Here is a 226,481-nt window from a genome sequence, read left to right as displayed (position 1 = left end):
ACCGGTGGCCAGTTGGGCCACAAAGGACATACTCTTGGTTTGACAGCGACTCCAGACCATACAATTACATATTCTCCTACCTATTGTACTTGTTGCTATACTTCTTTAGACCATGAGCCTGTAAAAGGATACCGCATTCGCCAAGTGTATGATTTACCACCTATCCAGATAGAAGTAACAGAACATAAAGTGGAACAAAAAGAGTGCCCACATTGCCATTCTATTCAAGAATCCCAGTTTCCTTCTACTGTCTCTCGTCCTGTTCAATATGGTCCAAATATAAAAAGACTAATCCCCTATTTAACGCATTATCAGTGTCTTTCTTTAAAAAGAACAAAAGAATTCTTTCAAGATTGTTTTGGACATTCTATCAGTGAAGGAACGTTAGTCAATCATACAAACAGTTTTTCGGCTCAATTGCAGCCTTTTCTCCAAGAAGTAAAAGACCAGATCCTTCAGTCTTCTGTTGTCCATTTTGATGAAACCGGTATGCGTGTAGAAAATAAAACACAATGGTTACATACTGCCAGTACACCGGAGGTGACATTGCAACATATTCATCAAAAACGCGGAAAAGAAGCAATGGATGCTGGAGAAATCTTGCCGTCTTTTTCTGGAATCGCGATGCATGATGGTTGGAAATCATATGATGCGTATACAGATTGTCGTCACGTATTATGTAATGCCCACCTCTTACGAGATTTACAAGGAATTATAGATAGTACCGGAGAAAAATGGGCACAACAGATGCAGGAGTTTTTAACGCAAGCCTTAACGCTAAAAAAACAATACAAAGGACTCCTGCCAAAAGCAGAGCAAGAGAATCTGTCGACTGCCTATCAAGCTATATTAAAAGAAAAACAAGTATTTTCTTCAGAACCAAAAAAGAAAGGAAAACAGACGCCTGCTCAAAATTTATGGAATCGCTTCGTCAAATATGCTGACAGAATTCTAGCATTTTTAGAACATCCAGACATTCCATTTGATAACAATCAAGCAGAACGGGATATTCGAATGACGAAAGTCAAACAGAAAGTGTCTGGAACGTTTCGAAGTAAGAAAGGCGCAGAATCTTTTTGTCAGATACGAAGCTTTATAAGCACCATGAAAAAACAAAAACAATCTGTCTTACAAGCGATAGGTCAGGTTATAGAAACCGGAACGGTTCCTTGGAATTGCACGATTTCATAAGAGAAATTCTCGATTCGATCTAGATTCTTTCTCTTATGGGCATATTTTTTTTCATGTTTTCGAATTGGAAACATGTATTTAGCATGCTTTTTTGTCTGAGGAAGCTGAGTAGTTACAATTTAATTTTAACATTTTATTTGAAAAAATTCTCCTTTAATGGATGTATGCAGGGAATATTATCACCATATTATCTTTAAAATATTTTTGAAATAAGTATAAGAAATCCCATCCTTATGAAAGGATGGGAGAATGTTAAGAAACAATAAAACTAATTACTGTTAGGAATAAAGAGAATCCTAAAATAGCTCCGCAAACTTTCATATGACGTTTACGCCCCATCACAACAATTGCGACATACTCACGAATCATTGCATTAGGCCAGTAATAAAATGCAGTTTTTGATCCGATTCCTTGGCTATTAAGACCGGCTTGCCTTGCGTATATGCCAGCACGGAAAAGGTGGAAATTATTTGTTGTAAAAATACTTCTATACTTACCTTCAGGTTTTAAAGAATCCATAATTTCTTTAGAGAACAACATATTTTGATATGTGTTTACAGAGCGATTTTCTTGCACTGTATGTTCAAGCGGAATACCTTTTTCAACAGCATACTTTTGCATCGCTTCTGCTTCAGGAAGACCTTCATCTGGACCCTGTCCACCAGAGAATATAATTGTTGGTGGTGTATTCACAGCGGCCTGTTTCCAGTAAAAGTCGATTGCTTTATTAATACGACTTGCAAGTAAAGGTGGTACTTTATCATTAATTAAGCCACTACCAAGAACGATGATGAAATCTTGATTACGTCTTGGTCTGTTGAATTGGTATAGAAAATAAGCACTTAAAAAGTTAGATAAGTGTATAAAGAAATATACGGTTATAAGGGAAATACCTGCAAAAATAGGCTCTAAATGTGATGAGACCAAACTTGCTGGATTTATGATAGGAAGTAACATAAAGAATAATATCCCTAAAGCAGCAAGGAGTGTTAAACAGTTAGTGAAACGTCGTCCTTCTCGCTTCATTAAAATTCTAGCATTAAGAAATAACCCAAACATTAAGGCAATAATACCGAAAGGAAGCATAATGAGAAGTGCTAAAATAGGTAAAATTATAATATAGCGTAAGACATCACTACTTGAATTCACAGATATAATTACACAAAAAAGAAGGAAAAAACAGATAAAGGTATTAAATAAAAAGCCGTTTATTATTTTTCGTGGATCTTTTAAATAGGAGATAAGAAAAATAATAAACAATATAAGAGGAATAATTCCGAAATACAGCATAAATATAGTACACCTCGACTTGTATAAGAATTTGACATACCTTTTATATTACATGATTTTATAAGTGAAAATGAAAGAAAAAGGATTTTGAATTTTCTCAATAAAATATATGAATACATATGTTAAAATGTATGTAAGGCGATATATTAAAAGTAAAATGGTTGAAAAGGCACTCTATGGAGTGTCTTTTCTTTTTTTCATGTAATTATGCATATTATATTTATTTTCAAGTGAAGAGGATTAAAATATAAGTGGTAGGCAGACTATATAAAGCAGAATTTCTTACAAACATTTCCCTCTACTTTTTGTATCTAACAATCGTATAACAATAAATAATTCTGTTTTATAGCGTCTGTTTATGAAAGGTGCCCTCTTTGAAGGCACCTTTTTGTTGTTTCATGTAGATACTTTTCACTGTTAATATAGTGGAAAGTATCTATACTAAACATTAGCAATCTTCCGTATAAATATTATCAATTTACTATATATTCCAGTGGTGTTAACCTACATATGAAAGGCTTTCTTTTTCAAAATATTACCCCTAATAAATTTTTGAAGAAGTCAACTGTCTCCAAAATTGCCATTCATGCTTAGCAAAAAAGAATCCAGCAGGATTCTTTTTTGTGTTCGACATGATATGATAAATTGTATTCTGATAATTTATTATTATGTTAAATGGTTATTAAGAAAAGTAAAAGGGAATCTTAGAATGAATTTAAAGAAAATATTTTTAACAGGCGCGATTGTCGTAACAACTGCCTTTACATCTATTGGAACGGCACAAGCAAGTATTATTTTCAAAGATGTTCCAACAGGGCATTGGTCTTATAAAGCAATTTTAGATTTAACAAGTAAAAATATTGTTAGTGGGTACGGAAATGGAATTTTTGGGTTTGGTGATGATGTGACTCGTGAGCAATATGTACAGTTCTTATATAATGCGACATTACCATATGAGGAAAGACCAGGAGCAAATCAAGAGCCAAAGCGCTTTGCTAATTGTAAAGAAGCAAACGATGCTGGATTTTATGATATTACAAGAGATAGTCCGTACTATGGTAAGCATTTAGATCGTGATGGCGATGGAATTGCTTGTGAGAGAGAGAAGAGCGGTAAATAAAAAAGCACTCACCCTGAGTGCTTTTTCTTATGGAAACATGCTATTTTTTTAGGCGATTCTCATAAACTAAAAGTAAGGAAATGAAAGTAGGTGACAAAATGCCGTCAGTTGTGGAAGGTGTTATTATTGAAAACTGTAACGGAACGATTAATTTAGGAGATAAATATAACGTGCAGCCGATTGAAAAAACGAAAGCTTATAATGGATCAGGATCATCGAATACAGGAAAAAAAGTACAAACATTTAGTGGTATTAGTACAGCAGATGTAAGGGATAGCGATGTGAACGATCAAGGAATACAGTTTACTTTATAGATAAATATGTAAAATTGCATAAAATGATGAACTTTCCCTGTGCTACAATCTAGCTGTGAGCTGTTAATGATTCTTCTGTATTATAGTTGTTAGATTGGAAATATAACATCTTATCGAAAATCATACGTAAAAAAGACACTTCAACGAAGTGTCTTTTTTATTTTAGTGATACCCTTTAGCAGAGTCTTTATGAATTTTATTTTTAAAGATACTGTAGCTCCAAAGTTGATATCCAATAACAATTGGTACCATAACCATTGCAACGAAGAACATAATTTTTAAGTTTAATTGACTACCAGCTGCGTTATATAGCGTTGTACTATAAGCATCGTTAATACGAGATGGTAACATTCTTGGGAACATACCTGCAAATCCAGTTGTCATAAACATTGCGATTGTTAAGCAAACGAATGTGAATGCGAGACCTATTTTATGTTTGTACACCATAATAAGTGCGAGTACACTCATTAACATGGCAAGTACCGGAAGAATGAATAGTACCGGATATTCTGTGAAGTTTTGGAATAAATTTGTACGATTTGCAGTTGCTACATAGAAAATAGCTAAAATGATAGCAGCTGCCATTGAAAATGGTCTTGCGATTTTATAAGCGCGATCAGATACTTCACCAGTCGTTTTAATCATAACCCAAAGGGCGCCAGATACGACGAATATAGCAGTGAAGAACAGGCCACCTAAAATACCATAATGATTTAGTAAGCTGAGTAAATTTCCTTCATAGCCATTTTTTCCGATTTGTAGTCCGTAATAAAGGTTAGCGAATGTAACACCGAATAAGAAGGCGATTAGGAAACTACCAATTGTAAATGCCCATTTACAAGTTTTTTGCCAAATTGGTGAATCGTCTTTATGCATAAATTCAAGTCCAGCAGCACGAGCAAACAGTGCGAGTAATACTAAAAATAGTGGTGTATATAAATAACTAAACATATTTGCATATGTGACTGGGAAGGCAGCAAATGTTGCGCCACCAGCTGTAATTAACCATACTTCATTACCACCCCAGAATGGGCCGATTGCTTCTTGTAATTGATTTCGTTCTTGTCGGTCTTTCGCAACGAAAGGAAAAATCATTCCGTTACCAAGTGCATACCCATCAAGAATGAAGTAAACTGTCCAAATCACGCCCCATAAACCAAACCAGATGATTGCAAGCATATCATGAGACATGAGCTGCACCTCCCTCAGTAGCAGGTTCTTCTAATGCTGCTGGTCCTTTTTTCGCGAACTTTAGCATTAAGTATACATCTGCAATTAAAAGTAATGTGTAGAACAAGATTAAACTAATTAATGAAAACCAAATTTGTGGAACAGATATAGGTGATACAGATTCTGCTGTACGCATTAGTTTATAAACTGTCCATGGTTGACGACCTACTTCGGCAACAATCCAACCAGCGTTAATTGCGATATATGGTAGTAAGACAGACCATATTGTAATTTTTAAATAACGTTTTGAGTTTTCTAGTTTTCCTTTTCGATTTAAGTAGAAACCGTACCAAGTTAATGCCATAAAGAACATACCAAGTGCAACCATTAAGCGGAAGCTATAGTACACGAGGTTAACATTTGGACGTTCATCTTTCGGGATATCTTTTAAACCAACAATTTCGCCATCAAATGAGTTTGTATAGAAGAAACTTCCTAGTTTCGGAATAGTAAGGAATTCAAAGTTCTTTTCGTTTTTTACATCAGGAATTTGAACAATCGAGAAGCCTTGTCCTTTTCCAGTTTCCCAAACAGCTTCCATCGCAGCACCTTTAGCTGGTTGATACTTAGCTGCTGATACACCAGACTGATGCCCCATAAACGGTGTAACAGTTGCAGCGAATAAACCTAACATTAAGCCATACTTAAATGATTTTTTGAAGAACTCCACTTCATTTTTACGTAATAAATGATAAGCACTAATTGCCATAACGAAGAAAGCACCAACAATATAACAACCAATTACAGTATGGAAGAACATGTTCCAAGCATATGGATTTGTCACAAGTGCCCAGAAATCATTTAGTTCAGCGCGTCCGTTACGTACGACGTAGCCAACAGGGTTTTGCATAAAACCGTTTGCTGTAATAATCCAAAGGGCGGAAATATTTGTTCCAAGTGCAACCATCCACATACAGAAGGCACGGAACTTTGGTGAAATTTTGTCTTTACCGAATAACCATATCCCCATGAAAGTAGATTCTAAGAAGAAGGCAACAAGTGCTTCGATTGCGAGAGGTGATCCGAAAATATCTCCCATATATTTGGAGTACTCAGACCAGTTTGTTCCAAATTGGAACTCCATCGTAATCCCGGTTATAATCCCCATTACGAAGTTAATTGTAAATAATTTACCCCAGAAATTTGCCATTTTGCGGTATGTTGGATTCAATGTACGGGCGTATTGAGTTTCCATACATGCCACTAAAATAACAAGTCCGATTGTCAAAGGTACAAATAAAAAGTGATAAAAAATAGTAATTGCAAATTGAAAACGACTCAGTAACAGAACGTCGGACATAATGAATATTCACTCCTTTTTTACATTATCTACAATCAGTTTATAGTGAAAATACGTTTTAAATAGGGGGGACTTGTTACAAAGGTGTGTGTATATTTTGAAAGAATTATGTCGGTTATCTGAAAATATCTTATTTTTACTATAAAGCAATATCCTTTTTGAGTTTTTTAAATTTTGGTACACTATATAAGTAATGTAAATGAGAGAAAAGAGGGTTCTTTACTATGAAGTCATTAGAAGAGATTTTACAATACAATGAAAAATTCGTTGAAGAAAAAAAATATGAAGAGTACGAAACAGGGAAATTTCCAAACAAAAAGATGGTCATTATTTCTTGTATGGATACTCGTCTTGTTGAATTATTACCGAAAGCGATGAATATGCGTAACGGTGATGTGAAAATTATTAAAGTAGCAGGCGCTGTTATTTCACATCCGTTTGGAAGTATTATGCGTAGTATTTTAGTTGCTGTATATGAACTTGGTGCTGATGAAGTTTGTGTAGTTGGTCACCACGATTGTGGTATGGCAAAAATTCAAGCAAGCAGTACAATTGAGAAGATGAAAGAGCGCGGTATAACAGAAGAGAAATTAGATACACTTCGTTATTCTGGAATCGATTTAGAAAGATTCCTACAAGGATTCTCTAGTGTAGAAGAAAGTGTAGAACATAGCGTATCAATACTTCGCAACCATCCATTACTTCCTGAAGAAGTACCTGTTCACGGTCTTGTTATAGATCCTGACACAGGAAAATTAGATTTAGTTGTGAATGGTTACAACAATTAAGAATTTACTTTGTCATCCTTTTTATCAGGGACAGGATCAAATCCTCCCGGGTGGAAAGGGTGACATTTTAATATACGCTTACATGTAAGCCAAAATCCTTTCAGAGCACCATGTTTTTGAAATGCTTCTAATCCATAATGAGAGCAAGTTGGGTAAAAGCGGCAAGTTGGTGGTGTCATCGGAGAAATGAATTTTTGATAAAAGCGTATAATCCCAATAAAAATCTGTTTCATAATGGTCTCCTTTTCAGCATAGTCTTAAAGTATTATAGCACGACTGTACATAATACTTTACTAATGTTGATTTCCGTTATATCATATTGGATATAACGGAATTAAATTAAAAGCGGGAGAGATGTTGTATGCCATCAGTAGAAAGCTTTGAATTAGATCATACGATTGTAAAGGCACCTTATGTAAGACATTGCGGAGTTCACAACGTAGGTAGTGACGGTATTGTAAATAAATTTGATATTCGTTTTTGCCAACCGAATAAACAAGCAATGAAACCAGATGTTATTCATACGTTAGAACATTTATTAGCATTTAATTTACGTAAATATATTGATCGTTATCCGCACTTTGATATTATCGATATTTCACCAATGGGCTGCCAAACAGGATATTATCTTGTAGTAAGCGGAACACCGACAGTTCGAGAAATTATTGATTTATTAGAACTAACATTAAAAGATGCGGTTCAAATTACAGAAATTCCAGCTGCAAATGAAACACAATGTGGCCAAGCGAAGCTTCACGATTTAGAAGGAGCACAACGCTTAATGAACTTCTGGTTAAGCCAAGATAAAGATGAACTTGAGAAAGTATTTGGATAAAGTGAAACTTTAATCAATGGTTGATGGGGGAGTGGCCCTATCAACCATTGATTATTAGTTGAACCAATCGGGATAAAAAGAAAAAACTGCCTGTGAAAGGGCAGTTTTTTTGTAACACGATGATAAATGAAATTATATCGACGATTTTTCGAATATATCGAACACAACTTGAAATATATCAACGATTTTTTTAATATATCGATGTTTCGAAACTGGATATCGACTTACCGACAAAAACTGCCAATAGTATGAATCAAATATAAAGAAGAGGCCGTCTAACATATGTGTTGGGCGGCCTCTTTTTTATGAAAGTATACTAGATACCCCAACATATAAAATAAAGGCAGAACCGAGAAAATAAACAAATGCTTTTGCTTTTTGCCGCTCTTTTATTTCATCGATTCCAAAAAGGATAAACATAATACTCAAAAGGATAAAAATGTATGGTAAAAGCATAGAGAGGTTTGCGAAGAAGCTAAATAGGGCGAGAATAAGTGCGATAGTGGCGATTATAATTCGAATGTTTTTTAACATATAATCCTCCTTTAAAAGAACATTATAAATGGAATAACAAAAACAATCGTAAAAAGACTTAAGCCGATGCTAATAGTTCCAATTTGTTTTTGCTGTTTTTGAATCGTCTCAATTCCTACTAAAATGCCATATAAACTAAAGAGGAACAAAATGATAGGTGAAAAGATTTGAAAGTTCATTGTAAAGGTGCTGTATAAGCATAAGATTAAAGTAATAAAAACGATGATGAGTTGTATTTGTCTAATATGCATTTTAGCCCTCCTTAGTAGAAAGAGAAGTTACCGAGAGAAAATAATAACAATAGCAACGATTAAAGTGAATACGCCAGAAAAGAAGGAGAGTGTACTATGCACTTTCTGTTGTTTCTGTTTTTCTTCTGCGCTCATGATGAAGGTCATAACAGATAAGGCGATGAGCATATAAGGCATTGTAACAAGTGCGTTTGTAAATATTACGGATAGAGCGAGAACGATGACGATAAGAGCGGATAATATGCGAAAGGTTTTTAGCATATTATTTCCCCCTTTTTTAAATAAACGACTTACCGAAATATTTCTGAGAAGCCAAGTAATAAAGCACCAGCTCCGGCCATGAAAGCAAGTATGCTGCTAGATTGTTTCTGTTTTTTTATTTCCTCTAAACCTATAGTGAAAGCCATAGCCCCTAAGAAAATGAACATGTAAGGCATAATGTCTCTGTTACCGCTAATAAAACTATAGGTTGCTATAGATAAAGTGATAAGTGCAAAAGTAATTCGAACGCCTTTTAACATAAAAGCCCTCCTTCTAGTTTATGTAGGTAATGATGATAACAATCTAAATAAAAGCACTTGCAACAATACAAATAAATCTAGTTCCTGAATCCTTTTTCCTTATTTGCTCAATGGTAATAAGAAGCAGTAAAACTCCTAATAGAAATTGTGAAAGTAGTAGAAAGTTATGTTGACCTGCCAGTAAACGAATGCTGGATATGATGTGGGCTAAAATAAGTAGCATATGAAGCGTATTATGAATTCTTCTTGCTGTTTTTTGTATAAGGGTTATCTTCTGGCTTATCAACAGAATGTTTATAAGCGTAGCCTTTATTAATCGTCATGACGGAGAGTACTAGTATGACTAGGACGATTATAATACCGATAATTAATATTTTGAGCATAAAATCCCTCCTTTTCTTTATTTTACATAATTTTGTAATTGATGAAAACAATAGAAAATAAAAGGATGAAAGAAGGGTGTTACATGGAGAAGAAAAAAACATATTATATATCAATAGGAAACGGTCAAATTTCACAAGTGAAGACGGCGGATACGTATAATTTTGAAATTTCCGCAAGTGATGAGGAAATTACGGAGTTAAGAGAGTACTTCGATCAAGCATATGTAGAGGATTTAGGTTCATTTGTACGTTCTCACGTTCCATTTGTTGAGTATCATCACGATTCAAATAATGACCGATATGATGAACAACTACAAAAAGCATATAAAATGATTTACGATTTAGGAAATCATGAGACGAAAGAATTAGTCGCGCAAATGGGAATAATCAATGGATTGTAATTGGATAATATTATGCAGAAAAGCGAGAATATGCTACAATTTGTGGTAGGAAAAACTTGTAACCATCAATAGGGGAGTAATGGCATGTACAAATTTAAAGATTATTACCACAACACTGTACAATTATCGTTTGAACGTTATCCATTTTCTCCTGAGCCAAAGCATGTTTGGGTTGTATGCCGGTACAGGGATCAATGGTTATTAACGCATCATTTACGTCGCGGTCTTGAATTTCCAGGTGGTAAAGTAGAACTAGGGGAAACACCGGAAGAAGCGGCAGTTCGAGAGGTTCATGAAGAAACCGGCGGCATAGTTTCTGATTTAACTTACTTAGGACAATATAAAGTATCTGGAAAAGACAAAATAATCATTAAAAACATTTATTTTGCAACAATTAGTGCGGTAGAAGAACATACGCATTACGAAGAAACGAAAGGGTCTGTTTTATTAACAGACATTCCTGATAACATTAAAACGGATAGAAAATTTAGCTTTATAATGCGCGACGATGTATTGGCGCGTACGATGAAACATATAGAAGAAATCGGCTGTTTTACGAAGTAAAGTGGCCGATTTCTTTTTTTGTGTGTAAGAAAAATGTAAATATATCTTCACATCATTTTGGGTATATTATACAATTTTGTAAAGATATATTTACATTTTAGGAGGGTGAAGATGGATAACAGAAAAGAAACAACTGTTACTGTTTCGATGGTTAAATTAAATATCTATGCATTTCTTATAATATTCGCTTTGGCGTTTGGAATTGGTTATTTGCATATATTTCTTTCAGGCGGGGTTCAATTTGAATTTACATTGCCCGTTATGTTTCTTTTGATTATTGGAATGATTGTTCTCATTTGTATTCATGAAGCGATACATTTAATAGGGTTTCGTTATATCGGAGGTGTTCCGTGGAGCGAACTAAAATGGGGTGTCAATTCGAAATTAGGTGTTGCATATGCTCATTCTAAACAGGTGATTACAGTAAAGCAAATGAAGAAAGTATTAATGCTGCCGTTTTTACCGACTGGTATTTTGCCAATTGTAATTGGATTAGCTACGAATGTGCAATCAATCTCATTTTTAGGAATTTTACTAACAGCGAGTTGTATCGGTGACATTGCCTTATATCAAAAAGTTTCAAAGTTTCCAGATGATGCGCTAGTTAAGGATCATCCGAGTAAACCGCAGTTTACAGTATATGAATCATAAAGGAAGAGGAGGCGCTAGAGTAGCGACCTCCTCTTGTTATTGTCGGTAAGTCAATATATTGCAAAAATCGCTGATATAATTTATTAACTATTATTTTGGTTTCATCTCTACCTCTAAAAACGAAAGCACCTCCAACAAATCGTTCACCGTGCGTGAATGTTCAAAGTCACCCCAAAACGAATCTCTCTTCCAAACACCAAGAATTCCTATTCGTTCAGAACCAAGCACATCGTTTTGTGGATGATCTCCAACGTAAAGACACTCTGCGGCCTTAACGTCTAGCTTTTGCAAAGCTCGTTCGAAAATTTCAGGATGTGGTTTTTTTATTCCCTCCGCTTCGGAAACGAGAATTGTATTTGTATACGTATGTATGTTTAGTGCGCGGAGATTGCTCATTTGAAAGTCAGTAAAGCCATTTGTAATAATACCAATTTTAATATTTTGTTGTGTTAAACGTTGAAGTAATTCATGCATGTTTTGGAAAGGGATACAATGATGTTGAAAATTTGTAATGTAGTCGTGCAGCAGTTGCTCTGGTGTTAAAGTGATAATGTTGTATTCAGAAAGGAGAGTAGCATATACTTTATCTTTCCACGTATAGCCATTATTATCGAGTTCAAGAAACCGAGAACAATACTCTGTTTTTTCTATGCTCATTAAGTGAGAGGAAAAACGATTATATTGATCATGAATAAATTGTCCTAGAGATTGGCGCCGATCTAACAGTGTTCCATCTAAGTCGAATAAGACTGCTTGAATCATGGGAAACCTCCTTACAGTTTGTATAATTAATTATCGCATATTCGTTAAAAAATGATTATGATATTTTTGTAGAATGGAATAATGGAGGAGTGTATGAAGAGACTGTATGGCAAGTTAGTAGGGGTTATCATCGCAATGGGGTTAATGGCAGGGTGCGATAGTTCTATGAAGAGTGTGAAGGAAAAAGAAATTTGTAAAACAGAAGAAGAATGCGTGGAAATAGGAGATAAGAAACTTCAAAAAGTGTATGAAAAAATAGATGGATTATCTGAACTTGAAGCAGTAGAAGATTATGATATAGAAGAGCATGAAAGTGCGGATATGAAAGAGGCAGAGCAGAAAAAAGAGGATGACGAAAATTATTTCTTTTTAGCTTCTTATTATATTGATGGTGATGAAATTGTAGATCCTTATTTTGAAAAAATAGAACGGAAACGTTTAAATAAAGTATTCGCTGAAGATAAAGAAGCGAAAGAAGAGGTGCTACAACAACGTCAAGATAGAGGTTATCATGAAGATTTATGGGATATGTACCGTACTCTCATTCCAGCTAAATATCGCGGGAATATAACAGAATTTGATTTAATAACGGACGGTTATGACGGTGTTGTTGCTCACGTTATGCCTAGTATGGAGAATCCGAAAGATTGGATTCTTAGCTTAGATACGCTTGATTCGGCGGTAAATATCGATGAAGTGATGAAAACATTAATTCATGAGACGGCTCACGTGTTGACGCTCGGGCATAAGCAAATACCAGTAGATGAAAAGTATGTAAAGGATTTTGAAGAAGATAAAGATATTTCAACATACCGAAATAACTGTGAAACTCTTTTCTTACAAGAGGGATGTGCGAAGGAAAAATCTTATATTAATCAATTTTATAACTCTTTCTGGAAGGACATTGAGCAGGAGTGGATAGAAAAGAAAGTGGAAGAAAGTGAAGAAACTCAAATTGAATTTTTTAAAGAAAAGCATGAGGAGTTTGTATCACAGTATGGAACGACAAACGTAGCGGAAGATATTGCAGATACGTTTGCAGCATTTATTTTGCAAGATTCAAAAAAAGTGAAAGAAGGATCGGAGTTAAAGTATAAAAAAATTGCGTTCTTCTATCAGTTCCCTGAGCTTGTAAAAATGAGAGCGGAAGTGTTGTCGGGATTAGATGATGTTTCGAAAAAGATAGAACAACAAAGCGGACAATAATGAGAGGTATATATTTTGGCCAAGAAAACGTAAAGAATTTTAGTTCTTTGCGTTTTTTATGTTGATAAAATTGAAAATTCTGTATTTTTAACAAAAAGAAGAAGGAACTGAAGCTTTAAAAGAGAATTAGTATAAAAATGTCACAAATTAGACACAATTATAATGCGCATATTGTAGGGACTATAAGTTTACTCTCAAGGAGGTAATGAAACGTATGAAAACGATTCTTGCGGTTGCTGGTCTCATTTGGGTAATGTCTCACGGTTTTCCGATTTTTGAAGGAGAGCAAATTCGTAGTGCATTAAATAAAAAGTATGATGATTATCATGTAATAGATCGAAAAGAAAATGTCGTTACAGTACGTGTGAAAGATTGTTTCCATACAGTTACAGTTGCGGATGGAAACGTTACAAATGAAACAAAGATGTGTGATAAAAGGTAAAGAAAGAAGCTGACTATAGTCTATCGCTCTAAGTCAGCTTCTTTTTCGTTTTCCAATTAAGAGTTTTTCAAATGCCTCAACAAACACATACATAAGTGTTGCGAGGACGCAGGTGAGTAGTACGCTCAGTAAGACGAGCGTGAAATTAAATACTTGGAATCCGTAGCTAATTAAGTAGCCAAGACCTTGTTTAGAGACGAGAAGTTCGCCGAATATAACACCGACCCATGATAAACCAACGTTCACTTTTAACGTTGAAATAATTGCTGGGAAGGATGCAGGGAGAACGACTTGCTTATAACATTGCCATTTATTTGCGCCAAATGTGTCCATCACTTTTATATAGTTAGAATCGACTTCTTGAAATGCGCTGTAAATAACGAGAATGGTAATGATGATGGAAATGATTACCCCCATTGCAATCGACGAAGAAATATTTGGACCGAAGATTACAATGATAATAGGTCCAAGTGCCACTTTTGGCATGGCGTTTAGGACGACGAGATAGGGGTCGAGCACGCGAGCGAGAAGTGGCATCCACCAAAGGAAAGTAGCGATAATAGCGCCGAGCACTGTTCCAAGAATGAAGCCTACTCCTGTTTCAAGTAATGTCGTCCATATGTGAACCAAAAGCGAACCGTCAATCCATTTACTAAGGAAGAGATCCCAAATGCTTGAAGGAGAGCTAAAGAGTAAAGGATCAATCCACTCTTTTTTGCTAGCTATTTCCCATAGTGAAAAGAAAAGAATGAGCAGTAAAAGCTGCAGTGAGCATGCTAACCATGCGCGCTTGCGTTCTTTTTTCTGAAACTGTTCATGTAGTTGCTTTATATTATCCAAGTCGCTCCAGCTCCTTCCATATATCTTGGAAGAGGGATGGGAAGTCGTGGTGATGGCGTGATTCTAACGGTGATAAGGAACGGATGCTTTCAGGGACGATAAATGTTTTTGCAATTTTCCCGGGATTCGCTTGTAGTAAATAAATACGATCACTCATCGCAATGGCTTCTTCAATATCATGTGTTACGAGTAGTGACGTTTTCTTATATTTGCGTAGTAAGTTGAAAACGAGATCTTCTAGTTTCAATTTCGTTTGATAATCGAGCGCTGAGAATGGTTCATCTAGCAATAAAATTTTAGGATCGGTCGCTAACGTTCGAACGAGAGCGGCACGTTGACGCATACCGCCGGACAGTTCACGAGGGTATTGCTCTTCTACATCATGTAGACCGACTTGTTTTAAAAGCTGTAAAGTATGTTCTTTCGTCTGTTCATTGTAAATTTTTCGGGTGTGAAGTCCGAGCATAATATTTTCTTCAATTGTTTTCCAAGGAAACAAGTAATCTTGCTGCAACATGTACCCCATAGATGAAGTTTTCGTTGTAATAGGCTCACCATCTAAAAAGACGATGCCTTCAATTGGATCAAGCAGCCCAGCAATAATGGAGAGGAGTGTCGTTTTGCCGCAACCACTTGGACCGAGTATAGAAATAAATTCGCCTTCTTCCACTTGTAAACTCATGTCTTCGAGAATCAATTTAGCATTCTCTTTTTCGAAAAAGCAGTGAGAAACGTTACGTATTTGTAAAAAACTCATACACTTCGCCTCTATTTCTTAATAACGCTTTCGGCAATTTTTGTATTGACGAGCGCTTCATGTGGAACTTCTTTTTGTAATTCGCCAGCTTCTTTCATAATCGTTTGGAGCTGTTTCCATTCTTCAGCATCTAATAGCGGATTTGTCGCATAAGAATGTTGCTTTTTATAACGTTCAATTACTTTTACTGTAATGTCCTTTGAAGTGTCTTTAAATAACGGAGAAACGGTGTCAGCAATCTCTTCTGGACTATGTGTATCAACCCATTGTTGTGCTTTATAGAGCGCACGTGTGAATTTTTCAGCAGCATCTTTATCTTTCTTTAAGAAGCTTTCTTTTGCCATGAACGTTGTATACGGAACAGTTCCAGATTCATTTCCGAACGAAGCGACGATAAACCCTTTTCCTTCTTTTTCAAATATACTTGCAGTCGGTTCAAAGAGCTGTACAAATTCCCCAGTACCAGATGCAAAGGCACTTGCAATGTTAGCAAATTCGATGTTTTGAATTAAGTTTGTATCTTTGTGGGGATCAATGCCATTTTTCTTTAAAACGTATTCTCCAACCATTTGCGGCATGCCGCCTTTACGCTGTCCTAAAAACGTAACACCTTTTACGTCATTCCAATTAAAAGAGTCTAATTTTTTACGCGAAACTAAAAATGTTCCGTCTGTTTGTGTAAGTTGTGCGAAGTTAATGATAGGGTCTTTTGCACCTTGTTGATGAACATAAATAGACGTTTCAGAGCCGACGAGAGCAATATCAATTCCGCCAGATAATAGGGCGGTCATCGTTTTATCTCCGCCAGCTGTTGTTTGGAGGTCAATATTTAATCCTTCATCTTTAAAAAATCCTTTTTCAATCCCGACATATAAAGGGGCGTAGAAGAGAGAATGGGTAACTTCGCCGATGCGAATGTTTTGCGTTTGTTCTTTCGTACCTTCCTTTTTACTACTGCAAGCAGCAAATGTGAAAACAGCTAGTAACATGATGCAAAAAACAGCTATTAATTTTTTCACTATATGACACCTCCTAGAAGTCACTCTACAAGCATGATATGTAGGTAAGTGCCCATATGTGAGTGTGGATAGAAGGAATTTTTCGGGTGATAAAGAAGTACAAATATAAGGGGTGATAAAATGGATTACGAATATGATGATAGCGTACATTTACATCTTGATTATTTCGGAACAGAATGTGATATGGAATCGATTGCTTATAAGCGGAAGAATGAAGACGTGTGGGATGTGTATTTTAATTTTGGGGCATATGGTCTTCAGAAAGATGAGATCGAGACAGGTAGATTTATGGACGAATATGCTGGTTATTACGTTTTTTCTGTACATGCTCGTGATCTTAGCTGGGAATTTGGAAGTGCTCAATTTGAAGAGTGGGTTTTGAGAAATCAAATAGTAGAAAAATCGCTGCAAAAATAGGGAGGAATTTTGTGGTCGATTTTCTCATTTTCTTGTTCATTTTCGTAGTCGGATTTTTTATTATGCAAGTACTCGTTTATCGATTTGCAAAGAAAAACATTCAAAAATATACAAGAATAAAATGGATTCATATGTGGCTAGAGATAAATATGAAGAAGGGCCCAAGATTAGATCTTTTTGATTTTGTAGTTATCGTACTTGTATGTATTATATGGAAAGTATGGATGTATTCTCTTATATAATAAATATGTTAATGTCTGTTAGAATGAAGGAGAACCTGTCAGTGTTGGTAGGTTCTTTTTTTATGGTAATAATTTTATGAAGCATAGTTCATTTATGCTGTTGGAATATAGAGCGAAGAAGTTTTATCCCGTTCAATCCTGAGTGGTTCGGGCTTATTAAAGTTGCACTGTATTTTTAAGGGGAAATTAAGGATACACGTGTATAATACAAACACATAGGGAGACTAACTGTATACAAATATGTTATTTTGTATATGACAATATGTTTGTGGATGCGAGACGAAGGGGTAAAGGAAAGAGGGAATAAATTGCGTTTTAATGTTTTTACACAACGACGAAGAAGAGATGAATTTCATTTTAGTTTTTCTCCTCAGCAGCCGAGGAAGAACCTATTAATTTCTATCATTCTTAGTGGAATGTGGGCGATTTGTTTAGAGACACTGTTTTTTGTTATGTTAAGGTCGTTCGAATTCGAGAGAATTAAAGAATTTTTTAATGGGAAAATACAGCTGAGTATACTCATTATTGTTTTGTGGAGTGTACTATTATACATCATTCATTTAAATAAAGGCATTAGTCATAAGCTTAGGCCGGCTATTCAAGCTTACGTCTTATTATTTTTAATCGCTCATACGATGAATTGGATGTATATCATGATACAGGAGAATATGAGCCTTATATTAGTTAATAACTGGGTTTATGTCCGATACGGACAGTATATATTAAGCTTATTATTTATTTATATGATATATGTTTTTATGTATAGTTTGCTTGGACGAATCTTTTTGAGTATCACGATAACAAGTTTGGTGCTAATTGTTTTTGGGATTGTGAACCATTTTAAACTTATTTTTAGAGGAGATCCATTCTATCCGTCTGATTTCACACAGATTACTCAAATGCAGTCCGTGATACCAATGGTTATGGACTATTTTAGTTGGTGGACTATATTTTTGGGGATATTCGGGATTGCTCTGCTTGTATATTTAGTTATGTATATACGAAAGCACATTCCAGTTATAAAGCCTAATATAATTACGAGAATTATTTTAATATGTGCTTCTACGTTTATGGTGTATGCATATAATAATTATCCTAATACATTTATGAGTAATGTATTTCAAAAATATGGGGTAACCTTCGTGGCTTGGAATCAAAATGTAAACTATGCTGATAATGGTTTTATTTTGGGATTTGTCAGTAACTTAGACACAACTGTCATTGAGAAGCCAGAAGAATATTCAAAAGAAACTATGCTACAAATTTCAAATAATATAAAGAAACAATATGGAAGCAATGTAGGGAAAAAAGAAAAGACCGAGAAGCCAAATATTATATTTTTCATGAGTGAAGCTTTTTGGGATCCAACAAAGCTAACGAATCTTTCATTTAGCGAGGATCCGATGCCGAATTTACATCAATATATTGAGAATTTTCCGGGTGGACAAACAGTATCTCCTGTATTCGGGGGAAACACAGCGAATACAGAATTTGAAGCGTTAACGAGCTATTCAATGAGCTTTTTGAAGCAAGGTTCTATACCATATCAACAAGCGGTGACAGGGCAGAGAGAAATTCCGTCTATCGCAAGTGAATTGAAAAAACATGGATATTACACGAATGCAATTCATGCTTATGGAAGATCATTTTATAAGCGGGATGATGTATATAATGTTTTAGGAATTGATAATTTCAATGCAGAAGATACAATGAACAACATAGAGGTAGATGGGGATTATATTAGTGATGTATCTATTAGTAAAGAAATAATAGAGGAATTGAATAAGAGAAAGCAACCTACGTTTATTCATGCAGTTACGATGCAAAATCATTTTCCATTCAATCCAGGACGATTTGAAGAAAAGCAAATAGAAATTAGCGGATTAACAGATGAGGGATCGAAGGCAGAATTAGAAACATATACTGAGGGTATACGTCGTTCTGATGAGGCTCTAAAATATTTAGTAGAACAAATTCAAGAGCTAGAAAGGCCTACTATATTGGTTTTCTTTGGAGATCACTTACCAATATTAGGGGCAAATAAAGCTATCTATGAAGAAGCTGGATATATAGAGAATGAAGAAACTGTAAATGAAAGGTTAGCTATGTCAGAAACACCATTGTTAATGTATGCAAATTTTGATTTGCCAAATGACAATTTAGGTTTAGTAAGTCCGATTTATTTTTCTAGTCTCGTTTTTGATTATGCAGGACTAAATCAATCACCATTTTATCAATTTTTATCGGAAATGCATAAAGAAATACCGGTTCTGAGAGATGAGTTAAAGGTTAATAAAGATGGGGAAGAGATAACAAATTTAACAAAGAAACAAAAAGAAATGTTAGAGCAATATAAAATGATTCAATATGATTTACTTGCTGGAAAGCAGTATAGTAAAGATATACTTTTTAAATAGAACAAACAAAAAGAACTTGTATAACGATACAAGTTCTTTTTGTTATAGTATTTAACGGGGTAACCAGACAAGCTGGGTTTAGGGAGTATTACCTGTATATTTAGTATAAATGAAAATGTAATCGTTTTATTGATTGATTTGTGAGAAATATGTGAATTTTAATCTTTTCAAAAACTGCGTTCCTATAGAAACGATTTGGTATAGATTTTTATGAATGCAAAAACTTTATAAGTTCTTCATTTAATTCATTCGCTTGATCGATTGGCGAGCCGTGACCGCTATTTGTAAGAGGATGTAACTGGGAATTTTTAATCCGCTTTTGTGTGAGTTCAGCGCTTTTGTAAGGGATCAGTTGATCGTGAACACCGTGGAATATTTTTGTTGGGACGTTAATTTTACTTAAATCTTTCGTAACTACTCAGCTTAGTTAAACAAAAAAGCATGCCAAATACATGTTTCCTGTTCGAAAACATGAAAAAGAACACACTCCGATAAGAGAAAGAATCTATATGAAATAGAAACATTCTCTTACGAAAGAGTGGTATTCCAAGGAACCGTTCCGGTTTTTAACACCTGACTTATCGCTTGTAATACTGATTGATTTTGTTTTTTCATGGTGCTCATAAAACTGCGTATGTGGCAAAATGATTCTGCACCTTCCTTACTTCGAAACGTCCCAGACACTTTTTGTTTGACTTTCGTCATCCGAATATCTCGCTCCGCTTGATTGTTATCAAATGGAATATCTGGACTTTCTAAGAACGCTAGAATTCTGTCAGCATACTTGGCAAAGCGATTCCATAAATTTTGAGTAACTACTCAGCCACCTTTTGGTGTCTTTTTTTATTTTACTTGTTTCATATGCCTCCCATTTGTAAATACTGAGTATATCAAACAGGGAGGTGAATAGGATGATCCATCGAAAAATCATTTTAGATGCATATAAAAAAGGACCTGAAGCTGTTATTTCTTTATTTGAAGAAACATTTTCTAAGTTAGAAAAACGTATACAAGAACTAGAAAATGCTTCAAAAAAAAACTCCAAAAATAGTCATAATCCACCTTCTACAGATGGTTTGGGTAAGCCCGTTACAAAAAGTTTGCGCAAACCGTCTCATCGTCAAACCGGTGGCCAGTTGGGCCACAAAGGACATACGCTTTATTTGACAACGACTCCGGACCATACGATTACCTATTCTCCTACACATTGTACTTGTTGTAACACTTCCTTACACCAAGAACCTGTAAAAGGATACCGCATTCGCCAAGTGTATGATTTACCACCTATCCAGATAGAAGTGACAGAACATAAAGTGTCACAAAAAGAATGCCCACATTGCCATTCTATCCAAGAATCACAATTTCCTTCTACTGTCTCTCGTCCTGTTCAATATGGTCCAAATATAAAAAGACTGATTCCCTATTTAACGCATTATCAGTGTCTTTCTTTGAAACGAACGAAAGAATTCTTTCAAGATTATTTTGGGCATTCGATTAGTGAAGGAACGTTAGTCAATCATACAAACAGTTTTTCGGCTCAATTGCAGCCCTTTCTTCAAGAAGTAAAAGACAAGATCCTTCAGTCTTCTGTTGTCCATTTTGATGAAACCGGTATGCGAGTAAAAAATAAAACACAATGGTTACATACCGCTAGTACACCGGAGGTGACCTTGCAACATATTCATCAAAAACGCGGAAAAGAAGCAATGGATGCAGGCGGAATTTTACCGTCTTTTTCTGGAATTGCGATGCATGATGGTTGGAAATCGTATGATGCGTATACAGATTGTCGACATGTATTATGCAATGCCCATCTCTTACGAGATTTGCAAGGAATTATAGATAGTACGGGGCAAAAATGGGCTCAACAGATGCAGAAATTTCTCACGCAAGCTTTAACGCTGAAAAAACAATACAAAGGAAGTCTGCCAAAAGCAAAGCAACAGAATCTGTTTACTGTCTATCAAGCCATATTGAAAGAACAACCAGTCTTTTCTGCAAAATTAAAAAAGAAAGGAAAGCAGACGCCTGCTCAAAATTTATGGAATCGCTTCGTCAAATATGCTGATAGAATTCTAGCATTCTTGGAACATCCAGACATTCCATTTGACAATAATCAAGCGGAACGGGATATTCGAATGACGAAAGTCAAACAGAAAGTGTCTGGGACTTTTCGAAGTAAGAAAGGCGCAGAATCCTTTTGTCAGATACGAAGCTTTATAACTACCATGAAAAAACAAAAACAATCTGTCTTACGAGCAATAGGCCAGGTTATAGAAACCGGAACGGTTCCTTTGAATCGCACAACTTCATAAGAGAAATTCTCTATTTGATCTAGATTCTTTCTCTTATTGGAGTATTTTCTTTTCATGTTTTCGAATCGGAAACATGTATTTGGCCTGTTTTTTTATTTGAAGAAGCTGAGTAGTTACAATCTTTCGTTACGTCTTCATTTGCGGCTGCTTGCAATATTTTGATGAGAGCGTAAGAAGCAGACTGCATGCCGAGATAAGAAAACCATTCTAACGTAGCAGATCCTAAGTTTCTATTAAAAAATGATAAAGATACATCATTTAAAAATTTTGGCATATTGGCATACATTTGATTAATGAGGGTATCTGCTTGTTCTTTTGGGACACCATAGGGCGATTCTTGATTTTTAACGAAAGAGGGGGAAACAGCATCGACTAAGACAAGTTTAGAAATACGATGGCCATTGTAGCGAGACATGTACCGAATAGAAAGAGCGCCACCTACTGAGAAACCGATTAATGTAGCACTTTCTACTTGAAGTGCTTCTAGAACAATGGCGATATCGTCTGCTAAACGATCGTATGTGTAACCAGTCCACGGTTTATCAGATTGCCCGTTTCCGCGTATATCCATAGCGATGCAGCGGAAACCATGCTGTGGTAACACATTGAGTTGATATTGGTACATTTGATGATTTAAAGGCCAGCCATGAACGAAAAACACGGTTTTACTACCGGGTCCAGGATTAACGTCTTGCACAAAAATATGCACATCTTTCTCGACGGTAACAAACATAAATTATCCCCCTAACCTATTCATATGCTCTATCCCAAAAGCGTTGTTTCGTCATGGCTTTAATAAATTCATTCGCCAGGAGTGTAGGGTTATGTTCTATTAAGACACCAGGCTTTCCTTTAATATTTAAAGATTGAATAAAAGTAGATCCATTTTTGAATGCACCAATTGGCTTAAAATGATTATATGATTCTACGACAAATGAACTCGCTTTATTAAGAAACTGTTCATCAAGGTTTCCTCCAATAAGAAGTAGCCCGTCATAAAGAAGTGAGGAGCCTGTTAAAAAAGTGTCATTCACGTCCCAACGTACATTTTGCGTTCCTTGCACAATACCTAATCGCTCGGAAACAATTACTGGCTGCAACCCAACTTGTTTGAATTGATTTAGTATATATTGCGCGTTTTGTCCGTCATATCCATTTGCAACAATGACACCTACTCGTAATGTATTAGGACTAAATGTCGTATTTGCCATACTGAGTGCTGGCGATGATTTCGTAACGCCCGATTCTTGAATATTTGGGACTTTTGCTCCGATCGCTTCAGCGACTAACGTAGCTAATTCAGTACTAATATGCCCAATCATAGTTACGACTTGTTGGCGAACCGATTTACTTTTTACTTTTCCTAATTCAAAGGAGAAGGCTTGCATAATATAAACCTTTTCGACGTTACTCATACTATTCCAAAATAAACGAGCTTGAGAGAAATGATCTTTGAAACTAGCGGCTGTTTCTCTCGTTTTATGCCCTGATACAGTAGAAGGATATGTAACGAACCCATCCTTTGTACCGGGGACAGTGTAAGGAGTGTTATTTGCTAAGGAATTATTATGGTAAGCAATTTTTTCTTTGTCGATTATATATTTAGATGCACCATCTCTTTGATTGTTATGAAATGGGCATACCGGACGGTTAATCGGTAACTCTTGATAATTTGTACCGACGCGTGCCAATTGAGTGTCTGTATAAGAAAAGAGCCTACCTTGTAAGAGCGGATCATTTGTAAAATCAATACCACGGACGATACTTCCCGGATGAAGCGCGACTTGTTCCGTTTCAGCGAATACATTCTCGACGTTGCGATTTAATGTCATTTTCCCGATGATTTTAACGGGAAAATCTTCTTCAGGCCAAATTTTCGTCGCATCTAATATATCGAAATCGTATTTAAATTCATCCTCTTCTTCTAAAATTTGAATGCCAAGTTCGTACTCAGGATAGTTTCCAGCATTAATATTTTCCCATAAATCACGGCGATGGTAATCTGGATCAGCACCACCTAATTTTTGCGCTTCATCCCAAATTAATGAGTGAATGCCGAGCTTCGGCTTCCAGTGAAATTTTACGAATCGTGACTTTCCATTTTTATTCACTAAGCGAAATGTATGAACGCCAAACCCTTGCATCATTCTAAAACTTCTTGGAATGGCACGATCAGACATAATCCACATCATCATCGCAGCCGATTCTTGGTTATTGGCGATGAAGTCCCAAAATGTATCATGTGCTGTTTGTCCCTGTGGAATCTCATTATGCGGTTCAGGTTTAAGGGCGTGAATAAGATCAGGGAATTTAATGCCATCTTGAATGAAAAAAATAGGAATATTGTTTCCTACTAAATCAAAATTTCCTTCTTCTGTATAAAATTTAACGGCGAACCCTCGTACATCTCGATTTGTTTCATTCGCCCCTTTTGATCCAGCTACTTCAGAGAAGCGAACGAAAAGGGGTGTTTTTTTCATGTACCACTATTCGGGTTCACTTCATAATATACGTATTATTGTTTATAGCTTTTATGCTTATATAGCCTGAAGATACTTTGCTTTATTGGGATAATTTTCCTCGAATGTTCGATTTATCTTTGTTTGTCTATGAAAATCATTTATTATAATAAATGGTATTCTTCGAGATATTATTTTGAAGGGGTGTTGAAGTGAAAGGAAGTTTTCTATCATATAAAGAAGAAGAAAGGAATGCAAAAATTTTTTTATGGGTGCTATATGTCATTGTTGTTTCATACCAAATTTTCTATGCAATCGTATTAGAAAATAAATCATTAACGGATATGGGACATAGCATACTATGGCAAGTTATTTGCGGAACTGCAATACTCGGTGTGAATGTATATTTAATAAAAAAAGAGAAAGTGAACTTTGTTAAATATGCATGTGTATTTGCATACATAGGAATAGAAATTGCTAACGTACTTTCGTATATGCTTTATAATGAGGCGGCATTTGATGGGGGAAATATAATAGAAATTATTTTCATCTTCTTTGTACCTATATTTTTAAATAAAAAATATTTTGTGTTTGTACTTTCAACTATTGTAGCGAAATATGTGATTTATTTATTTGTATTAAAGGAAGTAAAAGGATTTATGTTCCTCATTATGTATACACTCGTATTAATAGCGGCATACATCATTTTAAATCGATTTATAGAATACCTTTCAGCGGTAAAGGAAAGTATTAAGATTGCTAGTGAATCACAAAAATTAGCAGTAATCGGAAAAATGGCAGCGACAGTGGGACATGAAATTAAAAATCCACTTGCTTCATTAAAAGGGTTTACGCAATTACAACGAGAGAAGCATGGGGAGGATCCTATTTACGAACAGATGATTTTTGAAATAGAAAATATGAATAATATGATAAGTGAATTGATGGAAGTTGCTACATGTAAACTCCCTATTTATAAGAAATATAATATAGGTGAAATTGCATTACAAGCAGTAAAAATTGTTCGCGAAAAAATGAATGAATCTAGCGTCCAGTTTATTTCTAATGTGGAAGAAAAGACGATAGAAGTTGAATGTGATGAGCGGAAAATAAGAGGAGTCTTTCTATATGTCATAAAAAATGCTCTGGAGGCAATGGAGCAAGGTGGCACATTAGAGTTACGGTTAGAAAACAAAGGACAAGATTATGTAATGCTAAGTGTAATTGATAATGGTTACGGTATTAAGAAAGAAAATTTAGCTCGTGTTACAGAAGCCTTTTATACAACGAAACAAGATAAAATTGGCCTGGGACTTACGGTAGCGAATCGGCTTGTTACCGAGCAGCATCTTGGTGAATTACATATTTCAAGTGAAAGAGATATTGGAACTAGAATAGATATCATTCTCCCAAAAAAGCGTGGAAATAGTGAAATCCAAGAGGGAGAAAAGCTAGGAGTTACGATATGAATAAAGACGATATATTTAAACATGAAGAAATGAAGGCATTGAAAATATTTTTAAGTTTATTTTTTATTATATTTTTTGTATACGATCTTGCCTACGAATTTATTGTACCTTTAATAGGAGGCGGGCAAGAAGGAGTAGGAAAATTTGAAGATGGTTTAGGTTTATGGCTTTATTTTTTAATGGTGATTTTGTTTTGTATTGGAGTATACTTCATGAAATGGAAGAATCTATTTGCAGTGAAATATATTATTCTAATTGGATATAACCTATTAGATTTTATCCATAATTTTATGATTTACTATGGTAGTGATGCTGAGTTTGATGGTGGGAATATAGTAGAAGGATTTTTTATTTTATTTGCCCCACTCTTTGTAAACAAAAGATATTTTTGGTTAGTTCCGAGCATACTTGTTGGAAAATATGCTCTTATAGGAATCTTTATTCACTCGTCACTCGTTTTAATCCCGATGGCATTATATAGCGTATTTACTATCATATGTTGGATTATGTTTTTAAGGTTTCAATCTTACGTTCGTACGCTTGAGATGATGGATAAAGAAATACAACAAACAGAAAAGCTAGCAACTGTTGGGAAAATGGCTACAGTTATTGGTTACAAAATTAGAAGACCTCTAGCTAATTTAGATAAATTTGTTAATAAACAAGCGGATAAATATCCTGAGGATAAAATATATAGTGATATTATGAAACAAGAAGTAGAACGAATTCATACAATCGCTACAGAACTTAGTGGATTTGAGAAATCTAAATCACTAGAATCAGAAGTTCATAATATAGAAGAAATTATCGCTTATGTTATTCGAGTTATGGGAAAGCCTGCTTTAAAGCAAGGAGTGCACATACAAGGTATTTATAGTAAAGACATACCATCGATTACATGCGATGAAAAACGATTAAAGCAAGTATTTTTTAATTTAATTAAAAATGCGATTGAAGCAATGTCAGTTGGCGGAACGATTACGATTAAAGTGACTGTAGAAGATGCAATCATTGTTCAAGTTAAGGATGAAGGTTGCGGTATTCCAAAAGACAAAATTCCGAAGCTAAATGAAGCTTTTTACACAACAAAAGAAACGGGAACAGGTTTAGGTTTAGTAGTTACAGAAAAAATTATTAAAGACCACAACGGTAAAATGAGTTTTGAAAGTGAAGTTGGGGTTGGAACGACTGTGAAGATTGTATTGCCAATGTAATGAAAAAATTTTTAAAAGGGAGATTACTTATTTGAGAGTGTTCTCCCTTTTTTATTGTGGATGAGAGTAAGACATGTTGATAAAGGTAGGCAAGTTAATTATATTAACATAGTGTATATAATTAAAAATCCAATATATGGATAAATTTACAATGATAGTATATACTAAACTTGTCTGTTATTTGTTTTAATTCATTTGTATTTCTATTTGTTGGCCCGAATCTTGGGTCTTTTTTTGTTAAATAAATTATTTTTTAGTAAGGGCTATATATCAGTGATTAAAAAAATAGAATATACAGCACTCGCAGTAATTCCAGGGGTAATATAAAGGGATATAGCATCTCCTCTCGAAACTGAGTTTCCAGTTGTAATGCTAGTCCAAGTGACAGTAGCGGGACCTACTGCTGGATTTGGATTAAACACTTGAATTTGTCCTGATCCAGTATCCGTTGGTTTAATTGAAAATACCATAGTTCCTGTAATTTTGTCAGTGGTAGTTAAAGTAAGAGTAGATAGGATGTAACTAGAGGTAGGGGCAGTGAGGTTTGTTGGGACATTCCTGCAAATATTAATCGTATAAACAGCAGCAGGTAAGTTATTTACATTTATAGACGCAGAAAATCCAACTATACTACCTGCCCCAGCAGTGACATATGGAATAACATTGGAGTCAATGCCAGGAGAACCTGCTATACGTTGAAAACCAGCATTTGTTCCTTGAAAAACAATACTTTTTGCTGAGGCACTACCTGCAGTTCCAGTGGGTCCAGTGCTGCCTGTAGATCCAGTGCTACCCGTAGGCCCAGTGCTGCCTGTAGATCCAGTAATACCCGTAGGCCCAGTGCCGCCAGAAGGCCCAGTGCTGCCAGAAGGTCCAGTGCTGCCAGAAGGTCCAGTGCTGCCGGTAGATCCAGTACTCCCGGAAGGTCCGGTGTTACCCGTAGGTCCAGTACTGCCGGTAGATCCAGTACTCCCGGAAGGTCCGGTGTTACCCATAGGTCCAGTACTCCCGGTAGATCCAGTACTCCCGGAAGGTCCGGTGTTACCCATAGGTCCAGTACTCCCGGAAGGTCCGGTAATACCCATAGGCCCAGTACTCCCAGTCGGTCCACTTTCTACTAATACGATATAATCTGGTGATACATTCGGAAATCCTTGAGGTGCATCTTTTTTTACAACATAGCCGCTGCTCGTATAAGTGACAACTTGTCCTTTTTTATAGGTGGGAGCGGCTGCTAGACTAAAGGCGGTAGTACTTTGGAAACCAGCTCCGGAAGGCCCGACAGAGCCAGTAGGTCCAGTACTACCAGTGGGTCCGGTGTTCCCGGAAGGTCCAGTGATGCCGGCAGAGCCAGTGTTTCCAGTAGGTCCGGTGCTACCAGTGGGCCCAGTGTTTCCGTTAGAGCCACTATTGCGTCTGCCGTCGCAACTAAAACAATTACGTGGGTACATGTATGTTCTCCTTTCTATATTTTGAAAAACTAGTTTTAAAAATAGAACCACTATATACATATTATGAATTCTATATTTTTGTGTGTTCAATCGTATTGTGTATAGATTTTAAAATAGAGAGGAGAGTTGAATCGTTATAGAGCCAACGTTTCTCTTGTGGGCCGAAAGTAACACCAAAGTCAAAATTAAGCTGCAAATAAATCTTAAAGTGATTCTTATTCTTTCATAGCAAGATAGGAAGCAGATAGGAAACAAATAAATCCTACAATCCAACCAATAGAAGGAGAATAAGGAAGTATATGTTGTAATACCATTCCGCTAGAAATAAAAAAGCTACCGAGTAGACCTAGGAAGATAGGATATCGCAATAATTTGAGCATGAATGATACAACCTCCTTTATTACATATAGTGTATATTAGTCTTAATTTTCTGTATATAAATTTAAGAGAAAAGGGTGGTACAATATATGAAGGATATGAGAAGAGAGGATGAATATTAACATATGTACGTTACTGTAACAGAATCAGCATATAAAAAGATTATGGATACGATTCCAAATGAAGCAAAATATATAAAGTTATTTTACGATAATGAAGGTTGCGGTTGTGTAATGAGCGGAATCATCGATTTAGTCGCTGTAGCAGAAAAAGATGAGCGCGATGTGGATATCGAATCTAGCGCAATGAATTTTATCGCAGATCGCACAAAGCTTGTATTTATGGATGATAAGTTAACAGTTGATTGGCATGAAGGTGGAGGAACTTTTCAGTTGAAGAGCCCGAGCCAATATTATAATCCAAATATGAAGTTACACGTTCGAGTGTAGTAAAGAAAAGGTGGTTCCAAAACGTATTTTGGAACCACCTTTTTTATTGTATAAGTCACTATTATTGTCGTTTTTTGTTGATAAGTCGATATATTTAAAAAATCGCTGATATATTTGGAAAATCGCCGATATAATCAGAGTTGCGCTGATATATTCAGAAAATCGCTGATATAATTTCATGTATCAAAACGTTCATACAATACAAAGATTTTTTCACATAATGAAATGTACATATGATTGAATTTTCTGTATAATCTTATTTGCGGAGGGGATACGCATGAGAAGATGGGGGATTGAGTTATTAATTTTAGCAGTCGTTATTATTTGGGGGATTAATTTTACGATTGCTAAATATGGACTTTTAGAATTTACAGCAATTGAGTTTACTGCACTTCGGATGATATCAGCGGCACCGCTTATGTTACTCCTTACATTTTTTATTGAAAAGTCGGTTTATATGGAACGAAAGGATATACCTAGATTAATCATCGTTAGCGTTGTAGGTATTGTACTGTATCAAACATTATTTATGGAAACTGTCAAATATACATCCGCTACAAATGCCTCTTTACTCATTTCTATTTCACCTATTTTTACAACTGTATTTGCTATTTTTTTGAAACAAGAAAAGTTTTCTTCTCGAAAGCTCATCGGTTCTATAATTGCCTTTGGTGGTGCTGCATTAGTTTTAGTAGTAGGGCATTCGCTTGCTAGTTCTTTTTATGGTAACGGAATTGGACTTATTACATCAATATGCTGGGGGCTTTATCCTGTTTTAGCAGGTCCATTAATTAAAAAATATTCAGCACTACGTGTTACCGCATGGTCAGCATTAGTTGGCGCGATTCCGCTTTTATTGTTAAGTGGACCACATGTATTTATAATGCCATTGCACATTACACATGGAATGACACTATTCGCTTTACTATATTCCATTTTCTTTGTAACAGTATTTGGTTTAGTGATGTGGTATGTTGGTATTCAAAAAATTGGCGCATCACATACGATGGTATATATGTATATAACACCACTTGTAGCTGTTTTATTTGCAGCTGTATGGGCAAATGAATATGTATCATTTCAACAAATAATCGGTGGAATTATTATTTTCTTCGGTCTATGGTTTGTGAAATCAGAGAAAGTAAAAATTCATTCTACTGCGAGGGAACCTATATCAAAATAGGAAAACAGATCATCTATGATCTGCTTTCCTATTTTTTTATTTTTGGTAAGAAGACGAGAAATAAGATAGCAGTAATAAGTGGAATTAAGTTTAAAAATGGAATACGGAAGAGTGTGATAAGAATAATACCTGGAAGAAGAACACCGAGGACAGCGTAGAAAATACTATGATTTTTCGTGTACCAATACAATGAAAGTCCAATAAGTGCAGGGATAATGAGGTGAATGAGAGCCATTAAAAAATAAATCATTAGACGCCCCCTTTATTTGTGTACTTATTACATCATATCCGTATGTTCAGAAATTGATATCACTTTTTTCATAAATGGACGAAAAATGTTTGGAAAAACGTCACAAATTATGAGAATATGATGTTTGAAATCTTGTATAATATTATTTCCTGAAAACATTCAAACAACATAAACATACTGTTTATGTTGTTTTTAATTTGAGTGAAATGGATGTCAGTAGTATAAATTTGAAAGAAATTTTTTGTTGAATAGATAAAAATTACTGAAGAGGAGAACAGCATGATTAGTATGTCATTAAGATCGTTTAAAATTCAATCGTATTATTTACTAGGTTTTCTTTTGCTAGGGTGGATGTTAACGCCGTTTTCAGCTCATTTTCTAGGTGCTGGAATTGGACTTATCGTAAGTATGTATTGTGTTTGGCTTTTAGGGAGACGAATTGAGAAGCTTGGAGATAGTATCGTAAAGAAAACGAAAGCACCGACGCTCGGTATGTTTAATCGTTTTGCAGCTGCCATTTTGGGCGCTGTTATTATGTACGAAATTGAGCACCACATGGTTATGTGGGCATTTGCAGTAGGGATTCTGGGTGGTTATTTCTTAATCGTTGTGAATTTAGGCTATTATAGTATGAAAGATGAGGAAGAATTAACAAAGAGCTAAAAAGATAAAAATCCTCTTTTTAGATGGAATAGAGGGTCCGGCGAGGGGTAGTTACAATAGGAAGCATAATTTTGCATGAAATACAGGTTTCTGCTTCCTATAAGCTAACATGAAATCACGTATTAGTATGACTCTTATGTTTTTTAAAAAAGGTGGATATAATACAACAAATTATTCCGGTAATTAGAATAATATATTTTATCGTTTCACTTGTATGCTCAAATAAATTAACATTAAGCATCACAAGTCCCCAAAACATTTGGATCGCTCCGTAACTGAATAAAATTTTTCCTGTACGAGAAAAATTTTTCATAGGCCTCATCCTTTCCTGCATATGTAAATTGTATCATAAAAAAATAATAATGAATGATTATAAAGTGAATTTTCTGTAATTTTACGAACTAAGTCACAGATGAAGAGAGAAGATATAGAAAGAAGCTTACGTTAAAAACGTAAGCTTCTTTTTTATGTAAGTGTGTATAACCGTTAAGCCGCATTGGGTTTTGTCGGTGAGTACGCGAAACTTTACGGTTACACGACACTTATTCATATGAGTAAAAGGGTTATTCCAACAGAAAGTTTGTACTTAAGCGATTGGACCGCCTAAGTTAATAATATCTTCAGAAACGCTGTCGAACTTTTTGAAGTTCTCTTTGAATTCGCTTGCAAGTTCGATTGCTTTCTCTTTATAAGCAGCTTTATCAGCCCAAGTTTGTTCAGGCATTAATACTTCATCAGGTACACCTGGTACGTGAAGTGGAACTTCAAGACCGAAGATGTCATGTTTAGCTGTTTCAGTTTTTGCAAGTTCGCCGCTTAATGCTGCTTGAATCATTGCACGAGTGTAACCTAAGTTCATACGTTTACCAACGCCGTATTCGCCACCAGTCCAGCCAGTGTTTACTAAGAATACTTTCGCATCGTGTTTCTCGATTTTTTCACCAAGCATTTCAGCATAGCGAGATGCATCAAGTGGTAAGAATGGTGAACCGAAGCAAGTTGAGAATGTTGCTTGCGGAGATGTAACACCGCGCTCTGTTCCTGCTAGTTTACTAGTGTAACCACTTAAGAAATGATACATAGCTTGTTCTTTTGATAACTTACTGATTGGAGGCAATACGCCAGATGCATCAGCAGTTAAGAAAATGATTGTATTTGGGTGTCCAGCAACACTTGGCAGTACGATATTGTCGATCGCATGCATAGGGTATGCAGCACGAGTATTTTCTGTTAAAGTAGTATCGTTATAGTCTGCGATACGCGTTTGGTTATTAATGATAACGTTTTCTAAAACAGATCCAAATTTGATTGCATCGAAAATTTGTGGTTCTTTCTCGTGAGAAAGGTTTACACATTTTGCGTAGCAACCGCCTTCAATATTGAATACACCGTTATCAGACCAACCATGCTCATCATCACCGATTAATTTACGGTGTGGATCAGCAGATAATGTTGTTTTACCTGTTCCAGATAAACCGAAGAATAGTGCTACGTCGCCTTCTTCACCTACGTTTGCAGAGCAATGCATAGAAAGAATATCTTGTTCAGGTAGTAAGAAGTTCATAATAGAGAAGATTGATTTTTTCATTTCTCCAGCGTATTCTGTACCACCAATTAGTACGATACGTTTTTCGAATGAAACCATAATGAATGCTTCAGAGTTTGTACCGTCAACAGCTGGATCAGCTTTGAAATTCGGTGCAGAAACAATTGTGAACTCTGATTCATGAGTTGTTAATTCTTCTTCAGTTGGACGAATGAATAATTGATGTACAAATAAATTGTGCCATGCATATTCGTTAATAACCTGAATTGGTAGGCGGTAATTGCGGTCAGCACCTGCAAATCCATTGAAGACGAATAACTCTTCTTTTTCTTTTAAGTATTCTAAAACTTTAGTATATAATTTATTAAAATGTTCTTCAGAGATCGGCTGATTCACTGCTCCCCAAGCAATTTTGTCAGCAACCGATGCTTCTTTCACAATAAATTTATCTTTAGGAGAACGTCCTGTATATTTTCCTGTTGAAGCAGAAACGGCACCAGTAGAAGTTAATTTCCCTTCATTTCGCATTAATACTTTTTCCACTAATTGCGGAACACTTAGTTGAATCTGTGCATTGCTTCCGTTCAATAATTCGTGTAAACCAATTTGGACATTCACAGTACTCATATTTATATACCATCCTTTTCATTTAATGAAATATTTCTCGTAATCCCCAACAAGAGTATAACACAATTATATAAATAATGTATACTATTTATTTCTTTTTGTTTGTGTGAATGTATTATTTCCTTATTAATATTTCATTCCAGGCGTATTGAGAAAAACTTTCAGGAAAATGTGAATATTAATTGACAAATGAATATCATTTCTTTAGTATAGGTTGGGACGGATACTCTCTTATCCCGAGCTGGCGGAGGGACAGGCCCGATGAAGCCCAGCAACCTCATTTGTAGTGGTAAATACAGGTGAATAGGTGCTAAAACCTGTGCGAGGCTAACGGTCTCGAACGATAAGAGCAAAGGGCAAAAAGCAGTATGCAAGTAGCAAATTAAACCTTTCCTCTATGTAAAGTAGGAAAGGTTTTTCTGTATGCTTGTGTGGGAGAATAAATGTATGTCGCAGTTTGTGGCAAATTAAGGATGAGTTCCGTACAATATATACAATTACTGTAGGGAGGTTTACCACATGACAAAAAAACGTCATCTGTTCACATCTGAGTCTGTAACTGAAGGACATCCAGATAAAATTTGTGACCAAATTTCTGATTCAATTTTAGATGCGATCTTATCAAAGGACGCAAATGCACGTGTAGCTTGTGAAACAACTGTAACAACTGGTTTAGTATTGGTAGCGGGGGAAATTACGACTTCTACTTACGTAGATATTCCAAAAATCGTTCGTGAAACAATTCAAGGCATTGGTTACACACGCGCAAAATACGGATTCGATGCAGAAACTTGTGCAGTTTTAACATCTATCGATGAGCAATCTGCTGACATCGCTATGGGTGTTGACCAAGCGCTAGAAGCACGCGAAGGTCTAATGACTGACGCTGAGATTGAGGCAATTGGTGCGGGAGACCAAGGTTTAATGTTTGGCTTCGCATGTAATGAAACACAAGAATTAATGCCACTTCCAATCTCGCTTGCTCACAAATTAGCTCGCCGTTTAACTGAAGTACGTAAAGATGACACATTATCATACTTACGTCCGGATGGAAAAACGCAAGTTACAGTTGAGTATGATGAAAATGGTAAACCTGTACGTGTAGATACAATCGTAATTTCTACACAGCATCATCCAGATGTTACATGGGAAGAAATCGATCGCGATTTAAAAGAGCATGTAATTAAAGCTGTAGTTCCAGCAGAATTAATGGATGGAGAAACGAAATTCTTCATTAACCCAACTGGCCGCTTCGTAATTGGTGGACCACAAGGTGATGCTGGTTTAACAGGACGTAAAATCATCGTTGATACTTACGGTGGATACGCTCGCCACGGTGGCGGTGCATTCTCTGGTAAAGATGCAACGAAAGTTGACCGTTCTGCAGCATATGCAGCTCGTTATGTTGCGAAAAACATCGTAGCAGCTGGTCTTGCTGACAAAGCAGAAGTACAACTTGCATACGCAATTGGTGTAGCACAACCAGTATCAATTTCAGTTGATACATTCGGGACTGGTAAAGTATCTGAAGACGTACTAGTAGAACTAGTTCGTAACAACTTCGATCTTCGCCCAGCTGGTATTATTAAAATGCTAGACTTACGTCGCCCAATTTATAAACAAACAGCAGCTTACGGCCACTTCGGGCGTACTGATGTAGACCTAACATGGGAACGTACAGACAAAGCTGCAGCTTTAAAAGAGCAAGCTGGTCTATAATATATGAAAAAAAGCTTTGCGCGGTGAGCGCAAAGCTTTTTTTATTTTGTTTTACTTCTAATTTGAATGCATGAGCTACAATACACTTCGCCGTCTAGCTCAATATACTTTTTCATATTAGTCATACCACTTGCTGGAAAGGGCATATGAATCCATGCTTTTTCATACGTTTGTATTTCTTTTTCACATGATTTACAAAGGATTGGTTTCTTCTGGAACATATGTAATCAACCTTTCATTTGACGCGCTTTACCCGCGCAAAAAGCACTGCTGAGTAAAAATAGTGTTGCGAATATAATACTTACTAATGTAGCGTATGGGATTGCGCCTTTTAAGGAAAAGCCGACAGTGATTGAAGCGACAAATAAGAGGATAAATGTTGTTGTTAATTTTTTATAAAGTTCCATAGTATGTAAACCTCCTTATTCAGAAATAGAACGTTTAAAAATAAAATCTATTATATAGGCAAGTGTGAGAGGAATTAATGTGCTAGTCAAATAGTAACGAATACCACCATCAGGCATAGGTACATACAATTTTAGAAAGTTAATATCGAATCCGTAGGCGATGCATTGAAAAAGGGATAATATAATTAGGAATGGTATAATGGGTACGGATCGTTTCATATTTTGAATCATGTAAAGCTCCTTTATATGGATAAATATACTTATATTGTATCATGTTGAATTCTTTGCTTCATACATAATTTTACAAGAAAATGAAAGGAAAGATAAAAAATGAGCGTAACTGAACATAAAAAACAAGCGCCAAAAGAAGTGCGCTGCAAAATCGTGACGATTTCCGATACACGTACGGAAGAGACAGATAAGAGTGGACAACTATTACATGAATTGTTAAAAGAGGCAGGGCATACAGTGACCTCTTATGAAATTGTAAAAGATGATAAAGAAAGTATTCAGCAAGCAGTGTTAGCTGGTTATCATAGAGAAGATGTTGATGTTGTGTTAACAAATGGCGGAACTGGTATTACGAAGCGTGATGTGACGATTGAAGCAGTATCAGCGTTATTACATAAAGAAATTGTCGGGTTTGGTGAGTTGTTCCGCATGATTAGTTATTTAGAAGATATCGGAAGCAGCGCAATGTTAAGTAGAGCGATCGGTGGTACAATCGGGCGCAAAGTTGTCTTTTCAATGCCAGGATCTAGTGGAGCAGTTCGCCTTGCGATGAATAAGCTAATTTTACCAGAATTAGGTCATATTACATTTGAGCTGCATCGCCAATGAGTAAATGGGTTGGAATTGTATTAGCGGGCGGTATGTCGAGTAGATTCGGTGAGCCGAAAGCGTTAGCGAGCTGGCAAGGGAGTACGTTTATTGAGCATATTTTGAAAGTGATGACAAGGACGCTCCAAGAGGTTGTAGTCATTAGTCATTCTGATATAAAAGAGCGAGTAGAGCAACTCGTACAAGTTCCTGTTATAGAAGATATTCCGCACTATAAAGGAAACGGACCACTTGCTGGAATTGTATCAGGAATGGAATATATAGAAGCAGATTGGTACGCTATTATGCCTTGCGATGCGCCAAATATTTCGCAAGAATGGTTTATCATTTTGCTAGAGCAAATGAGCAATGAATATGATGCGGTCGTACCTATTATTAATGGAAGAAAACAACCATTACTTGCAGCATATCATAACCGTGTGAAAGAAAAGATTTATGCTTTGCTACAGGATGAAAAAAGAAGTATGGGCCAACTTTTATCACAATGTAATGTGAAATATGTTGCTGGAGAAGATGTACAAGCGAATGCGGATTGGTTTATGAATGTGAATACGAAAGAAGAATATGTGCAGGCTCAAAAAGACCTTTCAAATGAATGAAAGGTTTTTTGATATACAGAAATTGGGGAACAATTACTGTATAAAGGTATGTGAGTAAGGTGATTTTAAGGGGAATTCTTAAAATTACTATACAGTTAAAATAGTGTATAACCACATACTAATTTTTATGGTTTTTTATTACAAGTCTGTTTGTTTATGTTTGTTTTTGTTATAATGAATATAGAAATAATATGATATTTCACCTTGTGTATCATTCATTTAAGTAAATTTTACAACTGTGTAATAAACTCCCTTCGTTTTGAAGGGAGTTTTTCTATTTAAGCAAGCAACCCTGATGCGTTATGCTGAAGGACTTCTTCATATTGGTTAAGTAAGCCACGAAAGATCTCATCCCAGCTTTTTGATTTCGCATAAGATGAAGCTGCTATTCCCATCTGCTCAAGTTTTTCTTCATTTTGCAATAAAAGATAAATGGATGATAGAAATGCGTTCTCATTTTTGGGTGGACAAAGAACTCCTGTTTTTCCATCTGTAATAATATTTTTAACCCCGCCACTATTTGCACCAATGACAGGTGTACCGCATGCAAGCGATTCAAGTACAACGTTCCCAAATGTTTCAGTAGCAGATGGAAATACCATTAGATCCGAAGAAGCATAGGCTTCAGCTAAATCTTCACCTTGTAAATATCCAGTAAAGGTTACATTTGTTTTTGGGACAGCTTCACGCAAATTTGTTGCTAGAGGACCGTCTCCTGCAATGAGCCAATGAATGTCTTTTCGAGTATGCGCTGTTTTAGCGATAATATTTTGCAACGTATCAATATCTTTTTCAGGGGCAATCCGTCCAACATAGGAAAGGACATACTTTGCTGTAATATTATATTTTTTTCGGAATAGGTCTGTATTGTAAGATGGATGAAAGAGTGTGCAATCTACACCCCGTCCCCATATGGAGAGGGCCTGAAAGCCTTTATTTTTTAGTTGGTGTAACGTTTCAAAAGAAGGAACGAAATTTTTTTGCATATGACTATGAAACCATTTTAAATAGTTCCAAAGCATATTAGAGAGAAATTCAATTTTGTAATAGCGTAAATAAGCATCGAAATCAGTATGATAAGAACCGACAACTGGGATGTTTAACTTTTTTGCATAATACAATCCACAAAGTCCCATGTTGAAAGGTGTGGCAATGTGAATAATGTCAGGTTTAAAGGAAAGAAGTTTTCGTTTAATGCGCGGAGTAGGAAAAGAAAAGCGGCATTCTGGATATAATATTGTTAACGGGATACTTCTCATCTTGTTCACATTAGCTACGAAATTATCTTCAGCTGTATGCTGAGGGGCGAAAACAGAATAGGCGATTTTTTCTTTCTGAAAGTAACGTGTTAATCGTTCTAGTGTTTTCGCAACCCCGTTGACTTGTGGCGTAAAAGTATCGGTAAAAATGGCGACTCTCATCATATCACTCCTTTATGTGAAAAGTGGGATGAATTGATAAAAAGAGATGATGCCAGAGCAAGTGCCGAGGCACATACCGACGAATACATCAGACGGATAGTGAAGCCCTAAATAAATGCGAGAAATACCAACGCATAATGCCAACGGTAATAGAAAAGCAAATATGCTTGGATTATAGCAAATAAATGGAATAAGGACAGAGAAAACGGCTGTTGTATGACCAGACGGGAAAGAGTGGTCTTTTAATGGATGGACTGGATATTTCGCATCCTGAATTGTTAAATAAGGGCGTTTTCGCGGATACCATCTTTTTAATATTTGCACAGGAATATGGCTAATTGCTAAAGAAATAGCAGTTGCGATTGCAGCTTGATGCAAAGTCCCTTTTGCAAAAATTAAAAAGAAAAGTGTGAGTGCGATTGAGAAAGTAGCACCACCGATATGAGTAATATTGCTGAAAAAGATATTTAATGTTTTTTGATCAAAGTATCGGTTAATTCCTTTGAAAATGTAACATTCTATTTTATACAGTCCACTGACCTTCATGAAAATTCTCCTCCCTCGTTTACATATATATGGAGATATTAGCTTTTATTTTAATAAGATTTTATTGAGGGCGTAATAATATTTTGTAAAGAAAAAGTTAGTTTTTATATAAAAAGCTGCCACTTTAATGGCAGCTGGAAAAGTTACTTCTGTAATGATTTATAATACTGGCCTTTTTCAACATATTGTGTGCGAATTCGCTCCATGTCTTTACGGTCTTCTTCTGTTAATTCACGAACGACTTTAGCTGGTCGACCGAATGCTAACGTGTTTGGCGGGATTTTCTTTCCTTGTGAAACGAGGCTTCCAGCACCGATAAAGGATCCTTCGCCAATTTCAGCACCATCTAATATAATAGATCCCATTCCAATTAAAGCATCTTTTTTAATATGGCAGCTATGTAAAATAACTTGATGCCCAATGGTCACGTCGTCTTCTAAAATAAGAGGATACTGTGGGCTTTGGTGAAGTGTACATTGGTCTTGTACATTTACCCGGTTTCCAATGATTGTTGGTGAAACATCACCGCGTATGACTGTATTAAACCAAATACTTGATTCTTCACCAATGGAAACGTCGCCTGTAATCGTAACATAATCAGCGACAAAAGCACTACTCGCAATTTTCGGAGTTTTTTCTTTGTAAGGATATATCATGTAAAGTCTTCCTTTCCTAGAGACTAGTTTCAGTGTATCAAATTATGAGAAAGAGTGAAATGGAGGAGGTCCGTATGTGGAATTATGAAGCAGAGGAAGCGAAAGCTGTCGTTGTTATCGTGCACGGCGCAATGGAATATCACGGACGTTATGAAGCCGTTGCGGAAATGTGGAATCATATCGGCTACCACGTCGTAATGGGGGACCTTCCGTCACATGGAACAACTTCGAGAAATAGAGGACATATTGATTCATTTGATGAATACATAGAGGAAGTTAAATTGTGGGTGAAAGAGGCAAGAAAGTATAGGTTACCTATTTTTATATTTGGTCATAGTATGGGTGGTCTTATTGTCATTCGTATGATGCAAGAAACAAAGAGAGAAGATGTAGACGGCATTATTTTAAGTTCGCCATGTTTAGGCTTAGTAGCTGGACCTTCAGCACCGCTTCAAGTTGCCTCAAAAATATTAAATGTTGTTGCACCAAAATTGCAATTTGCAACGAATCTTACAGTGGAAATGTCCACCCGTAATCATGAAGTTCGGGACGCGATGGAGAATGATTCATTGTTCTTGCGCAAAGTATCAGTACGTTGGTATAGTGAATTAATTAAGTCTATCGAAATTGCTCATAAAAAAATAGATGATTTTCCAAATGTTCCGCTCTTGCTAATGCAGGCGTGTGAGGATAAACTTGTAGATAAAACACGTGTCCGCATGTGGTTTGATAATGTTAAAATGAGTGATAAGGCTTTTAAAGAATGGCCGAATTGTTATCACGAGTTATTAAATGAGTATGAGCGTGATGAAATTTTGAATTATATTCAGTCATTTACTGAAATACGCATCAATAACATAATAGAAACAAATAAGTAAATTATTTGTACATTGAATAGAGGAGATGAAGGAAGAAGTGAACGTACCGAGTAATCCCATAACGCTCATGGCGAAAGTATACCGTGATGTGTTTCCGGTAGTACACCATGAGCTAGCGGTGTGGAAAGAGCGTGCCTACCATATTCCGAATGATGAGCTTCATAGTCAGGCAATCGCAAGTATTGAGAATAAAACGTTTCATTGCGAAGGCGGTGGTATTTTAGCGCTGTTAGCAAATGAGCACCGAGAGGAATGCATTCGTTTTATCGTAGCGTATCAAACAATCAGCGATTATTTAGATAATTTATGTGACCGCAGTACATCACTTGATCCGAATGATTTTGCCGCACTGCATGAATCTATGTTAATGGCATTATCACCTGAAGTAGAAGGTGGCGGTAATTATTATCGCTATCGTGATGATCAAGACGATGGTGGTTACTTAGATGAACTTGTTGAAACATGCCAAGATGTTTTAAAGAAAACGAAGCACTATGACAAAATTGCTCCTGTTCTTCATGAACTTGCTTGTTATTATTGTGATTTGCAAATTCATAAACACGTGAAGTTAGAAGAAAGAGAACCACGCTTAAAAACATGGTTTGAAGCACATAAAGAAAACTTACCAGAGATGAGTTGGTTTGAATTTTCAGCATGTGCCGGTTCTACACTTGGAATTTTCAGTCTTGTCGCATATGCATTTCATGATGAATTACATGATGAAGATATTGCGAAAATTAGACAAGGATACTTCCCTTACGTACAAGGACTTCACATTTTACTTGATTATTTCATCGATCAAGAAGAAGACCGTATAGGCGGGGATTTGAATTTCTGTAGTTATTATGAAAATGAGCAAGCGATATTAGATCGTATGAAACATTTTGTAGAAGAAGCAGAGAAGAGCATTGGTGATTTACCTCATGCGAAGTTTCATCGTCTCATAAGCCGAGGGTTACTTGGTATTTATTTATCAGATCAAAAAGTATCAGCACAAAAGAATATGCACAAAATGGCACGGCGCATTGTAAAATACGGAGGGCTTACTTCACGATTCTTCTATTGGAACGGGAAGATGTACCGAAAGAAAATGGCGCAGTGATGAAGAAAACCACTCTTGTAGAGTGGTTTTTTGTTATAATATGGTAAATTTGGTGGCGGAAATGAAGTATGTCTTTCAAAAGCTATATGATCACATTGAAGTAACACTCTTAGTCTTATTATCAATTTCATTTGTAACTGGAATGTATATGATGAATAGGCCAAGTGGTCCTACTATGATGGATTATGTGCCACAAGTAATAATTGGCGCAATTATTATAGTAGATATTGTCTTTTTAATAAGTGGTAGAAAAAAAGAAAATAGTAAATAAAAAAGCATTTGTACACGGTAGTACAAATGCTTTTTCATTATGATCGTATTTTTGTAAATGCATATATAAGAAGTTCAACCGCGAAAATAACTAAAACAGATAGTCCGAATAAAGGCATGACAGCGCCTAGTATAACCATCATGATAAAGAAAACGATTATGCTTTTTTTATCTCTTTGTTTTGGCGGTGCTGCTAATTTTCCTTTCGGCTTTCTTGCTAACCACATTTTTATTCCGTAATAAATAAGAAGTAATAAAGATAATGTCGTTAATAAGCATAATATTTTATTTGGCCATCCGAATAAATGTCCTTCGTGAAGCGGGATACCGTAAGTGAACCATTGTGCAAATAATCCATAATCACGATAGTCCGTTTTGGAAATAAGTTTTCCGCTATATTGATCAAAATAAGCTGTTATTTCTTCATTTGGTGCGACGTGCATACCCGTAATACCAGAACCGCTCGATTTCGAAATGGTGAATACACCTTTCGGATCAGTTGGTAACGAGATAACATATGGTTTTTTTATTTCAATTCCTTTTTGTAATTCATCGACAGAAATTGCTTTCGGTTCATTTGAGTTCGATTCAGGAGGAGCTTCTTTTCTTGTTGCCCATGGTAATTCTTTTACCTTCGATTCAGGCGGTGCCATATATAATTTCGGATACCCGAGCGATTCATTCGAAGATGCGATTTTATAAATTTGGTTACCCATAAATCCTGACCAAGGCAATCCAGATGCGACTAGCAAAACGAGAGGAATTGTAAATATAATACCGATAATAGAATGACGTCGTTTTGCTTTTTCTCGTTTACTGGAGGCCGGTGTGTTTTTGAACTGGCGTATACTCATATACAACCCAGTAAAAATTAAAAAGATTGTCCAGCATGCCGCAAGCTCTACAATGTAGTTAACGACAGTACCACCAACTAAAAGAGAACTATGTAATTCCCTCATTATATTGGCAAACGTTTCACTTGCATTTTGATCTCCAACAATTTGATTATTACTATCTAAATACACATATTTTTGTTGCCCAGTATATTCATTTGCAATAGTAAGTCTCGTATTATAATCCCCATGAAACTCACTAATTTTTGCCACACTATAATGCGGATATTTTTTCTCTGTTAAGGAAATAGAATCAGACATCGAAATAGATTCTGTTTGGGCGCTCTTCCCAAAATATAAATCTTTATAGATGAAATCTTCAACCTCTTCACGAAATAAATACCCAATCCCGCTCAGTGACAATGTAATAAGAAGCGGCGTAATAAAAAGCCCAGCATAAAAATGCCAACGCCAAAAAATGTAATGAAGCGAACGATTTGCTTTCATACTTTCAGTTCCCCTAACCTTCCCTATATGAATAAATTCCTCATTTTAATATAGCGAGATTAAGTGTGGATATTTTGAAGGAATTGTGAAAAATGTTAAAAGTTTTGGGGATTTTCATCGGTGAGACATACAATACGTAATGCAAAGCTTAGTTGAGTGAATCAACTCTTCATTTCCTTTTTGTAGTCTGATTTGAAGTGTCTTTTGAAAATAAGATAAGGCAGTATGGAAGTAACCTTCATCTAATTTACTTTTTCCGTAATGTTGGTAGAAGAAGTCTTCATAAGCCGGTAAGTCTGGTAGTGTTTGTAGAAGTTCGGTAAAGAGTGCATTTGCAGCAGGAAATTTTCTTTCCCAATGATATGTATGTGCAAGACGAAGTTTGTTAATAAAAAGCCCCTGGATGTTATCCGTTTGTGTATAATTTTCAATTGCCTCCTGTAAGTAATATTTACTTTCAGAAAGGTTGCCAGCGATTCGTTCATAAACGCCAATTAATCCGCAGCTTTTTCCATATAACGAATCTTCATGTAAATGTTCTTTCAAAAATACAATCCCCTGCTTCATTTCAGCAAGGGATATAGGCTTTTCTCTAAGATTTTCATCAAATGTGTATCCCATTTCAAAAGGTATATTCATTGGGACCCCCTTATAGTTTCTGCATACATCTTCACAACCGCCTCAGCAAGACATTGAGCGGAATCGACAAATTCCTCATTCGCCACCACGTTCAAATCGGTACATGCAATAATGGCGGTATCAACTTCATCTTTCAATTGTAAAACGAGCGCATCCCATAATTTGCGAGCTTCTTCAACTTCTCCACTTTTAATATAAGTAATAATTTGATTAATCATTTCTTGCCATTTTTCATGATGAATGTATTCTATATTACGTTTTGTAATCCCATCTTGGTAAATACCAGCTTGAATTGTCGCTTCTGTTGCGAGAAGAGCGACTCTTTTTGTATTTTCAGGAATAGCTTGTAACGTCTCGTCGACTATATTCAAAATAGGAATAGAAATAGAACGTTGTAATTCCTCAAAATAAAGATGTGCCGTATTGCACGGCATAGCGATAAATTCTACACCAGTACTTTCAAGCTTTTGCGCCCCTTCAATAATCGCTTTTTTCATTGCTTCGTGATCAATGGGGCGATCCATGTAAAATGGTGTTGGGCAAGAATAAATCATCATATGAGGAAAGTCTATATCATGCTTTGCTCCGTATATTGTTTGGCACCCTGCTACAACCGTATCGACGAATGGTCCAGTTGATTTTGGTCCCATTCCTGCTAGTATTCCGATCATTGGTTTGTCTCCTTTAATATGTAATTAAAAACGTTTTTTGCGAACGATAAAAAGAAATAAAGTAAGTAATAAAAATGAATATACGATAGCCCAAGCTGTGAGCCATAGCGTGTGAGTAAGTATATTAAATTTGTATTGTCCAAGCATTAGAAAGCTTTCGACAGGTGGTAAAAACCATAGTAATTCTTTTTTAAATCGGATAGATGCAATCGTTATAAGCAATATGAATGTAAGGCTAAGCCAAGCTGTGCTTACTTTTTGAATAATATTTCTAGTAAATAAAGTTGCAATTGAAATTCCTAGTATAGAGAAAGACATGTGAGCGAGAAATCCGACTAAAAATAAAGAAACTGTCATTTTTTCATTAAACATTTGCAAAATAATGGGATAGATTACGGATATAAAAGATAACACAGTACAAATGAGAAGAGCTGTAATATATTTACCAACGTATAATGTGGAAATGTTATTTGTGTGTGAAATAGTAATTTGCTCTTGTACAGGGTCTTCAGTATGAAAAATTGTGATTGTAATCCAGGCAGATAATAAATAAAGGGCGAGAGCTGTTTCTAAGTATGTCGGTACAATAGGAGTCGGTTTATATGTATATACAAAAAGTAAGCTCACAAAGTACATCGCAATAGGAGGGACGTACTTATACGATTTTGTATAGTCGAGAAAATGGTAACGAATAAGCGCGAACATAATAAACCTTCTTTCGATTTAAAAGTTAGGTTGTAGCAGTGTGATAGATGCTTTTTTATGTAATAAAAACTGAAGCATTTCGTTTGTATATTCTTTTTCGATTTGTAATTGAATAAGGTTTTGATTTGAATTGTGTGCAACGTGTATAAATCCTAATTGTTTCCGTAGTTCTATCGCTGAAAATGTTTCGTGAACGATTGCTTCAATATAGACTTGTTCTGCCCCTTTTTGTACAGCGGTATCTTCTGCGATTGTATGATTTGCTAACGTCACAATTCTATCGGCGAAGTTTTCTAGTAGTTGTTTTTCGTGACATGTGAAGAGTATAGATATGCCGTGTTGTTTTAATGAGAGTAAAATATGTTCTAGTTCTTGCTGAGAGTTAGGATCGAGCCCAGAAAGAGGTTCATCTAAAATTAATAAATGGACGTCCGTAAGCAATGCTTGCATAATGCCAGTTTTTTGTTTCATACCTTTTGAAAAGTTTCGTACAACGGAATGCCTTGCATGATGTAAATGAAAAGATTCAAGAAGCATCGGAATTTTATCTTTTAAATATTTTGTTGATAAACCGTGGATGTGGCCGAGATGATATAAATAATCCTCTAATGTAAAACGAATCCCTTCAGGAAAATGTTCAGGTACATAGCCAATTTGTATATGTTCTTTTCTTTGAAGTGTCCCTGTTGTAGGTGAAATAAATCCTGCAATTATTTTGAGTAGCGTACTTTTTCCAGTCCCGTTCCCGCCAATAATAGCGAGCGCTTCTCCTTCTGGAATGGATAAATCAATGTTGTCTAGTATAAGTGATTTGCCATACTTCTTTTGAATTCCCCTTAGTTCTACTAGCAAAGTTCTATCCTTCTTTCTTTAAATAGTGTATATATCCATTATATAGGAGAAAAACAAAAAGACGTGCAATGAGTGCACGTCTTTTTTTGTTATCTTTTGTCGATAAGTCGATATGTTGTGTCGAATCGTCGATATATCGAAAAAATCGTTGATATATCCCGAGTTACGATAGATATAATTGAAAAATCGTCGATATATTATCGCTTCTCAATCGCCACAATAAATGGTGGGTTATTTTGCTGGTTAATGAAGCCGTATCGTAGTACGTGAGCTTGTTTTTGGTCGAGTTCTTCTGCAAATTTGAGAACAGCGTCGCGTTCTACTTGTCCTTCTGGGTGTCCGTGGTAAATGACAAGGACGATGATTCCTTCAGGTGCCATTACTTCTAGTAATTGTTCAATTGCCGAGAGTGTTGAGTTCGGTTTTGTAACGATATGCTTGTCACCACCAGGAAGGTAACCTAAGTTGAAGATAGCGCCTGTTACTTTTCCTTTTGCATCTTCTGGTAGTACGGATAGAAGCGTATCGTGACTATCGTGAACTAAAACAGTACGTTCAAAAAGCTCTTTTTCTTTTAGACGGATAGTAGAGCTTTCAATTGCTTCTTTTTGAATATCAAATCCAAATACTTTTCCGTTATCTCCAACGATTTCAGCTAGGAAGCATGTGTCATGTCCATTGCCGAGCGTTGCATCTACAGCGTAATCGCCTTCTTTTACTGCCGTTTGCAGTAATGTGCGAGCAAACGGTAATACACGTTCTAATTTCATTGTTGTTTCTCCTCATTTGCATATTTTCCTTGCCAGCTTCCGCGGCGTACAAATTCTGCATCGATGGAATTTAATACTTCCCATTTATTTAAGCTCCACATTGGGCCAATCATTAAATCAGGTGGACCGTCACCTGTGATGCGGTGCACAATTACGTCTTCTGGAATCATTTCAAGTTGGTCAACAACGAGACCTACGTAATCTTCAAGAGAAAGGAATTCTAATTGTCCTTTTTCATATTGCTTCACCATTGGCGTTCCTTTTAATAAGTGAAGTAAATGAATTTTAATTCCTTGTACATCAAGCTTCGCTACTTCACGAGCTGTTTCCATCATCATGTCGTAATCTTCAAGTGGAAGACCGTTAATAATATGAGAGCAAACTCTAATGCCATGCTTACGTAATTTATTTACACCTTCCACGTAAGATGGGTAATCGTGAGCGCGATTAATAAGGTTTGCAGTTCGTTCGTGAACAGTTTGTAAACCGAGTTCAACCCAAAGGTATGTGCGTTTATTTAAGTCCGCTAAATATTCAACGACATCGTCTGGTAAACAATCTGGACGAGTCGCAATAGAAAGACCGACAACGTCTTTTTCTGCTAGAAGCGGTTCGAATTTTTCTTTTAACACTTCAAGTGGTGCATGTGTATTTGTGTATGCCTGGAAATAAGCGATACATTTTCCGTCTTTCCACTTTGAGCGCATTTTTTCTTTCATTTCATGATATTGCGTTATAACATCATCGCGGCGATCACCAGCGAAGTCACCAGATCCGGCAGCACTACAAAATGTACAACCACCGTAAGCAACTGTACCGTCACGGTTCGGGCAATCGAAGCCAGCATCTAATGAAACTTTAAAGATTTTTTCACCAAATTCATTTCGTAAATGGTAATTCCATGTATGATAACGTTTATTGTCGTTTGTATATGGAAAAGGGTTTTGAACCTTCATTACTTTCCCTCCTAAGCCGAGTCAAAATGAAACAAAATCCATTATAACATACTCATAAGGTTCATATGGAAGGGACACACTAAAGGGGAATTGAAGCAAGGAGGGACAATTATGGCAGAGCGTCAATCACTTGAATCGTATATTACACAAGCGGAACAAGCGGTGGAATATGCGAAAGAACAATTAGACCAAGGTATGAGACAAGAGCATTATAATACGATGGAGTATTCGGATGCGCAGTTACAATTAGAACAAGCGTATAACGATTTACAAACGATGCAACAACATGCGAATGATGAGCAACGTGAGCAGTTAAATAGAGCACGCATGGCAATTCGCCAACTGCAACATCAAATGATTATTACACCGCACTAATAAGGAGTGAATGTAATGGCGAAACGTTCAGATCAAAATAACCCAGAGCAAAAAACGCAAAATGGACATAACGCTGAGTTTTCAAATGAACTTGATCCGATTGTTCAAGTAAAACAGCGGAACAGTAAAAAGGGACAACCTCAAAAATCGAAGCAATCAGAGTAAACCAGGTCGCAATATGACCTGGTTTTATTTTGCTATATGACAATAATGTAAGATTACTGTAAGGTTTACCGATAGTTATAAGCCTACTTCTCCAGTAGAGTAAGGGAGGATTAAATTTTGGACAAGGAGTTGCTTTATGGGGAACAATATTACAAACAAACGAATTGATGAGTTAGATTACATTCGTGGTTTCGCACTACTGGGGATTATTTTAGTAAATATTCTTGCACTACTTAATATTAAAATTCCAGATCCTAATACAGTGGATGCAAGTTATCAAAGGTTTCTATACTTATTTGTAGAAGGTCGTTTCTTCTCAATCTTCTCATTCTTATTTGGAGTAGGATTCTACATCTTTATTACGAGAGCAATTGCGAAAGGGAAGAATGGATACGTTCTATTTCTACGCCGCTTAGTTGCATTATTTATTTTCGGTTTGATTCATTACATGTTTCAGCCTGGAGAGGCATTAACGTTATATGCAATTTGCGGGTTAATCGTTTTACCATTTTATAAAGCGAAAAAACAAGTGAACTTAGTTATTGGTCTTATTTTAACAATTGCCTTTAGTGTAATGGGTGTTAAAGAACTATTACCACTCGGCTTAATTTTATTAGGTCTTGCTGCAGGGCAATATCATGTGTTTGAAAATCTTTCAAAAAACATAAAGAAAGTCGCTATTTTTACAGGTGTTATGTTTGTTTTAAGTGTCGTAGCTGTATGGTATCAATATGGACAAGTGCCTGCTAATCCATTTGTAAATATGATACTTATGAATGAAGATGGAACAATGGATGCTGCAGGTCAATTCTTAAAAATTGGTGTTACAGTTGGACCAATTATTTCAGCTTTCTATGTAGGAGCATTAATTTTATTACTTCAGTTAAAACCAGTTCAAACATTGTTAGCACCATTGAAATACTACGGTCGTATGGCTTTAACGAATTATATCGGACAAACTGCAATGATTTTAATTGCTGGTAGTGTATTTAACTTCGCAGGAAACTTAACATACATGCAGACACTATATGTGTGTATCGCAATTTACGCAATTCAAATTGTGTTTAGTGTAATTTGGATGAAAATCTTTAAAATGGGTCCATTAGAATGGATTTGGCGTGTTATTACGTACTGGACGGTAACACCTTTAAAGAAATAAAGAGAGAAGTAGGCTGTTCCTTTTGTGGAATAGCCTATTTTTATTGTCATCTTTTTTCGGTAAATTGATATTCTTTGGCGAATCGCTGATAACAGTGGAAGAATCGCCGATATATTTGAAAAAACGCTAATAAAATTTCATTTATCAACGAACCTTACACGCCCACCTTTTTTATATTACAAAAGTGTAAGGTAATTGTAATGTTAACAAATAGCAGTTCTCTTCTAAAAGGCGCAAAATAGGTAATGGAAAAACAAGCGTAGGAGGATATATATGACGAAACCAGTTGTAGACGTGAAAAACGTTCAAAAAGTGTACGGTAAAAAAGGTGAGAACCAATCACACGCGTTAAAAGGTGTTTCATTCTCAATTCAAGAGGGTGAGTTTGTTGGAATTATGGGACCATCTGGTTCTGGTAAAACGACATTATTAAATGTAATTTCAACGCTTGATAAAGCAACGGGCGGCGTTGTTGAAATTGCGGGTACGGATATTACGAAAATGAAGCAAGGTGAGCTTTCTGATTTCCGTTCACAAAAATTAGGATTTATCTTCCAAGACTTTAACTTATTAGAGAACTTATCTATTTATGAAAACATCGCACTTCCACTTTCCCTTCAAGGTGTTTCATCACGTAATATTGGACCGAAAGTAGAAAAAGTAGCGGATATGCTAGGGATTACAGAAATTCTTCAAAAGTATCCATCTGAAGTATCTGGTGGACAAAAGCAGCGTTCAGCAGCAGCACGCGCGCTTGTGCATGAGCCAGCAATTATTTTAGGGGACGAGCCAACAGGAGCTCTTGATTCTAAAAATGCAACGAGTTTACTTAATGCGATGACAAACTTAAATAAAGATCAAGGTGTATCAATTATGATGGTTACGCATGATCCGTATAGTGCAAGTTACTGTCAGCGTATTTTATTCATTCAAGATGGTGAGCTATATAAAGAAATTCATCGCGGTAGTACGCGTGAAGAGTTCTACAAAGAAATTTTAGATGTACTTGCAGATTTAGGTACACAAAAAGCGTAAGAAAGGAGGTTCCAGTATGTTATTTAAACTTTCCATGTCGGGGCTGAAGAGTAAGCTGAAAGATTATATCGTCTTACTTGTTGGTCTTGTCATGTCTATCTCAATTTTTTATATGTTCCAAACGTTAGCGCTGAATAAAGCGTTTATCGAATCTAACTCAGTTATTCAATCAATTGGATTCGTATTCCAGGCAGGTTCATTTTTACTAGCCATTATAACGTTCTTCTATATTTTATATGCGAACTCTTTCTTATTATCTCTTCGTCAAAAAGAGTTTGGTATGTATATGATGTTAGGAGCAAAAAAACATAAAGTTACATTGCTTATGTTTATTGAAACGATTGTATTAGGTGCTGCGTCTCTTGCGATTGGTATTACAGTTGGTGTAGGACTTGCAGAAGGTATTGGACAGTTATTAATGAAACAATTAGAATTTGCTGGTGAAGGCTATAAAGCATTTTATCTACCATCTATGACTGTTACTTGCATTTTCTTCTTCGCACTATTTGTATTATCGGCAATTATGAATAGTATTAAATTATCACGTATTTCTGTACTGCAACTTGTACATGCAGATGCACAAACAGAACGTGTTGCGGTAAAAGGAAAAATAACAGGTTTAGTTGCATTCCTTGCTGTTATTTTATTAGGCATTGGATATGCAGCTATGATGAATATGGAAACATTAAGAGAGATGGGAATTCTTATTGCATTAATTACAACAACAGCTGGTACTTATATGCTATTTGGTTCACTTCTTCCGGTTATTATTAAAAAGTTAAAGAGTAATAAAAAGCGTAGTGAAAAAGGACTTAACGCTTTTACATTTGCACAATTAAACTTCCGTATTAATAGTTTAACAAAGGTTCTTGCGACGGTAGCGATGTTAGTTGCTCTTGGAGCCGGTGCTATTTCAGGCGGTATGGCGTTCAAAAATAACGTTATAAAAACGGTTGATGGATTTGAAATTTATGATTCAATTGTTCATAATCCTACAGCTGAAGAGAAGAAAATTTTAGATGGTATATCATTTAAAAATAAAGCTGAGTACCGTTATAAAGTAGACGACAAATATATTTATTATGTAAAAGAAGAGTTAGAGAAACATAAACCATTTATTCGAGATGGTGTAGGTAAAGAAAGTTTCGGTAAATATAAAGAAGTTTCAGGAGAAGCTCCAGTAGGTACACTAGCAGGAGTGAGATCAGAGCAAGATAAAAATGAAAAAGCAATGCCTGAAGAATGGGATGAGGCATTTAGAACAATCCAACCATATTATATATATCAAGATCGTGCCATTAAAGTTGTAGATCAAAAAATGTACGATAATGTAAATGGTAAAGAAGGAATCGTATTTACTGGAAAAACAGACGATTTCGTAGCATATACAAAAGAATGGAAAAAAATTGACGAGTTGCAACTAGTTAAATATAAAAATGTAAAAGCTGAGCAAATGAGTAGTAAATATCAAGTGTATGACATGTTCTACGGCGTTGCGAGTGGAACTGTATTTATGGGCTTCTTCCTTGGAATTGCATTCTTAGCAATGATGGCAAGTTGTTTAATGTTTAAAATTCTTTCTGGTGCATCAAAAGATATTACACGTTATCAAATGCTTCGTAAAATCGGTGTGCGCCGTGAATTATTAACGAAATCTATTTATAAAGAGTTATTCTTAGTATTCTTATTCCCAGCAATTGTAGGTATCGCTCACGTATTAGTTGGTATGAATATTTTCGGGTTTATTTTAGTTGATCCGTACTTCCGTATTTGGTTACCGATTGTTATTTTCGTAGTTATTTATGCAGTTTATTACTTCATCACAGTTCAATTGTATAAAGGAATTGTGCTTCCAAAAGAAGATTAATACGTAAAAAGCCGAGTGAAAGTGCTCGGTTTTTTATATTTTCAGAAAAAACACTTTAATGTTACTGAAATATATAATATAATGTAAATAAGTAACATAATATAAAAGTAGAAGCAGCTGGATAATGAAAGGAGGAATCCGATCTGTAGAAAGAGGCTGAACCTTTATCCCCACATTTTTTTCTAACCACATCGTATTTGTACAATCGTAAGTTTCCACATTAAAAATTGCCGAGACCACAGAAGTATATTGTGAAAATAATGGATAATACATGGAAATCTCATAGCGTGATAAGGTAAAATGGACAACATGATGAGAAAATTACCGTTCATAAGATGAGGAGAATACATGTATGGAAGTTGTAGAGGCATTAAAAGATATAAGCCAAATTGAGGCTATGAAAAAGTATTTAAAAGAGCACTCACAGCGAGATTATCTTTTATTTGTTATTGGAATTAACACAGGATTAAAGATTACTGAGCTACTTAGTATGAAATTTGAAGAGGTATTAAATGAAGATGGAACTGTTAAAGAGTTTTATTCTCTTCCTGTGAAAGATGAAAAGTTTAAACAAGATATTTATTTAAATACAAAAGTAAAAGAAGCACTTTTAGAGTACGTACAATCTATTAATGCTCAAAGAGAAAACTACGTATTTCAATCTAATAAAACGACAAATTCAATTACGCGCCAACAAGCGTATCGTGTAATTCATAATGCTGCTGAAGCAGTTGGGATTGTTGGTAAAATCGGAACAAACTCAATGAGAAAAACGTTTGGATTTCATGCATACAAAAGAGGGATAGCGATTGCGCTATTACAAAAACATTTTCATCACGCGACACCTTCAGAGACATTAAAGTATTTGGGAATCTCAAAAGATGAAGAATTTAAAACAGAGATTGATGTCGATTTGTAAAAGCCGTAACTAAAAACTTTAGGAGGCGGGAATATGAATATTAGAGAGAGTGAATTACCGGGCATTGGATGTAAATTTGAAGTTATAACAAAAGGTAATGAAAAGATGGTTATCGTTATTCATGATGATGGCCGAAGAGAAATGTATCATTTTGATGAGGATCATGATGAGAGTATTTCAAGCATTTCTCTTCGTGATTCTGAAGCGAGACAAATTGCAGCTATATTGGGCGGAATGGTATATAGACCACAAGCGTTAGATACAATTGAGATGGCTTTTGAAGGATTATCAATTGAATGGTTTAAGGTGGAAAATAATGCACCAGTCGTACAACAAACAATTGGTAGCTTACATGTCAGAAAAACATATAACGTAACGATTATTGCTATTTTGAAAAAGAATATGAAGAAATTCTTTAATCCAGGTCCAGACTCTATTATTGAAGCTGGCGATATGCTCGTATTATCGGGTGAAAGACATGAAGTGAAAAGAATTATTAATGAATTGCTTTCAGCAGGAGGTGATTCATAATCGATGGATACTTTAATCTTTGAAGTTGGAACTGCGTTAGTATTAGTAGCTTTTGCAGCTATCCTTGCTGCGAAGTTAAAGTTCTCGATTATTCCGTTTCTCATTATACTCGGTATGTTAGTGGGGCCTCATGCCCCAGATTTAGGACTTATCGATTTAAGGTTTATTGAAAGCGGGGAAGTTATTTCATTCCTCGGCCGTGTTGGCGTCATATTCCTCCTATTCTACTTAGGCTTAGAATTCTCAATAAAAAAATTAATTAAATCAGGAAAGTCGATTGCTTTTGGGGGGACTGTCCACATATCGCTTAATTTCATATTAGGTTTACTTTATGGATATGTGATGGGCTTCCCTTTATTAGAAACGTTAATTATTGCTGGAATCATTACAATTTCATCAAGTGCAATTGTTGCAAAAGTAATTGTTGATTTAAGAAGATCTGGTAATAAAGAGACTGAATTAATATTAGGAATCATTATGTTTGATGATATTTTTTTAGCTGTATATTTATCAGTCGTTTCAGGGTTAGTACTCGGTGGTGCAACATCATTTGTAGGTGCTCTTACATCGGTGTTAATCGCGGTAGGGTATATGCTACTATTCTTTGTAATCGCTAGAAAAGCTACGCCGTTTCTAAATAAAGTATTAGATATTTCATCAAACGAAATTTTTATTATCGTAATATTCGCCATTTTATTCTTTGTAGCAGGATTTTCAGAAACGATTCATGTTGCTGAGGCAATTGGAGCATTATTGTTAGGACTCGTCTTTTCTGAAACAGAGCATAGTGATCGGATTGAGCATCTCGTCGTTCCGTTTCGTGACTTCTTTGGAGCCATATTCTTTTTCAGTTTCGGTTTAAGTATAGATCCGTTTTCACTTGGAGGAGCAGTGTGGTTGGCATTAGGAGCAGTTTTCATTACGCTCATCGGTAATTTTACAGCTGGAATGATGGCGGGACGTAAAGCCGGGTTATCGCATAAGGCTTCTACGAATATCGGTTTAACCCTCGTATCACGCGGAGAGTTCTCCATTATTGTAGCCAATATCGGCATTGCGGGTGGTTTAATGGCAACGATTAAACCGTTCTCTGCACTGTACGTTTTAATATTAGCATCGTTAGGACCGTTATTAACGAAGGAGTCTGGGAGAATATACTCTCTACTAGATAAAATATTTAAATGGAGTGCGAAAGAACGTGCGAAGCGAGAAAAAGAAGTTGGATAGTATAAATAAGGGGAGACTGCATGAAGTTCATGTAATCTCCTCTTTTTTTATTGTTACTAATGTCGTTTTTTGTCGGTAAGTCGATATATTTTAATAATCGCTGATATATTTCGAGAATCGTCGATATATCTTAATAATCGCCGATATATTTTGAGAATCGCTGATATATTTCCAAAATCGCCGATATATTTTCAAATAGCAATCAGTATAATTTCATTTACCGAAAAACCGTTATCTGAATTTCATCAACTATTAATCAGTTGCCTTCCTATTTAAAAACGACTACAATTTTACTGTTATAGATGAACGAAAAAAATAGAATAGGAGGGGAGACTATGCCAAGGAAAGTATGGCTATTAGTAGCTGGGATGATTATTAATGTCACGGGTGCTTCTTTTTTATGGCCTTTTAATACAATTTATTTGCATGATCACCTAGGAAAATCTTTATCTGTGGCCGGAATGGTATTAATGATCAACTCGCTTACTGGTGTAATCGGAAACTTGCTCGGCGGTGTTTTATTTGATAAATGGGGCGGTTATAAATCAACTTTAGTAGGGATTGTTATTACACTCGTATCGATTTTAGGTCTTGTGTTCTTCCACGGTTGGCCGTTATATGTTGTGTGGCTAGCATTAATCGGCTTTGGTTCTGGAATGGTCTTCCCATCGATGTATGCGATGGTCGGTACGGTTTGGCCAGAGGGCGGAAGACAGGCATTTAATGCGATGTATGTTGGGCAAAACGTTGGTATTGCGATCGGAACAGCGTGCGGTGGTTTAGTTGCATCTTACCGTTTTGATTATATTTTCTTAGCCAATTTTGTTTTGTACTTTGTTTTCTTCTTAATTGCTTTTATTGGATTCCGTGGTATGGAAGACAAGAAAGAGCCAGGAGTGCAAAAAGAAGTCGAAACGAAAAAAGGCTGGACACTTACACCTGGATTTAAAGCACTTCTTATCGTATGTGTAGCATATGCTTTATGCTGGGTTACATATGTACAGTGGCAAGGGGCGATTGCGACTTATATGCGGGAATTAAATATTAGCCTCCGACATTATAGTTTATTATGGACGATAAACGGAGCGATGATTGTTTGTGCGCAGCCACTTGTTAGTATGTTAATTCGCTGGATGAAGCGTTCTTTAAAACAACAAATTATGATTGGAATCGTCATTTTTGCGGCGTCATTTATTGTGTTAAGTCAAGCGCAGCAATTTACGATGTTCCTCGTTGCGATGGTGACGTTAACGATTGGTGAGTTATTCGTATGGCCAGCAGTTCCGACCATTGCAAATATACTTGCGCCAAAAGATAAACTAGGGTTTTATCAAGGCGTTGTAAATAGCGCGGCGACTGTAGGGAAAATGTTTGGACCGGTCGTTGGCGGAGCGATTGTTGATTTATACAATATGGAAGTATTGTTTATAGCAATCATGGTAATGCTTGTAGTAGCGATTATTGCAACGAGCATGTATGATAAGCGAGTAAAAGTAGAAGAAACAGTTGAAGAAAAAATTGCAGTTTAGTTTGACGGAACATGTAACATGTTTTAGAATATATTTAAATAAAACAACCTTTGGAACAAGGGAGATAGCTCGGCTGTCCTAAGACGAATTCGTTAGTTAGTAAGAGTAACGATTAACCGAGAAGCCTTAGCTTCAAGTAAGCTCTTTAGAGATACGAAGTGGTGGGTAGTTCACATTAACTTATATTTGTAATAACAGTGAGAAGGAGTAGTAGTAATAGAAGCTGGTTTAGAGAGTTGACGGTCGGTGCAAGTCAATCCACGTTTCGTTATGAACTCGCCTTTGAGTTGCAGTTGTGAAACTAGTAGTAGCAATTGCCGTTAATCCACGTTACGGATCTAAGCGAATGTATATTTGTACATTAATTTAGGGTGGTACCGCGGGAATCTATAACCTCTCGTCCCTTTCTAGGGATGAGAGGTTTTTTGTATTTTGGGCGGTGAAAATAAATAGAATTTCAAGGAGGGTATCTCATGAGCTTTAATCATCAAAATATTGAGAAGAAGTGGCAAGGGTACTGGGAAGAGAATAAAACATTCCGTACGCCAGATGAGACAGAAAAACCAAAATTTTATGCACTAGATATGTTCCCATATCCATCAGGTGCAGGCCTACACGTAGGACATCCAGAAGGTTATACAGCGACAGATATTTTATCTCGTATGAAGCGTATGCAAGGATATAACGTTCTTCATCCAATGGGATGGGATGCGTTCGGTCTTCCAGCAGAGCAATATGCACTTGATACTGGAAACAGCCCGGCAGAATTTACAGAGCTTAATATTAATACGTTCCGTAATCAAATTAAAGCATTAGGCTTCTCTTACGATTGGGATCGTGAAGTAAATACAACAGATCCAAACTACTACAAGTGGACACAATGGATCTTCCTAAAACTATTTGAAAAAGGCTTAGCTTACGTTGATGAAGTACCTGTAAACTGGTGCCCAGCACTTGGTACAGTACTTGCAAATGAAGAAATCATTGACGGTAAGAGTGAGCGCGGTGGACATCCAGTTGAGCGTCGTCCGATGAGACAGTGGATGTTAAAAATTACAGCTTACGGAGATCGTCTATTAGAAGATCTAGATGAGCTTGATTGGCCAGAAAGCTTAAAAGATATGCAACGTAACTGGATTGGTCGTTCTGAAGGTGCAGAAGTACACTTCAACATCGATGGTACAGACGAGAAATTCACAGTTTTCACAACGCGTCCTGATACACTATTTGGTGCGAGCTACTGTGTACTTGCTCCAGAGCATGCGCTTGTTGCTGACATTACAACAGCAGAGCAAAAAGAAGCTGTAGAAGCTTACATTAACTCTGTTAAAATGAAGAGTGACCTAGAGCGTACAGAACTTGCGAAAGAGAAAACTGGTGTATTCACTGGTGCTTACGCAGTTAACCCAGTAAATGGCGAGAAATTACCAATCTGGATCGCTGACTATGTTCTTGCAACTTACGGAACAGGTGCTGTAATGGCAGTTCCAGCTCATGATGAGCGTGACTATGAATTCGCATCAACGTTCAATCTTCCAATGAAGGAAGTTGTAAAAGGCGGAGACATTACGAAAGAAGCATACACAGGTGATGGTGCGCACGTAAACTCAGCATTCCTTGATGGTTTAAATAAAGAAGAAGCAATCGTAAAAATGATTGAATGGCTTGAAGTAACGAGCGCAGGAAATCAAAAAGTAACGTACCGTCTACGTGACTGGTTATTCAGCCGTCAACGTTACTGGGGTGAGCCAATTCCAGTAATCCATTGGGAAGATGGCACAATGACAGCTGTGAAAGAAGAAGAATTACCATTAGTTCTTCCGAAAACAGAAAACATCCGTCCTTCAGGTACAGGTGAATCACCACTTGCTAACATTGACGAGTGGGTAAACGTTGTTGATCCTGAAACTGGTAAAAAAGGTCGTCGTGAAACGAACACAATGCCACAATGGGCTGGTAGCTGCTGGTATTACCTACGTTACATCGATCCAAACAATAGCGAAGCACTTGTAGATCCTGAAAAAGTAAAACAATGGCTTCCAGTTGATATTTATATTGGCGGAGCAGAGCACGCTGTACTTCACTTACTATATGCTCGTTTCTGGCATAAAGTATTATACGATATCGGTGTAGTTCCAACGAAAGAGCCATTCCAACAACTATTCAACCAAGGTATGATTCTAGGTGAAAACAACGAGAAAATGAGTAAATCAAAAGGTAACGTTGTAAACCCTGATGATATCGTAGCAAGCCATGGTGCAGATACACTTCGTCTATACGAAATGTTCATGGGACCATTAGATGCTTCGATTGCTTGGTCTGAAAATGGTCTTGACGGAGCTCGTCGTTTCCTAGACCGCGTATGGCGTCTATTCATTCAAGATAATGGTGAATTAAGTGAGAAAATTACTGATGCACCAAATAAAGAGCTTGAAAAAGCTTACCACCAAACAGTGAAGAAAGTAACAGAAGACTATGCAGAGCTTCGCTTCAACACAGCGATTTCTCAAATGATGGTATTCATCAACGATGCATATAAAGCTGAAACACTTCCGAAAGAATATGTAGAAGGTTTCGTAAAAATGATTGCACCAGTTGCGCCTCACATCGGGGAAGAACTATGGAGCAAATTTGGATACAATGAAACAATCACATATGCAAGCTGGCCAACATTTGATGAGTCTAAACTTGTAGAAGATGAAGTTGAAATCGTTGTTCAAATTATGGGCAAAGTTCGCGCGAAACTAACAATGAGTAAAGACGCATCAAAAGAAGAAATGGAACAACTGGCACTTGAAGCAATTCAAGACCAAATTGAAGGGAAAACAGTTCGTAAAGTAATTGTTGTTCCTGGAAAACTTGTTAACGTTGTTGCAAACTAATTCATTCTAAATAAAAGCTCAGAGTGTTTATACTCTGAGCTTTTTTGTGTAGAAAATAATTTCAGGATCACCTTCATCTAAATTTTCAATTGTGCCACTACGTATAAAACCGTTCGTATGAAAAACTTTTTGCATATTTTCATTTGATTCGTTCGTTGAAGAAAATATTTTTTGAGTAGGAGAATGACTTAACATATATGAGAGTAACGAGCTTGCATAGCCTCGCCTTCTTTTTGTTGGCGAAACAATGATTAATGAGAGGAAAGTACAATCAAAGAAACTTGTATCGTATGTTAGAAAACCGGAAATAGAATTATTTTCTTTTACGATGACGCATCGTCCCTCATCAATAGAGTGCTTAATATAATGTAACTACTCAGCTTCCTCACGGAGGCTTTTTTCATTTACTAGTCTGATATGTACTTTTTGTGTGAATACTAGATATATCATACAAGGAGGTGGTATTTATGTTGAAAAAACAAGAAATTCTAGCTGTCTATCAAAAGGGACCTCAAGCTATTTGCGATTTTGTTCATCAATTAGAAAGTCAAATACAGAATTTAAAAGAGCGTATAGAAGAATTAGAAAATCGTTCAAAAAAAAACTCTACAAATAGTCATAAACCACCCTCTACAGATGGTTTTCGTAAGCCTATTACAAAAAGTTTGCGAAAATCATCCCAGCGTCAAACCGGTGGCCAGTTGGGCCACAAAGGACATACTCTTGGTTTGACAGCGACTCCAGACCATACAATTACATATTCTCCTACCTATTGTACTTGTTGCTATACTTCTTTAGACCATGAGCCTGTAAAAGGATACCGCATTCGCCAAGTGTATGATTTACCACCTATCCAGATAGAAGTGACGGAACATAAAGTGGAACAAAAAGAATGCCCACATTGCCATTCTATTCAAGAATCCCAGTTTCCTTCTACTGTCTCTCGTCCTGTTCAATATGGTCCAAATATAAAAAGACTAATCCCCTATTTAACGCATTATCAGTGTCTTTCTTTAAAAAGAACAAAAGAATTCTTTCAAGATTGTTTTGGACATTCTATCAGTGAAGGAACGTTAGTCAATCATACAAACAGTTTTTCGGCTCAATTGCAGCCTTTTCTCCAAGAAGTAAAAGACCAGATCCTTCAGTCTTCTGTTGTCCATTTTGATGAAACCAGTATGCGTGTAGAAAATAAAACACAATGGTTACATACTGCCAGTACACCGGAGGTGACATTGCAACATATTCATCAAAAACGCGGAAAAGAAGCAATGGATGCTGGAGAAATCTTGCCGTCTTTTTCTGGAATCGCGATGCATGATGGTTGGAAATCATATGATGCGTATACAGATTGTCGTCACGTATTATGTAATGCCCACCTCTTACGAGATTTACAAGGAATTATAGATAGTACCGGAGAAAAATGGGCACAACAGATGCAGGAGTTTTTAACGCAAGCCTTAACGCTAAAAAAACAATACAAAGGACTCCTGCCAAAAGCAGAGCAAGAGAATCTGTCGACTGCCTATCAAGCTATATTAAAAGAAAAACAAGTATTTTCTTCAGAACCAAAAAAGAAAGGAAAACAGACGCCTGCTCAAAATTTATGGAATCGCTTCGTCAAATATGCTGACAGAATTCTAGCATTTTTAGAACATCCAGACATTCCATTTGATAACAATCAAGCAGAACGGGATATTCGAATGACGAAAGTCAAACAGAAAGTGTCTGGAACGTTTCGAAGTAAGAAAGGCGCAGAATCTTTTTGTCAGATACGAAGCTTTATAAGCACCATGAAAAAACAAAAACAATCTGTCTTACAAGCGATAGGTCAGGTTATAGAAACCGGAACGGTTCCTTGGAATTGCACGATTTCATAAGAGAAATTCTCGATTCGATCTAGATTCTTTCTCTTATGGGCATATTTTTTTTCATGTTTTCGAATTGGAAACATGTATTTAGCATGCTTTTTTGTCTGAGGAAGCTGAGTAGTTACCTTTTTTGTTTAACTAAGCTGAGTAGTTACAATATAATTTCGTCTACTATCATTTCCAATTACATCAATATCTATATGTACGATTGAATCTAAATCATTGATAGAAGCTTTTGTTACGTTCTTCAATAGAAATACCCCCTAGAAAAAATATTCAGTTAATTAATTTTACCATGAATGAAGAAAAAGGAGCGGAATTCCAATACAGACAAACACCTATTTTTCTATAGGAAATATGATAAAAAAGGTAGGCTAAATTGAGTAGAAGAGGTGAAAGGAATGAAAGGGATGGACAATAATGCACCACACGGATTTTTCGGAGGTGGATCGGATAGTTATGAACAAATGATGTTAATGGGAGGAGCTGGCCAACAAGGGTACGGTGGAATTCCGAGCTGGATGGGTGGAGCAGCAGGAGGATTTCCAACATCGGTAGCTGGCATGCAAACTGGAATGCCTACATTAATGGGAGGGTTTTCGACATCAGGGGCTGGAATGCCTACAGTAACAGGAGGATTTCCGACATCAGTAGCTGGCGTACAGACAGGAATTCCAGTAGGAGTACCAACTACATTTCCTTCTTTCGTTGGAGGAGTACAGACAGGATTTCCGGTACCGGGAGTAGGTGTTGTAGCAGGCGGAGTAGGTGGTTATCCGCAAGGTGTTCACGGTCACCATGTACATCACCATCACCAAGGCCAACATGGCCACCATGTACACCATCACCACCAAGGCCAACACGGTCATCATGTACATCACCATCACCAAGGCCAACATGGTCATCATCATCACCAAGGTCAGCACGGTCACCATGGTCATCATCATCACCAAGGTCAGCACGGTCACCATGGTCATCAACATCATCACGGACATCAACAACAAGTACATCACCACGGTCATCACCATATTCATCCACAAGCTGTTCTTTATCAAACGCACCAAGGCCAGCACGGTCATCAAGGTCATCAAGGTCATCAAGGTCATCAAGGTCATCAAGGTCATCAAGGTCATCAAGGTCATCAAGGTCATCAAGGTCATCAAGGTCATCAAGGTCATCAAGGTCATCAAGGTCATCAAGGTCATCAAGGTCATCAAGGTCATCATGGTCATCAAGGTCATCATGGTCACCAAGGCCAGCACGGTCATCAAGGTCATCATGGTCACCAAGGCCAACAAGGTCATCAAGGTCAACACGGCCAACACGGTCACCAAGGCCAACATGGTCAACAGCACCAACAGCACCAACAATATCAACAGCAACAATCTTCTCCTTGGACAGGTGGAATTGGAGCAGGAGGAGCAGGAGCAGCGGCAGGAGCGGCTAGCATTAGTGGAGCAGCAGGACACGCGGGACACGTGGGTCATTAATGAATTGCAGAAAAAAAGACATAATAAAAAACTGCTAGGAAATCCTAGCAGTTTTTTTCAGCTTCTTGGCGTTGACGTTCGATTTCAGCACGAAGTTGTGGCTCTGGTGCTTGCCAGCCTTCTGGTTTTAGAATTTTGCCATCGCCTTCGCGGAATCGAGGTTTCCCATCAGGGAATAATTTTGCCATGTTTGCATTATTTACAATTTCGAATCCTTTATCTGGACGTACGCCCATTTCGGCAAACGTTCCGAATGCAAAGTAAATAAGGTCAATCAGTGCATCATATTGATCTTCAACAGTCGTTGCTTCTAGAAATTCTTCCAGCTCTTCTTGCATAAAACTTGCGCGAATTTTTGCACGCTCTTCTGTTAGTTTTGTTGGAGTATTTGTCACAGGATGTCCGAACTCTTCATGCATTTTTGCAACAAGTTCATATCCTTTATCTAAACCTTTTTCGTTTGTCATGTTGTTTCATCCTTTCTCGCTTTGTCCGAATCTCATTGTAACATAGGCTGATTATGAAATGAAAAGGGGCTGTCCAAAAGTTTCATTTTTTAGTTAAGATAGCGATAGTAAAAGATTATATCGATGGAACGACAAAACATAGCCTGTTAATAAAAGAAAGCCATCCCGGAATACTTTTGGGATGGCCCTGCTCGTTATTTTTCTTCTTTTATTAAAATGGATAAAATAAGGTCGATGCCAAACATACCAACGAGCAACATTGGTATAACGACAAGTAAATAACGTGTGAAGGAAACATTTTTTAAGTATGTATGAGCAAATAAAAAGACGCCGAGAAATAAAATACCATTTAAAATAGGCTTTACTAATTTTTTAGACATAAGCTCCCCCATAAATATCTTCTCTCTCTATCTAAAATAAAAACTCCTCTTTCCGTTGTATCATGCTGGAGAGAGGAGTTCAATCATTTCTCATTCAATTACACCAGAATTTGTAATATTTACGGTATATTTCACTTCAATTGGTACATCTTTATACATTTTTCGCCATTCTTCTAATTTAAATGGGCGATAATGTTGTCTATATTTTGCTCCTAGTCCAAGAGGATCAACATTTAGAGATTTAAACTGTTTAATTAGTTTTGTAGCTTTTGCATCTAATTGTTTCTCAATTGCTTTCGCTATTTTTTGTGTGTTCTTTTCATTTTCTAAGTTGAATTTCCGAGGTAATTCTTGAATACGAGCTTCCATTTTTACATGAATATAGAAAGAAGGTTTTCCATTTTTTATGTTTACTTCATAGGTAGGAACTGAAAAGATGTTATTAATCATTGCGTAGCCAGGATTGGTTTTAAACTCATGTGAGTCTAACCGATGCTTTTCTAGTAGTCCTTTGAAAACAAACATATCATGGTAATTAATTTTTCCTACTAACTTATCCTTTTTTAAGAGACCGATACCAGTAATTCTTATTTTATCTCCATGTTTTTTAAGGATAGGCATATAAGAATCTTGTCCCTCACGGTAGTACCGGAAGGCGCCAAAATATAAATTATCAGTTGGTAAAGGGCCAGTTTCCATATTATGTTCTAACATTTTTTTTATATAAATTGCAACGTTATAAGATGTACTATATTTTCCTTTAAATAGTTCAGTACCACTGCCTTCTAATAGTCCCACATAAAGTGAGTTACCAATATTCACATCACGAATCAAGGTGTCAAAGGAAGTTGACAATCCTTTTTTAGCAATTTTTGTTGTGAATAAGGCAATCCGCATTTGTCCGCTTGCGAACGGTTGGGAGGATTCCAAAGATGTATCTGCCTTTACTTGTTTTACTGCGTTTCCTATTCCTTCATAAACTTGGACTTTATTTCCCTTTTTCTGTACGGGGCAAACGAATGTAACTTTTACTTTATTATCTTTTGCTGTATCGAAGGCAGTTCCTTGAATGAGCTGAACATCATCAATAATATTTTTTTGTAAACAACCAGTTAGACTAAAAAATGTTATGCAAGAAATAAGTATTAATTTGCTTTTGATTTTTTCCATTTTCTTTTCACCCACACAATGATAAATAGGATTGGGATGTATACATAAATGAGCCAAAAACTAACTTTTGATGCGTTACTAATAAAATTATTAATATCGTGCCTGTTTGTTAAAAGTTGTGAAACAATGAGAGTGATAAAGATAAAAGCGATTAAAACACCTCTTTGTTTTACGCGGAATATTTCGTGAGTTGCTCTCGTTGCCGCCCACAAAGGAAGAATAAAGCTTGTAATAATAACGAGTGCATAAGCTGAAATTGCAATATATTCTAACCTTTCTATAAATGGTAATTGAATGACTTGGGTCATAGAAAGTTGGGACCATATTGTTTTTAACAATTGTTTTTCACTAAAAAACGAAAAGGCTAAAAGGGTACTAAATAAATATAAAAGATTTGAAAATAGTGCCCCGTATTGAGCGAATTTATGAGATTGCATAGGTTTTTTCACAAATGGATAAACCATGAGGTAAATCTCAAAGCCAGTCATACTGTAGATTGACAGTTGAGCGGCTTTTAATATATCTGAAAAAGAATGTGTGAATATAGGTAGTAAATTAGGCCAGTGAGAGTATTTCAAAACGAATAGGCTAAGAAATAAATATCCCAACGTACCGCCAACAGAGATAACACAAATGCCAGTAATGACACGAAATCCAGAGGAAATAATGTAATAGCTAACTAAGCATAAAAAGAGTGTTAACATCCAAGTGGAAGCGGTAGGGAACATCCACACTTGAATAATTTCAACGTATGTTCGAATGACGGAAATACTGACGATTAAAAAATAAGCAGCAAAGATGATATTAACGCCGTTTCCTAGCCACTTTCCAAATGTTTGCCGATGTAAGTCGATTAAATTACCGTTTGTTTCTTTTAATAAAAAATACATCATCCATATAAGGATATGGATACAGAGTCCTGTGATTAGAACGCCTATCCAGCCGTCGTATCCAGCGGCCTTTGCGGTAATTCGAGCGAAGCCGAGAACGCCAGCTCCAAACTGTGCACCGTGAATTAAGAAGAAAACAAAGACAGGCGATATTTGATATTTTTCTTGAACTTTACTCATCAATGCACCTCATTTCTTAATCATCAAAGTCCGATCTATGTTTTGTTGAAATTCCTTTTGCTGATTTTTTTACATGTTGTGGTCTTGCTTGTACATCTCTTGTATCAATCATTGTTAAAGGAAAACGAATCCAAGAATCCTTAACGGATTGTTGTCTTGTCGGATAAAACAAAGCGTACGGCTTACGTAAGGAAGTAAGCCTGAATAGATGAGTAAATAAGAAGATAAATCCAAGAGAAATCCCAAACAATCCGCCTATCTCTGCAAACATAAGAAATGGAAAGCGTAGTAATCGAACTGCATTACCCATTTTATAAATAGGTGTAATAAAGGAAGCAAGCGCTGATAAGGCAACGATAATTAATAAAATGTTACTCGTTAAACCAGCTTGTACAGATGCTTGCCCAATTACGATACCGCCTACAATACCGAGTGTTTGCCCGACTTTCATCGGTAATCTTGCACCAGCTTCTCTCAATAAGTCGATTGCAAGTTCTAAAAAGAGTGCTTCAATTAAAGGTGGGAACGGTACTTGTGCCCTTGATAAAATCAAAGTTTCAAGCAAATCACTTGGAATAAGTTCATAATGATAATTTAAAACTGCAACATATAAAGGTGTAGCACAGATTGAAAATAGAACAGCGATAAGGCGTAAAATGCGTGAAAATGTAGCGTATAGCCAAGAGACGTTATAGTCTTCTGGTGAAATGAAAAAATCGAAATAGGATACAGGTGTTAGTAGAACACTTGGAGAACCATCCACAAAAATAGCAATTTTCCCATCAATTAGTGCTTTTGTAACTCTATCAGTACGTTCTGTATTGATATAGAGAGGGAAAATCGACTTTTCTCCCATCAATTCTTGTATATAAGCACTATCATTAATTTGATCATATTCAAGAGCTCGTAAAGATTCCTCTAGAAAATCAACATTATCTTTTTCAGCAAGGTTATCTAAATACATCATGACAACTTTTGTTTTGGAAAACTCGCCGACAATCATTTCTTTTGTTTGTAAATCTAAAACAGGAAGGCGTTTTCGTACTAAATTAATATTCGTATCAATAGCTTCTACAAAGCCTTCTTGTGGACCGATAACTGTTGATTCATTTAATGGAGGGCTTGGTGCCCGGTAAGTATCAATTGCAATGTTTGCAAGCATACACTTTTGATCTTGCTGATTCAATTGAATAATCGCATGTCCCTTTAAAACCATGTCCTCAATTTTTTGTAAGTCGTTCGTAATTGTAATACCACTCATCGGAATATGTTCTTTTAGCTCTTCTAATGAAGTACAAGGTCGTTCTAAAAGAGTAGGCATTAAATATTTCTGTAATTTCTCTCCATCAAGAGAAGGACGATAGTAAGAAATCCAATAAGGCATCGTTTCATCGTCAGATGTATGATAATTAACGAAATCACTAGACTTTTTGAGTTTCTCTATTAAATCTTGTAGAGAATGAATACGGTCTTTTTCTGGTTTCGTAAAATCATAAATACTATTACCTTTAGAGTTTTGCTGCTGATTCTGACCCGAGTTGTCGTTCTTAGAGTTTTGCTGTTGATCTTGATCCGAGTTGTCGTGCTTAGAGTTTTGCTGCTGATTCTGATCCGAGTTGTCGTGCTTAGAGTTTTGCTGCTGATTCTGACCCGAGTTGTCGTGCTTAGAGTTTTGCTGCTGATTCTGACCCGAGTTGTCGTGCTTAGAGTTTTGCTGCTGATTCTGACCCGAGTTGTCGTGCTTAGAGTTTTGCTGCTGATTCTGACCCGAGTTGTCGTGCTTAGAGTTTTGCTGCTGATTCTGACCCGAGTTGTCGTGCTTAGAATGTTGCTGCTGATCTTGATCTGAGCTGTTTTGCTTAGAATGTTGTTGTTGATCTTGATCTGATTTGTTTTGCTTAGAATGTTGTTGTTGATCCTGATCCGAGTCGTCTTGCTTAGAATGTTGCTGTTGTTCTTGAGAAGATTCGTCTTGTTTAGCACTTTGTTGCTGATTCTGATTCGATTTGTTTTGCTGCTTATCTTGGGAAGATTCCTTGTGTTCCTCTTTTTGTTGCTCGCCATTGCTATCTTTATTATGTTTCATACTTCTAGTCTGTTCTTTGTTATCATCCTCTTGATTGTTAGGTTGTTGCTCCGAGTTATCTGTTTCGTTTTTCTCTGTCGTATTTGATTTTTTTTTCTTACGTAGCCAATTCCAAATCATATGTATGCCCTCTTTGATTGTGTAATATAGTGCTATTTTGTGGCTAATTTTGTATATTATTCATTTATTTATGAAAAGAAGGAGGAGATTGGTTTGCATAGAAAAAATCCTTTAGTAAGCAGTTCATACTATGACGGGAAGAGGGCGAGTCTGTGCAATTTGTAAAAAAAGAAAATTTTGTTTTAAGAGAGTTTATGTTCGAAAATGGTAGGGAAATTCCTGTTCAAATGGGGTATGAGACGTATGGTACTTTAAATAGAGAAAGGTCAAATGCAATTTTGGTATGCCATTATTTTAGTGCAACGAGTCACGCGGCAGGAAAATATACAGCGCATGATGAGGAGTCTGGTTGGTGGGATGGTTTAATTGGACCGGGAAAAGCAATTGATACAAATGAATATTTTGTTATATGCACTGATAATCTTTGTAATGTGCAGGTGAAGAATCCTTATGTATTTACAACGGGACCGAAATCGATTCATCCGAAAACTGGAGATGAATATGCGATGGATTTTCCGGTTTTTACATTTCTTGATGTAGCTCGTATGCAATATGAGTTAATAAAAGATATGGGAATTTCAAGGTTACATGCTGTAATGGGACCGTCAGCTGGCGGGATGATTGCGCAGCAATGGGCTGTTCATTATCCTCATATGGTAGAGCGGATGATTGGTATTATTACGAACCCGCAAAATCCAATTATTACGTCGGTAAATGTAGCACAAAATGCAATTGAGACTATTCAACTGGATCCAAGTTGGAAGGATGGAAAATATGGAGAAGAGCAGCCAATGAAGGGACTTCATTTAGCGAATAGAATGATGTTTATGAACGCATTTGATGAGCATTTTTATGAAACAACATTCCCTCGTAATAGTATAGAAGTAGAACCTTATGAAAAGTTTTCGATATTAACATCATTTGAGAAAGAAATAAGTAAAGTGACATATAGAAGTATAGAGTTAGTAGATGCAAATTCGTGGATATACACTGCAAAAGCAGTTTTATTACATGATATTGCGCATGGATTTTCTTCATTAGAAGAGGCTCTTTCTAATATAGAAGCAAATGTACTTATGATTCCGTGTAAACAAGATTTGCTTCAGCCGTCACGTTATAATTATAAAATGGTAGACATGTTGCAAAAACAGGGGAAATATGCGGAAGTGTATGAGATAGAAAGTATAAATGGGCATATGGCGGGAGCATTTGATATTCATTTATTTGAAAAGAAATTGCATGAGTTTTTAAATCGGAAAGTATCTAGTTTTGCGTAGAAAATAAATGATGTGAAAAAGGTGCAATGTATGTAGTAGGCACCTTTTTTTACATGATTTGTAGGCGGAAAATATATGTGGCAATTGCTATACCGAAGAATGCGATACTGAGTAATAGAAATAAGAATGACATTTCTTGTGGTGATTTTATCTTTTTATTATTTTTCATACTAAGAGCAATAATTGCGGCGATTAAGAAAATGATGCCCGTAATGAAAAGAAAAAGTGTCATTTTCATTGGCTCCTTTCATAAAACAAGTATATTGAGGATACAATGCACGAGTTATGTTTGTAAAGAATAAGTTTTGCGGGAAAATTGAGAAATAAAATTTCCATTCTTTGCGTTCTTTCTTTCGCATGCTAAAATTGACTAGATATGCTTGTTTAAGGAAGAGACTAAAGGTTTTATTGTATATAAGGAGGAACGACATATGACAGAAGTTAAAACAATTACTACAGAAGAAGTGCAAGAGCGTTTAGAAAATGGAGAAACGTTATTTTTAGTAGACGTAAGGGAAGATGAAGAAGTAGCGGCAGGAAAAATTCCAGAAGCTGTACATATTAAAATGGGCGATATCCCAAATAAAGTAGATTTCTTTGATAAAGAGAATGAATATATCTTTATTTGTCGTTCGGGAATGCGCAGTGAAAATGTATGTCATTATTTAAATGAGCAAGGCTTTAAAACAGTGAACATGGTTGGCGGCATGCTTCAATATGAAGGTGAAACGAAATAAGTAGCTAAAAAACTTGAAACGAGTCTGTTTCAAGTTTTTTTCTTTTGCATACAGTGTACAAAAGGGGGATAGGTAAATGGGGATTAACTTGCGGAAAGTAAAAATTATTAATAATACAGGGGCTGTTAATGTTGGTGACTGTTATGATATCTCACCTTTAGCTGTAGCAAAAATATACGCAGGTGCTGGAGGATCGAGTGCGGCTATTTTTTTAAATGGGAAAAGGCAGCCAGAAGCGGTGATTCGAACATCAGTATTTCTTCCGCCATTAGCAACGAGTACACGTACATTAGGTTCATAGAGGAAAGGTAGAGTGTAATTATGCCTGCTCATATAAAAGAGTTTGTTATTGTGAATAACACTGGGAATATATTTACTGGTGATAATTTGAGTGATACGTCATTTACTGCTACGAAATCGTATAGTGGCTCAATGGGGTGCACTTGGATTGACGTTGTTACAGTAATAGGGACGGAGACGAAGCTCTGTTTACAGCCGGGAGATTCTGTTACGACAACATATACAAGAGGTACTCCTGCTGGTACTGTAACAGGAACAAATATGGGGCAAGGTGCAAATGTATCGGGTATAGCACAAGCTGTTCCTAATACAGATAATATGGATTCAATCGCTGGACTCCCTTAAGGAATTAAGGGAGTTTTTATTATTAAAAATAAAAATAGTCTTTGAGATTGTTTTTGTAAATACATATGAAGAAGAAGAGGTTTGTTTCATGTGAAAAAGATGGTATGTAGGTGGTGAAAGTGTGAAAGAGCGCGATAAACAAAATTCATTAAACTCTAATTCCAGAATTTCACCAAATCTTATTGGACCTACTTTTCCTCCCGTTCCAACGGGATTTACTGGCATTGGGATAACTGGCCCAACTGGTCCACAAGGTCCGACTGGCCCACAAGGACCAAGGGGATTTCAAGGCCCAATGGGGGAGATGGGCCCGACAGGACCTCAAGGAGTGCAAGGGATTCAAGGGCTAGCTGGACAAATGGGTGCAACAGGGCCAGAAGGGCAGCAGGGACCACAAGGGTTAAGGGGGCCACAGGGAGAAACTGGAGCGACAGGACCTCAAGGAGTGCAAGGGCTACAAGGTCCGATTGGTCCAACAGGAGCGACTGGGGCACAAGGTATACAGGGGATACAAGGGTTACAAGGTCCGATTGGAGCTACCGGGCCAGAGGGACCACAAGGAATTCAAGGTGTGCAAGGGTTACCAGGGGCAACTGGTCCTCAAGGAATCCAAGGAGCACAAGGAATTCAAGGGCCACAAGGACCGAGTGGAAGTACTGGTCTAACAGGAGCAACGGGTCAAGGGGTTACAGGACCAACTGGTATAACAGGTCCAACAGGAATCACTGGCCCATCAGGAGGACCACCAGGTCCGACGGGGGCAACTGGTGCGACAGGTCCAGGAGGTGGACCAAGTGGAAGTACAGGTGCGACGGGAGCAACTGGCAATACAGGGGTAACAGGAAGTACAGGTGCAACTGGAGCAACGGGAAATACAGGACCGAGTGGAAGCACAGGAGAAACAGGAGCTCAGGGATTGCAAGGAATCCAAGGGGTTCAAGGGCCAATTGGACCAACAGGTCCAGAAGGTCCGCAAGGTATTCAAGGTATTCCTGGTCCGACGGGCGTAACTGGTGAACAAGGAATCCAAGGGGTTCAGGGTATTCAAGGGATAACGGGTGCAACTGGAGATCAAGGTCCGCAAGGTATTCAGGGGGCTATAGGATCTCAAGGTGCAACAGGAGCAACTGGAGATCAAGGTCCACAAGGAATCCAAGGAGTACCGGGTCCATCAGGAGAAACGGGACCACAAGGAGTTCAAGGAGTGCAAGGTCCGATGGGAGAGATAGGGCCAACAGGACCGGAAGGCCAGCAAGGAATACAGGGAATACAAGGGCCAGTAGGAGCGACAGGACCAGAAGGCCAGCAAGGAATACAGGGAATACAAGGGATTCAAGGTGTAACAGGAGCAACCGGAGCACAAGGAGCAACTGGAATTCAAGGTGTTCAAGGGAATATAGGAGCAACAGGTCCAGAGGGGCCGCAAGGGGTTCAAGGAGTGCAAGGTGACATAGGTCCAACAGGTCCAATGGGAGCACAGGGAGTGCAAGGTATTCAAGGAATACAAGGACCGATGGGTGCGCAAGGAGTGCAGGGGCCACAGGGAATACAAGGAGTCCAAGGTCCAACAGGAGCAACAGGAGGTACCGGTACAACGGGTGCGACAGGGGAAGGAACTACAGGCCCAACTGGAGTAACCGGTCCAACAGGGGTAACTGGTCCATCAGGAGGACCAGCCGGACCGACTGGCCCAACAGGTCCATCAGGTCCGACGGGAGTGACAGGTCCATCAGGCGGACCACCTGGCCCGACAGGAGCAACCGGAGCGACAGGAGTAACAGGAGATACCGGAGCGACGGGCTCAACTGGAGTGACAGGAGCGACAGGAGAAACGGGAGCAACCGGAGTGACAGGGTTACAAGGCCCACAAGGAATTCAAGGGGTGCAAGGAGATATTGGTCCAACAGGCCCACAAGGGATTCAAGGCCCGCAAGGAATTCAAGGAGTAACGGGAGCGACTGGAGCTCAAGGCCCGCAAGGAATTCAAGGAGTACAAGGAATTCAAGGTCCAACAGGTTCACAAGGAATACAAGGAGAACAAGGTCCTCAAGGAATACAAGGAGCAACCGGAGCCACTGGAGCACAAGGTCCACAGGGAATACAAGGGATACAAGGTATACAGGGGCCGACCGGTCCACAAGGTCCAACAGGAATTCAAGGTGTTCAAGGTGAAATAGGTCCAACCGGTCCGCAAGGTGTGCAAGGTTTACAAGGTCCACAAGGCCCAACCGGGGACACAGGAGCAACCGGAGCACAGGGTCCACAAGGGTCGCAAGGGATTCAAGGTCCAACGGGAGCAACCGGAGCCACAGGTCCCCAAGGACTTCAAGGTCCGCAGGGAATCCAGGGTCCACAAGGTTCAATAGGAGCCACGGGAGCCACCGGTGCACAAGGCCCAACAGGGGACACGGGTCCAACCGGTTCACAAGGAATCCAAGGACCAACCGGAGCTGGAGCAACCGGGGCCACTGGAGCAACGGGTGTGACCGGAGTTAGTACAACTGCAACGTACTCATTTGCAAATAATACATCAGGAAGTGCTATTTCTGTTCTGTTAGGTGGTACGAATGTACCGTTACCGAACAATCAAAATATTGGACCAGGGATCACTGTTAACGGTACGAATACTGTATTCACAGTTGCGAATGCAGGGAATTATTATATAGCTTATACAATTAATATAACGGCAGCTTTACTCGTAAGTTCACGTATAACTGTAAATGGTAGTCCGCTTGCGGGAACGATAAACGCTCCGACATTGGCTACTGGTTCATTTAGTGCAACAATAATTACTAGCTTGCCTGCTGGAGCTGCCATTAGTCTGCAGTTATTTGGATTACTTGCAATAGCTACATTATCTACGGCAACGCCAGGAGCTACTCTAACTATTATTAGATTAAGTTAATAAGCAGAAAACCTTGGAACTGTTATGTTTCAAGGTTTTTTATCCTGGTATTTAAGAATAGACTTTGCTAATCAGGTGGGAGTGGATACCCCTTGATTATTTAAAGTTTCACTTTATTCACATGAGCAAAAACATCGCAGTTCGAAAATATATTATAATAGAATGAAAAGAGAGAAATTTGGCAGAAAGGGAGGGTGGCGATGCAGGAGATGGTTACAGATTTTTTTGGACGCCCACTTCAAGATTTGCGCATATCTGTCATTGATCGTTGCAATTTTAGATGTACATATTGTATGCCGGCGGAAGTATTTGGGCCAGATTATGCTTTTTTGAGAGATGAGTTTTTACTGACGTTTGATGAGATTGAACGTTTGGCAAAACTATTTGTTAGCATCGGTGTACGAAAAATTAGGCTTACTGGTGGTGAGCCACTGCTGCGTAAAGATTTAACAAAACTTATTGCACGTCTCGTGAAAATTGAAGGGTTAGTAGATATAGGGTTAACGACAAATGCAATTCATTTAACGAAACAAGCAAAAGCATTAAAAGAAGCTGGATTACATAGAGTAAATGTTAGTTTGGATGCAATAGATGACGATGTGTTTAAGGACATAAATGGCCGGTATATCAATACGAAACCTGTTATAAAGGGAATTATGGCTGCAAAAGAGGCCGGGCTTGATGTAAAGGTAAATATGGTTGTGAAAAAAGGGATGAATGACCATCAAGTACTTCCGATGGCTGCTTATTTTAAAGAGCAAGGAATCACACTTAGGTTTATTGAGTTTATGGATGTTGGTAGTACAAATGGATGGAACTTTGGCCAAGTCGTTACAAAGCAAGAATTAATTGAAATGATTCATAGTGTGTATCCACTTGAGCCAGCTGAAGCGCATTATTTCGGTGAAGTTGCGAAACGATATCGTTACGTTGGGACAAATGTCGAAGTCGGTTTTATTACTTCTGTTTCAGAGTCATTTTGTTCCTCTTGTACGAGAGCAAGAATTTCGGCAGATGGAAAGTTTTATACTTGCTTATTTGCGACAGAAGGATTGGATGTAAGGGAACTTCTTAGAGGAAATCTTTCAGATGATGAGTTAGTAAGCGTTATACAAAATGTATGGATGAATAGAAAAGACAGGTATTCGGATGAACGGACAGAAGAAAGTGCAAAGAATCGTCCGAAAATTGAAATGTCTTATATAGGAGGATAAGAAAGGGGGCTATCGTATGCAGGAGCGATATTCAAGACAAATATTATTTTCTGGTGTTGGAGAAGAAGGACAGAGAAAAATTAGAGAGAAGCATGTGCTTATTATCGGCGCTGGTGCTCTCGGTGCAGCGAATGCAGAAGCAATTGTTAGAGCAGGTGTTGGCAAAATAACAATTGCGGATCGTGATTATGTAGAATGGAGTAATTTACAAAGACAACAATTATATACAGAAGAAGATGCAAAGCAATATAAACCAAAGGCGGTAGCAGCAGCAGAGCATTTACAAGCGATTAATTCTGAGGTGGAAATAAATCCGGTTGTGACTGATGTAACAGTGCAAGAAATGGAAGCGTTAGTGAATGATGTAGATTTAATATTAGATGCGACAGATAATTTTGAAACACGTCTTCTTATTAATGATATTTCACAAAAGTATAATATTCCGTGGGTATATGGTGGTTGTGTCGGAAGCTACGGAGTAACGTATACAATTTTACCAGGAAAAACACCGTGTTTCCGCTGTTTAATGGAACATCCAGCGAGCGGGGCAACATGTGATACGGCGGGTATTATACAGCCAGCCGTGCAATTAGTAGTTGCACATCAAATAACGGAAGCGCTGAAAATATTAGTAGAAGACTATGGGGCGCTTCGCGAAACGATGTTATCGTTTGATCTTTGGAATAATCAACAGATGGCATTTAAAGTGAATAGGCAGAAAAAAGACACATGCTTATCTTGCGGAAGATTACGTACATATCCGAGTTTAACATTTGAAGCACAAACGAAAACAGAAGTGTTATGTGGCCGAAATACAGTACAAATCCGTCCAGGTGTGCGGAATGAATTTAATTTAGAAGAAATTAAAAAGCGCTTACAAAGAAGTGTGGATGTAAAAGCTACTCCGTATTTATTATCATTTCCGGTGGAGGAATTTCGTTTTGTTTTATTTACAGATGGCAGGGCGTTTATTCATGGGACGAATGATATAAATATAGCAAAACGCTTATATGCAAGATATATAGGTTGAACCTAAAGGGAGCCCTTTAGGTTCAACGGAGAGAAGATTAAGACTTTCTCGTATAATCTCCACTTTTTCCACCTGTTTTTTCAAATAAGTAAGTTTCGCCAATAATCATACCTTTATCAACAGCTTTGCACATATCGTACACAGTAAGAGCTGTAGCGGAAGCAGCTGTTAAAGCTTCCATTTCAACACCGGTGCTACCTTCTGTTTTAACTTTTACTTCAATAAGTAATCGATATTGTTCTTCGGATTGTTTCCAATCGAAAGAAACGTCAACACCTTTTAATAATAAAGGATGGCACATTGGGATAATATCAGAAGTGCGTTTCGCAGCCATAATACCTGCGATTTGTGCAACTGCTAATACGTCACCTTTCCCAATTTCATTGTGAGAGATTTTATCGTAAATTTCTTTTGTAACGACAATGCTAGAGCACGCAATTGCTGTTCGAACGGTTGCTTTTTTGTCACTTATATCAACCATCTTCGCGCGTCCTTGGTCATTAAAGTGTGTGAATGAAGACATGGAATTCCTCCTTGAAGTAATTTCTATTTAATATATAAAGTTTAATCGAGATAAAAAAAATTGCAAATATGAGGTGAGAAACGATGATAGAAAAACGAATTCCAATTCAAGTTGCTGAGGCAGTAGAGAGAGTAATGGAATATGCGAAAAATGGTGAAGTAGAAGAGGTTTCTATTACGGAAAGTTACGGGAGAATTCTTGGCGAGGATGTTGTCTCTGATCATGACGTTCCTCATTTTGATCGTTCTCCTTACGATGGTTTCGCGATTCGAGCAGAAGATACGAAAGAAGCAAATCAAGAGAATGCGGTTGAGTTTGAAGTAATAGGAGAAATCGGGGCGGGATTTGTTTTTTTAGATGAGGTAGGGCCTTTTAAAGCGGTTCGTATTATGACGGGAGCAGCTATTCCAGAGGATTGTAATGCAGTCGTAATGCTAGAGCTGACGGAGGGATTTGAGAAGAACGGAAAAACATATATGAAGGTAAAGCGTCCTTTTAATAGTGGTGACAATGTGTCATTTAAAGGGGAAGATATAAAACAAAATCAAGTTCTCGTTAAGAAAGGCGTTGCAATCAATCCAGGTGTTGCCGCCTTATTAGCGACGTTTGGATATAGTACTGTGAAAGTTGTAAAACAGCCTGTTGTTGGTATTGTGACGACAGGAAGTGAATTGTTAGAAGTACATGAGTCGTTACAGCCGGGGAAAATTAGAAATAGTAACTCGTATATGATTGCAGCTCAAATTATAAAAGCCGGAGGGAAAGTGCGTTATTATGGCCAACTTGCCGACGAGTTAGATGCATGTTTTGCAACTGTTCAATCGACGATGGATGAGGTTGATATTTTAATTACGACAGGCGGTGTGTCGGTAGGAGATTATGACTACTTGCCAGCTATTTATGAAAGATTACAGGCGAATGTACTCTTTAATAAAATAGCGATGAGACCAGGAAGTGTAACGACAGTAGCTGAAGTTGATGGAAAGTTACTTTTCGGTTTATCAGGAAATCCGTCAGCTTGCTACGTAGGCTTTGAGCTATTTGTGCATCCGGTTATAAAAACATATTTGTATGCGAAAGAACCCCACGTATATAGAGCAGATGCTATTTTGCAAAAAGATTTTCCGAAGCCAAATCCGTTTACTCGTTTTGTAAGAGCTAAGGTGACAATCGTAGACGGGGCATTACAAGCGATGCCGGTCGGTTTAGATAAATCGAGTGCGGTCTCTTCACTTGCCGATGCGAATGCTTTTATTGTGTTGCCTGGAGGAACGAGAGGATTTGAAGCAGGGATGAAAGTATCTGTATTGTTGTTAGAGCACGCTGAGGGATGTGAGTGGCCATGGGCAAAGCCCCTTCAATCTTACAAATAGTAGGGTATCAAAATAGCGGAAAAACAACGCTTGTTGAGAAAATTGTGTATGCATTAGCTGAACGAAAAATGAAAGTTGCTACAATTAAGCATCACGGGCACGGAGGTTTTCCAGAAGTAGCGCAAAAAGATAGTGAAAGGCACCGAAAGGCTGGTGCTGTTGTCAGTAGTGTAGAAGGCGCTGGATTACTTTCACTGTCGTCATTAAGAGAGGAATGGTCCTTGCAAGAAATTATTCGCTTATATGAGTTTTTTGAAGTGGATACAATTTTAATAGAGGGCTATAAAAAAGAGAGCTATCCGAAAGTAGTGTTACTTCGTTCTGCGGAAGACGTTGAACTTTTACATAAAGTAGAAAATATAGTAGCGGTTATTACGTGGCATGATGCTTCGGCAAACTTACGAGAAGAATATAAAGTATTTCATATAACAGAAGAAGATTTCTATATAGACTGGTTTTTACAAACGGTAAGGAGTACGAAATGACAAATACGTATTATGAAGTAATTGATACAGAAATCTCGATTGAAGAGGTAGCGAAGAAGGTTATTCGCCGCGAATGCGGTGCTGTTACAACGTTTATTGGAACGGTTAGAGAGTTTACGAAAGGGCGTCGTACATTATACTTAGAATATGTCGCTTATAAAACGATGGCAGAAAAGATGTTAGAGAAAATTGGTTCGGAAGTGAAAGAAAAATGGCCAGGTACATACGTTGCGATTACACATCGCATCGGTACATTGCAAATTTCTGATATCGCGGTTGTTGTGGCTGTTTCAACACCGCATCGTAAAGCGGCTTATGAAGCAAATGAATATATTATGGAACGCATAAAACAAATTGTTCCGATTTGGAAAAAGGAGTTTTGGGAAGATGGAGACTCTTGGATTGGCGATCAATTAGAAAAAACGCCATATCCGGCGGGAGAGCCTGGGAAGGAGCTATAAGTATGATTCGAGTATTGTTATTTGCGAACTTGCAAGAAGAAGCAGGAAGAAGTGAATTACAAATAGAGAAAGAGAATATTACGGTTGCAGAGTTAAAAGATATTGTTGCAACTGAATATAATGTGCCAGTATTGGCACCAATTATGGTTGCGATTAATCAAGAATATGCAAATGAAGATGATACGATTCAATCTGGTGATGTTGTTGCACTAATCCCACCAGTGAGTGGTGGTTAATATTGGATTCATTAAAACGACTTTCCTACATAGGGAAAGTCGTTTTTTTATTGCAGTTTTGAGAACACTAACGTATAGAACAAGGAGGGCGTTATGAAAAAACTATGTGTAATGCTAACAATAATATGTTCTATCTCTTCCTTTTTGCCAAGTTATTCTTTGGCAAAAGAATCGAATGAACAACTTTTAGAAAGTGCGCTATTAAATCGATATTACTCTGTTATAAGGCAAGCGACAGAAGATCAATATGAATGTGATTCCGTTATAAATATAAAGCGTCTCGGTAAGAAAGATGAGTTCGTTCCTAGATTTGAAGTGACGCTACAATTTCTCACATTTCAAGGTGCACATAACCCGCCCAATGATAAAGTTACACTTACTTTGGAAGACAATTTAGATCACATAAAGATAAAGAAAGTTGAGCGACAAAAAAATGTGTCTAGTGTGATCACAGAAAAGGTTTGTGCACGGGCGAAGGAAAAAATGAAATCACATTCTAATGGTGTAGAACGGTAACTGATGATATTTCGTAAAGAAAGGTAATGAGCGATGGATATACTTTTAGCGATTTTACCAGCTATATTTTGGGGAAGTATTGTGCTATTTAACGTAAAACTTGGCGGTGGACCATATAGTCAAACGCTCGGTACAACGCTTGGCGCACTTATTTTCTCGATTGTTGTTTATATTTTTATGAAGCCAGTATTAACTCCTACTGTTATTGGAGTTGGAATTGTGTCAGGTTTATTTTGGGCACTTGGTCAGGCAAATCAATTAAAAAGTATTGATTTAATGGGCGTTTCGAGGACGATGCCCATTTCAACAGGACTTCAATTAGTTGCGACGACTTTATTTGGAGTTATCGTATTTCATGAGTGGTCCACGACAATATCAGTTGTCCTTGGTGTTTTGGCTCTCGTTTGTATTATTATCGGTGTTATTTTAACATCGCTTCAAAGTGAAGAAGAAAAGAGTGCAGAGCAATCGGGGAATTTTAAAAAGGGCATTATCATTTTATTGATTTCAACCGTCGGTTATTTAGTTTATGTAGTAGTGATTAGACTGTTTCATGTAGATGGTTGGTCAGCTTTATTACCACAAGCAGTTGGTATGGTGTTAGGGGGAATTTTACTTACTTTTAAACATCATCCATTTAATAAATATGCAATACGAAATATTATTCCAGGATTAATTTGGGCAGCTGGAAATATGTTTTTATTCATTTCGCAGCCGCGTGTCGGAGTGGCAACAAGTTTTTCTCTATCACAAATGGGAATTATTATTTCAACGCTTGGCGGGATTCTTATATTAGGTGAAAGAAAAACGAAACGCCAATTAACGGGGATTGTTGTTGGTATCGTTTTTATTATTGCAGCTGGAATTATGTTAGGTATTGCAAAAAGTTAAAGGAGGTATTGGAATGTATAGTAATTTAGCAGGGAAGGTTGTCGTTATTACAGGGTCAGCAACTGGTCTTGGAAGAGCGATGGGAGTAAGGTTTGCTAAGGAAAAAGCGAAAGTAGTAATTAACTATCGTTCACGAGAGTCAGAAGCGCATGATGTATTAGAAGAAATTAAACAAGTAGGGGGAGAAGCGATTGCTGTAAAAGGTGATGTCACGAGTGAATCGGATGTTGCGAATCTCATTCAATGTGCTGTAAAAGAGTTTGGTACGCTCGACGTTATGATTAATAATGCAGGGATAGAAAACGCAGTACCATCGCATGAAATGCCGCTTGAAGATTGGAATAGAGTAATTAATACAAATTTAACAGGCGCTTTTTTAGGAAGTCGTGAAGCGATTAAATATTTTGTGGAACACGATATTAAAGGATCTGTCATTAATATGTCGAGTGTTCACGAGAAAATTCCATGGCCACTATTTGTGCACTATGCGGCGAGTAAGGGCGGCATTAAACTGATGACAGAAACGTTAGCGTTAGAATATGCACCGAAAGGTATTCGAGTAAATAATATTGGGCCAGGTGCAATAAATACACCAATTAATGCCGAAAAGTTTGCTGACCCTAAAAAGCGTGCTGACGTAGAAAGTATGATACCGATGGGCTACATTGGAAAACCAGAAGAAATTGCAGCAGTCGCAACTTGGCTTGCTTCCTCAGAAGCGAGTTATGTAACTGGAATTACGTTATTTGCAGATGGTGGAATGACTTTATACCCGTCGTTTCAAGCAGGGCGCGGGTAATATAAAAGGACAAAGAGGTTTATCTCTTTGTCCTTTTTTCTGCAAAAAAAATAGCGGTCGGCTATTTTAAATTTAATGATTAATTGTATCTTGAAGAAATTCTGTTGCTTGATGTTCAGAAACATTTTGCACGAGAGCAACTTCGCTAATCATCATTTTGCGTGCATTATCTAGCATTTGTTTTTCGCTCGCATTTAATGCTCTCTCTTTATTACGGCGAAGTAAATCGCGAACGACTTCTGCACTATCTTGCAGATTGCCGTTTTTCATTTTTTCCATATTCATTGTATATCTCTGTTTCCAGGAAAGTGATGTGTCTGATTCCCCGTTTTGAAATTCAAGAAGTATACCATCTAACGTACCTTTATCTACGATATAACGAATACCTGATTTTTGTAATTGATCCATAGGAAGCATTATTTGCATGTCTTTACTAATGATACGTATCACACAATATTGACGTGTTGTTCCTAATATTTCTTTCTCTTCAATGGCTTCGATGACTCCTGCGCCGTTCATTGGATAAACGATTTTATCGCCAATTTGAAACAAATCATCCACCTCCATATGTGGTAACCACTTTTAATGATAGCACAAGTAAACAAAAATGTCAAATTTTATATAATACCATAATGTTGATATTATAGTCAATAAGTAAAAACTCTTTTTTTTTTATATATTTTTTTGCTCTTATTTATTGATGATTTTTTTGAAAAATAGTACAGACGAAGAAAGAAGGCATATCCACTTATTTTTAAGCATAAAATGTAAAATCGCTAATACAATATACCTAAATCCGTTCTTTGCAAGGGAGGGAGAGAAGGTGGGGCGCACAATAAGAATTGATATTACAAATAAAGTTGTAGCTAAATTTAGACCGGATTATTTGGAATTATACACGAGTAAATTTATGATAGGTAAGTTTTATGTCTATACTGAAGGTAAACAATATGTGTTAGAAGACGGATATATATATGAAGACGGAAAATTTTATCGCATCATAGATACGCACCGTGGCAATAATCAAGCGGCGGAGGGCTGCGATCTAGGATGGTGTTAACATGATTCGTGTGAAAGTGTTTGATGAAAGTCACGAAAAAGACTTAGAAGACGCTGTAAATGTTTTTTTGAAAAAGATTGATGATAGTAATTTTGTAGATATTAAGTATCAAGTCGGTGTTTCCATTAATGATGACGAAAACCAAATTTATTGTTTTTCAGCAATGATCGTTTATAAAGCATAAAAAAGAGCTGGGTGAGCCAGCTCTTTTTTATGCTTTATGTTGGGACAACATGTGTCGGTAATACGTTCATAATAGATTGAGTTGTGCCTAATTTCTTTTTCGCTAAAAGAGGCTCCCCTGTTTCATGGTTTTGGGCATCTGTACACATACCAAGGTGATAACGATCACCTAAAAATGGATCGATATAAAAACCGTTTTTGAATACTTTATCATTCGGATGTTTTTCATGGTGAATGTCAGAGCAGTTAATGCAATAGAACATAGCCTTCATCTCCTTTTTATTTTTGTTTGAAAAAAGTGAGGGGGTAGTCATTTCGCACCTAAGGAAATGTTGAGGAGAAGAGAAATAACTACCTACTCAAATGGTGGGCATATTCCTTCTGATTTTTCATATCTCGCGTAGTGTCCCTGAGGGAAGGAGGAGAGACGAAATACGCATGATATACGTAAGGCACTTCTTTCAAGATGAATGATGGAGTTTCATGTTGAGAGAAGTTTTTATTTTTTGTTGCCTTTGTGAGTATATTATGAGGGAATGCTCAGAGGGTGTTTGTCCTGTTGAAAAAATGTTGAGAATTTCTCAACAGTAAAAAAGAATTAGCGTTGACATGAAACTAAAAGGTGTTATATCATCGAAATGTAACCAAAAGGTGTTATATTTAATTGCCGAATAAAGGAGAATGAAAATGGAACAACAAAATACATTAAATGATATTAAACAAACGATCGTTTTTAACGCGTCTATTCAAAAAGTATGGAATGTAGTATCAACTGCAGAAGGGATTGCGTCATGGTTTATGCCGAATGATTTTGCATTAGAGGTAGGACATGAATTTCATGTGCAATCACCATTTGGCCCATCACCATGTAAAGTGTTAGAAATTGATGAACCAAACCATCTATCTTTCTCATGGGATACAGATGGCTGGGTCGTTTCATTTAATCTGAAAGACCTAGGAGATAATAAAACAGAATTTACGTTAATTCACGGCGGCTGGAAACATCCTGATGAAATTCTTCCGAAAGCGAATGCGAAGAGCTCTATTATTCGCGATAGAATGAGTGGCGGCTGGGTAGCGATTGTAAATGAAAAACTGAAAAAGGTTGTTGAAGGCTAAATGTCTTCATCAGCAGCGAAATATGATGTATTTCAAGCAATTGCTGATCCAACCCGCCGAGAAGTAATACGGTTATTAAGTGATAAAGAGTTACCGATTTCCAAAATAACGGATCATTTTCCGATGAGTCGTACTGCGGTTGTAAAGCACCTTCATATTCTTTCGGAAGCGAATTTAGTAAGCGGAAGAAAAAGCGGAAGAGAGAAGATATATCGTTTGCATCCAGAACCATTAGAGGAATTACAACAGTGGCTCTCATATTATGAACGTTTTTGGGATAATAAATTATCTATGCTGAAACATATTGTGGAGAATGAAGAATAAAAAGAGGATGACCGAGATGGTCATCCTCTTTTTATTGCTCACTTGTTTGAGTAGCTGGTTTCAATAAAATCCAAGCGATAATTAGTGTAAATACTGCTAATACGAAAGTACTCATATAAATGACGTGTACACTTGATGCTAATGCCTCTTGCGATTCGGTTACTACGTTTGCTGTAGTTCCTCCATGTCCGCCACCAGATACAAGATCAAGGTTTTGAATACCGCGTGCATGAATCATCGTATTGAAGATTGTGCCAAAGATTGCAGCACCTAACGTTTGACTAAATGTATTAATAAATGTGTTTAAACCAACGGCTGTTCCGCGTGTATGAGCTGGTACGGCTGCTTGAATTGTTACCATGTAAATCGGTGTCACAAGCCCCATTCCTAATCCGAATAATCCGACTGCTACATAAATAAGGAACGATGGTGAATTTGTTGATAATGTAAATAATAAGAACGTAGCGACTGATAAAATGCTAGCTCCAAGTAAAATGATTTGTTTCGTTTTTAATTTGCCTACTAAGTTACCAGAGAAAATAGCGCCAAATGTCCACATAACAGGGATTGGCATTAAAATAAGTCCAGCTTCTGTCGCATTTTTTCCTAATACACCTTGGCTCCAAATTGGAAGGTACATTGTAATACTAATGATCATTGCGCCAGCAATGAGCGTTAATATGTTTATTGTAGATAATGTACGGTTAGAGAAAAGTGCTAGCGGAATTAATGGTTCCGGAGATTTTTTCTCGATGAATAAGAAAATAATGAATGAAACGACGGCGAAGATTAATAGGCCAATAATTGTTATGTCGCCCCAGTTTTGCTTACTGCTACCTGTTAATAATGTATATAGTAGAGCGATCGTACTTAATGAGAAGACTGTTGCACCAAGATAGTCGATATGGTGTTTAGCGGGCTTAATAGATTCTTTGTAGTAAATGGCGATCATTAAGCAAGCGATAATTCCAAATGGGACGTTTAAGAAGAAAATATAACGCCAAGATAGAGAATCAACTAAAAATCCACCGACTAACGGTCCGATAACACCCGATACACCCCAAACGGCACTCATCCAACCTTGTGCTTTCGCGCGGTCTCTCGCTTCGCTATATAAGTCTCCAATAATCGTCATTGTGATCGGCATAACAGCACCAGCACCTATACCTTGAAGAGCACGGAAGAAGATTAATTGTTCCATTGATGTAACGACTCCGCAAAGCGCAGAACCGATTAAGAAGATTGTAGCTCCGATGAGTAAAACTTTTTTACGACCGAATAAATCAGCTAACTTTCCGTATATTGGAGTCGAAACAGCTGTTGCAAGCATATAAATTGCATATACCCAACTAACAAGTTCGACGCCTGACAAATCACTCGTTATACGAGGGATCGCTGTACTAACAATCGTTCCTTCTACCGCAGAAAGAAACGTCATTAGCATTAAAGACATCATGACTTTTTTTCTCATATTTTTTCCCCTTACCCTTTTTTAAATATTCAACAATATAAAATATAAAGGTACTAAGGTATATAAAGCAACTAAAAAGCACGAGGGTTTGGCATTCTTTGTTGGTAAGTCGGTATAACCTGAGGGATCGCTGATATATGTGAAAGACCGCTAATATAATTTTATGTACCTATAAAAAAAGAAACAGGAATCCCTGTTTCTTTTTTTACTATTGCATTTTCGCGTTTTCTCCAGCTGTTGTTCCGGCAATTCTACCAGTAACGAGAGCAGATGTAATATTATAGCCGCCAGTATAACCGTGAATATCAAGAACTTCTCCGCAGAAATATACGCCGTTCGTGAATTTAGAAGACATTTCTTTCGGGTTAATTTCTTTAACGGATACACCGCCGCCAGTAACGAATGCTTTTTCAATTGATTGCGTACCATTTACATTCACAGTAAACTCTTTAAAGTCTTTCACAAGTGCACGAATCTTCTCGTGAGAAACTTGTCCAGCTTGTTCACTACCGTCAATTTCATTTTTTTCTAATAAGAATAGGAAGTAACGTTCAGGAACATAACCTTTTAAAACGTTTTTAATTCCTTTTTTCGGATCTTCTTTCATTTGTTTCAGCATGCGTTGGAATAGTTGTTCACTATTTTCTTCTGGTAATGCATCGATGCTCATTTGAATCGTGTTCGTTTTAAACTTTTTCAGTGCTTTCACGACGAATTGGCTACAACGGAGAGCGGCAGGACCAGATAGGCCGAAATGAGTGAAGAGCATGTCCATTTTGTGAGAAATGATAGCTTTTCCTTTCGGGTTTAATACGCTTAAGTTTACATCGCGTAAAGCAAGACCTTGTAAGGAGCGGTCACGAATAAATGGTTCGTTTGAAAGGATTGGTACTTCTGTTGGGAATAATTCTGTAATAGTATGTCCAGCTTTTTCAGCCCAAGCATATCCATCTCCAGTAGAACCGGTTTGAGGAACAGATTTTCCACCAACAGCGATAACGACGTGATTCGTTTCTAACACTTCACCAGTTTGCAGTACTACAGCTTTCGTTTGACCGTTCTCATATTCAATCGTTTCAACAGGTGTATTTGTACGGATTTTTACACCTAAGTCTTTTAATCGTGTTAAAAGTGCGTCTACTACTGATTGTGCTTTATTTGATACAGGGAACATGCGACCATGATCTTCTTCTTTTAGTTGCACGCCAAGCTTTTCGAAGAATGTAATAATATCTTCATTATTGAAAATAGAAAAAGCGCTGTATAAGAAGCGACCGTTTCCTGGTATATGTTTAACGATCTCATCAAGTGGTAGACGGTTCGTTACGTTACAACGACCACCACCAGAAATCGCAAGTTTACGCCCTAGTTTATTTCCTTTATCAAGAAGTAAGACACTTGCGCCTTCTTCTGCAGCACCGATTGCAGCCATTAGCCCAGAAGGCCCGCCGCCGATGACAATAACATCATAATGCATAATATATCGACCTCATTTTCTACATTTCCTGCCTAAAAGAATAGCATGTTTTCCCTTAAAAGAAAAATAGAGTGAAGTACTGCTTAAGGAGAGAATTGTGGTACAATACAAAAGTTAGAGTTCAGCACTATCCTGCTATTTGTGGGCAATAAGACAAAAACCTTAAGATGTAAGAGAAATAAAAAGGGAATTTGGTAGCCTATAAATGCTCGAATAGTTCAACTAATAATCAGTAGGGAAGAACACCCACACTGATTAAAGTTTCACTTTATGTAGATGTAGGAGGATTTTTGTATGTCCGATTCGAAATTTCTGCGCGGAACGCTTATTGTTACGTTAGGGACATTTTTAGTAAAGTTCTTAGGCATGATTTACGTCTTTCCGTTTCATGCATTAGTAGGTACAGAAGGCGGAACGCTCTATACATATGGATACATTCCATATACGATCTTTTTAAGTATTGCAACGGCAGGAGTGCCGCTTGCTGTTTCCAAATTTGTTTCCAAATATAATGCGCTTGGCGATTATAAAACGAGCCGGAGAATGTTCCGTTCGGGAATGGTTATGATGATAGTAACAGGAGTTCTTTCGTTCCTAGTTCTATACATGACAGCGCCACTGTTTGCAGAAGCAATGCTTGGTAAACAAAGTGTACACAGTAATATAGGAGAAGTTACGACGATTATTCGTCTTGTAAGTTTTGCACTTATTGTTGTACCAGCAGCGAGTTTAATTCGTGGTTATTTCCAAGGTCACCAATCGATGGGACCAACTACAGTTTCGCAAATTATTGAACAAATTATTCGTATCGTCTTTTTATTAGCGGGTAGTTTTATCGTTATTAAAGTACTCGGTGGTACAGTTGCAACAGCAGTTGGGGTAGCGACATTTGCTGCGTTCGTTTCAGCAGTTGGAGCGCTCGGTGTACTCATTTGGTACTGGTTAAAACGTAAAAAACATTTGGATCAATATTTAATTGAACAAACTGTACCAGAATCGACAGTGAGTACGGTTCAATTATTTAAAGAATTATTTGCATATGCGATTCCTTACGTTATAATTGGGCTAACAATTCCTTTATATCAACAAATTGATACATTGACATTTAACTCAATTATGCAAGCGATTGGCCAAGGTGATATCGCTGAGCGAGCGCTTGGTATTTTCACAATGTGGACGCATAAATTAATTATGATTCCTGTTTCACTTGCGACAGCGTTTAGTTTAACGCTTGTACCAGCGATTACAAAATCATTTACTGAAAAACAATACCGTTATTTAAAGTTACAAATTACACAAACATTCCAGGCAAATATGTTCTTAACATTGCCAGCAGTTGTCGGTATTTCAACACTTGCATATCCAATTTATACTGCGTTCTATGACTCAGATCCACTAGGTGGACAAGTATTAATGTGGTATGCACCGGTTGCGTTGTTATTCGCTTTATTTACAGTGACAGCAGCAATTCTACAAGGAATCAATCAACAAAAACATGCGATTGTCGCGCTTATTATGGGTGTTATTTTGAAATTCGTATGTAACGTAATCTTTATTCGTTATTTCGGTACAGTTGGAGCGATTTTAGCAACAGCAGTCGGATTCTTAGCTTCCGTATGGTATACGAATCGACAAATCAAAAAACATGTACACTATTCATTTGGTGTTGTATATAAGAGAACTTTCCAAATTGCAGTATTAACACTTGTAATGGTCATTGCTGTAAAGTTATCACAATGGATTCTGTCCTTCATGATCTCGCCTGATGGCCGAATGGGTGCTCTTATTACAGTTGTGGTTTGTGCAGGTATTGGTGGTCTTGTGTACGGATTGTTAGCAATTCGCACAGGAGTACTTGAACGAGTATTTGGCGGAGAAGCGTTAGAGAAAATCCAACGTAAACTTGGCAATAGATTCAAAATAAAGTTGAAATCAAAAGGGGCGTAATTACGTCCCCTTTTCTATGATAAATAAAGAAGGTGGAAAACGTGAGATTAGATAAATTATTAGCAAATATGGGATATGGAAGTAGAAAAGAAGTAAAGAAATTATTGAAAGACGGCGTTGTAAAAATTGATGGAACGCCAGTGAAAGATGCGAAGGTTCATGTAAATGTAGAAGAGCAAGAAGTTATGATTCACGGAGAAGTTGTGGAATATAAAGAGTTTGTTTATTTAATGTTGCATAAACCACAAGGCGTTATTTCAGCGACAGAAGATGATAATCATGAAACGGTAATAGATTTATTAGAGTTAGAAGATGCAATCTTTGATCCGTTCCCAGTTGGACGACTTGATATTGATACGGAAGGTTTCTTATTGATAACAAATGACGGGAAGTTATCACATCAATTGTTATCTCCGAAAAAGCATGTGCCGAAAAAATATTATGCACACGTTGCAGGAGTAGTAACAGAAGAGGATGTAAAAGAGTTTGCTAAAGGTGTTATTTTAGATGATGGCTATGAAACAAAGCCAGGTGCACTTACAATATTAAAAAGCGATGAGATTTCTGAAATCGAGCTTGTGATTACAGAAGGAAAGTTCCATCAAGTGAAGCGTATGTTTGAAGCAGTAGGGAAAAAAGTAGTCTACCTAAAGAGAACAGAGATGGGACCATTAGTATTAGATGAAGAGCTAGAACTTGGACAATACCGAGAGCTATCAGATGAAGAAGTAGAAATGTTAAAAACATATCAAGTAGATACTGAGAAATAGTGCTGTTTTTGGCGCAGAAAAGACCCCTTTCTAATGAGTTAGAAAGGGGTATGTATTTATTTACATACAATTATTTTTTCATTATGAGGTCATTCTCACTTTCTTTCCTGTTGTTGTCCACTTACCGCGGCAAGGGCTATACACGAGTTCATTAAACTGCAACACATTTAGATCACGTTGTATCGTTCGTGGTGTGATCCCGAACTCATCTACAAGGTCTTTCGTCGTTACCGTTCCGTTTTCATTGATGTACATATAAATTGATTTAATGCGTGTTAGCATACGAGTAGTTGTAGGTTTCAAGAGAAAACCACTCCTCTACTAGTTTTTTTGACCCCATTCAGGAAAGAAGGTCGTTACTACCATTGTACTCTACATGATAAAATTCATGCTTTAATCTACTTAAATTTTACAAAAGTTTAACAAATATTCATATAGAAAAATATTGGTAGTTGACATTTTATATATGGTCAGTCAACTAACACATAAAATTCTACGTAAAACGCCAAATTCCTGCAAATTTTTTTAGAAAAATAAAAGAAAAACTAATGGGAAATATCTGAAATATTACAATTGTTAGGTATTTGAGTTTCGTATATGGCATAAGAGATTTCGGTTTGTTATGATGAAAGAAACAATATAGTGAAGGATGGATGCGTGATGTCAGCGATTAATTGGACAGAAGAAGTTGCAAAACGAAAAGATGATTTAATTCGTGATACACAACAATTTTTACAAATTAAAAGTGTATGGGAAGAAGAATCAGCGAAAGAGGGCGCACCATTCGGTGAAGGTGTAGAAAAAGCTTTATCTTTCATGTTACATAAAGGAGAAACGGAAGGTTTTGCTTCTAAAAATTTAGAAGGGTATGCAGGTCATCTTGAAATGGGACAAGGAGAAGAGTTAGTAGGTATTCTTTGTCACGTTGATGTTGTACCAGAAGGAGATGGCTGGACGACTCCCGCATATAGCGCAGATATTCGCGACGGAAAGATTTTTGCACGCGGTGCAATTGACGATAAAGGCCCAACGATGGCAGCTTATTATGCAATGAAAATTGTAAAAGAATTAGGTTTACCTCTTTCAAAGCGCGTTCGTATGATTTTAGGAACAGATGAGGAAAGCAATTGGAAATGTGTAGATCACTACTTTAAAAACGAAGAAATGCCAACAATCGGTTTTGCGCCAGACGCAGATTTTCCAATTATTAATGCAGAAAAAGGAATTTCTGATATACAAGTTGTGCAAAGTGGTAGTGAAGAGAAGAAAGGTACATATGAACTTGTTTCATTTGAATCAGGTCGCCGTTTAAATATGGTTCCTGATTTTGCAGAAGCGATTATTACAGGAGAAGATGTAAATGCACTTACAGTAGCATATGAAGAGTATTTACAAACTGCTAAAAAAATAGGTGAAGCAGTTGTAGAAGGTAATACGGTGACGTTGCAAATTAAAGGGATTTCAGCTCACGGATCTACTCCGGAGAAGGGCGAGAATGCAGGTTTATTACTGGCAAACTTCTTAACTACAGTTGCTCTTGATGGAAAAGGGGCTTCGTTTGCATCGTTTGTAACAGAAACATTTACAGGAGATATTTTAGGAGAGAAAGCTGGTATTTCTTATAAAGACGATATTAGCGGACCATTAACTGTGAATGTTGGTCGCCTTTCTTATACAAAAGAGAATGGTGGCAATTTAGGATTAAATGTACGTTATCCAGTTACGACTAACTTTGAAGAAATGATCACGAAGTTAAAAGGGTATGTTGGTACTCATGGATTTGCGGTAGCAGACTATTCGAACTCTCGCCCGCATCACGTTGATAAAGATCATGTGCTAATTGGTACGTTGCAACGCGTATATGAAGAACAAACAGGTGAAAAAGCAGAGCTATTAGCAATTGGCGGCGGTACTTACGCTCGTTCATTGAAAGCTGGCGTTGCGTTTGGTCCGTTGTTCCCTGGAAAAGAAGAACTTGCGCATCAAAAAGACGAGTACATTGAAATTGAAGACTTATTAAAAGCAACAGCAATTTACGCGCAAGCAATTCATGAATTAGCGAAGTAATGGATATATAAATAAGAAGAGGCCGTCCCAATACATATTTTGGGACGGTTTTCTGTTACGTAGCGTTTGTTGTTAAGTCGATATCCCTTGTCGAGATTTCGATATAATTTCATTTATCCCGCATTAACGGGCAGTAAGACCCCCACCTTAAAATTTAGCGAAAGCGAAGAAGTTAGGTGGGGATCAACTGCCCGTAAAAGCCCGATTGGTGAGGGCTGATAATCAGTAGGGGATGGACAAAACCCCCACTGATTAAAGTTTCATTTTATTAACGCGACCTTAACTTGGTTAGACTTGTAGGGAAGTTTGATTCTATTTAATTGAATGAGATAAGAAAGAAAAGCAACAATAGAAAGAAGGAGAAGATGTACATGGAGCCGCATTATTTTGTCGCGATTACGTTACCAAATCATATAAAAGAAGTGCTGTCTAACTATAAAGAGGAAATGCAGGAGGAATTACCATTTCGTTCGTGGGTACATAAAGAAGATTATCATATTACCCTTTCATTTTTAGGTAGTGCGACAGAGGAACAACTAGAAGGAATAAAGAATGGATTACAAACCCTTACAGAAACGAAAGTACTATCGTTCACATTACAAGGGTTTTCAACGTTCGGTATGGAAGATAGACCGCGTATTTTTTTGGCGAAGGTAAGTGAGAATTACGATTTGTTTCAATTACAAAAGCAAGTACACGTTATTTGTGAAGGGAATGGATTTTCTTTAGAAACGCGCCCGTATCATCCGCATATTACTGTTGCTCGTAAATGGGTAGGAGAAGAGAAGTTTGATTTAGAACATATAAAGGAAGTGCCTGAAATATCATTTCAAGCGGATACGATTACTTTATACGAATCTCATGTGAAGGAGACACCGAAGTATAAAGCGATTGCTGAAATAAAATTACAAAAATAGAATGTATGAAAACGTTTTTTATACAGGTGAATATACTATAGAGAATAATGTGTTACTGTATAGAGCCTTGCTGATAAGAAAAGCCTTATTATTTGCAGCTCGTTTCATTTAATTTTAAGAATGATGGTGATTTTTTTATGTTGAAAGTAAAACGTCCATTTGATGCCTATTTAGATGAAATGAATAAAATTACAATTTTGCTCCCACACGCGTATGGAACAAGCCGGACATTTCGTTTGCAAGAAGGAAGTAACGTGAAAGATTTACCGATTTCTCATACAATTGCGCTTCCGGATGCAACGAAGTATGAGTGCTTTATAGAAGAGCCGCTAGATGTGGGGAAGTATTATACAGTACGAGATGAACGGAATGAAGAAACAGATTTACAAATAGGTGCTGTCATAAGAACAGCGATTTTCGATGAAAAGTATTACTACGAAGGTACAGATTTAGGAGCCGTGTATCAAAAAGAAGCAACGACATTTAAAGTATGGGCTCCAACTGCGAGGCTTGCGAAAGTAAGGATTTATAAAAGTGATAAAGAATATACCGATCATGAAATGCATAGAGGAGAAAATGGGGTTTGGACTCATACATTACAAGGCGATTTAGCCGGAGCAAAGTATACATTTCTTGTTTGTATTAATTTAATATGGAATGAAGCTGTGGATCCTTACGCAAAGTCAGTGACTGTAAATGGGACGTACGGCGTTGTTATCGATTTGGAAAAGACAAATGTAACAAGACGAGAGCAATTACCACCATTACAGGCAATGACAGATGCCATATTGTATGAACTGCATATTCGTGATGCTACTATTCATCAGGGCAGCGGAGTGAGTAAAAAAGGAACATATAAGGGGTTAATGGAAGAAGGAACAACAGGGCGGAATGGGACGTTAACAGGCTTGTCTCATATAAAAGATTTGGGTGTTACACATGTTGAATTATTGCCTTTATATTGTTTCGGTGGTGTAGATGAGGCGAATCCTTCCGCTGCATATAATTGGGGTTACAATCCATTATATTACAATGCGCCAACGGGATATTATGCTACAGACCTCTCTGATCCGTATAACAGGATAGTAGAGTGTAAGCAACTGATTGAAACATTTCATGAGCACGGTATTAGAGTGATTGTAGATGTTGTATATAATCATGTGTATGAAAGAGAGCTATCATCATTTGAAAAGCTTGTCCCAGGATATTATTTTCGTCATGGTGAAGATGGCATGCCTTCTAATGGGACGGGAGTCGGAAATGATATAGCATCTGAACGGAAAATGATGAGGAAATTCATTGTAGAGTCTATTTTATATTGGCTTACTGAATACAATGTTGATGGATTCCGATTCGACTTAATGGGAATTTTAGATGTCGATACAATGAATATAATAGAAAAAGAAGTGCGAAACATAAAGAGAGATGCATTGTTATTAGGAGAAGGGTGGGAGCTACAAACACCACTTCCTCTAGAGGAAAAAGCAACGTTAAATAATGCAAAGAAAATGCCGCATATTGCGCAATTTAATGATCAATTTCGTGATGGGATAAAAGGGAGTACCTTTCATATAAATAAACGTGGTTTTGCATTTGGTGGGCATGTAGACTGTAATCATTTGCAGTATATAGCATCGGGAAGTCTTTTGAGTATGAAAGAAACAGGTCTGTTTCTAGAGCCTGTGCAAAGCATTAACTATGTAGAATGTCATGACAATATGACGATGTGGGATAAACTAATGCGCAGTAATGAAGAGCCAGAAGAGATTTTGAAAAAACGTCACCTTCTAGCGAGCGCAATGGTGATTCTTTCGCAAGGTATTCCTTTCTTACATGCTGGGCAAGAGTTTTATCGTACAAAGCAAGGAAATGAAAATAGTTATAATGCAAATGATGAAATTAATCAATTAGATTGGGATCAAAAAGAGAACGAGATAGAGATCGTTAACTATATAAAAGGTTTAATTGCGATTCGTAAAGAGCACGGAGCATTCCGATTGCAAAACGCAGACCTTATAAAAAAGCACATGACTTTTTTGCAAACCTCTCCAGAAGTACTTGCATATCACCTAGGGCATGCAGAATCGTTTGGACCGTGGAAAGAGATTGTAGTTTTATTTAATAGCGGTTTAGAAGCTAAAACGGTGCAACTTCCGAAAGAAGAAACGTGGCATGTGTTAGTAAACGAAAAGCAAGCGAAAATAGAGCCAATTTCTTCATTTAGAGGAAAGGAACTTCAGCTGGCTCCAATTAGCACGTATATATTGACGATAATGTGACAAATCGCTACTTGACGATGAGAATGTAATAAATGTAGAATTGACAAAGGTGACGATTTTGATAAGTTGTCATTCTATGACTGGTTTTGTAAAATAAAATAGAGAGTTTTTGGCTTATGCCAAGTTTTCTTTTCATTTACAGTAAAATATATGAATCCACAACATGTGTAGAAATGTTGCGGTTTTTCTTTTCATAACTATAAAAGATAAGGATTTGTTAACGGGTAATGAATATGGAATGGTTGGAACAATTATTAGGAAAAGAGTGGAGTCTTGTACCGGCTGGTGGAGTAACGGGCGATGCGTATATTGCGCAAAACGGACAACAGAAGTTATTTTTAAAGCGGAATACATCGCCCTTTTTAGCGGTATTGTCAGCAGAAGGAATTGTTCCAAAATTACTTTGGACAAGAAGGGTAACGAACGGTGATGTAATTTCTGCTCAAAAATGGCTTCCGGGACAGAAGCTAGAGCCAGAGGATATGAAACTAGAACGTGTTGCGAAACTTTTGAAGAAAATACACTCCTCTAAAGCGCTTGTACAGATGATTCAAAGACTTGGGAAGCAACCGCTTCACGCACAAGAGTTATTACAACAACTGCAACTTGTTTTAAGAGGAGATATAAGGGATGATGAAACAATTCAGCAAGGCCTTCAATATTTAATGGATTCATTAAAAGATATTGAATACAATGAATTCGTTGTATGCCATTGTGATGTGAACCATAACAACTGGCTATTGTCGGATGAAGATGAGTTGTTTTTAATTGATTGGGATGGAGCTGTAATTGCTGACCCAGCTCTAGACCTTGGTATGTTATTATATTGGTACATTCCGCGCCACGAATGGAGCGAGTGGCTCGAATATTATGATATTGAAATGGATGAATCGCTGCTTAGGCGTATGAGATGGTATGTAATAGCACAAACGATTTTGTCTATGCAATGGCACACAACAAAAAAACAGCAAGCAGAAGCTGAATATTGGCATCAATATTTACAGCAACTACTTGCTTCAGAGTAATACTTAAGAAAAATTGTCCATTCCAGCAATCCACTGAGTAAGTTGTTCTTGATTATTGGAAATGTGGTTGTCCAAATTAGAGGAAGATTTACCCGATTGACTATAAGAATATACATCGTTTAGCATTGCTTTAGCGTCACTACTTATACTATCGTTTGCGAGTAACGATTGAATGAGACGCTCTAATTGCTCGCATTCAGAAACTGTCCCGCAACAATCACTTTGGTGATTGACTAAAATATCTTTCAGCACTTCTAATTGATGTTGTTGATTAATTGGCATGAACGGATCATCCTTTCGATTGTTTTTCTCTTCAAATGTACGAGAAAAAGCTGTTTCGTCATGGAATGTTTAATGCTGTATGTAGTTTTTATCAAAATGGTACATCTTATACTTGAAAGAAACGGACCGAGTGCTCGTACGTACTTGGTTTTTTGTTTGGGAGATTGATTAAAACAGAGAGAAGGAATTATTCCTTTAAAATAGCTATGTAAAGAGAGGGAGACATCTATGCGTTTAAGACATAAACCATATGCAATGGATCGAATTAATGAGTATTCACATATTGTAATCGGAAACCCAGAGGAGCGCGCTGGTAACTGGAAAGAAGTATTTGGAAATGAACAACCAATTCATATTGAAGTAGGTACAGGTCGTGGCCGCTTTATGTATGATATGGCAAAAGCAAATCCACATATTAATTATATTGGAATTGAAAAATTCACAAGTGTTGTTGTAGATGCACTTGATAAATTAATTGAAGAAGAAGTACCGAACTTAAAGTTAATTAATAAAGATGCTGAAGATTTAACAGTTTTCTTTGCAAAAGGTGAGATTGATCGCGTTTATTTAAACTTCTCAGATCCATGGCCGAAGAATCGTCATACGAAGCGTCGTTTAACGTATAAAACATTTTTACGCAATTATGAAGAAGTGTTAGTAGAAGGCGGAGAAATTCATTTCAAAACAGATAACCAAGGTTTATTTGAATACTCTCTAATGAGTATGGCTGAGTATGGTATGTTATTAACTTACCTGAGCCTAGATCTTCATAATAGTGATTATGAAGGAAACATTATGACAGAATACGAAGAGAAATTCTCAAGTAAAGGTCATCGTATTTACCGAGTTGAAGCAAAATATCGCACAGAGCCTATGCAGTAATGCATAGGTTTTTTGTAACTAAAATAATCGGAATTTTATGTTAATATTAAAAAGAAAGGGGGATGAAAAATGGAACAGTTACAAATTGGAGATATAAAAGTGACGTGGCTAAAAGGCGGGAACACACATTTAGATGGAGGAGCAATGTTTGGTGTTGTACCGAAAGTGCTTTGGTCACGTAAATATAAACATAATGATACAAATCATATTTATTTACGAACAGATCCGTTACTTTTGCAAACGAAAGACGGTAATATGCTCATTGATTCCGGAATAGGAAACGGTAAATTGAATGAGAAGATGAAGCGAAATCAAGGTGTAACAGAAGAGTCATCGGTTTATAAATCATTAGAAAAACTAGATTTAAAACCTGAAGATATTCAGTACGTCTTAATGACACACCTGCATTTTGATCATGCATCTGGTTTAACGAAATGGGAAGGTGATCACCTTGTACCATCGTTTCCGAATGCGAAAGTTTACGTAAGCGAAACGGAATGGAATGAAATGAGGAACCCAAATATCAGGTCACGCAATACATATTGGAAGGAAAATTGGGAGCCGATTGTAGATCAAGTTGTTACATTCCAGCAAGAAATAGAAATTACGGATGAAATAAAAATGGCGCATACAGGTGGTCATAGTGATGGACATGCAGTTATTGCTTTAGAAAGCAAAGGTGAAACGATGCTTCATTTAGCAGACCTATTGCCGACGCACGCACATCAAAATATACTATGGGTAATGGCATACGATGATTATCCAATGACATCAATTGAAAATAAGCAAAAGTGGATGGAGTACGGCGCTGAAAAAGGAGCATGGTTTACTTTTTATCATGACGCATATTACCGTGCAGTAAAATGGAATGAGGAAGGGCATATTGTAGAAAAAATAGAGCGGAAAACGAGTGTAGAAGCATAAAAATAGGAGGTTGTTCCAGAAGTCTGTTGGAGCAGCCTTTTTATTATTGTCGTTTTTGTCGGTAAGTCGATATATTCGGAAAATCGCCCATATAATTTCAATTACTATCCACAATTAAAAAATAAGAGGTTCACCTAATGGGAACCCTCCTTTTTATGCTGCTATAACCTCTAAAACAGTACCTGTTTTAGCATCAACTAAAAATTCAAATCGTTCTTGTATATCATCTAACATCGTTGTAAGACCGCCACGATAAACTTCGTATGCGACATCATATTTTTCAAATGTCTCTGGAACCATATGTACCCAAGAGCCAGTAATTTCACCTTTATGACTTAATGCTTGTTTCACCATTTTCAATGCTTTTTCTGAAGAAATATGGGATTGTTCTTGTACTTTGTTTGCAACAAGATAACCAGCTGCGAACCCAACGCCAAGACCTGCTACTAAACCTTTCCAGCTCATATATTCACCTCAATTCTATAAAATAAAAATAGTGTACCAATAATAATTATAAAGCAAATACAGCTAAAAAAGAAGAAACTAGAAACATTTCGAAAATTTCGTTACAATAAAAGAGGTATTCTACTAAGGTTTGAAAGAAGGGGACTTCGTGAATAAAGAGACATTACAATTATTTCGTACGTTAACAGAATTACAAGGTGCATCAGGTTTCGAACATGATGTACGCCGTTTTATGAAGCAAGAATTAAGCAAATATGCGGATGAAATTGTGCAAGACGGTTTAGGTAGCGTATTTGGTCTGAAAAAAGGGGACGAAACTGGCCCACGTGTTCTTGTAGCAGGTCATATGGATGAAGTAGGTTTCATGGTTACGCAAATTACGAAAAACGGGATGCTTCGTTTTCAAACGTTAGGCGGCTGGTGGAGTCAAGTGTTATTAGCGCAACGTGTACAAGTTATGACGAAGAATGGTCCTGTTATTGGGGTTGTTGGTTCTATTCCTCCTCATTTATTAAGTGACGCGCAACGTGCAAAACCGATGGATATAAAAAATATGTTAATTGATATAGGTGCAGATAGCTACGAAGATGCGATTGAGATTGGTGTAAAACCAGGACAACAAATCGTGCCAATCTGTCCGTTTACGCCGATGGCAAATGAAAAGAAAATTATGGCGAAAGCTTGGGACAACCGTTACGGATGTGGCCTTGCAATCGAATTATTAAAAGAATTAAAAGACGAAACATTACCAAACACATTATACTCTGGTGCGACTGTACAAGAAGAAGTTGGTCTTCGCGGTGCACAAACTGCTGCAAATATGATTCAACCAGACATTTTCTATGCGCTTGATGCAAGTCCAGCAAACGATGCATCTGGTGATAAAACGCAGTTCGGTCAATTAGGAAAAGGTGCCCTTCTTCGTATTTATGATCGTACGATGGTAACACATAGAGGAATGCGCGAATTCATTTTAGATACAGCAGAAACACACAACATTCCGTACCAATACTTTATTTCACAAGGTGGTACAGATGCGGGCCGTGTACATACAAGTAACTCAGGTATCCCATCAGCAGTAATTGGTGTTTGCGCACGTTACATTCATACACATGCTTCTATTTTACATGTTGATGATTATGCGGCAGCAAAAGAACTCATTACGAAGCTTGTAAGAGCAACGGATAAAACGACGTTAGAGACAATTAAGAATAACGCGTAGGAGAAGAAGGGCGAAAAACCCTTCTTTTTTTAGGTTGAATAGATGAACCAGCGGTGTGTGGTGGCGGTTAGTGCTTAATAGGTGCTCGAATGGTGTATTAAGACCGCGGGTAGGAAGAAAGAAGAAGCCTGTTTTTTTTTGTTTAGGATCAATAATATTGCGGAAAGTCATCTTCTTTTATAGGTAGAAGGGATTCCACTGTGGTGTGTGATAGTGGTTGGTACTTAATTTGTGCCGAAGCGGATATTGGATGGAACAAAATGATAAATTTTTATAGAGGTGAACGAAATGAAAGTAGTAGTTGGATCGAAGAATAAAACGAAAGTTGGTGCTGTGGAGAAGGTTTGGAAAGATGTTACAATTACATCTCTTTCTGTTCCTTCAGGGGTAGCAAACCAGCCGTTTACAGATGAAGAGACGATGCAAGGAGCGGTTAATAGGGCGAAGCGAGCGCTACAAGAAGGAGAAGCTCAAATTGGTATTGGATTAGAAGGTGGCGTAATGAAAACGGAGCACGGTTTATTTATGTGTAACTGGGGCGCGCTAGCAACAAGTACCGGTAAAACATTCGTTGCAGGCGGTGCACGTATTAAGTTACCAGATGATTTTTTAGCACCTCTTGAAGATGGCAAGGAGTTAAGTGAAGTGATGGAAGAGTTTGTACAGAGAAAAGATATTCGTAGTCACGAAGGTGCTATCGGTATTTTTACAGATGATTATGTCGACCGCACAGAATTATTTGTACACGTTGTTAAGTTACTTGTTGGGCAATATAAGTATGACGAAAAGCAAGCATAAACCTTGCACCATGCGCGATGTATGGTAGTATAAAAGAAAGATTATAACATGAAAAAATGCACTCGTTAGAGGAGGAAATATAGATGAAATCATTAGAAAGCATGGAGCAATTCCAACAATTGAAAAATGAAGAGAATGTAGTCTTTATGTTCTCAGCAGAATGGTGCCCAGACTGCCGTTTTGTAGACCCGTTTATGCCAGAAGTAGAAGAGAAATATAGTGATTTCTCATTTTACTATGTAGATCGTGATGAGTTTATTGATCTATGCGTAAAATTAGACGTATTTGGCATTCCGAGCTTTGTAGCGTACAATAAGGGTGAAGAAACAGGTCGCTATGTAAACAAAGATCGTAAAACACAAGAACAAATCGAAGAGTTCATTGAAGGTTTAAAATAAGGCAATTTGCCAATTGAATTGTAAAACAACCTCTACCTTCGCGGGGGAGGTTATTTTTTTGGAAGGGAGGAACAAGAGATGAAGATGACAAGTAAAAAGATGAAAGACGAGTTAATGAAGAAATTATCTCGCCCAGAATGGGACTTTCAGTATGATAGCGAGAAAGAAGTTCTACGTATAGAACAAAAAGACTCGAAAAAAGGTATTAACGTATCGCTTCCAGGAGTTGTGGCAAAATGGGAAGTGAACAAAGAAAAAGCAATTGAAGAGGTTGCTTATTACGTACAAGAAGCGTTAATTGCGATGCATAAAGAAGAAAATAGCGCAGCGAAAATTTTACCTGTTATTCGCTCTACTTCTTTCCCGAAACAAGCAGAAGAAGGAAATCCGTTTATTATGACGGATCATACGGCGGAAACACGTATTTACTACGCGTTAGATTCGAATAAAACGTATCGACTCATTGATGAGCGTCTATTACAAAAATTAGAACTTACAGAGCAACAAGTGCGTGAAATGGCATTATTCAACGCTCGCTCATTAGGTTATGAATTTAAACAAGAAACAGTAGCAGGGAATACATTCTACTTTTTAAACACAAATGATGGGTATGATGCGACGCGTATTTTAAACGAATCGTTACTACAATCGATGCGTGAAAAGATTTCTGGTGACATGGTTGTTGCTGTTCCTCACCAAGATGTATTAATTATTGCTGATATCGTCAACGAAATCGGTTATGATATTATTGCACAAATGACAATGAAATTTTTTGCCGAAGGGCATGTTCCGATTACATCACTTTCATTCGTATATGAAGATGGAGACTTCGAGCCAATCTTTATTTTAGCGAAAAATCGGAAGAAGACAGATGGAAAAGAGAAAGGATGAACGAAGTGAACGTTTTTTACAACCTTGAAGGAATTGGTGACACTCTAATTGTTGCCTTACAAGATATTACTTTAGAGAACCGTACTTTTGATCGCAAAGGAGATGTTGCACGCGTATACGATCGTGAAAGCAATGTAACAGCAGGGTTCAACATCTTTAATGCGTCTTCTTACTTAGAAGTAAAAGAAACAGGTAACTTAACATTAACGAAAGAATTTGTAGAAAAAATCAACGGAATTTTAGCGAAGAACGGCTTTGAAGAAACAGTAGAAGCAGATCTTTCTCCAAAATTTGTTGTAGGCTATGTAGCTGAAAAAGAGAAGCATCCAAATGCTGATAAGTTAAACATTTGTAAAGTAGAAATCGGTACAGAAACATTACAAATCGTATGTGGCGCACCGAACGTTGATGCAGGACAAAAAGTTGTCGTTGCAAAAATTGGCGCTGTAATGCCAAGCGGTATGCTAATTAAACCAGCTGAACTTCGCGGTGTTCCTTCTTCTGGAATGATTTGCTCGGCACGTGAATTAGAGCTTCCAGATGCTCCACAAGAAAAAGGTATTCTTGTATTAGAAGATAGCTTTGAAGTTGGACAAGAATTCAAATTTTAATTGATGTAAGAAAAGAGAGGTTGTCCTTTTGGACAGCCTCTCTTTTCTGTTGAATCATTGATATATTGCGAGTTGTGACAGATATATTCAAAAAATCGTTCATAATATAAGGGTGTCACCTTTTTTCTCAAAAACTATATTGTATTTTATAAACAAACTAGTTAAAATTTAGAAAAATAGAAAGGGATAGACGTATGAAAAAACAACTAAAAATCGCAGAACTTCTGAAACGAATTGAAACTTCAAAACAGCAAGATATCGAACTAGGTTCCTATGAAATATATTTGTTTAGCGAAAATGAATTAGAAAAAGGACAAATCGGTTATCGATATGATAAACATAAAAATTCATTATTAAGTGAAGAAAGTGGAAAATGGAAAGAGGAATGGATTGTTATCGGATATGAAACAGATATGGGGGATCCTGTTTTCGTAAATGTAGTTGATGATGCTTATCTAGTCTATACCGCAGAGCGTGGTACAGAAACGTGGCAACCCGTTCATATTGGAAATATGGATGAGATTATAAAACAATTATAAGAAAAACTTTGAGATCGGTGCAAAGTGATGGGAGAAAAGTATGAAGTATATAAAGATAATGAGTATGATTGCATTCATTGGAATATATATGGGAGGTTGTTCGCAAGAAGAGCCGAAAAAAGAAGTAACATCTTCTATGCAGGAAAAAAACAAAGATAACAAGGAAGACGCACCGGTAGAAAAGCAGCAAAAAGAACAAGAAAAGAATGAAGAACCGCAAGCAGTTCAAACGAATGAGCAAGTGGAGCAGAAGCAGGAGGAAGTGCTGGCTGAAGAAAAGAAAGAGGAAGCTACGCCAGTGCAGCCAGCTGAGCAACTGCTGCAAAATAATGAACAAAAAGTAGAGAGTAATGAAAAACAAGGAAAGTTTCTTGTTGTTATTGATCCGGGGCATCAACAAAAAGCAAATTTAAATTTAGAGCCGATTGGGCCAGGAGCAACGACGCAAAAATATAAAGTGACAGATGGTACAACTGGTGTTGCGACGAAAAAAAGAGAGGCTGTTCTTGTATTAGAAATGGCTTCCGTATTAAAAGAAAAGTTAGAAGCAAAGGGAATACAAGTATTAATGACGAGAACGTCACAAGATGTGGATATAAGTAATAAAGAACGCGCGACATTTGCGAATGATCATAAGGCGGATTTGTTTTTACGTCTTCATGCAGATGGTTCTGAAAATCCGAATCAAAGTGGATTTGCTGTATTAACGCCGGCAGAAGGAAGTCCGTACACGAAAGACATTTATGCTGAAAGTCTTCAAATCTCTCAAACGATTGTAAATAAAATGAGAGAGAATCATCAAGTGAAAGTAAATGGAATTAAATTCAGGGATGACCTTTCTGGATTTAATTGGGCAAAGGTTCCTGGCGTACTATTAGAACTTGGATTTATGTCAAATCCTGAAGAAGATAAAAAATTATCTGACCCACAGTATGTAAATTCTTTATTGCAAAGTGTAACGGATAGTGTAGAGGAATATCGGAAGAGCAAAGCTTAAACGCAGTCTTACATGTAAGGCTGCGTTTTTCTATATGAAAACACTCGTAAATTAGAATATTATGGATAAATATGACATGCTTAATTTTACCTGCACTTTTTGCCGAATGCTGATACAATAAAGGATGTTACTATTTAGTAGAAAGAGTGGTAAGCATGTTAGATTGGATGAAAAAGCTGTTTAACAAAGAGGAAGAACAAACAGCGATGAATAAAGAAGTATCAAAGCAAATCGAAAGTCAGTCGAAAATTCCTCGTGTAAACCACTATACTGAAGCAAGAGAAGCACAAATGGCAAGTAGGAATGCAGGTAAATGCCGTTTTCCATTAGTACCGGATAATGGGTTCGATGAAGAGGATGTTATAGCAACAGGGCATTTTGAAGAACAACCTGTTCAAGTTGTAACATATGAAAATCAGCCTACTCAAAGAGGAATCAAAGTGGAAAGAAGTAGACGACAGTATGTGGAACAGGTAGTTTCTACATATGAAGAGCCGGAAGTACAATATGAACCGGAGCGAGAGCCTGTCGTAAAAAAGGCATCTGCACCTTCGCAAGAAAGTAACCGTAGACCATTTCGTCCAACAGAAATGATTTCGCCAATTTACGGATATAATCGTCCTTCTGTAGAGAAAAAGGTAGAAAAGCAGGAGGAAGAAAAGGAAAGAGAAGACCTTGAAATATCTGTAGAGGGCAAATCAGTCGTTGATGCATGGCTAGAGAAAAAAGGATATACATTATCTGATTTCTCAGAAGGACAAGCAACGACTTCTTCCAGTCATGAAGGCGTTGATCAGCGAGATCAACAAAGTAAAAAGGAAGAAAAGTCAGTTGTCGATCAATGGCTAGAGAAAAACGGTTATGAAATTGAACGCCAAGAGCCTATAGTAGAAAAAGAAGTGGTTCAAGAAATTAGTGCACAGCAGGCAGTTCCAGCGGGTGAAGTACCTCATCAAACAATTGCTGAGCGTATGGAAGATGCTAAGCAAGAAAGTGATGTAGTGGCCAAAAACATTCTACAAACAGAATTAGTAGATTCTAAAGTAGAGCACGAGGATACAATATTATCAGAAGAAACTAAACGCAATACAGAAATAGAACAACCTACTATTGAAGTAGAAAAGCAAGCTCCAGAAGAATCAGTGATTGTCAAAGCAGAAGAAAAACTTGAAGAAACAATCGTCGTGGAAATACAAGAAGAAGTGGAGGCAATTGCAGAAGCGGAAGCACCAGAAGAAGTGGAAGTAATTGCGGAAACAAAAGAGTCAGAAGAAGTAGAAGTAATTACGGAAACAGAAGCACCAGAAGAAGCGGAAGTAATTGCAGAAACAGAAGAGTCAGAAGAAGTGGAAGTAATTGCAGAAACAGAAGAGTCAGAAGAAGTGGAAGTAATTGCAGAAACAGAAGAGTCAGAAGAAGTGGAAGTAATTGCAGAAACAGAAGAGTCAGAAGAAGTGGAAGTAATTGCAGAAACAGAAGAGCCAGAAGAAGTGGAAGTAATTGCGGAAACAAAAGAGTCAGAAGAAGTAGAAGTAATTACGGAAACAGAAGCACAAGAAGAAGCAGAAGTAATTACGGAAACAGAAGCACAAGAAGAAGCGGAAGTAATTGCAGAAACAGAAGAATCAGAAGAAGTGGAAGTAATTGCAGAAACAGAAGAATCAGAAGAAGTGGAAGTAATTGCAGAAACAGAAGAGTCAGAAGAAGTGGAAGTAATTGCGGAAACGGAAGCGCCAGAAGAAGCAGAACCTGTAGCACTTGAGGAAACACAGCAAGAAATGGTTTTAAATGAAGCAATTGAACAAACGAATGAATTCATACATGTTGCAGAGGCTGAAGAACAAGCGAAGAAAGATGTTCAAAGCTTTGCGGATGTTTTAATTGCAGAAGAACAACAAGTTGTAGAAGAAGCACCGATTGCAGAAGAGCAACGAGTTGTAGAGGAAGCACCAGTTGCAGAAGAAGCACTGATTGCAGAAGAACAACAAGTTGTAGAAGAAGCACCGATTGCAGAAGAGCAACGAGTTGTAGAGGAAGCACCAGTTGCAGAAGAAGCACTGATTGCAGAAGAACAACAAGTTGTAGAAGAAGCACCGATTGCGGAAGAGCAACGAGTTGTAGAAGAAGCGCCGATTGCGGAAGAACAACGAGTTGTAGAAAAAGCACTGATTGCAGAAGAACGACAAGTTGTAGAGGAAACACCGGTCTCAGAAGAGCAACCAATTGTACAAAAAGAAGAACCAAAACGTGAGAAAAAGCGCCATGTCCCATTTAATGTTGTTATGTTGAAACAAGACAGAACGCGATTAATGGAAAGACATGCGGCTAGAGTAAATGCAATGCAACCTTCTATGAGTGAACGAGTAGAGAATAAGCCTGTCCAACAAGTAGAAGAAACACCAGTGCCACAAGTGGAAGAAAAGCCAATGCAGCAAGTAGTAGTGGAACAACAAGTGGAAGAAAGACCAATGCAACAAGTGGCAGTAGAACCACAAGTGGAAGAGAAACCAATACAGCAAGTAGTGGTAGAATCACGAGTGGAAGAGAAACCAATACAGCAAGTAGTGGTAGAATCACGAGTGGAAGAGAAACCAATGCAGCAAGTAGTGGTAGAATCACGAGTGGAAGAACAACCAGTGCAACAAGAGGTAGTAGAACCACAAGTGGAAGAGAAATCAATGCAGCAAGTAGTGGTAGAGCAAGTACAAAAGCCAACTTCAAGTACGGAAGTACAAGAGAAAGCATATGTTGTAAATCAAAGAGAGAACGATATGCGAAATGTATTGCAAACACCACCGACATACGCAATTCCGCCATTAACATTGTTGTCAATTCCGCAGCAGGCAGCGTTAGATAATACGGAATGGTTGGATGAACAGAAAGAATTATTAGATACAACATTTAATAATTTCCACGTTGGTGCACATGTTATTAACGTATCACAAGGTCCAGCGGTAACTCGTTTTGAAGTACAGCCAGACCCAGGTGTGAAAGTAAATAAAATTACAAACTTAAGTGATGATATTAAACTGAGTTTAGCAGCGAAAGATATTCGTATTGAAGCACCGATTCCAGGGAAGAGTGCGATTGGAATCGAAGTTCCAAATAAAGAAAGTAAGCCAGTATTTCTTCGTGAAATTTTAAGAAGTCCTGTGTTTACAAAGAGCGAATCACCGCTTACAGTTGCGCTAGGACTTGATATTTCAGGCGATCCAATTGTAACGGATATTCGAAAAATGCCACATGGACTTATTGCAGGTGCAACGGGTTCTGGTAAAAGTGTGTGCATTAACGCAATTTTAACGAGCATTTTATATAAAGCGAAACCGCATGAAGTGAAGTTAATGTTAATCGATCCGAAGATGGTTGAGCTTGCACCATACAATTCTGTTCCACATCTTGTAGCACCTGTTATTACGGATGTAAAAGCAGCGACAGCTGCATTAAAGTGGGCGGTTGAAGAAATGGAGCGTCGTTATGAATTGTTTGCGCACGCTGGTGCTCGTGATTTAACTCGTTATAATACGATTGTAAGTGGGCGAGAAATTCCAGGAGAGACATTACCTTATATCGTTATTGTCATTGACGAGTTAGCCGATTTAATGATGGTAGCACCTGGTGATGTTGAGGAAGCGATTTGTCGTATTGCGCAAAAAGCACGTGCTTGTGGTATTCATTTATTAGTAGCAACGCAGCGTCCGTCTGTAGATGTTATTACAGGTTTAATTAAGTCAAACATTCCAACGCGTATTGCGTTTACTGTATCATCTCAAGTTGATTCGCGTACGATTATTGATATTGGGGGCGCGGAGAAATTACTTGGCCGTGGTGATATGCTATTTTTAGGAAACGGTACGTCTAAACCAGTTCGTGTACAAGGTGTATATGTATCGGATGATGAGATTGAGAAAACAGTTGATCATGTGAGAAAGCAAATGAAGCCGAATTACTTATTTAAGCAAGAGGATTTATTAGCGAAAACAGAACAAGCTGAGTCGGAAGACGAATTGTTCTTTGATGCATGTCAATTTGTTGTAGAACAAGGGGGAGCGTCCACATCTTCTGTACAGCGAAAATTCCGCATCGGTTATAATCGCGCGGCACGTCTCATTGAAGAGATGGAATCGCAAGGGATTATTTCTGAAGGAAGAGGAACGAAACCGAGAGATGTCCTTATTTCTGAGGATGAATTCGCTGCTATGCAGGAAACAAATGTATAGTAAACGGTTTTGCTGTATACTAATAGAAAATGTTGGATAGTAAAGTAGGGAGTAAAGCGACATGAAAGAAATTGAATTAAAATTAAAAGGTGAAATAAATAGACTAACAAATAGAACATTTAAATTTGACGAACGTGTTGGAGAAGGTTGGTTCTCTGCCGTTTACTTTTTAAAGACTAGAGAAATCATTGAAGAATTTCGCCCGAAAAGTGTTGTGACGATGCAATTTTTCCAAAAGGAAAATGCAGTTCTTTGCGGAACAGATGAAGTGATTGCGTTGCTACAAACATTCGCCAAAAATCCTGAGGAACTTGAGATTAACTCTTTAAAAGATGGCGATAATATTAGTCCGTTTGAAACAGTGTTAACAATTCATGGTCCTTATGAAAATTTCGGATTTTTAGAAGGTGTCATTGATGGGATTTTAGCCCGTCGTACATCAGTTGCGACAAACGTATATAACGTTGTCCAAGCTGCGCGTAGCGTAGATAAAGAAAAACCAGTTATTTTCATGGGAGATCGTGACGATCATTATACGCAACAAGCTGGTGACGGTTATGCAGCATACATCGGAGGTATGAGCGCACAAGCGACGCATGCGATGAATGAATGGTGGGGCAGAAGTGGTATGGGGACAATGCCTCACGCATTAATTCAAATGTTTAATGGTGATGTTGTGGAAGCGGCAAAAGCATATCATAAGAAATTCCCAGAAGATGAATTAGTTGTATTAATTGATTACAACAATGATGTCATTACAGATGCACTTCGCGTAGCGCGTGAATTTGGATCAACATTAAAAGGTGTACGTGTAGATACGTCGCGCACGATGATTGATCAATACTTCATTCGCCACCCAGAAGTACTTGGAACATTCGATCCACGTGGTGTAAACCCATCGCTTGTATTCGCACTTCGTAAAGCACTTGATGAAGAAGGATTCCAGCATGTAGACATCGTTGTAACTGGTGGATTTGATGAGAAGCGTATTCGTGAATTTGAAGCTCAAAACGTACCTGTTGATATATACGGAGTAGGAAGTAGCTTATTAAAAATGAATATTGGCTTTACTGGTGATAACGTAGAATTAAATGGAAAACCAGAAGCGAAAGCTGGTCGTAAATATCGTCCAAACCCACGTTTAGAGAGTGTTCAATTAGAAAAAAGAGAAGATATGTAAAAGAGAGAAAAACTGATAGGTGATTGACCCTATCAGTTTTTCTGTTATCATAGTATAGCGGCTTCTTTTTTGCTATAATGGATTTGTTATGGACATAAAAAAGAAGTACGTACGAGTTTATCCTGATAAGTGAAGGGAAAGAATAACTTCACTACATCAAAAATGTATGATGATTACCAAAATAAGAAAAGATTCATATACTGTCTTATAGATAGGCCGTTGTATTAGTTCGAAATGTTGGAGGTTCTTTAAGATGACAGTTTACCATTTTGTAGGAATTAAAGGAACAGGAATGAGTTCATTAGCGCAAATTCTTCATGACATGAAGCATACTGTTCAAGGGTCTGATTATGAAAAGCGTTTCTTTACACAAACAGCGTTGGAAAAGCGTAGTATCTCGATTCTTCCTTTTGATAAAAGTAATGTAAAAGAAGGACAAGTGATTATTGCAGGAAATGCATTTCCTGATACGCATGAAGAAATTGTAGCAGCAAAAGAATTAAACATCCCAGTACATCGTTACCATCACTTCTTAGGTGATCTTATGAACCAATACACAAGTGTTGCTGTAACTGGAGCACATGGAAAAACATCAACAACTGGTTTGTTAGCCCATGTAATGCAAGGTGCACATCCTACATCTTACCTCATTGGAGATGGAACAGGGCATGGGGTAGAAAATAGTAAGTATTTTGTATTTGAAGCTTGTGAGTATCGTCGTCATTTCTTGTCTTACAATCCAGACTATGCAATTATGACAAACATTGATTTTGATCATCCAGATTATTTCTCAGATATCAACGATGTATTCAATGCATTCCAAGAGATGGCATTGCAAGTGAAAAAAGGTATTATTGCATGTGGAGATGATGAAGAACTTCAAAAAATTCAAGCGAAAGTACCTGTTATTTTCTATGGATTTGGAGAAGATAATGATTTCCAAGCACGTAACATTCAAAAGAGAACAGATGGTACTATTTTCGATGTATTCGTTCGTAATACGTACTATGACACGTTCAAAATTACAGGATACGGCAACCACAGCGTATTAAATGCATTAGCAGTAATCGCGCTTTGCCATTATGAAAACGTTGATGTAGAAGCAGTGAAGCATCAATTAACAACTTTTGAAGGCGTAAAACGTCGCTTTAATGAAAAGCCAATGGGGGAGCAAGTTATCATCGATGACTACGCACACCATCCGACAGAAATTAATGCAACGATTGAAGCAGCTCGTCAAAAACATCCAGAGCGTGAGGTTGTCGCTGTATTCCAGCCACATACATTCTCACGTACAGAAAAGTTCTTAGATGAGTTCGCTGAAAGCTTAAGCAAAGCTGACCAAGTATACTTATGTGATATTTTCGGATCAGCACGCGAAAACAAAGGTGAATTAACAATCGAAGATCTGCAAAAGCGTATTGACGGTGCAGAACTAATTACAGATACAACAACGGATGTATTAAAGAAACATAAAAACGGCGTTCTAATTTTCATGGGCGCAGGAGACATCCAAAAATTCGAAGCAGCTTACGTAAAAGAAGTGCAAGTTGCAGAGAAGTAATAGAAAAGACGCATAGCTGTGGCTGTGCGTCTTTTTTGTTGTGTTTGATATATTTTAAAAAGCGTTGATATGTTGGTATTGTTTATTCTTTTTGTAGAGTTGTTTTAATAAGACGATATATAGTGAACTAACAAGTACATATCCAATTAAATAATAGAATGAAAACATATCGAATTGTTTTGTTATCATAATTCGAATCGCGAAAAATGCAAATGGAAGTGCGATTAAAAGCCTTGAGCTAATGGAAATTATTGTTTTAAAGTATTTTAATAAGTCTGTATTCCAATGATTTTCTCTACAGATAAACCAAATGTTGCTTGCAATAAAAGCTAGTACAAATGGTAAATTAGCTGAAATATTGATGAAACCTAATACGATAGGAACTGATAGAGCGCCAAGTGGACCGATAGATAGGCCGGAATAATATTTAATAAATGTATTTGTAGATTGCTGTGTATTTTGAATAACGTCTGTATATTCTACTGTAATTTCCTGTGCTAATTCTTTTGGAGGAAGAAATTCTTCAATCACTTGTGAAGGGATGGTTTCTAATGGTATCCCTTCACTTTCTTTACTTAATGCATTTTCGTATAAATCGGATTTGATTTCTAGCACATGTTGTTCTCTTGCTGATGTAGGTAAGTTCGTTAACCCTTTATGAAGATCGTGTAAGAAAGAAGCAATGAGTTCATTTGAAAAGAATTGTTCCTTGTTCATTTTTTATCCTCTCCTTTAGCTAGTAACATTAGAGCTTGATACACTGCATCATAATCATGTAAGCGACTATTTAAAATTTCTCTCCCTTCGTCTGTAATTCGATAGTATTTTCTTTTTGGGCCATCACCGGACTCTTCCCAATAGGAAACAGCCCAATTGTTTTTCGTGATTCGATTTAATATAGGGTAAATCGAACCGTTCGGGATATGAAACACAGGGATATCTTGTAAGGCACTTGTAATTTCGTATCCGTACATAGGTTGTTTACTTATTAAAGACAAAATAGCGAGATCAAAAACACCTTTACGTAATTGAATTGTAAAATTATCATTTTTTTCCATACTTTAACTATATATGATTCATATCTAGATATCAATCATATATAGTTGTTATTCTTATATAAAACCGAAAAAAGTGTGAATATTTAACATTTTATACCTAGAAATGTTAGAATAATAAGAAAAATAAAAGGGGACGAAAAAACATGTTCACACTCCGAGTAGACGACGAAATCGAATTACAGTTATTAGAGAAGCATCATAAAGAGGAACTATATCAATTAATAGACCAAAACCGTAATCATTTACGAAGATGGCTTCCTTGGGTAGATGGGATGAAATCTGCTGGTGCGTATGATGAAATTTGTCCGATGTGGTTAAAGAAGTTTGCAGAGGGTGACGGTTTTGAAAGTGGCATACGTTATAAAGGAAAGCTAGTTGGGATGGTGGGCATTCATCCAGTAAGCTGGGGGAAGAAAGCGGCCAGTCTCGGATATTACCTGGCAGAAGATGCTGGTGGGACAGGTATTATGACGCGTAGCGTGAAAGCTGTACTTCACTATGCATTTGAAAATTTAAAATTAAATAAAATAGAAATTAGATGCGGTGTTGAAAATGTGAAAAGCCGCGCTATTCCAGAGCGTTTAGGTTTTAAGTTAGATGGTATTTTAAGAGATGATGAATGGCTATATGATCATTTTCACGATATCGCTGTATATAGTTTACTAGCATCAGAGTGGAAGGAGATTCGATGAACGAGAAGATACGCATTATTCCGTATGAAAGTACGTTTCAAGATGAAGTAGTAGATCTTATCGTTCATATTCAGCAAAAAGAGTACAATGTCCCCATTACGAAAGAAGAGCAGCCAGACCAGCTTGAAATAGAAACATTTTATCAAAGGAATCATGGAAACTTTTGGGTAGCAACTTATGATGATAAAGTAGTTGGAACAGTAGCTTTATTAGATATTGAGAATCAGCAAGTAGCGTTAAGAAAAATGTTTGTAAAAAAAGAATTTCGCGGAAAAGAGTGGGGCGCATCATATAAGTTGCTCCAAACAGCAATTTCGTGGGCTGAGAATAAAAAGCTGAAAGATATTTACTTAGGAACGACAGTGAAATTTTTAGCAGCGCATCGCTTTTATGAAAAGAATAATTTCCAAAGTGTGAGTATAGACGAGTTGCCAAAAAGTTTTCCAGTGTTACAGGTAGATAAGAAATTCTATAAATATATCGTTTAAGAAGGTCATTCAGAAATGGCCTTTTTTTATGAACTAAAATGGAAAAAGTGGTATAATTTAGGTTGGGGGGTGCGTGTATGAACTTTCCGATTCAAAGAAGTAAATCGGTAGTAATTTTCGTTTGTCTCACGTTAGTTTTTATGTTTGTGTACCCACTTGTCATGGTTGTCGCTAATAAAGAGCAGTGGATGTCAGCGTTGATTGGAATGGGTTTATGTTTTCTTGTAAATGTACCACTCGTTTGGGAAGTATTTATTAAAAAGCATAAAGTAGAAAATGGTGTATTAAAGTACGGCATTTTAAATGACGATATCGTATTGAAAGAGATAAGAATTATTCGTCAAGTTGGAAAATATCTTGAAATTACGACGAATGCGTATAAAGTACATATGGTTGTGATACCGCAACATATGAATGAATTTTTGGCGCTTATTGAGAAAGAGAACCCAAATGTGAAAATAGAAATGGTAGGTAAGAAATGAAATATGTAAAACCTTTATTCTGTTTAGAAATTTTGTTTGTGCTTGTTGGTTGCACTAGAGTATATATAAAATGGGATCTGCCTCTATATGTACCAATATTAATAGGTACTATTGCAGTGGCGCTTTTATATTATTTTCATTTTCAGCAAACAAAAAGCGAGAAAAGTAGTTCTATGTAATTAGGAGGATTAGAAATGAAAAAAGTCCTTATGTTATTTTTACTTCTGCTAACCGCATCCGTTCTTTTAATAGGGTGTAGTGCGAAGAAGGAAAAGGCCGATATGAACTTTGAAAAGGCACAAAAGGTTGAGATTGAATCACTTACAGATTCAAGTGATAAAAAAGTAATTACCGATAAGAAAGAAATTGAAAAGCTGTTTGACGTCATGAAAATGGATAAGTGGGAAATGCGATCGGCTCCTTTAGATACTCCGCAAGAGAAAACATTTAAAATGTATCAAGAAGATACACCAAAATTATCAGAGTCGAGTAAAGATAAAAAAGAGTTACATGAAATTGGTACAATGACAGTATATAAAGATGTCCCTTATGTCGAAGTTGAAATGAAAAATAAGAAGATGAGTTTTAAAGTGCCAGAAGATGTGGCGAAAGACTTATTAAAGTATTAAAAAAAACGCTCGGAGAAAATTCCGAGCGTTTTTCATTATTTTAAGTTCTCTGGGTTTAAAGCTTCTAGTTCAGATACAACGAAGCGTCCGTCTTTACGGATTAGTACGTCGTCGAAGTAAATTTCGCCGCCGCCGTATTCAGGGCGCTGGATGCATACTAAATCCCAGTGAATGTTCGAGTTGTTGCCGTTCCATGCATCGTCGTAAGCTTGTCCAGGAGTGAAGTGGAAGCTGCCATCGATTTTTTCATCGAATAGGATGTCTCCCATTGGATGTAAGATGTATGGGTTTACGCCGATTGCGAACTCACCAACGAAGCGCGCGCCTTCGTCTGTATCGAAGATTTTGTTAATACGTTCTGTATCGTTTGCAGTTGCTTCAACGATTTGACCGTTCTCAAATTTAAGTTGTACATTTTCAAATGTATAACCGTTGTAAGGAGATGGTGTGTTGTAAGAAACTGTACCGTTAACAGAATCTCGAACTGGTGCAGAGTATACTTCACCGTCTGGAATGTTTAAATGACCTGAGCATTTAATAGCTGGAATGTCTTTAATAGAGAATGTTAAGTCAGTTCCAGGGCCAGTTAGGCGAACTTTATCTGTTTTATTCATTAATGTAACAAGGCTATCCATTGCCTTATCCATTTTACCGTAGTCTAAGTTACAAACTTCGAAGTAGAAGTCTTCGAAAGCTTCTGTGCTCATTTTAGCAAGCTGCGCCATAGAAGCATTTGGGTAGCGAAGAACAACCCAGCGCGTTTTCGGAACGCGGATGTCTCTATGAACTTTCTTACCAACTGTTTGACCGTGAATTTGCATTCTTTCACTTGGCACGTCAGCTTGTTCGTTAATGTTATCGCCAGAGCGAAGACCGATATAAGCGTCCATATCTTTCATTACGCTTGCTTCATATGCAGCGATTTGTTCAAAATGTTCTTCAGTAGCCCCCATTAATAAAGAGCGATCTACTTGATGATCTTTTAAAGAAACGAATGGGAAACCACCAGCTGCATATGCTTCTTTTACAAGTGCAGTTACAAGTTCTTTTTGTAAGCCAAAGTTTTCAATTAATACTTTTTCGCCTTTTTGTAAGCGGATAGAGTAGTTAATTAAATTGTATGCTAACTTTTCAATGCGTGGATCTTTCATATGTAAAGCCTCCCTACTAATTATGTATCCTTCCCTATTGTAACCTACTTAGTGGAATTTGTTGAATCATTTATGTTAAAGTTAACGAATAAGTATGAAAATTCTAATGAAAAGATAGGGATTAGAACGAAACGGAAAATGATTGTATAATAGGGGAAAGTATGAAAAAGATAAAGGAAGTGATGAAATGCAAGTTCTTTTATATGTAAGTGCAGCTATTATCGCGGTTGCTTTCGCTGTATTAGTAGTGTATGTATGCAGAACGTTGTTATCGGTTCAAAAGACGTTAGAAAACGTTGCAAGCACGTTAGAAGGTTTAGAAAAGCAAATGCAAGGGATTAGCGTAGAGACGGAGCAATTATTACATAAAACAAATGCGTTAGCTGATGACATTCAACAGAAGTCACAATCATTAAATAAAGTAGTATCGGGTGTAGATGGAATTGGAACGACAATCCATTCTTTAAATACGAAACTTCGTAATGTATCAGAGTCTGTTACGGACGAAATTGAAAACAATGCAGATAAAGTAGCGCAAGTTGTACAGTGGAGCAGCGCAGCAATTGAAGTATACAACCATTATCGTGCATCAAGACAAGAGAAAAAGGTTGAAAAAGAAGAGCGTAAATTAGAAAGACTTGAGAAAAAAGCTGAAAAGAAAGAAAAGCGCTCTAGACTTCGCATGAGAGGTGAATCGTGATGAATATGACAAAAATTGAAGCAATTGAAGAGCTTGAAGTATTAGTAGAAAAAAACGAGCCTTACGTTCTTTTTAAACATAGTACGACATGCCCGATCAGTCATGGTGCATATACAGAATTTCAAGCGTATTGTAGTGAAGAAAGAGCAGTACCAGCGTATTACTTATACGTACAAGATGCGAGAGATGTTTCGAATCGTGTTGCAGAACAGTACAGCATTAAACATGAATCTCCGCAAGTGTTATACATAAAAGATGGGATGGTAGTATGGAATACGTCTCATTGGAACATTAAAAAAGACGCTTTAGAAGAGAATATTAAGTAAAAAGAAGCAAGCTAAAGGTGCTTGCTTCTTTTTTTTGTTTTTGTTGAAATATATTTAATGGTACACTGTTAATAGTTCAAATTAAATAACTAGATTGTTGAAAGTAGGTTTTAAGTAATGAAGAAAATGGCATTATCCTTCGCGGTCGTAAGTTTATTACTGGGAGCTTGTAGTAATAATACGATTAGTAAGAAGGATGAAGTTATACAGAAGGATACGAAAGAAAAAAGCATGATTCCGAGAACTGCTGTTTCGAAAGATTATTATAGAACTGTAATTCCTTTAAAAGAACAAAAGGTTATAAATACAGCTAATATAAAAACAAATTCTAAATTAGATTTAGCAGAGTATGAAAATGGTTTAATGAATATTGCAGCGCAGCAATTTGATACAGAAAGTCATGTACTGCAATTAAGTCAATATATCCCAGAGAAGTTAGTTGATGAACTAGTCGCAAAAGTAGAAGCGCCAATTTTGACAAATATTATAGAACAAGACTATTTCGGGAAGCAGAATTCAAATGAATTAAGTTTATCTGGTGTAGTGATTGGGTTAGCAATGTCTTCAAGTGTATCGAATGAAGAAGCAATGTCTAAGGGGACGGAAGTTGCCAAGCAACTTATTGAAGCGATTAATAAAAATGACAAGTATAATAAATCTCCAATTACGTTTGCTATCTTTAAGCAAGAAAGTACAAGTTCTTTAAAAAATGGTACGTATATTGCTAGTGCTACCGTTCAAAAGAATGATACGAACATTGGAAATTGGAGTACGATCGATGAACAAGCGTATTCATATCCTTCTGATGAATTTAAACAAGCACATGGAGAAGATAATACAAAAATAACTGAATTTGCTGATGCAATGAAAGGTTTTTCTACTGGAGACTTTATCCCAGTAAATGCTAAGGTTTCTTATAAGAAAAATCAAATGGATGCATTGAATATGAATATTGTTATTAAATACAACGGTAAAACAGAATTAATGGCCCTTACCCAAATGGCTGCTCAAAGTATGTTAGAGAAATTACCTAAAGATGCGAAAGTACAATTGCAGATAAAGTCTGAGAGTAAAATCGAGGCAATTATTATAAAAGAGAAAAACAGCGATAAGCCGTTTGTTTCCTTCTTGTAAAAAAAGACAGTGTTTAAACTGTCTTTTTTTATTGTAAATGAAAGTGTACGTTGTTTGCTGAGAGGGATTTATTGCTTATAATAAGTTATTTTAAAAAGTAACGTATAGGAATTCGAAAGAGGTATTCACACATATGAAAGAGCGACGCGTGATATGCTTCATACTTCCGCTGTGCCGATTTTAAAGAAAGAAACACATATTTACCTGTCGTTGTCGATGTAACGCATTCTAGAGGGCGATGTGACCTTCTATTGCCAGCACAAATCCAGCGCGTATCAAATGAATATCATTGTCGGTTTCTGTCGGTAAGTCGATATATATAAATCGCTGATATAATTGGAGTTGTGGTCGATATATTTGGAAAATCGCTCATATATTTCGAGTTGTGATCGATATATTCGAAAAATCGCCGATATAAATTTCATTTACTATCGTACTGCTTAAAATAGGGTCTTTACTTATGAAATATCTATTTTTTTACAAAAAATGCCCTTTTTTTCATAAAAAATACGAAAATACGAGAAAAGAAGCGAATTTTTTCGAAACTTTTGCGGGAAAATATTGTATGAGCCTGCGTTTTTATCGTATCATTAGTAAAAGGAAGAACTCGGGACGATTGGTGGCATCTGCAAATAGAGTTGATGTCTTTTTTTCATTCAAGTAACCGATACATAAAAATAGATAACAAAAATAGAAGGAGTGTGCGATGAGATGAACGTAACAATTTATGATGTAGCGCGTGAAGCAAACGTTTCAATGGCTACCGTGTCTCGTGTAGTGAACGGTAATCCAAATGTAAAGCCTACAACAAGAAAGAAAGTATTAGAAGCAATTGATCGTTTAGGGTACCGCCCAAATGCGGTAGCACGTGGACTAGCAAGTAAGAAGACAACTACAGTAGGTGTTATTATTCCTGATATCTCAAATACGTTTTATGCAGAACTTGCTCGTGGAATTGAAGATATCGCAACAATGTACAAATATAACATCATTTTAAGTAACTCTGACCAAAACAAAGAGAAAGAGTTCCATTTATTAAATACGATGCTTGGAAAACAAGTGGACGGAATTGTTTTCATGGGTGAAGATATTACAGACATTCACATTGAAGAATTCAAAAAGTCTCCAGTACCAATCGTATTAGCAGCGTCATTTGATGAGCAAAATGAAACGCCATCAGTAAATATTGATTACACGCAAGCAGCTTACGACGCAATGAAGCACTTTATTGAGCAAGGACATACGCGTATCGGTTTCGTCTCTGGTCCTTTCATTAATAAAGCAGGAAGCGCGAAGAAGTTACAAGGTTATAAAAAAGCTTTAGAAGAAGCAAGTATTTCATATGATGAAAATCTTATAATCGATGGAGATTACACATATGATTCAGGTATCGAAGCATTCGAAAAGCTTTGGAGCAGTGATGAAAAGCCAACAGCAATCTTCGTATCTTCTGACGAAATGGCATTAGGTGTAATCCATGCAGCACAAGACGCTGGATTAAACGTACCAACTGATGTAGAAGTACTTGGTTTCGATAATACACGCCTTGCATTAATGGTTCGTCCGCAACTTTCAACAGTTGTACAACCAATGTATGATATCGGTGCAGTAGCAATGCGTCTATTAACAAAGTATATGAACAAAGAAAAAGTGGAAGATCACACTGTTATCTTACCTCACCGTATCCAATTTAGAGATTCAACGAAGTAAGTATAAAAAAGCTCACAGCATTTGCTGTGAGCTTTTATTCGTATTCAGGATAGTATGCTTTTACTACGGTATTTACCTTTTCAGTTTTCTTAACGTGTAAAAATCTTGCGTACAATTCTTTTCCCGTTTCAAATGGTGTATCGTCTAATTCAAACACATGCAATACTTTTCGAAACGTACACGTCACTTGCTCATCGTACATATTATCGTACGATTCTTCAGAGAGTATAGCTATCTTTTCACCTAATTCGTGAGCTTCCTCTATACTGTTTGCCTTAACAAGAATAATACTTTCTTCAAAAAGTGTATCGTGATTCTCTTCATAATGCTCATCCACTTTAGTAGGGTCAGGCTCACCAGAATGAACAGATTCAAACAATAATTTTACAGCGTACATATTATGCTGCATGTTTCACCTTATAAATAATACTTGCGACAAGAGAAGCAGGTATTGTAAATACGTTACTTTGATAATGATAATGTATTTGGGATTCTTCATAAGACATGTTGTCATATAGTTCATTTTGTGACACGTTCAGTTTTTTCTGTTTTGTCTTTAATATCTTAATATAGTTATACTGTATTGGGACGAGAATGAGGAAATAGGCTAATACGATTAGTGAAATCCAAATCATTATGAACACTCCCTTATAAAGAATATTTATATATGGTAATTATATCAATTTATATGAAAAATATCCATTTTTGTGGTGGGCAATTTTCTTTCCAAAATGCAAAAAGTTCTTCAGGACTTCGTAAATTATGTTCAAGGCATGTTTGTGCAGTGCGTTTAAAACTTTGTATTAATTGTTCTAACCGAGAAGGATCATATTGTTGCACATTGCCAGCGATAATAGTTTTATCTTTTTCTAAGTTAATTGATATTTTTAGCAAAGTTATATTTGTTTCTAATTGCACAACTTCAATATAAAAAAGCTTTTTATCTAAGTCGATTGTAATATAATCGAATCGCTCTACTTGTTTAAAATATCCTACAATATCATCTTCTAATTGAAATCCTCCCGAGTACATGGCTTATTGGTGACTTCGCTGCAAAATGGTATTATTCCTTGTTATATGTCACATAAGTGCAAATTTAACTATTATAGGGCAATGTCATGTATAATAGAAAGAAAAGGCTTGTGAGGGGGGAGAAGAGATGATCGTTCTTTGGATAATTACGCTTTGTATGACTGCTATTTTTGCATATATGACGTTAAAACAAAATGGCTTAAAGCGATTTGTTCCAGGAAGTATTCTTGCAGGAATTGCCCTTATCACGTATGTAATTTCTATTTTTATTGAAAGTGTATCAGTGGACATGAGCACAAGTTTAATGTTCATGGGTATTACACTATTTGCAGGTAGTATTATGGTACTTATGGTTGCAGGTATTATTTTATTTATTCATATGAATTCGGAAACGTTATAGCATATAGAAAAGGCATGTCCCGAGGGGCATGCCTTTTTATCCGTTCAATTATGCTCTATCTTTAGAAGAGTTTTGTTGTTTTAATAAGTCGCGAATTTCGCTAAGAAGTTCTTCTTCCTTTGTTGGTTCTGGAAGTTCTTCTTTTTCTTCTTCTTCTCTTTTAGATGTTAGTTTGTTAAATACTTTAATGAACATAAAGATAGAAGCTGCAATAATTAAGAAATCAAAAATAGTTTGGATGAAGTTACCATACATAACAGCAGATTTCCCATATCCAAAATGTAAATCTGTAAAGTTAACGCCACCTAATACCATACCAAGTAATGGTGTGATAATATCTTTTACTAAAGAACTAACGATTTTACCGAATGCAGCACCGATTACAACCCCGACAGCTAAATCGATTACATTCCCTTTGAATGCGAACTTTTTAAACTCATTCCACATGTGTTAATCCCATCCTTTCCACGATTCAATATGAAATTTATAATTCCTATCAACATATTCTATAGAAATTTGCGAGAGAAATAAAGAGGAAATGGGAATGAAAGTAAATTCTGAAAAATGTATCCGTTTTAATTTTTATTTACATTCTCCAGTAGAGATTGTAACAGTTGCTGTGTTTTTAATCCTTCTAAGCCATCTACAACAGGCTTTGTATCTCCATGTACACATTCGATAAAATGATGAACAGCATCTTCAAAACCACGCTGTTTCAACGTCGTATCCCATGATGGTGAACCGCTTTGAGAAACTGTATTATCCTGCTCAACTTCAAATGTGTTCATATTTTTTACGCGAATGATTTTACCTGTCGTTACAAGTTCAATTTGTTCTAAATTTGTACCGGCGTGGCGATGCATTGCGGTAGAAAGTAACAGTCCACTTGGCGTTGTATATGTATGATGTCCGTAAAGAAGTTCATTCTTTTCATTTATTTGCATCATATTATGAACGACGTTAAGATCATCATTAGCTAACCAGCGAGCAGTATCTACGATATGTAAGTAATCATCTAACATAGTGAAGTCGTACGTATATGGCCCCACTTTATTTGTGCGGTGTTTTTCAATTCGAACCCATGAAATATTATGAGCTTGCTCTTTTGCAGCAACATACATAGGAACGAATCGTCGATTAAATCCGACCATTAACTTTCGGTTATGCTTTTCGCTCAACTCGACTAGTTGCTCAGCTTGTTCCACTGTAGCTGCTAGCGGCTTATCAACATAAACGTCAATTCCTTTTTTCAAAAGTTCAGAAACGATTTCATAATGTGTAGCAGTTGAACTATGAACGAAGATTGCATCGCATTCCGAAGCTAACGTTTCAATAGAATGAAAGTCTTGAATACGGTATTGCTGGCAAACTTGTTTCCTTTTCTCTGCGTTAGGTGTAAACGCTCCTACAAAATTCCAATCTGTTTCTTTTGTAAGTGTTGGAAGATAGGCCTTTTGCGCAATACTTCCAAGTCCAATCATCCCAATTTTAGGTTTGTTCATGCTTATTCCCCCCTATTAATATTGATGTAACGGCTTAAATGTAGCATAGGATGGGAGAGGGAGGCAAAAATTAGCTTTTTACTTACGTCCTTCTAACAAAATCTTCTCTATCTTTTCAAATTTATGAGCGCGAGCGTGCTCTAGCGGAGTAACACCATCGTTGTCTGGAATGTTTATATCTGCGTCGTGTTCAATGAGCAGGCGGATGACTTGTTGTTGTGTTTCATTTCCGTTACTTAGTACGATGGCTTCCATCAAAGCTGTCCATCCGAGGTTATTTACATGGTTTACATCGATATTTGTTCGCGTGAGGAGTTCTTTTATAACATCAATATAGCCCTGAGGCTGGAATAAGAGCTGTACCGCCGTATCGATTCGTAAGAGTTGGATCTGCGCCAGCATCAATCGTTAGTTTTAAAATATCCAAGTAACCCTCGGCACCAGCGTAAAGAAAGGGATTGTTTTTTATATCATCTTGGATATTTACGTCGGCCCCCGCATCGATAAGCGCTTTGGCGGTTTTTACATCATTTTTGTATGTAGCAATCATAAGAGGAGTACGTCCTTTATTGTCTGTTATATTTATGTCAGCCCCTTTTTTGAGTAACGATATAACAGTATTCGTTTCTTGTTTCTCAGTAGCTGTTAGTAGCGCTGTCTCCATGTTTGTCATCTCCTTTTTAACTTCTTGTTTTTGCGAGCATCCTTGCAAAAAAATTACGCAACATATCATGCTTAATGTTTTTTTGAACATGAAATTTCAACCTCCTCATTGCAACTGTAAAATAAGAACATTAAATTTTTATAAACTGACGCTAAAATTACTATAAAATCGCTTGAGTATTTGAACATATATTTTTATGATTATGGGAAAGAAGGTTTGGTAAAGTGAGGATGTAACATATGTCTATTAAAATAAGATTTTTATTTTCTTATATCGCTGTTATTCTCGTTTCCATCACACTCATATTAGTCGCGGGATTTTTAATTGTTTTTTCCATAACAGGAGACTTGGAAGCAGTGAAAAATTTCTATAAAAGTTCCTATATTCAAAAACCGCTTACGCCAGAAGAAGAGAATACGTATATTGAATTGAAATTAGCGGCAAAGAAACATCAATCTCAACTATTAGATGAATCGTTCGTTTCATCACTTGAAAAAGAAGGGGTGAAAATAGTTGTAAGAAAGGGAGAAAAAATTTCATATGCTTCAAACGTATTTGAAAGTGTATTTTTAAAAGAAGCTCTTCCAAAATTTGAATCAGCAAATATTAATAGTCGTGGTACAACGGAACTAGGCGATACATTTTATCGATATGTAAAGTTTGATTTTTATTTTCCTCAGGAAGAAGAGGGGAGTATATTTGTATTAAAGAAGCAAAGTTCATTTGTAGATCTTACACAAAAGTTATTTCCGATTTTGTTTGTATCGCTTTTACTATTAGCTATTTTACTTATTGGATTATTAAGTTACCTCGTCTCAAGAAGTGTGATAAAACCAATCTTCGTATTGAAAGATGCGACTGAGAAAATTAAAGAAGGAAATTTAGATTTTCAAATACCAGTTACATCGCACGATGAAATAGGGCAATTGAATCAAGGGTTTGAGGAAATGAGAAAGAAATTAAAAGAATCGATAGAGATGCAAACGCAGTATGAAGAAAATCGAAAAGAGCTCATTTCAAATATCTCTCACGATTTAAAAACACCGATTACATCTATTATCGGATATGTAGAAGGAATAAAAGACGGAGTAGCAAATACGCCAGAAAAAATGGATAAGTACTTAACGACTATTCATACGAAAGCAAGACATATGGATACACTCATTGATGAATTATTTTTATTCTCAAAGCTCGATTTGAATCGAGTTCCCTTTCAGTTTGAAACGGTTGAATTAAATATGTTTATGCAAGAATTAATAGAAGAGATGCAGATGGATTTAAGTAAAGAAGGTATAGAAGTTAACTTACAATTACACCCATCACCACTATATGTAACGGCTGATTGCGAAAAGATAAATAGAGTGATATCAAATTTAATTCATAATAGTGTGAAATACATGGATAAAGAAGAGAAGAAAATTACTGTAACAGTATCGATTGGTGACAATAAGGTGATTGTGAAAGTAATGGACAACGGATCAGGTATCGAATCGGATACACTTCCCTACATTTTTGAACGTTTTTATCGTGCAGAGCAATCGCGAAATTCTAGCACAGGTGGAAGTGGACTTGGCTTAGCGATAGCAAAACAAATTGTTGAAGAACATGGCGGAGAAATTTGGGTGGAAAGCGAGCTTGGGAAAGGCACAAGCATTTTCTTCTCATTGGAAAAAGTCGAGAAATGTGGTGAGTAAATTGAAAAGAATTTTACTAATAGAAGATGAAGTAAGCATTGCAGAATTACAGCGAGATTATTTAGAAATTAATGATTTTCAAGTTGATGTGGAACATTCAGGAGAATTAGGTCTACAAATGGCTCTTCAGGAAGACTACGATTTAATTATTTTAGATATTATGCTTCCGAAAATGAATGGTTTTGAAATTTGTAAGCAAATTCGAGCTATAAAAGATATTCCGATTTTACTTGTTTCAGCAAAGAAGGAAGATATAGATAAAATTCGCGGACTCGGTTTAGGAGCAGATGATTATATAACGAAACCGTTTAGCCCGAGTGAATTAGTCGCAAGGGTAAAAGCTCATATTTCTCGTTATGAAAGATTATCAGGAAATGTGAGTAAGCAACGTGATACGTTATACATTCACGGAATTTCTATTGATCAACGAGCGAGAAAAGTTTTTATAAACAATGAAGAAATCGCGTTTACAACGAAAGAATTTGATTTATTAACATTCTTTGTAACGCATCCAAACCAAGTATTAAATAAAGAACAGTTATTTGAACGTATTTGGGGACTAGACTCAGCTGGCGATTTAGCCACTGTTGTCGTTCACATTAGAAAGCTACGTGAAAAAATTGAAAGAGATCCTGCTCACCCGCAATATATTGAAACCGTGTGGGGAGCTGGTTATCGCTTTAACGTGTAATGTACCTGCCAAGTAATTGGTAGGTTTTTTATGTTATTAGAACGAAAAGGGAATAATAGGTAATTCATGTTAAAATATAAAGAGAGATAAAACATAGGAGAATATGAGAGGGCGTGCTACATAACAAGGCTTTAAAGATTGGAACGAATATCGTACTTATCTTATTAATTATCGGTGCAATACAAATGTTTTATGATGAAGATTCTACGAATGATCATTTCGGTGGGTTATTTATGATGGTCTTTTTTGGAATTAAAATAATTTCTAGTTTTATGATAAGTTTAAAAGAAGGAGATAAAAAGGCAGTATTACTTGATGTAGGTTTAATGATTTTTTGTTCTTCTTGTTGTTTCTAGTGTGAAATATCTCTTTTGAAAAAGCTCATAGTCTTATAGAGACTGTGAGCTTTCCTTAATAATAGCGGTACTAGTGTAACGATTTATAAAATGTTTGAGTAGTAGAAGTAAACTGAGCAGATTCTTCTAAAAAAGGATAATGGTTACTCTCCTCAAATGTCACAAAGATAGAATTACGTAGACCCTCATGCATCTCGATAGAATATTGGATCGGGCACTGTACATCGTGTCTTCCGCAAATAATTAGCGTTTTTATGTTGATAGAAGGTAAGTACTTTCTTAAATCAAATGAAGGATATTCGTGAGAGAAAGCGTTCATCCGGCTAGCAGACATTGTTTTTTGGATTGGTTTACTAAAATAAGAGTTATGGTTTTCGGGTTTATACAATGATAATTTTGTTCTCTTAGTAGATAGTTCTTTTCTTTCTTCACTTGTAAGGTGAGGGGTTTTTAAGTTTTCGATGAGCTGTTGCATATAATGAAACTGAGGATGTGCTGGGTGATAAATGCAAAATGGTGTTTCGGTATAATTACTTGCTGCAGCTCCGACGATGACTAATGATTGTAAGGAATTTGGATATGTAATCGCATATAGAAGTCCAAGCATACCGCCTGTTGAGTGGCCAGCGAAATGCCATGTTGGGAGTTGGAAAGCTTCCCGTATTGCTTCTAAGTCGTGAACGGTTTCAATCATACTTAATTCGTTTTCTACCTTGGCTTTTGCAGAGTTACCAGCATCTCGTAAATTAATGAGGAATACACGATGCGTAGAAGTGAAAACATCTGCAAAGTAATCACCAGTTTCATTAAATTGTGAATAGTGATGTGTAATGCAAAGCGGTTCGCCATTTCCTTTTGTAAAGATTTCAAATGTGCCACGTTTCGTGTTGATTATTTGTTGTGTCCACATAATATCACTACCTTTTCTCATAAAAGTTGGACCACTTAATTATGAAATAAAATATATCAGCGAATCTCAAGATATATCGGCGATTCTTGAAATATATCAGCGATTATCAAAATATATCGACTTACCGCCAGAAACCGACAATAATAGCAAGCTATAAATAAAAGGAGGCTATTCAAAAACGAGCCTCCTTTTCGTTTAGTATAAAGATTTTGTCATATTATTCCGAATAATTTCAAGGGATTTCGTTACAGTTAATGCGTTCTTTTCTTCAATTTCTGGTTTACGGGGGATCGGTTTATACATGTTGTCTGGATCTTCCCATGTGAGGGGAAGTTCTGTTTCAGCTTGTCCTTTCCAAGCGTCGATCCATTCTGGAGGGAGATAACCTGAGATGTTTTGGATGTTGTTCATTTCGAGCCAAATGAGTGCCCAAGCTCTTGGGACAACGCGCCAATGGTCATAGCCACCGCCGCCGACAGCGATCCAGCGACCATCGCAATATTCATTAGCGATTTCGCGAGCGAGCTTCGGTATTTCACGGTAAATATTCATCGTTGCGCAAAGGTGTGTAAGTGGGTCGTAATAATGTGCGTCAGCGCCGTTTTGCGTTAAAATAATATCCGGTTTAAAGTATGCGGCAACTTCTTTTACGACAGTACGATATGAATTTAAAAATGATTCGTCTTCTGTAAAGGCATCGAGTGGAACGTTAAAAGAATAACTATAGCCATTACCTTGTCCGCGCTCATTTACAGCGCCAGTTCCAGGGAATAAATAACGCCCAGTTTCATGTAGTGAAATGGTGCATACGTTAGGATCGTCGTAAAAAGACCACTGTACACCATCACCGTGATGAGCATCTGTATCAATATATAAAACACGTAAACCGTATTTTTTCTGTATATATTTCATTGCGATGGAACTATCGTTATAAATACAAAAGCCAGATGCCTTGCCGCGGAAGCCATGATGTAAGCCACCGCCTAAATTAAGTGCATGTTTTACTTTCCCGGAAAGAACAGCATCGACAGCAGTTAACGTACCGCCAACGAGTAATGCGCTTGCTTCGTGCATATTTGGAAACATCGGTGTATCTTCTGTTCCGAGTCCATATGTCATCGCAATTGATTTTTCTAACTTACCTTCTCCAGCACGTTTTACCGCATTTATGTACTCCTCTGTATGAACGTAGGCGATCTCTTCATCTGTAGCCATCCGTGGTGAGATGATTTGGGAGGGAGAGATAAAACCGCCCTTTTGTAATAAATCATACGTAAGTGTGACGCGCAGTTGGTTAAAAGGATGATCAGGGCTAAACGAATAGCCCCGAAAGTCATCCGAATAAATAAACGCGCTACTCATGCTTGCATCCCCATGATGTTCGGCCATAATACGCGGTAGCCTTCTGCTTCAAGTGCATCAATCACTTTTAGCGGATTCATCGTTTGAATGCGGAAAACGAGTACTTTATCATTCTCATCTTTTGCTGGATAGACGAGAACGCTCACGATATTTATTTGCAAATCACTAAAAATAGCAACGACTTTTCCAAGAATACCAGGTTCGTTTTTTACTTGAATTTCAATTTGTGAACTTGGTTGATGTGCTCCTGTTAATTTCACTAACGTGTGCAGTACAGTAGATTCAGAAATGATTCCAACTAGCTTGCCAGCTTTTGTAACAGGGAGACAGCCAATTTTATTTTCAAAAAATAAAGTAGCAATTTCTTCAACGAAATCGAGAGGATGGCAAGTCATAACAGGATGTTTCATAATAAGTTCAAGTGGTTGCTTCAGCATATCGAGTGAAACTTGTTCATCTAAAATAGACGGACTTGCATCTCTTACATCCCGATCAGAAATAATGCCGACGACATGATTATTTTGATCGACAATTGGAATGTGCCGAATGCCTTTCGTGCGTATCGTTCGGATTGCTGTTTCGATTGTATCGTTTGGATGTAGTGTCACTACATCTTGATTCATAATTTCTTCTACAATCATTCCAGTTGCCCCCTTTATTAGTACATAAAACGATTGTGAAAACGTAGACGATCAAATGCTTGAATAGAATCTGTATCAACGCGTTTACCGATGCGGACCATTAAACAGTTAGCGGGATGCGAACAAATTTCAGGATCATCTGTAGCCATCCATTGTAAGCCACCGGCATTCATCATCTTTTCCATTACTTTTCGGTACTCCCAAACATTTAAGCCTGTTTGTTTTAAATCCCAGTGCCAATAATATTCAGTCGTCAATATAATGTAATCTTCCATATGATCGTCCATCATTGAAACTTCTAATAAGTTCTTTCCGACAGAGCAACTGCGGAAGGCGGGGACAACTTCAATTGCCCCGAGTTCAATTAAGTTTTCAATCTTTCCTTCTGACCATCGTTCGAGCGGATCAGGATATAAGTATGTAACATATCCAACAATCGTTTGGTCATGTCTTGCAATAATGAGACGAGCTTCTGGTAATTTAGAAATTTCGACAATTGCTTTATATTGCTGCTCGGCAGGACGAAACGCAACTAAATCGGGATGAAATTCATACATTTCTAAGTTATGTGTAGAGACAGGGCCTTCAATAATTAAAGTGCCTTTCGCTGTTTTTAAGTTTCTAGCATTATATATTTTTTTATGAATCAATGTATTGCTCACCACCTTGAGGGTTTGTGAATCTATTCATATCGTACTTTATAATATATGCGATGTGAATCGAAATTTGTCATTAAAAATTTGTCTAAAAATCAACAAATATACTGAAAATTTTAAATAATATCATTATAATAGATAATAGAATACATAGGAGGGGGATGTAAAGTATGAAAGTAGAAACGCTTCCTGTCATTAAAGGAGAAAATAATTTGCCGAATTATGATGAGGCATACGCGAATTTTAACTGGGAAGAGGTTAATAAAAACTTTACTTGGAATGAAACAGGCCGAGTAAATATGGCGTATGAGGCAATTGATAAGCATGCGAAATCCGATCGTAAAAATAAAGTAGCCCTTTATTATCAAGATGGATCGCGAAAAGAGAAATATACATTTAAGGAAATGAAGGATTTTTCTAATAAAGCAGGAAACGTCCTGAAAAATTATGGCGATGTAGAAAAAGGCGATCGCGTTTTTATTTTTATGCCGCGTTCTCCAGAATTATATTTTGCACTTTTAGGTGCAGTGAAATTAGGAGCAATCGTTGGTCCGCTATTTGAAGCATTTATGGAAGGCGCAGTTCGCGATCGTTTAGAAGATAGCGAAGCGAAGGTGTTAATTACAACTCCTGAATTGTTAGAGCGCGTACCATTAAATGATTTACCTGCTTTAAAAACAGTCTTCCTTGTTGGAGATAATGTAGAAGAAGGCGGTAAAACGGTAGCGTTCAATCCTTTATTTGAACAAGCTTCAAAAGAATTACATATCGAATGGTTAGGCCGTGAAGACGGTTTGATTCTACATTACACATCTGGTTCTACTGGTAAACCAAAAGGTGTTCTTCATGCGCAGAACGCAATGGTTCAGCACTATCAAACGGCGAAATGGGTATTAGATTTAAAAGAAGATGATGTATATTGGTGTACAGCTGACCCAGGCTGGGTAACTGGAACGGCTTACGGTATTTTCGCACCGTGGTTAGTTGGAGCATCCAATGTTATTTTAGGTGGACGCTTTAGCCCAGAAGCGTGGTATGAAGCACTGCAAGATTACGGTGTAACAGTTTGGTATAGTGCACCAACAGCATTCCGTATGTTAATGGGAGCTGGACAAGACGCAATTAAAAAATATGATTTATCACAAGTTCGTCACGTATTAAGCGTTGGTGAACCGTTAAATCCAGAAGTAATTCGCTGGGGTATGAACGCATTTGGACTTCGTATTCATGATACGTGGTGGATGACAGAAACAGGTGGGCAAGTTATTTGTAACTACCCTTGTATGGAAATCCGTCCAGGTTCAATGGGTAAACCAATTCCAGGTGTGAAAGCAGCGATTGTTGATAATGAAGGAAATGAAGTTCCTCCATACACAATGGGTAACTTAGCAATTGGTAAAGGTTGGCCAGCGATGATGCGTGGAATCTGGAATAACCAGCAAAAGTATGAATCTTACTTTATGCCGGGAGATTGGTACGTATCAGGTGACTCTGCTTATATGGATGAAGATGGATACTTCTGGTTCCAAGGGCGTATTGATGATGTAATTATGACGTCAGGTGAGCGAGTTGGTCCGTTTGAAGTAGAAAGCAAATTAATCGAGCATGCTGCTGTTGCAGAGGCTGGTGTAATTGGTATTCCTGATCCAGTGCGCGGAGAAATCATTAAAGCATTTATCGCGCTTCGAGCAGGATACGAACCATCTGATGAATTAAAAGAAGAGATTCGTCAATTTGTAAAGAAAGGCCTAGCAGCTCATGCAGCGCCAAGACAAATTGAATTTAGAGATAAATTACCGAAAACGAGAAGTGGTAAAATTATGCGCCGCGTATTAAAAGCGTGGGAATTAAACTTACCAACAGGTGACTTATCAACGATGGAAGATTAAGAGAGGAAGGTCTGAACGAAATAACGTTCAGACCTTTTTTATGTTATTATAAACTTATATATATAAGTTAAGGGGCGGTAATAAAATGAAAACAGAAAAAGAAAAGATGATACTAGGAGAAATGTACATACCAGCTGATCCAGTTTTAGTTCAAGAGAGGGAGCAAGCTCGTATATTAACGAGAAAATTAAATGAAACGCCAGAAGTACAATTAAAAGAGCGTAGCGAAATCATAAAAGAACTATTCGGAACGACTGGAGATAACATTCATCTTGAATCTTCTTTTAGATGTGATTATGGCTATAACATTCACGTTGGCGAAAATTTTTACGCGAACTTTGACTGTACCATTTTAGACGTATGCCCGGTGACAATCGGAGTGAACTGTATGTTAGCTCCAGGAGTTCACATTTATACAGCAACACACCCGCTTGATCCAGTAGAGCGCATAAGCGGATCAGAATACGGGAAACCAGTTACAATTGGTGATAACGTATGGATTGGCGGAAGAGCGATTATTAATCCTGGTGTAACAATTGGAGATAATGCGGTGATCGCATCTGGCGCCGTTGTAACGAAAGATGTGCCGGATAATGTAGTAGTTGGCGGAAACCCTGCGAAGATTATTAAAAAAATAAAATAATATTTGAACGAAGTGCCTTCCTCGTCTGTATACATTTATGAAAGAATAGATGAGGGAGGCTTTTATATGTCTAATAAATTACTTCTTGCTTTTGCTTTAATTGGAATTATAGTCGTATTTTCTTGTGGTCTTTTCTTACCGATGCCAATCGGATTTAAAGTATCAATGATTACAGCTGGGGTCATGATGATTGTTATGTTTTCAATCATTATTCCATTTGATAGAAAACATATAGTAAGAAAAAATGGATATAAAATTGATTTTACAAAAACAAAAGTGTATTTTCGCTGGAATGTATTTGATACAATTTCGGCTTGTCTTGCAGTGTATGCATGCATATGTGTGCAAGCATTAAATATTTTAGTTTCAACCGGTCATACAATACAAAACCCGTATGTTCAATTTTTTACAAATCAATCACAAGTATGGATTATTGTCGCAAGTGTATATTTAATTTCCCGTATTTCGTTAACGTTAAAAGGAATAAAGGAGATCAAAAATCATGGCGCAGATTGGGATTGAGGAGGAGCTCATGCTTGCGTATCAAAGTGGAGATAAACAGGCGGGAGAAAAACTATATGTTTTAATCAAACCAGCGCTATACACATTTTTGTATCGATTTAACCGAGATGAACAATTAAGTATCGACCTTGTGCAAGATACGTTTTTGACGTTAGAGCGTAAGAAACATATGTATGAACTTGAAAAAGGCAAAATAAAAACGTATTTATTTCAAATTGGTTATCGTCTCATGATTAATAAATTAAATAGAAGAAAAAAGTGGCATACGCTTTTGCCATTTTTAGTGCCGATTCAGGAAAAAGAATTTTCCCACGAAGATCGGCTCACAGTAAGAGAAGCAATTTTGAAAGTTCCGGAAGAGCAGCGAGCTGTCCTTATTCTTTCTTATTATCATGATATGCAGCAAAAAGAGATTGCTGAGATATTAAACATTCCGATTGGAACAGTGAAGTCGAGACTTCATAACGGGATAAAGAAATTAAAACAATTGCTGGAGGTGGATGAAATTGAGCGAAAATCCCTTTAAGAGTGAATATAAATTAAGACAGCATTTAGATAGTGACCATGTAGAAATACCGGATTTTCCAAAAACGGTAAGTCGCTTCGACCGATTCATTGGCTTTCTTGGTTCTCCAGCGAAAGATCCTGTGGAGGCGACGATTGGGAATGATTTATCAGTTGTGTTTCACGTATCGTTATTAGTTGGGGTTCCAATTCTTTCTCTTATTACGATACTCTCTGTGACGTTGTAAAGGATTGGCAAGGAGAGAACACCTACCGCTATTTGACACGCCTATATAAATGATGGTATAAAGAAAAGTATATGAATAATTGAGCGTGGAAAGGGAGAAGTAGTGATCATTTCCCTGTTTTAGAGAGCTGATGGCCGGTGAAAATCAGCACATAGATGATCGCGAATTACACCCCTAGAGCATCTTTTTTCGATTGAATGGTATTCAAAAGGGAAAAGACGGTGCTAAGCCGTTATGTAAATAAGGTGGTAGGCTTTTTTTGCCTGCAACTAGGGTGGTAACGCGATAATCAAAATCGTCCCTTATTTGAAGGGGCGATTTTTTTATGTTTTCAACCTTCACGCCAGTAATGAACTTAAAGGAGAGTATGTAGGATATGGGTATTTTACAAGATCTTGAATTTCGCGGTCTAATTAATCAGCAAACAGATGCTGAGGGACTTGAGCAATTATTAGAAAAAGAAAGCGTTAAATTATACTGTGGTTTCGACCCGACAGCGGATAGCTTACACATCGGTCATATGTTACCAGTATTAATGTTACGTCGTTTCCAATTAGCTGGTCACCAACCAATCGCACTTGTTGGCGGTGGTACTGGTATGATCGGTGACCCAAGTGGTAAAAAAGCAGAGCGTACATTAAATACGAAAGATACAGTTGCTTACTATACAGAAAGCATTAAAAACCAACTTTCAAACTTCTTAGAGTTCGAAAACGTGGACAACCCAGCAACAATGGCTAATAACTATGATTGGCTTGGTAACTTAGATGTAATTTCATTCTTACGCGATATCGGTAAAAACTTCGGTTTAAACTATATGTTAGCAAAAGATACAGTAGCATCTCGTTTAGATACGGGTATTTCATTCACTGAGTTTAGTTACATGATTTTACAATCATACGACTTCTTAAACTTATACCAAAACCATAATTGCCGCTTGCAAATCGGTGGTAGTGACCAATGGGGTAACATTACAGCTGGTCTTGAATTAATCCGTAAATCAGAAGAAGATGCGAAAGCCTTCGGTTTAACAATTCCACTAGTTACAAAATCTGACGGCACGAAGTTTGGTAAAACAGAAGGCGGCGCAATTTGGTTAGACCCAGAGAAAACAACTCCTTACGAGTTCTACCAATTCTGGATTAACACAGATGACCGCGACGTTGTTAAATACTTAAAATACTTCACATTCTTATCTCATGAAGAAATTCTTGAGCTTGAAAAGCAAGTAGCTGAAGCACCAGAAAAACGTGCAGCACAAAAAGCATTAGGTTCTGAAATGACAAAACTTGTTCACGGCGAAGAAGCATTAGAACAAGCGATTAAAATTTCAGCTGCATTATTCAGCGGTTCTGTAGCAGAACTGACTGCAAGCGAAATCGAGCAAGGATTCAAAGACGTACCATCTGTAGAACGTACTGCAGAAGATACAGTATTAATCGACTTACTTGTAGAAAGTAAAATCTCTCCATCAAAACGTCAAGCACGTGAAGATGTAACGAACGGCGCAATCTACGTAAACGGTGAGCGTACACAAGCATTAGACTACGTTGTAACAGAAAACGACCGCATCGAAGGTAAATTCACAATCATTCGCCGCGGTAAAAAGAAATATTTCTTAATTCGTTACTAATCAGAAACGAATATAAAACAAATAGTACCCCGAATTGTAGGCTGAAAGTCTATGATTCGGGGTTTTTATGTGTGAATTTAGATTACCTCACGAGTTCTTGTAAATAGAATATGAAGAATTAATACAATCATATAAAGTAAGCTAATGAGCATAACAATAAATGCTGTTGGATAAAATTTTGCTGCATATATAAAGAAATCGATTTGATAAATATCTTGGTAATTTGAAACGCTGCCTTTAAAGTAATTCGTAAACTTAGCGCTATATTTCCATTCATCAGGATTATCTATTAAATTACTCCCCTGATACCAATTAATAAGCGCGGAAGTAATAAAGAACATACATGCACTACCCAATTGAACCATTTGATATATTGTCAAAATGAAACAACCTCCTATTTAATGGCTATTATAGCGTGCATTCATATTCCTGTAACCTTTTTGTTGTAATCTCCTTTTCGAGTTCATACGGAAATCACATGTAAGCGGTATGATAAATGTATAACAACTAGAAAGGAGTGGTAAAACAAAATGTCACTAGAAGCGCTCATTATTTTTTCTTTGCTAAACGCGGGTCAGCTTGCAGAGAATTCGAAGGTGGATGTACATAAAGAGCAGAAAGATGCTTATGTATATGTTCAGAAAGAGGAAAATAAATAACTTTAATATATATAAATAAAAGCTACTCGAAGTAACTGTTTTAGTTGTCTTCGGTAGCTTTTTACATTATGAATAAATAGGAATTAATTCTCGCTTAAAATCTTCGTACATTTCAAAGGCAATTTTCATGATTTCTTTGAGTTCATCGTAACTGTGGAAATATAGCACGGGTACTTTTTCCGTGTCATTTGATAACAATCTTATAAATATGTCCCAAGGGTCTCCAGCTCTAACTTCACCATTATGCCATGCGTCCCAAATCAATTCAGCAACACCATATTTTAAGCTGATGTTGAATCTAAAGGTGTAGACATCTTTGTTTTTTACTTCTCCTACAATAAAAAAGTCTTCTTTTTTATTGTAACGAGCTTTATAGCCAAGAGACTCGAATACTTCAATAGCTTTTTCATTTTCATAGTTTTCAAATGTATTTGTTCTATCGGGAAATTTTTCTGATAATGCTTTATATCTCTGAATAAAATCAATTTTTGTAAGACTGGCTTGTATTTCAGGTTTTAATGAATACGCCAATAATTACTCCTCCCTAATTTTTAATATTAGATCAAATAAAACAGTATACATGTTAGATACATGAAGAAATCCGGCTCTTGTGAGTCGGATTTTCTTTTTTTATATATAAGATAAGATTGTCTTTCTTATATATAAAATTATGAATAGATAGGAATTAATTCTTGTTTAAAATCTTCATACATACCTAAAGCAATTTTTAAAATTTTTTCTAAGCTGTCATAATCGCTAAATAGTACGGGCTTAATTCTAGTATCTGGAGAAATTAAAAGTCTTGAATATAGACTCCATGGACTACCTAATCGTAATTCATCATTATGACAAACTACCCAAGTAAAATCCAGAACGTTTATTTTAATACCAATATTAAAATAAAATAAAATTTCTTTTTTATCACCTAGTTCTCCAACTTTTAAAAACTGTTCTTTTTTATCATAAACTGATTTATAACCTAGCTTTTCAAGTATTTGTTGAATTTCTTCAATATTGGGATTAGGAATGATTTCTTCGGCATCATAATTTTCTCTCGAAAAAGAAGAAAGTTCTGTGTATCTATTAACAAAGTCAATTTTTTTTAGTGCTGTTTCTATTTCAGGTTTTAATTTTAAGTTCATAATTAATTCTCCTAAAACATTAAGTCTGTCCTTGTTTTTTAGTCATTACTTCATGTATTTTTAAGGTGAAATTATGAATAAATAGGAATTAATTCTCGCTTGAAATCTTCGTACATTTCAAAGGCAATTTTCATGATTTCTTTGAGTTCATCGTAACTGTGGAAGCATACTGCCGGCAATCTTTCAGAACCATTGGATAATACTTTTACAAACATATCCCATGAATTCCCAACTCTAACTTCACCATTATACCTTGCAGACCAAATGAACTCAACAAGCCCATATTTTAAGCTGATATTGAATCTGAAAGTATAGAAATCCTTGTTCTTTACTTCACCAACAATAAAAAAGTTTTCCTTTTTCATAAAACGAGCTTTATAACCAAGGGATTCAAATATTTCAATAGCTTTTTCGTTTTCATAGTTTTCAAACGAACTTTCACTATTTGCTGAAAAATTTTCAGATAGCTCTCTATATCTCGTTAAAAAATCAATTTTCTCAAATACTTCTTGTATTTCAGGTTTCAATGCATATGCCATTTTTTATTCCTCCCTAAATCTAATATTAATGTCATATTTGTTTTTCGCCAATTTTATATATTCATCTATTTTTTTGAAATTTTTATTAGATGCTGGAATCTCTAATATTTGTTTTCCTTGTAGTTCAGTGCCGTCTATTTCGTCGTATTTATTTGAACGAATTTTAGTGCCAACTGCATACTTAGTTTTCATTTCTTTCAAATGTTTTTCAAAAGTTTTAATATCGATATCCTCTAAATCTGTTGCTTTTCTAGAAATTATTTCTCTTTCAAATGGGTCATATGAATCTAATCTTTTACCATTACTTAAATGGACCTCATTATTTGGATACCATCTATTTTTTTCTGCAGCTTTATTAAACTTATTTCCTCTTGCCATAGGTGAATCTTTTGTCCAATAATCACTTGCTTCTTTCCAGTGCAATCTATCTTTAGGTACTTTACCGTCTTTTGCTTTTCTAACGCAATATTCCGCATATTTTAATTCTAAATCAGATTCGACAAACTTACCATCTTTTAAAAGATTTTTAGAGGAACCCCCAGAAGAAGACTGGAACCTTTGCAAAGTATCGATACTATTTTGAACGGTATTATACCATACAAATGTACCATGTGTAGCAACACCTGCTCCAGCGGTTGTAAGAGCTAAATCAGCTGGGATAACAATTGGTGATGCTGCCCCGAAAGTTACTCCTTCTAACAATACGGTTCCAACATTTGATCCTGTTACAATAGCTATACCGCCCAAAATTTCAAAAATAGATCCTACCCCTGATACAAAATTCCCCACAAGATTTCCAGCTTGAAAGGTCGTTTTGTTTTCTAATTCATTGCCCATTGGTAATTCCACACCTGTAAAGTTTTCCGCGGTTGAATTACAAATTCCTTGGAAGAATTCCCAAGCGCCAATAGCTGTTTTTTGGTACCACGGTCTATTAGCTTCTTGTTCCTGCAAAGCCATTTTTTCTTCAATTTCTTTTTTTATTTCGGCTTCTTGAACTCTTTCCTCTGCAATTTTTTGAATAGAGGCTATCCATTCCATATTCAACCTTTGTGTACTAAATGTACCACTTACCGGACTAAAACCTTTCCCGCTTTGGACTTACCTTTTTCAGTGGGGGTATGCTCAAAGTTGAGCTGTCCCCGTTTTTGGCCAGGTGGGTTTGAACCACCGGGTTATTAGTAATAGAACAAGAACAGTAATAAGAAAAAAGGGCTATCTTCCTGGTGGGAAGTCGCCCTTTTTTTTAAACACAACAATTGGCATATTTTATCAAGAATCTACAGTTGTTTTTAATATTTCGAATTTCCCTTGTCCATCCACGGTAAACATGACATTATTATTACGACGATCATCCATTGTTTCCCCTATTTTATTAGGGCTGGAATAGATGGTCTTAACTGCTATGTTATAAATACCCTCTGTTAACACGTGGCTCTTTTCGAAATCATCCATAATATCTTGAGCATTTGGAATAGTTTCACTATTTTTGTAGGTATTGTAATAGTAACTAAAATTGATAACTCCTATATAATTGGCATGATCTCTAGGTGTACTATCTTTTAACGTTTTCATTATGTTGTCAGTGTTTATTTTTTGATCACGTTTGAAATTTTCAACTAATTCCTTTTCTTGTTGTTTATCTATATTTATATGTAAATAGTAATAGAAATTTTGTTTCCCTTTGCCATATTCGGTAGGAGATTCACTTAATAAGTTATACTTTTTTATCATCTTATCGGATTGTTTCAAAACATCAGGATGCTGTTCAACATAAGCCCCTTTAAATATTTCTAGAAAAACATCATCGCTTTCATTTTTAACTACTTCATAATGGGAGTCACTGTTTACAATAAAATAAGCAACAGTGTAGTATGGTTTTTTTATTTCCACGTAAGTGTTATGATCAGAAATTCCAAGCGCACTATCAGCAGAAAGAATTTTAAAGTCCCCATTCTTTATCCCGTAGTTTTCGGACAAATAATCTCCTATTGGTTTTTCAAATAGTTTTGTGTCTGTAAAGCAACCATTTAATAGGAATAGTGGTATGCTCAGTAATAAGATAAAAACAGTTATTTTTAGTTTCCTCATTCTTCCTCCTCCTAAAACTACATTTTACCATTTTTAAGAATAAAAAGGGGATCTCTCTTGTGAGAAGTCCCCCTTTTTTTAAAATACAACAATTGTTGTGTTAACATCAAATGGATGAGGGTATGTGTTTGACAGCGATTTAAATATTTAAAAGTATAGAGGAAATTGCTCTTATGGAAAGAAAAGAATAAGCTGTGGTGGATAATTCATCAAGTAAAAAGGTGAACGCATAAGGAAAATATTCGTTCACTTTTATTTTACCTTTTATAAATGTAGTTCATAATTCCCGTCAAAACTGTTTAGTCTTCCAAATAGTTCCTCGTATGGACTATGTTTTTTTGAAAAGCCATTTTTTAATGCAAAGTGGTAACCTTCTTCAGTTATAACTTCTTGTAATATTAATCGTTCAAAGCCTTTTTCTTTAGCGAATGTTTTAAACCATTCAAGAACAATACTGCCCTTACCTTGATTACTTGGGGTAATGTTTATAGCAGTAATTGCCAAGTATGGATCGGGGAAAAATTCGCTTCTAAGGTTAATGGTGACTTTAGATTTTTTAGAAGAAATATCTAAAGAATACTTAGAAAGACCTTCTATGAACATTATTTCATCTTGTACTAATTCGTCTAATAACATTTTTAATTTTTGAAAGTCTTGTACATGAAGAGGAATCTTGTTGAATTTTTCTTTCAAAACAATTAACTCCTTTTATCATCTGTTTTTTGCACTTATCCATTTCTATACACACGCCAGCCATTATTTTTTTTGTCCCAAACTAGCCCCATTTAGCCCCAGGTGCATACTTTTTAATGCTTTATTTTGCATTATTAGTGACAAATAAAAAAAGCCCAGAACCCTTGATAAACAAGGTTTCTAAGGCTTTTAATACGACTCTTTGCAGAGTACCGAGATTAACGAGAGTAGAACTCTACGATTAATGCTTCGTTGATTTCAGCTGCTAACTCAGAACGCTCAGCGTGACGAGTGTAAGTAGCTTCTAATTTATCAGCATCGAAAGTTAAGTATTCTGGTACGAAGTTGTTAACTTCGATCGCTTCTTTAACAACAACAAGGCTGTTAGATTTTTCGCGAACGCTGATTGTTTGACCAGGTTTTACACGGTAAGATGGGATGTCTACGCGAGATCCATCAACTGTGATGTGACCGTGGTTTACTAATTGGCGAGCTGCACGACGAGTGCGAGCTAAGCCCATACGGTAAACTAAGTTGTCAAGACGAGCTTCAAGAAGGATCATGAAGTTTTCGCCGTGCTTACCAGGCATTTTACCTGCTTGGTCAAATGTGCGACGGAATTGACGCTCAGTCATGCCGTACATGTGACGAAGTTTTTGTTTCTCTTGTAATTGTAAACCGTATTCTGAAAGTTTCTTACGTTGGTTAGGACCGTGAGGACCTGGTGCGTAAGGGCGTTTTTCTAATTCTTTTCCTGTGCCGCTTAGAGAGATTCCAAGACGACGAGACAGTTTCCAAGCTGGACCTGTATAACGAGCCATAGTTGACTCCTCCTTTAAAAATGTTTTTATTTACGTAAAATAAAAACAGACGTAATCGATATTTACGGGCATTTTGTTTTCATGTACCTTCGCTCCAGCAGCAGGGAGTTACGAGATACACCTCCGTAGAGGAACAAAATACAAACGATAAACTCACATTACAAGGCTGCCTTTTTATTTTACACAAACGCTATTATATCTTTTACCCAGAGTTTCGTCAAGCGAGTACGTTTTTGTTTTATGCATATAAATTTTGGGAATTAATATAAGAAGGAATTTAAAACAATATAAAAGAAGAGATAGAAACACAAATAAAACGCTTACATAAAATGTAGTAAAAACGTTCATCAGTTTTTACTGGTGAATATGCGGCAATAAAAACATAAAAGGGGATGTTTTTATGAAAAAGAAGCATATGGAGACAGCTTTAATTCATCACGGGTATACATCTGAGGAACATAAAGGAAGTTTAACACCACCGTTATTTCAAACGTCTACATTTACATTTGAGACTGCGCAGCAAGGAGAGGCGAGTTTTGCGGGAGTGGAACCATCTTATATTTACTCAAGACTTGGAAATCCAACTGTAAAATTATTTGAAGAACGTATGGCGGTGTTAGAAGGAGGAGAAGAAGCGCTTGCTTTCGGATCCGGTATGGCAGCTATTTCCGCAACGTTAATCGGTTTTTTAAAAGCTGGAGATCATATTATTTGTTCAAATGGATTATACGGGTGCACGTACGGTTTTTTAGAAGTATTAGAAGAGAAGTTCATGATTACGCATTCGTTTTGTGATATGGAGACAGAGGATGATGTCGAAAATAAAATCCGTCCAAATACAAAGATTATTTTCGTTGAAACACCGATTAATCCAACGATGAAATTAATCGATTTAAAACAAGTTATTCGGGTTGCGAAGCGAAATGGCTTACTTGTCGTTGTTGATAATACGTTTTGTTCACCTTATTTACAACGACCGCTTGAGCTTGGTTGTGACGCGGTCGTTCATAGTGCGACAAAATATATCGGCGGTCATGGCGATGTTGTGGCGGGTGTAACGATTTGTAAAACGAAAGCGTTAGCTGAAAAAATTCGCCCGATGCGAAAAGATATCGGCGGTATTATGGCGCCGTTTGATGCATGGTTATTGTTACGCGGATTAAAGACGTTAGCGGTAAGGATGGACCGTCATTGTGATAATGCAGAAAAAATTGTATCGTTCCTGAAAAATCATGATGCGGTAGAAGGTGTTTGGTATCCAGAAGGAGAGTTAGCATCTCGCCAAATGAAACGGGGCGGTGGTGTGATTTCTTTTTCAATTAAAGGCGGAAAAGAAGAGACGCAAGCGTTTATCAATGACCTTCACTTTATTACAATTGCCGTAAGTTTAGGGGATACAGAAACGTTAATTCAGCATCCGGCAACGATGACGCACGCTGCGATTCCAGCTGAGCTAAGACAAGAAATGGGTATTTACGATAATTTAATACGTTTATCTGTCGGTTTAGAATCATGGGAGGATATCGTTTCTGATTTAGAACAGGCACTAAAGAAAATATCTACTGTTAGTAATCAATAAAAAAGAGTGAGCTATCGGTTTCGTACGTGATGTACGCAATCGATAACTCACTCTTTTCTTTTTTAAATATGTTTTAGGAGTGTTTCCACAAACTTTTCTAAATAGCGCTGATCTATTTCGTCAAAACGATTTTTTTCAGGGCTATCAATATCAAGTACACCGATGACAGTTCCTTCTTTCACGATTGGTACGACGATTTCTGAATTCGAAGCACTGTCGCAAGCGATATGTCCTGGGAATTGGTGAACGTCTGCTACAAGCTGCGTTGTTTTTGTTTCAGCTGCAACGCCGCAAACGCCTCGTCCAAATGGAATGCGCACGCAAGCAGGCATTCCTTGGAAAGGTCCAAGAACAAGCTGATTTCCGTCTGTTACATAAAAGCCAACCCAATTCACACGATCTAAAAATTGATTTAATAATGCGGACGCATTTGATAAGTTTGCGACTACGTTCGGTTCGCCAGTTAATAATGCATCCAGTTGTTTAATTACTGTCTCGTATTGCTCTTCACGAGAACCTGCATAACTTTCTTTAGTAAACATGGAAACAACTCCCTTTTTATCGAGATGTGTAAAATATTAGCAAAATACGATGTATTTCACATGACTTTGTCGATAGAAAATTAAAGGAATTTGTCTTAAAAGTCAAGAAATTTAAACTATAGCTGTTCAGTGAGAGGAAGTGAGCGCATGAAACAGACGAAACAAAAAGTAATTGATGCGGCAATATCGTTGTTTAACACGAAAGGTTATGATGGAACGTCGGTGCGAGAAATTGCAAAGCGAGCGGATGTGAATGTAGCGAATATTTCATATTATTTTGCTGGAAAGCAAGGTTTATTAGAACAGCTTATTACTGACTTTTTAGAAGGATATATTCATGTGATTGAAATGTCGTTCGAACAGAGAGAATATTTGTCGGCTAAAGATGTGATGGTGCAAATGGTGCGCGGGATTTTACGATATCAATTTGAAAATAGGGAACTGACACGTTTCTTCTACCGAGAGCTTTCACTTGATACGACATTAATTCGCGAAGTGATGACCATTTACTTTTCTAAAGAAAGATATTATATAGAGCAAATGATTAGACAGGGACAAATGAAGCAAGAGTTTAAAAAGGTATCTTTTACAATGTTTATGGCGCAATTAAAAGGCATGATGAATATGCCGTTTTTATATCCACAATATATATCAGAAGTGCTGCATTCTTTTCCGTCTGAGACATTTTTCATAGAAATGTACACGAAAGAAATTGAACAATGGATGGAGCAAATATTATGTATAACGAATATGTACTATGAATTGCCAAGAGCTGTTCATATGTGAAAAATCCCCACCTAACGAACTGAGGTGGGGATTTTTGTGCTTTCTTTCCTTTGCCATACATTGTTGCATAATAGCGCGATAATTGTTAATGAGGCTCCGGCAATTTCAATTTTGTCGACTGTATAGCCTCGAAAGATGGAACCGATAAGTGCAAGTATAGGAACTAAATTCATAAATAATATGCCGTTAATAGATGAAATATAGCGATTTCCTGTGTTCCAGCAAAATACAGCGATAACACCTGCAATAATCGACATATACAAGAGTTCAAAACGAACGCTCATAATTGTACGTAGTGACGGTACAGTAACGATGTTTGTGTAAGTGAAAAAAGTGACAATAACGATGAGTGAAATTGAGCCGAATAAACAAGTTAATGTCGTATACCTGAGTGGTGACCAAGATTGAAAACGTGCACCGCCGTTCGTATAAATGACCCAGCAAGTAACGCCGCATAGCATAAGTATATTTGTTGAGAGATGACTGGCAGCTCCAAATAATAAGTGAATATTTCCTTTTGAAATGACAAGCATCACACCGAGCAAGGCAACGAACATACAAAGGAATGTGTAGTTTTGTGGGCGTTTATTTTTTGTTATCCACTGCAATAATAAAGCGATGAGCGGCATAAGAGACTGAATCATTGCGGCATGGATGGCTCCAGCAGGTCCGGCAAGTTGTTGGCCGTAAAAAATGAGAAAACCATATCCAGCGAAACCGACTGTTCCGTAAAAGAATAACGAAAGTGTTCTTTTTTCTAAGCGGAGTGAAGTTTTTCCCTCAGTAATGAATAGCAAAATAAGAAAAATAATAGCTGCTGATCCGTACCGGATTGTTGTGAAGACGAACGGATCGATAAACTGCAGGGCATTTGCCATGACAGGAAACATAAATCCCCAAGCAGTTACGGCAAGTAAGCATAGGAGGGATCCGAGTAGCATTTGTTTTTTGTCCAAGAGTATCTTTCCCCTTTACATTTCGTTATAGTAAGTTGATGAAATAAGTATAAAGAGTAATTGTTTATAGAAGGAAATATCGATTTTTTATGACAGTTATAACTTTTTGTTAGAGGTGTGTACGATGGATTTAGAAGCAGTACGATCGTTTATTGAAGTAAAGAATACGCGAAGTTTATCAAAGGCGAGTAAACTTTTACATATTTCTCAACCGGCGCTTAGTAAACAAATTCAAAGGTTAGAAGCGGATTTAGAGGTTACTTTACTGAAGCGTTCCGCGCAAGGAGTGGAGTTAACAGAGGCTGGAGAGTTATTTATAACAAGAATGTTACCGATTTTGGAACACATATATGAAGTGAAAGCCGAAATGAAGAATTTTCAAGAGAAGCAGAAAATTTCTATTGGCATATTGCCAAGTTTAGCAGCGCATTATATATCAAAATGTAAGGATGTATTAGGTGACGGATTCGAAGTAGAATGGAAAATTGAGCATACGAAAGTACTAATGGGACTCTTTAAAGAGCGGAAGATTGAAGCGATGTTCGTCGATTCAGTAGTAGAAGACGTTACGTGTGTAAAAGAAGTGCGAGAAGAAAAAGTTGTTTGTGTCGTTTCAAATGATCATCTTTATAAAGAGAAAACAGTAATTCGAATGGAAGATTTGCAAAATGAAAAGTTAATCGTATATCCAGAAATTTGTGATGTAAGGAAAATGATTACGAATATGTTTCAAGGGATAGGTGCGAAACCAATCATTGCATTTGAAACTTCTTATGCAGAACCGATGCTTGCAATGGTCGGAGCTGGACTTGGTATTACGTTACTTCCAGAAATGTCAGTAGAGCAAGCGGTAAAGCAAGGAAATGTGCATGCGATTTCTATTGAGCCACCACTTGTGCGCAAAATTTATTTCGCATCTCATATGGAAGAGTACCTATTATTACAATCATTTGACGATGAGAGGTAATCCAAACCGAATATTGAGAAAGATTACAATTGCATTGAAAGAAACATGAAATTTTAAAAAAACTAGGTCAAAAACACGCCATTACATGGTATGATTAGTACATTGTTAGTTGTTAAATATAGGGGGATTCCCTTTTTATACATAATGCCTTCCATTTCATAAACGGAACGGACAAAAAAAGAGATATAACTAGGAGGCTTTTTTGCATGGATTCTATCCTGACGATCGTTATCATTGTAGTAAGCTCTATTCTAGTGCTGCTCATGATAGAGCTTGTGATAAGAAATCGTTCATATAAAGATATTGAAGCACTGGAGCAGTGGAAACAAGAGATAAAAGATAAGCCTGTGGCAGATGAACTCAAACGGGTGAAAGACTTAAATATGACAGGTCAAACAGAAGAACTGTTTGGTAAATGGCGTGAAGAATGGGATGAGATTGTATCAACAACCCTTCCGAAAGCAGACAAAGATTTAGCGCAAGCGCGAAAATTCGCCTCGCAATTCTCCTTCCGAAAAGCAAAGCATGCGATGAATGAATCCATAAGTGGTTTAGATGACGCTGATAATCGTATTACAGACATTTTAAATGAATTACAGCAATTGTTAGAAAGCCATGAAAAAAATAGCTCGGAAATTGAAGGGTTACGTGATACATATCGTAGTATGAAGAAGAGTGTTCTTGCTCATAGGCATATGTATGGAGCAGCAGAGCAGAAAATCGAAGAAATGCTAGACGCTGAATCTAATAAGTTTAAAAGCTTTGAAGAGGCAACAGATAATGGCGACTACTTAAAAGCGAGAGAAATTGTTATTAGTTTAGAAGAAGGTTTAGCAAACTTAGAAATCATTATTCACCAAATTCCAGATTTACTGGTAGAGTGTCAAGCGACGTTACCAGTTCAGTTGGAAGATTTATTACACGGACATAATGATATGGTAAGACAAGGTTATGTATTAGAGTATTTGGAAATCCCTAAAGAAGTTCGCGATATGACGACACAACTACACACATGTTTAATGAATATACAGGAGCTTCATATAACGGAAGCGGCTGAAAAAGTAGAAGACTTAAAAACGCGTTTAGATGGCTTCTATGATCAACTGGAACAAGAAGTGCATGCGAGACATTATGTGGAGCAAAAAACACTTTCTGTTTATGAAGACTTAGAAGAAATCCGCACTGAAACGCTTGAAACAAAAGCAGAAACACAACTTGTGAAACAAAGTTATCAGTTACAAGATAAGGACATTGAGTCTCAAAAAGTAATTGAAAAGCAAATGCACATTTTAACGAAACGTTTTGAAATGCTACAATTACGCGTTGCGGAACAAGATATTGCCTTCTCTATTATTCGTGAGGAACTAGAAGAGGTTTATGAGCAATGTGAAACGTTAAAAGTACTTCATGCACAGTATAAAGAAATGCTGCAAACGATGCGTAAAGAGGAATTTGAAGCGCGTGAGAAGTTACAAGAAATGCGAAATATCATTTTTGAAACGAAACGTTTTATGCAAAAGTCGAATTTGCCAGGTCTTCCAGAAAGCATTATGGAAGATTTACAAAGAGGACAAATGGCAATGCAAGCTGTAAATGAACAGTTAGAAGTGAAACCGTTAAATATGAACGCTGTAAATAGCAGTTTAGAAGAAGCGTACACAACTGTTAATGGTGTAGCTGAAATGACAGAAGAGTTAATTGGACAAGCGTATTTAGTTGAAAAATTAATTCAATACGGTAATCGTTACCGCAGTCATGATGAGAACCTTGCAGAGAGCTTAAATTATGCGGAGAAATTATTCCGTGAATATCAATACGATGCAGCTTTAGAACAAGCGGCTTCTGTACTAGAGCAACTTGAACCTGGCGTTGTTCAAAAAATAGCTGAATATGTAGACAATGAACAAACCCTTTCATAAGGGTTTGTTTTTTTGTGTAATTTTGGGGACGATGTTGCTATAATGAATAGCGGAATACAGTAAGGTTATTCGTTTTAAAATATAGTGAAACTGTAGTCAGTAGGGTCATCCTAGCTAATTATCGGCCTTCACAATCGGGATAAAATGGAACCTTTGAGTAGTCTTAGCGTAATTACACGTATTTGTGATATGATTATATGATGTGATAGCGCTGAAAGGGGAAGAACGATGATCTATTTTGATAATAGTGCGACGACGAAGCCATATCCAGAAGCCCTTCAATCGTACGTAACGGTTGCTGGAAAATATTTTGGAAACCCTTCTTCTATTCATTCGCTTGGGGGAGAGGCAGAGCGTCTATTAACACAATCAAGAACGATTGCAGCGCAGCTTCTTCACGTTAAACCTTCTGAGATTATTTTCACATCAGGTGGAACGGAAGGGAATAACCTTGCGATTAAAGGAATAGCGATGAGGAATCGTTCGCGCGGTAAACATATCATTACAACAAATATTGAACACGCGTCTGTGTTTGAAGCATATAAACAATTAGAAGATCTCGGTTTTGATGTAACATATTTACCGGTTAATGAGCATGGTGTTGTATCGGTAGAGGATGTAAAACGAGCACTTCGTGAAGATACGATTCTTGTGTCAATTATTCACGTGAACAACGAGACTGGAGCAATTCAGCCTGTTGCTGAAATTGGAACGTTATTATCGAACTATCCGAAAATAAGATTCCATGTGGACCATGTGCAAGGGATAGGAAAAGTACCGCTTGATTTATATGCTTCTCATATTGATCTTTGCTCAATATCTGGACATAAATTCCACAGTGTAAAAGGAACGGGTCTACTTTATGTGCGTGATGGCGTAAGGTTAGATCCAATTTTATCAGGTGGTCAACAAGAGCTTAAGTATCGCTCTGGTACAGAAAACTTACCTGGCATTGTAGCGATGGTGAAAGCACTTCGCATGACGATGGAACAAGTGAAAGAAAAGATAGCTCATTTGCACAATTTACAAACAGAGCTTGTCCGTTTCTTGAAAGAGATGGAAGATGTAACGATTAATACGTCGCTTGCATATGCAGCACCGCACATTTTAAATGTGTCATTTGTTGGTTTAAAACCGGAAGTGGTCGTTCATGCTTTAGAAGAGCACGGTGTATATGTATCGACGAAGTCTGCTTGTTCTTCAAAAGCAAATGAAGTGAGCAGAGTGTTAGTGGCAATGGGAGTACCCCATGCCGCTGCTGCAAGTGCTATTCGCATTAGTTTGGCACCAGAAAACACGATGGAAGAAGTAAAACAATTTGAAGGTATTGTGAAAGAGACGATGCCAAAATTATATGAAGTGATGAGGTAAAGGAATATGATGACATATGAATATATTTTAGTTCGTTATGGAGAGATGACGACTAAAGGTAAAAACCGCTCTAAATTTGTAAGCACATTGAAAGATAACGTAAAGTTCAAACTGAAAAAGTTCCCAAATATTAAAATCGATGCAACGCATGACCGTATGTACATTCAATTAAATGGCGAAGACCATGAAGCAATTTCTGAAAGATTGAAAGATGTATTCGGTATTCATAAGTTTAACTTAGCGATGAAAGTACCATCAGAATTAGAAGATATTAAAAAGGGTGCATTAGCAGCTTTCTTACAAGTAAAAGATGATGTGAAAACATTTAAAATTACAGTGCACCGTTCTGATAAGCGCTTCCCAATGAAGACGATGGAGTTACTTCCAGAAATCGGTGGACACATTTTAGAGAATACAGAGGATATCACAGTAGATGTTCATAATCCAGATGTGAATGTACGTATAGAAATTCGCAGTGGTTACAGCTATATTATGTGTGGTGAGCATATGGGAGCTGGTGGTTTACCAGTTGGCGTTGGCGGAAAAGTAATGGTACTTCTTTCTGGTGGTATCGATAGCCCAGTAGCAACGTACTTAACGATGAAACGCGGCGTGTCTGTGGAAGCAGTTCATTTCCATAGCCCACCTTTCACAAGCGAGCGTGCAAAACAAAAAGTAATCGATTTAGCACAAGAGTTAACGAAGTACTGTAAACGTGTAACGCTTCACCTTGTTCCATTTACAGAAGTGCAAAAAACGATTAATAAAGAAATTCCATCTAGTTATTCAATGACAGTTATGCGCCGTATGATGATGCGTATTACAGAGCGTATCGCAGAGGAGCGTAATGCACTTGCAATCACGACTGGTGAAAGTCTTGGACAAGTAGCAAGCCAAACATTAGATAGCATGCATACGATTAACGAAGTAACAAACTATCCGGTTATTCGTCCACTTATTACGATGGATAAATTAGAAATTATTAAAATCGCTGAAGAAATTGGCACATATGATATTTCAATTCGTCCGTACGAAGATTGCTGTACAGTATTCACACCAGCAAGCCCAGCGACGAAGCCAAAGCGTGAAAAAGCGAATCGTTTTGAAGCGAAATACGATTTCACACCATTAATCGATGAAGCTGTAGCGAACAAAGAAACAATGGTATTACAAACAGTTGAAGTAGTGGCGGAAGAAGAAAAATTCGAAGAACTTTTCTAAAACCATAAATTACCATATCTAAAACGTGTATGAAGTCATGTTATTTATCACACTCTATACTCACAAGGAGGTGATATAACATGTCACGTAGCACAAATAAATTAGCGGTTCCTGGTGCTGAATCAGCATTAGACCAAATGAAATACGAAATCGCTCAAGAGTTTGGTGTTCAACTTGGAGCTGATGCAACAGCTCGCGCTAACGGTTCTGTTGGTGGTGAAATCACTAAACGTCTAGTTTCACTAGCTGAGCAACAATTAGGCGGTTACCAAAAATAATCCCATATAAGATGGCTTAGAAAGAGCGGGTTTTCCCGCTCTTTCTTTTTGTTGTTTGCACCGTTATACATTCATTTCGACATAGATATAAAAAATTTGTCAAAAGAAGAGGGTTCAAAATTAACTGAAAATTCTTTATTATATAAGAGAGGCATAGAAATGGAGGAGGATATTGTATGAAGAGAGAAGAATTGTTGGCGCCGCCGTCTTATAATTTAGTTTCTGAAATAGAGAAATATACAAGTGATAAAGAGAAGCTTGCTTTAATTTGGCAAGATGATAAAGGGAATAGACGAGAAGTTACATACGCTGAGTTAATGAAAGGTGCGAATAAAATTGGAAACGCTTTTATAAAGAGTGGTCTGCAAAAAGGGGACAAGCTCCTCATTATGATGCCACGTTTAATTGAAGCGTACATGACGTATATCGCTGCGATTAAAGCAGGATTTGTCGTAATTCCGAGTTCGGAAATGTTGCGCAAAAAGGATATAGAATATCGCATTGGGCACGGGGACGTAAAAGCAATCGTAAGTTATGAGCCGTACATTGGGCAGTTTGATGATATAGAAGCGATGGAATCTCTTCAAAAATTCGTTCTGAGCGAGCAGTCAGTAGATGGATGGATTAATTTAAAAACAGCGTTAGAAACAGAAAGTGACCTGTTAGAAATGGCGAAGACAGATAAAGAAGATATGGTCTTTTTATCTTACACGTCAGGGACGACAGGAAATCCAAAAGGTGTTGTTCATACGCATGCATGGGCATATGCTCATTTACGTACGAGCGCTCCAAACTGGCTCGGAATTGAAGAGAATGATGTTGTGTGGGCGACAGCTAGTCCAGGTTGGCAAAAGTGGATTTGGAGCCCATTTGTAGCAACTCTCGGTTCAGGTGCAACAGGATTTGTATACCACGGTAAATTTGAACCAAAAACGTATTTAAACTTATTAGGTGATAATAAGGTGAATGTGCTTTGTTGTACGCCGACTGAGTATAGATTAATGGCAAAAGTAGAAGATTTAAGCCAGTACAATTTAGAAGCGTTACATAGCGCTGTATCCGCAGGTGAGCCGTTAAATAGAGAAGTCATTGAAACGTTCCAAAAGCACTTTAATATTACAGTAAGAGACGGCTATGGGCAAACGGAAAACACATTACTTGTCGGTGTAATGAAAGGAATGGATATTAGACCAGGATCAATGGGAAAACCAACGCCAGGAAACCACGTTAATATTGTAGATGAGGAAGGTATTCCAGTAAAGGTAGGAGAAGTGGGTGATATTGCAGTTCACATTGAAACACCAGCCCTCTTTAAACAATATTATAAAGACGATGAGCGCACAGCGATGCAATTCCGCGGTGATTATTATATTACCGGTGATAAAGCGAAGAAAGATGAAGAAGGCTATTTCTGGTTTGAAGGGCGCGGTGATGATATTATTATTAGCTCTGGTTATACAATTGGGCCGTTTGAAGTAGAAGATGCGCTCGTAAAACATCCTTACGTAAGAGAGTGTGCGGTTGTCGCAAGCCCTGATGAAATTCGCGGAAGTGTCGTGAAGGCATTTATCGTATTAAGAGAGAATATAGACAAGAATGAAGAAACATTAATTCCAGTACTCCAACAACACGTCAAAGAACTCACTGCACCATATAAATACCCTCGCAAAATTGAATTTGTAGATGAACTACCAAAAACGATTTCTGGAAAAATTCGCCGTATTGAACTTAGAAAACAAGAGATGGAGATTCCGTCAAAATAATTTTGAAAACAGTGAAGGAAATAGTTGAATGAAATGCCAAACAATGATAATATAAAAACGAACACAAGTTCGATTTTATAAACTAAAAAAAGAGGTGTCCGTATGATTTTAGGTATTAATCCGTACTTAGTTTTAGATGGTAGTGGGCAAGAGGCTGTACAGTTTTATAAAGAGGCGTTAGACGCAAAAGTAGAAGTCATGCAAACTTTTGGTGACATGCCTGAAAATCCAGAATACCCGATTCCAGCTGAAGCAAAAGAGCGCGTTTTACATGCTACTTTAAAAGTTGGTAATACGGACCTTATGATTTCTGATACATTCCCAGGTCAAGGGCATGCAATCGGATCTCAAGTAACAATTGCAATTCAAATTAGTAATGCAGAAAAAGCGAAAGAAGTATTCGAAAAGTTACAAGAGGGTGGAGAAGTTATTATGCCACTTCAAGAAACGTTCTGGAGCCCAGCATACGGACAACTAAAAGATAAATTTAGCATTGAATGGCAAATTACAACGAATCCTACTGAACAAAATTAATTTTTGGAAAAGCACCATTTTTAATCGGAATGGTGCTTTTTTATACGGATTAATTTCGTAGACTTAAGGAAAAAGGGGATGAGTATATGGGAGAAATTTGGTATGGCGGCACCATTTACACGATGCGAGAAGAGAATGAAAAAGTAGAAGCTATGTATGTTGAAAAGGGCATGATCGTTGATGCCGGGAGTAAGGAAGAACTAGAAAGCAAATATTCAGACGTGAAGTTGTGCGACTTAAAAGGGAAAACGATGATTCCAGGTCTCGTTGATAGTCATATGCATCTTATTGGTCATGGAGAGAGATTACTCCGTTTAGATTTATCAAACTGTACATCTTATAGCGAAGTGCTGACTCTTGTGCGGGAGCGAGTGGAAGAAGCTCCAAAGGGCTCTTGGATTATTGGAGAAGGCTGGAATGAAAATAACTTTACAGATACAAAACAAGTTCATGTACGTGATTTAGATGAAATTTCTACAGAACATCCAATTTTATTAAAGCGGGTTTGTCGCCACGTTACATGGGTGAATTCATACATATTGCAAGAAGCGAATATAACAGAAACGACGCAAGACCCGAAAGGAGGAAAAGTCGGCCGGGACGCATTGAATAATGTAACAGGGCTTTTATATGAACAAGGACAAGAACTAATAAAACATGTTCAGCCTGAAATTGATGAAGCCTACTTACAAAGAGTTCTGCAAACAGCGATAAAAGACTGTTGGCAATATGGACTCGTTGGTGGGCATACGGAAGATTTAAATTATTATGGTGGTTTTAGAAAAACGCATAATGCGTTTTCTCATGTTATAAAAGAAATGCCATTTAAAGCGCATTTGCTCGTTCACCATGAAGTGGCACATGAGCGAAAAGAATATGAAAATGAGCATTATATTGAATTTGGAGCGATGAAAATTTTTTCTGATGGCTCTTTTGGCGGAAGAACAGCTTTATTAAGTGAACCGTATGAAGATATGCAGGAAACAAATGGAGTTGCAATCTTCTCACGTGAAGAGCTTGCGGAGTTAGTGAAAAAAGCACGGGATTTACATATGCCAGTTGCGATTCATACAATAGGTGATTTATCGCTTGAATATGTCATTGATGCACTTGAATTATATCCACCAGCAGAAGGTTTTCGCGATCGTATTATTCATTGTCAGTTAGCTCGTGAAGAGTTGATTGAGAGAATGCAACACTTGCCGGCTATTATCGATATTCAGCCCGTCTTTGTGTCATCGGACTTCCCATCAGTCATTGAAAAACTAGGCGAGCATCGTCTTCGATATGCATATGCTTGGAAGACGTTACTAGAAGCGGGATTACACTGCAACGGTGGGTCTGACGCACCAATTGAACAAGTGAATCCGTTTTTAGGCATATATAGCGCTGTTACACGTAGAAGTTTTATTGACGGTTTATGCTATATGCCAGAGGAAAGATTAACGGTATATGAGGCTGTCTCTTTATTTACGACAGGAAGTGCCTATGCAATTGGAAAAGAAGCGAAGAGAGGACAAATTACAAAAGGATATGAAGCGGACTTTACGATATTAGCCCGCAATATTTTTGAAATAGAAGCAGAAGAAATAAAAGAATTACAAGCAGAAATGACTATAATTGATGGGGAGATTGTTTATAGAAAAGATGTCTAAAAGTTTGAGGAAACGGCCTGAAAATACATTTTGGTGTTGCTTCCTCTTTTTAGATAGGTTGATGATATTGTTAATTTTTGTCGGTAAATTGATATATTCGAAAAATCGTTGATATATTTTGAGTTACGATAGATATATTTGAAAAATCGTTGATATAATTTCATATACTGTTGTCCTGTTCCAAAATATTTTGTGAAACAGCGTTAAGTTGCATGTGATAAATAAATAACCCTCGAATTATGGAAATCCCATAATTCGAGGGTTATTTGATTACTATAAAAACGTTCTCTGCACTTTTTCCCAGAAGGAATTGTTTTTCAATTTAACTGTTTTAATTTGTTTATCGCTTAAGCGTACAACAGCTTTTTCTACTTGCTTAATGCTAAGCGCTTCATTATCCAGACCGATAACAGGATAATCGTTCCCGTCTGGTTTTAGTTTTAAAGTTAATGTACGTTCGTGATTTAAAATGAATGGTGAACCGAGCGTACGGTATGTGTTGTTATTTAATGATGCTAGTTCGCTTACTTGGAAGCACGGAATAAGTGGGTCAACAACCGCGCCATGTAATGATTTATTGTAAGCTGTACTTCCTGTTGGGGTAGAAACAACTAAACCGTCCCCTCTAAATGTTTCGAAATATAGATCATCAACGTGAACATCTACAACGAATGTTTTAATGATACTAGAACGTAATGAGAACTCATTTAAACAATAGAAAGATGTACTGTGATCTACATCTACCTGAATTGTTGGATATTTACGCACTTCAATTTCATTTTTTGTAATTTCTTGAAGGGCTGTATCAACGTGATCAATATGGAAATCGCAGTAGAAAGAAATCTCATCTTTCGTAGAAATCCCTGCGTATAAGCAATCTTCTCTAAAACCAGTTTTACGAACGGCTTGTAAGAAAGTTGCATCATCTCCAACACTGACGATAGCGTTTGCATTTTTTGGATGATCTAATATGGTAAATCCATTCTCTTCTAAAATACGATAGATTGGTTTCATTTTTTCAACGAGCGTTGCTTTGTCATCACCATAAAAGAAAAATAAATTGCGACGATCTGCCATTATGTATCCCTCCACTGCAGTTAAATTTTCTGTTCTTTATGCTACATATCACCCAAATACAATTTTGAAGATATGTTCAAATAATATATTTCGATATAAAATGTCAAAATACCTTTTTATTTTTAGAAAAATTTTTATTTTCAATCTTATGAAACGCTGTTTAACGATGAATAAACTTGTCGATAATGGGTACGGAGTGAAAGGATGATACGTATGAAGTGGCTTGTAATTGGAATAATAATTCTTCTCCTTGTTATTTTGCTTATACTATTGTCGAAAATAAAGCTTAAAGTGACATTTTTATATTCAGAAATGGAAAAGCAATGTTTGTTTCAAGTGAAAATATGGATGATTCGATATACGTTTGATGTATTGGAAAGAATTGAAAAACAGCAGAAGAAAACAGGACAAAAAATTGAAAAAGCTGAAGAGGACGGCGGACTAGACAATAAAATTATGGCACAACTTGATAGCATTGGTGAACTGATAAAAAAGCTTCAAGAAGTTCATACTATCGTTAAAGATTTTCTCAAACGAGTGAAAATCAATGGTTGGAAATGGCATACGCAAATTGGAGCAGGCGACGCAGCTAGTACTGGAATTGTCACTGGATATGCATGGGGGACAAAAGGAATGGCTGCTGGAGTTGTGGGACAATATATGCATATTGTCGACGTACCAGAATTTGAAATCACCCCTGTTTTTCAAGGGAAAGGATTTGCATCAAGATGTGAGTTAACAGCATCTTTTCGTATATTTCGTGCTATAAAAACGGGTATCAAATTACTCACGTTTATGAGAAGACAAAGATCTGGTACGAATGAAAAATCAGTTCAAGCATAGGGGGGATATAAAGTGGACCATCCAATTCAAGGTTTAATGACAACCGCAATGCAGCATTTAAAACAAATGACTGATGTAAATACAATTGTTGGTGACCCAATTAAAGCGGCAGATGGAAGTGTAATTCTTACTGTTTCGAAAGTTAGTTTCGGGTTTGCCGCTGGTGGAAGTGAATTTGGTAAAGAACATGCAGGCCGTCATCCATTTGGCGGGGGAAGTGGTGGAGGAGTTTCTATTAATCCTGTTGCTTTTCTTGTAATAAATGGAGAAGGTGTAAAAGTGTTGCATTTAGATAAGCAAACACACGTCATTGATAAAATAATTGAATTAGCGCCACAAGCTGTTGATAAAGTGAAGGAAATGATGGATAAACGAAAAGAAGACGATCCTGAATTCCAAATTTAACAAATAAAGAAGCTAATCAATGGATTAGCTTCTTTAATTTTTTTGTAAATAAAGCGATTTTATTTGCATTATCGATAGGGACAAACTATCATTTACATTGTACATATTTTGTTTAAATAAGGGAGGATTTTCAAGTGGCAAACGTAACTTTTAAAGGTAACCCAATGACTTTAGTTGGAACAGAAGTTAAAGTTGGCGATCAAGCGCCAAAATTCCAAGTATTAGCAAATGACTTATCTCCAGTAAGTTTAGAAACATACAAAGGCGAAGTAAAATTAATTAGTGTTGTACCTTCAATCGATACAGGTGTGTGTGATGCACAAACACGTCGTTTTAACCAAGATGCAGCAGGTATTGAAAACGCGAAAGTATTAACAATTAGCGCTGACTTACCATTCGCTCAAAAACGCTGGTGTGCAGCAAACGGTTTAGAAAATGTTGTAACACTTTCTGACCACCGTGACCTTTCATTCGGTGAAGCTTACGGCTTAGTAATGAAAGAGCTTCGTTTACTTGCTCGTGCAGTATTCGTAGTAGATAGCAACGACAAAGTAGTTTACGCAGAATATGTAAGCGAAGGTACAAGCCATCCAAACTATGAAGCAGCATTAGAAGCAGCTAAAGCGGCAAAATAATGTGAAAGAAATGACCTCTTATAAAGAGGTCGTTTTTTCTCATGTATTGCTGCGTAATGGTACCAATATATGAGAAAAAACGTTATATCATATATAACTTAAAGGGGAGCTCTTTGCAGGAGGTCGCTTTTTCTTTTTGGAAAAAAACACTTTGTGGTATGATATAAGTTATGTGTAAAAGAGAGAAGGAGGAATGTACGTGAGTCAGACAGTAGAAACATTATTTTCTATTTTTGATTCTTCTGCGGTAGTTTTACGTAAAGAATTAGATGTAACATATTTAGAGGCGCTTGTAGAAACAGGTGATAACTTGTTTGAAGGAGCAATTTTACAAGAGGAATTATCCGAATCAGCAATTGAAAGGCTGAATCGTGAATATAGTACGTTTAATGAAGAAACATATAAAGGTGAAGAAATTCGTAAAGCATTTCAGTTAGCCATTTTAAAAGGAATGAAAGAAGGCGTACAAGCGAATCACGAAATGACGCCTGATGCAGTTGGAATGTTCATGAGCTACTTATTCCATAAATTTATGCAAGGGCAAAACGAAATTACTGTTTTAGATCCTGCAATTGGAACAGGTAACTTAATGACTACAGTATTTAATAGCGCCAAAGAAGGACTAGCAATGAGTGGATTTGGTGTAGAAGTGGATGAAGTGCTAATTAAACTTGCTTTAGTAAATGCAAATTTACAAAAGCATGCAATCGAATTCTTCCATCAAGATGGACTAGCGCCACTTTATATCGATCCGGTTGATGCAGTCGTTTCAGACTTACCGATTGGTTACTATCCAAATGAAATCGGTGCAAGTGAATATAAGTTAAAAGCAGATGAAGGAATGTCGTATGCCCATCACCTATTTATTGAACAAAGTGTGAAACATACGAAAGAAGGCGGGTACTTATTCTTCCTAGTACCAAACTTCATTTTTGAAAGTGATCAAGCACCAAAATTACATGCATTTATTAAAGAAACATGTTTTATTCAAGGGCTATTACAGCTACCTGTTTCCATGTTTAAAAACGAGAAAAATGCAAAAAGTATATTTGTTCTCCAAAAGAAAGGTCCTAGTGTAACAATGCCAAAACAGGCGTTATTAGTGGAGTTACCTAAATTCTCCAACATGAAGGCGATGGAGAACATTATGGATCAATTAAATACTTGGTTTGCAACCCATAAATAGGGCAAGTTATATGTAACAGGGTTAGTAATTCATGTAGTACAGTTTTATATGATATGTCATATTTTTAAATATATACTAGATTAAACTGAATTTTTTTGAAATCTGTAATATATATTTTTTCTTGGTGTTACAATTTTTTCACTTGAAATATATGTCGGACGATGTTTAAATTAAAATCGTGAGTATAAAATTCACTAATGATGAAACGTTTTCATATTTAGTGAATTTGATCAGATAAAATCGAGCGGTTTGTGGACATATCCACACAACTACCAAGAGAAAAAGGGGCGAAAGACTAGATGTCAAAAATCATCGCGATTAACGCAGGAAGCTCTTCCTTAAAATTCCAATTATTTGAAATGCCAAGTGAAACAGTATTAACAAAAGGTTTAGTAGAACGTATCGGTTTAGAAGATAGTATCTTCACTATTACTGTAGATGGCGAAAAACAAAAAGAAATTACAAATATTCCAGATCATGCAGTAGCAGTAAATATGCTTCTTAAAAAATTAACTGAAAACGGAATCGTTAAGTCTCTAGATGAGATTGGCGGTATCGGTCACCGTGTTGTTCACGGCGGCGAAAAATTTGCTGACTCTGTTTTAATTACTGATGAAGTATTAGCTGATATCGAAGAGTTAAGCGATTTAGCACCACTTCATAACCCAGCAAACCTTGTTGGTATTAAAGCATTCCAAGAAGTATTACCAAACGTACCAGCAGTAGCAGTATTCGATACAGCATTCCACCAAACAATGCCGGAATCTGCATTCTTATACAGCCTACCATATGAGTACTATGAAAAATTCGGTATCCGTAAATACGGTTTCCACGGAACTTCTCATAAATACGTAACTGAGCGTGCGGCTGAATTATTAGGTCGTCCACTTGAAAGCTTAAGCTTACTTTCTTGTCATTTAGGTAACGGTGCAAGTATCGCAGCAGTAGAAGGCGGTAAATCTATCGATACTTCTATGGGCTTCACTCCACTTGCTGGTGTAACAATGGGTACACGTTCTGGTAACCTTGACCCTGCGTTAATTCCATACATCATGGAAAAAACAGGCCAAACAGTAGAAGAAGTAGTTAACGTATTAAACAAGAAGAGTGGTATGTTAGGTCTTACTGGTTACTCTAGTGACCTACGTGACATCATTGCGAAAGAAGAAGAAGGCGACCACCGTGCGAAAGTAGCACTTGATGTATTCGTAAGCCGTATCCACAAATACATCGGTTCTTACACTGCTCGTATGAAAGGTGTAGACGCAATCATCTTCACAGCTGGTGTAGGTGAAAACAGTGCAATTATTCGTGAGCGCGTATTAGAAGGCCTTGAGTACATGGGCGTATACTTCGACGTAAAACGTAATAACGTATTTGGTGAAGAAGCATTCATCAGCTTCCCACACTCTCCAGTAAAAATTATCGTAATTCCAACTGACGAAGAAGTTATGATCGCTCGTGACGTACTACGTCTTGGAGATATTGGTTAATATACTATATGAAAAGAAAGACGAGATCCTATAGGATTTCGTCTTTTTTCTTTTGTATATAATTTAAAATTCCATCTGGATATAGTACTTTCTTCTTCTGAATGAATACTGTAACGGGAATCCATTTCGCATACGATACTGTTTGCTCATCTTGTATATTCATTTTTTCCATTTCATATAGTGATGTGTCTAATAAGCGTAAAGAATATAGCTGAATGATTTCATGACCAATTCCCTCATCTAGCTGAAAGATGTTTTCTAAGCAGCCTAAATAATTGGTGATTTCCACTTCTGTATGAAGCTCTTCTTTAAATTCACGAATAACGGTATGTGCTGATTTTTCACCAAGTTCAATTGAGCCGCCAAGAGGTCGGTAATACGTTTCATCGCCTGTATGATATTCTTGTACGAGAAGGCGACCTTGATGTGTAGCAAGACCAAAAGCCTTTGCACGTGGATACATATATAATCACTCCTTATTTCTTTTGTATAAGGATGATTATAAGGCAGTGTGTAATACAAAGTATCGTGTATTTAAGCCTGCGGTCTAATCGTAATCCCATCAAATAAGTCATGCCAAAATGCTTCATTGTACTGGTATACATCCATAATAGGGCATTTTATAACGCAAATATTTTGTAATCCCCAATCTTCTTGGGCAACAGTTGGTACATCTGCAGGAAGTAGTAATAGGACAGAGAATGTATGTTTAACTATTTGAGATAAAATTTGTTCCAGAGATCGTGCTTCTTCGTATGTTCCTCCAGTTCGAATAAACAATATGGATTTTTCCATTTCAATTGTAGTTAGAAAACGAGTAATTCGATGCTCATAATTTAGCTTGATTTCTGAATAAGAAGGCCAAGAAGTTGGTGTGTTTACATCTGTTTTAAAGTCGTGACAGGAGTCGATTTCATATAGGTTGTCCCTTAGTCTTAATTTCGCATCATCATCCCAAAATGAGATAAAGGATAAGTTTTCGAAATGTAAAAAACGGTCAAATCGATTTTGTAATAATAAGTTCACTTTTCCTAATGAAGGGCTTAGCATAAAATCAATAACGCCAAAAAATGGTGATAATCCGAATTGATATAAGGCCCAAGCAGGCCAACAGTTTTGTCCTAAGCTGAATACAGCATTATATTCTTTTTTTATATTGGATAGATTCATGTGATTCATCTCATCCTTTTTGTTAATATTTTATGCCATAAAAAAATGGTATGTGAATGAAGATAGACAAGCATATTTGCAAAGAAGAAGCAGAAATATGTTACAATAGAAAAAAATCGAACGAGGTGGTTGTTACGATGCGATCGAAGCGAGAACAAGCCATTTTAGACAATATAAAAGAATGGGAATCGCAATTAGTGGAGCAAGAAGCGACCGATTTTCAAAAAATCTTTGATAAATGGGTACATACGACAATTGCGAAATTGCCTGAGAAAAAACGAAAAGATTTCTTTACGAAAGCAGATGGATGGCTCTTTCATTTGCATGCATTGATTCAAAGTTCACAATCACAGCTAGATGCGCGTAATCGTATTTTAGGAACGTCGAGATTGTTTGATGAATCGATTGAGCAACTAGAAGATTTGAAAGCATTATCTATTAATCAGTTAACATACATAGCAGAGCAGCAAACAGCACGTCATCGCCTATATTCATTCGTACAAGGCGGAGCAACGGGTGCCGGAGGTTTATTATTATTAACGGCTGATTTTCCGGTTATGATTGCGTTAAATGTGAAGGCTGTCCAACTTATTGCAACATCATTTGGGCATGATGTGAACAAGCCTTATGAAATGATGCTTGCATTAAAGGTATTTCATGCGTCATTACTACCAGGAAGACTTCAGCAATACGCATGGTACAATTTATTGCAAGAGCTAGAGCAAGAAGATTCGTTCTTCTACGAAGGAGACGAAGCGGTGTTACAACCAGCTTCTACTGAAGTTGTGTTAAAACAAATTTTGAAAACATTTTCGATTTATGCTCTTCGTCGTAAATTATTCCAAGGTATTCCGGTAATTGGAATGGCAATCGGGTCTACAGTGAACTATCGTTTAACAAGAAACGTTACTGAATTTGCAAATAGATTTTATCAAGTGCGCCACATAGTTGAAAAAGAAAAGAGAGCGTAAAAAAAGCGAGAGGCCGAAGCCTTTCGCTTTTTTAATTTGTTGCATGTTTTTTTGGCATTGGAACAGATACTGGTTGCTTTTCCGCTTTTTTTTCTGCTTTTGGATAATAAATTAAATCCAATGTTTTTGCTTGTACGGCAATCGAAAGAATAGTGAAAGCAATTTCTGTCCAATTTAAATAATATAATGAAAGCGCAAGAACAATCGCGTCAAAGACGAAGAAAATTTGCCCAATTGTAAAGCGAGTTCGTTTACTTAATACAATTGTTAAAATATCGTCTCCACCGGTTGCACCGCCAAATCGCAATATAAAACCGAGTCCAATACCAGCTAACGCACCGCCAACTATTGCAGCTACAAATAAATTATTTGATAAATCTACCGTAAATGGAGAATAATTTTCCATAAGAGAATAAAATACTCCGAATGAAATCGAACCTAGGAATGAATAACCAACCATTTTTCTACCTAAAAATGAAGCACACAGTAAAATAATTGGGATATCCATAATTACAGTTGAAATAGATGGTGAAATATCATAAAAATTTTGGATGAATAGTGCAATACCTACAAAGCCACCTTCTGTTAAGTGGTTTTGGAAGTGAATGTGATATAGCGCTGCTGCTAAAATAAATGAACCGATTAAAACCATAAAAACTTCTTTAATAATTTGTCGACTTTGGATGTTCCTCATCGTTATTCCTTCTTTCCGTAGTTAGTAGTCCTTTTTGTGTTGTAAACTAACTACGAGCTCACATGTAGCTTCAGTTAGTTTACTAAAAAAACTAACTACGCTATATGTCGCTGAAGAAATAACGAATAATCCTCTCGTCCATCAATTCTCCCTACCTTCGTTTTAGTTTAAGTCTTAAAACGACTAAACAAAACGTGGAGTAGGATTCTTCATTTAGCAATCCTGCTCTTCTTTGTTTTGTTTAGCTAGTAACAATTAAGTCCTAAACAAAACGCTATGTGTAAGAAGAGTCTTTTTTTTGCCAAATTATCCTTCGGGCAATCATAATTTCCCCACTCTCGTATTTTTTTCGCTAGACTAAAGTATCTAAGCTGAAAAATACGCTACGTGTATGATTCGTCAATACGATGCCACATGCTCCTTCGAGCGATCATGATATCAAAATCCCTTCCTTCAAGATTTATATTATTATATCATACTTTCAAAAAATGTATGCGGATGGAAACCGACAATAAACGGAGGGAATCTACAAAAATTGTTATGTTTAAATATTTTTGTAGAAAAGCCTAAGTTATTTTGCAGAATTGGACAGTTTTTAACGGTTTGTCCAATAAGTAAGAAAGAGATGGTGTTTATTCAGTTGTATCTTTCTGGTCACCTTTCTCTTTAAAAAAAGCATCCCAGCTAATCACACTTAAAAAAGTTAAAGCAATAATAACGAAAGCGCGCATAAATTTTAGACCTCCTTTTGTACATAGTATATGAATCGTTCACTTTGGAATGTGTCATTTTTTTACAATTATTAACTATTATGAGAGTATATTAATATAGATAGATGAGAGGGAGAGTGAAGATATGCTAAAAGACATGTTCAAAAGAAAAGAATTAATATGTGTTTCATGTCAGAAAAAGATTCAATATGAAGAAGAGCTAGTTGCGTTTGTAAAGTTGCCGAAAGAAAGAAGCATATTAGTTGGACCGTTTGATGTGTGTTTGGCGAAAACAGCACAAGAAATATATTGTAAATCGTGTTACGACAAAAAAGCATGACCCAAAGTAATTGAGGGGCATGCTTTTTTCATTGGTGTGCTTTCCCCTCAGATACATTTTGAGTGAGTCGATACCAAAGCCAAAGGTCATTAATGATGGAAGCGAGATCGGCAATTTCTGAATTAAGTTTGCAAGAAATTTCGAAGTTTTCTTCGTTATTTAAATGATGCTGTTTTGCATTAATAGAGTGCTCGAGTTCTTTTATACGATCAGGAATCTTTCCGCGAACTTGTTCCCATTTTAATAAAATAGCATGCTGTATTTTTTCGGGGATATTTTCCCAATCTTCTTGTAAATACGGAATTTCAATTCCTAGATGATCGTCGTATAAGAAATACTTTTCCATAGGTTCACCCCCGTTTTCCTGCTTATATTGTACATGAAAACAGAAAGAAGCTCGACGAAATTGTTTGAAAAAATTTGAAAATGACTCTTGATACATTTTGTAAAAGGTGTTAAAGTGTGTATTATTATAAAAGAAAATGAATATTTATTCTTTAGGGGGATGCAAAATGGAGAAGAAAAAAGTGGTATTAGCATATTCCGGAGGTCTTGATACTTCCGTTGCAATTAAATGGTTACAAGAGAAAAATTATGATATTATCGCGCTTTGTTTAGACTTAGGGGAAGGTAAAGACTTAGCATTCGTAAAAGAAAAGGCACTTTCAGTAGGTGCAATTAAATCATATATGATTGATGTTCAAGAGGAATTTGCAAATGAATATGCATTGATGGCTATGCAAGCACACACGTTATACGAAGGGAAATACCCTCTCGTTTCTGCATTATCTCGTCCACTTATCGCTAAGAAATTAGTAGAAATTGCAGAACAAGAAGGGGCGACTGCAGTTGCACACGGATGTACAGGGAAAGGGAATGATCAAGTTCGTTTTGAAGTTTCTATTCAAGCGTTAAATCCTTACTTAGAAGTGATTGCGCCTGTACGTGAATGGAAATGGTCACGTGAAGAAGAAATTGCATATGCAAAAGAAAACGATGTTCCAATTCCTATTAATTTAGATAGCCCATTTTCAATCGATCAAAATTTATGGGGACGAAGCAACGAATGTGGAATTTTAGAAGATCCATGGGCAGCGCCGCCAGAAGATGCATATGAGATGACATTGGCATTAGAAGATACACCGAATAAACCAGAGTTTGTAGAAATCGGCTTTGAAGCAGGCGTACCGACTACTTTAAATGGCACTGCATATTCACTTTCAGAATTAATTAAAACGTTAAATGCCCTTGCTGGAAAACATGGCGTTGGACGTATCGATCACGTAGAAAATCGTCTTGTTGGTATTAAATCGCGTGAAGTATACGAATGTCCAGCGGCAATGACGTTAATCACAGCACATAAAGAGCTGGAAGATTTAACGCACGTAAAAGAAGTAGCACATTTTAAACCGGTGATTGAGCAGAAAATAACAGAACTTATTTATAACGGTTTATGGTTCTCTCCTTTAAAACAAGCGCTTCATGCTTTCTTACAAGAAACGCAAAAGAATGTAACAGGTACAGTTCGTGTGAAATTATTTAAAGGCCATGCGATTGTAGAAGGACGTAAATCTGAGTACTCTTTATATGACGAAAAATTAGCAACATATACTGCTCAGGACGAATTTAATCATGATGCAGCAGTTGGATTCATTTCATTATTCGGTTTACCGACGAAAGTATACAGCCAAGTGAATCAAAAGAAGGTGGAAGCGTGAGCAAACTTTGGGGCGGACGTTTTACAGAAGAAGCGGAAGCGTGGGTTGAAGAGTTTGGAGCATCCATCTCCTTCGATCAACAATTAGTAAATCAAGATATAAAGGGAAGTATTGCACACGTAACGATGCTAGCAAAGCAAGGCATCGTTACGAAAGAAGAAGCCGAGAAAATCGAGGTAGGTCTTCAATATTTATTAGAAGAAGCGAAGCAAAATAAATTGCATTTTTCGGTCGAAGCGGAAGATATTCATTTAAACATTGAAAAAATGTTAATTGAACAAATCGGTGAAGTAGGAGGGAAACTTCATACAGGACGAAGCCGTAATGATCAAGTAGCGACTGATATGCATTTATATTTGAAAGAAAAAGTAGAACATATTATAAAAGCTACAAAACAATTGCAAACTGTTCTTGTTCATCAAGCAGAAAATAATATTGAAACCATTATGTCTGGTTATACGCATTTGCAGCGTGCGCAGCCAATTTCATTTGCTCATCATATTCTCGCTTACTTTTGGATGTTAGAGCGTGATGTGAATCGTTATGAAGATTCATTAAAGCGCATTAACATTTCACCATTAGGAGCAGGAGCATTAGCTGGGACAACATTCCCGATTGACCGAGAATATAGTGCGGAGCTTCTTGGATTTAATGGAATCTATGAAAATAGTTTAGATGCAGTAAGCGATCGTGATTTCATACTGGAGTTCCTAAGTAACTCATCTATGCTCATGATGCACTTATCACGCTTTTGCGAAGAACTTATTTTATGGAGTAGCCAAGAGTTTCAATTTATTGAAATGAGCGATCAATACGCAACGGGAAGCAGCATTATGCCACAAAAGAAAAATCCGGATATGGCGGAATTAATTCGTGGTAAAACAGGCAGAGTGTACGGTAATTTATTTAGTTTACTTACAGTCATGAAAGGATTACCGCTCGCTTACAATAAAGACTTACAAGAAGATAAAGAAGGAATGTTTGATACAGTAAAAACAGTAGAAGGATGCCTTCATATTATGGCAGGCATGCTAGAAACGATGACTGTCAACAAAGAAAAGATGGGGCAAGCTGTAATGCAAGATTTCTCAAACGCAACAGAAATTGCCGACTATTTAGCAAGTAAAGGACTACCATTCCGTCAAGCTCATGAAATTGTAGGGAAGCTAGTGCTACATTGCACACAAAAAGGAATTTACTTAGTAGATGTACCACTTGCAACATATAAAGAAATGAGCTCATTATTTGAAGAAGATTTGTATGAAGTTCTTTCACCATATGCAGCTGTAAAGCGTCGTAACAGTGCTGGCGGGACAGGGTTTGAGCAAATTGAAAAAGCTTTGGAGAAGGCGAAGGGATTGGTTGGAGAGTTTGTTGGAAGTTGATTGATTTATAAGGCAGAAGGTACGCGAATCTTAGTAGAGAGAAGCGTACCTTTTTTGTGATTTTTATAACTTAAAGTTAATCATACTTATGTCGATCTTCCGTAATTCGAATATACTCAATATCCATCAAATCTCTAAGTAATGCACCATTACTTAGTTCCACACCATGTTTTTCTTTAAAATGTGTACGGATTGTATCTAACATTTCGAGCTCTTTCCCGTTCACATCTAAAATAATACGTTCAGAATCATTCATATAGCATCCTCCTTTTTTAACATATATATTTTGTCCGTCTATTTCTAAAAAATGTATGTTAACCTAAAGTTAGGAAATAAGAAAGGAATGGAAAATGAGACGTATTTATTTTATAGGGATAATTTTGTACACGCTAATTGTATTACATGTTGCATTCCCAAATATCTTTTCATTTGAGGATGTAGAAACAGTACACGTTGGGATATTTATCTTTATTCTATTTGTAGTAGATTGCTGTATTTCGATATGGCTTTCGAAAAGAAAACATGTACAAAATAAAAAAGAAATGGAACGGAAAAAGAGAAAACGTTCATTTTGGATGCCGACGTATTGTTTTTCTTTAGTAATCGCTGCTGCCTTTTTAAGTGAGAATGTTCCGTTAGAAAGATTAAATATTGGATTTGGAGCATTCGTATTTGCATACTATTTTTTCATGCACTTTCTTCCTTATATGAAAGAAAAGCGAGGAGAAGAGGAAGATCCGCTTGTAGAAGAAGCGAGAGAACGAGAGCATAAGAGAATAGAAGAAGATATACAGAAGCTCGGAGAACAAAAATGGTATTTGAAATCTAATATTATATATGTTCTTTGCTTTATCACGCCGCCAATCGGTTATTTGTATGTGTTCTTGCTTCGTAAAAAAATGACAGAAGATGCAAAGCAAACGTACTTAACGGTTGCGACGATCATGATGGCATTATGGTCTTTGAAGTTCCTACCGCCTTATGTGTTGGCGATCGTCATTGTTGTAGTGGTTTGTTTTGTGTTTATAGTGAAGTATGTGAAATGAAAAAACACCAAGCCCATGTGGACTTGATGTTTTATTTATGAATTAAAGCTCACCTTGCTCCTCATCACCACGAACAACAAGGACATCGCATTTCGCATAGCGAATAATATGTTCAGAGACGCTACCAATTAGGAAACGCTCAACAGCATTTAAACCAGTTGCACCACACATAATTAAATCTACTTTATGGTTTGGAGCGATTTCTTTTGAAATTTTAGATTTAGGATTACCAAATTCTAATACAGTTTCAATTTTTTCAAGGCCAGCTTCAAGCGCAGTTTTTTTGTAGTCTTCTAATAAGTCTTCTGCAAATAGATTTGCACGTTCAGCAATTGCGCGGCTATAAGCTTCTACTGCTGAGTATGCTTTTACATCAACGATATGAGCAATTGTTAATGTTGCATTGTTGCGTTTTGCGACTTGAATTGCTTTTTTAAAAGCTCTTTCTGCTTCTTTAGAACCATCCACCGCGATTAAAATATTTGTATATGTATTATTCATAGTAAATTCCTCCCAATCATTTTTATTACCGTTTACAACTTTATTATAAAGCAAATTTTGGTAATGTGCTTGCCGGAAACGTTACAGAATTTTGAAAACTTTGCTTTAATTCATTTTAGTTGTAATTGAGGCGAGAACTTGTTACATATGAAGTATAGCAATTTAAAAGGAGGCATGTTTGTGAGACACGCGCTCATTACAGCCGGTACGAAAGGTTTAGGAAAGCAAGTAACAAAAAAGTTATTGGCTAAAGGGTATTCAGTAACAGTAACATACCATAGCGATATAACTGCTATGGAAACGATGAAAGAAACATATAAAAATATGGAAGAGCGTCTACAATTCGTGCAAGCGGATGTCACGAAAAAGGAAGATTTACATAAAATAGTAGAAGAAGCGATAAGCCGTTTTGGCAAAATTGATTTTTTAATTAATAATGCTGGTCCATATGTGTTTGAACGAAAAAAGTTAGTCGATTATGAAGAAGACGAATGGAATGAAATGATTCAGGGTAATTTAACAGCGGTGTTTCATTTGTTAAAACTTGTCGTTCCGATTATGAGAAAACAGAACTTTGGCCGTATTATTAATTACGGATTCCAAGGGGCAGATAGCGCACCAGGATGGATTTATCGTTCAGCTTTTGCAGCAGCGAAAGTAGGACTTGTTTCATTAACGAAAACAGTTGCTTATGAAGAAGCAGAATATGGTATTACTGCGAACATGGTATGTCCTGGTGATATTATTGGTGAAATGAAAGAAGCGACAATTCAAGAAGCACGTCAGTTGAAAGAACGTAACACACCAATTGGTAGATCTGGAACAGGTGAAGATATCGCAAGAACGATTTCGTTTTTATGTGAGGAAGATTCCGATATGATTACCGGTACAATTATTGAAGTAACTGGTGCAGTAGATGTTATTCATAGACATCGATAGAGCGAAATAAATTGAAGTTTCGTATAATTGGACAGTTTATCCTGTATGCTGAGAGGTGTGGATAATACTGTCCTTTAATGTAAGATTAAATCTATCGGAAAACTCGTATTATTTTTTGTCAAATATTGAGATATTATGTTAAAATATAAGAGCGTAGAAAGCGCTTTAAAAAATGATTCAGGGGTCATTTCATAACTCAAGGGGGAACTAATAATGCGTATCGGTATTCCAACAGAAATTAAAAACAATGAAAACCGCGTGGCAATGACGCCAGCGGGAGCAGTACACTTAGTGCAAAATGGTCATGAAGTTTTTGTTCAAAAAGGAGCAGGTATAGGATCAGGCTTTACAGATGAAGAATACGTACAAGCTGGTGCGAAACTTGTTGAAACTGCTGAAGAAGCATGGAATCAAGATATGGTTATGAAGGTAAAAGAGCCAGTTGCAAGTGAGTACGGTTATTTCCGCGAAGGTTTAATTTTATTCACATACTTACACTTAGCTCCAGAACCAGAATTAACGAAAGCATTAATTGATAACAAAGTTGTATCAATTGCATACGAAACAGTACAATTAGACAATCGTTCTTTACCATTACTTGCACCTATGAGTGAAGTAGCTGGTCGTATGTCTGCACAAATCGGTGCACAATTCCTTGAGAAAAACAAAGGTGGTAAAGGTATTTTACTTGCAGGCGTTCCAGGGGTAAAACGCGGCAAAGTAACAATTATCGGTGGTGGTCAAGCTGGTACAAACGCAGCGAAGATTGCAGTAGGTTTAGGTGCAGATGTAACAATCATTGACTTAAGCGCAGAACGTCTTCGTCAACTAGATGACATTTTCGGTAACCAAGTAAAAACGTTAATGTCTAATCCATACAACATTGCAGAAGCTGTAAAAGAATCTGACCTTGTTATTGGTGCAGTATTAATTCCAGGTGCGAAAGCGCCAAAACTTGTAACAGAAGAAATGATTCAATCAATGGAACCAGGTTCTGTCGTTGTAGATATCGCGATTGACCAAGGTGGTATTTTCGAAACAACTGACCGAATTACAACTCATGACAACCCAACTTACGAAAAACACGGCGTTGTTCATTATGCAGTTGCTAATATGCCAGGTGCGGTTCCACGTACATCAACTCTTGCATTAACAAACGTAACAGTACCATACGCAGTACAAATTGCGAACAAAGGCTATAAAGATGCTTGCTTAGGTAACACTGCATTATTAAAAGGTATTAATACATTAGATGGCTATGTAACATTCGAAGCAGTTGCCGAAGCTCACGGCTTACAATACGCTGATGCGAAAGAGCTTCTTGAAAAAGCTCCTGCTTTATCATAATAGAGATACATGTAAGCCCCTCCTTTTGTAAGGAGGGGTTTTTTGTTTAGATTAATTGTCTAGTTTCTTTATAATTTTCAATCCGAACATCATTGTAAAGAAAAGAATGCCAAACAAATAATACAAGGCATACTCAACTCGTATCATCGAGTTTTTGTCAGTGATATATAAAATAAATAGTATCGCAGAACCGATTAAATGAGAGAGGCCAAAAATTTGTGCCATAAGTTTTAAACTCATCTTTTCGATTCTTTCATCCATCTCAGGTAATGGATATTTTTCGGGATCGCTCTTTTTTTTCTTAAAGAATATTCGTTTCACTACGAATAGTATCAAGTCTAAGAGTATGAATACGCCAGCGAATAGAAGGACAGAACTAATCTTTTCTTCGTCAGTACTATTGAAATAAAGAAAAGATGATCCTAACAATAAAATAGTAAGATGCGAAATGAACTTTTGATTAAAAGTATTTTTCATTCTTTTTCCTCCCCAGTTTTATCTAATTGAAATAAATCTTCTACTTTACAGTTGAAAAACTCACATAATTTCAATGCTAATTCTAAACTTGGGTTGTATTTGTTTTTTTCGATAGCGATGAGGGATTGTCTAGTGATTTGAACAGAGGAAGCTAATTGTTCTTGAGTGATGTCTCTAACGACGCGGAATTGTTTCACCTTATTTTTAATCAAATATACAAAGTCTCCTTTTTGTGAATTTGTTACAGTTATCATATCCATTTTTAGGAAATAAGTAAATGAAACTTTACAAAAAGTAAACAAAACTTTACGTGAAATATAGCTTGTTATGAAGTTATTTTTTGTGATAATTTGGAATTGAATGAAAAAATGAAAGTCGATAGAGGGGATTCAATGGGGAGTAAAAATAGGAAGAAAAAGCAAGCTAAAAGACAAAAGTATATAAAGAAAAAACAGGAACAGAACATACCTCTTTCAAAAAAAGTAGTTATTATGATAGAAAAAACATTTCGGTATATTTGTATGTTCTTATATGTGATTTTTTGCGTGTTTTTATGTGGGATGGTTAACAATTTGGGGATAACCCCTAATGTTATTGAAGGTATTTTTGGCGTTATACTTGTTATGGTAGAAGGATTCTTATTCTTTATATTATTTGATAAAGTGTGGCCTAGTCATGAAAGTAAAAAAGATAGAAAAAGAAGAAAAAAATCTTCATACGCTTCAAGCTCATCAAGTGGATTCGGTGACTACAGTAGCAATGATTGTAGCAGCTCAAGTGATAGTGGAGGAGATTGCGGAGGTGGTGGAGACTAAATTAGTTTTTCAGAAGAACGACTAATGAAAGGGTGGGACGAAAGATGGAAACTGTGAATTTAATAGAATTAACGAAGGGCATTCAAGATCAACATAAAAATTTTGTCGTTTCAAATGTAAATAGTCATTGCTTACGAATCGCTGTATTTACTGGTGAATATGATTGGCACTATCATTCTAATTCGGATGAATTATTCATTGTGCTAGAGGGAGAATTACTTATCGATTTTGAAGATGGAGAAACAGCAGTTTTAAAGCCAAATGATTCTATCTTAATTCCAGCATGCACGATTCATAGAACGAGAGCATTCAAGAGAACGGTAAATCTTTGTTTTGAAAATATAGAGGCTGATACGATTAAAGTGGAGCAATTATGAAAAAATTATTTGTAGCCGAGTATAGAAAAATCCTTCCGACTTTAGAAGGTCATACAAGGACAACAACCTTTGCTCATGCGGTATGTGATCAAATGATAGATGGTGAAGTTTTTGCAAACGAGAAGTTAACAGCAGGACTAATTCGTACAACTAACGGTATCTATTATTTATTTGGTGATACTGATGATCAAAATTATAACGAATATTTATTTGCGTATTTAAAAATGGCTATTGAAAAAACAGAGAAGAGATTTACATTGTTCACTTCGAGTGACGAGTGGGAAATGATGATTGAAGAGCGTTTTAGTAATGCACTTCGGAACATCCCGCGAATGAAATTTCAACGAGAAATTTTTGAAGAGAGAAAACGAGATTCAAACAAAAATACATATGAAGTGAAGCGTATTAATAAAATTGATATAGAACGAAGCAATGAATTTACAGAGGAGTATTATAAAGAATATTGGGGATCAAAAGAGCTATTTTTGAACGGTGGTTTTGGATTTTGTATAGAACAAGATGGGATAATTGTAGCTGAATGTGTTTCGATATTTAATGGGAATGGATTTGCTGAAATTGATATTGCGACGCATAAAGCATATCAAGGGAAAGGATTAGCCCAAGCTGTTGCAACACGGTTCATTGAACATTGCATGCAAAATGGTATAACACCGTGCTGGGATTGTTATGTAGACAATATTCCTTCGCAAAAATTAGCTAGTAAATTAAGTTTTAATAATCCAATAGAATATAGATTGTTTGTACGTAAGAAAACGGGGGAATAAAAATGAATGTGGAGTTAACGAGATTTAAAGTGAAACAAGGTAAAAGTCATCGTGTAGATGAATGGATGCAGCTTCTTAATGACAATATGAAAGAAGTGCTTTTGACACTAAACGACGAAAAGATGTACGTTGAGACAATTTTCCGGGAAATAAGAGATGGAGAAGAGTACTTATATTGGTATTCTGTGCAAGGAGAAGGCGGGGCTCTTGTCGAAAATTCTCATCATGAAATTGATAAAAAGCACTTAGCGTTTTGGTATGAATGTATTGATGAAGAAGCACCGTCTGTTGATATGAAAACAGAAGTCGTTATGATTCAAGATGTTGTGAAGGAAGCGATGAAATAATAGAATAGTATGTTGGAGAGAAGCGCATCAAAATAGGTGTGCTTTTTATTTTGAAAAAAATTATAGAAAAGCTGTATACATTTTATGCTCTCAAACGTTGAGTATATAGAAAGGAGAGCAGAATGAGCCATGATACGTTTGAAACATTATTAATAGAGAAGTCAAAAGCTGTGTTTAGATATTTAATTAAGATTGGGGCAGATAGAAAAGAAGCGGAAGATATTGTGCAAGATACGTTATATAAAGCTTTATTGCTTATGGAGGAAATACCGTTGGAACATTTAGCGCCGTGGCTCTTTAGAGTTGCGATCAATCAGCACCGAGATTTACATCGAAAAGAAAAAAGACTAAATCCCATTGCGATTGAATCTGTCGTTCTTATTGGTCAAAAGTCGTTAGATGAAGTGCTTTTAACAAGTGAACTACAATGTGAGGTACAAGAAATATTGGAGACGATGACGGAGGATTATCGTCATATTTTACTGTTGAAATATGAATATGAACTATCTTATAAGGAAATTGCCATTTTATTAAGTATGAAAGAAGAAACAGTGAAAACAAGTTTGTACCGTGCAAGAAATCAATTTAAAAAATTATATAGGAGGAGAAACGATGAGTCGGAAGGACTTTGATTTGAATATGGATGATAAGCAGATGAAAGTTTTGATGAAGAGAGCGAAGCGGAAGCAACTTTGGAGAAATTGGCTTATTTCTATTTGTGCGTCCATTATTGTTATAGTAAGTTTGTTTTTGGGAGCAGCGTATTTTTCTCAGCAAACGTTTAGAAAAATGGAAAGAGAAATGAATGCACTACATAGGGTTCAAGGCCCTAATATTCGTTTCAGTGGAAGTATGTATTTAAGTCTCGGTGTTACAGGGAGTACGGTAATATATAACTCGTATAAAAATATAGCTGGCCAACCAGTAAAATGGGTAAATGATATATATGAATCTGGCATATGGGATTATAGTATGAAGCACTACAATGGTGAGCTTGTTAGTTTAGATGAGGAAAAAAGGGGTGAAGAGGCTGTTGCGATACCAGACTATAATGTACAAACAATGCAAAGAGAAATGAGGTTTTATTTACCTTTCGTTACTTATAAAAATTATGTGGATGACCTGAGAAATATTGGGGATTTGCAAAATAAAGTTGCAGAAGTAGCCTTATCTTTTGATAAATCGTATACAGTTGAACAAATTACTGAGATGCTTCCCAAAAGTGTACAGCCAGTTTGGTTTTGGGTAGATACATATAATGAAAAGAAAAGTGATTCTTATGTAGGGCTAAAAGATCCTAAAAATGGCGCAATATTAAATGCAGAAATGGCTAAAAATGTTTTTGGGTTTGAAGGGAGTTATGCAAAAGTAAAAGAAGATGTGAAAAATGATGTAACAATAAACTCAAAAGAGTTTCTATACCAAATGAAGTATTTAGCAAAAAATAGTGAAGGTATACCAAGTGATTATTTTGAACAATATTATAAAGAAATAAAAAACACGAAACCCAAAGACCTACCAATATACGGTGTAGTCGTAACAGGCAAAACAGAGGATTTACAAAGTTTACAAGGAGCACCGTATATTAAGGCTGCTGTTAGAGGTGTAACAGTTGAGAAATATTGATCACAAGAGATTAATGTGAATAATCAGAAAACTCGTGTTATAATATGGGAAAAGGAGGTTCATATGAGGCAAATACATGGAGCAATTTATATTTACATAACAATGTTTTTCGTGGCGATATCCTATGGATTAGGGCACGTGTATTCGCATCCTATACTAACTTTTTTAAGCGGAGCATGTATGGCGTTTGCGATTCTTGTCCACCTTTTCTCAGTTTGGATCGTGAAATTTCAATTAAATATTAGTGAAATAGAAGAAGGCACTTTTTGAGTGGCCTTCTTTTTTTAGTAATATTGGCGAAGTCCTTGTAGTAACTTTTCAATTTCGTATTCAGTTTCTTTACATATAGACATTGTACGTAATCTAAAAAATAAGCTACGTAAGAAAGATTTTATATTTCCGTATAGAAATTCGTATGATTCAATATGTAACGTTGATTTTTGAACTTGTAATTGAGCTACTAAATCACGAAGGGCTAATATGAGTACTTCTTCCTTTAGACCATTTTGCAGCATTGCGACAATAGGATAAACGAGACGCTCATCTTCTTCGTATTTGTAATAGAGGGAATGAACACAAACTTTGTTTAATAAAGTTTGTAATATTTCTTCGTAATATAAAGTTTCCAGTTTAGGACTATTCACAAGCGCCTCAAATGTATCGGAAGCATGAGCGATACTATGTGCCCAGCCACGGTCTTGAACATATCCACGGAAATCATGTTCTTTGTTCATATATATAATTAATTGATCTTTCACATTTAAAATATCAGTCTGTGATAAGAAATTATGATTTGTATCAGCATCAATAATGAGCGCAATTAATAATGTCGTAAATGCACGGGTAAATACAGCATCTTCGTCATCCGAATGAATTTTATACAATAAATATTTTTCACTCATGCTTTCTAATAATAGTTTCTGTAATTGCGTGTGTGAAATGTAGTTCTTTTTGATGAGATGAAAAAAAGTAGCGTAAATAAGTTTGTCTCTTAAATAGCTATCAGTAACACCGATATGCTCAAGCATATTGGAACTTAAAGAATCAATGTTAAGTGTTTTATTCAGTATGTAATTATTATTACGAATTTTTTCTAACTGTTGTTGTAACATATAAACCCCCCATTTTAGAAAATTCTGTATTTTTATAATATAATAAGAGGAAGAAATAGACAATAAATAAGTGCTTTTGAATGGAGGGGCATTATGAAGAGAGCATTATTCTTTTTTATTAGTATTTTCTTTTTAGGAAGTTGTTCGATTTCGTATGTTACTTTTTCTAGTGAGAGCAAAAGTTGGACGGGGCAATATAAAGGATATATTAAGGATGACGGTGAAGATGGAATGTTTACGTTTCAATATAAGGGCGGAGATGGAAATACAGAATTTAAAAATTTAGAGATTGCTATTAATGAAACCTTTCGTGCAATGACGCAAACTTCAGAAGTTCATAAAGGAGCAAGGATTGAAATGAAGTCTTCTTGTGTAAGTTGTGCGCCTCTATCTAAAGATGAACCGATAGAGGTTGTGATTAAATGGGATGATAAGTATGAGGAGAGGATGGTTTTAAATTTGAAATAGCCTAGAGTAAGGAGTTAAAAATGAATAGGCGTATGAAAAACTTTATGTTTTTTAGTGTATTTCTAATCATATTATCAGCGTGTGATATAAAACAAGTAGAGCAAGTAGCGGTAAAAAAAGTACCTGAAGAGGAGTATGTCATAGTAAGAAATGACACGGTGTTTTTTGTAAATGATAAAACGTTTAATACAAAAGTAGAATTGCAACATTATATGGAACAACAAATAAATAAAGAGCATCCATCACATATAGTTTTGAGCTTTAAAGATAAAGGCACATATAAACAGAGGGTGTTGCAAAACTAAAATAAATATGCAATGTTATGAATCAGAAAAACTAGCTGAACATGTAATAAATAGCGATTTTGACCATACCAACGTGGCTGTTCCAGCCCTTTATCTTTGAGATGACCAAACTGTTGTTCAATTTTCCCACGCTCTTTCATCAACTGTTTGCCAAAGATGGTTTGTGCAAAATGAGATAATACACGGCGATGTGTACTTTTGCTTTGTTCGCCATTACGTGGGTTAATTGGATTCACCGCAAAAATATCACATGTTTTTGCAATTTCATAAATGCGCTGACTATCATAAGCAGCATCTGCAATGGAAAATAACACATTTTGATTTTGTATATCTTGAAGCAATACAGGAGCCATTTTGCTATCATGTACGTTCGCTGTTGTAAATGCATACGACAATACAACACCTTCTGGTGTAGAACAGACATGAGCTTTATATCCCTTATACCAACCATAACGAGTAGATTTCCCCCATTTTGCTTGGGAATCATATAAACTACTCCGTAAGGCAGTGCTATCAATTAAAACACACGGAATTAATCCTAAATTCATTTCTTCAAGAGTTTGTTTATGAATCAACGGAATACCTTCATTGCGAAACCAAGTTCCTACACGTGAGAAAGTGGATATATGAGGAACAAAGGAAAGACCACAAGATACACGAAATGAAGGATATTGATGCAAAAAGCGAGTTAACTTACGTAATGAATTGATTTGGAATACCGTTTTCACAAAAAAACATTTGAGTAAAGCTTTTCTACAGATAGGTGGGCGGCCTGTAATAGGCGGAACGCCTCCAATGGTTAAACTGTCTACGTAGGCAAATAAAATGTGTAAAATGGATTGATTGTGATCAAAATTGGTTATCATACTAGTAAATCCGTCCTTTCTGGAGATAGTTTAGGGTACTATCATTCTTCCAGGAAAACGGATTTTTTTATGCATTTATTTTTGAATATTTATGAGTTTTGCAACACCCTCAAACAGTTAAAAACAGGGGATAAAATAAAAGTATGGTTTTCTCAAATACTTGAAAGCTATCCAGCAAAAATGATTGTAGAGAAATTTGAAATAGTAGAGAAATAGAAAAAGGCAGCAATCACGCTGCCTTTTTATTATTTTACAAATTGTAATTCTTTCGGGAATTTCGTTAAAATTTCTGATCCGTCTTTTGTGATATAAATATCATCTTCAATACGAACGCCACCTACGTTTGGTACGTAAATACCGGGCTCGATTGTGAAGACCATACCTTCTTTTAATGGAGACTCGTTACCAGCTTTTACATCTGGATATTCGTGTACGCTAATTCCAAGTCCGTGACCAAGTCGGTGTGGGAAGAAGTCGCCGTAACCTGCATCTGTGATAACAGAACGAGCAGCATTGTCGATTGCACCAAGTGTAACACCTGGTTTACATGCTTCAACTGCTTGTAGTTGTCCAGCAAGTACAGTGTTATAAATGCGAGTTTGTTCTTCAGAAATTTCACCGAATGCTACTGTACGTGTAATGTCAGAGCAATAACCTTCAATGATTACGCCTAAATCAAATAGTACGAAATCGCCGCGTTTCATTTTGTTTGCACCTGGAATACCGTGTGGAAGGGCAGAGTTTGCACCTGCTAATACCATCGTATCAAATGACATTTTATGTATGCCTTTTGTTTTTAATTCGTGTTCAATAATTGCTAATACTTCAAGCTCGCTGCGATCTTCTTTAATTGCATTTACACCAACTTCAACAGCATAGTCCGCCATTTTAGCTGCTTCGCGTAAAATAGAAAGTTCTTTTTCGTCTTTAATTAAACGAAGTTCGCGAACTTTCTCCTCAGCTGATTTGAAAGCTGCATTTGGGAATAGTTTTGTTAATTCTTCGTAGCGTTCTACGTTTAAATGTTCTTTTTCAATTGCAACTGCATTTGCATTGATACCGCGGTCTTTAATTGCTTTTGCAATCATATCCCATGGTCTGTCAGTATCAGTAAATCCGATAATTTCATGTGCCCAGCCAGCGTTACGTGCTTGGCCTTCTTCCATTTTAGGACAAATTAAAATAGGTTCTTTTTCTTGGAACACAAACATACCAAGTAGTCTTTCATGTGGTTCACAATGGAAGTTCGTCATGTAGAAAACGTTTGGTGTAGAAGTTAAGAACGCAGCTTCTACGTTTTTTTCTTTTAGCCATTGCATTAAATTTTCTAATCTAGCATTCATCGATTGGCACCCCCGAGATATTTAATTACAAATATAACTTTACATCGGAGGAAAGCGTTATGACAAGTAAATAGATGTTAGAAAAGACAGGGAATTAAGAAATCATGTAGAATAAAAAGTGTGAATGTGAATAGGGGAGGAATGTAATAATGAAAGCATCTTATCATGGGCATTCAGTTGTGAAAATTGAAACGAATGGAAAAGTGATTTTAATTGATCCATTTTTAACGGGAAATCCGAAAACAGATTTAAAGGCTGAAGATGTAAAAGTAGATGCGATTCTTTTATCGCATGGACATGGTGATCATGTTGGAGATACAGTAGAGCTTGCGAAGAAAAATAATGCAGTTGTTGTAGCGCCATTTGAACTAGCGACATTTTTAAGTTGGCAAGGTGTGAATACACATCCGATGCATATTGGTGGTTCGCATGAATTTGACTTCGGTAAAGTGAAGCTTACACAAGCATTCCACGGTTCTAGTTATATTGATGAAGAAAATAAGACGATTACATATACAGGTATGCCAGCGGGTATTTTATTTACAGCAGAAGAGAAAACTGTGTACCATGCAGGAGATACTGCTTTATTCTCTGATATGAAATTAATTGGGGAACTAAATAACATTGATGTAGCATTTTTACCAATTGGTGATAATTTCACAATGGGACCAGAAGATGCTGTTTTAGCAGCAAAATGGGTTCAGGCGAAAACTGTTGTACCGATGCATTACAATACGTTCCCGGTTATTGAACAAGATCCATATCAATTTGTAGAAAAGCTACAAAATTGTACAGGAAAAGTATTAGAAGCTGGAGAAAGTATTACACTATAGAAAAGAAACCCTTCATTTGAAAAGACAAGTGAAGGGTTTTTTACGTGTGTAGGACAGCTTTTAAAGGTTGTACTTGTTTTGACGATTCTTTTCTTTTTGGAAGTGGCTGTTCAGGTGTTTCATTCAATTCCATTGCAACTTTTTTTCCGTCTACGAAAGCTAAAAATACAGCACCTACGACCTCTAATAATTTTTTCATCATGTATCCGCTCCTTTGTTTCATTTCTTGTCTTCATTGTATATGGAAGCGACTGGACAAACTATCGAACGAGATGACAATACCATTACATTGTTGTAATGGAAGCAGTGGTGTAATGTAAGGCGTATTTTGTTATAAAAAAAATGGTACAGATATATAAAGAGAGAGTGTAACAGTTTTGAAAATATAGTATACTGAAAATACAACACATGAAGAATTTAGGGAAAAGAAAGTATGGTGAAACCATTTGGCTACCAAGCATAACCAAATTTTAGAACATATTAATAGCCTGCCAGTAGGGCATAAAATTTCTGTAAGGCAAATTGCAAAAGATTTGAGTGTAAGTGAAGGGACAGCTTACCGTGCAATTAAAGATGCAGAAAATAAAGGGTATGTTAGTACGATTGAACGTGTCGGAACCATTCGAATTGAACAAAAGAAGAAAGAAAATATTGAAAAGTTGACATATGCAGAAGTTGTTAACATTGTTGATGGCCAAGTACTTGGAGGCAGAGAAGGACTACATAAAACGTTAAATAAATTCGTAATCGGGGCAATGAAATTAGAAGCGATGATGCGCTATACAGAAGCTGGAAACTTACTTATTGTCGGTAACCGTACAAACGCGCATCAATTAGCGTTAGAAACTGGAGCCGCTGTATTAATTACGGGCGGATTTGATACGGAAGATCATGTGAAGAAATTAGCAGATGAATTAAAACTGCCGATTATTTCAAGTAGTTACGATACATTTACAGTTGCAACGTTAATTAACCGTGCGATTTACGATCAGCTGATTAAGAAAGAAATTGTACTCGTTGAAGATATTTTAACGCCAATTGAAGAAACGTTATATTTAAAACCAAATGATACAGTGCAGCAATGGCATGCGTATAACGAAGAGACGATGCACGGAAGATATCCGATTGTTGATGAAAATAAAAAGGTATTAGGTATTGTGACATCTAAGGATATGATTGGTGTTGTAAAAGAAACACCAATTGATAAAGTAATGACAAAGCATCCAATTACGGTAAATGGAAAAATGTCTGTCGCAGCTGCGGCACGTATGATGGTGTGGGAAGGTATTGAGTTACTTCCTGTTGTTGATGAAGGAAATAAGTTGCAAGGTATTATTAGTCGTCAAGATGTACTTCAGGCGTTGCAAATGATTCAGCGTCAACCGCAAGTCGGCGAAACAATCGATGATATTGTAACGAATCAATTTATGACGCCGAAAGAAGCGAAAAATGAGCATCTATATCAATTTTCGGTGACACCGCAAATGACGAATTCAATCGGAACGTTATCTTACGGTGTATTCACAACAATTGTGACGGAAGCAACGAATCGCGTTATTCGTGCGCAAAAGAAGAGTGATTTAATTGTTGAGAACTTAACAATTTATTTCGTAAAACCAGTTCAAATTGACAATGTTGTATCCGTTCATCCGAAAGTATTAGAAATTGGACGTAAATTTGGTAAGGTTGATGTAGAAGTGCATCATGAAGGTAATGTCGTCGGGAAAGCATTACTTATGGTGCAGTTGATCGATAAATAAAAAGATGGAGCAGACCGCTTTGGTTTGTTCCATTTTTTTATTTAAAAGGATAGAAACAAAAAATAAATAGCGTATCATTTCATATGTATAATAAAAATACTGAAAAATTCGAAGATTCGGAAATAGCATAGCGATAAGGAGGAAGTGAATGGGCGGAATCATTTTCTTTTTAGTGGTCGTATGTTTCATTATTATTCATGTTTTAACGCATAGAAGAATGAATGCTATTAAAAAGAGGTTGTATTTTGTAAGTTTGACTCTTGCTAGTATAGGTGCCTTGATTCCTATATCAGGAGAAAATGAGCCGGATTTTCTTTACTTTGGTGTACCAGCTGAAACGTTTGTTTATTATGGTGGGTGGGAATGTTGGTTTAATCCATTAGGTTTTTTCTTTAACTTTATTTTGTTTTATTGGATTTTGAAGCTATTGTTTAAGTTACGTAAGGGTTCGGATAGAGAAGTGAAAAAATAGAAGGATATGTATGAGTACGGATAGAAAATTGGTTGTTAGTCGATAAGAAAGCTTACGCTACTAATCATTAAGAGATAATAATAGTGTAATTGGATAGGGAAACTACGCTTCACTATATGAACTAGGGGGAGAAGAATGGATTTTCACATTAAAGAGCAGTTATGTAAGCAATATAATTTTAATAGTCTTACGAAAGTTTCATTGTTACATGGGGGAGAAAATCAAACATATATATTCGAATCGGATAAAAATAAATTTGTAGTGAGGCAGTATAGAGAGGGACGTTATACAGCCGAGCAAATAGAAGCTGAAATACATTGGTTAATAGCGATACAAAAACAAATGTTAGTACCAGAAGTAATTGTCAATAAAAGTGGTGATTTGATTACACCTATTATGAAAGATGAAGGAAATATCCAGTATTTTGTCGTCTTTAGGTTTATAAATGGAAGTGAAATTATAGAACCAAAGGATAAAGATTATGAAAAACTTGGAGCATTAATGCGAATGTTTCATGAAAAAACAAATGGAGTGCTTAAAAGAGTGTCGCAAACTTGGAGAGGTTATGAAAGACCTATATATAGCGAGCAAAAGATGATTTATGAGCCTTTACAATGTTTATTAAATACTTCTTTTTTATCTTACGAGGATAAAAATAAATGCTTGAGAATTGTAGAAAGAATACAAGAACTTACAAACTCAATTCAATTGGGAGAAAAACAATTTGTTCACGGAGATATGCATTTTGGAAATATTCTTGTAGACAAAGAGGATTGGTATTTACTCGATTTTGATGAATGTGGATTTGGCTATAAAGAGTTTGATATTGGTGTTCCAAGATTGCATTTAATTGCTTCGGGACAGTTAGAAGATGCATGGGGGAATTTTATGATGGGATATGGGGAAAATATTTCAGAATCAGCCATTCGACTTGGGACCGCTTCAAGAATCTTTTATATGGCAGGAAAAATACCATTAAGACTTGATATTGAACCTATTAGAAAAAAACCTGATGCTTTTATTCGGCGATATATTCAGTATGTCGAAGAAGAATTATGTGGTGAGACAATTGTCTGATTAAAAAACAGAATATTAATTTAATTAGATGCTAGACTATGATATAATTAAATTGTAAGAAAATGGATTTACGAAAGGTGGTATGCATTATGTCATCAACAGTACTCTTTTTTGGTAGTATCGCACTCTTTTACTTTCTTATAATGATACCGATTCAATATTTATACTTACAAGGTTTACATGAAAAAAAGAAAAAAACAGGATTATCTCAGCGAGAGTTATATGAAAGAATGTCTTTTGAAGAAGAACAATTACATTTTCACGTACAAGGCAACCCCTTTAATATACCATCCGCGTTTGTTGCATATATGGTTTTAAAAGTTAAGGGACGTAAAAAAGCATCACAATGTTGATGCTTTTTTTGCACTGCTTCAGACAGATTCAGCTTCTTTAACTGCTAATGGTAAGAAATGTTTGTATTGGCGAAATCCATTAAATACACTTGCACTACCAAATAGAACAAATAAAACACCAACGATAATTCGAGCGGTTGAAAGTTCTAAAAAGAATTGGTTTATCCCAAAGAATAAGACGAATGAACCAAGTGCCATTGCGGATTTTCCTGAGAGCCAACCTTTCTCCATTGGGCGGTTTGTACGAAAGTATTTTGTTTTGTAGAAGAGGTACAACATAAATGAGACGATAATACAGAAGACTAATACTGGCATCATGCACACTCCCATCGCTTTGTGAAAAATAATAGTGGAAAAAAAGAAATATCTAAACTTTCTAATTTCTATTATAAAGCAATTGTTCGCATGTATGAAATACTTTCCGTTATAATGGAGGATAAAGTGAAACTTTAATTAGTGTGAGGATGTTTCTGCGCTAATGATTTGCCCGCACCAATTGGGCTTTTACTGCACGTTAAAGTGAAGAAGTTGAGTAAAAAGGAGATTATACATATGCATGAGCAAATTTTAAGAGCAATTAAAGAGTTTGATACAATTATTATTCATCGTCATGTGCGTCCAGATCCAGATGCATTAGGTTCACAGGGAGGTCTTGGTACAATTCTACAAGAATCGTTTCCAGAGAAAAATATTTATACGGTTGGGTACAATGAACCGTCACTAGAATATTTACGAGTAATGGATGAGATTGAAGATAGTGTATATGAAAATGCACTTGTTATCGTATGTGATACTGCGAACCAAGAACGTGTTGACGATCAACGCTATGCAAAAGGGAAGATGTTAATTAAAATTGATCATCATCCGAATGAAGATCCGTACGGAGATATTACGTGGGTAGATACGACATCAAGTTCTACAAGTGAAATGATTTATGAGTTTTACAGTTATGGAAAAGATAAAGGATTACAGATAACGAAAGAAGCAGCTCGTCTTATTTTAGCGGGTATTGTTGGGGATACAGGTCGTTTCTTATTCCCGAATACAACAGCGAAAACACTTCGTTACGTGAGTGAGCTTGTTGATATGGATGTGAAATTCACAGATTTATACAATGAAATGTATAAGACGAAAGAAAAGATTGCTCGTTTAAACGGCTATATTTTACAAAACTTTACGATGGTAGAAGAAGGAGCAGCTTACATTAAATTAACGAAAGAAGTGTTAGAAAAGTTTGATGTACTTCCTTCTGAGGCATCCGGTGTTGTTGGAGCACTTGGTAATATTGATGGATTAAAGTCGTGGGTTCTATTTTTAGAGGAAGACGATGTGATTCGTGTTCGTCTTCGTTCAAAAGGACCAGTGATAAATAAATTAGCAATGCAATATAATGGCGGAGGGCATCCGATGGCTTCTGGTGCAAAAGCATCTTCTTGGGAAGAAGCGGATCGTCTTTTTGCTGATTTACGTGAGTTGTGTAGATAAGAGATTATATATGAAAATGAAAAGAAGGAGCGGCGCTAAAGCCCTCCTTCTTTATTTTTCTTTCTCTATCGTAATGCTAATTTCAAGCACTGTATCAAAAGATATCGTATCGACTTTGAAACGGTATAGCCGATCGTAATGTTTGTACGTTTTGTTTTCGATTACCTTTTTGAGTAGGTCTTTATTTTTTGCTATACTTTGAATGTTTTTCGTTAAAAGATGTTGGAGGTCATTATGGATAGACGTAGTCATATTTTCGAGTGTAAGGTTGTCTAAATCGTATTTTTCTCGATTTATAAGTTTTATTTTAATCTCTTGAATAGTTAAGAGTCGTTTATTTTCTGTATTCAATTTTTCTTGATCTTCGAGAAGGACGTGGAGCTTTGCTTCTTGTTTTTCTATAATTTCTCGTTGCTCTGCTATTTTACTAGCTTGTTCTTCTTGAAAAACACCGTATATGTACAAAAAAACAAACCAGCTTAACACGCCTCCAACAGCAGCACCAGCTAAAACTAAATACCATTTTTTTGCTGTATTGGCACTTGGTACTCTCATACATGTTCCTGCGTTAGCCATTTAATAATAGTAAGACCTGTTTGCATACCACCCGTTGCGAAAAAAATAAGGAGAATTTGTTTTACAATATCTTTCATATCTCCGCCAAAGAAACTTCTTTCAAAGCTATAAAAAGTATCAAATGTTCCGCCAATTGCTGCAACGAGTGCCCAAATTCTTAAATTTTGGGCGAATTGATTAATGTAAGTTAGAGTTGGTTTTCCGATAAGAAATGCACCAAATCCACCAATTAATGAACCACCAAGTATAACCCCAAAGGCAATAAAATAACTAATAATAAGCAGAGAGAAAAAAGTATGTTCTCTTACATCCATCGTCATTCCCCTTTCTTCTTCATATATATGGACAAAGTATAAGAAGTATGTTTTGATTTCCGCTTTCCTCATCACCTATAATAAAAGTAGTCAGATTGGTAAAGAGAGGGTACAACAGTGAAGTTTGTGCATTTACAATGTCAAACCGTTTTTAGTTTATTAAAAAGTGCTTGTAAAATTGATGAGCTTGTAGTCAGGGCGAAAGAACTTGGTTTTTCGTCACTCGCTATTACGGACGAAAATGTTATGTATGGCGTTATTCCGTTTTATAAAGCATGTAAGAAACATGGTATACAGCCTATTATCGGCTTAACAGCTTCTATTTTTAGTGAAGAAGAGGAAAAATCTTATCCGCTTGTTTTACTTGCTGAAAATGAAATGGGCTATCAAAATTTATTAAAGATTTCTAGTAGCATTATGACGAAGTCAAAAGAAGGTATTCCGAAAAAGTGGCTTGCCCATTATGCGAAAGGATTAATTGCTATTTCACCAGGTAAAGATGGGGAAATTGAACAATTATTATTAGAAGACAAAGAGAGTCAAGCTGAAGAAGTAGCTCGCATGTACCAAAGTATGTTCGACAATTTTTATATGAGTTTGCAGCATCACGCGATTCAAGATGAACTGCTCCTGCAAGAGAAATTACCTGCATTTATGAGTAGGATAAATGTTCCAGTCGTTGCAACAAACGATGTACGCTACATCAATCAAAGTGACGCACTTGTTCATGAGTGCTTATTATCTGTTGAAAGTGGAACGAAAATGACTGATCCAGATAGACCAAGGTTGAAAACTGATCAATATTATTTAAAATCATCAGATGAAATGGAAGCACTATTTTCTCACGTAGAAGAAGCGATTTATAACACAGTAGAAATTGCAGAACGTTGCAGAGTAGAAATACCGTTTCATATAAATCAATTACCGAAATTTCCTGTTCCAGCTAACGAGACGAATGATATGTATTTACGCCGCGTTTGTGAAGAAGGCTTGCAGAAACGATATGGTACGCCGAAAGAAGTACATATAAAGCGTCTGAATCATGAATTAAACGTTATTTCTAGTATGGGGTTTAGTGATTATTTCCTCATCGTGTGGGATTTTATGAAGTATGCGCATGAAAATCATATTTTAACAGGACCAGGACGTGGATCGGCAGCCGGCTCACTCGTTTCTTACGTATTAGAAATTACAGATATTGATCCGATTGAATACGATCTATTATTTGAAAGATTTTTAAACCCTGAACGTGTGACACTTCCAGATATTGATATCGATTTTCCAGATATAAGACGTGATGAGATGATTCGATATGTGAAAGATAAATATGGTCAGCTGCGTGTTGCACAAATTGTAACGTTCGGGACGCTTGCAGCGAAAGCGGCAATTAGAGATATTGCGCGTGTAATGGGGCTTCCACCGCGAGACATTGACATATTCTCAAAACTTATCCCATCAAAGCTTGGTATAACGTTAAAAGATGCATATGAGGAATCGCAATCACTCCGTGAGTTCATACAAGGGAATCTGTTACATGAGCGTGTGTTTGAAATTGCAAAACGTGTAGAAGGCTTACCACGTCATACGTCTATTCATGCAGCTGGCGTTATTATGAGCCAAGAGCCGTTAACCGGAAGTGTTGCAATACAAGAAGGGCATAACGATGTGTATGTTACGCAATACCCAGCTGATGCATTAGAAGAACTTGGTTTGTTAAAGATGGATTTTTTAGGATTACGTAATTTAACGTTACTTGAAAATATTATAAAGTTTATCGTGAAAAAGACGGGGACACAAATTGATTTAAGAAATTTACCACTTCAAGATGAAAAGACGTTCCAATTGTTAGGTAGAGGGGATACAACAGGTGTATTCCAGCTTGAATCAGGTGGTATGCGAAATGTACTTCGCGGGTTAAAACCGAATGAATTTGAAGATATTGTCGCTGTTAACTCGTTATATAGACCAGGACCAATGGAACAAATTCCAACCTTTATTGAATCAAAGCACGGAAAAAGAAAAATTGAATATTTACATCCGGATTTAAAGCCGATTTTAGAAAGAACATACGGTGTAATTGTATACCAAGAACAAATTATGCAAATTGCGTCGAAGTTGGCGGGATTCTCGCTCGGAGAAGCAGATTTATTACGCCGTGCAGTGAGTAAAAAAAATCGTGATATTTTAGATCAGGAGCGTAAGCATTTTGTACAAGGCTGTTTACAAAATGGTTATGACGAGACATCCGCAGAGAAAATTTACGATTTAATTGTAAGATTTGCGAATTACGGTTTTAACCGAAGTCACGCTGTAGCCTACAGTATGATTGGATATCAGCTTGCTTACTTAAAAGCGAATTATATGCTGGAATTTATGACAGCATTATTATCAAGTGCAATTGGAAATGAAGATAAGATTGTGCAGTATATACGAGAAACGAAGCGGAAAGGTTTTGACGTTTTGCCGCCGTCTCTTCAGAGAAGTGGTTACAATTTCCAAATAGAAGGTAATGCGATACGTTACAGCTTACTTTCAATTCGAAACATCGGAATGGCTACAGTGACAGCATTACTCGAAGAACGAGAGAAAAAAGTATTTGAAGATTTATTTGAATTTTGTCTTCGCATGCCATCAAAGTTTGTAACAGAGCGAAATTTAGAGGCGTTCGTCTGGTCTGGGTGTTTTGACGATTTTGGTGTTTCGAGAACAAATTTATGGAAAAGCCTTAAAGGAGCGTTAGAGTACGCAAATCTTGCACGTGATTTAGGAGATGCTGTTCCAAAATCAAAATACGTGCAAGGAGAAGAGCTCTCTTTTATTGAACAGTTAAATAAAGAGAAGGAAGCACTAGGTTTTTATTTATCAAGCTATCCGACAGCGCAGTATGTGAAGTTAGCGAAGGAATTAGAAATTCCATCTCTTGCTCAGGCAATGCGACATAAGAAAAAAGTACAAAGGGCTATCGTGTATATAACAAGCGTGAGAGTGATTCGTACGAAAAAGTTGCAAAAGATGGCGTTTATTACATTTTGTGATCAAAACGATGAAATGGAAGCAGTTCTTTTCCCTGAAACATATATACATTTCTCAGATAAGTTACAAGAAGGAGCAATTGTTTTAGTTGACGGCATGATTGAGCTTAGAAATCATAAGTTGCAATGGATTGTAAATGGACTATATCCGTTAGAAGAAATGGATGTGTATGAAGAAAAGAAAGATGCATCTGTTTACGTGAAATTGTCGTCTCAGTATGAGAAAAAGCTTTTAAATCAGGTTACTAAAATATTGTTTGACTATTCAGGTTTTGCGAAAGTACTAATTTATTATGAAAAGGAACATAAAATGGTACAATTGTCTCGAAGTTTATCGATTCATCCAAGTGAAGAATGTTTAGGAGCACTTCGTGAAATTGTCGGGGAAGAAAATGTAGTTGTGAAAATATAATGGACAATTTCCCTACACTTCGATTATTATAGTAGTAGTGTTCGTGGTCAGACCACTTGGAGAAATTGATATCAGCTAGAATAATTTGAGGAGAGTGGATAGTTTGTCAACACTTCGTGAAGAAGCACTTCACATGCATAAAGTGCATCAAGGAAAATTAGAAACTGTATCAAAAGTAAAAGTAGAAAATGCAAAAGATTTAAGTCTTGCATATTCTCCAGGGGTTGCAGAACCTTGTAAGGAAATTTATGACGATAAAAGTAAGGTATATGAATATACGATGAAGGGAAATATGGTAGCAGTTGTGACAGATGGAACGGCTGTACTTGGTCTTGGTAACATTGGACCTGAAGCATCTCTTCCAGTAATGGAAGGTAAAGCTGTATTATTCAAGAGCTTTGCTGGTGTAGATGCATTCCCAATTGCCTTAAATACAAACGATGTAGATAAAATTGTTGAAACTGTAAAATTAATGGAGCCAACTTTTGGCGGCGTTAACTTAGAGGATATCGCAGCACCAAACTGCTTCATTATTGAAGAACGTTTGAAAAAAGAAACAAATATTCCTATCTTCCATGATGATCAACACGGAACAGCTATCGTAACAGTAGCAGGTCTTGTGAACGCGCTAAAATTAGTTGGAAAGAAAATGTCTGACATTAAAGTTGTCGCAAATGGTGCAGGTGCAGCAGGTATTGCAATTATTAAACTTTTATATCGCTATGGTGTACGTGACATTATTATGTGTGACCGTAAAGGCGCAATCTATGATGGTCGTCCTACAGGGATGAATCCGGTGAAGGATGAAGTTGCAAAATATACAAATAAGAATCGTATCGAAGGTTCTTTAGCTGACGTTGTACAAGGTGCGGACGTATTCATTGGTGTATCTGCAGAAGGTGCATTAACAGAAGAGATGGTTCGTACAATGAATGACGATGCAATTATTTTTGCAATGGCGAATCCAGTTCCAGAAATTATGCCAGAATTGGCAAAAGCAGCGGGCGCAGCTGTTGTTGGAACGGGTCGTTCTGACTTCGCGAACCAAGTAAATAATGTACTAGCGTTCCCTGGTATTTTCCGTGGTGCACTTGACGTACATGCGACACAAATTAACGAAGAAATGAAGATGGCAGCTGTACAGGCTATTGCTGAGCTTGTAGCAGAAGATGAGTTGAATGCAGACTATATCATTCCGGCACCGTTTGACGCGCGTGTAGCGCCTCAAGTGGCAGCTTACGTTGCGAAAGCTGCAATGGAGACAGGAGTAGCTCGCCGTCAAGTAGATCCAAATGAGATTGCTGAGAAAACAAAACAATTAGCGCTGATTGGTAAAGAATAAGCGAGGAATTTCCATTGACATCATCAAATACAAAAGTATATCTCGAAATTGTAAAAAAAATCCGTTCCATTATGGAAGAAGATGGATTGGTGGCGGGGGATCGTTTGCCGTCTGAGCGTGAGTTAAGTTCACGTTTAAACGTAGGGCGTTCCTCTGTAAGAGAAGCATTGCGTGCTTTAGAACTGGTAGGATTGATTGAAACGAGACGTGGTGAAGGGACGTTTATTCGAAACTTTTACGATAACGGTCTTGTACAATTGATTGCGCCGTTCTTGCTGCAAGATGAGAAAACAATTCGTGATTTATTACAAACAAAACGATTGCTTGAGAAAGATATGATTCGAATTGTATGTAATTTGCCGAAAGAAACGTTTTCTAAAGTGCTAAGAAAATTAAATCAAGTGCTTGAAGAAAATGAAAACTCAATTCCGATGCTTCATCAAACGTTCTTTAAAACACTCATTGAACAAGTCGATAATTATTTACTATATCGCATTTGGATGATCGTAAATGATTACGTATCAACTCTTTCTTGTGAAGTTTCAGGAGATTCTATCGATATGTATAGAAAGCTTTATGCTACTTTGGAAGAAAAACAAGAAAATGATGCACTAAAAATTTACGATGAATTAGTAGAGAATATACAGTTTCACTCGTAATGTATAAAATTTGTCGAAATGACCATGACACGTTATGACAAACATTCTATCGCGTAGCGGTTAAAGTTAAACGTAAAGAGTGAGGTTATTAGACAGATTGAGAAGATAAGGCTAACATCAAACTTTGGTGTTAGCCCAATTTTCTTCTTGCGCTAACCTTAGCTCTCAATGAAGGGGGTCAAATTGTGCTAAGAGATTTATTCGTGAAAAAGAAAAAGTACGCTGCAATACCTTCAGAACAAGTACGAAAAGATGTACCAGATGGCGTTATGACAAAATGTCCGAAATGTAAAAAAATCATGTATACGAAAGAGCTTCTAAAAAATTTAAAAGTATGTGTGAATTGTGGATATCATCATCCTATGAATGCATGGGAACGTCTTGATAGTATATTGGACGAAGGGTCATTCCGTGAGTATGACAAAGAAATGGTTTCATTAAATCCACTCGAGTTTCCAGGATACGAAGAGAAACTAGAGAGCGATCGTAAGAAGACTAAATTGAATGAAGCGGTTGTAACTGGTGAAGGAACAATTGATGACATGCTTGTTGTTGTTGCAGTAATGGATTCTCGTTTTCGAATGGGCAGCATGGGCTCTGTTGTAGGAGAGAAAATTGCCCGTGCAGTTGAAAAAGCATACGACTTACAAGTTCCATTTATTATCTTTACTGCGTCGGGTGGTGCCCGTATGCAAGAAGGGATATTAAGTTTAATGCAAATGGCAAAAACAAGCGTAGCTTTGAAAAAGCATAGTAATGCAGGAGGGCTATTTATTTCTGTTATGACTCACCCAACGACGGGCGGGGTTTCAGCGAGTTTCGCTTCACTTGGTGATTACAATCTTGCAGAGCCAGGTGCACTTATCGGATTTGCTGGTAGACGTGTAATTGAACAAACAGTGCGTGAAAAACTACCGGAAGATTTCCAAACGGCGGAATTTTTATTAGAGCACGGTCAATTAGATGCGGTTGTGCATCGTGATGATATGAGAGAATCGCTCCGTAAGATTTTAGAAGTTCATCAAGGAGGGGAAATGGCTGTATGGCAGAGCTAGAATTTGAGAAACCAGTTGTTGAGCTAAGAAATAAGATTCGTGAACTGAAAGACTATACGAAAAACAGCCAGATGGACTTCAGTGAGGAGATTCGTATTTTGGAAGACAAGCTAGAAAAATTAGAGGAAGATATATACGGCAATATGAAAGTATGGGACCGTGTTCAAATTGCTCGTCATGCAGAACGACCGACAACGCTCGATTATATTGAGCACTTATTTACTAATTTTTTTGAATGTCATGGAGATCGCCTATTTGGCGACGATGCAGCGATTGTCGGCGGCATTGCGAAATATAAGGGGATGCCTGTAACTGTAATTGGGCACCAACGCGGAAAAGATACGAAAGAAAATATTCGTCGTAATTTTGGGATGCCTCATCCAGAAGGATATCGAAAAGCACTGCGTCTAATGAAACAAGCGGAAAAGTTTAATCGTCCTATTATTTGTTTCATCGATACGAAGGGAGCCTATCCTGGTAAAGCAGCTGAAGAACGTGGACAAAGTGAGGCGATTGCCCGTAATTTATTTGAAATGGCGGGTTTAACGGTACCTGTTATTTGTATTGTTATCGGTGAAGGTGGTAGTGGTGGTGCGTTAGGTCTTGGAGTAGGAGATTACATTCATATGCTGGAAAATTCCACGTATTCTGTTATTACACCAGAGGGTGCGGCGGCAATTCTTTGGAAAGACGCTGGTAAAGCAAAAGAAGCTGCAGAAGCGATGAAAATTACAGCATTAGATTTGAAAGAATTAGGTGTAATTGACGAAATTATTCCAGAGGCAAAAGGTGGAGCGCATCGTAATATTTTAAAACAATCAGAAAATATAGATTTAATGCTTAAGAAAACTTTTGAACAATTAAGCGGAATTTCGAAAGATGAATTAATCGAAAAACGTTATGAAAAATATATGAAAATTGGGCAAGTTTCGTTTTCAAACGCTTCCATTGGGATAAAATAATAAAAGCGTGCGTTCCTCTTCGCGAATGCACGTTTTTATTATGAAAAGACACATCTTCTCCATTGTGTTTTTATATTTTTTCGTGTTATTTTATTATAAGGCAAATAATCTTTATGAGGTGAGTACAAATGAAACGTATTGGTGTATTAACAAGTGGTGGAGATTCACCTGGTATGAATGCTGCCATTCGTGCAGTTGTTCGTAAAGCGATTTTCCATGATATTGAAGTATATGGTATTTACCATGGATACGCGGGTTTAATTTCTGGTCATATTGAAAAATTAGAACTTGGTTCTGTTGGCGATATTATCCACCGTGGTGGTACGAAATTATATACAGCAAGATGTCCTGAGTTTAAAGATCCAGAAGTACGACTAAAAGGTATCGAGCAATTAAAGAAACGCGGTATCGAAGGACTTGTTGTTATTGGTGGAGATGGCTCTTACCAAGGTGCTAAAAAATTAACTGAACAAGGATTCCCATGTGTTGGTGTACCAGGTACAATCGACAATGATATTCCTGGAACAGACTTCACAATTGGTTTCGATACAGCTTTAAATACTGTTATTGATGCAATTGATAAAATTCGTGACACAGCTACATCTCATGAACGTACATATGTTATCGAAGTAATGGGACGTCATGCTGGAGATATCGCATTATGGGCTGGTTTAGCTGATGGTGCCGAAACAATCTTAATTCCAGAAGAAGAGTATGACATGGAAGATGTTATTGCTCGTCTGAAGCGTGGTAGTGAACGTGGTAAAAAACACAGTATTATCATTGTGGCTGAAGGTGTTGGAAGTGCAATTGACATCGGTAAGCACATTGAAGAAGCAACAAACTTTGATACTCGTGTAACTGTATTAGGTCACGTACAACGTGGTGGATCACCAAGTGCACAAGACCGTGTATTAGCAAGTCGTCTTGGCGCAAGAGCGGTTGAATTATTAATTGCTGGTAGAGGTGGACGTTGTGTAGGTATTCAAGATAATAAACTTGTTGATCATGATATTATCGAAGCGTTAGCTCAAAAGCATACAATCGATAAAGATATGTATCAATTATCTAAAGAATTATCCATCTAATCGGCTTAATGTCGGATATTTGGGAACGGTTTCATAATTTTCGGAGGTGCAATATGCGTAAAACTAAAATTGTATGTACTATAGGTCCTGCTAGTGAAAGTATTGAGAAATTAGAACAATTAATCGAAGCAGGTATGAACGTTGCTCGTTTAAACTTCTCTCATGGTAGCCATGAAGAGCACGGCGCTCGTATTAAAAACATTCGTGAAGCTTCAAAGAAAACTGGTAAAACAGTTGGTATCTTACTTGATACAAAAGGTCCAGAAATCCGTACTCACGACTTCGTAGACGGACAAGCTGAGCTTGTAACAGGTGCAGAAGTAGTTCTTTCTACTGAGCAAGTATTAGGTACTGCAGAGAAGTTCTCTGTATCTTATGCTGGTCTTTATGACGATGTAGACCCAGGTTCTCGTATTCTAATCGATGACGGTCTTATCGAACTAGAGGTAATCGAAAAAGCTGACGGAAACATCCGTACAAAAGTTTTAAACAGCGGAACTGTAAAAAATAAAAAAGGTGTTAACGTACCAAACGTAAGCATTAAGCTTCCTGGTATCACTGAAAAAGACGTAAAAGATATCGTTTTCGGTATCGAGCAAAAAGTTGATTTCATCGCAGCTTCATTCGTGCGTAAAGCATCTGACGTATTAGAAATCCGTGAATTATTAGAAGGGCATAACGCTCAATACATCCAAATCGTACCAAAAATCGAAAACCAAGAGGGTATCGATAACATCGATTCAATCTTAGAAGTTTCTGACGGTTTAATGGTAGCTCGTGGTGATATGGGTGTAGAAATTCCACCAGAAGAAGTACCATTAGTACAAAAACGTCTAATCAAAAAATGTAACGTGTTAGGTAAACCGGTTATTACTGCGACACAAATGTTAGATTCTATGCAACGTAACCCACGTCCAACTCGTGCGGAAGCAAGTGACGTAGCTAACGCAATCTTCGATGGTACAGATGCAATCATGCTTTCAGGTGAAACAGCTGCTGGTCAATACCCAGTAGAAGCAGTAACAATGATGGCTAACATTGCAGTACGTGTTGAAAAATCATTACAATATGAAGATATGTTCAAAAAACGTATTAAAGAGTTCACTCCAACGATTACAGATGCAATTAGCCAATCTGTTGCGCATACAGCACTTGCTCTTGATGTAGCTGCAATTGTAGCTCCAACAGAAAGTGGACATACTGCGAAAATGATCTCTAAATACCGTCCGAAATCTCCAATCGTAGCTGTAACATCTGACGAGCAAGTAGGACGTCGTCTTGCGCTTGTTTGGGGTGTACAAGCATTTATGGCTGGAAAACGTGCAGCGTCTACTGATGAAATGTTAGATACTGCAATTCAAACAGGTATGGATGCAGGTCTAATTGGACTTGGAGACACTGTAGTAATCACTGCGGGTGTTCCAGTTGCTGAAACTGGTACAACAAACTTAATGAAAATCCATGTTGTTGGTGAAGAAGTTGCGAAAGGACAAGGAATCGGTCGTAAAGCTGCAAAAGGTAAAGTAGTTGTAGCGAAAACAGCTGCTGAAGCTGTAGCGAACGTAAACAAAGGTGATATCCTTGTTACAACAAGCACTGATAAAGATATGATTCCTGCAATCGAAAAAGCTGCTGCTCTAGTTGTAGAAGAAGGCGGTCTTACAAGCCATGCGGCTGTTGTAGGTGTATCAATCGGTATTCCTGTTATCGTTGGTGTAAACGGCGTAACAGCAACTTTAAAAAATGGCCAAGAAGTAACAGTTGATGCAGCACGCGGAATTGTTTATAATGGACATGCGGAAGTGCTATAAGTAATACGAAGAGAAGGATCGGAGTCCTTCTCTTTTTTTTACACAAAAACGAGGCAGAATCAGCTTGAAACGTCCAGAATTGCGTTTAAAATCCGTTTGTTGCGAGGTTCAATAGGGAAAGATGTTTAGTTTCTATGTAGCGTATACGGGTGCTCTGGGTTCTTTTAAAGTGATGCGTGAGAGGAGTGTAGAACTATGAAGTGGTTACTATTCTTGTTTATTTTAATACCGGCGATTGAGATTACAGTTTTAATTGGATCGAGTCATGTAATAGGTTTATGGTCTACGTTCGCTATGATTGTATTTACGGGTGTTGTAGGTGTCTATTTGGCGAAAAGACAAGGATTTAAAGTGCTTGGAGAGATTCAATCTAAGTTGAATAGAGGAGAAATGCCAGGAGGAGCGGTACTGGATGGTATTTTTATCTTTGTAGGAGGTATTCTTTTGGTACTTCCTGGATATGTAACGGATATAATAGGTTTTATCTTTGTTCTCCCTATGACGAGGAATTTGTTGAAGCCATTTGTTATGAAGTGGATGGAATGGAAGTTTAGAAAGAGTTCTACTATTATTGTGCAGAAATAGTGCTTAGATTATAGCGATCTAAGTACTATTTTTTTTGCCCGCAAAAGGATAGGAGATGGATGAAGCTCTGTTAATTAAAGTTTTGCTGTATCATGCCTTAAAATTTGGTGAATGCGAAGGAGTTAAGTGGAAATCAGGCTGCTCATACAAGTCCGGTTGGTGAAAGTTAATAATCGGTGGTGGACAAAATCCTTACGAATCGTAGTTTTGCCTTATTATATTGGCTGTGTATTTTTCGATTGGATATGTAGGTGGTTCTTAATGAGCGTGTTGTAGGGAAATTCATATGAACTCAAGCTGGTTTTTGTATATAAAAAGAATTAATTGGTATGGAAAAGTTAGATGCGAACAGGAAAATTGTTAGTTTAAGTCTCATTTTATACCGTTTTGTATATTTATTCATTTACATAAAAAGTAATAAATGTAAGTAATAATTATATAAAAAATAGAATAAATATGTAAAAATACCTCGAAATATGCGTTTTCAATGCAAAAAACAAGAGTATTATTCTTTTTGTGGAAAATCCTCTTGTTGCATGTAATGAGTGTGAAAAATAAGTACAAGGAATAATCAGTGGGAAATTCCCACTGATTACATGTAAGTTTTTGTTGTATATGAATTAGAAACTATTATTTTGAAGGTGAGCCTTTAATATATTTCCACAAATCATGGAATACACGAGCTTTGTGCAATGTATTAAGTAGTACTAAGATGACTGGACCGATGATTAATCCTAAAAAGCCAAAAAGCTTAAAGCCGACAAATAGAGCAATCAGTGTTGCTAATGGATCAAGACCGATATTGGAGGAAAGTACTTTAGGTTCCATAATTTGTCTTTGGACAATCACGACGATGTATAAGATGAGAAGACCGATGGCGAAAGTAGTGTCGCCGGTGAAAAATACGTATATAACCCAAGGAACGAAGACGGCGCCTGTTCCTAAATACGGGAGTAAATCTACAACCCCTGTAATAATTGCGATAGTAATGGCGTATGGTACGCGTAATATTAAAAGTCCGATTAGTACAATAACAGTTGTCATAGATACGAGTGTAAGTTGCGCTTTAACAAAACCAAATAAAGCTTTTCTTAAATCGACAAAAATAGTTTTTCCATAGCCATGAACACGATTCGGCAAAAATTTTCTTACTTTCTGAGCAAGACGGTGCCAATCGTAACTAATGAAGAAAGTGGCTAATAAAACGAATACAAGAACAGTTAAAGTTGTTGGTAATGCACTAATGAAATTTGTTAATCCGCTTATAATAGCAGTTAAAAGTTCTTTCATTTGCGTCGTTGCTTCGGTTCCTAAGTTTTGAATGTTTTGTGTAATCGTATAGCGCTGTGGTTCACCAAGATGATTAAATTTAGAAATTAAATCATCATAGAGAGGCATAATATGATTAAGTGCAAATTGCTCTGCGAATTTAACGATATCCGGAAACTTTACTGTAACAAGTTGTAGTAAGTATGTTGTGGCAGATATTGCTTCCGTTACAAGATATGTAACGAGTCCGACGATAGCTCCGAATACGAGAATTAAGCTAACGAATACTGCTAGTGCGCGAGGGAATTGTAGTTTTTGATTAAGGAAATTGACGACGGGATTAATCAAATAAGCAAATGCGAAAGCGATAATAAAAGGGTAGATAAGTCCTGACATATATAGTAATGCATAGAACCCGGCTACCGTTGCTACAATGACAAATATGAGTCGCAATATCATATATAGTAAGTTTCGGTTCAAAGATGTATACCTCCCATTCCAATTTGGATTATCCTAATTCGTTCAACTTATAACGAGTGTGCCCCGCTGATTAAAGTTTCACTTTATGTTATAGTGGAATGATGGATTTTTCCTGCTTTTTCAGTACATGAGTGACTGTACAAGCTTGGTGTTGATGCTTCTACTATATGGTAAAAACTTCATTTTCTCTTCTTTTTATTTTACCTGTTTCTTATTAGAAAAGAAAGGAGAGACAATCGTTTTCAAAAATGTATACATGCTTAAATTTTTGATGATGAAAGTCTCATTTTAGCATTTTAAAATACATAAAAAATGAAGTGGTTATTGTTGAATATACATCGATATAGCATGTATAACGATAGGTTTAAAGGTATTTTTGTTTGGAAATGAGTTCATTATTTTCAGAAAGGAAGTGCAAACATGATTAGTCAGTCAACGTTATTTTTATTCATACTACTTATTATAGGACTTGTTGCTAAAAACCAATCGCTTACTGTAGCTATTGGTGTGTTGTTTTTATTGAAATTTACGTTTCTAGGAGATAAAGTCTTTCCTTATCTACAAACGAAAGGGATTAACCTTGGTGTTACGGTTATTACAATAGCAGTACTCGTACCGATTGCGACGGGGGAAATAGGTTTTAAACAACTTGGAGAAGCGGCGAAATCGTATTATGCATGGATTGCTTTAGCTTCAGGGGTAGCGGTTGCTTTGTTAGCGAAGGGCGGCGTACAATTATTGACGACGGATCCTCATATTACAACTGCGCTCGTTTTCGGGACAATTATAGCGGTTGCTTTATTTAATGGAGTTGCTGTAGGTCCATTAATTGGGGCTGGAATTGCCTATGCAGTTATGAGTATTATACAGATGTTTAAATAAGGAATTTTATAGTAATATAAAATTTTTGAATTCTTTCTGTTCACAAAAGTCAGATAATTGTTTATAATAGGATTAGAAACTTTGAAAAGTTACATAACAGCAGAGACTTTACACCAGATAAAATAAAAACAACATAAAACAATTTTATAATGATATTGTTTTATGTTGTTTTTATCATAAAACTCTTCGGGATTAATTTTCCTCACTAACTTGTTGTTTTGAGCGTGAGGATTCGGGGAGACATTCACGCTCATGCTTTCCATGTAAACAATGGACAATAAGAGGGGAACATCGCAACAAATTTGCATGATCGTGCATTTTGCTTGCCTAAAGAGTGAACGGGCGTTCATAATTCAAAAGGGAAGCAAATAGATATAAGGAGCAAGGTTGGGAGAATTTTCAGGAAAAGGAGAGAATGTCATGACTGTTATTCGAGGTTTAGAAGGGGTAGTAGCAACAACATCATCTGTGAGCTCTATTATTGATGATACATTAACTTATGTTGGGTATAATATTGATGATTTAGCTGAGAATGCTACATTTGAAGAAGTAGTGTACTTATTATGGCATCGCAAGCTTCCTAATGAACAAGAACTAGCGAAATTTAAAGAGATTGTATCGGAATACTATAAAGTTCCAGGTGAGATTTTAACATATTTGAAACAAGTAGATTTAAAAATCGCACATCCGATGTCTGTTTTACGAACTGCAATTTCCATGCTATCATTATACGATGAGAGCGCTGAAATTATGGATGAAAAGTCCAATTATTTGAAAGCGGTTAAATTGCAGGCGCAAGTGGGAACTTTAGTTGCTGCTTATGCAAGAATTCGTAAAGGTTTAGATATTGTTGAGCCTAGAAACGATTTATCATTAGCTGCAAACTTCTTGTACATGTTAAATGATCGCGAGCCAAATGAAGTTGAAATTGAAGCTTTTGATAAGGCGCTTGTACTTCACGCAGATCATGAGTTAAACGCTTCTACATTTACTGCACGCGTTTGTGTAGCTACACTTTCAGATGTATATTCTGGTATCACAGCAGCAATCGGTGCGTTAAAAGGTCCTCTTCACGGCGGGGCAAATGAAAATGTAATGAAGATGCTAACTGAAATTGGCGAAGAAGAAAATGTTGAATCATATATTCATAATGCTCTTCAAAATAAAGTGAAAATTATGGGCTTTGGCCACCGTGTATATGAGCAGGGTGATCCGCGTGCAAAACATTTACGCGAAATGTCTAAGAGATTATGCGTGCTTTTAGGAGAAGACAAATGGTATAATATGTCTATCAAAATTGAAGACATTGTAACAAAAGAAAAAGGTCTTCCACCAAATGTTGATTTCTATTCAGCTTCTGTATACCATTGTTTAGGAATTGACCATGACTTATTTACACCTATTTTTGCAATTAGCCGTATGTCAGGCTGGTTAGCTCATATTCTAGAACAATATGAAAACAACCGTTTAATCCGTCCGCGTGCTGATTATAATGGACCAACACATCAAGTGTACGTTCCAATTGCACAACGATAAGCGAAAAACACTATTTTGATAGTGAAAATACGCTTTCAAAAGTCTGATTTTTTCGGAAAGACGTAATGATTAGAATATTTTAATTTAAATAACGGTTTGAACTGAGGGGTTATTCCCTCAGTTTCATACATATGAAATTTCAAACATGGGGGTTATCACATTGACGACAGGTGAAAAAATTACTGTAACTAATGGTGTTATGAATGTACCAAACAATCCGATTATTCCATTTATCGAAGGAGATGGAATTGGTCCTGATATTTGGGCAGCTGCATCTCGTGTACTAGAAGCAGCAGTTGAAAAAGCTTATGATGGTGAGAAGAAAATCGTTTGGAAAGAAGTGCTTGCAGGGGAAAAAGCATTCAACCAAACAGGCGAGTGGTTACCAGAAGAAACTTTAAATTTAATCCGTGAATATTTAATCGCGATTAAAGGTCCACTTACAACTCCAGTTGGCGGTGGTATTCGTTCTCTAAACGTAGCACTTCGTCAAGAATTAGATTTATATGTATGTCTACGTCCAGTTCGTTATTTTGATGGTGTTCCTTCACCTGTAAAACGTCCGGAAGATACTGATATGGTTATTTTCCGTGAGAATACAGAAGACATTTATGCTGGAATTGAATATGCACAAGGATCTCCAGAAGCAGAAAAAGTTCTTGCTTTCTTAAAAGAAGCAATGGGTGTTAATAAAATCCGCTTCCCAGAAACTTCTGGTATTGGTATTAAACCAATCTCAGAAGAAGGGACAAAGCGTCTTGTTCGTGCTGCAATTCAATATGCAATTAACGAAAAACGTTCTTCTGTTACATTAGTTCATAAAGGAAACATTATGAAATTTACAGAAGGTGCTTTCAAAAACTGGGGTTACGAAGTAGCGGAACAAGAATTTGGCGACAAAGTATTTACTTGGGCTGAATATGACCGTATCGTTGAGAAAGATGGTAAAGATGCAGCGAATAAAGCGATGGCAGACGCTGAAGTGGCTGGAAAAATCATCGTAAAAGATTCTATTGCAGACATCTTCTTACAACAAATTTTAACTCGTCCACGTGAGTTCGATGTTGTTGCAACAATGAACTTAAACGGAGACTACATCTCTGATGCACTTGCTGCACAAGTAGGTGGAATTGGTATTGCACCAGGTGCAAACATTAACTATGTGACTGGACATGCTATCTTTGAAGCTACACACGGTACAGCTCCAAAATATGCAGGTTTAGATAAAGTAAATCCATCTTCAGTTCTTCTTTCTGGTGTATTATTATTAGAGCACCTAGGATGGAACGAAGCTGCGAAATTAGTAACTGCTTCAGTTGAGAACACAATTGCTTCAAAAGTAGTAACTTATGATTTCGCACGCTTAATGGAAGGTGCAACAGAAGTGAAATGTTCTGAGTTCGCTAATGAACTTATTAAAAACATGGATGTAGCGATAATCAAAAACGCATAATTAAAGCGGGGGGTAAATTATGACAATCAAACGCAAGAAAGTTTCAGTCATCGGTGCAGGATTTACAGGAGCAACAACAGCATTCTTATTAGCACAAAAAGAACTTGCAGATGTTGTATTAGTGGACATTCCACAACTGGAAAATCCAACAAAAGGGAAAGCGTTAGATATGTTAGAAGCGAGCCCAGTACAAGGTTTTGATGCTAATATTATTGGAACATCTGATTACGCAGATACTGCTGATTCTGACGTTGTTGTTATTACAGCAGGTATTGCGCGTAAGCCTGGTATGAGCCGTGATGACTTAGTAGCAACAAACTCTAAAATTATGAAAAGTATTACGCGCGACATTGCAAAACATTCACCAAATGCGATTATTGTTGTATTAACAAATCCAGTTGATGCAATGACATATTCTGTATTTAAAGAAGCAGGATTCCCGAAAGAGCGTGTTATCGGTCAATCGGGCGTATTAGATACAGCTCGTTTCCGTACATTCATCGCGCAAGAATTAAATCTTTCTGTGAAAGACATTACAGGATTTGTTCTTGGTGGACACGGTGACGATATGGTACCTCTTGTACGTTATTCTTATGCAGGTGGCATTCCGTTAGAAACGTTAATTCCGAAAGAGCGTTTAGAAGCAATCGTAGAACGTACCCGTAAAGGTGGCGGCGAGATTGTAGGCTTATTAGGAAACGGTAGTGCATATTACGCACCAGCAGCTTCTTTAGTTGAAATGACAGAAGCAATCTTAAAAGATCAACGCCGTGTATTACCGGCTATTGCGTACCTTGAAGGTGAATACGGTTATAGTGACCTTTACTTAGGGGTACCAGTAATTCTAGGTGGTAACGGAATTGAAAAAATTATTGAATTAGAACTTCTTACAGATGAAAAAGAAGCGTTAGATCGCTCTGTAGAATCTGTACGTAATGTTATGAAAGTTCTTGTTTAATAATTAAATATAAGCGGAAAAAGATTCGGGGCCCCGAATCTTTTTCTACTATTTATTGAAATGTTTTTTTGAAATAACATGAAAACGCTATCATTTGGTGTGTCCTATAATGAAACTATAGATTTATACTATACATTGCCCTCATCATAGTAAATTTCGGATAAGGTATCCCTTTTAGTAGGATAATAAGGTGAAAAAATCGGAGGGGGTTGTAACATGTTAAAGAAAAAAGTTCAAATTGGTCGTAAAATGGATGAAATTACAGTAGGAGAGAAACTATCTATCACTGAAAAAATTGAGGATAAAGATTTGTTATTGTATTTAGGGTTAACGAATGATGCCAATCCATTATATATTCAGCATGATTACGCATCCCAAACTCCGTATGAAAAGCCGATTGTACCAAGCATTATGCTAACGGGAATGATTACAACGGCAGTTACGAAATATTTACCAGGTCTAGGTAGTCATATTACTAGGAAGGACCTTACGTTCGTGAAGCATGTTCACCATTATGAAACGTTACAAATCCATTTTGAAGTTGTGGCTGTTTCTGAGGAGGAGCATACAATTGATATGCTTGTATCTGCTCATGATGAAAAAGGAGAAACTGTTGTAAAAGGTTCATTAACAGTAACGCCACCTTTTAAATCTGTTTCTATTATGGAAAAAGCATTAGATAATTTTTAAAACATGAAAATATGAATAGCGCTAGCATACCTTACTATAAGGGGCTAGCGCTATTTTTAGTTGAAAAATCCTTCTTTAAACCCTTCGGAAAATTCTGAGCAACCTGTTTTAATCGTATCCCAGCTTGGTACGTTAAAAGTAAGGAAACATGTTACTACTAAAGTTAAAATAGGTAGTAATACTCGCATAATAGCCTCCTGAATATTAATTATTTATATATTTAAATTAATAATATATTTATTGATAATTGAAGTCAATGAAATGGGTGTTTTTAAGGTGAAGTGGAAGAGAGAAGACATTATTTTTGAAACGATAAGAGAAGCTGAAGTGTGGGCAGAGGGGGTCGCGAATGAAATGTATGGAAGACTATTTGATGGATATGAAACACTGGACTATAAAATAGCGTATGCTCTTGCATTTTTGTTAGCGCAAAATCGAGAATTTAATATTTATACGAATGTGGAGTTTAATAACGATATAGAAGTGTATAAAGTATGGATAACAACACGTTAATTGGAGTGAATGAGTAATAACAATAGCACAATCTGAATCCATGTATAGACAATTATATTGAGAGGTACCTTGTTTTCTAGTATGATGAGAATAACGGGGAAAATACTAGGATGAAGAAGGTTTCAAGTCTATAACTTGGAGGAAAAGAATGAACAATCGTATTTTAGTAGTTGATGATGAGGAGTTTATCTTAACTTTAATTGAATTTAATCTACAACAAGCTGGGTTTGAAGTGATAACAGCGATGGATGGAGAAATGGCGCTTCAAAAAGCGACAACAGAACGCCCAGATTTAATTATATTAGATTTAATGCTTCCAAAAATGGATGGTATGGAAGTGTGTAAAGAATTACGATTGCAGCGCGTTATGACGCCGATTTTAATGTTAACAGCAAAAGATGATGAATTTGATAAGGTGCTAGGTCTTGAACTTGGGGCAGATGATTATATGACGAAGCCATTTAGCCCAAGAGAAGTTGTTGCGCGTGTGAAGGCAATTTTGCGCCGCACGAAATTACAACAAGAAGAACAAGTGAAAGAAGCGTCAGATGAAGAGAGCATCACACTTGCTGAACTTAAAATTTTGCCGGAATTTTATGAGGCTTATTTCCAAGGAAGAAAGCTTGAATTAACACCAAAAGAATTTGAACTACTTGTTTATCTTGCGAAAAATAAAAGTCGCGTGTTGACACGTGATCAATTATTAAGTGCTGTATGGAACTATGATTTTGCTGGTGATACACGAATTGTTGACGTTCATATTAGCCATTTGCGCGATAAAATTGAACAAAATACGAAAAAACCGACGTACATTAAAACGATACGTGGTTTAGGATATAAATTAGAGGAGCCAAAAGGGGATGAATAAATTTCGTTCCAGGCTTCTTTTTACATTTGTTTCTCTTATTGTATTTATTTTAGTTGGACTAGGTTTATTACTGGAAACCGTGTTTGAAAACTACTATATAGATCATGCAAAAGAGAGAATGGTAAAAGAAACAGAGTATGTTGCGGTATTAGCAGAAGAACAGGGTTTTGATGATGTTTTAAAAAATCCATATGTATTTGAAAAGTTAGAAGAAAAAATACAGGCTTCTATTGCATTTGTAGATGAAAAAAAGAAAGTACAATATAGCGGAGGAGAACAGTCTGCTTTTAGTCAAGGGATAATTAAAGAACTTTCTTCTGAAACAACAAAACAAAGAAACAAAGTCATTACGAAAGAAACAGATCAGAATAATGAATTTTACCATGCGGTATTCGTTCAAGATGTAGCAGGAAAACAAGGGTACATTTTGGTGAAAAGTACAATTGAGCCTTTGAAATCTGTTCATCAAAAAACGTGGGGATTATTAATTATAGGATTTGTTATCGCTTGTCTCGTAGTCGTATTTTTAGGTATGAAAATTACAGGGCAATATATTAGGCCGATTGAATCCGTTACGAAAGTTGCTATCGAATTAGCGAAGGGAAATTATAAAGCACGCGCTTATGAAAGTCATTCGGATGAAACGGGAATGCTGAGTAAAGCGATTAATATTTTAGCCCGTAATTTACAAGAGATGACACTTGAGCAAGAAATGCAACAAGATCGTCTGCATACGTTAATTGAAAATATGGGAAGCGGAATGATTTTAATTGATAGCCGCGGTTATATAAATCTTGTAAACCGTTCTTATAAGGAGACTTTCCACGTAACAGATGAAGAATATTTAGATCGTTTATATTATGAGTCGTTTCATCATACAGAAATTATAGAGCTCGTGGAAGAAATCTTTATGACAGAAGTGAAAGTGCGTAAACAAATGTTATTGCCGCTTGGAATTGAGCGAAAGCATTTTGAAGTATATGGAGCACCGATTATCGGAACGAACCATGAATGGAAAGGGATTGTCCTTGTATTCCATGACATTACTGAGCTAAAGAAATTAGAACAAATGAGAAAAGACTTTTTAGCGAATGTGTCTCATGAACTAAAGACACCGATTACTTCTATTAAAGGTTTTTCAGAAACGCTCTTGGACGGTGCTATGGATAATAAAAAATTCTGCGAACATTTCTTGCACATTATTTTAAAAGAAAGTGAACGCATGCAAGGGTTAATTGAAGATTTATTAGATTTATCAAAGATTGAGCAACAAGGATTTAAATTGAGTATGGGGACCGTTGATATGAAGGGACTTCTTGAAGACATTCGTATGGTGCTTGATAACAAAGCAGGAGAAAAAGAAATTTCTTTACAAGTAAATGCGCTAAAAGGAGTCTCGGTCATTGGAGATCCAAGTCGTTTGAAGCAAATCTTTATTAATTTAATGAATAACGCAATCGTATATACGCCGGCTGGAGGCGTTGTTTCTGTAGAATTAGCAGAAGATAAATATAATGCTTATATAAAAGTATCGGATACGGGAATTGGTATTAGTAAAGATGAAATTCCGCGTATTTTTGAACGCTTTTACCGAGTGGATAAAGCGAGAAGTAGAAATACTGGTGGTACAGGCCTCGGATTATCGATTGTAAAGCATTTAGTTGAGGCACATCACGGTACGATTACAGTGGATAGTGAAGTTGGGGAAGGGACAACATTTACAGTTGTTTTACCAAAATCAGCAACTGAAAAATAGGATGAAGGATGTTTACAATATATTAACAATGGCTTAATTAAATATTAATAAAGGTCTGTTAATATAATACATGAAAACCCCTTCATCCAAGGAGTAATTTTGGACGAGAATAGTTATGCTGTTCTCGTCACTTCCCTTTTATGTTAGTAAACGCTTGTATATATGATAGAAAATAGCCGTTATTTTTCTTCTCTCTATTAGTCATGTTAATATAGAGAGAGGAAAGGAACGGTTTTTTTCTGTGAAAAAAATCATTTCAAATTTGTATGGGGAGGTTTCTGGTTTGGAAAAAAAGGTCGTATTAGTAGATGGTAACAATATCGCGTATCGTGCTTTCTTTGCACTACCGCTTTTAAATAACGACAAAGGTATACATACGAACGCAATTTACGGTTTTACAATGATGTTAATGAGAATATTAGAGGAAGAAAAACCAACGCATATGTTAGTAGCGTTTGATGCAGGTAAAACGACATTCCGTCATAAAACGTATAGTGAGTATAAAGGAGGACGTCAAAAGACTCCACCTGAATTATCAGAGCAATTCCCGTTTATTCGTGAGATGCTTGATGCATTCAACGTACCGCGTTATGAATTAGAAAATTATGAAGCGGATGACATTATGGGGACGTTAGCGAAAGAAGCGAGTGAACAAGGGTTTCATGTAAAAGTCATTTCAGGAGATAAAGACTTACTGCAACTTGTTTCAGATAATACACTCGTATGTATTCCTCGTAAAGGGATTACAGAAGTGGATGAATATACGAAAGAAGCTTTATTTGAGAAATATAGCTTATCACCAAAGCAAATTATCGATATGAAAGGTTTAATGGGAGACCAGTCAGATAATATTCCAGGTGTACCAGGAGTTGGTGAAAAAACTGCGATTAAATTGTTAACACAGTTTGAAACGGTCGAGGCAGTGTATGAAAATATAGATCAAGTAAGCGGAAAGAAATTAAAAGAAAAGTTAGAAGCAAATAAAGACCAAGCTCTTATGAGTAAAGACCTTGCAACTATTATTACAGATGCGCCAATCACAGTGCACGTAGATGATATGGAGTATAAAGGGTATGAAGCAAGTGATGTCATTCCGATGTTCGAGAATTTAGGATTTACATCTCTTTTAAATAAATTAGGTGTTACGCCAGAGGAAACGCCGCCAGCTGAATTAGATGATATTACATTTGATATTGTGGAAGAAGTTACAGAAGAAATGCTAGGGCAAGATAGTGCGCTTATTGTTGAAGTACAAGAAGATAACTATCATAAAGCGGACATTCAAGGTTTTGGTATTCAAAATGAAAATGGCTGTTACTTTATTCAGACAGACATTGCTCTTAAGTCAGACGCTTTTAAAGAGTGGCTTGCAGATGGAGAAATGAGAAAGCATACATTTGATGCGAAGCGTGCGATCGTTGCACTTAAATGGAATGGGATAGATGTGCAAGGGATTGACTTTGATCTATTAATCGCTGCTTATTTACTTGACCCAGCTGATACGGATAAAGATTTCCGTACTGTAGCAAAAATGAAAGAAACACATGCTGTGAAATCTGATGAAGAAGTTTACGGAAAAGGTGCGAAGCGTGCTGTTCCAGAGCTAGAAGTAGTAGCGGAGCATGTAGCTCGTAAAGTGCACGTATTATATGATGTAAAGCAAACATTCGTTGAAGAGTTACAAAAGAATGAGCAATATGAACTGTTTACAGAGTTAGAATTACCGCTTGCGCGTGTATTAGCTGATATGGAAGTAAAAGGTGTAAAAGTTGATACGGAGCGTCTTCGTAATATGGGAGAAGAACTTGCAGGTAGATTAAAGGAAATGGAACAGGAAATTTATAAGCTTGCGGGAACAGAATTTAATATTAATTCACCGAAACAGCTTGGTGTTATTCTGTTTGAAAACTTAAACTTACCAGTTATTAAAAAGACGAAAACAGGTTATTCTACTTCAGCTGATGTACTAGAAAAGCTTATGGATCGCCATGAAATTATTCCAAACATTTTACATTATCGTCAATTAGGGAAACTAAATTCAACTTATATTGAAGGTTTATTAAAAGTGGTACATGAAGATTCATCTAAAATCCATACTCGTTTCAATCAAGTATTAACGCAAACAGGCCGATTAAGTTCAACGGATCCGAACTTGCAAAATATCCCGATTCGATTAGAAGAAGGAAGAAAGATTCGTCAGGCATTTGTTCCATCAGAAGAAGGATGGATTATGTATGCGGCAGATTATTCACAAATTGAACTTCGCGTATTAGCTCATATTGCAAATGATAAAGGGCTAGTTGAAGCGTTCCAACATGACATGGATATTCATACGAAAACAGCGATGGATGTATTTGGTGTTGAAAAAGATGAAGTAACTTCGAATATGAGACGACAAGCGAAAGCTGTCAATTTCGGAATTGTATATGGTATTAGTGATTATGGTCTTTCACAAAACTTAGGAATTACAAGAAAAGCAGCAGCGGAATTTATTGAAAAGTATTTAGAAAGTTTCCCTGGTGTACAAGAATACATGAGTGACATCGTAAAAGATGCGAAACAAAAAGGGTATGTGGCTACATTATTAAATCGCCGCCGCTATATTCCGGAAATTACGAGTCGTAATTTCAATTTACGTAGCTTTGCTGAGCGTACGGCTATGAATACACCAATTCAAGGGACTGCAGCAGATATTATTAAAAAAGCGATGATTATTATGGCAGACCGTCTAGAAGAAGAAGGATTACAGGCGCGTCTACTTCTGCAAGTACACGATGAATTGATATTTGAAGCGCCAAAAGAAGAAATTGAAAAATTAGAGAAGCTTGTACCAGAAGTAATGGAGCATGCGATTGAACTCGCAGTTCCGCTGAAAGTTGATTATTCCTACGGTCCAACTTGGTACGATGCAAAATAAGGAAGTGATGAAATGCCTGAATTACCAGAGGTTGAAAACGTCAGACGGACACTTGAAAATCTTGTGACAGGAAAAACAATTGAAGATGTCATTGTTACCTATCCCAAAATAGTAAAACGTCCGGATGATGCAGAAATCTTTAAAGAAATGCTAAGAGGCGAGAAGATTGAAAATATAAAGCGAAGAGGAAAGTTTTTGCTTTTATATGTAACGAATTATGTTATTGTTTCACATTTGCGTATGGAAGGTAAGTTTTTACTGCATCAAGAGGACGAGCCAATTGATAAGCATACACACGTCCGTTTCTTATTTACAGATGGAACGGAACTACATTATAAAGATGTAAGAAAGTTTGGTACGATGCATCTCTTTAAGAAAGGTGAAGAATTGAATCAAATGCCTCTTGCTGACTTAGGTCCGGAGCCGTTTGATGCTGAATTGACACCGCAGTATTTACAAGAAAGATTGCAAAAGACCAATCGTAAAATAAAAGTCGTATTATTAGACCAGCGTCTTTTAGTAGGGCTTGGAAATATATATGTAGATGAAGTTTTATTCCGTTCTCAAATTCATCCGGAACGAGAAGCTTCGTCTTTAACAGCAGAAGAAATTGAACGAATTTACGAGGCGACTGTTACAACGTTAGGTGAAGCAGTGAAGCGAGGCGGAAGTACAATTCGAACGTATATGAATTCGCAAGGGCAAATTGGCTCATTCCAAGAACTTCTAAATGTATACGGAAAAAAAGGAGAACCATGTGTGACTTGCGGTACGATATTAGAAAAAACAGTTGTTGGTGGAAGAGGAACGCATTACTGCCCGATTTGTCAGCCGAGAATATAGAAAAGAGATAACATCGGATAGGCATTTGTCATATACATACAGCAGGGCTATGTATAAGGGAGGAGCTTACCGATGTACCTTTATTTATCTCTTATTTTATTAGCTTTTACATTAAGCTTAGATAGCTGTAGTGTAGGGCTAACGTATGGTTTAAGAAGCGTAAGAATTCCACTAAGATCAATTATAATTATCGGAATGTGTTCAGCGGCTGTTATGCTTGTTTCAATGGGAATTGGACATATGATCGCGAAAATATTTTCACCTGTTATCGCAACGCGTATCGGTGGGCTTGTTCTTATTGGAATAGGAATTTGGGTATTATACCAATTTTTTCGAAGTGAGAAAAAAGAAGAACCAAAGCAAGAGGAGAAGGTTTGGAAATTAGAAATTGCTTCGCTCGGGCTAGTGATTCAAATTTTACGGAAACCGACTGTTGCAGATTTTGATAAATCAGGCACCATTTCTGCAGGAGAAGCGTTACTTCTTGGTATCGCTCTTTCTATAGATTCGTTCGGTGCTGGAATTGGTGCATCTTTATTAGGGTATGCGCCCGCTATGATGGCAATATTAGTTGCGGTTATGAGTTCTTTGTTTTTATTTATTGGAATGAAACTTGGAACGGTTTTATCAAATATGAAATGGTTACAAAAATTTACATTCCTGCCTGGGGTATTACTCATTATTATTGGAATTTGGAAAATGTAAGTATGGGCGTGGAACATTAGTTTCGCGCCTTTTATTATGAGGAGGATTATATGATGACAGTAGTAATTGGATTAACGGGAGGCATTGCAAGTGGAAAAAGTACAGTGTCTCAAATGTTTCGTGAACTGAGTATACCAGTTATTGATGCAGATATTATTGCGCGAGAAGTTGTAGAACGAGGAAAACCAGCATATAACAAAATTGTAGAAGTGTTTGGAACGGAAGTATTACAAAAAGATGGAGAACTGGATCGGCCGAAATTAGGAAGTGTCGTTTTCTATAATGAAGAAAAACGATTGCAGTTAAATAAAATTGTTCATCCTGCAGTGCGTGAGGAAATGAATACGCAAAAGGAAATGTACATAAAAGAAGGGGCGCAAGCGGTTGTGTTAGATATCCCTCTTTTGTTTGAGAGTAAATTAACAAGTCTCGTTGATCGTGTTTTAGTTGTAGCAGTTACACCGAAAATACAATTAGAACGTTTAATGAAACGAAATAATTTTTCAGAAGAAGAAGCAAGAGCTCGTATTCAATCTCAAATGCCGTTAGAAGAAAAAGTGAAGAATGCAGATGAAGTGATAAATAATGATGGCACAATTATGGGAACGAAAACACAATTACAGGTGATTTTAAAGAATTGGAACATTATTGACTAAAAAATTGTGAAATTAATGAAAATGCTTAGTGACATATCCCCTTTTTGTGTTATACTATTATTGGGATTGGAGATAAATAGTATAACGCATTCAAGGGGGATAACATATTATGACTCGTGTGGCAATTAATGGATTTGGACGTATTGGGAGAATGGTATTTCGTCAGGCAATAAAAGAAAGCGCATTCGAAATTGTAGCAATCAATGCAAGCTATCCATCTGAAACGTTAGCACATTTAATTAAATATGATACAGTTCACGGCAAGTTTGACGGAACAGTAGAAGCATTTGAAGATCACTTATTAGTTGATGGGAAAATGATTCGCCTTTTAAACAACCGCGATCCAAAGGAATTGCCTTGGACAGATCTAGGTGTTGAAGTTGTAATTGAAGCAACTGGTAAATTTAATTCAAAAGAAAAAGCAATTCTACATGTTGAAGCTGGAGCGAAAAAAGTTATTTTAACAGCGCCTGGTAAAAATGAAGATGTAACAATTGTAGTTGGTGTGAACGAAGACCAATTAGATATTACAAAACATACTGTTATTTCAAATGCATCTTGCACAACAAACTGTTTAGCGCCTGTTGTTAAGGTGTTAGATGAGCAGTTTGGAATTGAAAACGGTTTAATGACAACTGTTCACGCTTATACAAATGACCAAAAAAATATTGATAACCCACATAAAGATTTAAGAAGAGCACGTGCTTGCGGACAATCAATCATTCCGACAACGACAGGTGCTGCGAAAGCGCTTGCAAAAGTTCTTCCGCACTTAAACGGAAAACTTCATGGTATGGCACTTCGTGTACCAACACCAAACGTGTCTCTTGTTGACTTAGTAGTAGATGTAAAGCGTGATGTGACAGTTGAAGCTATTAATGAAGCATTCAAAACTGTTGCAAACGGTGCATTAAAAGGTATTGTAGAATTCAGCGAAGAGCCTTTAGTATCTATTGACTTTAATACAAATACACACTCAGCTATTATTGATGGTTTATCTACAATGGTAATGGGTGATCGTAAAGTGAAAGTACTTGCTTGGTATGATAACGAGTGGGGCTACTCTCGTCGTGTTGTAGATCTTGTAACGTTAGTTGTTGACGAATTAGCGAAGCAAAAAAATGTGCAACATATTTAAGTGAATAAGGGAGAGGGCAAGCGAATATTTGCCCTCTTTTTTTATTTTTTTCTGAAAAGGAAAAAAATTATAGGAGTATATTTTTGAAAGTGGACATACCACGAAACGTTGTGATTACTGTATTTGTGAATCATTTATTTTTTTTAGGGAAAAGTAAAGAGGAAAATATGACAGAAAATCGAAAAAACTGTTGTTGCAAAATAAAAATAAACAAAGTATACTAACACTCGTAAACTTAAGAGCTGAGGTACGTAGTCACTACTTAAAGGGTTAGGACCTCTCTGGACTAACTTTCCCCCGTGGTAGTGGAGCAAGCCAAATTGCAAATTAGTTTTCAATTCGAACAGTTAGAATAAATTTACAAGGGGGAACTGTAGAATGGATACTATGGATACGATGGGTCGTCACGTAATCGCTGAACTTTGGGATTGCGATTTCGACAAGCTTAATGACATGCCGTATATTGAACAATTATTTGTGGATGCAGCACTGAGAGCTGGTGCTGAAGTGCGTGAGGTTGCTTTCCATAAATTTGCACCACAAGGTGTAAGTGGAGTAGTAATTATCTCGGAATCACATTTAACAATTCATAGCTTTCCGGAGCACGGTTACGCAAGTATTGATGTTTATACTTGTGGGGATCGTATTGATCCAAATGTTGCTGCAGAATATATTGCAGAAGGTTTAAACGCGAAAACGCGTGAGAGCATCGAGCTTCCTCGAGGCACTGGTAGCTTCGAAATTAAGCAGAGAGAAACAAAAGCTCTTTAAAAAAGAACATAATTGATTTAAAATGTAAAGAGGTGTATAATGCACCTCTTTTTTAGTTTATAAAAAAGGAAAAATATAACGTACTCGTTAGTGAGATAAATTGGGCTCTTACGAATAAGTTAGCACCCCATCTACCATCTTATTTTTGAAAACGAGATGATAAAATAATGTGCTTAAACTTAAAGTGGTAAGAGAGTTAGAATGAGTTATATAATATTGTATATATATTGTCAGATGAAGTAAGTAGAGAAAAAATAAAGAGTATAGTGTAAAGGAGTGAATATATTGCGTTGTCCATCCTGTTCGCATAATGGTACAAGAGTGTTAGATTCGCGTCCGGTAGACGAGGGGCGCTCTATTCGAAGAAGGAGAGAGTGTGAAAGTTGTTTAAGTCGCTTTACGACATTTGAAAGAGTAGAAGAGTCACCTCTTATCGTTGTAAAAAAAGAAGGCACACGAGAAGAATTTAATAAAGAAAAGATTTTGCGCGGCTTAATTAAAGCGTGCGAAAAAAGACCAGTATCTTTAAGACAATTAGAAGAAGTAACTCAAAGTGTGGAACGTGAACTTCGTAATTTAGGTATATCAGAAGTGAAAAGTGATATGATTGGTGAAATTGTTATGGAAGAACTGCGTGATATTGATGATGTTGCTTACGTGCGTTTTGCTTCTGTATATCGCCAATTTAAAGATTTAAATGTATTTATTGAAGAATTAAAAGATATACTGCAAAAAGAAAGAGAGTAGAAGTTGTATTTTATTCTCTTTACATACCGTAAGTAATGAGATAAGAGAGCTAGAAGCGAAAGCTAATAGCTCTTTTTCGCTAAGCAATTATATAATGAAGATAGAACGAATGAAGTAGAGGATAGATTGGATGAGAGAAAGGAAAAGCAAGAATGGAAAAACAGTCATGGATGGAGCTATTGCCAATTGATCGTTATAAAGTAAGTGCGAAAGGGTTACTGCATAATTACGACCGAAAAGTGTTAACGATGTTGTATCAGCCGTTAATAAGTAGTAGAGCTTTTAGCTTGTACATGACGCTATGGGGAGAGTTAGAGCAAGATCGTGTGTTTGGAAAAGAGAATACACATCATTCCCTTATGGTGACGATGCAAATGCAGCTTCCCGAAATATATGAGGAACGAGTAAAGTTAGAAGCAATCGGGCTTTTGAAGGTATATATTAAGAAAGAAAAAGATATTCGAATGTTTATATACGAATTGCAACCACCTTTATCTCCGAAGCAGTTTTTTGATGATATTGTGTTAAGCATCTTTTTATACAATCGATTGAGTCGGACAAAATATAATCAAGTAAAGCAATATTTCTTAGAAGAAGAATTTGATTTTGCTTCTTATGAAAATGTTACGCGTTCTTTCAATGATGTGTTTGGTTCGTTTAATCCAGGACAGCTTGAGCATGCGCAAGAAGATCTTCGTATTCCAAAAACGACAGCTATGCCAAGTAACGAGAAGGGAGACGCTCCAAAAGTTTGGAATGATTTCTTTGATTTCTCTTTATTTGTAGAAGGTTTGTCCGCTCTTGTCCCTAAAAAGGCGATTACAGATCAAGTGCGAGAATGTGTCATTACACTTGCTTACGTGTACGATGTAGATGTGTTATCGATGCGAAATATCGTTCTTGGTACGGTGACAGAGATGCAGACAATTGATATCGAAAGGCTTAGAAAAGGAGCGCGTGATTGGTATCAGTTCGAAAACGGTCAAGCGTTACCTGTATTAAGTGAAAGAGTACAACCTCACGCTGCACGTATGATGGAAGGAAAAGAGCCTTCTACGCAAGAAGAGATGTTAATAAAACAGTTAGAGGAAATCTCACCAAAACAACTATTAAAAGAAATCTCTGGTGGTGCAGAGGCGACAAAGGCTGACTTGCAGATCGTTGAAGATGTAATGATCAATCAAAAATTAACGCCAGGTGTTGTGAATGTACTTATTTATTACGTTATGCTACGCTCAGATATGAAGCTTGCGAAAACGTATGTGGAGAAGATTGCTGGGCATTGGGCACGTAAAAAGGTCGGTACAGTAGCTGAAGCAATGGCGTTAGCGAAAGAAGAAAACCGTCAATATCAAGAATGGGCTGAGACGAAGAAAAAAGGCCGTACGTCGAAGAAAACGATAAGAAAAGAAATGGTACCAGATTGGCTGAAAGAAGAGCCGAAAGAACAAGAGAAAGAAATAGTGAAGAAAGATGTAAGTAAGAAAAAAGATGCAAGTACGTTAGATGATGAACGAAAACGACTAGAAGAAGTGTTAAAAAAATATAAGCGTGATTAATAGAAGAGAATGAACGCTCTTTGAGGTGAGAAAATGGAGCATATTCAAAATTCATTTGCAAAGTTAATGGAAAATAAAAATTTTAAAAATAGATATGAAGTATTAAAGGCGGAAGTAATGGCACATCCGCGTGTGAAAGAATTTATAGACGAACATCAAGGTGAAGTAACAACTTCTATGATTGAGCGCAGCCTGGTGAAGTTATACGAATATATTGGACAAAGTGTAGGTTGTGCGGATTGTCCGGATCTAGGTTCGTGTAAAAACATGCTGCAAGGATATGAGCCAAAGCTCGTTATCCAAGGGAAGATGATTGATATTCAATACGATCGTTGCGTTAGAAAAGTAGCATATGACGAGAGAAAGAAATATGAAAAACTCGTTCAAAGTGTATATATGCCAACTGACATTTTACAGGCAACGATGGAAAACTTAGATCCTTCAGATTTAGATGCGCGTATTGATGCAATCGGTGCAGCTAATGAATTTTTAAGTACATATGAACCTGGTAAAAAAGTACAAGGTTTATATTTGTACGGTAAATTTGGTGTAGGGAAAACGTATTTGTTAGGAGCAATGGCGAATGAACTTGCTCAAAAGAAAATAAGTTCGATGCTCGTATACTTCCCTGAATTTTTACGTGAAATTAAAAGTTCGATTCAAGATAATTCGATTGGGGAAAAGATTGATGCGGTGAAACGCGTACAAGTTTTAATGCTAGATGATATCGGAGCAGAAGCGATGTCAAGCTTTGTGCGTGACGATGTGCTTGGTGCAATTTTGCAATTCCGTATGTTAGAAAACTTGCCGACGTTCTTTACGTCTAACTTTGATTTCAAGGAATTGGAACATCATTTAACGTATACACAGCGTGGTGAAGCAGAACAAATGAAAGCAGCACGTATTATGGAACGAATTAAATATTTAGCGAAGCCAATTCCGATTGGCGGGAAAAACCGACGTCATAAGTAAAGAGTAAGCTGAAAAGCTTGCTCTTTTTTCGTTTTGAACACTTTTCAGAATAGGTGAATTGCAAAACGAAAAACTTCTTATAGAAAATTCATTGTAGCTTGTATCATTTTTTTCTCCCTCCCTTAATATATATAAAATTAGCAAGCCATATTGAGTGGATTTTCTAACAACAGGAAATGTAATTCTACTAAGAGTGAACTTCCACGGGACGGACTCTTATAGGATTTGTAACGTATAGATACAATCCTTTAGAGCAGGGATAAAAGGGGGGACAAAAGTGATTGAAATTTGCTTCGAAGAAAAAAATGATGCTATGCATGTATATAGACAACTATTGAAAAGAGCGGAACTGTTATATAAGGAAACGAGTGTGTATTTACAGGAACAAAAAGTGGTGATTCATATACCAGTATGTGAATCGAATTATATTGAAAAGATTTTATTGCCGGTAATGGTATATTTCATTGTGAATGTAAAGCAAAATGAGTGGATTTATACAATCTTAAAAGAGAAGTTTTTTTATGAAGAAGAGGAAGAGTGTCATCAAATATTGCATATGGCACAAGAGATTTTAAAGGGAAGAAGAAAAGAAATTGCTCGAGAATTAACACGTCACACATTTGAATCATATATTAAATCCTCTTTAAATAACTGGCTTTGTGATCCGCTTTCGTTCTCGTTTTCATCATATGTTCGTTTTCGCCTTCGTACATATAGGGAAATGGTAGCTAAGCTTGCTGAATTGTCGATTGATGAGTATAAGTTGGAACAAGAATATCAAATGTTTATTGAGACGCTAAGGCAACAAGTGCGCAGCCGAAAATCACGTTTGTCCTGTGTGCATCTTATTTTTGATGAAAGCTTTATTTTCTATGATGATAAAGGTAGACGTTTAAAACAGGAGAAATTGGTCCAATATATAGATGAGGAATTATTGAAGCAAAAGGATGTATATATTGATACGAAAGTAATTGCACCACTTCTTTCTATTTCGCCGAAAAAAATTTATTTATATACGAAAGAACAAGACCATAATATGATTATTACTTTGCGAAATGTATTTCAAGAACGGGTTCAATTACATGGATTACATGAGTTTGAGCGCAATGTGAAAAATTTAAAAAATAAAGGTAACGCCCTTGATTTTCTAAGTTTTTGAGCATATAATTACCTACATAAATGAAATATATTGAAATGTCATGATGAGGACATGAGTAGTTTTCTACGATTTTCAGAGAGGGAAGCCTTAGGGTGTGAGCTTCCTAATACGGGATTATTACTTACCACCTCTAAACTTTAGCAGTGAACGTTTTTTTCTAGTAATTGCTAACGGACAACACCGTTATGTTGAACTTGAGCAATTAACAATAATGTTAATTGGAACAAGGGTGGAACCACGAATTCAACACTCGTCCCTTTTTACGGGATGAGTGTTTTTTATTTTGAAAAAAAAAGAGGAGTGACCAGTGATGGCAGATGTAGTTAAAATTACTTTCCCTGATGGAGCTGTGAAGGAGTTTCCAAAAGGCGTAACAACTGAAGAAATCGCAGCTTCTATTAGCCCAGGCTTAAAGAAAAAAGCTGTGGCTGGAAAATTAAACGATGAGATGATCGATCTTGTTACACCAATCGAAGAAGATGGTGCAGTTTCTATTATTACATTAGATTCTGAAGATGGCTTATACATTTTACGCCATTCGACAGCCCACCTATTAGCACAAGCGTTAAAACGTTTATATAAAGATGCTAAGCTTGAGCTTGGTATTGGTCCAGTAATTGAAAATGGCTTCTACTACGATATTGATATGGAAGAAGCAATTACAGTTGAAGACTTCAAGAAAATCGAAAAAGAAATGCAAAAAATTGTGAACGAGAACTTAGAAATCGTTCGTCATGAAGTGCCACGTGCAGAAGCACTTCGTCGCTTTGAAGAAATCGGCGATGAGTTAAAATTAGATTTAATTAACGATCTTCCAGAAGATGCAGTTATTTCAATCTATGAGCAAGGCGAATTCTTCGACCTTTGCCGTGGTGTTCACCTTCCATCTACAGGGAAAATTAAAGTATTTAAATTATTAAGCGTTGCAGGTGCTTACTGGCGCGGCGATAGCAATAATAAAATGCTACAACGTATTTACGGTACTGCATTCGTTAAGAAAGCAGAATTAGATGAGCACTTACGTATGCTTGAAGAAGCGAAAGAGCGCGATCACCGTAAATTAGGTAAAGAATTAAAACTATTTACTAATAGCCAAAAAGTAGGACAAGGTTTACCACTTTGGTTACCAAAAGGTGCAACTATCCGCCGCATTATCGAGCGTTACATCGTTGATAAAGAAGCAAGCTTAGGCTATGATCACGTATACACTCCAGTACTAGGAAGCAGAGAGCTTTATGAAACTTCTGGTCACTGGAATCACTACCGTGATGGTATGTTCCCATCAATGGAAATGGATAATGAAGAGTTAGTTCTTCGTCCGATGAACTGCCCTCACCACATGATGGTTTATAAAAATGATATTCACAGCTACCGTGAATTACCAATCCGTATTGCGGAACTTGGAACAATGCACCGCTATGAAATGTCTGGAGCATTATCTGGATTACAACGTGTACGCGGAATGACTTTAAACGATGCGCACATTTTCGTTCGCCCAGATCAAATTAAAGAAGAGTTAAAACGTGTTGTAAACTTAACTCTAGAAGTGTACAAAGATTTTGGTTTAGAGAACTATTCATTCCGTCTATCTTATCGTGACCCAGCTGATACTAAAAAGTACTATGCTGATGATGAGATGTGGGAAAAAGCACAAGGTATGTTAAAAGAAGCTATGGATGAAATGGGTCTTGATTACTATGAAGCTGAAGGTGAAGCGGCATTCTACGGTCCAAAACTTGACGTTCAAGTTCGTACTGCTCTTGGAAAAGACGAAACACTTTCAACTGTACAATTAGACTTCTTACTTCCAGAACGCTTTGAATTATCTTACGTTGGTGAAGACGGTAAACAACATCGTCCAGTTGTAATTCACCGTGGTGTTGTATCAACTATGGAACGTTTCGTAGCCTTCTTAATTGAAGAATACAAAGGTGCATTCCCAACTTGGTTAGCTCCAGTTCAAGCGCAAGTAATTCCAGTTTCTCCGCAAGTACATTTAGACTATGCGAAGAAAGTACAAGATGAATTACGTCGTGCTGGTATCCGTGTTGAATTAGATACTCGTGAAGAGAAAATTGGTTACAAAATCCGTGAAGCACAAATGCAAAAAATTCCGTACATGCTTGTAGTAGGTGACAATGAAGTAACTGAAAACGGCGTAAACGTACGTAAATATGGTGAACAAAAATCAGAAACAATTGCATTAGATGCTTTTGTTGATATGATTAAAGTAGAAGGAAAACGATAAGACAGAGCCGCGGTATACCGCGGCTTTCGTATGTATTATAAAAAAGAAAAACTAGAAAAAATAACCAAACTATACTTATCATAAAAAAGTATTGCAAGTATGTTAGTTGTTTGTTACAATATTTCTTGTTGTTAGTAAAACACATAGCGTCTTCTTGACAGACGTCATGTCCTATGATAAACTCATCAAGGATAATAGAATATTGTTTTGTGGAACAAGTAGAAGCACCCGCTTCTCACCTGATGGACGCATTCGCAGTTTACAGGTAAATGTATTTCTTACTTAAGAATTTACAAGTGTGGGTGTCGTATGCCCGCACTTTTTTTGTCGGGTTCTATGACTACAAAAGATGTTCTGAAAAAACCTTGGAGGTGGCTTACTATTAGCAAGGATATGATGATTAACGAGCAAATTCGTGCACGTGAAGTACGTTTAGTTGGTGCAAATGGCGATCAACTTGGAATCAAGTCTCGTAATGACGCTTTAGACTTAGCTGCAAATCTTAATCTTGATTTAGTATTAGTTGCTCCAAATGCGAAACCGCCAGTATGCCGCATTATGGACTACGGTAAATTCCGCTTTGAGCAACAGAAGAAAGAAAAAGAACAGCGCAAAAATCAAAAAGTAATTAGCATGAAAGAAGTTCGTTTAAGTCCAACAATTGATGAACACGACTTTAACACAAAACTTCGTAATGCTATCAAGTTTTTAGAGAAAGGCGACAAGGTTAAAGCGTCAATTCGCTTTAAAGGACGTGCCATTACTCATAAAGAAATCGGTCAACGTGTTTTAGATCGCTTCTCAGAAGCTTGTGCTGAAGTTAGTACAATTGAATCTAAGCCTAAAATGGAAGGACGTAGTATGTTCTTAGTTTTAGCACCGAAAAACGATAAGTAATAGATAGAGGAGGAAATACCTATGCCTAAACAAAAAACTCATCGCGGCTCTGCAAAGCGTTTCAAAAAGACTGGATCAGGTAAACTGAAACGTTCTCACGCTTACACAAGCCATTTATTCGCTAACAAATCTACAAAAGCTAAACGTAAACTACGTAAAGCTGGTGTAGTAAGCGCTGGTGACTTCAAACGCATTCGTCAAATGCTTGACAACTTAAAATAAGTTCGGCTGATATATAGAACAATTAGGAGGTAATATTATGCCAAGAGTAAAAGGTGGTACAGTTACTCGTCAACGTCGTAAAAAAGTTATAAAATTAGCAAAAGGTTACTACGGTTCTAAGAGTACATTATTCAAGGTTGCTAACCAACAGGTTATGAAATCTCTAATGTATGCATTCCGTGACCGTCGTCAAAAGAAACGTGACTTCCGTAAATTATGGATTACACGTATCAACGCAGCAGCTCGTATGAATGGTCTTTCTTACAGCCGTTTAATGCACGGTCTTAAAAATGCTGGCATCGAAGTTAACCGCAAGATGCTTGCTGACTTAGCTGTTCATGACGAAAAAGCTTTCGCTGAATTAGCAACAGTTGCAAAAAACAACATTAACTAATTAATTAGTTGAAACCTTAGAAGATTTTTCTTCTAAGGTTTTTTTATTTGTATGCAAAGAGAAGTATGTCGTTATCGATATGACAAAATCAATATAAAAGCTATAGCGATATAGAAGAATATCTATATGAAGCCAGGAGAATTCTCCTGGCTTTTTTCAATTATCCTCCTTTGGAAAGAAGAGTATCTTTCCTACCTGAAACGACACTGCTATAATGGAAAGATGATATGGAACTTTCATCAGATAAAATAAATTTTTTATCAGTGGACAATCCCCGGATAATGATTAACTATCACCAATCGGAGTGAACAATCTAATAGTGATGATTGAAACGTATTTGTAAATTAAGGACAAGCTATTTTGTAAAGAGATAAATGGCTGACTTATTAATAAGAAACGAAAAATAATAATGAACTTTGAGATGAAACAACATTGTTGCGTAAAATGCGATGTTGGAGGAGGACAATAGAATGGACTTACTACAACTATTTAAATTACAAAAAGAATTAGATGACCGTATTGTGAAAGAGCATGATTTACAACCGAAAAAGTTGTTAAAAGAAAAAATGTTAGCTCTTCTTGTAGAAATTGGAGAACTTGCAAATGAAACACGTTGTTTTAAATATTGGAGCAACAAACCAGCATCAGAACGTGAAGTAATATTAGAAGAATACGTAGATGGCTTGCATTTTATTTTATCAATCGGAATTGATTTAGGTATTGATAAAAACTTCCTATTCTATAAATGTGCACAAACGAATAAAACACAAGTAGAAATTTTCTTAGACACATATGCGAAAGTAATTCGTTTTACAGATCAACCATCTATTACGAACTATATTGAATTATTTACAAGCTACCTTCGACTTGGACAAGCGCTAGAGTTTGAGCAAGAAGAAATTGAAAAGGCATATTTAGATAAAAATGAAGTAAATCATCAGCGTCAAACAAAAGGATATTGATTTAATTTTTGAATATTTCAATTTCCTTTTGTATAATGAAGTGACTGAAGAAAAAGGAGGGTGTTGGCAATGACAAAATTAGACGCGACATTGACAATGCTAAAAGAATTAACAGATGCACGTGGTATTGCGGGTAACGAGCGTGAACCACGCGAAGTAATGAAGAAATATATTGAGCCGTTTGCGGACGAACTTTCTACTGATAATTTAGGAAGCTTAGTTGCGAAAAAAGTAGGGGAAGAAAACGGCCCGAAAATTATGGTTGCAGGTCATTTAGATGAAGTCGGCTTTATGATCACACAAATTGATGACAAAGGTTTCCTTCGTTTCCAAACGGTTGGTGGCTGGTGGTCACAAGTTATGCTTGCGCAGCGCGTGACAATTGTAACGCGTAAAGGAGATGTAACAGGTGTAATTGGTTCAAAACCACCGCACATCCTACCTCCAGAAGCGCGTAAAAAGCCAGTTGAAATTAAAGACATGTTCATCGATATTGGTGCTTCTAGCCAAGAAGAGGCAATGGAGTGGGGCGTACGACCAGGCGATCAAGTTGTACCTTACTTTGAATTCCAAGTGATGAAAAATGAAAAAATGTTACTTGCAAAAGCATGGGATAACCGAATTGGTTGTGCAATTGCAATTGACGTATTAAAACAATTAAAAGATGAAAAGCATCCAAACGTTGTATACGGCGTAGGGACTGTACAAGAAGAAGTTGGTCTTCGTGGTGCGAAAACATCTGCGAACTATATTAAACCAGATATCGCGTTCGCAGTAGATGTTGGCATCGCTGGAGATACGCCAGGTGTAACGGCAAAAGAAGCGCAAAGTAAAATGGGTGATGGACCACAGATCATTTTATATGATGCTTCTGTTATTGGACATACAGGTTTACGTGACTTTGTAGTTGATGTTGCTGACGAATTACAAATCCCGTATCAATATGATTCAGTAGCGGGCGGTGGAACGGATGCAGGCGCAATTCACATTTCTGCAAATGGTATTCCGTCTATGGCAATTACGATTGCAACGCGCTACATTCATTCTCATGCGGCAATGTTACACCGTGATGACTATGAAAATGCAGTGAAGTTAATTGTAGAAGTTATTAAACGTCTTGATAAAGAGGCTGTACATAACATTACATTTAATTAATAGAAAAAGCGAAGGAGATTTTCCTTCGCTTTTTTATGTTTTAAAAAGGTCGTTCTAATCCTGCAGCAGTATGAGCTCCTAAAATAATTAAACGAGTTAATTGCATGGCCATAAAATGCGGGGTATAAATCATCCCTCTTTTTAACCATGACATAATCATCCCGATATGAGCTCCTGTCACATAACTAATTAAAATATCACGAGGAACCATAAGATCTTTATCATCTGGCTGTGAAATAGACAAGCTTAATGTTAAATGTGTTTGTATTGTTTTCATCATTTTATAAGAGTAGTTTCCAGCGGCTTTATCACCAAGCATAACGTTATAGAAGTTCACATTTTCTGCGATATGTTCGAACAAAGCCAAAAATTTCGGATGTGGTGAATCAAATGTAAGTTGAAACTCTCCTTTATTTCTATTTTTCGGCTTAATAACTTCTGTTAACTTCTCTAACATTTCTTCAATGCTTTTGTCTAATAGGTCATATTTATCATGGTAATGGCTATAAAACGTAGCGCGATTTACAGTAGCACGTTCTGCAATATGTTGAACAGTTACATCATCAAATCCTTTTTCGCCTACTAAAGCGACAAAAGCATCCTGTATGAGTTGTCTCGTCCGCTTTACACGTGGATCATTTGTATTTTTAATAGACATTTTTACTTCCCCTCGTTTAATTTTCTATACTTAAACAACATATAGGTATTATATTGTTGTTTAACCGACATTTCATGCGTGAATTGTCGGTTGTAGATTCAAAATAATTATTTATAATTATAAACGATAGTCCTTCAGAAATCAGCACCGCTCGCAGGTAGATAAATTTCAATTTACACCGCAGATGGTGTGATTTTTTTGTTTAAAAGTTAATATAATTAACAATTAAACAATCTAAACAATAAGGACGTAAATAGTTTAGAAAAAAATTATATGCGATATAAGGAGAGGAATGCAATGAATCAGTTTCGAAGAATGGTGATTATCAACATTATCACATTAATTGTACTAGTTGGCGGCGGTATTGGCGGTTATTACTATTACAATCAAGCGGAAAATTATTTAAAAACAGAAAATGCAAAAATTGATGGAAAGGTAATTCCGATTGCATCACCAGTAGCAGGTAAATTAACTGACTGGAAAGCTGAAGTAGGAAAGAATTACAATGAAAATGATAAATTAGGTGCTGTTACTGTAGCGGCAGCAAATGGAGAACAAACAGTAGATGTAACAATTCCACAAAATGCAACAATTGTACAATCAAATGCAACGACAAATGCTTTCGTTGGAGCAGGTAGCCCAATTGCTTATGCATTTGATATGAACAACTTATGGGTAACAGCAAACATTGAAGAAACAGATGTTGACGATGTACAAAAAGGTCAAGATGTAGATGTGTATGTAGATGCATACCCAGATACAACGTTATCAGGAAAAGTAGAGCAAGTTGGATTAACAACAGCGAATACATTCTCTATGTTACCATCAAGCAACGCAACAGCGAACTATACGAAAGTAACACAAGTAGTACCAGTTAAAATTTCTTTAGATCATAGTAAATCAGTAAATATTGTTCCTGGAATGAATGTGTCAGTTCGTATTCATAAGTAAGGGGGAGATGAGATGTCCTCAATTGCAATTGCAGGATATGCACTATTTTGTATAATCGTCTTCTTCCTTGTAAATCGTCTTTTACGAAAGAAAAAAACGAACGTGGGAGAAGAACAAGTCCCAGCCGTAAATAAGATAGAAGTAAGTAAGGTAGAAACAGAAGAGAAAGAAATTGAACGAAAGCAAGAAGCAGAA

Annotated in this window: 247 protein-coding genes, 12 pseudogenes, 1 riboswitch and 4 other annotated features (2 of these 264 cut by a window edge); of the genes and pseudogenes, 166 read left to right on the top strand and 93 right to left on the bottom strand. The window is 36.6% G+C overall.

Features of this window, described 5'->3' with window-relative positions:
* Positions 1–1,191: the 3' portion of an IS66 family transposase gene (tnpC, locus tag QCI41_RS14620; protein WP_353836078.1), read on the top strand. It extends 222 nt beyond the left edge of the window; the window shows 1,191 of its 1,413 coding nt (coding positions 223–1,413); its start codon lies off the left edge, out of view; it ends in the stop codon at positions 1,189–1,191.
* Between the two features lie 252 nt (positions 1,192–1,443).
* Here tnpC (QCI41_RS14620) and QCI41_RS14615 read toward each other — a convergent pair whose 3' ends face one another.
* The gene (locus QCI41_RS14615) at positions 1,444–2,481 is read right to left on the bottom strand and encodes a YdcF family protein (RefSeq protein ID WP_353837216.1); all 1,038 of its coding nucleotides are present in this window, start codon (positions 2,479–2,481) and stop codon (positions 1,444–1,446) included.
* Between the two features lie 709 nt (positions 2,482–3,190).
* On the opposite strand from QCI41_RS14615, the gene QCI41_RS14610 reads away from it, so the two are divergent.
* Both QCI41_RS14610 and QCI41_RS14605 read left to right on the top strand, forming a co-directional pair.
* The gene (locus QCI41_RS14610) at positions 3,191–3,601 is read left to right on the top strand and encodes an excalibur calcium-binding domain-containing protein (RefSeq protein WP_353837217.1); all 411 of its coding nucleotides are present in this window, start codon (positions 3,191–3,193) and stop codon (positions 3,599–3,601) included.
* Positions 3,602–3,681: 80 nt separating this feature from the next.
* The gene (locus tag QCI41_RS14605) at positions 3,682–3,915 is read left to right on the top strand and encodes a spore germination protein (RefSeq protein ID WP_033658693.1); all 234 of its coding nucleotides are present in this window, start codon (positions 3,682–3,684) and stop codon (positions 3,913–3,915) included.
* Between the two features lie 162 nt (positions 3,916–4,077).
* Here QCI41_RS14605 and cydB read toward each other — a convergent pair whose 3' ends face one another.
* Complete coding sequence (cydB, locus tag QCI41_RS14600) at positions 4,078–5,106, bottom strand: cytochrome d ubiquinol oxidase subunit II (protein ID WP_000017650.1); 1,029 nt, start codon at positions 5,104–5,106, stop codon at positions 4,078–4,080.
* On the bottom strand, positions 5,096–6,445 hold the full coding sequence (cydA, locus tag QCI41_RS14595; RefSeq protein ID WP_353837218.1) for a cytochrome ubiquinol oxidase subunit I: 1,350 nt from the start codon (positions 6,443–6,445) through the stop codon (positions 5,096–5,098). The genes cydB and cydA overlap by 11 nt, the downstream gene beginning before the upstream one ends.
* A 224-nt stretch (positions 6,446–6,669) precedes the next feature.
* On the opposite strand from cydA, the gene QCI41_RS14590 reads away from it, so the two are divergent.
* Complete coding sequence (locus tag QCI41_RS14590; RefSeq protein ID WP_353837219.1) at positions 6,670–7,233, top strand: beta-class carbonic anhydrase; 564 nt, start codon at positions 6,670–6,672, stop codon at positions 7,231–7,233.
* Here the strand turns inward: QCI41_RS14590 and yidD are convergent.
* Entirely contained in the window at positions 7,230–7,466 is a 237-nt protein-coding gene (gene yidD / locus QCI41_RS14585; RefSeq protein WP_000809334.1) for a membrane protein insertion efficiency factor YidD, read from the bottom strand. The genes QCI41_RS14590 and yidD overlap by 4 nt on opposite strands.
* Positions 7,467–7,594: 128 nt before the next feature.
* Here yidD and luxS point away from each other — a divergent pair, with 128 nt between their 5' ends.
* Entirely contained in the window at positions 7,595–8,068 is a 474-nt protein-coding gene (gene luxS / locus QCI41_RS14580; protein WP_001141371.1) for an S-ribosylhomocysteine lyase LuxS, read from the top strand.
* A gap of 303 nt (positions 8,069–8,371) precedes the next feature.
* On the opposite strand, the gene QCI41_RS14575 is transcribed toward luxS, so the two are convergent.
* The 6 genes from QCI41_RS14575 to ytzI are packed head-to-tail and all read right to left on the bottom strand — an operon-like array spanning position 8,372 to position 9,757.
* Positions 8,372–8,602, bottom strand: coding sequence for a YczI family protein (locus QCI41_RS14575; protein ID WP_353837220.1), 231 nt, complete (start codon positions 8,600–8,602; stop codon positions 8,372–8,374).
* 11 nt (positions 8,603–8,613) lie between these two features.
* Complete coding sequence (locus tag QCI41_RS14570) at positions 8,614–8,853, bottom strand: hypothetical protein (protein ID WP_000548108.1); 240 nt, start codon at positions 8,851–8,853, stop codon at positions 8,614–8,616.
* Positions 8,854–8,880: 27 nt separating this feature from the next.
* On the bottom strand, positions 8,881–9,114 hold the full coding sequence (locus QCI41_RS14565; RefSeq protein ID WP_353837221.1) for a DUF3953 domain-containing protein: 234 nt from the start codon (positions 9,112–9,114) through the stop codon (positions 8,881–8,883).
* A 29-nt stretch (positions 9,115–9,143) separates the two neighbouring features.
* Positions 9,144–9,374, bottom strand: coding sequence for a YczI family protein (locus QCI41_RS14560; protein ID WP_046956118.1), 231 nt, complete (start codon positions 9,372–9,374; stop codon positions 9,144–9,146).
* Between the two features lie 43 nt (positions 9,375–9,417).
* Positions 9,418–9,597, bottom strand: coding sequence for a DUF3953 domain-containing protein (locus QCI41_RS14555; RefSeq protein ID WP_097918014.1), 180 nt, complete (start codon positions 9,595–9,597; stop codon positions 9,418–9,420).
* A 10-nt stretch (positions 9,598–9,607) separates the two neighbouring features.
* Positions 9,608–9,757 (bottom strand): YtzI protein, encoded by a 150-nt coding sequence (gene ytzI, locus QCI41_RS14550; RefSeq protein ID WP_000912935.1) that lies wholly within the window; start codon positions 9,755–9,757, stop codon positions 9,608–9,610.
* A gap of 83 nt (positions 9,758–9,840) precedes the next feature.
* Between ytzI and QCI41_RS14545 the strand changes: the two genes are divergently transcribed.
* From QCI41_RS14545 to QCI41_RS14535, 3 genes are all read left to right on the top strand, one after another.
* On the top strand, positions 9,841–10,158 hold the full coding sequence (locus QCI41_RS14545) for a hydrolase (protein ID WP_097918013.1): 318 nt from the start codon (positions 9,841–9,843) through the stop codon (positions 10,156–10,158).
* A gap of 84 nt (positions 10,159–10,242) precedes the next feature.
* Entirely contained in the window at positions 10,243–10,722 is a 480-nt protein-coding gene (gene mutTA, locus QCI41_RS14540; protein WP_097918012.1) for an antimutator 8-oxo-(dGTP/GTP)ase, read from the top strand.
* Between the two features lie 111 nt (positions 10,723–10,833).
* On the top strand, positions 10,834–11,373 hold the full coding sequence (locus QCI41_RS14535; protein WP_353837222.1) for a DUF3267 domain-containing protein: 540 nt from the start codon (positions 10,834–10,836) through the stop codon (positions 11,371–11,373).
* 90 nt (positions 11,374–11,463) lie between these two features.
* Here the strand turns inward: QCI41_RS14535 and QCI41_RS14530 are convergent, their stop codons facing one another.
* The gene (locus tag QCI41_RS14530; RefSeq protein WP_353837223.1) at positions 11,464–12,135 is read right to left on the bottom strand and encodes an HAD family hydrolase; all 672 of its coding nucleotides are present in this window, start codon (positions 12,133–12,135) and stop codon (positions 11,464–11,466) included.
* A gap of 93 nt (positions 12,136–12,228) precedes the next feature.
* Between QCI41_RS14530 and QCI41_RS14525 the strand changes: the two genes are divergently transcribed.
* The gene (locus QCI41_RS14525) at positions 12,229–13,341 is read left to right on the top strand and encodes a recombinase family protein (protein WP_353837224.1); all 1,113 of its coding nucleotides are present in this window, start codon (positions 12,229–12,231) and stop codon (positions 13,339–13,341) included.
* A 214-nt stretch (positions 13,342–13,555) separates the two neighbouring features.
* On the top strand, positions 13,556–13,783 hold the full coding sequence (locus QCI41_RS14520; RefSeq protein WP_000849118.1) for a hypothetical protein: 228 nt from the start codon (positions 13,556–13,558) through the stop codon (positions 13,781–13,783).
* 33 nt (positions 13,784–13,816) lie between these two features.
* Here QCI41_RS14520 and QCI41_RS14515 read toward each other — a convergent pair whose 3' ends face one another.
* Genes QCI41_RS14515 through QCI41_RS14505 form a run of 3 tightly spaced genes read right to left on the bottom strand, consistent with a single transcriptional unit; the run spans position 13,817 to position 16,399 of the window.
* On the bottom strand, positions 13,817–14,623 hold the full coding sequence (locus tag QCI41_RS14515) for an ABC transporter permease (protein WP_353837225.1): 807 nt from the start codon (positions 14,621–14,623) through the stop codon (positions 13,817–13,819).
* The gene (locus tag QCI41_RS14510; protein ID WP_098137024.1) at positions 14,616–15,380 is read right to left on the bottom strand and encodes an ABC transporter ATP-binding protein; all 765 of its coding nucleotides are present in this window, start codon (positions 15,378–15,380) and stop codon (positions 14,616–14,618) included. Before QCI41_RS14510 ends, QCI41_RS14515 begins: the two co-directional genes overlap by 8 nt.
* An 11-nt stretch (positions 15,381–15,391) precedes the next feature.
* Entirely contained in the window at positions 15,392–16,399 is a 1,008-nt protein-coding gene (locus tag QCI41_RS14505; protein ID WP_046956121.1) for an ABC transporter substrate-binding protein, read from the bottom strand.
* Positions 16,400–16,519: 120 nt separating this feature from the next.
* On the opposite strand from QCI41_RS14505, the gene QCI41_RS14500 reads away from it, so the two are divergent.
* The 3 genes from QCI41_RS14500 (at position 16,520) to QCI41_RS14490 (ending at position 19,475) form a co-directional block, all read left to right on the top strand.
* Positions 16,520–16,816 carry a DUF3986 family protein gene (locus tag QCI41_RS14500; RefSeq protein WP_046958659.1) on the top strand — a complete coding sequence of 99 codons (297 nt, stop codon included), beginning with the start codon at positions 16,520–16,522 and terminating at the stop codon, positions 16,814–16,816.
* A gap of 11 nt (positions 16,817–16,827) precedes the next feature.
* Entirely contained in the window at positions 16,828–17,058 is a 231-nt protein-coding gene (locus QCI41_RS14495) for a hypothetical protein (RefSeq protein ID WP_046956123.1), read from the top strand.
* A gap of 272 nt (positions 17,059–17,330) precedes the next feature.
* Positions 17,331–19,475 (top strand): LTA synthase family protein, encoded by a 2,145-nt coding sequence (locus QCI41_RS14490; protein ID WP_353838833.1) that lies wholly within the window; start codon positions 17,331–17,333, stop codon positions 19,473–19,475.
* A 208-nt stretch (positions 19,476–19,683) separates the two neighbouring features.
* Here QCI41_RS14490 and QCI41_RS14485 read toward each other — a convergent pair.
* Together QCI41_RS14485 and QCI41_RS14480 are read right to left on the bottom strand one after the other, a co-directional pair.
* Positions 19,684–19,890 (bottom strand): annotated as a pseudogene (locus tag QCI41_RS14485) (alpha/beta fold hydrolase); the annotation flags it as partial.
* A gap of 113 nt (positions 19,891–20,003) precedes the next feature.
* Positions 20,004–20,285, bottom strand: a pseudogene (locus tag QCI41_RS14480) (IS66 family transposase); the annotation flags it as partial.
* A gap of 101 nt (positions 20,286–20,386) precedes the next feature.
* Between QCI41_RS14480 and tnpC (QCI41_RS14475) the strand changes: the two are divergent.
* Complete coding sequence (tnpC, locus tag QCI41_RS14475) at positions 20,387–21,790, top strand: IS66 family transposase (protein ID WP_353836579.1); 1,404 nt, start codon at positions 20,387–20,389, stop codon at positions 21,788–21,790.
* Between the two features lie 118 nt (positions 21,791–21,908).
* On the opposite strand, the pseudogene QCI41_RS14470 reads toward tnpC (QCI41_RS14475), so the two are convergent.
* Together QCI41_RS14470 and QCI41_RS14465 are read right to left on the bottom strand one after the other, a co-directional pair.
* Positions 21,909–22,523, bottom strand: a pseudogene (locus tag QCI41_RS14470) (alpha/beta fold hydrolase); the annotation flags it as partial.
* A 16-nt stretch (positions 22,524–22,539) separates the two neighbouring features.
* A pseudogene (locus QCI41_RS14465) lies at positions 22,540–24,267 on the bottom strand (catalase); the annotation flags it as partial.
* Positions 24,268–24,461: 194 nt separating this feature from the next.
* On the opposite strand from QCI41_RS14465, the gene QCI41_RS14460 reads away from it, so the two are divergent.
* Both QCI41_RS14460 and QCI41_RS14455 read left to right on the top strand, forming a co-directional pair.
* A complete protein-coding gene (locus QCI41_RS14460) occupies positions 24,462–25,718 on the top strand; it encodes an ATP-binding protein (protein ID WP_353837226.1) in 1,257 nt (418 codons plus the stop codon).
* Entirely contained in the window at positions 25,715–26,932 is a 1,218-nt protein-coding gene (locus QCI41_RS14455) for an ATP-binding protein (RefSeq protein ID WP_264462743.1), read from the top strand. Before QCI41_RS14460 ends, QCI41_RS14455 begins: the two co-directional genes overlap by 4 nt.
* Positions 26,933–27,195: 263 nt before the next feature.
* On the opposite strand, the gene QCI41_RS14450 is transcribed toward QCI41_RS14455, so the two are convergent.
* Complete coding sequence (locus QCI41_RS14450; protein WP_353837227.1) at positions 27,196–28,383, bottom strand: collagen-like domain-containing protein; 1,188 nt, start codon at positions 28,381–28,383, stop codon at positions 27,196–27,198.
* Positions 28,384–28,598: 215 nt separating this feature from the next.
* Positions 28,599–28,763: a hypothetical protein gene (locus QCI41_RS14445; protein ID WP_353837228.1), complete on the bottom strand. Its 165-nt coding sequence runs from the start codon at positions 28,761–28,763 to the stop codon at positions 28,599–28,601.
* A gap of 123 nt (positions 28,764–28,886) precedes the next feature.
* Between QCI41_RS14445 and QCI41_RS14440 the strand changes: the two genes are divergently transcribed.
* Both QCI41_RS14440 and QCI41_RS14435 read left to right on the top strand, forming a co-directional pair.
* Complete coding sequence (locus tag QCI41_RS14440) at positions 28,887–29,210, top strand: iron-sulfur cluster biosynthesis family protein (RefSeq protein ID WP_060486663.1); 324 nt, start codon at positions 28,887–28,889, stop codon at positions 29,208–29,210.
* Positions 29,211–29,487: 277 nt separating this feature from the next.
* Entirely contained in the window at positions 29,488–30,393 is a 906-nt protein-coding gene (locus QCI41_RS14435; protein WP_353837229.1) for a DMT family transporter, read from the top strand.
* Positions 30,394–30,421: 28 nt separating this feature from the next.
* Here QCI41_RS14435 and QCI41_RS14430 read toward each other — a convergent pair whose 3' ends face one another.
* Positions 30,422–30,643, bottom strand: a complete 222-nt coding sequence (locus QCI41_RS14430; protein WP_000639043.1) for a hypothetical protein — start codon at positions 30,641–30,643, stop codon at positions 30,422–30,424.
* 279 nt (positions 30,644–30,922) lie between these two features.
* Between QCI41_RS14430 and QCI41_RS14425 the strand changes: the two genes are divergently transcribed.
* A complete protein-coding gene (locus QCI41_RS14425; RefSeq protein WP_000624934.1) occupies positions 30,923–31,306 on the top strand; it encodes an ATP synthase subunit I in 384 nt (127 codons plus the stop codon).
* Positions 31,307–31,421: 115 nt separating this feature from the next.
* On the opposite strand, the gene QCI41_RS14420 is transcribed toward QCI41_RS14425, so the two are convergent.
* Entirely contained in the window at positions 31,422–31,619 is a 198-nt protein-coding gene (locus QCI41_RS14420; protein WP_000788114.1) for a hypothetical protein, read from the bottom strand.
* A 273-nt stretch (positions 31,620–31,892) separates the two neighbouring features.
* Positions 31,893–33,479 (bottom strand): phosphoenolpyruvate carboxykinase (ATP), encoded by a 1,587-nt coding sequence (gene pckA, locus QCI41_RS14415; RefSeq protein ID WP_088080086.1) that lies wholly within the window; start codon positions 33,477–33,479, stop codon positions 31,893–31,895.
* Between the two features lie 228 nt (positions 33,480–33,707).
* Positions 33,708–33,829: riboswitch (SAM riboswitch) on the top strand.
* A gap of 169 nt (positions 33,830–33,998) precedes the next feature.
* Here pckA and metK point away from each other — a divergent pair.
* Complete coding sequence (gene metK, locus QCI41_RS14410) at positions 33,999–35,198, top strand: methionine adenosyltransferase (protein WP_000163113.1); 1,200 nt, start codon at positions 33,999–34,001, stop codon at positions 35,196–35,198.
* A gap of 41 nt (positions 35,199–35,239) precedes the next feature.
* On the opposite strand, the gene QCI41_RS14405 is transcribed toward metK, so the two are convergent.
* Entirely contained in the window at positions 35,240–35,419 is a 180-nt protein-coding gene (locus tag QCI41_RS14405; RefSeq protein ID WP_000486782.1) for a hypothetical protein, read from the bottom strand.
* 6 nt (positions 35,420–35,425) lie between these two features.
* Positions 35,426–35,605, bottom strand: coding sequence for a hypothetical protein (locus QCI41_RS14400; protein ID WP_000424805.1), 180 nt, complete (start codon positions 35,603–35,605; stop codon positions 35,426–35,428).
* A 330-nt stretch (positions 35,606–35,935) separates the two neighbouring features.
* On the opposite strand from QCI41_RS14400, the gene QCI41_RS14395 reads away from it, so the two are divergent.
* Together QCI41_RS14395 and QCI41_RS14390 are read left to right on the top strand one after the other, a co-directional pair.
* Entirely contained in the window at positions 35,936–36,445 is a 510-nt protein-coding gene (locus tag QCI41_RS14395) for a MogA/MoaB family molybdenum cofactor biosynthesis protein (RefSeq protein WP_000117134.1), read from the top strand.
* Entirely contained in the window at positions 36,442–37,044 is a 603-nt protein-coding gene (locus tag QCI41_RS14390; protein WP_353837230.1) for a molybdenum cofactor guanylyltransferase, read from the top strand. Before QCI41_RS14395 ends, QCI41_RS14390 begins: the two co-directional genes overlap by 4 nt.
* A 278-nt stretch (positions 37,045–37,322) precedes the next feature.
* On the opposite strand, the gene QCI41_RS14385 is transcribed toward QCI41_RS14390, so the two are convergent.
* The 3 genes from QCI41_RS14385 to QCI41_RS14375 all read right to left on the bottom strand — a co-directional run bounded on the left by QCI41_RS14385 (position 37,323) and on the right by QCI41_RS14375 (position 39,667).
* Positions 37,323–38,465 carry a glycosyltransferase family 4 protein gene (locus QCI41_RS14385; protein ID WP_353837231.1) on the bottom strand — a complete coding sequence of 381 codons (1,143 nt, stop codon included), beginning with the start codon at positions 38,463–38,465 and terminating at the stop codon, positions 37,323–37,325.
* A 12-nt stretch (positions 38,466–38,477) separates the two neighbouring features.
* A complete protein-coding gene (locus QCI41_RS14380; protein ID WP_000868583.1) occupies positions 38,478–39,011 on the bottom strand; it encodes a phosphatase PAP2 family protein in 534 nt (177 codons plus the stop codon).
* A 143-nt stretch (positions 39,012–39,154) separates the two neighbouring features.
* Positions 39,155–39,667, bottom strand: a complete 513-nt coding sequence (locus QCI41_RS14375) for a gamma carbonic anhydrase (RefSeq protein ID WP_353837232.1) — start codon at positions 39,665–39,667, stop codon at positions 39,155–39,157.
* Between the two features lie 74 nt (positions 39,668–39,741).
* Here QCI41_RS14375 and QCI41_RS14370 point away from each other — a divergent pair, with 74 nt between their 5' ends.
* From QCI41_RS14370 to QCI41_RS14360, 3 genes are all read left to right on the top strand, one after another.
* The gene (locus QCI41_RS14370) at positions 39,742–40,545 is read left to right on the top strand and encodes an alpha/beta hydrolase (protein WP_353837233.1); all 804 of its coding nucleotides are present in this window, start codon (positions 39,742–39,744) and stop codon (positions 40,543–40,545) included.
* Positions 40,546–40,582: 37 nt separating this feature from the next.
* The gene (locus QCI41_RS14365; RefSeq protein WP_353837234.1) at positions 40,583–41,647 is read left to right on the top strand and encodes a tetraprenyl-beta-curcumene synthase family protein; all 1,065 of its coding nucleotides are present in this window, start codon (positions 40,583–40,585) and stop codon (positions 41,645–41,647) included.
* 61 nt (positions 41,648–41,708) lie between these two features.
* Positions 41,709–41,918 carry a hypothetical protein gene (locus tag QCI41_RS14360; RefSeq protein WP_353837235.1) on the top strand — a complete coding sequence of 70 codons (210 nt, stop codon included), beginning with the start codon at positions 41,709–41,711 and terminating at the stop codon, positions 41,916–41,918.
* Positions 41,919–41,955: 37 nt separating this feature from the next.
* Here QCI41_RS14360 and QCI41_RS14355 read toward each other — a convergent pair whose 3' ends face one another.
* The 7 genes from QCI41_RS14355 to mnmL form a co-directional block, all read right to left on the bottom strand.
* Positions 41,956–43,257 (bottom strand): PepSY-associated TM helix domain-containing protein, encoded by a 1,302-nt coding sequence (locus QCI41_RS14355; protein ID WP_353837236.1) that lies wholly within the window; start codon positions 43,255–43,257, stop codon positions 41,956–41,958.
* A 114-nt stretch (positions 43,258–43,371) separates the two neighbouring features.
* Positions 43,372–43,896 carry a hypothetical protein gene (locus tag QCI41_RS14350; protein WP_353837237.1) on the bottom strand — a complete coding sequence of 175 codons (525 nt, stop codon included), beginning with the start codon at positions 43,894–43,896 and terminating at the stop codon, positions 43,372–43,374.
* Positions 43,893–44,567 (bottom strand): aspartate/glutamate racemase family protein, encoded by a 675-nt coding sequence (locus QCI41_RS14345; RefSeq protein ID WP_353837238.1) that lies wholly within the window; start codon positions 44,565–44,567, stop codon positions 43,893–43,895. The genes QCI41_RS14350 and QCI41_RS14345 overlap by 4 nt, the downstream gene beginning before the upstream one ends.
* Positions 44,568–44,591: 24 nt before the next feature.
* On the bottom strand, positions 44,592–45,272 hold the full coding sequence (locus tag QCI41_RS14340) for an ABC transporter permease (protein WP_353837239.1): 681 nt from the start codon (positions 45,270–45,272) through the stop codon (positions 44,592–44,594).
* A gap of 18 nt (positions 45,273–45,290) precedes the next feature.
* Positions 45,291–46,124: an ABC transporter ATP-binding protein gene (locus tag QCI41_RS14335; RefSeq protein ID WP_353837240.1), complete on the bottom strand. Its 834-nt coding sequence runs from the start codon at positions 46,122–46,124 to the stop codon at positions 45,291–45,293.
* 197 nt (positions 46,125–46,321) lie between these two features.
* Positions 46,322–46,894 (bottom strand): tRNA 5-(aminomethyl)-2-thiouridylate-methyltransferase MnmM, encoded by a 573-nt coding sequence (gene mnmM / locus QCI41_RS14330; RefSeq protein WP_088064619.1) that lies wholly within the window; start codon positions 46,892–46,894, stop codon positions 46,322–46,324.
* Entirely contained in the window at positions 46,891–47,850 is a 960-nt protein-coding gene (gene mnmL / locus QCI41_RS14325; protein ID WP_353837241.1) for a tRNA modification radical SAM protein MnmL/YtqA, read from the bottom strand. The genes mnmM and mnmL overlap by 4 nt, the downstream gene beginning before the upstream one ends.
* A gap of 111 nt (positions 47,851–47,961) precedes the next feature.
* On the opposite strand from mnmL, the gene QCI41_RS14320 reads away from it, so the two are divergent.
* From QCI41_RS14320 to leuS, 10 genes are all read left to right on the top strand, one after another.
* The gene (locus QCI41_RS14320; protein WP_000840869.1) at positions 47,962–48,225 is read left to right on the top strand and encodes a YtzC family protein; all 264 of its coding nucleotides are present in this window, start codon (positions 47,962–47,964) and stop codon (positions 48,223–48,225) included.
* 15 nt (positions 48,226–48,240) lie between these two features.
* Positions 48,241–48,390 (top strand): hypothetical protein, encoded by a 150-nt coding sequence (locus QCI41_RS14315; RefSeq protein WP_001129340.1) that lies wholly within the window; start codon positions 48,241–48,243, stop codon positions 48,388–48,390.
* A 136-nt stretch (positions 48,391–48,526) separates the two neighbouring features.
* A complete protein-coding gene (locus QCI41_RS14310; RefSeq protein ID WP_353837242.1) occupies positions 48,527–49,549 on the top strand; it encodes a DUF418 domain-containing protein in 1,023 nt (340 codons plus the stop codon).
* Between the two features lie 273 nt (positions 49,550–49,822).
* Positions 49,823–50,584 carry an ABC transporter ATP-binding protein gene (locus tag QCI41_RS14305; protein WP_353837243.1) on the top strand — a complete coding sequence of 254 codons (762 nt, stop codon included), beginning with the start codon at positions 49,823–49,825 and terminating at the stop codon, positions 50,582–50,584.
* A gap of 16 nt (positions 50,585–50,600) precedes the next feature.
* A complete protein-coding gene (locus QCI41_RS14300; RefSeq protein WP_353837244.1) occupies positions 50,601–52,451 on the top strand; it encodes an FtsX-like permease family protein in 1,851 nt (616 codons plus the stop codon).
* Positions 52,452–52,803: 352 nt separating this feature from the next.
* Positions 52,804–53,370: a tyrosine-type recombinase/integrase gene (locus QCI41_RS14295; RefSeq protein WP_046958681.1), complete on the top strand. Its 567-nt coding sequence runs from the start codon at positions 52,804–52,806 to the stop codon at positions 53,368–53,370.
* 33 nt (positions 53,371–53,403) lie between these two features.
* Positions 53,404–53,901 (top strand): cation:proton antiporter regulatory subunit, encoded by a 498-nt coding sequence (locus tag QCI41_RS14290; RefSeq protein ID WP_353837245.1) that lies wholly within the window; start codon positions 53,404–53,406, stop codon positions 53,899–53,901.
* Between the two features lie 3 nt (positions 53,902–53,904).
* A complete protein-coding gene (locus QCI41_RS14285) occupies positions 53,905–55,128 on the top strand; it encodes a cation:proton antiporter (RefSeq protein WP_098092373.1) in 1,224 nt (407 codons plus the stop codon).
* A gap of 335 nt (positions 55,129–55,463) precedes the next feature.
* On the top strand, positions 55,464–56,657 hold the full coding sequence (locus QCI41_RS14280) for an MDR family MFS transporter (protein WP_353837246.1): 1,194 nt from the start codon (positions 55,464–55,466) through the stop codon (positions 56,655–56,657).
* A 188-nt stretch (positions 56,658–56,845) separates the two neighbouring features.
* Positions 56,846–57,065, top strand: a binding site (T-box leader).
* Positions 57,066–57,130: 65 nt separating this feature from the next.
* Entirely contained in the window at positions 57,131–59,539 is a 2,409-nt protein-coding gene (gene leuS, locus QCI41_RS14275) for a leucine--tRNA ligase (RefSeq protein ID WP_353837247.1), read from the top strand.
* Between the two features lie 27 nt (positions 59,540–59,566).
* Here leuS and QCI41_RS14270 read toward each other — a convergent pair.
* A pseudogene (locus tag QCI41_RS14270) lies at positions 59,567–59,908 on the bottom strand (GNAT family N-acetyltransferase); the annotation flags it as partial.
* Between the two features lie 98 nt (positions 59,909–60,006).
* On the opposite strand from QCI41_RS14270, the gene tnpC (QCI41_RS14265) reads away from it, so the two are divergent.
* Positions 60,007–61,419: an IS66 family transposase gene (tnpC, locus tag QCI41_RS14265; protein ID WP_353836036.1), complete on the top strand. Its 1,413-nt coding sequence runs from the start codon at positions 60,007–60,009 to the stop codon at positions 61,417–61,419.
* 146 nt (positions 61,420–61,565) lie between these two features.
* Here the strand turns inward: tnpC (QCI41_RS14265) and QCI41_RS14260 are convergent.
* Positions 61,566–61,661, bottom strand: a pseudogene (locus QCI41_RS14260) (GNAT family N-acetyltransferase); the annotation flags it as partial.
* Positions 61,662–61,811: 150 nt separating this feature from the next.
* Here QCI41_RS14260 and QCI41_RS14255 point away from each other — a divergent pair.
* Complete coding sequence (locus QCI41_RS14255) at positions 61,812–62,900, top strand: hypothetical protein (RefSeq protein WP_353837248.1); 1,089 nt, start codon at positions 61,812–61,814, stop codon at positions 62,898–62,900.
* 44 nt (positions 62,901–62,944) lie between these two features.
* On the opposite strand, the gene QCI41_RS14250 is transcribed toward QCI41_RS14255, so the two are convergent.
* The 5 genes from QCI41_RS14250 to QCI41_RS14230 form a co-directional block, all read right to left on the bottom strand.
* Complete coding sequence (locus QCI41_RS14250; protein ID WP_000180547.1) at positions 62,945–63,367, bottom strand: pyrophosphohydrolase domain-containing protein; 423 nt, start codon at positions 63,365–63,367, stop codon at positions 62,945–62,947.
* Positions 63,368–63,561: 194 nt separating this feature from the next.
* Entirely contained in the window at positions 63,562–63,747 is a 186-nt protein-coding gene (locus QCI41_RS14245; protein WP_000038782.1) for a hypothetical protein, read from the bottom strand.
* 90 nt (positions 63,748–63,837) lie between these two features.
* A complete protein-coding gene (locus QCI41_RS14240; protein ID WP_353837249.1) occupies positions 63,838–64,917 on the bottom strand; it encodes a Ger(x)C family spore germination protein in 1,080 nt (359 codons plus the stop codon).
* Positions 64,893–65,987, bottom strand: coding sequence for a spore germination protein (locus QCI41_RS14235; protein ID WP_353837250.1), 1,095 nt, complete (start codon positions 65,985–65,987; stop codon positions 64,893–64,895). The genes QCI41_RS14240 and QCI41_RS14235 overlap by 25 nt, the downstream gene beginning before the upstream one ends.
* 16 nt (positions 65,988–66,003) lie before the next feature.
* Positions 66,004–68,193 carry a spore germination protein gene (locus tag QCI41_RS14230; protein ID WP_353837251.1) on the bottom strand — a complete coding sequence of 730 codons (2,190 nt, stop codon included), beginning with the start codon at positions 68,191–68,193 and terminating at the stop codon, positions 66,004–66,006.
* 152 nt (positions 68,194–68,345) lie between these two features.
* Between QCI41_RS14230 and QCI41_RS14225 the strand changes: the two genes are divergently transcribed.
* Entirely contained in the window at positions 68,346–69,470 is a 1,125-nt protein-coding gene (locus QCI41_RS14225) for a homoserine O-acetyltransferase family protein (protein WP_353837252.1), read from the top strand.
* Positions 69,471–69,519: 49 nt separating this feature from the next.
* On the opposite strand, the gene QCI41_RS14220 is transcribed toward QCI41_RS14225, so the two are convergent.
* Entirely contained in the window at positions 69,520–69,702 is a 183-nt protein-coding gene (locus tag QCI41_RS14220) for a hypothetical protein (RefSeq protein ID WP_000171896.1), read from the bottom strand.
* Between the two features lie 199 nt (positions 69,703–69,901).
* Between QCI41_RS14220 and QCI41_RS14215 the strand changes: the two genes are divergently transcribed.
* The 6 genes from QCI41_RS14215 to QCI41_RS14190 all read left to right on the top strand — a co-directional run bounded on the left by QCI41_RS14215 (position 69,902) and on the right by QCI41_RS14190 (position 76,001).
* Positions 69,902–70,207, top strand: a complete 306-nt coding sequence (locus QCI41_RS14215) for a rhodanese-like domain-containing protein (protein ID WP_000141212.1) — start codon at positions 69,902–69,904, stop codon at positions 70,205–70,207.
* Positions 70,208–70,283: 76 nt separating this feature from the next.
* Positions 70,284–70,508: a spore germination protein gene (locus QCI41_RS14210; protein ID WP_000512461.1), complete on the top strand. Its 225-nt coding sequence runs from the start codon at positions 70,284–70,286 to the stop codon at positions 70,506–70,508.
* 20 nt (positions 70,509–70,528) lie between these two features.
* Positions 70,529–70,852 (top strand): hypothetical protein, encoded by a 324-nt coding sequence (locus QCI41_RS14205; protein ID WP_353837253.1) that lies wholly within the window; start codon positions 70,529–70,531, stop codon positions 70,850–70,852.
* 121 nt (positions 70,853–70,973) lie between these two features.
* Positions 70,974–73,757 carry a BclA-related collagen-like exosporium protein gene (locus tag QCI41_RS14200; protein WP_353837254.1) on the top strand — a complete coding sequence of 928 codons (2,784 nt, stop codon included), beginning with the start codon at positions 70,974–70,976 and terminating at the stop codon, positions 73,755–73,757.
* Positions 73,758–73,957: 200 nt separating this feature from the next.
* On the top strand, positions 73,958–74,971 hold the full coding sequence (gene moaA / locus QCI41_RS14195; RefSeq protein WP_353837255.1) for a GTP 3',8-cyclase MoaA: 1,014 nt from the start codon (positions 73,958–73,960) through the stop codon (positions 74,969–74,971).
* A 16-nt stretch (positions 74,972–74,987) separates the two neighbouring features.
* The gene (locus tag QCI41_RS14190) at positions 74,988–76,001 is read left to right on the top strand and encodes a molybdopterin-synthase adenylyltransferase MoeB (protein ID WP_353837256.1); all 1,014 of its coding nucleotides are present in this window, start codon (positions 74,988–74,990) and stop codon (positions 75,999–76,001) included.
* A 37-nt stretch (positions 76,002–76,038) separates the two neighbouring features.
* Here QCI41_RS14190 and moaC read toward each other — a convergent pair whose 3' ends face one another.
* A complete protein-coding gene (gene moaC, locus QCI41_RS14185; RefSeq protein WP_000094144.1) occupies positions 76,039–76,524 on the bottom strand; it encodes a cyclic pyranopterin monophosphate synthase MoaC in 486 nt (161 codons plus the stop codon).
* An 83-nt stretch (positions 76,525–76,607) separates the two neighbouring features.
* On the opposite strand from moaC, the gene moeA reads away from it, so the two are divergent.
* From moeA to QCI41_RS14150, 7 genes are all read left to right on the top strand, one after another.
* Positions 76,608–77,897, top strand: a complete 1,290-nt coding sequence (gene moeA, locus QCI41_RS14180) for a molybdopterin molybdotransferase MoeA (RefSeq protein ID WP_353837257.1) — start codon at positions 76,608–76,610, stop codon at positions 77,895–77,897.
* Complete coding sequence (gene mobB, locus QCI41_RS14175) at positions 77,867–78,382, top strand: molybdopterin-guanine dinucleotide biosynthesis protein B (RefSeq protein ID WP_046958690.1); 516 nt, start codon at positions 77,867–77,869, stop codon at positions 78,380–78,382. The genes moeA and mobB overlap by 31 nt, the downstream gene beginning before the upstream one ends.
* Complete coding sequence (gene moaE / locus QCI41_RS14170; protein WP_000185930.1) at positions 78,379–78,843, top strand: molybdopterin synthase catalytic subunit MoaE; 465 nt, start codon at positions 78,379–78,381, stop codon at positions 78,841–78,843. Before mobB ends, moaE begins: the two co-directional genes overlap by 4 nt.
* Before the next feature lie 2 nt (positions 78,844–78,845).
* Complete coding sequence (moaD, locus tag QCI41_RS14165) at positions 78,846–79,079, top strand: molybdopterin converting factor subunit 1 (RefSeq protein ID WP_353837258.1); 234 nt, start codon at positions 78,846–78,848, stop codon at positions 79,077–79,079.
* Between the two features lie 93 nt (positions 79,080–79,172).
* Entirely contained in the window at positions 79,173–79,595 is a 423-nt protein-coding gene (locus QCI41_RS14160) for a DUF3888 domain-containing protein (protein WP_353837259.1), read from the top strand.
* A 33-nt stretch (positions 79,596–79,628) separates the two neighbouring features.
* Complete coding sequence (gene glcU / locus QCI41_RS14155) at positions 79,629–80,486, top strand: glucose uptake protein GlcU (protein WP_000353528.1); 858 nt, start codon at positions 79,629–79,631, stop codon at positions 80,484–80,486.
* A gap of 13 nt (positions 80,487–80,499) precedes the next feature.
* The gene (locus QCI41_RS14150; protein WP_353837260.1) at positions 80,500–81,285 is read left to right on the top strand and encodes a glucose 1-dehydrogenase; all 786 of its coding nucleotides are present in this window, start codon (positions 80,500–80,502) and stop codon (positions 81,283–81,285) included.
* 72 nt (positions 81,286–81,357) lie between these two features.
* Here QCI41_RS14150 and QCI41_RS14145 read toward each other — a convergent pair whose 3' ends face one another.
* Positions 81,358–81,852 carry a CarD family transcriptional regulator gene (locus QCI41_RS14145; RefSeq protein WP_000451449.1) on the bottom strand — a complete coding sequence of 165 codons (495 nt, stop codon included), beginning with the start codon at positions 81,850–81,852 and terminating at the stop codon, positions 81,358–81,360.
* Positions 81,853–82,108: 256 nt separating this feature from the next.
* On the opposite strand from QCI41_RS14145, the gene QCI41_RS14140 reads away from it, so the two are divergent.
* Positions 82,109–82,345, top strand: coding sequence for a DUF2553 family protein (locus tag QCI41_RS14140; RefSeq protein ID WP_000533808.1), 237 nt, complete (start codon positions 82,109–82,111; stop codon positions 82,343–82,345).
* Between the two features lies 1 nt (position 82,346).
* Positions 82,347–82,529: a sporulation protein Cse60 gene (locus QCI41_RS14135; RefSeq protein ID WP_000621751.1), complete on the top strand. Its 183-nt coding sequence runs from the start codon at positions 82,347–82,349 to the stop codon at positions 82,527–82,529.
* 34 nt (positions 82,530–82,563) lie between these two features.
* Here QCI41_RS14135 and QCI41_RS14130 read toward each other — a convergent pair whose 3' ends face one another.
* Entirely contained in the window at positions 82,564–82,791 is a 228-nt protein-coding gene (locus QCI41_RS14130; protein WP_000498995.1) for a DUF3973 domain-containing protein, read from the bottom strand.
* Between the two features lie 424 nt (positions 82,792–83,215).
* Between QCI41_RS14130 and QCI41_RS14125 the strand changes: the two genes are divergently transcribed.
* Together QCI41_RS14125 and QCI41_RS14120 are read left to right on the top strand one after the other, a co-directional pair.
* A complete protein-coding gene (locus QCI41_RS14125) occupies positions 83,216–83,647 on the top strand; it encodes an SRPBCC family protein (RefSeq protein WP_000437758.1) in 432 nt (143 codons plus the stop codon).
* Complete coding sequence (locus QCI41_RS14120) at positions 83,648–83,971, top strand: ArsR/SmtB family transcription factor (RefSeq protein ID WP_000098837.1); 324 nt, start codon at positions 83,648–83,650, stop codon at positions 83,969–83,971.
* Positions 83,972–84,002: 31 nt separating this feature from the next.
* Here the strand turns inward: QCI41_RS14120 and QCI41_RS14115 are convergent, their stop codons facing one another.
* Complete coding sequence (locus QCI41_RS14115) at positions 84,003–85,442, bottom strand: MDR family MFS transporter (RefSeq protein ID WP_353837261.1); 1,440 nt, start codon at positions 85,440–85,442, stop codon at positions 84,003–84,005.
* A 208-nt stretch (positions 85,443–85,650) separates the two neighbouring features.
* Positions 85,651–86,919 (bottom strand): BaiN/RdsA family NAD(P)/FAD-dependent oxidoreductase, encoded by a 1,269-nt coding sequence (locus QCI41_RS14110; protein WP_000558875.1) that lies wholly within the window; start codon positions 86,917–86,919, stop codon positions 85,651–85,653.
* 294 nt (positions 86,920–87,213) lie between these two features.
* Between QCI41_RS14110 and QCI41_RS14105 the strand changes: the two genes are divergently transcribed.
* Positions 87,214–88,866: a putative polysaccharide biosynthesis protein gene (locus tag QCI41_RS14105; RefSeq protein ID WP_353837262.1), complete on the top strand. Its 1,653-nt coding sequence runs from the start codon at positions 87,214–87,216 to the stop codon at positions 88,864–88,866.
* A gap of 41 nt (positions 88,867–88,907) precedes the next feature.
* A complete protein-coding gene (locus QCI41_RS14100) occupies positions 88,908–89,636 on the top strand; it encodes a pseudouridine synthase (protein ID WP_001234944.1) in 729 nt (242 codons plus the stop codon).
* Between the two features lie 81 nt (positions 89,637–89,717).
* Here QCI41_RS14100 and QCI41_RS14095 read toward each other — a convergent pair whose 3' ends face one another.
* Complete coding sequence (locus QCI41_RS14095) at positions 89,718–89,939, bottom strand: DeoR family transcriptional regulator (RefSeq protein ID WP_000805512.1); 222 nt, start codon at positions 89,937–89,939, stop codon at positions 89,718–89,720.
* A gap of 357 nt (positions 89,940–90,296) precedes the next feature.
* Between QCI41_RS14095 and pepV the strand changes: the two genes are divergently transcribed.
* The 4 genes from pepV to QCI41_RS14075 all read left to right on the top strand — a co-directional run bounded on the left by pepV (position 90,297) and on the right by QCI41_RS14075 (position 95,924).
* Complete coding sequence (gene pepV, locus QCI41_RS14090; RefSeq protein WP_353837263.1) at positions 90,297–91,703, top strand: dipeptidase PepV; 1,407 nt, start codon at positions 90,297–90,299, stop codon at positions 91,701–91,703.
* 371 nt (positions 91,704–92,074) lie between these two features.
* Positions 92,075–92,620 (top strand): RNA 2',3'-cyclic phosphodiesterase, encoded by a 546-nt coding sequence (gene thpR / locus QCI41_RS14085; protein ID WP_353837264.1) that lies wholly within the window; start codon positions 92,075–92,077, stop codon positions 92,618–92,620.
* A gap of 137 nt (positions 92,621–92,757) precedes the next feature.
* Positions 92,758–94,899 (top strand): type I pullulanase, encoded by a 2,142-nt coding sequence (gene pulA / locus QCI41_RS14080; RefSeq protein WP_353837265.1) that lies wholly within the window; start codon positions 92,758–92,760, stop codon positions 94,897–94,899.
* A 227-nt stretch (positions 94,900–95,126) separates the two neighbouring features.
* On the top strand, positions 95,127–95,924 hold the full coding sequence (locus QCI41_RS14075) for a phosphotransferase family protein (protein ID WP_002096266.1): 798 nt from the start codon (positions 95,127–95,129) through the stop codon (positions 95,922–95,924).
* Between the two features lie 3 nt (positions 95,925–95,927).
* On the opposite strand, the gene QCI41_RS14070 is transcribed toward QCI41_RS14075, so the two are convergent.
* Positions 95,928–96,206 (bottom strand): YtzH-like family protein, encoded by a 279-nt coding sequence (locus tag QCI41_RS14070; RefSeq protein WP_001122236.1) that lies wholly within the window; start codon positions 96,204–96,206, stop codon positions 95,928–95,930.
* Positions 96,207–96,434: 228 nt separating this feature from the next.
* Between QCI41_RS14070 and trmB the strand changes: the two genes are divergently transcribed.
* Together trmB and QCI41_RS14060 are read left to right on the top strand one after the other, a co-directional pair.
* Entirely contained in the window at positions 96,435–97,088 is a 654-nt protein-coding gene (trmB, locus tag QCI41_RS14065) for a tRNA (guanosine(46)-N7)-methyltransferase TrmB (protein ID WP_001239384.1), read from the top strand.
* Between the two features lie 69 nt (positions 97,089–97,157).
* On the top strand, positions 97,158–98,012 hold the full coding sequence (locus tag QCI41_RS14060; RefSeq protein WP_353837266.1) for a YtnP family quorum-quenching lactonase: 855 nt from the start codon (positions 97,158–97,160) through the stop codon (positions 98,010–98,012).
* 153 nt (positions 98,013–98,165) lie between these two features.
* On the opposite strand, the gene QCI41_RS14055 is transcribed toward QCI41_RS14060, so the two are convergent.
* Positions 98,166–98,477, bottom strand: a complete 312-nt coding sequence (locus QCI41_RS14055) for a PepSY domain-containing protein (RefSeq protein ID WP_000118541.1) — start codon at positions 98,475–98,477, stop codon at positions 98,166–98,168.
* A 148-nt stretch (positions 98,478–98,625) separates the two neighbouring features.
* Here QCI41_RS14055 and QCI41_RS14050 point away from each other — a divergent pair, with 148 nt between their 5' ends.
* The 10 genes from QCI41_RS14050 to murC all read left to right on the top strand — a co-directional run bounded on the left by QCI41_RS14050 (position 98,626) and on the right by murC (position 110,897).
* Entirely contained in the window at positions 98,626–99,699 is a 1,074-nt protein-coding gene (locus QCI41_RS14050; protein ID WP_001031515.1) for a M42 family metallopeptidase, read from the top strand.
* A 288-nt stretch (positions 99,700–99,987) separates the two neighbouring features.
* On the top strand, positions 99,988–100,497 hold the full coding sequence (locus tag QCI41_RS14045; protein ID WP_000869958.1) for a DUF84 family protein: 510 nt from the start codon (positions 99,988–99,990) through the stop codon (positions 100,495–100,497).
* An 83-nt stretch (positions 100,498–100,580) separates the two neighbouring features.
* Positions 100,581–100,895 carry a thioredoxin family protein gene (locus tag QCI41_RS14040; RefSeq protein ID WP_000838193.1) on the top strand — a complete coding sequence of 105 codons (315 nt, stop codon included), beginning with the start codon at positions 100,581–100,583 and terminating at the stop codon, positions 100,893–100,895.
* A 78-nt stretch (positions 100,896–100,973) separates the two neighbouring features.
* Positions 100,974–101,786 (top strand): DUF1444 domain-containing protein, encoded by an 813-nt coding sequence (locus QCI41_RS14035; protein ID WP_000784602.1) that lies wholly within the window; start codon positions 100,974–100,976, stop codon positions 101,784–101,786.
* A complete protein-coding gene (ytpR, locus tag QCI41_RS14030) occupies positions 101,783–102,397 on the top strand; it encodes a YtpR family tRNA-binding protein (RefSeq protein ID WP_001006767.1) in 615 nt (204 codons plus the stop codon). The genes QCI41_RS14035 and ytpR overlap by 4 nt, the downstream gene beginning before the upstream one ends.
* A 194-nt stretch (positions 102,398–102,591) precedes the next feature.
* Entirely contained in the window at positions 102,592–102,936 is a 345-nt protein-coding gene (locus QCI41_RS14025; RefSeq protein ID WP_000744398.1) for a hypothetical protein, read from the top strand.
* A gap of 40 nt (positions 102,937–102,976) precedes the next feature.
* On the top strand, positions 102,977–103,933 hold the full coding sequence (locus tag QCI41_RS14020) for an N-acetylmuramoyl-L-alanine amidase (RefSeq protein ID WP_353837267.1): 957 nt from the start codon (positions 102,977–102,979) through the stop codon (positions 103,931–103,933).
* Positions 103,934–104,088: 155 nt separating this feature from the next.
* Positions 104,089–108,153, top strand: a complete 4,065-nt coding sequence (locus QCI41_RS14015; protein ID WP_353837268.1) for a DNA translocase FtsK — start codon at positions 104,089–104,091, stop codon at positions 108,151–108,153.
* 61 nt (positions 108,154–108,214) lie between these two features.
* Entirely contained in the window at positions 108,215–109,333 is a 1,119-nt protein-coding gene (locus tag QCI41_RS14010) for a nicotinate phosphoribosyltransferase (protein WP_000658382.1), read from the top strand.
* 253 nt (positions 109,334–109,586) lie between these two features.
* Positions 109,587–110,897 carry a UDP-N-acetylmuramate--L-alanine ligase gene (gene murC / locus QCI41_RS14005; protein ID WP_087985435.1) on the top strand — a complete coding sequence of 437 codons (1,311 nt, stop codon included), beginning with the start codon at positions 109,587–109,589 and terminating at the stop codon, positions 110,895–110,897.
* A 54-nt stretch (positions 110,898–110,951) separates the two neighbouring features.
* On the opposite strand, the gene QCI41_RS14000 is transcribed toward murC, so the two are convergent.
* Together QCI41_RS14000 and QCI41_RS13995 are read right to left on the bottom strand one after the other, a co-directional pair.
* The gene (locus tag QCI41_RS14000; RefSeq protein WP_353837269.1) at positions 110,952–111,614 is read right to left on the bottom strand and encodes an HAAS signaling domain-containing protein; all 663 of its coding nucleotides are present in this window, start codon (positions 111,612–111,614) and stop codon (positions 110,952–110,954) included.
* Positions 111,611–111,955 (bottom strand): PadR family transcriptional regulator, encoded by a 345-nt coding sequence (locus QCI41_RS13995; protein WP_353837270.1) that lies wholly within the window; start codon positions 111,953–111,955, stop codon positions 111,611–111,613. The genes QCI41_RS14000 and QCI41_RS13995 overlap by 4 nt, the downstream gene beginning before the upstream one ends.
* A gap of 143 nt (positions 111,956–112,098) precedes the next feature.
* Here QCI41_RS13995 and QCI41_RS13990 point away from each other — a divergent pair, with 143 nt between their 5' ends.
* The 5 genes from QCI41_RS13990 (at position 112,099) to QCI41_RS13970 (ending at position 114,246) form a co-directional block, all read left to right on the top strand.
* Positions 112,099–112,647, top strand: coding sequence for a GNAT family N-acetyltransferase (locus tag QCI41_RS13990; RefSeq protein WP_060486601.1), 549 nt, complete (start codon positions 112,099–112,101; stop codon positions 112,645–112,647).
* Positions 112,644–113,135, top strand: coding sequence for a GNAT family N-acetyltransferase (locus tag QCI41_RS13985; RefSeq protein ID WP_353837271.1), 492 nt, complete (start codon positions 112,644–112,646; stop codon positions 113,133–113,135). Before QCI41_RS13990 ends, QCI41_RS13985 begins: the two co-directional genes overlap by 4 nt.
* A 77-nt stretch (positions 113,136–113,212) precedes the next feature.
* Positions 113,213–113,617, top strand: coding sequence for a PH domain-containing protein (locus tag QCI41_RS13980; protein WP_353837272.1), 405 nt, complete (start codon positions 113,213–113,215; stop codon positions 113,615–113,617).
* Complete coding sequence (locus tag QCI41_RS13975; RefSeq protein ID WP_353837273.1) at positions 113,614–113,796, top strand: hypothetical protein; 183 nt, start codon at positions 113,614–113,616, stop codon at positions 113,794–113,796. Before QCI41_RS13980 ends, QCI41_RS13975 begins: the two co-directional genes overlap by 4 nt.
* Positions 113,797–113,811: 15 nt before the next feature.
* Entirely contained in the window at positions 113,812–114,246 is a 435-nt protein-coding gene (locus QCI41_RS13970) for a hypothetical protein (protein WP_353837274.1), read from the top strand.
* Positions 114,247–114,281: 35 nt separating this feature from the next.
* Here the strand turns inward: QCI41_RS13970 and QCI41_RS13965 are convergent, their stop codons facing one another.
* Positions 114,282–115,397 carry an aminopeptidase gene (locus QCI41_RS13965; protein ID WP_000654737.1) on the bottom strand — a complete coding sequence of 372 codons (1,116 nt, stop codon included), beginning with the start codon at positions 115,395–115,397 and terminating at the stop codon, positions 114,282–114,284.
* Between the two features lie 187 nt (positions 115,398–115,584).
* Between QCI41_RS13965 and QCI41_RS13960 the strand changes: the two genes are divergently transcribed.
* From QCI41_RS13960 to ccpA, 5 genes and pseudogenes are all read left to right on the top strand, one after another.
* Positions 115,585–116,097 carry a DUF948 domain-containing protein gene (locus QCI41_RS13960; RefSeq protein WP_048531826.1) on the top strand — a complete coding sequence of 171 codons (513 nt, stop codon included), beginning with the start codon at positions 115,585–115,587 and terminating at the stop codon, positions 116,095–116,097.
* Complete coding sequence (ytxJ, locus tag QCI41_RS13955) at positions 116,097–116,423, top strand: bacillithiol system redox-active protein YtxJ (RefSeq protein ID WP_046956174.1); 327 nt, start codon at positions 116,097–116,099, stop codon at positions 116,421–116,423. Before QCI41_RS13960 ends, ytxJ begins: the two co-directional genes overlap by 1 nt.
* Before the next feature lie 117 nt (positions 116,424–116,540).
* Complete coding sequence (locus QCI41_RS13950) at positions 116,541–117,557, top strand: CamS family sex pheromone protein (protein ID WP_353837275.1); 1,017 nt, start codon at positions 116,541–116,543, stop codon at positions 117,555–117,557.
* A gap of 114 nt (positions 117,558–117,671) precedes the next feature.
* Positions 117,672–117,814: pseudogene (locus QCI41_RS13945) on the top strand (bifunctional 3-deoxy-7-phosphoheptulonate synthase/chorismate mutase); the annotation flags it as partial.
* Between the two features lie 454 nt (positions 117,815–118,268).
* A complete protein-coding gene (gene ccpA / locus QCI41_RS13940; protein WP_001103310.1) occupies positions 118,269–119,267 on the top strand; it encodes a catabolite control protein A in 999 nt (332 codons plus the stop codon).
* A 34-nt stretch (positions 119,268–119,301) separates the two neighbouring features.
* On the opposite strand, the gene QCI41_RS13935 is transcribed toward ccpA, so the two are convergent.
* Genes QCI41_RS13935 through dhp61 form a run of 3 tightly spaced genes read right to left on the bottom strand, consistent with a single transcriptional unit; the run spans position 119,302 to position 120,299 of the window.
* Positions 119,302–119,664 (bottom strand): DUF4288 domain-containing protein, encoded by a 363-nt coding sequence (locus QCI41_RS13935; RefSeq protein ID WP_060486607.1) that lies wholly within the window; start codon positions 119,662–119,664, stop codon positions 119,302–119,304.
* 1 nt (position 119,665) lies between these two features.
* The gene (locus tag QCI41_RS13930) at positions 119,666–119,902 is read right to left on the bottom strand and encodes a DUF3949 domain-containing protein (RefSeq protein ID WP_353837276.1); all 237 of its coding nucleotides are present in this window, start codon (positions 119,900–119,902) and stop codon (positions 119,666–119,668) included.
* Between the two features lie 49 nt (positions 119,903–119,951).
* Complete coding sequence (gene dhp61 / locus QCI41_RS13925; RefSeq protein WP_353837277.1) at positions 119,952–120,299, bottom strand: protein Dhp61; 348 nt, start codon at positions 120,297–120,299, stop codon at positions 119,952–119,954.
* Between the two features lie 127 nt (positions 120,300–120,426).
* Between dhp61 and QCI41_RS13920 the strand changes: the two genes are divergently transcribed.
* Complete coding sequence (locus tag QCI41_RS13920) at positions 120,427–120,699, top strand: DUF3917 domain-containing protein (RefSeq protein ID WP_000636592.1); 273 nt, start codon at positions 120,427–120,429, stop codon at positions 120,697–120,699.
* A gap of 48 nt (positions 120,700–120,747) precedes the next feature.
* On the opposite strand, the gene mscL is transcribed toward QCI41_RS13920, so the two are convergent.
* The 3 genes and pseudogenes from mscL to QCI41_RS13905 form a co-directional block, all read right to left on the bottom strand.
* On the bottom strand, positions 120,748–121,146 hold the full coding sequence (gene mscL / locus QCI41_RS13915) for a large conductance mechanosensitive channel protein MscL (RefSeq protein WP_098611437.1): 399 nt from the start codon (positions 121,144–121,146) through the stop codon (positions 120,748–120,750).
* 128 nt (positions 121,147–121,274) lie between these two features.
* Positions 121,275–122,201 (bottom strand): Gfo/Idh/MocA family protein, encoded by a 927-nt coding sequence (locus QCI41_RS13910; protein WP_353837278.1) that lies wholly within the window; start codon positions 122,199–122,201, stop codon positions 121,275–121,277.
* 78 nt (positions 122,202–122,279) lie between these two features.
* A pseudogene (locus QCI41_RS13905) lies at positions 122,280–122,955 on the bottom strand (ankyrin repeat domain-containing protein).
* 149 nt (positions 122,956–123,104) lie between these two features.
* Between QCI41_RS13905 and QCI41_RS13900 the strand changes: the two are divergent.
* The 3 genes and pseudogenes from QCI41_RS13900 to QCI41_RS13890 all read left to right on the top strand — a co-directional run bounded on the left by QCI41_RS13900 (position 123,105) and on the right by QCI41_RS13890 (position 125,611).
* Entirely contained in the window at positions 123,105–124,559 is a 1,455-nt protein-coding gene (locus QCI41_RS13900) for a sensor histidine kinase (protein ID WP_353837279.1), read from the top strand.
* Position 124,560: 1 nt separating this feature from the next.
* Positions 124,561–125,250, top strand: coding sequence for a response regulator transcription factor (locus tag QCI41_RS13895; RefSeq protein WP_353837280.1), 690 nt, complete (start codon positions 124,561–124,563; stop codon positions 125,248–125,250).
* 113 nt (positions 125,251–125,363) lie between these two features.
* Positions 125,364–125,611 (top strand): annotated as a pseudogene (locus QCI41_RS13890) (hypothetical protein).
* 65 nt (positions 125,612–125,676) lie between these two features.
* Here the strand turns inward: QCI41_RS13890 and QCI41_RS13885 are convergent.
* The 4 genes from QCI41_RS13885 to acuA all read right to left on the bottom strand — a co-directional run bounded on the left by QCI41_RS13885 (position 125,677) and on the right by acuA (position 129,169).
* Positions 125,677–126,537: an alpha/beta fold hydrolase gene (locus QCI41_RS13885; RefSeq protein WP_353837281.1), complete on the bottom strand. Its 861-nt coding sequence runs from the start codon at positions 126,535–126,537 to the stop codon at positions 125,677–125,679.
* Positions 126,538–126,711: 174 nt separating this feature from the next.
* Positions 126,712–127,878 (bottom strand): acetoin utilization protein AcuC, encoded by a 1,167-nt coding sequence (gene acuC, locus QCI41_RS13880; RefSeq protein ID WP_353837282.1) that lies wholly within the window; start codon positions 127,876–127,878, stop codon positions 126,712–126,714.
* Positions 127,875–128,519 (bottom strand): acetoin utilization AcuB family protein, encoded by a 645-nt coding sequence (locus QCI41_RS13875; protein WP_000634566.1) that lies wholly within the window; start codon positions 128,517–128,519, stop codon positions 127,875–127,877. Before QCI41_RS13875 ends, acuC begins: the two co-directional genes overlap by 4 nt.
* A gap of 17 nt (positions 128,520–128,536) precedes the next feature.
* Positions 128,537–129,169: an acetoin utilization protein acetyltransferase AcuA gene (gene acuA / locus QCI41_RS13870; RefSeq protein ID WP_353837283.1), complete on the bottom strand. Its 633-nt coding sequence runs from the start codon at positions 129,167–129,169 to the stop codon at positions 128,537–128,539.
* A 176-nt stretch (positions 129,170–129,345) separates the two neighbouring features.
* On the opposite strand from acuA, the gene acsA reads away from it, so the two are divergent.
* From acsA to tyrS, 6 genes are all read left to right on the top strand, one after another.
* Positions 129,346–131,064, top strand: coding sequence for an acetate--CoA ligase (acsA, locus tag QCI41_RS13865; protein ID WP_046956190.1), 1,719 nt, complete (start codon positions 129,346–129,348; stop codon positions 131,062–131,064).
* Between the two features lie 85 nt (positions 131,065–131,149).
* Positions 131,150–131,707 carry a maltose acetyltransferase domain-containing protein gene (locus tag QCI41_RS13860; protein ID WP_353837284.1) on the top strand — a complete coding sequence of 186 codons (558 nt, stop codon included), beginning with the start codon at positions 131,150–131,152 and terminating at the stop codon, positions 131,705–131,707.
* A 66-nt stretch (positions 131,708–131,773) separates the two neighbouring features.
* On the top strand, positions 131,774–132,229 hold the full coding sequence (locus tag QCI41_RS13855; RefSeq protein WP_088064577.1) for a hypothetical protein: 456 nt from the start codon (positions 131,774–131,776) through the stop codon (positions 132,227–132,229).
* Positions 132,210–132,755: an RNA polymerase sigma factor gene (locus QCI41_RS13850; protein WP_088064576.1), complete on the top strand. Its 546-nt coding sequence runs from the start codon at positions 132,210–132,212 to the stop codon at positions 132,753–132,755. The genes QCI41_RS13855 and QCI41_RS13850 overlap by 20 nt, the downstream gene beginning before the upstream one ends.
* Positions 132,736–132,981 carry a hypothetical protein gene (locus QCI41_RS13845; protein WP_353837285.1) on the top strand — a complete coding sequence of 82 codons (246 nt, stop codon included), beginning with the start codon at positions 132,736–132,738 and terminating at the stop codon, positions 132,979–132,981. Before QCI41_RS13850 ends, QCI41_RS13845 begins: the two co-directional genes overlap by 20 nt.
* A gap of 77 nt (positions 132,982–133,058) precedes the next feature.
* Positions 133,059–133,287: a binding site (T-box leader), on the top strand.
* A gap of 70 nt (positions 133,288–133,357) precedes the next feature.
* Positions 133,358–134,614, top strand: coding sequence for a tyrosine--tRNA ligase (tyrS, locus tag QCI41_RS13840; RefSeq protein ID WP_000512075.1), 1,257 nt, complete (start codon positions 133,358–133,360; stop codon positions 134,612–134,614).
* Between the two features lie 77 nt (positions 134,615–134,691).
* Here the strand turns inward: tyrS and QCI41_RS13835 are convergent, their stop codons facing one another.
* A complete protein-coding gene (locus tag QCI41_RS13835; RefSeq protein ID WP_353837286.1) occupies positions 134,692–134,994 on the bottom strand; it encodes a YjdJ family protein in 303 nt (100 codons plus the stop codon).
* Between the two features lie 150 nt (positions 134,995–135,144).
* On the opposite strand from QCI41_RS13835, the gene QCI41_RS13830 reads away from it, so the two are divergent.
* Positions 135,145–135,273 carry a hypothetical protein gene (locus tag QCI41_RS13830; RefSeq protein ID WP_000050944.1) on the top strand — a complete coding sequence of 43 codons (129 nt, stop codon included), beginning with the start codon at positions 135,145–135,147 and terminating at the stop codon, positions 135,271–135,273.
* Positions 135,274–135,339: 66 nt separating this feature from the next.
* Here the strand turns inward: QCI41_RS13830 and QCI41_RS13825 are convergent, their stop codons facing one another.
* The 7 genes and pseudogenes from QCI41_RS13825 to rpsD form a co-directional block, all read right to left on the bottom strand.
* Positions 135,340–135,804 (bottom strand): hypothetical protein, encoded by a 465-nt coding sequence (locus tag QCI41_RS13825; protein ID WP_353837287.1) that lies wholly within the window; start codon positions 135,802–135,804, stop codon positions 135,340–135,342.
* Between the two features lie 137 nt (positions 135,805–135,941).
* On the bottom strand, positions 135,942–136,415 hold the full coding sequence (locus QCI41_RS13820; RefSeq protein ID WP_064470101.1) for a hypothetical protein: 474 nt from the start codon (positions 136,413–136,415) through the stop codon (positions 135,942–135,944).
* Between the two features lie 71 nt (positions 136,416–136,486).
* A complete protein-coding gene (locus QCI41_RS13815; RefSeq protein ID WP_353837288.1) occupies positions 136,487–136,954 on the bottom strand; it encodes a hypothetical protein in 468 nt (155 codons plus the stop codon).
* A 3-nt stretch (positions 136,955–136,957) separates the two neighbouring features.
* Positions 136,958–138,055 (bottom strand): annotated as a pseudogene (locus tag QCI41_RS13810) (T7SS effector LXG polymorphic toxin); the annotation flags it as partial.
* 171 nt (positions 138,056–138,226) lie between these two features.
* Positions 138,227–139,045, bottom strand: coding sequence for a hypothetical protein (locus tag QCI41_RS13805; protein WP_353837289.1), 819 nt, complete (start codon positions 139,043–139,045; stop codon positions 138,227–138,229).
* 264 nt (positions 139,046–139,309) lie between these two features.
* Positions 139,310–139,738, bottom strand: a complete 429-nt coding sequence (locus QCI41_RS13800) for a GNAT family N-acetyltransferase (RefSeq protein ID WP_353837290.1) — start codon at positions 139,736–139,738, stop codon at positions 139,310–139,312.
* A 218-nt stretch (positions 139,739–139,956) separates the two neighbouring features.
* Entirely contained in the window at positions 139,957–140,559 is a 603-nt protein-coding gene (rpsD, locus tag QCI41_RS13795; RefSeq protein ID WP_000135322.1) for a 30S ribosomal protein S4, read from the bottom strand.
* A gap of 400 nt (positions 140,560–140,959) precedes the next feature.
* Between rpsD and megL the strand changes: the two genes are divergently transcribed.
* Entirely contained in the window at positions 140,960–142,138 is a 1,179-nt protein-coding gene (gene megL, locus QCI41_RS13790; protein ID WP_353837291.1) for a methionine gamma-lyase, read from the top strand.
* Positions 142,139–142,200: 62 nt separating this feature from the next.
* Here the strand turns inward: megL and QCI41_RS13785 are convergent, their stop codons facing one another.
* Positions 142,201–142,680 (bottom strand): GAF domain-containing protein, encoded by a 480-nt coding sequence (locus QCI41_RS13785; protein WP_046958724.1) that lies wholly within the window; start codon positions 142,678–142,680, stop codon positions 142,201–142,203.
* 147 nt (positions 142,681–142,827) lie between these two features.
* On the opposite strand from QCI41_RS13785, the gene refZ reads away from it, so the two are divergent.
* Positions 142,828–143,466, top strand: coding sequence for a forespore capture DNA-binding protein RefZ (refZ, locus tag QCI41_RS13780; RefSeq protein WP_353837292.1), 639 nt, complete (start codon positions 142,828–142,830; stop codon positions 143,464–143,466).
* 11 nt (positions 143,467–143,477) lie between these two features.
* Here the strand turns inward: refZ and QCI41_RS13775 are convergent, their stop codons facing one another.
* The gene (locus QCI41_RS13775; protein WP_353837293.1) at positions 143,478–144,422 is read right to left on the bottom strand and encodes a DMT family transporter; all 945 of its coding nucleotides are present in this window, start codon (positions 144,420–144,422) and stop codon (positions 143,478–143,480) included.
* Positions 144,423–144,546: 124 nt separating this feature from the next.
* Between QCI41_RS13775 and QCI41_RS13770 the strand changes: the two genes are divergently transcribed.
* From QCI41_RS13770 to QCI41_RS13735, 8 genes are all read left to right on the top strand, one after another.
* A complete protein-coding gene (locus tag QCI41_RS13770) occupies positions 144,547–145,389 on the top strand; it encodes a LysR family transcriptional regulator (protein ID WP_353837294.1) in 843 nt (280 codons plus the stop codon).
* A gap of 206 nt (positions 145,390–145,595) precedes the next feature.
* On the top strand, positions 145,596–147,308 hold the full coding sequence (ezrA, locus tag QCI41_RS13765) for a septation ring formation regulator EzrA (RefSeq protein ID WP_353837295.1): 1,713 nt from the start codon (positions 145,596–145,598) through the stop codon (positions 147,306–147,308).
* Between the two features lie 228 nt (positions 147,309–147,536).
* Positions 147,537–148,679, top strand: coding sequence for a cysteine desulfurase family protein (locus tag QCI41_RS13760; protein WP_000638957.1), 1,143 nt, complete (start codon positions 147,537–147,539; stop codon positions 148,677–148,679).
* A gap of 6 nt (positions 148,680–148,685) precedes the next feature.
* On the top strand, positions 148,686–149,900 hold the full coding sequence (thiI, locus tag QCI41_RS13755; RefSeq protein ID WP_000989273.1) for a tRNA uracil 4-sulfurtransferase ThiI: 1,215 nt from the start codon (positions 148,686–148,688) through the stop codon (positions 149,898–149,900).
* Between the two features lie 80 nt (positions 149,901–149,980).
* Positions 149,981–150,178: an alpha/beta-type small acid-soluble spore protein gene (locus tag QCI41_RS13750; protein WP_000091640.1), complete on the top strand. Its 198-nt coding sequence runs from the start codon at positions 149,981–149,983 to the stop codon at positions 150,176–150,178.
* 176 nt (positions 150,179–150,354) lie between these two features.
* Positions 150,355–151,941, top strand: coding sequence for an acyl-CoA synthetase MbcS (gene mbcS / locus QCI41_RS13745; RefSeq protein WP_353837296.1), 1,587 nt, complete (start codon positions 150,355–150,357; stop codon positions 151,939–151,941).
* A gap of 102 nt (positions 151,942–152,043) precedes the next feature.
* The gene (locus QCI41_RS13740) at positions 152,044–152,475 is read left to right on the top strand and encodes a VOC family protein (protein ID WP_000600353.1); all 432 of its coding nucleotides are present in this window, start codon (positions 152,044–152,046) and stop codon (positions 152,473–152,475) included.
* Between the two features lie 86 nt (positions 152,476–152,561).
* A complete protein-coding gene (locus tag QCI41_RS13735) occupies positions 152,562–154,130 on the top strand; it encodes an amidohydrolase (protein ID WP_353837297.1) in 1,569 nt (522 codons plus the stop codon).
* 273 nt (positions 154,131–154,403) lie between these two features.
* On the opposite strand, the gene QCI41_RS13730 is transcribed toward QCI41_RS13735, so the two are convergent.
* Positions 154,404–155,207, bottom strand: coding sequence for an NAD kinase (locus QCI41_RS13730; RefSeq protein ID WP_000785181.1), 804 nt, complete (start codon positions 155,205–155,207; stop codon positions 154,404–154,406).
* A 204-nt stretch (positions 155,208–155,411) separates the two neighbouring features.
* Between QCI41_RS13730 and QCI41_RS13725 the strand changes: the two genes are divergently transcribed.
* From QCI41_RS13725 to ackA, 5 genes are all read left to right on the top strand, one after another.
* Positions 155,412–156,050, top strand: coding sequence for a DUF2953 domain-containing protein (locus QCI41_RS13725; protein ID WP_060486562.1), 639 nt, complete (start codon positions 155,412–155,414; stop codon positions 156,048–156,050).
* A gap of 12 nt (positions 156,051–156,062) precedes the next feature.
* Complete coding sequence (ytfJ, locus tag QCI41_RS13720) at positions 156,063–156,455, top strand: GerW family sporulation protein (RefSeq protein ID WP_060486561.1); 393 nt, start codon at positions 156,063–156,065, stop codon at positions 156,453–156,455.
* 134 nt (positions 156,456–156,589) lie between these two features.
* Positions 156,590–157,090, top strand: coding sequence for a thiol peroxidase (gene tpx, locus QCI41_RS13715; protein WP_000024522.1), 501 nt, complete (start codon positions 156,590–156,592; stop codon positions 157,088–157,090).
* 199 nt (positions 157,091–157,289) lie between these two features.
* Positions 157,290–158,276, top strand: coding sequence for a class I SAM-dependent methyltransferase (locus tag QCI41_RS13710; RefSeq protein WP_000084362.1), 987 nt, complete (start codon positions 157,290–157,292; stop codon positions 158,274–158,276).
* A gap of 299 nt (positions 158,277–158,575) precedes the next feature.
* Positions 158,576–159,769: an acetate kinase gene (ackA, locus tag QCI41_RS13705; RefSeq protein ID WP_000034572.1), complete on the top strand. Its 1,194-nt coding sequence runs from the start codon at positions 158,576–158,578 to the stop codon at positions 159,767–159,769.
* Between the two features lie 28 nt (positions 159,770–159,797).
* Here ackA and QCI41_RS13700 read toward each other — a convergent pair whose 3' ends face one another.
* Both QCI41_RS13700 and QCI41_RS13695 read right to left on the bottom strand, forming a co-directional pair.
* Positions 159,798–160,232: an NUDIX hydrolase gene (locus QCI41_RS13700; RefSeq protein WP_000283494.1), complete on the bottom strand. Its 435-nt coding sequence runs from the start codon at positions 160,230–160,232 to the stop codon at positions 159,798–159,800.
* Positions 160,233–160,303: 71 nt separating this feature from the next.
* Entirely contained in the window at positions 160,304–160,939 is a 636-nt protein-coding gene (locus tag QCI41_RS13695; protein WP_060486559.1) for a DUF1796 family putative cysteine peptidase, read from the bottom strand.
* 137 nt (positions 160,940–161,076) lie between these two features.
* Between QCI41_RS13695 and QCI41_RS13690 the strand changes: the two genes are divergently transcribed.
* Positions 161,077–161,910, top strand: a complete 834-nt coding sequence (locus tag QCI41_RS13690) for an EcsC family protein (protein WP_353837298.1) — start codon at positions 161,077–161,079, stop codon at positions 161,908–161,910.
* A 31-nt stretch (positions 161,911–161,941) separates the two neighbouring features.
* Here QCI41_RS13690 and QCI41_RS13685 read toward each other — a convergent pair whose 3' ends face one another.
* Positions 161,942–162,604: a YitT family protein gene (locus QCI41_RS13685; RefSeq protein WP_001244522.1), complete on the bottom strand. Its 663-nt coding sequence runs from the start codon at positions 162,602–162,604 to the stop codon at positions 161,942–161,944.
* 855 nt (positions 162,605–163,459) lie between these two features.
* On the opposite strand from QCI41_RS13685, the gene QCI41_RS13680 reads away from it, so the two are divergent.
* A complete protein-coding gene (locus tag QCI41_RS13680) occupies positions 163,460–163,654 on the top strand; it encodes a hypothetical protein (RefSeq protein WP_000910278.1) in 195 nt (64 codons plus the stop codon).
* Between the two features lie 28 nt (positions 163,655–163,682).
* Here the strand turns inward: QCI41_RS13680 and QCI41_RS13675 are convergent, their stop codons facing one another.
* Positions 163,683–164,000, bottom strand: a complete 318-nt coding sequence (locus QCI41_RS13675; protein ID WP_000417209.1) for a hypothetical protein — start codon at positions 163,998–164,000, stop codon at positions 163,683–163,685.
* A 166-nt stretch (positions 164,001–164,166) separates the two neighbouring features.
* On the opposite strand from QCI41_RS13675, the gene QCI41_RS13670 reads away from it, so the two are divergent.
* Together QCI41_RS13670 and argH are read left to right on the top strand one after the other, a co-directional pair.
* On the top strand, positions 164,167–165,372 hold the full coding sequence (locus QCI41_RS13670; protein WP_000412317.1) for an argininosuccinate synthase: 1,206 nt from the start codon (positions 164,167–164,169) through the stop codon (positions 165,370–165,372).
* Positions 165,369–166,757 carry an argininosuccinate lyase gene (argH, locus tag QCI41_RS13665; RefSeq protein ID WP_353837299.1) on the top strand — a complete coding sequence of 463 codons (1,389 nt, stop codon included), beginning with the start codon at positions 165,369–165,371 and terminating at the stop codon, positions 166,755–166,757. Before QCI41_RS13670 ends, argH begins: the two co-directional genes overlap by 4 nt.
* Before the next feature lie 76 nt (positions 166,758–166,833).
* Here the strand turns inward: argH and QCI41_RS13660 are convergent, their stop codons facing one another.
* Positions 166,834–167,013, bottom strand: a complete 180-nt coding sequence (locus QCI41_RS13660; RefSeq protein ID WP_046956214.1) for a hypothetical protein — start codon at positions 167,011–167,013, stop codon at positions 166,834–166,836.
* Between the two features lie 94 nt (positions 167,014–167,107).
* On the opposite strand from QCI41_RS13660, the gene QCI41_RS13655 reads away from it, so the two are divergent.
* A complete protein-coding gene (locus tag QCI41_RS13655) occupies positions 167,108–167,803 on the top strand; it encodes a hypothetical protein (protein ID WP_353837300.1) in 696 nt (231 codons plus the stop codon).
* Positions 167,804–167,845: 42 nt separating this feature from the next.
* Here the strand turns inward: QCI41_RS13655 and QCI41_RS13650 are convergent, their stop codons facing one another.
* Positions 167,846–168,304 carry a universal stress protein gene (locus tag QCI41_RS13650; protein WP_001066681.1) on the bottom strand — a complete coding sequence of 153 codons (459 nt, stop codon included), beginning with the start codon at positions 168,302–168,304 and terminating at the stop codon, positions 167,846–167,848.
* A gap of 147 nt (positions 168,305–168,451) precedes the next feature.
* On the opposite strand from QCI41_RS13650, the gene QCI41_RS13645 reads away from it, so the two are divergent.
* Entirely contained in the window at positions 168,452–169,243 is a 792-nt protein-coding gene (locus QCI41_RS13645) for an SDR family oxidoreductase (protein ID WP_353838834.1), read from the top strand.
* 213 nt (positions 169,244–169,456) lie between these two features.
* Entirely contained in the window at positions 169,457–170,590 is a 1,134-nt protein-coding gene (ald, locus tag QCI41_RS13640; protein ID WP_001219390.1) for an alanine dehydrogenase, read from the top strand.
* Between the two features lie 51 nt (positions 170,591–170,641).
* Here ald and QCI41_RS13635 read toward each other — a convergent pair whose 3' ends face one another.
* Complete coding sequence (locus QCI41_RS13635) at positions 170,642–171,067, bottom strand: hypothetical protein (RefSeq protein ID WP_353837301.1); 426 nt, start codon at positions 171,065–171,067, stop codon at positions 170,642–170,644.
* Positions 171,064–171,327, bottom strand: a complete 264-nt coding sequence (locus QCI41_RS13630; protein WP_353837302.1) for a helix-turn-helix transcriptional regulator — start codon at positions 171,325–171,327, stop codon at positions 171,064–171,066. The genes QCI41_RS13635 and QCI41_RS13630 overlap by 4 nt, the downstream gene beginning before the upstream one ends.
* A 132-nt stretch (positions 171,328–171,459) precedes the next feature.
* On the opposite strand from QCI41_RS13630, the gene QCI41_RS13625 reads away from it, so the two are divergent.
* From QCI41_RS13625 to QCI41_RS13595, 7 genes are all read left to right on the top strand, one after another.
* Positions 171,460–171,882, top strand: a complete 423-nt coding sequence (locus tag QCI41_RS13625; protein WP_000534973.1) for a hypothetical protein — start codon at positions 171,460–171,462, stop codon at positions 171,880–171,882.
* A 44-nt stretch (positions 171,883–171,926) separates the two neighbouring features.
* Positions 171,927–172,259 (top strand): cupin domain-containing protein, encoded by a 333-nt coding sequence (locus QCI41_RS13620; RefSeq protein ID WP_353837303.1) that lies wholly within the window; start codon positions 171,927–171,929, stop codon positions 172,257–172,259.
* Positions 172,256–173,044: a GNAT family N-acetyltransferase gene (locus tag QCI41_RS13615; protein WP_353837304.1), complete on the top strand. Its 789-nt coding sequence runs from the start codon at positions 172,256–172,258 to the stop codon at positions 173,042–173,044. The genes QCI41_RS13620 and QCI41_RS13615 overlap by 4 nt, the downstream gene beginning before the upstream one ends.
* A gap of 2 nt (positions 173,045–173,046) precedes the next feature.
* Complete coding sequence (locus tag QCI41_RS13610) at positions 173,047–173,391, top strand: DUF6176 family protein (RefSeq protein WP_097916521.1); 345 nt, start codon at positions 173,047–173,049, stop codon at positions 173,389–173,391.
* Positions 173,392–173,513: 122 nt separating this feature from the next.
* The gene (locus QCI41_RS13605) at positions 173,514–174,023 is read left to right on the top strand and encodes an RNA polymerase sigma factor (protein WP_046958737.1); all 510 of its coding nucleotides are present in this window, start codon (positions 173,514–173,516) and stop codon (positions 174,021–174,023) included.
* Complete coding sequence (locus QCI41_RS13600) at positions 174,004–175,017, top strand: anti sigma factor C-terminal domain-containing protein (RefSeq protein ID WP_046958738.1); 1,014 nt, start codon at positions 174,004–174,006, stop codon at positions 175,015–175,017. Before QCI41_RS13605 ends, QCI41_RS13600 begins: the two co-directional genes overlap by 20 nt.
* Positions 175,018–175,080: 63 nt before the next feature.
* Positions 175,081–175,287: a hypothetical protein gene (locus tag QCI41_RS13595; protein WP_001248904.1), complete on the top strand. Its 207-nt coding sequence runs from the start codon at positions 175,081–175,083 to the stop codon at positions 175,285–175,287.
* 14 nt (positions 175,288–175,301) lie between these two features.
* On the opposite strand, the gene QCI41_RS13590 is transcribed toward QCI41_RS13595, so the two are convergent.
* Complete coding sequence (locus tag QCI41_RS13590; protein ID WP_353837305.1) at positions 175,302–176,129, bottom strand: DUF2785 domain-containing protein; 828 nt, start codon at positions 176,127–176,129, stop codon at positions 175,302–175,304.
* Between the two features lie 93 nt (positions 176,130–176,222).
* Here QCI41_RS13590 and QCI41_RS13585 point away from each other — a divergent pair, with 93 nt between their 5' ends.
* The gene (locus tag QCI41_RS13585) at positions 176,223–176,597 is read left to right on the top strand and encodes a hypothetical protein (RefSeq protein ID WP_353837306.1); all 375 of its coding nucleotides are present in this window, start codon (positions 176,223–176,225) and stop codon (positions 176,595–176,597) included.
* A 20-nt stretch (positions 176,598–176,617) separates the two neighbouring features.
* Positions 176,618–176,884 (top strand): annotated as a pseudogene (locus QCI41_RS13580) (DUF3221 domain-containing protein); the annotation flags it as partial.
* A 14-nt stretch (positions 176,885–176,898) separates the two neighbouring features.
* On the opposite strand, the gene QCI41_RS13575 reads toward QCI41_RS13580, so the two are convergent.
* The gene (locus QCI41_RS13575) at positions 176,899–177,768 is read right to left on the bottom strand and encodes a transposase (protein ID WP_353836336.1); all 870 of its coding nucleotides are present in this window, start codon (positions 177,766–177,768) and stop codon (positions 176,899–176,901) included.
* A gap of 105 nt (positions 177,769–177,873) precedes the next feature.
* Between QCI41_RS13575 and QCI41_RS13570 the strand changes: the two are divergent.
* Positions 177,874–177,984 (top strand): annotated as a pseudogene (locus QCI41_RS13570) (DUF3221 domain-containing protein); the annotation flags it as partial.
* Positions 177,985–178,013: 29 nt separating this feature from the next.
* Here QCI41_RS13570 and pepQ read toward each other — a convergent pair.
* Entirely contained in the window at positions 178,014–179,111 is a 1,098-nt protein-coding gene (gene pepQ, locus QCI41_RS13565; protein WP_060486547.1) for a Xaa-Pro dipeptidase, read from the bottom strand.
* Between the two features lie 149 nt (positions 179,112–179,260).
* Here pepQ and QCI41_RS13560 point away from each other — a divergent pair, with 149 nt between their 5' ends.
* Positions 179,261–179,944, top strand: a complete 684-nt coding sequence (locus tag QCI41_RS13560; protein WP_353837307.1) for a metal-dependent hydrolase — start codon at positions 179,261–179,263, stop codon at positions 179,942–179,944.
* Positions 179,945–179,984: 40 nt separating this feature from the next.
* On the opposite strand, the gene QCI41_RS13555 is transcribed toward QCI41_RS13560, so the two are convergent.
* A complete protein-coding gene (locus QCI41_RS13555) occupies positions 179,985–180,146 on the bottom strand; it encodes a hypothetical protein (protein ID WP_000976301.1) in 162 nt (53 codons plus the stop codon).
* Between the two features lie 244 nt (positions 180,147–180,390).
* On the opposite strand from QCI41_RS13555, the gene QCI41_RS13550 reads away from it, so the two are divergent.
* From QCI41_RS13550 to QCI41_RS13535, 4 genes are all read left to right on the top strand, one after another.
* Positions 180,391–181,704 (top strand): CBS domain-containing protein, encoded by a 1,314-nt coding sequence (locus QCI41_RS13550; RefSeq protein WP_088082282.1) that lies wholly within the window; start codon positions 180,391–180,393, stop codon positions 181,702–181,704.
* A gap of 148 nt (positions 181,705–181,852) precedes the next feature.
* The gene (locus tag QCI41_RS13545) at positions 181,853–182,176 is read left to right on the top strand and encodes a hypothetical protein (RefSeq protein WP_353837308.1); all 324 of its coding nucleotides are present in this window, start codon (positions 181,853–181,855) and stop codon (positions 182,174–182,176) included.
* 135 nt (positions 182,177–182,311) lie between these two features.
* Complete coding sequence (locus QCI41_RS13540; protein ID WP_353837309.1) at positions 182,312–183,253, top strand: phosphotransferase enzyme family protein; 942 nt, start codon at positions 182,312–182,314, stop codon at positions 183,251–183,253.
* A gap of 89 nt (positions 183,254–183,342) precedes the next feature.
* On the top strand, positions 183,343–183,606 hold the full coding sequence (locus QCI41_RS13535) for a DUF3949 domain-containing protein (RefSeq protein WP_142306139.1): 264 nt from the start codon (positions 183,343–183,345) through the stop codon (positions 183,604–183,606).
* Between the two features lie 18 nt (positions 183,607–183,624).
* Here the strand turns inward: QCI41_RS13535 and QCI41_RS13530 are convergent, their stop codons facing one another.
* On the bottom strand, positions 183,625–183,921 hold the full coding sequence (locus QCI41_RS13530; protein WP_060486541.1) for a YtpI family protein: 297 nt from the start codon (positions 183,919–183,921) through the stop codon (positions 183,625–183,627).
* Positions 183,922–184,158: 237 nt separating this feature from the next.
* Between QCI41_RS13530 and QCI41_RS13525 the strand changes: the two genes are divergently transcribed.
* Complete coding sequence (locus QCI41_RS13525) at positions 184,159–185,091, top strand: DHH family phosphoesterase (protein ID WP_353837310.1); 933 nt, start codon at positions 184,159–184,161, stop codon at positions 185,089–185,091.
* 51 nt (positions 185,092–185,142) lie between these two features.
* On the opposite strand, the gene ytrI is transcribed toward QCI41_RS13525, so the two are convergent.
* A complete protein-coding gene (gene ytrI / locus QCI41_RS13520) occupies positions 185,143–185,646 on the bottom strand; it encodes a sporulation membrane protein YtrI (protein WP_046958744.1) in 504 nt (167 codons plus the stop codon).
* Positions 185,643–186,056, bottom strand: coding sequence for a sporulation membrane protein YtrH (gene ytrH / locus QCI41_RS13515; RefSeq protein ID WP_073516695.1), 414 nt, complete (start codon positions 186,054–186,056; stop codon positions 185,643–185,645). The genes ytrI and ytrH overlap by 4 nt, the downstream gene beginning before the upstream one ends.
* Before the next feature lie 42 nt (positions 186,057–186,098).
* On the opposite strand from ytrH, the gene dnaE reads away from it, so the two are divergent.
* From dnaE to QCI41_RS13475, 8 genes are all read left to right on the top strand, one after another.
* Positions 186,099–189,425, top strand: a complete 3,327-nt coding sequence (dnaE, locus tag QCI41_RS13510; protein WP_353837311.1) for a DNA polymerase III subunit alpha — start codon at positions 186,099–186,101, stop codon at positions 189,423–189,425.
* A 133-nt stretch (positions 189,426–189,558) separates the two neighbouring features.
* A complete protein-coding gene (gene ystJ, locus QCI41_RS13505; RefSeq protein ID WP_161796084.1) occupies positions 189,559–190,767 on the top strand; it encodes an NADP-dependent malic enzyme in 1,209 nt (402 codons plus the stop codon).
* A 14-nt stretch (positions 190,768–190,781) separates the two neighbouring features.
* Positions 190,782–191,426, top strand: a complete 645-nt coding sequence (locus QCI41_RS13500) for a FadR/GntR family transcriptional regulator (RefSeq protein WP_000204434.1) — start codon at positions 190,782–190,784, stop codon at positions 191,424–191,426.
* A 185-nt stretch (positions 191,427–191,611) separates the two neighbouring features.
* A complete protein-coding gene (gene accD, locus QCI41_RS13495; protein ID WP_000942866.1) occupies positions 191,612–192,481 on the top strand; it encodes an acetyl-CoA carboxylase, carboxyltransferase subunit beta in 870 nt (289 codons plus the stop codon).
* On the top strand, positions 192,469–193,443 hold the full coding sequence (gene accA / locus QCI41_RS13490) for an acetyl-CoA carboxylase carboxyl transferase subunit alpha (protein WP_000818786.1): 975 nt from the start codon (positions 192,469–192,471) through the stop codon (positions 193,441–193,443). The genes accD and accA overlap by 13 nt, the downstream gene beginning before the upstream one ends.
* A 128-nt stretch (positions 193,444–193,571) precedes the next feature.
* Positions 193,572–194,531, top strand: coding sequence for a 6-phosphofructokinase (pfkA, locus tag QCI41_RS13485; RefSeq protein WP_353837312.1), 960 nt, complete (start codon positions 193,572–193,574; stop codon positions 194,529–194,531).
* Positions 194,532–194,584: 53 nt separating this feature from the next.
* The gene (pyk, locus tag QCI41_RS13480; RefSeq protein ID WP_001232679.1) at positions 194,585–196,342 is read left to right on the top strand and encodes a pyruvate kinase; all 1,758 of its coding nucleotides are present in this window, start codon (positions 194,585–194,587) and stop codon (positions 196,340–196,342) included.
* Between the two features lie 195 nt (positions 196,343–196,537).
* On the top strand, positions 196,538–196,927 hold the full coding sequence (locus QCI41_RS13475) for an FxsA family protein (RefSeq protein WP_353837313.1): 390 nt from the start codon (positions 196,538–196,540) through the stop codon (positions 196,925–196,927).
* Between the two features lie 630 nt (positions 196,928–197,557).
* Here QCI41_RS13475 and ytvI read toward each other — a convergent pair.
* Positions 197,558–198,676 carry a sporulation integral membrane protein YtvI gene (gene ytvI, locus QCI41_RS13470; RefSeq protein WP_353837314.1) on the bottom strand — a complete coding sequence of 373 codons (1,119 nt, stop codon included), beginning with the start codon at positions 198,674–198,676 and terminating at the stop codon, positions 197,558–197,560.
* A gap of 420 nt (positions 198,677–199,096) precedes the next feature.
* Here ytvI and QCI41_RS13465 point away from each other — a divergent pair, with 420 nt between their 5' ends.
* The 5 genes from QCI41_RS13465 to QCI41_RS13445 all read left to right on the top strand — a co-directional run bounded on the left by QCI41_RS13465 (position 199,097) and on the right by QCI41_RS13445 (position 204,195).
* Complete coding sequence (locus tag QCI41_RS13465) at positions 199,097–199,558, top strand: DUF441 domain-containing protein (protein WP_000625511.1); 462 nt, start codon at positions 199,097–199,099, stop codon at positions 199,556–199,558.
* 387 nt (positions 199,559–199,945) lie between these two features.
* Entirely contained in the window at positions 199,946–201,094 is a 1,149-nt protein-coding gene (citZ, locus tag QCI41_RS13460) for a citrate synthase (protein WP_353837315.1), read from the top strand.
* Positions 201,095–201,254: 160 nt separating this feature from the next.
* Positions 201,255–202,547 carry an NADP-dependent isocitrate dehydrogenase gene (gene icd, locus QCI41_RS13455; RefSeq protein WP_137036652.1) on the top strand — a complete coding sequence of 431 codons (1,293 nt, stop codon included), beginning with the start codon at positions 201,255–201,257 and terminating at the stop codon, positions 202,545–202,547.
* A gap of 19 nt (positions 202,548–202,566) precedes the next feature.
* Positions 202,567–203,505 (top strand): malate dehydrogenase, encoded by a 939-nt coding sequence (mdh, locus tag QCI41_RS13450; protein ID WP_098518764.1) that lies wholly within the window; start codon positions 202,567–202,569, stop codon positions 203,503–203,505.
* Between the two features lie 216 nt (positions 203,506–203,721).
* A complete protein-coding gene (locus QCI41_RS13445) occupies positions 203,722–204,195 on the top strand; it encodes a MaoC family dehydratase (RefSeq protein ID WP_353837316.1) in 474 nt (157 codons plus the stop codon).
* 56 nt (positions 204,196–204,251) lie between these two features.
* On the opposite strand, the gene QCI41_RS13440 is transcribed toward QCI41_RS13445, so the two are convergent.
* Positions 204,252–204,383 (bottom strand): hypothetical protein, encoded by a 132-nt coding sequence (locus QCI41_RS13440; protein ID WP_081252558.1) that lies wholly within the window; start codon positions 204,381–204,383, stop codon positions 204,252–204,254.
* Between the two features lie 88 nt (positions 204,384–204,471).
* Here QCI41_RS13440 and QCI41_RS13435 point away from each other — a divergent pair, with 88 nt between their 5' ends.
* The 19 genes from QCI41_RS13435 to QCI41_RS13345 all read left to right on the top strand — a co-directional run bounded on the left by QCI41_RS13435 (position 204,472) and on the right by QCI41_RS13345 (position 224,677).
* The gene (locus QCI41_RS13435) at positions 204,472–204,708 is read left to right on the top strand and encodes a hypothetical protein (protein ID WP_353837317.1); all 237 of its coding nucleotides are present in this window, start codon (positions 204,472–204,474) and stop codon (positions 204,706–204,708) included.
* Positions 204,709–204,856: 148 nt separating this feature from the next.
* Positions 204,857–205,576: a two-component system response regulator PhoP gene (gene phoP, locus QCI41_RS13430; protein ID WP_001065223.1), complete on the top strand. Its 720-nt coding sequence runs from the start codon at positions 204,857–204,859 to the stop codon at positions 205,574–205,576.
* Positions 205,569–207,332: a sensory box histidine kinase PhoR gene (gene phoR / locus QCI41_RS13425; protein WP_327962103.1), complete on the top strand. Its 1,764-nt coding sequence runs from the start codon at positions 205,569–205,571 to the stop codon at positions 207,330–207,332. Before phoP ends, phoR begins: the two co-directional genes overlap by 8 nt.
* Positions 207,333–207,615: 283 nt before the next feature.
* Positions 207,616–210,249, top strand: a complete 2,634-nt coding sequence (polA, locus tag QCI41_RS13420) for a DNA polymerase I (RefSeq protein ID WP_353837318.1) — start codon at positions 207,616–207,618, stop codon at positions 210,247–210,249.
* 12 nt (positions 210,250–210,261) lie between these two features.
* Positions 210,262–211,092, top strand: coding sequence for a DNA-formamidopyrimidine glycosylase (mutM, locus tag QCI41_RS13415; protein WP_001114486.1), 831 nt, complete (start codon positions 210,262–210,264; stop codon positions 211,090–211,092).
* Between the two features lie 72 nt (positions 211,093–211,164).
* Positions 211,165–211,797, top strand: a complete 633-nt coding sequence (gene ytaF, locus QCI41_RS13410) for a sporulation membrane protein YtaF (protein ID WP_000281739.1) — start codon at positions 211,165–211,167, stop codon at positions 211,795–211,797.
* 53 nt (positions 211,798–211,850) lie between these two features.
* The gene (gene coaE / locus QCI41_RS13405) at positions 211,851–212,453 is read left to right on the top strand and encodes a dephospho-CoA kinase (RefSeq protein ID WP_000219324.1); all 603 of its coding nucleotides are present in this window, start codon (positions 211,851–211,853) and stop codon (positions 212,451–212,453) included.
* 109 nt (positions 212,454–212,562) lie between these two features.
* On the top strand, positions 212,563–213,591 hold the full coding sequence (locus tag QCI41_RS13400; protein WP_000198978.1) for a glyceraldehyde-3-phosphate dehydrogenase: 1,029 nt from the start codon (positions 212,563–212,565) through the stop codon (positions 213,589–213,591).
* A gap of 387 nt (positions 213,592–213,978) precedes the next feature.
* Positions 213,979–214,362, top strand: a complete 384-nt coding sequence (gene speD / locus QCI41_RS13395; RefSeq protein ID WP_002003660.1) for an adenosylmethionine decarboxylase — start codon at positions 213,979–213,981, stop codon at positions 214,360–214,362.
* A gap of 285 nt (positions 214,363–214,647) precedes the next feature.
* Entirely contained in the window at positions 214,648–215,109 is a 462-nt protein-coding gene (gene nrdR / locus QCI41_RS13390) for a transcriptional regulator NrdR (RefSeq protein WP_001203687.1), read from the top strand.
* Between the two features lie 152 nt (positions 215,110–215,261).
* Positions 215,262–216,668 (top strand): replication initiation and membrane attachment family protein, encoded by a 1,407-nt coding sequence (locus QCI41_RS13385; RefSeq protein ID WP_353837319.1) that lies wholly within the window; start codon positions 215,262–215,264, stop codon positions 216,666–216,668.
* 33 nt (positions 216,669–216,701) lie between these two features.
* On the top strand, positions 216,702–217,640 hold the full coding sequence (gene dnaI / locus QCI41_RS13380; RefSeq protein ID WP_000400114.1) for a primosomal protein DnaI: 939 nt from the start codon (positions 216,702–216,704) through the stop codon (positions 217,638–217,640).
* Between the two features lie 277 nt (positions 217,641–217,917).
* Entirely contained in the window at positions 217,918–218,799 is an 882-nt protein-coding gene (gene ytxC, locus QCI41_RS13375) for a putative sporulation protein YtxC (protein WP_000569616.1), read from the top strand.
* Positions 218,800–218,830: 31 nt separating this feature from the next.
* Positions 218,831–219,060 (top strand) — a binding site (T-box leader).
* A 49-nt stretch (positions 219,061–219,109) separates the two neighbouring features.
* Complete coding sequence (gene thrS / locus QCI41_RS13370) at positions 219,110–221,047, top strand: threonine--tRNA ligase (protein ID WP_000786074.1); 1,938 nt, start codon at positions 219,110–219,112, stop codon at positions 221,045–221,047.
* A gap of 210 nt (positions 221,048–221,257) precedes the next feature.
* Positions 221,258–221,378 (top strand) — a sequence feature (ribosomal protein L20 leader region).
* Positions 221,379–221,440: 62 nt separating this feature from the next.
* Entirely contained in the window at positions 221,441–221,944 is a 504-nt protein-coding gene (infC, locus tag QCI41_RS13365) for a translation initiation factor IF-3 (RefSeq protein ID WP_000973214.1), read from the top strand.
* A gap of 21 nt (positions 221,945–221,965) precedes the next feature.
* Complete coding sequence (gene rpmI, locus QCI41_RS13360) at positions 221,966–222,166, top strand: 50S ribosomal protein L35 (protein WP_001125946.1); 201 nt, start codon at positions 221,966–221,968, stop codon at positions 222,164–222,166.
* Between the two features lie 37 nt (positions 222,167–222,203).
* Positions 222,204–222,560 (top strand): 50S ribosomal protein L20, encoded by a 357-nt coding sequence (gene rplT, locus QCI41_RS13355; protein ID WP_001138364.1) that lies wholly within the window; start codon positions 222,204–222,206, stop codon positions 222,558–222,560.
* A gap of 470 nt (positions 222,561–223,030) precedes the next feature.
* Entirely contained in the window at positions 223,031–223,522 is a 492-nt protein-coding gene (locus QCI41_RS13350; protein WP_353837320.1) for a dUTP diphosphatase, read from the top strand.
* 69 nt (positions 223,523–223,591) lie between these two features.
* Positions 223,592–224,677 carry a M42 family metallopeptidase gene (locus QCI41_RS13345; protein WP_000163551.1) on the top strand — a complete coding sequence of 362 codons (1,086 nt, stop codon included), beginning with the start codon at positions 223,592–223,594 and terminating at the stop codon, positions 224,675–224,677.
* Between the two features lie 40 nt (positions 224,678–224,717).
* Here QCI41_RS13345 and QCI41_RS13340 read toward each other — a convergent pair whose 3' ends face one another.
* The gene (locus QCI41_RS13340; protein WP_353837321.1) at positions 224,718–225,335 is read right to left on the bottom strand and encodes a TetR/AcrR family transcriptional regulator; all 618 of its coding nucleotides are present in this window, start codon (positions 225,333–225,335) and stop codon (positions 224,718–224,720) included.
* 297 nt (positions 225,336–225,632) lie between these two features.
* Between QCI41_RS13340 and QCI41_RS13335 the strand changes: the two genes are divergently transcribed.
* Both QCI41_RS13335 and QCI41_RS13330 read left to right on the top strand, forming a co-directional pair.
* Positions 225,633–226,286 carry an HlyD family secretion protein gene (locus tag QCI41_RS13335; protein WP_001071411.1) on the top strand — a complete coding sequence of 218 codons (654 nt, stop codon included), beginning with the start codon at positions 225,633–225,635 and terminating at the stop codon, positions 226,284–226,286.
* 12 nt (positions 226,287–226,298) lie between these two features.
* On the top strand, positions 226,299–226,481 hold the start of the coding sequence (locus tag QCI41_RS13330) for a DHA2 family efflux MFS transporter permease subunit (protein ID WP_046956237.1). The gene runs 1,617 nt beyond the window's last position; the window shows 183 of its 1,800 coding nt (coding positions 1–183); the start codon lies at positions 226,299–226,301; the stop codon falls past the right edge of the window.

This window comes from Bacillus cereus group sp. MG4 (assembly GCF_040460055.1).
GTDB lineage: Bacteria > Bacillota > Bacilli > Bacillales > Bacillaceae_G > Bacillus_A > Bacillus_A wiedmannii.
The sequence above is the reverse complement of the archived record's forward strand: the minus strand, read 5'-3'. Positions and strand labels throughout refer to the sequence as shown.

What these genes read in the sequence shown, in the direction of transcription:
- QCI41_RS14615 (WP_353837216.1), bottom strand. Translation starts at nt 2,481, where the DNA reads ATGCTGTATTTCGGAATTATTCCTCTTATATTGTTTATTATTTTTCTT.
- QCI41_RS14610 (WP_353837217.1), top strand. Translation starts at nt 3,191, where the DNA reads ATGAATTTAAAGAAAATATTTTTAACAGGCGCGATTGTCGTAACAACT.
- QCI41_RS14605 (WP_033658693.1), top strand. Translation starts at nt 3,682, where the DNA reads ATGAAAGTAGGTGACAAAATGCCGTCAGTTGTGGAAGGTGTTATTATT.
- cydB (WP_000017650.1), bottom strand. Translation starts at nt 5,106, where the DNA reads ATGTCTCATGATATGCTTGCAATCATCTGGTTTGGTTTATGGGGCGTG.
- cydA (WP_353837218.1), bottom strand. Translation starts at nt 6,445, where the DNA reads ATGTCCGACGTTCTGTTACTGAGTCGTTTTCAATTTGCAATTACTATT.
- QCI41_RS14590 (WP_353837219.1), top strand. Translation starts at nt 6,670, where the DNA reads ATGAAGTCATTAGAAGAGATTTTACAATACAATGAAAAATTCGTTGAA.
- yidD (WP_000809334.1), bottom strand. Translation starts at nt 7,466, where the DNA reads ATGAAACAGATTTTTATTGGGATTATACGCTTTTATCAAAAATTCATT.
- luxS (WP_001141371.1), top strand. Translation starts at nt 7,595, where the DNA reads ATGCCATCAGTAGAAAGCTTTGAATTAGATCATACGATTGTAAAGGCA.
- QCI41_RS14575 (WP_353837220.1), bottom strand. Translation starts at nt 8,602, where the DNA reads ATGTTAAAAAACATTCGAATTATAATCGCCACTATCGCACTTATTCTC.
- QCI41_RS14570 (WP_000548108.1), bottom strand. Translation starts at nt 8,853, where the DNA reads ATGCATATTAGACAAATACAACTCATCATCGTTTTTATTACTTTAATC.
- QCI41_RS14565 (WP_353837221.1), bottom strand. Translation starts at nt 9,114, where the DNA reads ATGCTAAAAACCTTTCGCATATTATCCGCTCTTATCGTCATCGTTCTC.
- QCI41_RS14560 (WP_046956118.1), bottom strand. Translation starts at nt 9,374, where the DNA reads ATGTTAAAAGGCGTTCGAATTACTTTTGCACTTATCACTTTATCTATA.
- QCI41_RS14555 (WP_097918014.1), bottom strand. Translation starts at nt 9,597, where the DNA reads ATGCTACTTATTTTAGCCCACATCATATCCAGCATTCGTTTACTGGCA.
- ytzI (WP_000912935.1), bottom strand. Translation starts at nt 9,757, where the DNA reads ATGCTCAAAATATTAATTATCGGTATTATAATCGTCCTAGTCATACTA.
- QCI41_RS14545 (WP_097918013.1), top strand. Translation starts at nt 9,841, where the DNA reads ATGGAGAAGAAAAAAACATATTATATATCAATAGGAAACGGTCAAATT.
- mutTA (WP_097918012.1), top strand. Translation starts at nt 10,243, where the DNA reads ATGTACAAATTTAAAGATTATTACCACAACACTGTACAATTATCGTTT.
- QCI41_RS14535 (WP_353837222.1), top strand. Translation starts at nt 10,834, where the DNA reads ATGGATAACAGAAAAGAAACAACTGTTACTGTTTCGATGGTTAAATTA.
- QCI41_RS14530 (WP_353837223.1), bottom strand. Translation starts at nt 12,135, where the DNA reads ATGATTCAAGCAGTCTTATTCGACTTAGATGGAACACTGTTAGATCGG.
- QCI41_RS14525 (WP_353837224.1), top strand. Translation starts at nt 12,229, where the DNA reads ATGAAGAGACTGTATGGCAAGTTAGTAGGGGTTATCATCGCAATGGGG.
- QCI41_RS14520 (WP_000849118.1), top strand. Translation starts at nt 13,556, where the DNA reads ATGAAAACGATTCTTGCGGTTGCTGGTCTCATTTGGGTAATGTCTCAC.
- QCI41_RS14510 (WP_098137024.1), bottom strand. Translation starts at nt 15,380, where the DNA reads ATGAGTTTTTTACAAATACGTAACGTTTCTCACTGCTTTTTCGAAAAA.
- QCI41_RS14500 (WP_046958659.1), top strand. Translation starts at nt 16,520, where the DNA reads ATGGATTACGAATATGATGATAGCGTACATTTACATCTTGATTATTTC.
- QCI41_RS14490 (WP_353838833.1), top strand. Translation starts at nt 17,331, where the DNA reads ATGCGAGACGAAGGGGTAAAGGAAAGAGGGAATAAATTGCGTTTTAAT.
- tnpC (WP_353836579.1), top strand. Translation starts at nt 20,387, where the DNA reads ATGATCCATCGAAAAATCATTTTAGATGCATATAAAAAAGGACCTGAA.
- QCI41_RS14455 (WP_264462743.1), top strand. Translation starts at nt 25,715, where the DNA reads ATGAATAAAGACGATATATTTAAACATGAAGAAATGAAGGCATTGAAA.
- QCI41_RS14450 (WP_353837227.1), bottom strand. Translation starts at nt 28,383, where the DNA reads ATGTACCCACGTAATTGTTTTAGTTGCGACGGCAGACGCAATAGTGGC.
- QCI41_RS14445 (WP_353837228.1), bottom strand. Translation starts at nt 28,763, where the DNA reads ATGCTCAAATTATTGCGATATCCTATCTTCCTAGGTCTACTCGGTAGC.
- QCI41_RS14440 (WP_060486663.1), top strand. Translation starts at nt 28,887, where the DNA reads ATGTACGTTACTGTAACAGAATCAGCATATAAAAAGATTATGGATACG.
- QCI41_RS14435 (WP_353837229.1), top strand. Translation starts at nt 29,488, where the DNA reads ATGAGAAGATGGGGGATTGAGTTATTAATTTTAGCAGTCGTTATTATT.
- QCI41_RS14430 (WP_000639043.1), bottom strand. Translation starts at nt 30,643, where the DNA reads ATGATTTATTTTTTAATGGCTCTCATTCACCTCATTATCCCTGCACTT.
- QCI41_RS14425 (WP_000624934.1), top strand. Translation starts at nt 30,923, where the DNA reads ATGATTAGTATGTCATTAAGATCGTTTAAAATTCAATCGTATTATTTA.
- QCI41_RS14420 (WP_000788114.1), bottom strand. Translation starts at nt 31,619, where the DNA reads ATGAAAAATTTTTCTCGTACAGGAAAAATTTTATTCAGTTACGGAGCG.
- pckA (WP_088080086.1), bottom strand. Translation starts at nt 33,479, where the DNA reads ATGAGTACTGTGAATGTCCAAATTGGTTTACACGAATTATTGAACGGA.
- metK (WP_000163113.1), top strand. Translation starts at nt 33,999, where the DNA reads ATGACAAAAAAACGTCATCTGTTCACATCTGAGTCTGTAACTGAAGGA.
- QCI41_RS14405 (WP_000486782.1), bottom strand. Translation starts at nt 35,419, where the DNA reads ATGTTCCAGAAGAAACCAATCCTTTGTAAATCATGTGAAAAAGAAATA.
- QCI41_RS14400 (WP_000424805.1), bottom strand. Translation starts at nt 35,605, where the DNA reads ATGGAACTTTATAAAAAATTAACAACAACATTTATCCTCTTATTTGTC.
- QCI41_RS14395 (WP_000117134.1), top strand. Translation starts at nt 35,936, where the DNA reads ATGAGCGTAACTGAACATAAAAAACAAGCGCCAAAAGAAGTGCGCTGC.
- QCI41_RS14390 (WP_353837230.1), top strand. Translation starts at nt 36,442, where the DNA reads ATGAGTAAATGGGTTGGAATTGTATTAGCGGGCGGTATGTCGAGTAGA.
- QCI41_RS14385 (WP_353837231.1), bottom strand. Translation starts at nt 38,465, where the DNA reads ATGAGAGTCGCCATTTTTACCGATACTTTTACGCCACAAGTCAACGGG.
- QCI41_RS14380 (WP_000868583.1), bottom strand. Translation starts at nt 39,011, where the DNA reads ATGAAGGTCAGTGGACTGTATAAAATAGAATGTTACATTTTCAAAGGA.
- QCI41_RS14375 (WP_353837232.1), bottom strand. Translation starts at nt 39,667, where the DNA reads ATGATATATCCTTACAAAGAAAAAACTCCGAAAATTGCGAGTAGTGCT.
- QCI41_RS14370 (WP_353837233.1), top strand. Translation starts at nt 39,742, where the DNA reads ATGTGGAATTATGAAGCAGAGGAAGCGAAAGCTGTCGTTGTTATCGTG.
- QCI41_RS14360 (WP_353837235.1), top strand. Translation starts at nt 41,709, where the DNA reads ATGAAGTATGTCTTTCAAAAGCTATATGATCACATTGAAGTAACACTC.
- QCI41_RS14355 (WP_353837236.1), bottom strand. Translation starts at nt 43,257, where the DNA reads ATGAAAGCAAATCGTTCGCTTCATTACATTTTTTGGCGTTGGCATTTT.
- QCI41_RS14350 (WP_353837237.1), bottom strand. Translation starts at nt 43,896, where the DNA reads ATGAATATACCTTTTGAAATGGGATACACATTTGATGAAAATCTTAGA.
- QCI41_RS14345 (WP_353837238.1), bottom strand. Translation starts at nt 44,567, where the DNA reads ATGATCGGAATACTAGCAGGAATGGGACCAAAATCAACTGGACCATTC.
- QCI41_RS14340 (WP_353837239.1), bottom strand. Translation starts at nt 45,272, where the DNA reads ATGTTCGCGCTTATTCGTTACCATTTTCTCGACTATACAAAATCGTAT.
- mnmM (WP_088064619.1), bottom strand. Translation starts at nt 46,894, where the DNA reads ATGAAATTAGAACGTGTATTACCGTTTGCTCGCACATTACTGCAAACG.
- mnmL (WP_353837241.1), bottom strand. Translation starts at nt 47,850, where the DNA reads ATGAAGGTTCAAAACCCTTTTCCATATACAAACGACAATAAACGTTAT.
- QCI41_RS14320 (WP_000840869.1), top strand. Translation starts at nt 47,962, where the DNA reads ATGGCAGAGCGTCAATCACTTGAATCGTATATTACACAAGCGGAACAA.
- QCI41_RS14315 (WP_001129340.1), top strand. Translation starts at nt 48,241, where the DNA reads ATGGCGAAACGTTCAGATCAAAATAACCCAGAGCAAAAAACGCAAAAT.
- QCI41_RS14310 (WP_353837242.1), top strand. Translation starts at nt 48,527, where the DNA reads ATGGGGAACAATATTACAAACAAACGAATTGATGAGTTAGATTACATT.
- QCI41_RS14305 (WP_353837243.1), top strand. Translation starts at nt 49,823, where the DNA reads ATGACGAAACCAGTTGTAGACGTGAAAAACGTTCAAAAAGTGTACGGT.
- QCI41_RS14300 (WP_353837244.1), top strand. Translation starts at nt 50,601, where the DNA reads ATGTTATTTAAACTTTCCATGTCGGGGCTGAAGAGTAAGCTGAAAGAT.
- QCI41_RS14295 (WP_046958681.1), top strand. Translation starts at nt 52,804, where the DNA reads ATGGAAGTTGTAGAGGCATTAAAAGATATAAGCCAAATTGAGGCTATG.
- QCI41_RS14290 (WP_353837245.1), top strand. Translation starts at nt 53,404, where the DNA reads ATGAATATTAGAGAGAGTGAATTACCGGGCATTGGATGTAAATTTGAA.
- QCI41_RS14285 (WP_098092373.1), top strand. Translation starts at nt 53,905, where the DNA reads ATGGATACTTTAATCTTTGAAGTTGGAACTGCGTTAGTATTAGTAGCT.
- QCI41_RS14280 (WP_353837246.1), top strand. Translation starts at nt 55,464, where the DNA reads ATGCCAAGGAAAGTATGGCTATTAGTAGCTGGGATGATTATTAATGTC.
- leuS (WP_353837247.1), top strand. Translation starts at nt 57,131, where the DNA reads ATGAGCTTTAATCATCAAAATATTGAGAAGAAGTGGCAAGGGTACTGG.
- tnpC (WP_353836036.1), top strand. Translation starts at nt 60,007, where the DNA reads ATGTTGAAAAAACAAGAAATTCTAGCTGTCTATCAAAAGGGACCTCAA.
- QCI41_RS14255 (WP_353837248.1), top strand. Translation starts at nt 61,812, where the DNA reads ATGAAAGGGATGGACAATAATGCACCACACGGATTTTTCGGAGGTGGA.
- QCI41_RS14250 (WP_000180547.1), bottom strand. Translation starts at nt 63,367, where the DNA reads ATGACAAACGAAAAAGGTTTAGATAAAGGATATGAACTTGTTGCAAAA.
- QCI41_RS14245 (WP_000038782.1), bottom strand. Translation starts at nt 63,747, where the DNA reads ATGTCTAAAAAATTAGTAAAGCCTATTTTAAATGGTATTTTATTTCTC.
- QCI41_RS14240 (WP_353837249.1), bottom strand. Translation starts at nt 64,917, where the DNA reads ATGGAAAAAATCAAAAGCAAATTAATACTTATTTCTTGCATAACATTT.
- QCI41_RS14235 (WP_353837250.1), bottom strand. Translation starts at nt 65,987, where the DNA reads ATGAGTAAAGTTCAAGAAAAATATCAAATATCGCCTGTCTTTGTTTTC.
- QCI41_RS14230 (WP_353837251.1), bottom strand. Translation starts at nt 68,193, where the DNA reads ATGATTTGGAATTGGCTACGTAAGAAAAAAAAATCAAATACGACAGAG.
- QCI41_RS14220 (WP_000171896.1), bottom strand. Translation starts at nt 69,702, where the DNA reads ATGACACTTTTTCTTTTCATTACGGGCATCATTTTCTTAATCGCCGCA.
- QCI41_RS14215 (WP_000141212.1), top strand. Translation starts at nt 69,902, where the DNA reads ATGACAGAAGTTAAAACAATTACTACAGAAGAAGTGCAAGAGCGTTTA.
- QCI41_RS14210 (WP_000512461.1), top strand. Translation starts at nt 70,284, where the DNA reads ATGGGGATTAACTTGCGGAAAGTAAAAATTATTAATAATACAGGGGCT.
- QCI41_RS14205 (WP_353837253.1), top strand. Translation starts at nt 70,529, where the DNA reads ATGCCTGCTCATATAAAAGAGTTTGTTATTGTGAATAACACTGGGAAT.
- moaA (WP_353837255.1), top strand. Translation starts at nt 73,958, where the DNA reads ATGCAGGAGATGGTTACAGATTTTTTTGGACGCCCACTTCAAGATTTG.
- QCI41_RS14190 (WP_353837256.1), top strand. Translation starts at nt 74,988, where the DNA reads ATGCAGGAGCGATATTCAAGACAAATATTATTTTCTGGTGTTGGAGAA.
- moaC (WP_000094144.1), bottom strand. Translation starts at nt 76,524, where the DNA reads ATGTCTTCATTCACACACTTTAATGACCAAGGACGCGCGAAGATGGTT.
- moeA (WP_353837257.1), top strand. Translation starts at nt 76,608, where the DNA reads ATGATAGAAAAACGAATTCCAATTCAAGTTGCTGAGGCAGTAGAGAGA.
- mobB (WP_046958690.1), top strand. Translation starts at nt 77,867, where the DNA reads ATGGGCAAAGCCCCTTCAATCTTACAAATAGTAGGGTATCAAAATAGC.
- moaE (WP_000185930.1), top strand. Translation starts at nt 78,379, where the DNA reads ATGACAAATACGTATTATGAAGTAATTGATACAGAAATCTCGATTGAA.
- moaD (WP_353837258.1), top strand. Translation starts at nt 78,846, where the DNA reads ATGATTCGAGTATTGTTATTTGCGAACTTGCAAGAAGAAGCAGGAAGA.
- QCI41_RS14160 (WP_353837259.1), top strand. Translation starts at nt 79,173, where the DNA reads ATGAAAAAACTATGTGTAATGCTAACAATAATATGTTCTATCTCTTCC.
- glcU (WP_000353528.1), top strand. Translation starts at nt 79,629, where the DNA reads ATGGATATACTTTTAGCGATTTTACCAGCTATATTTTGGGGAAGTATT.
- QCI41_RS14150 (WP_353837260.1), top strand. Translation starts at nt 80,500, where the DNA reads ATGTATAGTAATTTAGCAGGGAAGGTTGTCGTTATTACAGGGTCAGCA.
- QCI41_RS14145 (WP_000451449.1), bottom strand. Translation starts at nt 81,852, where the DNA reads ATGGAGGTGGATGATTTGTTTCAAATTGGCGATAAAATCGTTTATCCA.
- QCI41_RS14135 (WP_000621751.1), top strand. Translation starts at nt 82,347, where the DNA reads ATGATTCGTGTGAAAGTGTTTGATGAAAGTCACGAAAAAGACTTAGAA.
- QCI41_RS14130 (WP_000498995.1), bottom strand. Translation starts at nt 82,791, where the DNA reads ATGTTCTATTGCATTAACTGCTCTGACATTCACCATGAAAAACATCCG.
- QCI41_RS14125 (WP_000437758.1), top strand. Translation starts at nt 83,216, where the DNA reads ATGGAACAACAAAATACATTAAATGATATTAAACAAACGATCGTTTTT.
- QCI41_RS14120 (WP_000098837.1), top strand. Translation starts at nt 83,648, where the DNA reads ATGTCTTCATCAGCAGCGAAATATGATGTATTTCAAGCAATTGCTGAT.
- QCI41_RS14115 (WP_353837261.1), bottom strand. Translation starts at nt 85,442, where the DNA reads ATGAGAAAAAAAGTCATGATGTCTTTAATGCTAATGACGTTTCTTTCT.
- QCI41_RS14110 (WP_000558875.1), bottom strand. Translation starts at nt 86,919, where the DNA reads ATGCATTATGATGTTATTGTCATCGGCGGCGGGCCTTCTGGGCTAATG.
- QCI41_RS14105 (WP_353837262.1), top strand. Translation starts at nt 87,214, where the DNA reads ATGTCCGATTCGAAATTTCTGCGCGGAACGCTTATTGTTACGTTAGGG.
- pepV (WP_353837263.1), top strand. Translation starts at nt 90,297, where the DNA reads ATGTCAGCGATTAATTGGACAGAAGAAGTTGCAAAACGAAAAGATGAT.
- thpR (WP_353837264.1), top strand. Translation starts at nt 92,075, where the DNA reads ATGGAGCCGCATTATTTTGTCGCGATTACGTTACCAAATCATATAAAA.
- pulA (WP_353837265.1), top strand. Translation starts at nt 92,758, where the DNA reads ATGTTGAAAGTAAAACGTCCATTTGATGCCTATTTAGATGAAATGAAT.
- QCI41_RS14075 (WP_002096266.1), top strand. Translation starts at nt 95,127, where the DNA reads ATGAATATGGAATGGTTGGAACAATTATTAGGAAAAGAGTGGAGTCTT.
- QCI41_RS14070 (WP_001122236.1), bottom strand. Translation starts at nt 96,206, where the DNA reads ATGCCAATTAATCAACAACATCAATTAGAAGTGCTGAAAGATATTTTA.
- trmB (WP_001239384.1), top strand. Translation starts at nt 96,435, where the DNA reads ATGCGTTTAAGACATAAACCATATGCAATGGATCGAATTAATGAGTAT.
- QCI41_RS14060 (WP_353837266.1), top strand. Translation starts at nt 97,158, where the DNA reads ATGGAACAGTTACAAATTGGAGATATAAAAGTGACGTGGCTAAAAGGC.
- QCI41_RS14055 (WP_000118541.1), bottom strand. Translation starts at nt 98,477, where the DNA reads ATGAGCTGGAAAGGTTTAGTAGCAGGTCTTGGCGTTGGGTTCGCAGCT.
- QCI41_RS14045 (WP_000869958.1), top strand. Translation starts at nt 99,988, where the DNA reads ATGAAAGTAGTAGTTGGATCGAAGAATAAAACGAAAGTTGGTGCTGTG.
- QCI41_RS14040 (WP_000838193.1), top strand. Translation starts at nt 100,581, where the DNA reads ATGAAATCATTAGAAAGCATGGAGCAATTCCAACAATTGAAAAATGAA.
- QCI41_RS14035 (WP_000784602.1), top strand. Translation starts at nt 100,974, where the DNA reads ATGAAGATGACAAGTAAAAAGATGAAAGACGAGTTAATGAAGAAATTA.
- ytpR (WP_001006767.1), top strand. Translation starts at nt 101,783, where the DNA reads ATGAACGAAGTGAACGTTTTTTACAACCTTGAAGGAATTGGTGACACT.
- QCI41_RS14025 (WP_000744398.1), top strand. Translation starts at nt 102,592, where the DNA reads ATGAAAAAACAACTAAAAATCGCAGAACTTCTGAAACGAATTGAAACT.
- QCI41_RS14020 (WP_353837267.1), top strand. Translation starts at nt 102,977, where the DNA reads ATGAAGTATATAAAGATAATGAGTATGATTGCATTCATTGGAATATAT.
- QCI41_RS14015 (WP_353837268.1), top strand. Translation starts at nt 104,089, where the DNA reads ATGTTAGATTGGATGAAAAAGCTGTTTAACAAAGAGGAAGAACAAACA.
- QCI41_RS14010 (WP_000658382.1), top strand. Translation starts at nt 108,215, where the DNA reads ATGAAAGAAATTGAATTAAAATTAAAAGGTGAAATAAATAGACTAACA.
- murC (WP_087985435.1), top strand. Translation starts at nt 109,587, where the DNA reads ATGACAGTTTACCATTTTGTAGGAATTAAAGGAACAGGAATGAGTTCA.
- QCI41_RS14000 (WP_353837269.1), bottom strand. Translation starts at nt 111,614, where the DNA reads ATGAACAAGGAACAATTCTTTTCAAATGAACTCATTGCTTCTTTCTTA.
- QCI41_RS13995 (WP_353837270.1), bottom strand. Translation starts at nt 111,955, where the DNA reads ATGGAAAAAAATGATAATTTTACAATTCAATTACGTAAAGGTGTTTTT.
- QCI41_RS13990 (WP_060486601.1), top strand. Translation starts at nt 112,099, where the DNA reads ATGTTCACACTCCGAGTAGACGACGAAATCGAATTACAGTTATTAGAG.
- QCI41_RS13985 (WP_353837271.1), top strand. Translation starts at nt 112,644, where the DNA reads ATGAACGAGAAGATACGCATTATTCCGTATGAAAGTACGTTTCAAGAT.
- QCI41_RS13980 (WP_353837272.1), top strand. Translation starts at nt 113,213, where the DNA reads ATGAACTTTCCGATTCAAAGAAGTAAATCGGTAGTAATTTTCGTTTGT.
- QCI41_RS13975 (WP_353837273.1), top strand. Translation starts at nt 113,614, where the DNA reads ATGAAATATGTAAAACCTTTATTCTGTTTAGAAATTTTGTTTGTGCTT.
- QCI41_RS13970 (WP_353837274.1), top strand. Translation starts at nt 113,812, where the DNA reads ATGAAAAAAGTCCTTATGTTATTTTTACTTCTGCTAACCGCATCCGTT.
- QCI41_RS13965 (WP_000654737.1), bottom strand. Translation starts at nt 115,397, where the DNA reads ATGAAAGATCCACGCATTGAAAAGTTAGCATACAATTTAATTAACTAC.
- QCI41_RS13960 (WP_048531826.1), top strand. Translation starts at nt 115,585, where the DNA reads ATGCAAGTTCTTTTATATGTAAGTGCAGCTATTATCGCGGTTGCTTTC.
- ytxJ (WP_046956174.1), top strand. Translation starts at nt 116,097, where the DNA reads ATGAATATGACAAAAATTGAAGCAATTGAAGAGCTTGAAGTATTAGTA.
- QCI41_RS13950 (WP_353837275.1), top strand. Translation starts at nt 116,541, where the DNA reads ATGAAGAAAATGGCATTATCCTTCGCGGTCGTAAGTTTATTACTGGGA.
- ccpA (WP_001103310.1), top strand. Translation starts at nt 118,269, where the DNA reads ATGAACGTAACAATTTATGATGTAGCGCGTGAAGCAAACGTTTCAATG.
- QCI41_RS13935 (WP_060486607.1), bottom strand. Translation starts at nt 119,664, where the DNA reads ATGTACGCTGTAAAATTATTGTTTGAATCTGTTCATTCTGGTGAGCCT.
- QCI41_RS13930 (WP_353837276.1), bottom strand. Translation starts at nt 119,902, where the DNA reads ATGATTTGGATTTCACTAATCGTATTAGCCTATTTCCTCATTCTCGTC.
- dhp61 (WP_353837277.1), bottom strand. Translation starts at nt 120,299, where the DNA reads ATGTACTCGGGAGGATTTCAATTAGAAGATGATATTGTAGGATATTTT.
- QCI41_RS13920 (WP_000636592.1), top strand. Translation starts at nt 120,427, where the DNA reads ATGATCGTTCTTTGGATAATTACGCTTTGTATGACTGCTATTTTTGCA.
- mscL (WP_098611437.1), bottom strand. Translation starts at nt 121,146, where the DNA reads ATGTGGAATGAGTTTAAAAAGTTCGCATTCAAAGGGAATGTAATCGAT.
- QCI41_RS13910 (WP_353837278.1), bottom strand. Translation starts at nt 122,201, where the DNA reads ATGAACAAACCTAAAATTGGGATGATTGGACTTGGAAGTATTGCGCAA.
- QCI41_RS13900 (WP_353837279.1), top strand. Translation starts at nt 123,105, where the DNA reads ATGTCTATTAAAATAAGATTTTTATTTTCTTATATCGCTGTTATTCTC.
- QCI41_RS13885 (WP_353837281.1), bottom strand. Translation starts at nt 126,537, where the DNA reads ATGAGAAAAGGTAGTGATATTATGTGGACACAACAAATAATCAACACG.
- acuC (WP_353837282.1), bottom strand. Translation starts at nt 127,878, where the DNA reads ATGAGTAGCGCGTTTATTTATTCGGATGACTTTCGGGGCTATTCGTTT.
- QCI41_RS13875 (WP_000634566.1), bottom strand. Translation starts at nt 128,519, where the DNA reads ATGATTGTAGAAGAAATTATGAATCAAGATGTAGTGACACTACATCCA.
- acsA (WP_046956190.1), top strand. Translation starts at nt 129,346, where the DNA reads ATGAAAGTAGAAACGCTTCCTGTCATTAAAGGAGAAAATAATTTGCCG.
- QCI41_RS13860 (WP_353837284.1), top strand. Translation starts at nt 131,150, where the DNA reads ATGAAAACAGAAAAAGAAAAGATGATACTAGGAGAAATGTACATACCA.
- QCI41_RS13855 (WP_088064577.1), top strand. Translation starts at nt 131,774, where the DNA reads ATGTCTAATAAATTACTTCTTGCTTTTGCTTTAATTGGAATTATAGTC.
- QCI41_RS13850 (WP_088064576.1), top strand. Translation starts at nt 132,210, where the DNA reads ATGGCGCAGATTGGGATTGAGGAGGAGCTCATGCTTGCGTATCAAAGT.
- tyrS (WP_000512075.1), top strand. Translation starts at nt 133,358, where the DNA reads ATGGGTATTTTACAAGATCTTGAATTTCGCGGTCTAATTAATCAGCAA.
- QCI41_RS13830 (WP_000050944.1), top strand. Translation starts at nt 135,145, where the DNA reads ATGTCACTAGAAGCGCTCATTATTTTTTCTTTGCTAAACGCGGGTCAG.
- QCI41_RS13820 (WP_064470101.1), bottom strand. Translation starts at nt 136,415, where the DNA reads ATGAACTTAAAATTAAAACCTGAAATAGAAACAGCACTAAAAAAAATT.
- QCI41_RS13815 (WP_353837288.1), bottom strand. Translation starts at nt 136,954, where the DNA reads ATGGCATATGCATTGAAACCTGAAATACAAGAAGTATTTGAGAAAATT.
- QCI41_RS13805 (WP_353837289.1), bottom strand. Translation starts at nt 139,045, where the DNA reads ATGAGGAAACTAAAAATAACTGTTTTTATCTTATTACTGAGCATACCA.
- rpsD (WP_000135322.1), bottom strand. Translation starts at nt 140,559, where the DNA reads ATGGCTCGTTATACAGGTCCAGCTTGGAAACTGTCTCGTCGTCTTGGA.
- megL (WP_353837291.1), top strand. Translation starts at nt 140,960, where the DNA reads ATGAAAAAGAAGCATATGGAGACAGCTTTAATTCATCACGGGTATACA.
- QCI41_RS13785 (WP_046958724.1), bottom strand. Translation starts at nt 142,680, where the DNA reads ATGTTTACTAAAGAAAGTTATGCAGGTTCTCGTGAAGAGCAATACGAG.
- refZ (WP_353837292.1), top strand. Translation starts at nt 142,828, where the DNA reads ATGAAACAGACGAAACAAAAAGTAATTGATGCGGCAATATCGTTGTTT.
- QCI41_RS13770 (WP_353837294.1), top strand. Translation starts at nt 144,547, where the DNA reads ATGGATTTAGAAGCAGTACGATCGTTTATTGAAGTAAAGAATACGCGA.
- ezrA (WP_353837295.1), top strand. Translation starts at nt 145,596, where the DNA reads ATGGATTCTATCCTGACGATCGTTATCATTGTAGTAAGCTCTATTCTA.
- QCI41_RS13760 (WP_000638957.1), top strand. Translation starts at nt 147,537, where the DNA reads ATGATCTATTTTGATAATAGTGCGACGACGAAGCCATATCCAGAAGCC.
- thiI (WP_000989273.1), top strand. Translation starts at nt 148,686, where the DNA reads ATGATGACATATGAATATATTTTAGTTCGTTATGGAGAGATGACGACT.
- QCI41_RS13750 (WP_000091640.1), top strand. Translation starts at nt 149,981, where the DNA reads ATGTCACGTAGCACAAATAAATTAGCGGTTCCTGGTGCTGAATCAGCA.
- mbcS (WP_353837296.1), top strand. Translation starts at nt 150,355, where the DNA reads ATGAAGAGAGAAGAATTGTTGGCGCCGCCGTCTTATAATTTAGTTTCT.
- QCI41_RS13740 (WP_000600353.1), top strand. Translation starts at nt 152,044, where the DNA reads ATGATTTTAGGTATTAATCCGTACTTAGTTTTAGATGGTAGTGGGCAA.
- QCI41_RS13735 (WP_353837297.1), top strand. Translation starts at nt 152,562, where the DNA reads ATGGGAGAAATTTGGTATGGCGGCACCATTTACACGATGCGAGAAGAG.
- QCI41_RS13730 (WP_000785181.1), bottom strand. Translation starts at nt 155,207, where the DNA reads ATGGCAGATCGTCGCAATTTATTTTTCTTTTATGGTGATGACAAAGCA.
- QCI41_RS13725 (WP_060486562.1), top strand. Translation starts at nt 155,412, where the DNA reads ATGATACGTATGAAGTGGCTTGTAATTGGAATAATAATTCTTCTCCTT.
- ackA (WP_000034572.1), top strand. Translation starts at nt 158,576, where the DNA reads ATGTCAAAAATCATCGCGATTAACGCAGGAAGCTCTTCCTTAAAATTC.
- QCI41_RS13700 (WP_000283494.1), bottom strand. Translation starts at nt 160,232, where the DNA reads ATGTATCCACGTGCAAAGGCTTTTGGTCTTGCTACACATCAAGGTCGC.
- QCI41_RS13695 (WP_060486559.1), bottom strand. Translation starts at nt 160,939, where the DNA reads ATGAATCTATCCAATATAAAAAAAGAATATAATGCTGTATTCAGCTTA.
- QCI41_RS13690 (WP_353837298.1), top strand. Translation starts at nt 161,077, where the DNA reads ATGCGATCGAAGCGAGAACAAGCCATTTTAGACAATATAAAAGAATGG.
- QCI41_RS13685 (WP_001244522.1), bottom strand. Translation starts at nt 162,604, where the DNA reads ATGAGGAACATCCAAAGTCGACAAATTATTAAAGAAGTTTTTATGGTT.
- QCI41_RS13680 (WP_000910278.1), top strand. Translation starts at nt 163,460, where the DNA reads ATGCTAAAAGACATGTTCAAAAGAAAAGAATTAATATGTGTTTCATGT.
- QCI41_RS13675 (WP_000417209.1), bottom strand. Translation starts at nt 164,000, where the DNA reads ATGGAAAAGTATTTCTTATACGACGATCATCTAGGAATTGAAATTCCG.
- QCI41_RS13670 (WP_000412317.1), top strand. Translation starts at nt 164,167, where the DNA reads ATGGAGAAGAAAAAAGTGGTATTAGCATATTCCGGAGGTCTTGATACT.
- QCI41_RS13660 (WP_046956214.1), bottom strand. Translation starts at nt 167,013, where the DNA reads ATGAATGATTCTGAACGTATTATTTTAGATGTGAACGGGAAAGAGCTC.
- QCI41_RS13655 (WP_353837300.1), top strand. Translation starts at nt 167,108, where the DNA reads ATGAGACGTATTTATTTTATAGGGATAATTTTGTACACGCTAATTGTA.
- QCI41_RS13650 (WP_001066681.1), bottom strand. Translation starts at nt 168,304, where the DNA reads ATGAATAATACATATACAAATATTTTAATCGCGGTGGATGGTTCTAAA.
- QCI41_RS13645 (WP_353838834.1), top strand. Translation starts at nt 168,452, where the DNA reads ATGAAGTATAGCAATTTAAAAGGAGGCATGTTTGTGAGACACGCGCTC.
- ald (WP_001219390.1), top strand. Translation starts at nt 169,457, where the DNA reads ATGCGTATCGGTATTCCAACAGAAATTAAAAACAATGAAAACCGCGTG.
- QCI41_RS13635 (WP_353837301.1), bottom strand. Translation starts at nt 171,067, where the DNA reads ATGAAAAATACTTTTAATCAAAAGTTCATTTCGCATCTTACTATTTTA.
- QCI41_RS13630 (WP_353837302.1), bottom strand. Translation starts at nt 171,327, where the DNA reads ATGGATATGATAACTGTAACAAATTCACAAAAAGGAGACTTTGTATAT.
- QCI41_RS13625 (WP_000534973.1), top strand. Translation starts at nt 171,460, where the DNA reads ATGGGGAGTAAAAATAGGAAGAAAAAGCAAGCTAAAAGACAAAAGTAT.
- QCI41_RS13620 (WP_353837303.1), top strand. Translation starts at nt 171,927, where the DNA reads ATGGAAACTGTGAATTTAATAGAATTAACGAAGGGCATTCAAGATCAA.
- QCI41_RS13615 (WP_353837304.1), top strand. Translation starts at nt 172,256, where the DNA reads ATGAAAAAATTATTTGTAGCCGAGTATAGAAAAATCCTTCCGACTTTA.
- QCI41_RS13610 (WP_097916521.1), top strand. Translation starts at nt 173,047, where the DNA reads ATGAATGTGGAGTTAACGAGATTTAAAGTGAAACAAGGTAAAAGTCAT.
- QCI41_RS13605 (WP_046958737.1), top strand. Translation starts at nt 173,514, where the DNA reads ATGAGCCATGATACGTTTGAAACATTATTAATAGAGAAGTCAAAAGCT.
- QCI41_RS13600 (WP_046958738.1), top strand. Translation starts at nt 174,004, where the DNA reads ATGAGTCGGAAGGACTTTGATTTGAATATGGATGATAAGCAGATGAAA.
- QCI41_RS13595 (WP_001248904.1), top strand. Translation starts at nt 175,081, where the DNA reads ATGAGGCAAATACATGGAGCAATTTATATTTACATAACAATGTTTTTC.
- QCI41_RS13590 (WP_353837305.1), bottom strand. Translation starts at nt 176,129, where the DNA reads ATGTTACAACAACAGTTAGAAAAAATTCGTAATAATAATTACATACTG.
- QCI41_RS13585 (WP_353837306.1), top strand. Translation starts at nt 176,223, where the DNA reads ATGAAGAGAGCATTATTCTTTTTTATTAGTATTTTCTTTTTAGGAAGT.
- QCI41_RS13575 (WP_353836336.1), bottom strand. Translation starts at nt 177,768, where the DNA reads ATGATAACCAATTTTGATCACAATCAATCCATTTTACACATTTTATTT.
- pepQ (WP_060486547.1), bottom strand. Translation starts at nt 179,111, where the DNA reads ATGAATGCTAGATTAGAAAATTTAATGCAATGGCTAAAAGAAAAAAAC.
- QCI41_RS13560 (WP_353837307.1), top strand. Translation starts at nt 179,261, where the DNA reads ATGAAAGCATCTTATCATGGGCATTCAGTTGTGAAAATTGAAACGAAT.
- QCI41_RS13555 (WP_000976301.1), bottom strand. Translation starts at nt 180,146, where the DNA reads ATGATGAAAAAATTATTAGAGGTCGTAGGTGCTGTATTTTTAGCTTTC.
- QCI41_RS13545 (WP_353837308.1), top strand. Translation starts at nt 181,853, where the DNA reads ATGGGCGGAATCATTTTCTTTTTAGTGGTCGTATGTTTCATTATTATT.
- QCI41_RS13540 (WP_353837309.1), top strand. Translation starts at nt 182,312, where the DNA reads ATGGATTTTCACATTAAAGAGCAGTTATGTAAGCAATATAATTTTAAT.
- QCI41_RS13535 (WP_142306139.1), top strand. Translation starts at nt 183,343, where the DNA reads ATGTCATCAACAGTACTCTTTTTTGGTAGTATCGCACTCTTTTACTTT.
- QCI41_RS13530 (WP_060486541.1), bottom strand. Translation starts at nt 183,921, where the DNA reads ATGCCAGTATTAGTCTTCTGTATTATCGTCTCATTTATGTTGTACCTC.
- QCI41_RS13525 (WP_353837310.1), top strand. Translation starts at nt 184,159, where the DNA reads ATGCATGAGCAAATTTTAAGAGCAATTAAAGAGTTTGATACAATTATT.
- ytrI (WP_046958744.1), bottom strand. Translation starts at nt 185,646, where the DNA reads ATGAGAGTACCAAGTGCCAATACAGCAAAAAAATGGTATTTAGTTTTA.
- ystJ (WP_161796084.1), top strand. Translation starts at nt 189,559, where the DNA reads ATGCATAAAGTGCATCAAGGAAAATTAGAAACTGTATCAAAAGTAAAA.
- accA (WP_000818786.1), top strand. Translation starts at nt 192,469, where the DNA reads ATGGCAGAGCTAGAATTTGAGAAACCAGTTGTTGAGCTAAGAAATAAG.
- pfkA (WP_353837312.1), top strand. Translation starts at nt 193,572, where the DNA reads ATGAAACGTATTGGTGTATTAACAAGTGGTGGAGATTCACCTGGTATG.
- pyk (WP_001232679.1), top strand. Translation starts at nt 194,585, where the DNA reads ATGCGTAAAACTAAAATTGTATGTACTATAGGTCCTGCTAGTGAAAGT.
- QCI41_RS13475 (WP_353837313.1), top strand. Translation starts at nt 196,538, where the DNA reads ATGAAGTGGTTACTATTCTTGTTTATTTTAATACCGGCGATTGAGATT.
- QCI41_RS13465 (WP_000625511.1), top strand. Translation starts at nt 199,097, where the DNA reads ATGATTAGTCAGTCAACGTTATTTTTATTCATACTACTTATTATAGGA.
- mdh (WP_098518764.1), top strand. Translation starts at nt 202,567, where the DNA reads ATGACAATCAAACGCAAGAAAGTTTCAGTCATCGGTGCAGGATTTACA.
- QCI41_RS13445 (WP_353837316.1), top strand. Translation starts at nt 203,722, where the DNA reads ATGTTAAAGAAAAAAGTTCAAATTGGTCGTAAAATGGATGAAATTACA.
- QCI41_RS13440 (WP_081252558.1), bottom strand. Translation starts at nt 204,383, where the DNA reads ATGCGAGTATTACTACCTATTTTAACTTTAGTAGTAACATGTTTCCTT.
- phoP (WP_001065223.1), top strand. Translation starts at nt 204,857, where the DNA reads ATGAACAATCGTATTTTAGTAGTTGATGATGAGGAGTTTATCTTAACT.
- phoR (WP_327962103.1), top strand. Translation starts at nt 205,569, where the DNA reads ATGAATAAATTTCGTTCCAGGCTTCTTTTTACATTTGTTTCTCTTATT.
- mutM (WP_001114486.1), top strand. Translation starts at nt 210,262, where the DNA reads ATGCCTGAATTACCAGAGGTTGAAAACGTCAGACGGACACTTGAAAAT.
- ytaF (WP_000281739.1), top strand. Translation starts at nt 211,165, where the DNA reads ATGTACCTTTATTTATCTCTTATTTTATTAGCTTTTACATTAAGCTTA.
- coaE (WP_000219324.1), top strand. Translation starts at nt 211,851, where the DNA reads ATGACAGTAGTAATTGGATTAACGGGAGGCATTGCAAGTGGAAAAAGT.
- QCI41_RS13400 (WP_000198978.1), top strand. Translation starts at nt 212,563, where the DNA reads ATGACTCGTGTGGCAATTAATGGATTTGGACGTATTGGGAGAATGGTA.
- speD (WP_002003660.1), top strand. Translation starts at nt 213,979, where the DNA reads ATGGATACGATGGGTCGTCACGTAATCGCTGAACTTTGGGATTGCGAT.
- QCI41_RS13385 (WP_353837319.1), top strand. Translation starts at nt 215,262, where the DNA reads ATGGAAAAACAGTCATGGATGGAGCTATTGCCAATTGATCGTTATAAA.
- dnaI (WP_000400114.1), top strand. Translation starts at nt 216,702, where the DNA reads ATGGAGCATATTCAAAATTCATTTGCAAAGTTAATGGAAAATAAAAAT.
- thrS (WP_000786074.1), top strand. Translation starts at nt 219,110, where the DNA reads ATGGCAGATGTAGTTAAAATTACTTTCCCTGATGGAGCTGTGAAGGAG.
- infC (WP_000973214.1), top strand. Translation starts at nt 221,441, where the DNA reads ATGATGATTAACGAGCAAATTCGTGCACGTGAAGTACGTTTAGTTGGT.
- rpmI (WP_001125946.1), top strand. Translation starts at nt 221,966, where the DNA reads ATGCCTAAACAAAAAACTCATCGCGGCTCTGCAAAGCGTTTCAAAAAG.
- rplT (WP_001138364.1), top strand. Translation starts at nt 222,204, where the DNA reads ATGCCAAGAGTAAAAGGTGGTACAGTTACTCGTCAACGTCGTAAAAAA.
- QCI41_RS13350 (WP_353837320.1), top strand. Translation starts at nt 223,031, where the DNA reads ATGGACTTACTACAACTATTTAAATTACAAAAAGAATTAGATGACCGT.
- QCI41_RS13345 (WP_000163551.1), top strand. Translation starts at nt 223,592, where the DNA reads ATGACAAAATTAGACGCGACATTGACAATGCTAAAAGAATTAACAGAT.
- QCI41_RS13340 (WP_353837321.1), bottom strand. Translation starts at nt 225,335, where the DNA reads ATGTCTATTAAAAATACAAATGATCCACGTGTAAAGCGGACGAGACAA.
- QCI41_RS13335 (WP_001071411.1), top strand. Translation starts at nt 225,633, where the DNA reads ATGAATCAGTTTCGAAGAATGGTGATTATCAACATTATCACATTAATT.